Genomic DNA, 225,645 nt, shown 5'->3' on the forward strand with positions numbered 1-225,645 from the left:
ACAGGCGCCACGATTCCCCCACCATCAGGCCAAGCGAATGGCAGGCCGTGACTCGCGCCGATGCCTCCAGCACTTCGGCCAGGCGCGCTTCCGGGATGCGCAGGTCCGGGGTGTACAGGCAGGCCTGGTCCAGGCCTGCCTGGGCCACCATGCGCACCGGATCCAGGCCCGCGCCCCGGGCAATCTCCAGGTATTTGGTCAGGGAAGCGCTGCGAACAAGGACGGTCATAAGGCTGCCGCGAGAGTGGGTGGGGGCGTCGGTCGTGTCCGTCATCAAATGTCAAATCCTGGCGCGATCGGTCAAGGGTGCCGCGCCATGGCTGTCTGACAATCGTTACCGTCGCGCCAATGATAGCGGCGCGGGCAGGACACGACAATCAGGAGACAGCCTTGGCAAAAGCCATTCGCATGTACGAGACCGGAGGGCCCGAAGTCCTCCGCTATGAGGACGCCGAGGTCGGCGACCCGGGCCCGGGCGAGGTGCGGATCCGCCACGCCGCCGTCGGGCTGAACTATGCCGACACTTACTTCCGCAACGGCACCTACCCGGTGCCGCTGCCCAGCGGCATGGGCGTGGAGGCAGCCGGCGTGGTGCAGGCGGTCGGGCCGGGCGTGACCCATGTCGCGGAGGGCGATCGCGTCACATATACCGGCTTTATCAACACCCTGGGTGCGTACAGCACCGAGCGCCTGGTGCCTGCCGCACCGCTGATCCGCCTGCCGGAAGCGATCAGCTTCGAAACCGCGGCGGCAATGACCATGCGCGGCCTGACCTCCGCCTACCTGATGCGCCGCATCTACCCGTTCAGCGGTGGCGAAACCATCCTGCTGCACGCGGCTGCCGGCGGCGTGGGGCTGATCGTCTCGCAATGGGCCAGGCTGCTCGGCCTGACCGTGATCGGCACCGTCTCGACCGAGGCCAAGGCAGAGGTGGCGCGTGCCCATGGCTGCAACCACATCATCAACTACAGCCATGAGGACGTCGCAAAGCGGGTTCGGGAGCTGACCGATGGCGCGGGCGTGTCCGTGGTCTTCGACAGCGTGGGCAAGAGCACCTTCATGGCGTCGCTGGATTCGCTGAAGCGGCGCGGGTTGATGGTCTGCGTCGGCACGGCCTCCGGCACCATCCCGCCGTTTGATCCGCAGCTGCTGGCGAGAAAGGGTTCGGTCTACCTGACCCGACCGGCGCTGGCCGACTACATTGCGGACCCCGCCGAAAAGGCCGAACTGGCCGCCGAGGTGTTCGGCCACGTTGCCGCTGGCCGTATCCGCATCGAAATCAACCAGCGCTATGCGCTGCAGGATGCCGTGCAGGCCCACCGCGACCTGGAATCACGCAAGACCACCGGGTCTTCGATCTTTGTGCTGTAAAGGAGCGTCCCCATGCGAGCCCAACCCCTTACCTGCAATATCGGCGCCGAAGTCAGCGGCGTCAGCCTGGCCGATGCCGCGCGCGACGACGCGCTGTTTGCCGAGATCAAGTCCCTGCTGCTCACGCACAAGGTGCTGTTCCTGCGCGACCAGGAAATCTCCCGCGCGGATCACGTGGCATTCGCGCGCCGCTTCGGCGAACTGGAAGACCATCCCGTCGCCGGCAGCGATCCCGACCATCCGGGACTGGTCCAGATCTATCGCAGCGACAAGCGCGAGAACTACGAGAACAGCTACCACACCGACGGCAGCTGGCGCGAAACCCCGCCCATGGGCTGCGTGCTGCGCTGCATCGAATGCCCGCCGGTCGGCGGCGACACCATCTGGGTGAACATGGCGGCGGCCTACGAGCACCTGCCCGAGGACATCAAGCAGCGTATCGCCGGGCTGCGCGCCAAGCACAGCATCGAGCATTCGTTCGGCGCGGCGATGAGCCCGGAAAAGCGCGCCAGCCTTGCCGCGCAGTACCCCATGGTCGAGCACCCGGTGGTGCGCACGCATCCGGAAACCGGCGAGAAGGCGCTCTACGTCTGCGGCTTCTCCACGCATTTCGCCAACTTCCATACGCCCGAGAACGTGCGCTACGGACAGGACAAGACCCCGGGCGCCAGCCATCTGCTGAACTACCTGATCAGCCAGGCGGCGATTCCCGAATACCAGGTGCGTTTCCGCTGGCAGCCCAACAGCGTGGCCATCTGGGACAACCGCTGCACCCAGCACTACGCGGTGCAGGACTACTGGCCGGCTCCGCGCAAGATGGAGCGCGCCGCCATCATCGGCGACAAGCCGTTCTAAGGCGCGCCAGCCGCCGCCAGGCCACGTGCCTTTATCAATGGAGACATGCCGTGAATTACCTCGATGGATCCCTGTTCCCTGAAAACCAGCAGCCGTTGATCATCACGGCGGCACCCTACGCACCGGGCTGGCTGCCGTCCGATTTCCCGGAAGACATCCCCGTGACGATGGAAGACCAGATCCAGAAGGCCGTGGACTGCTACAACGCCGGTGCGACTGTGCTGCACCTGCATGTGCGCGAGCTTGACGGCAAAGGCTCGAAGCGTCTGTCCAAGTTCAACGAGCTGATCGCCGGGGTGCGCAAGGCGGTGCCGGAGATGATCATCCAGGTGGGCGGATCGATCAGCTTTGCGCCGGAAAACGAGGGGGATGCCGCCAAGTGGCTGTCCGACGACACGCGCCACATGCTTGCCGAACTCGACCCCGTTCCGGACCAGGTGACCGTCACGGTAAACACGTCGCAGATGAACGTGACGGAGCATGCGGAACTCGCGGATTTCAAGGGCACCTCGCGAGAGAACCCCGCGATCTTCAATGCGTACAAGGAAATGACGGTTCCCGCCCAGCCGGGCTGGGTCGAAGAGCACATCCGGCGTCTTTCCGCTGCCGGCATCCAGAGCGCATTCCAGTGCTACAACATCAACAGCTTCGAATCCGTTGAGCGGCTGATCCGGCGCGGCGTGTACAAGGGCCCGCTGGTCATGAACTGGGTGGCGATCAGCGGCGGCATGGATGCGCCCAGCGTCTTCAACCTCGCCAACATCGTTCGCGCCGTCCCGGATGGCGCGGTGCTGACCGTCGAAAGCTCCGTGCGCAACGTGCTGCCTGTGAACATGATGGGGATTGCCCTGGGCCTGCATGTGCGATGCGGAACCGAGGACTGCCTCTGGAACCAGTCGCGCACGGCCAAGATGAGCACGGTGAAGCAGATCGAGCAGCTGGTGCGCATCGCGGGCGAATTTGGCCGCAAGGTGGCAACGGCCCAGGAAGCGCGCGAAATCCAGAAGATCGGCGTGTTCTACGACACCGTCGAAGAGACGCTGGAGGCCAACGGCTTCGCGCCGAACCGCAATGGCGGCAATCAGGGCTTCCTGCGCAAGGCCGCCTGACCCGGGCCGGTTGGCATTGGCGATCCGCCAGCAGAAGGGCAAGGGTGGCAAAGCACCGGCTCACGATGAAGCCGGCTGCTGCCCTGAACAACCCTCGCACATTGGAGACAACCATGAATCAAGCACAACCGTCGGCGCGCCGCAGGGCGTCGCTGTCATGCATGTTCGGCCTGGCGCTGTCGGTGGCGCTGCCGGCTGCGCTTCCATCGACCGCCCAGGCCCAGGCGTGGCCAACCAAGGTGGTCAAGATCGTGGTCGGCGGCCCCGCCGGCGGCACCGCCGATTTCCTCGGGCGCCTGCTGGCCGAGGGGCTGACGCAGTCGCTGGGCAAGCCGGTGATTGTCGAGCAGAAGCCTGGCGGCGCCGGGGCGATCGCCGTCAACACACTGCTTTCCGCACCGCATGACGGGCATACACTGCTGCTGATCCAGGGCGGCATCGTCTCCGAGACGCCGCTGGCGCTGAAGGTCTCGTTCGATCCTTTCAAGGACCTGAAACCCGTTGCCCAGGTGGCCCGTACCGGGCTGGTGCTGGTGGCCAACCCCAAGCTGCCGGCGAAGAACTTCAGCGAATTGCTTGCCTACATCAAGAGCAAGCCCGGGCAGATCGACTATGCCTCTTATGCCGCCGGCATGCGCGGGCAGACCATCGGCGTCCAGTTCAACCGCCTGGCAGGCGTGAACATGAACCATGTCGGCTACAAGGGATCGCCGCCCGCGCTGCAGGACGTGATGGGCGGCCATGTGCCGCTGATGTTCGACGGCCTGGCCACGTCGCTGCCGCTGATCAAGTCCGGCAAGCTCAAGGCCTATGCCGTGGCGTATCCCAAGCGCATCCCCGCGTTGCCGGATGTGCCGACCTTCGCCGAAGTCGGCTTCGCGGCGATGACGGAGCCCAGCTGGATGGGGGTGTGGCTGCCACCGGACGTGACGGCGGCGGTGCAGGAAAGGATCCGCAACGCCACGCTGGCCATCGTGCAGCAGCCCGGCTACCGCGAGCGCGTGGAGGCCATGGGCATGGACGCCGGGCAGCCGCTCAGCAGCGAGGCGCTGTCCAGGGAGGCGCGCGCCGCCCATGATCGGCAGGCGGAGTTGCTGCGGTCGATACATTTCGTGCCGGAGTAGGGGGCCGGCAAGGAGGGCAGGCGCCCTGCGGGCGCCTCGGCGCAGCGTTCAGCAAAGTTGTATGCTTTCTGAATGGCCTGCCGGGCGCCTCCAGCGCGTTCCCGTCACGGCGCAAACAGTATGGCGGTGACGACATGAAGCCTGCTCACGCATTGATTGTGACTTGCGTCATGCTGGCCGCCTGCGTATCGACGGGCGTCGAGGTGAAACAGGAGCAAATGTCGAACTTCCTGCTCGGTTTCTCCACCCTCGACGACGTTACCAGCCAGCTGGGGAAGCCCTCGTCGCAGACTACCCTGGTCAACGGGTCAACCATCCTGATCTATTCGTTTGCGGCCTCCAGGCCGCACCCTGAGAGCTTTATCCCGTTCATTGGCCCGCTGTTCGCCGGCGGCGCGATCCGGTCGTCGACGGTTTTCTTCGAGTTCGACGAGAACGGCGTCCTCAGGAGCCAACGCCTGACGACGTCCGGCAGCGTTTCGGGATGGAGCGTGCTGCCGCCCGATATGTTGCCATAGGCCGGGGCGGTATACTTCTGCTCCTTTACGGCCCTGGCCAGACACCCGAGAGTCCCCATGAGCGCTTTGCCTCCCTGCCCAAAATGTCATTCCGAGTTCACCTATGAAGACGGAGGCCTCTACATCTGCCCGGAATGCGCGCATGAATGGTCGGCGCAGGCCGCGGCGCCGACCGAATCGGAAGCCAGGGTGTATCGCGATGCGGCAGGCAATGTCCTGCAGGATGGGGACACCGTCACCGTCATCAAGGACCTGAAGCTGAAGGGGTCGGCCGGTGTGGTCAAGATGGGTACCAAGGTGAAGAACATTCGCCTGGTCGACGGTGACCACGATATCGACTGCAAGATCGACGGCTTTGGTGCCATGAGCCTGAAATCGGAGTTCGTCAGGAAGGTCTGACCGGGCGTTGCACCTTCGCCGCTCAGTCACCTGCGCGGCGGCTTCCTGGACGGGGTCGTCCCCGACTGCGCGAACGGGCTGTCGCGAACATCTGCATGTCGCGCAGGATGCAGTCCAGCAGCGTATTCGCGGCCACGCCCATCGGGCGGCCTGTCTTCACCAGCAGACGTGCCTTGGCGGCCTCGAACAGCGGATGGGCGATAGGCAGCGTAACCAGTTCGCCGGACTGCAATTCACGATAGGCCGCGAACCCGCCGATCAGCGTGATGCCATCATGCCGCTTCACGAAATGGCGCAGCACGGCCAGGGAGTTCGTGGTCAGCGTCGGGCGGATCTGGACATTCTCCGTGTAGGCCAGCATCTGCACGACCTGCCCGAGTCCGAATGCCGGCGGCATCATCGCCAGCGGGTAGTCGCCCAGTTCGCGCACGTCGACCTCGCCGCCCCGGCGTGCCAGGGGATGCCCGGCATGCACCAGCAGCACCACCGGTTGCGATGACGTGGCAACCCAGGTGATATCGGCATGCGCAGGCGGATTGTAGGCCAGCCCGATATGCGCGCGGCTTTCCGCTACCTCTTGCAGGACGTTGTTGACCGGGAGGATGTCGACGGTCACGTCGAGCCTGGGATAGCGCGCACAGAAATCCGTCAGCACTTCGTCCATCAGTCCGTCGACATAGCCCTCGCTGGTGGCGATGCGCACCTGGCCGTGCTGCAGGCCGCGCAAGGCCTGCAGGCGGTCCTCGAAGAGCTCCTGCTGTGCGCGGCAGCCGCGCCAGTACTCAAGCAGGTGTACTGCGGCTTCGGTCGGCTGCACCCCGCGTGCATGGCGGTCGAACAGCGGCGCGCCGACCTCCTCTTCCAGCAGCCGGATCTGGCGCGTGATCACCGATGGCGAGGTGTTGATGCTGTCGGCCGCACCACGGATCGAGCCATGTGTCAGTACCTCGTGGAAATAGCGCAGCCTGCGCTGGTTCAGTTCCCGCATGTCGGATCCCGCTGTTGCCAATAGGGCAACGATAGCGGACTTAAGTTGCTCTTGCTCTGTTTTTTCATATGCCAGAGGATCGACCCTGAACGACATCGCATCCACAAGAGATAGAGCCGACCACGGGAGAGACCGACATGTCCGCAACCCTGCCCCCACGTACCACGCCGAAGTACGCCAGCGCCGCGCAGCAGGCGCTGTACCGCAAGCTGAACTGGCGCCTGTTGCCGTTCCTGCTGCTCTGCTACACCTTTGCCTACCTGGATCGCGTCAATATCGGCTTTGCCAAACTGCAGATGCAAAGCGATCTCGGCTTTTCCGATGCGGTGTACGGGCTGGGCGCCGGCATCTTCTTCTTCGGTTACGTCCTGTTCGAAATCCCGAGCAACCTGCTGCTGCCCCGGATTGGTGCCCGCAAGACCATCAGCCGCATCCTGGTGCTGTGGGGTATCACTTCCGCGGGCATGATGTTCGTGCGTGACGAGACCACGTTCTATGTGCTGCGCTTTCTGCTCGGCGTGTTCGAGGCCGGCTTTGCACCGGGCATGATCTTCTATCTCACCTACTGGTACGGGCAGCGGCGCATGGCGCGCGTGATGGCCGTGGTGATGCTGGCCGGGCCCATCGGCGGGATCTTCGGCTCGCCGCTGTCCACGTGGCTGATGACAGGCCTGTCCGGCGCGCATGGCCTGGCGGGCTGGCAATGGATGTTCCTGGTCGAAGGGCTGCCTTGCGTGCTGCTCGGTGCCCTGGCGCTGCGCGTGCTGGCCGACAGGCCCGCCGAGGCGAAGTGGCTCAGCGACGAAGAGAAGCGCATGCTGGCGGCTGAACTGCAGGTGCCGGCAGGCGGCCACCAGTCATTCGGCCAGGTGGCACGCGATCGGCGTGTCTACCTGCTGGCCTTTGCCTACTTCACGATGATCTGCGGCATCTATGCCGTGAGCTTCTGGCTGCCGTCGATCCTCAAGGCCGACGGCGTCACGGACACCATGCAGATCGGGCTGTATTCGATGATTCCGTACATGGCGGCGGCGATTGCCATGGTCGTGATCGGCCGCAGCTCGGATCGTCGCGGCGAGCGCCGCTGGCACAGCGCGGTCCCCGCATTTGTCGGCGCCGTGGCGCTGGCCCTGGCCACGGTGTCGAGTGGAAACCTGCCGCTGTCATTGCTTTGCATGACCGTCGCCACGGCGATGATGTGGGCCGCCTACACGGTGTTCTGGGCGATTCCGTCGCAATACCTGAAGGGCGATGCCGCCGCGGGTGGTATCGCGCTGATCAATACCATCGGCCTGATTGGCGGCTTCCTGAGCCCGACCATCATTGGGGCGGTGCGCACCGCCACCGGCAGCATGCAGGCCGGCCTGCTGGTGATGGTGGCGCTGCTGATGGCCGGAGCGGCCGTACTGGTAGCCAACCGGATGCCATCGCCCCAGGGCGCGGTCTCGCCCGCCTGAGGCTGGCCATTCAACTTACGGAGACAACATTGGCAACACGGATTCTGATCGCCGGATTTCAGCACGAGACCAATACCTTTGCACCGTCAAAGGCCACCTATGCCAGCTTCGAGCGCGGCGAGGGCTTTCCGGCGATGGTGCGTGGCTATGACGTGCTGTCGCTGCGCGACGTCAACATTCCGGCCGGCGGCTTCATTGCCGCGGCAGAGCGGCGCGGCTGGACGCTGCTGCCGGTGATCTGGGCCGGCGCCAGCCCATCCGCGCACGTGACTGAGGATGCGTTCGAGCGCATTGCCGGCGAAATCGTCGAGGCCGCGCGCGCCGGCGGATTCGATGCGGTCTATCTGGACCTGCATGGCGCGATGGTTGCCGAACATACGGACGATGGCGAAGGCACCTTGCTCTCGCGCATCCGTGCCGTGGCGGGGCCGGGCGTGCCCGTGGTTGCGTCGCTCGATCTGCATGCCAACGTCACGCGGGCGATGCTAGAGGCCGCCGACGCACTGGTGGCCTATCGTACGTATCCGCACGTGGACATGGCCGAGACCGGCGAGCGGGCCGCGGCATTGCTGCAGCGCTTGCTGGAGGGCAGGGGGCCGCTGCATCGCGCAGTGCGCCGGCTGCCCTTCCTGATCCCGATCAACGGCATGTGCACAATGCTGGAGCCTGCCCGCGCCATGTATTCGCTGCTGCAGCAAGGGGAAAGCGGCGCCGTGGTGTCGCTGTCGTTCGCGCCGGGCTTTCCCGCAGCCGATTTCCCGGAATGCGGGCCGGTGATCTGGGGATACGGCGAGGATGCCGCAGCGGTCGACGCGGCGGTGCAGGCCTTGTACGACCGGATGCTGGCGGATGAGCCTGCCTGGGAGGTCCCGTTCCTCTCGCCGGACGAAGCAGTGCTCGAGGCCATGCGGCTGGCCGAGGGGGCGACGCGCCCGGTGGTCATTGCCGACACGCAGGACAATCCCGGGGCCGGCGGCGATTCGAACACCACGGGCATTCTGCGCGCCTTGCTGCGCCACGGCGCGCGGCACGCGGCCATCGGGCTGATCTGGGATCCGGCCGTGGCGGCCGAGGCGCACCGCGCCGGCGTGGGAGCCACCATCGACGTCGCTCTCGGCGGTGTTTCCGGGGTGCCCGGTGACGAGCCGCTGCGGGGGCGCTTCGAGGTGCTGAAGCTCTCCGATGGCGTATGCCGCTACGGCGGGCCGATGATGAACGGCATGCTGGCCGATGTCGGGCCCGTCGCGCTGTTGAGTATCGACGATGTGCTGGTGGTCGTCAGTGCCGGCAAGGCCCAGATGCTGGACCGCAACCTGTTCCGCGTAGGCGGGGTAGAGCCCGAGGCCATGAAGATTCTCGTCAACAAGAGCTCGGTGCATTTCCGGGCCGATTTCCAGGGCATCGCGCACGCCGTGCTGGTGGCCAAGGCGCCCGGCCCGATGACGGCGGATCCCGCAGACCTGCCCTGGACCAGGCTTGCCCCCGGCATCCGTCTCAAGCCGATGGGCAAGCCCTTCCAGGGCTAGTACCGCGCCAGCGACGCGACCGAGCGACCCGGCGGGGCGTCAGTTGAAGACATCCTGCCGGTACCTGCCCGTGCTGACCAACTCCGCCAGCCAGTCCGACGCAGCCTCTGGTGTCATCCCCCCTTGCTCTGCGCCGATCTGAATCAGCACCTGCCTGACCGCGGGCGCCATGTGGCGGCCGTCGCCGCACACGTAGACGATCGCACCCTGGTTCAGCCGGGCCCAGACATCGGCACGGCGCTGCCACAACAGGTCCTGCACGTAGCGCGGCTCGCCATCCACGACGGAACAGGCCAGGTGGACCTGCACCACGTCCTGTGCCTGCCAGCGCGCCACGTCGTCGCGGTACAGCCAGTCGTGCGCGGGGTGGCGGCACCCGTAGTACAGCTGCACCGGGGCCACCGGCTGGCCGGCCGCCTGTTGCGCGGCCCGCTCCTCAAGAAAGCCTCGGAACGGGGCAATGCCCGTGCCGGGGCCGATCAGGATCATGGGCGTGGCCGGGTCCGCCGCAGGAGCGAAGGCGGGATTGGGCGTGCGGATGGCGCCCGCCACCATGGCGCCGGGCGCCAGGCCCTGCAGCCAGGTAGAAGCCACGCCGCGGAAGAGTCCGCGGCCCGACAGCGCCGCAGACCAGACCGTGCCGACGGTGATGGTTGCCACGTCGGGTGAGACCAGCGGCGATGAGGCAATCGAATAGAACCTCGGCCGCATCGGCACGGTGCAAGCCAGCAGGCCGGCCAGGTCCAACTCGATGGCGGGAAAGCGGTCCAGCACGTCGGCCAGCCCGAGCCGGCGCGGTGCCACCTGGGCGGCGTACCCGCTCTTGGCGTCGTCCGAGGCCAACTGCTGCAGGGCCTGGCGCGTGACCGGGCAGCGCGAAGACTGCGACAGCAGGCGCAAGGTCTGGCGCGACACCACGTCCTGCAGTTCCACAAAATGGGTCAGCAGCTGCCGCACGGACAGGGCCTCGCCCAGCGGCAGGCCGCGCGCGGCCCCGCCGGAGGCGGACAAGGTGACGATGGCGTCCGGGTCGATGCCGATCCGCTCGCACAGGGCCGCGACCATCCCGGGCTGGTTCTGCGGATAGACGGCGAGGTGGTCGCCCGTGGCGTAGCGCACGCCTGCGGGCAGCCTGAGGCGGATATCGCGCGTGGAAGTTCGCGGCGCCTCGCGCGAGAAGTCCCACAGGCCGGATGGATCGTTCACCAGCTCGGTGTTGGCCAGGACCGTGAAGCCCTGGGTGTTTGCCGGCAGCGTGGACGCGCGGATCTCGGCGACGTCTCTCATCTGCACCCGGACCGGCGGCGTTCCGTGGGCCGGCCCGCCGACGCTGTCACCGGCCTGCAAGGCTTGCCACAGCGAGGCCAGCCAGCGTTCCGCGGCCTGGTCGAAGTCGCCGTTGCCGTCGGCTTCGCCACGCGGCAGCAGCGGACTGGCGCCGGCGTTGGTGAAGAATTCATAGACCCGGCGCGGGAAGGCCTGGTACGTCGGCCATTGCGAGTTGCCGCAGCCCAACACGGCCACGCTTAGCCCTTCTGCGCGGTAGCCGCTGGCGGCGCCGCTATCGAGCAGCGCTTCGAGGCGCCTTGCCGAGTCCGGCGCGCGGCCATTATAGGTGGCGGCGATGATGACGGCCAGGCCGGTGGTCGGGAGCGCGTCGGCCACATCGTCCAGGTCGCGCAGCGTCGCATCAAAGCCCGCCGCCAGCGCGCCGGTATGCACCTGCTCAGCCAGTTCGCGCGCGGTGCCAAGGCTGGATCCGCACAGCACGGCAAGCGGCCTGCCGCCGCCCTGCACATCAGGGCCCGCCTGCGGCGCTTGCGCGGTCCCGGCGACCGGCGCCGCGGCGATGCGCTCATGCGGCCGGCGCCGGCGCGCACGCACCGTGAATCCGTCGGGTTTGATCGTCAGCGTTTCCTTGATGCGGAACTGGTAATCGTGCGCATCGGTGAACTGGAAATTGCGCAGCATCAGCGCCAGTGCCAGCTTGGCCTCGGTCAGCGCAAACTGGCGGCCGATGCAGGCACGCTCCCCGTTGCCGAAAGGCATGTAGGCGTGGCGCGGCAGCTTTGCCTCCTGCTCAGGCAGGAAACGGTCGATGTCAAAGCGTTCCGGGTCGGCCCACACCTTGGGGTCGCGGTGCAGCGCGGTCAGCACCACCGACAGGCGCCTGTCCTTGCGGATCAGGTAGCGGCCGCCCAGCAGCGTATCTTCAAACGGCGCTACGGCGAAGGCGGGCGCGGTGGGCCACAGGCGCAACGTTTCCTTCAGCACGCGGTCCAGTACCGGCAGCCGCGCCAGGTCGGCGTAGACCGGCGCAGCGTCGCCGGGCAACACGGCGTCCACCTCCGCGTAAGCCTGTGCCATCACGCCCGGGTTGCGCAGCAGTTCGTACAGCGCGAAGGTGAGCAGCCCGCTGGTGGTCTCGTGACCCGCGATCAGGAACGTGATCACCTGGTTGCGGATGTTCTCGTCGTCCAGCCGCTGGTCGGTGTCCGGATCCCGCGCTTCCAGCATCAGGCCGAGCAGGTCGTTGGCCGTGCCGCCCCGGCGTTGCGCCGCGTTGCCCGCGCGCCGCCGCCGGATCACGTCGTCAACCAGGTCGCGCATGAAGCGGGTGTCCTGGTCGAACTTCTGGTGTGCCGCATGCATGAAGCGGTCTTGCAGGGCAAAGCGCGTCAGCTTGGACATCGCCTCTTCCAGCGCGCCGACCATGGCCTCGATGAAGGGGTGCAGGTTTGCGCTGGCGAACGATTCAAAGTCGTAGCCGAAGCCGGACAGCGCGATGGTATCGAGCGTCAGCCGCGTCATGTCGTCCGCGACGGCGATATCGGCATCCGGGCCTTGCCGGTCCCATTTGTCCACCAGCCGGTTGGCCACGCGCAGCATGACGTCGAAGTAGCCCTTCATCGCGCGCTGGCTGAACGCCGGCATCAGGATGCGGTGCGCCTTGCCCCAGTTGGCCTCGTCGGAGCGTGCGGTGAACAGGCCATCGCCGGCCATGCCGCGCAGGTAGGACAGCGGCGGGCCGATGTACTTGCGGAAACGCGCGGCATCGCACAACTCGCCGGCCAGTGCCACCGACGTCACAAACGGCACGCGCCGGCCGGCGAAATTCAGCTCGAAGATGCCGTCATGATGGCGGCTGCGCGCCAGCAGGTGCTGGCCCAGCGCACCGGGTGTGATCTGCAGCAGGTTGCCCACCAGCGGCCAACCCGGGTCGCGCGGGATGGGCTCAGGGTTGGGGGCATGCATGGGGCGGGCAGGGGATGGATGCTGCGCGTCGGAGGCCTGGTCGGGGCTGGATAGCTCAATGGGCGGCGGCATGGCAGGGCGGTGTCTCCTGAACGGGCGCTGACACGCGATTTGCCACGTGCGGCCGTTTCATTTAACGTAGACATCTGTCTACCGGCGCAAGCGTAGACAACTGTAGACATGCTGTCAACGAAGCATGTCGGGCAAAAACCGAGTCCTGCTACTAAACCGCATTCATGGAAGCCATTGCCGACGGCAAACGCCGCCTGATCGACGCCGCGTTGCGGCTGGCCGCAGCCAAGCGCAGCTTTGCGGCACTCAAGCTGCGCGAGATCGCGCGCGAGGCCGGCCTGAATCCCAACACGTTCTACCGGCATTTCAGCGACATGGAAGACCTGGCCATCACCGCCATGGCCGAGGTAAGCGCCGAACTGCGGCCGATGCTGCGTGCGGTCCGATGGGCCGCTGCCCGCGACAACCCGGGTGAAGTGGCCACGCGTGCGTGCGAAGCCCTGTTCTTGTACGCGCAGCATCACCCGGATGCATTCATCGTTGGTGTGTGCGGGATCACGGGCCCGCAGCCCGCGCTTCGCGTTGCCATTCGCACGGTGCTGGATGACATCGCCGCCGAGATGGCGGAAGACATCGAACGGCTGGGGTTGTGTCCCAAGCTCTCACGCCCGGCCATTGACGACGTCTGCGCGTACGTCGTTTCCTACCTATTCCATCAATGCGTCGACTACATCGAAGCCGATGCTGCCGGACGGCGCAGGCTGATGGCGCGCTCGGTGCAGTTGAGCTGCTGGCTGCTGCAGGGCGCGGCAGGGCCGAATGCCCAGCCGGGAACGAAATCAGGCAGGGAGCGCAAGGCCGTGGCTGCGTAGCAGGTTGCGGCGAAACACGCAGAAGGAAGAACCTCAGCCGAGGCAGCGGTCGAAGCGAGGGGGTGTGTCCGGGCAGCGCTCACCCTGAAATTTTGATGCCACACTCTTGCGCCACCGCCAATAGCTTCTCCATGTCTGGCGCGCCTGGCGGAATTTCCTCATCGAGCCGCGTGAACAAGCGCGATGCGCTTCCGCCGTGGCTGGTGACTGAAATCATTTCGCCGCCGCCGATGCCGAACCGGAAGTAATGCACGGTGCCCGCCGGCACATGAACAAAGGTGCCAGCGACAGCAGTGATCGCTTGATCGCCATAGCCGATCTCGATCGTCCCCCTGGTAACGTAGAACGATTCGTCCCAGTCATGGCTATGGGGCGGTGGGCCACTGCCTTCTTCGCCCTGCTGCAGAAATACCTCATAACCTTGCGTGGCGGCATTGGACGCCAGCACCGTGATCCTTTCCCCTACCACGTTGAGCGCGCGTGCATACGCATCCGGAGTCACTGCAAATGGTTCTGGTTTCATGTTTCTCTGCTCCGTCAGTGAGAACGTCGCCGTGGAGAGGGTAGCCAGGTCTGAGGCATGCGGTCGCTCCAAAGCGAGCCGGCCACGGTGCCAGGCGGTGCCCCTTTTTGATGTCTGGCAATCTTAGGCGCCCCACGATGGGAAGTCATCGCCAGGAAGCGAGGATTGCCGCGGCCAATGTGCGTCAGCAAACATTGCTTCCATGCGCAATGTCACTTGCCCCTGGCTCGTTTTCCCATTTCAATGGAGTTGAGAGAAAGAAGGGATGACATCATCCGGCGTCACATACGATCCGCGAGGTGGCGGCCACGCCGATGGATGGCCCGGAACCTGCGCTTCGTATTTGCCAATGAGCCGGTCGAGCGCCTGGCTGGCATTCGCGAGCGGATTCGCCTGGCGTGGGACATCTGATACGTGCAACGCTGAGCGACGAAAATGCTGGCCGCTTCTGGTCATGATGGTTCCGAGGGCAGCGACCGAACCCTGCTGTATTTCGGTTGCCTGACCCTGTTCATCGCTCTGGCAACACCAGCCGGTTCCCTGGTGGATATACAGACGTCGTACCTGCTCAAGAACCAGTTGCATGCGACCGCAACGCAGATCTCGATATTCCGGCTGGTGACGGGAATACCGGTGTATCTTGCGTTCGTTTTTGGTCTCGCGCGCGACCAATGGAGCCCGCTGGGATTGCGGGATCGCGGTTTCTTCCTGATTTTCGCTCCGGTGACCGCAGTGGCATTCATCTGGATGGCGTTTTCAGGTTTCTCATACGCGGGACTGGTCATCGGGTTGCTGCTGGCAATGCTGTCGTCCCGGTTTATCGCCGCAGCGTATCAGGGGCTGATCGCTCTGGTGGGCCAGGAGAAGCTCATGTCCGGGCGCCTGAGTGCACTGTTGAACGTGGTCGGCTCGGTCCCGGTTGTTGCGGCAGCGTTCGCCTCCGGGTACATCTCCGATCATCTGGCTGCAAAAGAAGCCTTCCTCCTGGTGGCGATGTTCGCCTTGTCGATTGCCCTGTTGGGGCTCTGGAAGCCCGTTTCCGTCTTCGGCCATCTTTACGAGAAGCCGCAAGCCAGGGGCTCGGATCTCGTTGGCAATGTCAGGCGGCTGGTGAAACATAAGGCTGTTTATCCAGCGGTCCTCATCTGCTTTCTGTGGAACTTTGCGCCAGGAGCGGCCACGCCGCTGCAGTTCTATCTGAGCAATGAGCTGCATGCATCGGATTCCGTTTACTCGTACTACAACGGGATCTTTGCCGCCGCCTTCATCCCGACATTCTTGCTGTATGGCTTCTTGTGCAAGAAGGTATCGCTGAACAAGCTGCTGTGGTGGGGAACGATCGTCGCAGTGCCGCAGATGATTCCGCTGGCATTCATTCACTCGGCCAATCTTGCCCTTGTCTTGGCGGCACCGATAGGGCTGATGGGCGGTGTCGCCACGGCAGCATACTTCGATCTCGCGATGCGGTCCTGTCCGCCAGGCCTGCAAGGAACCTTGATGATGCTGGTGGATGGCGTTCTCGCGCTCTCGGCGCGTGCCGGCGATCTCCTGGGCTCATGGATCTATAACAGCAGCCCAACGCACGGTTTCACATATTGTGTGATCGCGACTACCGTGGTGTACGCAATGATCCTGCTTTTGATCCCGCTGACGCCGAAAGCACTGATTGCTACCAGGGATGGCGAACCAGGCCCGGAGGTCCAGGCGCTGGCGGAGGAGGCGAACAGGCCCTAGTAATGTATGGTGGCCGGGCTCTGGATGCCGGCGTTCTCGTCAACGACATACGCTTCGATTCCCGCGCTGCCGCCGTTCCACCAGTTTGTCATATCAAAGACAGTCTCGTCGTCCAGCCGCTGGACATGGACGCCGTAGATGGTTAGCGGCTTGCCGGGCGCGCAGACCGCGGGCGAAGTCAGTGGCCTCAGGAAGTGAACAGCGCTGGGCGATGTCGTGGACAGGTTGGTGACGCGCTGTGCAATGAAACGGCCTGAGATCTTCTGAATCTGCAATGCTGTCTCGACGTCAAGGCCAATCCCGCGGGCGGCCGACGGGTTCTTCAGGACTCCGCCCTCGCAGCCTGAACCGGACCATGGCGCAATGCTTCTTGACAGGAACGTGACCAGCCTGCCCATGCGATCGCGCGAGTCGAAGTGCGGATCGACGAACGTATCGTCCAGTGCCGTAGCGTTCAGGAAACTGGGCCCGGAGAACCCTTTCGGGTCAAATGTCATGTACTTGTTGTACGGATCGCTCAGCGCCTGCGTCGATGTGACCGTCCCTTCGATGGCGGAGAAAACGAACTGCCCCAGCACGTTGGCCCCGGCGCTGGTGCCGCCAACAGGTACGTTCTGCTGCATGAGCGCGGCGATGGTCGCGTTGAGCTTCGTACCTTTCCAGAACTTGATGTAGTTGCTCTGGTCGCCGCCCGCAATCCACAACGCGTTCGCGCTGCCGACAACGGCATTGACAAACGGGTCATTCGCCGCGGCAGTGTCGGTAATAACCAGCGTTTCCGCCGCAGTCAGGCCGAGGTACGCGCCACCGACATACCCGTCCACCGCGGGCATATCGGTCGCGTTCTTCTTGTTGCTGTAATAGAAGTAAGGGTCGTAAGCGTCGGTGCCGGTCGCGCGAATCACGACCAGGCGGCCGCCCGTTGCTTTCGTAATGCCCGCTTGCTGAATCATCCAGCGATACGCGCCGTCTACATCGGGCCCGCCACCCATGATGACCACCGGCTGCACCGCCTGTGGCTGCGGTGTGGGGAGGGTCTGCACCGGCACCGGATTGCCAGTCTCGAAGTACTTTGTGCCGGTTACGAAGTAGCTGTAGGAGGCGGTAGTCTTGTCACCTGCAAGCGCAGGGGGAATCAGCACCCCGAGGGCCACGCTGATGCAGGCGACCGCGTAGTACCCCAACATCCTGCAACGCTGGGTGAACTTCGAAATGGATTCCATGACGTGACACCCCCTGCCGCTATCTTCTTTGTACAACTCGGTGACGACAGAAAAGCAACGCGCCAGATCCCTGGAAGGGCTGGCGGATGTCACGTCACCAGGCAAAAGCTCCCGCCGTTACTCCGAGCACGGGTGCGGGACGTGCAGGCGTTCCGTTATAGACGCTGGCGCACAAAAACTCCAGCCGACGCTGACCGCGGCAGCAGATGCGGTGAGGCAGAAACGACCACCAGCAACAAAGCCCCTATCGCGGCCAGCTTTCAAAGGTCACTACTGGCAGCGCTTTCGCATGCCGGATCGCCTTGAGAGCAAGGGTGCCACGGCAATCGGAAAGGTCTGTTCGCTGGCATACGCAGGCGTTGCACTGCTTGCCAGTCCCCCGGCTTGGAAGCTTGCGCAACCGGCCTCGCCAATGCGACGCAGCGCTCAGTCTGCGCACCGCTGAATGAACTGCGTCATGGCAGGCAGGATGGACTCCCGGAAACGCTGGCCGGCGAAGGTGCCGTAGTGACCCACGCCGTCGACGACCAGGTGTTCTTTCCGGTCGGCGGCAAGGCCTGCGCAGAGCGCGTGAGCCGCTTCGGTCTGGCCGCGACCGGTGATGTCATCGTCGCTGCCTTCGATGGTCAGCAATGAAACGTTCCTAATGGCCTCGGGGTAGACACGGCGCTGGCCGACTTCCATGCAGCCGCGGCACAGGTGATGCTCCAGGAAAACCTTCTGGATGGTTTCCAGGTAGTACTCGGCCGGCACGTCGAGTACGGCGTTGTACTCGTCATAGAACTTGCGATGCCTGGCTGCCTCGCTCTGCCTGCCATCGACCAGGTGGCGGTAAAAGTCGAGATGAGCACCGGCGTGCTGTGCGACGTTCATCGATACGAAGCCTGCAAGCTGGAGGAAGCCCGGATACACCCGGCGCCCGTTTCCCGGGTAGCCGGCGGGCACCCGTTCGATGACGTTGGCCTCGAACCACGCCAGCGAATGTTGCCGCGCGAACTGGTCGACCGCCGTCGGGCTGACGCGGGTGTCGATCGGCGCGGCGATCAGGGTCATGGAGCGGGGCTGCACCTGCTCGTTGTCTTCGGCCATCTGGGCGACCGCGCAAAGCACCGGGACCCCGGGCTGGCAAACCGCCACGATATGCGTGCCGGCGCCGAGGTATCGCAAGAACTTTTTCAGGTAATCGACATAGCCGCCAAGATCGAAGTGCCCGGCGTCAAGCGGGACCACGCGCGCATCGGCCCAGTCGGTGATATAGACATCATGACCGGGCAGCAATGCCTCGACCGTCGGGCGCAGCAGGGTGGCGTAGTGGCCGGAGAGCGGCGCCACCAGCAACACCCGGGGGCCAGGACTGGACATGTCCTTCCTGAAATGCAGCAGCCGGCAGAAGGGCTCTTCGATGAGCGCGGTCTCGGTGACGGCCACCCGTTGCCCACGTACCAAGACCTCGTCGATCTCAAAGCGAGGTTTCCCGTAGGACTTGGTCAGCCGGGTGAACAACTCAAGCGCGGCGTCGGCCTCGCGCAGTCCCGGAAGCCAGGCGACCGACTCGCCCCAGAAATTGACTGCGCGATAACCTGCTTCGATCATCGCCCCGAGCGGGCCAAGGGACTGCAGCGTGAGTTCCCGCAGAGCATAGAGCGCCATGGCGATTCCCGCCTTTTTGAATTGGTTGGTGTGTTGTTCTGGCGCAGGGGCCGGCAAACCGGGTGCTGCGCAATGCGGGCTTCAGCGCAGTTGGCGTGCCCGACAGCCGCACGGCCGGCTTCGTGCAAGGTGGGCGGGCGGGCGACAGGCTTCTGCCGCGGGTGCGTAGGTGGGAAGGTGGCGCTGGTGCACCCAGAAGTGCTGCGCGCGGCTCAGGTGCCGTCGATGTCGAATGGACTGGCTGCGGGAAGCACCGGTGTTGCCGTGGCGGCCGTTGCGGCCGGACTGATGCGCGCGGCCCAGGTCGCACGCGAATCGGCTGGAATGCTGCATGATGCCCCCCACTACTCAAGCCACCAGCATTGGCGTCGCAATGCCAGCGGTACAGCTTGTAATCAAGTTACGCCATTTACATTCAGTAACATATTCGATCTAACCCTATTGCAACGCTTTGCATACGTCCCTGGCAACGAAGGAAGGCTGGCGGGATCATTCGATGCGAATGTGGCCTTATGTGCCGGCGATATGTGATCCTCTATTGCCAGAAGGGCGGACCCAGCCGGACCGTCTGCCAGGCTATTTGTAAATTTTTGCAAGTTGCGTTCGGGTAAAACGTCAGGCAGGCGGATGTGGTTGACCCGCCCGGTCCCGCTTCCTCGCTGTCACGCTGCCCGGCCAATGACCGGAATCACGCCGAACGCAACAGTGGCCAGCATCATGACCACGGCCGCCGACAGCGCCCAGAGCAGCGTATAGCGCTGGTGATCGCCAAATTCGACCTCAGCCAGGCCGACCAGCAGGTAGGTCGACGCGACCAGGGGGCTCAGCAGGTGAACCTGCTGCCCGATCAGCGAGGCGCGTCCGATCTCCGCCGCGCCGATGCCATAGACGGCGGCAGCCTTGGCCAGGATCGGCAGGATGCCGAAGTAGAACGCGTCGTTCGAGACAAAGAACGTGAACGGAATGCTCAACACCCCGGTCACCAGGGCCATGTACGGGCCCATCCAGTCCGGCACGGCGCTGATGACGCTGTTGGCGATGGCGTCGACCATCTTGGTGCCCGACAGGATGCCGACGAAGATGCCGGCGGCGAAGATCAGCGACACCACCGGCACGACGTTGGCGGCATGCGCGCCCATGCGCTCCTTCTGTTCGTGCAGGCTCGGGTAGTTGACCATCAGCGCGATGGCGGATGCGATGATGAACAGCGCAGGCAGCGGCAAGGTGCCGAGAATCAGCAGCACCATCAGGGCGATGGTCAGCAGGAGGTTGAACCACAGCAGCTTCGGCCTGGCGATCTGCGGATCGCCGGCGGCAGCCTCCGGCATGGCATGGCCGTCATCACCGGCCCCGGTGCGCATCAGTGCGATGGTGCCAAGCCGGTTGCGTTCGCGGCGGCCGAGCAGGAATGCCACGAACAGGCCCCACATGCCGGTGACAATCATCGGCAGGATCATCGGCACGAACAGCGAGCCCACGTCCACGCCCAGCGCGCTGGCGGCACGCGCGGTCGGGCCGCCCCAGGGCAGGATGTTCATCAGCCCGCCCGCCATCATGATCACGCAGGCCAGCACCAGCCGGCTGATGCCCAGGCGCTTGTAGAGCGGGAGCATCGCGGCGCAGGTGATCATGTAAGTGGTCGAGCCGTCGCCGTCGAGCGACACCAGCGCGGCCAGCACGAAGGTGCCCATGATGATCTTGACCGGATCGCCGCCCACTAATTTCAGGATCACCCGCACCACCGGATCGAACAGCCCGGCATCGATCATCAGGCCGAAATACAGGATGGCGAACATCAGCATCACGCCGGTCGGCGCCAGCTTCTTGACGCCGTCCAGCATCATCGGGCCGAGTTCCGGGCCGAAACCGCCGATCGCGGCGAACGCAATCGGAACGAGGATCAGCGCCACCATGGCGGAGAGCCGCTTGGTCATGATCAGTGCCATGAACACGATCACCATCGAATAGGCGAGCAGGGTCAACATCTTTCTCTGTATCTCTTTGCCGCCCTGCAGCGTGGGCGCTTGGGGGCGGGTGTGTGTGCGTCCGTCTGGCGCACGAGGTCAAGGGCGAGGCCGATCCCGCCGGCACGGCAGGGCGTGCCGGGTATGGAATGACCGCGGAGGGAGGCAGTCTTGTGCGCTGGCCCAGGCGGGCCGCGCGGGTGTGGCTCAGTTGGCGGATTCGATGCGTTTCACTACCGCGTCCGCAAACTGCAGCGTGGAGGCCGTGCCGTGCAGGTCGCCGGTCTTCACCTGGTCCTGGCTGAGCGTCAGCTCGATGGCTGAGCGCAGGCGCGTGGCCAGGTCCTGTCGGCCCACGTGGTCGAGCATCAGGCCGGCCGCCAGCATCAGCGAGATGGGGTTGGCAATGCCCTTGCCGGCGATGTCGGGCGCGGAGCCGTGCACCGCCTCGAAGATCGCAGCGTCGTCGCCGATGTTGGCGCCCGGCGCCATGCCAAGCCCGCCAACCAGGCCGGCGATCTGGTCCGACAGGATGTCGCCGAACAGGTTGGTACAGAGCAGCATGTCGAAGCGCCACGGGTTGAGCACCAGCTGCATGGCGCAGGCGTCGACAATAATGTCGTCCATGTCCACGCGGCCGGCATAGTCCTGGGCGACTTCACGCGCCGCTTCCAGGAAGATGCCGGTGAGCGCCTTCAGGATATTGGCCTTGTGCACCACGGTAATCTTCTTGCGGCCGTTCCTGACGGCGTACTCGAAGGCGAAGCGGGCAATGCGCCGGCAGGCGTCGCGCGTGTTGGTGCCGGTGGACACCGCTACCGCATGCGGGTCGTCGCCGACCGGGATGTAGTAGTCATGGGCCACATAGAAGCCGCCGACGTTCTCGCGCACCAGCACCAGGTCGATATTCTCGAAGCGGCCCGGCACCAGGGTGCGGGCCGGGCGCACATTGGCATAGAGGTTGAACGCCTCGCGCAGGCGCACATTGACCGAGCGGAAGCCGCCGCCCACCGGCGTGGTCAGCGGCCCCTTCAGGGCCAGGCCGGTGCGGCGGATGCTGTCCAGCGTGTCTTCGGGCAAGGGATCGCCGCTGTATTCGACGCCTGCCATCCCCGCCCGTCGGATATCCCAGGCAAATGGGGCGCCAAGCGCATCCAGCACCCGGACGGTGGCGTCGACGACTTCGGGACCGATCCCGTCGCCGGGGATCAGCGTGGCCGGGATCTGTTCGCGTGCACCGTTTTCCATTTGCGTTCCTGTCGTGAATTGAGCGTTTCGCTGGCCGGCCAGCCGGGGCCAGGGAGGCTGTGTTTCTCGTCCCTGGCGGGGAATCCGGCGTTCGCGGCCGATCCGGCTAACCAGGGGCCCGATTCTAGGCGGGGAAGGCTGTCAGGAAACTGTCAATGTGCCGGCTATGTCATTGGGGTTTACGCTGAGGGCGACAAACTCTGCTGGCGGGGACCGGCTGACGAATCGGGGCCGGCGACGGTGAAATCGTCTTCGCTGCAGTGCGCAGGGACTGGCCGCGACGATGAACGTGCGCCGATGTCCGGAAGCCGCGCTAAGCGGGCAGGCGCGCCGCCTTGAATTGTTTCCAGAAGCGGCGCAGCGGCTGCCTGTCAACGCTGACACCCTTTGCGATATAGCCGCGCGCATAGCCACAGCCAATCGCAAGTTGCTGCCGCTCTGTCCCCAGGCGCAGCAACAGTCCCTTTGCGACCGCCATATCATTGCGCCATCCCAGGTCATCCTGCAGGCGCGACAGTTGCCGGCGATAGCGGCGCAACTTATTCGCGGCAAACAAGGATTCAAAGAACTCGGTCGCGTAGCGCAGCTTCTTTGCGGCGATACGCGCACGATGGCGCCGCTGCTCATCGAGCCTGGCCATGCCTCGGCCCCGCTCGAGCAGCCTGCGTTGCCGCTTGCGCAACGTGGTCAGCGCGAAGTCCCTGGCGGATCCGGCAAGTGCCGCGCGCTGCGCTTCGTCCAGCCCATGGTCCCAGTCCGCGCTGCCCAGCCAATGGCTCAGCGTCAGGACCAGCCGGGTGTAACGATCGGAATTCACGGCCTGGGCCGCGCGTTGCCGGGCATCGGCTGCGACTGCCTTCGCCGCGGCAAGCACCGCGCCCGCGCCCACGTCCTCCGGCGCCCCATCGAACGCCTCACGCAAGGTGGTGTTGGCGAGCACGTCCCAGTCGCGTGCGGGGCCCAGTTCATCCGCAATCCATTTGAGTTCCGCTTGCAATGCCGGCGGGCAGGCAATCAGCGGCTCAAAGATATCAAGCGCCGAGCGCAGGCGACGCAGGCCGACACGCATCTGGTGCACGCTTTCCGGATTGGAGCTGTTGACCACGCCGCGTTCGTTCCCCGAGATTTGCGCCAGGCAGTTCCGGGCAATGCACTGAAACACCGCTTCCGCCGACCCGGCGTCGGCCAGCCTGAGGGGCTGCGCCCGTACCGCTTCATTGGCCTCGTCAGCGACCAGTGCATAGCCACGGTCGCCTTTGCTGGCGCGGCTCAGGCGCATTGGCACTGCGTCGAGCAGCCGCAGGGCAAACGCTGACAGATGGGCCGGCTCCCCGGCCTGGATCTCCATCTCAAGCTCGCGGATTGGTTCCGTGGCATCGTTCGCACGGACCACGCCGCGATCGACAGCCAGTTCGACCTCGTCCCCCTGTGGCAAGCGCAACAGCAGGACCGTGCGCCGGACATCCGTGATGAAGATCGGCTTCAGGCGTTCTGCCAGGTCGCCTTCACGGAGCAGCGTCCCCAACGCAGTGCCCTCGGGCAGCTTGTCTCGTAGTGCACCAAGATCTGGCGTATTTCCGGAAACCACCGACTCAAACTCTTCCCGCTCGTAAAGCGCCCCATGCTGCGTGCCACAGGTCTTCAAGGTCTGCACGTAATGATCACCCGCTTGTCGTACGCGCAGCGATGCGTGCATACGCCGAAAGGCAAGATCCGACGTATCGAAATACGTGCTCACGAGCCTGTCCTCGTGCGGCGGCTCCACGCAGCAGGACGACACCAGGGGCAAGCCGATCAGGCCTTCGGCCTGGTCCTGCAGCAACTCGAGCTTGAGTTCGCGTTCCATTTATCCGAGCTTTGCCGTGTCCTCGAATTTTGCGTATACGCTGGCCTGGACTGCGTTCATCACTGCAAGGATCTCGTCACTGGCTGGGCCGCTGGTTGTTACGCCCGTGGCGTTCTTCGGCTTCGAACCGGGCGGGTCGAAGACAAAGAGCGTATCGAACTTTCCGGCCGACGCTTTCTTCAGGCGCCGGTTAAGTGCTTTCAGGTATCGCTTCTTGTCAGTCTTTGACATAGGTTCCACGGTTATCCGCGGTGGTAATCACAACCAAAATCATTGAACTACCTGCTTAGTGAATTCACTGCGTCACCAGGCGGCATTGCTAGTGCGGCTGGCCTCCATTCGACTCCGCGCCGGTGAAAGGGATTTCGTGCTCCCGCAACTTCTGCAGTGATCGGGTCAGCCTGGCGCCGTACTTGCGGTCCGCGGCCAGCAGCAGGGCCTCTATGCCGTCGTCCAGCCCGGCAAGCTCGCGGTCACCCGGCAGCCTGGTCGCTTTCATCTCCTGCAATTCGTTGGCAATGCGCTTCGCCAGCTTGCGCACAAACTCCGGGTCAAGGTGCCCTTGCGCTGCAGCATCTCCAATATGCTCGATCAAGCGCTTCAGGCCGTCCGGGGTGGTCTCGGTCGCAGAGAGTATTTCGTGTGTCATCGGCAGCTCCAGTGGGCGCGTAAGATCATTCTACGCATCGGATGCTCATAAGATGGTACGTATTTCGCGGGAGCAGTGCGATCCAATTCGCCCCGATATGCGTGATACGCCAGCTAGAATCTGGAAGGATTCCCCCGCACAGGCACTCACACCATGAAACCCGAATCCGATCCCATGCAAAATGCGTCGCCGACGGACGCGGGGGAGGAGCGCCTCGGCACCCCGGTCGATCCGGATGGCCTGCTGAATGGCAATGAGCTCTATATCAACCGTGAACTCAGCCAGCTGGAGTTCTTCGGGCGCGTGCTGCAGCAGGCCGCCGATCCCGCGGTGCCGCTGCTGGAGCGCCTGCGTTCCCTGTGTACCTTCAGCAGCAATCTGGATGAGTTCTACGAGATCCGCGTGGCCGGCCTGAAGGAGCAGTGCCTGCTTCAGTCTCCGGTGGCCGGCCCGGACGGGCTGACGCCGCAGGCGGTCTATGCGAGGGTCAACCAACGGGTCCGGGAGCTGGTTGATCAGCAGTACCGCCTGTTCAATGACATGCTGATTCCGGCCATGGCCGAGCAGCAGATCCGCTTTTTGCGGCGGCCCTCGTGGAACCCTACGCAGGCGGAATGGATCCGGGAGTTCTTCTTCGCCGAACTGATGCCGGTCCTGACACCGATCGGGCTGGACCCGGCGCATCCGTTTCCACGGGTGCTTAACAAGAGCCTGAATTTCGCCGTCGAACTCGAGGGCAAGGATGCGTTCGGGCGCAACTCCGGCTATGCGATCGTGCAGGCGCCGCGAGCGCTGCCGCGGGTTATCGCTTTGCCACCGGATATCGCCGGATGCGAGCATGGCTTTGTTTTCCTTTCTTCCATCCTGCATGCCCACGTCGGCGAGCTGTTCAGTGGCATGACGGTGCGCGGCTGCTACCAGTTCCGCGTGACCCGCAACAGCGAGCTGTTCGTGGACGAGGAAGAGGTCAAGAACCTGCGCGAGGCGCTGCAAGGCGAACTGCCGCACCGTCATTATGGTGATGCGGTCCGGCTGGAGGTGGCTGATAACTGCACGCCGGCAATGACTGCGTTCCTGCAGCAGCAGTTCGGCCTGGCGGCAAGCGAGGTGTTCTCCGTCAACGGACCGGTCAACCTGGTTCGCCTGATGCAGGTGCCAGATCAGATGGACCGGCCGGAACTGAAGTACCTGCCTTTCCGGGCCGGCCTGCCGAAGGTGCTGCACGAGCATTCCGATATCTTCCGCGCCATTCGCGAGGGCGACATCCTGCTGCATCACCCGTTCCAGTCGTTCACACCGGTGGTGGACTTTGTCGTGCAGGCGGCACAGGACCCCGATGTGGTGGCAATCAGCCAGACGGTGTATCGGGCCGGGCACGACTCGGTCCTGCTCTCGGCACTCATCGAAGCCGCGCGCAACGGCAAGGAAGTCACGGTCGTGGTGGAACTGCTGGCCCGCTTCGATGAAGAGGCCAATATCGGTTGGGCAACGCAACTGGAGGAAGTCGGCGCGCATGTCATCTATGGGGTCGTCGGTTTCAAGGCGCACGCCAAGATGGTCATGGTATTGCGACGCGAGGGTGGGAAACTCCGGCGCTATGTGCATCTAGGCACCGGGAACTATCACCACCAGACCACGCGCACCTATACGGATTTTGGATTGCTCACATGCAATGAGTCGCTGACGCAGGATGTGGCGCAAGTGTTCAGCCAGCTGACCGGCCGTGGCCAGACCCATTGCATGACCCATATCTGGCAATCGCCCTTCACGATGAAGCAGGCATTGCTTGAGGCGATCCGGCGCGAAGCCGGGCACGCCAGGGCCGGGCGCAAGGGATGGATCATTGCCAAGATGAATGCATTGCTGGAGCCTGACCTGATCCAGGCGCTGTACGACGCCTCACGCGACGGTGTCCGTATCGACCTGATCATCCGGGGCGCCTGTGCGCTGCGCCCCGGCGTTGCCGGCTTGTCGGAGAACATTGCGGTGAAATCGGTCATGGGCCGGTTTCTCGAACACTCGCGCATCTTATATTTCCACGACGGCGGCGCGGAAAAGGTGATGCTGTCCAGCGGTGAATGGATGGAACGAAGCCTGTCCCGGCGGATCGAGATCTGCTTTCCCATCCTCGATGCCAGGTTGAAGGAACGCGTCATCGCGGAAGGGCTGAAGCCGTACCTGGCAGACCGGTGTGACGCCTGGCAGATGACGCCGGACGGTAGATACGAGCGTCAGGCCTCGCGTGACGGCGAGGCTGCGCAGAATATCCTGCTGTCGGCTTTGACGTGAGCCCTGCATAAGGGCGCCGCATCATCCGCTCGCGAATGGCCGGTTGAATCCGCGGATCGAAGCAGGCCACCGCATAGTTGATGTGGCCCATGACGTTTCATTTTCTATACATACTTTTTCCGATCGCTCTGGCGGCCTGTCTACTACTTCCTCGCTAAGCCGTTCAGCTCGCGCCAGCATTCCCCTCCAGTGGGGATTGACCGCATTTTTCGGCGCCCTGGATACCAGTTCCGCGGTGCCTGCCGGAACCTCCGGAAACGACTTTCCATGACCGGCAATGCCTTGTCCTGCAAGGCTTCACGGGAATTCCACAGCCTCGCGGCGACTGTTCCCCATGACCAGTGCCGTGCGCTCCGACATTATCCTGCGCGCCGGTGGCGCGGCGTATTTTCATCCGCGCCGCGGGATGCCATTCCGTATAACCGCGGCCTCGTCCATAGAGCCGATTTTCCATTCCAATTCCGCCAGCTAGATTGACCTCATCGTTGGCGCCGCCAAAGCCATCGAATTTTACGTGCTCAAAAGGCCAAGGAAAAGGGGTCCATCCATGAAACGCATCCACATGAAGCTGGCGGCTTTGCCGCTCGCCTGTCTCGTCATCACGGTCGCAGGTTGCGGGGGAGGCGGGGGCGACTCGACCTCTACCACTGCCGCCACTACAGCACCAGGCACCGGCACGTCAACGTCAACGCCGACGTCACCCACGTCGCCAACAACGCAGACCGCGGCCAGCAGCAGCGCCATGCTGTCGGGTACCACCGATCCCGGGCCCGAGATCGGTAAAGACGGGGACTTCTACCTGAATACCGTGACCTGGATGCTGTTCGGGCCCAAGGCAAACGGCGTGTGGCCGGCAGGGGTTTCGGTGGCGGGTACCGGCAATACCGGCACGGCCGGGAACACCATCCTGTCCGGCTCGGTCGATCCGACCGACAGCGTCGGCAACAATGGCGACTACTACATCAATACCTCCACCTCGACCCTGTTCGGGCCCAAGGCAAACGGCACGTGGCCACCGGGCGTCCCGATGGGTGGCGGCACCGGGTCGGGCACCGGCGGCGGCGTCGTCCTGACGGGCGCGGGGGCGCCAGCCAACAGTGTCGGCAACAATGGCGACTACTACCTCGACACCAACACCTGGACGCTGTACGGGCCCAAGGCCAATGACGTGTGGCCGGCAGGGGTCACGCTGGTCACCCAGCCGGGCGGCAGCGGCGGCACCGGCGGCACCGGTGGCGGCACTGCAGGCAATGGCGGTCACATCCTGTACGGCAGCGGTGCGCCGACCGACGACATCGGCGTCGACGGCGACTTCTATTTCGACACCACGACCTCGACGCTGTACGGTCCCAAGGCGGGCGGAAAGTGGCCGACCTCGGGCGCGACCGCAGGGACAGGCACCGTCTACAACGGCAACTTCAACGTGCCAGACACGCTCAGCCGCGGCCGCTATGCCATGACCGGCGCCGGCGGGGCGGTGCCGTTGCCGACGGACTTCGGCGTCGTGATCCCCTACGATTGCACCAAGGTCACGCTCACTGCCAGCACACTCGGCAAGGTGCAGGGCACGCTGGACATCTCGGTGTACAAGGTGACGGGGTCCGGCGCGTCAGTGACCCTCACGCCCGTCAAGGATCTGAGCTGCAAAGTCACCAACGGCCTGCAGAACTGCAGTGAAGAGGTGCCGGCCGGTACCGTCAGCCACAACGACAAGCTGCAGGTACAGGTCGACAACAACCAGGCCACCGATTGGGGAGGCCTCGCCGTCAACCTCGCCTGCGTCAAGTAAGCCGGTTGGATGGGGCGCGCGTCTGTCTCGGGGGAGGCAGACGCGCGCCTGAGCGGAGGCAGGGCAAATTGTCCTGCCTCCTTTCATTTTTTCCGTGGTGCCTGGCATGTTGAACGACTGCGTGCAGCCCGTTCAGCTTGACCTGTTGCATACCGGGACAGTGCGGATCGGGGAGGGCCCCGGCCGGCCTGATCGATGACGTGGGCCACCGCTACGACGTGCGGTTTCCGCTCAACATGACCTATCGGTGGGGATCTGGCGGAGCAGTTCGGACAACACGTCGGCATCGCCGACATGCTGATGTTTCATCAGCGCCGCGCTAGCCACCAGCGCGGGCCACGTCGTCAGCCGGCAGCCTGCCCCGCAGGCATAGTACCCTGAGCGTCGCGGCAAGTAGCCGCTCCCAACGGCGCCGCCATGATGGCCGCATCGCGTCGACGGGCAACGGGCACGGCTGTGCCGGCTCCGTAGCCGCTGCCACGTCCGCTTGCAGCGCGGGCTGCGCGAAGACGGCGTGCCCGCTGTACTGGGCCAGCAGTTCCTCGCGGCTGACTTCCTGCACCCCACCGCCCCAACCTGGCAGGGCGACGAGAAACCGGCCGTGCTCGCAGCGCTGCAGCAGTACGCACGGCCTGTTCTTGTCCAGCAACAGGATGGCCGGTATCGAGGTATCCGGGATATCGTCGAGCTCGCGTTCCGCCAGCCGGGTTGACAAGCCGGCGCGCGCCGCCGCGGCGCAGAGCAGCGGCAACGTCAGGGCCTGCCCGTCCAGCGGCAGCCCTTCCAGCAGGACCGCTGAAGGCACCGTCCGTTGCAAGGCCCGGTTCAGCAACAGCAGGCAGCCCAACATCGGATCGTCCGCACCCGTGAGCCGGCTCATTGCGGCAGGAGGCTCCCGGCGGCCAGTCACGAAAGACAGGTCGGAAGTGCCGGGATGCACCGCGGGCGTGGTCCTGGGTTGCTGGGTGCGCCGTGGTGGCGCTGATTCAGCTTCGATGTCTTCTGCTGGCGCCTCGCATAGTGCAAGGTCAGCCTGCGCATGTCGCCCGCGCGAATTCCGTTCACCCATGATTCCCCCCGGCTTCAGTGGTGTGAGCTCTACTGCGAGGGTAGTGCACCAGGGAGCGCGAGCCCATCATGCAAACAGGCTAGTGCAGCCGCGGCAAGACTGATTCAGGATTGAAACACCCGGGGCATGCCTGTTCCCTGGCGCGAACCGGCCGGCCCCCTCAACGCCGCTGCGCCAGCCAGATCCCCGCCGCGATCGCGGCCAGCCCCACTGCGTGGTACCAGCGGGGCCAGTCGCCCAGCAGCAGTGTCGACAGCAGGGCGGCGAACACCGGTGTCAGGGTGATAAAGAACACCGGCAACTGAGCGCCCGCGCGGGCGATGGCGCGGTCCCAGGCAAAGTAGGCGAGCAGCGAAGGAATGGTTGCTACATAGAGCAGGATGGCCGCGACCTTGCCGTTCCATTGCAGGGGCTGGTCCAGCGTCATCAGCTCCCATGCTGTCACGGGCGCGCTTGCCAGTACGCCGGTGACGATCTGCGCGAACAGCAGCACGGGCAGGGGCACGGCGGGGCGCTGCTTGCGCAGCAGCCAGGTATAGCCGCTCCAGGCAATGGTGGCGGCCAGCATGAACAGGTCGCCGGCGACCAGGTCCAGCTGGGCGAGCCGGCCCAGCTCGCCGCGTACCAGGACGAAGGTCACGCCGACCATGCACAGCAGCGCTCCGGCGACATGCCATGGCTTCACCCGTTCGCCAAAACAGATCGCGCCGATCACGATCAGAAACAGCGGCGTGGATGCGCCGATCAGCGTCACGTTGATCGGTGTCGATGTAGTCAGCGCCAGGTACTGCAGGGCGTTATAGCTGGCGATCGAAAGCACGCCCAGGGTGGTGATTACGCCGGCGTGCCGGCGCAGTGCCGCGCGGTGCTCGATCACGCCGCGCCAGGCAAAGGGTGCCAGCAGCAGCCCGGCCAGCACCCAGCGCACAGAGTTCAGCGTGATGGGTGGCACCGTGCCGGCGGCCAGGCGGCCGACGATGGCATTGCCGGCCCAGCTCAGGGGCGGGAAGGTAAGCAGGAACAGCGTTGTCCAGTCGATGCGTCCAGTGGTGTTGCTGCTTGCGTGCATGGGGATGGGGCGCTTGTAAAAAAGCGCATTATCCGCCATGCACGGCGCCTGGGCGCCTGGCGCCAAGATCCAGGGGGGAATGTGTCATGGCCTTGCGCAGGCCATGACCGCAGTCATTGGTCAGGTGTCCCGAGCGCGCGGCTGATGCGCAACGCTCCCAGGGTGCCGATCACGCCAGACAGCAGGTAGAGGCTGACCGCCGCCAGGCCGAACAGCGATGACAAGCCCAGCGCCACCAGCGGCGCAAAGGCGGCGCCGAACAGCCAGCCGAAGTCCGTGGTCAGGGCGGCCCCGGTGTAGCGGAAACGGCGTTCGAAGTTTGACGTCACCACGCCCGCAGCCTGCCCGTACGACAGGCCCAGCAGGCCGAATCCGACCAGGATGAAGGTGTCCTGGCCGGTGGCGCCGCCACCGAGCAGCCACGGCGTTGCCAGGCTGAAGATGCCGATCAGCACGGCCATGGCCGCCAGCGTGGTGCGCCGGCCGATGCGGTCCGCGATCCAGCCGGATAGCAGCGTGCCGATGAACGCGATGAAGCCGCCCACGATCTGCACGGCCAGCACGTCAGAGATGTCCTGTGTGCGGTGCAGGATCACCCAGGAGAGCGGGAACACCGTGACAAGGTGGAACAGCGCATAGCTGGCCAGCGCAGCAAAGGCCCCCAGGAAGATGTTGAAGCCTTGCGCGTTCACCATCTGCAAGGTGCTGATCGGCTCCAGCTCGTCTTCTTCGAGCAGCTGCGTGTATTCATGGGTCACCACCAGGCGCAGCCGTGCAAACAGCGCCACGACGTTGATGGCGAAGGCCACATAGAACGGATAGCGCCAGCCCCATTCGATGAATTCAGGCGGGGTCAGGCTGGCATGCAGGAACAGGTACAGCGAACTGGCGATGATAAAGCCGGTGGGCGCGCCGAGTTGGCCCACCATTGCATACCAGCCGCGCTTGTTCTCCGGCGTGTTGAGCGCCAGCAGCGACGGCAGCCCGTCCCACGACCCGCCGAACGCAATCCCCTGCAGGAAGCGGAACAGCGCCAGCAGGTAGATCGACGCGGCACCGATCGACGCGTACGACGGCAGGAACGCAATCCCCACCGTGGCCGTACCGAGCAGGAACAGTGACGCCGTCAGCTTGATGCCCCGGCCCCAACGCCGCTGGATGCGCATGAACAGCGCAGTGCCGAACGGGCGCCCGATGAACGCAAACGAGAAGATCGTGAAACTGTAGAGCAGCCCGGCCAGCTCGCCCGCGAACGGAAAGTAGACCGCCGGGAAGACGAGCACGGAGGCGATGCCGTACACGAAGAAGTCGAAGTACTCCGAGGCGCGTCCGATCACCACCCCGGTGGCGATCTCGGCGGGTGCCACCTGGTGGTGGCCGGGCGCCGGAGGTGCAGTCGGCGATGCGCGATGCTGGTGGGTGAGGCTGGCCATCGTCAAGTCTCCTTCTGGCAGGAGTGCTTCGATACTGCACGTGGAGCCGACCCCATTCGGATGAAATTGGCTCTTAAGTCTCGCACTGACAAGAATAGCGCCTAAACTGCCATAGAAAAACGAAAGGTGATTCACCGGCAGTTTGCCGATATTCCTCAGACGCCACATCCGAGACTATGGGCCGCTTCGACGCTGTAGTGCCGCTAAGACGTGTGCAGGGAAGATTACTGCTTCGGTGTGCCGCCGCAGTCATGCTGGCGTGCCTGGCCGGCTGTAATGCAGTGCTGCTTGCGCCATCAGGAGACATGGCCGTGCGCCAGCGCGACCTGATCATCATCGCCACCTGCCTGATGTTGCTGATCATCGTTCCGGTGATCATCCTCACGCTGCTGTTTGCGTGGCGCTATCGGGAAAGCGCAACCGACGCGCCCTACAACCCCGACTGGGACCACTCCACGGTGCTTGAACTGGCGATCTGGGCCGCGCCGCTGCTGATCATCATCGCGCTGGGCGCCGTGACCTGGGTTAGCACCCACCAGCTCGATCCCTACCGCCCGCTGACGCGGGTCGAACCAGGCAGGCCGGTGCCGGCGGACGTGAAGCCGCTGACGGTGGAGGTGGTGGCGATGGACTGGAAGTGGCTGTTCCTGTATCCCGAGCAGGGCATCGCCACCGTCAACGAGCTGGCTGCACCGGTCGACCGGCCCATCGCTTTCCGCATCACCGCCACCTCGGTGATGAACGCATTCTTCGTCCCGTCGCTGGCCGGCATGGTCTACGCCATGCCCGGCATGGAAACCAAGCTGCATGCCGTGATCAACAAGTCCGGCGTGTATGAAGGCTTCTCCGCCAACTACAGCGGCGCGGGCTTCTCGCACATGCGTTTCAAGTTCCACGGGCTGTCGAGCGAGGACTTCGAGCGCTGGATCCAGCAGGTCAAGTCATCGGGCCAGGGGCTGTCCACGGACACCTACCTCAAGCTCGCGCAGCCCAGCGAGCGTGAAGCGGTGCAACGCTATGCCAGCGTGGCGCCAGGCCTCTACGACCTGATCCTGAACCGTTGCGTGGGCGGCGGGCCGTGCGTGGCAGACACCATGGCGCTTGACCGCAGCCGCGGAAAATTCGACCCGTCCGGCGCGGTCTGCACGGCGCGCAACACCCCGGCCACAGCACCGGTGTTCGCGCGCAATGACGGCCGGGTGCTGCTGCAGTAAGGCGCGGATCCGGATCTTCCCTTGCGGTACTGGCCAGCCCCATCGGCCATGGTTGGTTAATTCAGGCCCCAGGTGACAAACATGCCCGAGCGCTCGGAACTCGCCAATTTGATCTTCGGCCGTCTTTCATGGGAGGCCGTCCCGCTGCATGAACCCATCCTGCTCGGCACCTTCCTCGTGGTGGTGCTCGGCGGGGGCGCATTGGTCGCAGCGCTTACCTACTACCGCCTCTGGGGCTACCTGTGGCGGGAATGGTTCACCAGCATCGACCACAAGAAGATCGGCATCATGTATGTGATCCTGGGCATCGTGATGCTGCTACGGGGCTTTGCCGATGCGGTCATGATGCGCATCCAGCAGGCCGTCGCGTTCGGCGACAACCTTGGCTACCTGCCGCCGCACCACTACGACCAGATCTTTACCGCGCACGGCGTGATCATGATCTTCTTCGTGGCCATGCCGCTGGTCACGGGGTTGATGAACTTCGTCATGCCGCTGCAGATCGGCGCCCGCGACGTGGCCTTCCCGTTCCTGAACAACTTCAGCTTCTGGATGACCACGGGCGGTGCCATCCTGGTCATGATGTCGCTGTTCGTGGGCGAGTTCGCGCGCACCGGCTGGCTGGCCTATCCGCCGTTGTCCGGCATCATCCACAGCCCTGACGTCGGCGTCGACTACTACATCTGGGCGCTGCAGGTGGCCGGGGTAGGGACCTTGCTATCCGGGATCAACCTGCTGGTGACCATCGTCAAGATGCGAGCGCCCGGCATGACGCTGATGCGCATGCCGATCTTCACCTGGACCGCGCTGTGCACCAACGTGCTGATCATCGCCGCGTTCCCGGTGCTGACCGCGGCGCTGGCGCTGCTTGCCCTGGACCGCTACGCCGGCACCAACTTCTTCACCACCGAGCAGGGCGGCAGCGCCATGATGTACGTGAACCTGATCTGGATATGGGGCCATCCGGAGGTGTACATCCTTGTGCTTCCCGTGTTCGGGGTGTTCTCGGAAGTGGTTGCCACGTTCTGCCGCAAGCGCCTGTTCGGGTATGCGTCGATGGTCTACGCCACGGTGGTGATCACCGTGCTGTCGTACCTGGTCTGGCTGCACCATTTCTTCACGATGGGATCGGGTGCCAGCGTCAATTCGTTCTTTGGCATCACCACCATGATCATCTCGATCCCGACAGGTGCCAAGATCTTCAACTGGCTGTTCACGATGTACCACGGCAAGATCCGCTTCGAGCCCCCGATGCTCTGGACCATCGGCTTCATGGTCACGTTCGTGATCGGCGGCATGACCGGCGTGCTGCTGGCGGTGCCGCCCGCTGACTTCTCCTTGCACAACAGCCTGTTCCTGATCGCGCATTTCCACAACGTGATCATCGGCGGCGTGCTGTTCGGCCTGATGGCAGGCATTACCTACTGGTTCCCGAAGGCATTTGGCTATCGCCTGGTCTCGTCCTGGGGCAAGGCATCGTTCTGGTTCTGGCTGGTCGGCTTCTACTTTGCGTTCATGCCGCTGTACTGGCTCGGGCTGCATGGGGTGACCCGGCGCATGAGCCATTTCGAGGATGCAACGTACCAGGTCTGGTTCCAACTGGCTGCGTTCGGCGCCTTGCTGATCGCCATCGGCATCACCTGCTTCCTGGTCCAGCTGGTAGTCAGCTTCATCCACCGTGAGGAGCTTCGCGACCTGACCGGTGATCCGTGGAACGGCCGCACGCTCGAATGGTCGACCTCATCCCCGCCGCCGCAGTACAACTTTGCCTTTACGCCGGTAGTGCACGACACCGACGCCTGGTGGCACATGAAGCAGAATGGCTATGCGCGGCCGCAGCAGGGCTTTATTCCGATCCACATGCCGAAGAACACCGCGGCCGGCATCGTGCTCGCGGGGTTCTCCACGCTCTGCGGCTTCGCGTTGATCTGGCACATCTGGTGGCTCGCGGCGGCAGCGTTCGCGGCGACGATCATCGGCGCGATCATCCATACGTTCAACTACAAGCGCGACTATTACCTCCCGGCCGATCTGGTGATCCAGACCGAGGCGGCGCGCACACAACGGATGGCAGGCCATGGCTGACACGACCTTTCCCAACCATGTGAGTGGCACCGCCGCCGCGGACACGGCGCCGCCGGGCGGCTACCAGTTCTACCTGCCCGAAGACCATCACCCGCAGAACGGGACGCTGCTCGGGTTCTGGCTTTACCTGATGAGCGACTGCCTGATATTCGCGTGCCTGTTCGCCGCGTATGGCGTGCTGGGCCGGGAGTATGCGGGGGGACCGAGCGGGGTAGAGCTGTTCGAGCTGCCGCTGGTGGCGCTGAACACCTCGTTCCTGCTGCTGTCGTCGATCACCTACGGCTTTGCCATGCTGCAGATGCAGCAGAACCGCATCGCCGGCACCCAGATCTGGCTGGCCATCACGGGGGTCTTCGGCGCGGGGTTCCTGGCGGTCGAGCTTTATGAGTTCGCGCACCTGGTCCATGAGGGTGCAGGGCCGCAGCGCAGTGCGTTCCTGACCTCGTTCTTCGCGCTCGTCGGCACCCACGGGCTGCACGTGACGTGCGGCATCATCTGGCTGATCGTGCTGATGACCCAGGTGGCGCAGCACGGGCTGATTACGGCCAACAAGCGCAGGCTGATGTGCCTGTCGATGTTCTGGCACTTTCTCGACGTCGTCTGGATCGGCGTCTTTACCTTCGTCTACCTGATGGGAGCGTTGCCATGAGCGCGCACGACGAAACGCTGGACAGCCACGGACACAGCCATGGACATGACGAGGAAGTGGGGCCGCACGCCACGCTGGGCGGCTATCTGACGGGCTTCGTGCTGTCCGTCTTCCTGACCGCCATCCCGTTCTGGCTGGTGATGGGAAAGGTGTTCGACAAGTCGTCCACCACCGCCATCGTCATCCTGCTGATCGGCGCCGTGCAGATCGTGGTGCACATGATCTACTTCCTGCACATGAACGCCAGGTCGGAGGGCGGCTGGAACATGCTCTCGCTGATGTTCACGCTGGTGCTGGTGGTGATCACGCTGACGGGTTCGCTATGGGTGATGTTCCACCTGAACAGCAACATGATGCCGACCATGCAGCATGAGCGCACGACAGACGCCGGCACGGCGATCGTGCCGCCCAGGACCAAGTAGGCACGGGCCCGCAGCGGCGGGAATGGATTCCCGCCTCGTTCCCGTTCACGGGGCCTGGCATGCGCGCAACGCGCCTGGTCGCGACCCTGTGCCTGGCGCTGCTTTCCGTGCCGGCTTGCGCGCAGCGGCTGGCCGTGGAGGTCGAGAACTTCAGCACGCCAGGCCCTTGTGCGGAAGAAGACAATGTCTCGTTCGCTCTGTCCGCCGCCGCGGTTGCCAGGTTCCGGATCCAGGCATTGCATCCCCCCTACGTCAACGCCATCCGCATTGACAGCTCCGCGCCGGATTTCTCCGGGTGCAACTTCGGCAAGACGCCTCACCCGACTGATCCGCGCCATGTCTTCGTGCCGCGCACGGTCATCCTTCATGACGACAGGAACATTGCCATTGTCGGCATCACGTTCGCCAGCTTCTGGCGGCCACATCGGGTCCCGGTCACGGTAGCGGGCAGGGCCGATGCCGGCTTTCACCTGATCCAGGTGTTCCGGAAATCCGGCCGGACGCGTACCGAGGTCCTGGTGCTCTATCCCGCCGATGGCTACTGGCGGGCGAAACCGTTGCCGGCCCGCAATCTGGGTGTCAATGCATATGGCTCTTCGTTCTTGCTGGGGCCGGTAGAGCAGGAAGGGCGCCCGGTGGTCAACATCGTGCGGATAGAAATCGAGCCGCAACCCTTGGCCTTCAGGCTGCATTTCACGGAAGGAGGCCAGGCAACGGTCACGATCACTGAAATCAGCGACATCCGTACGGCGCTCGATGTCCGGTTCCTTCCGGCCCATGACGCCAAACGTCCGTTTGCGATGCTGCGTTCCATGTATGTTGCCGACGACAATGCAGACGCGAGCGAAGTCTCCTGGACCACCGGGCCGGCTGGTGAGGCCATCAGGAAGCCAGTGATGGCCGTCACTTCAATGCAGGCGACCGCGGTGAGATTCGGCCGTACGGTCCGGTCGCGTCACAACACCAGTGCCCCCGATTTGATGTTCGACGCCTTCGAAGCGCCTCCGACGGAGGGCACGACGCCAATGGGAAAGAGCCCGGACTGAGTCGATTCCGGCACCTTACGACAAGCCAATATATTCATGTCGACAATAAAAATTACGACTGCTATGATTGGGCGCTCGATAGCCTGAGCCGTTAGAAATCGCTTGCCGCACGGTGGTGCGGGCTGGCATCAGTTTTCAGGCTGGGAAATTGTCGAAAGAACATGGGGACGACGATGTCATCACTGAAAGAGCTGCTCGCCATCACATTGTGCGCCGGGGCAATCATTGCCCTGGGCGCACCGGGGCCCGTGCAGGCACAGGAAGCCTGGCCCGCGCGCCCGATTCAAATGATCGTTCCGTCGTCTCCCGGGTCGGGAACCGACGCGCTGGCGCGGGCCATGGCGCAACGCCTTTCCGAATCACTGAAGCAGGCTGTGGTCGTGGAGAACCGGCCGGGCGGCAGCGGGGTGATCGGGACCAATGCCGTCCTCAAGGCGGCGCCGGACGGCTACACGATTCTCTACACAACGGCATCCAACATGGTGGTTGCGCCGGCCGTCATGAAGTCCGTTTCCCAGGAGGCAAGGAAGAGCCTCGTGCCGATCGCGCAGACAGCCGCGGGTGGGGTGTTGCTGCTGGTTAGCCCGGATCTGCCGGTGCACGACTTGCCAGGACTCATCGAGCTGGTGAAGGCGAATCCGGACAAGTACAGCTATGGCAGCTGGGCCACCGGCTCGTCCGCGCACTTGACGATGGAATGGCTGAAGAAGCAGACCGGCATGAAGACCGAGCACGTCGCATATCGGACATCCAGTCAACTGCTCACTGAGCTTTCCTCGGGGGTGCTGAAGATCGGCTGGACCGATTCCAGCGTGGCGGTTCCGTTCCTGCGTTCGGGGAAGGTGCGTGGCATTGCCATTGTCGGCAACGTGCGCTCGCCACAGCTTGCCAACGTCAAGACGATGAGTGAACAGGGCTATAAGTTCAATACGGTGGGATGGTTCGGCATGTTCGCGCCGGCCGGAACCAGTCCGGCGATCGTGAAGCGGCTGGCAGATGAGGCCAACAAGGTGCAGGCATTGCCGGAGATCGCGGCGCTGATGAAGAGACTGAACTTCGAGCCACCTCCGGTAAAGACCTCCGCGCAGTTGGGCGAGATCGTCCGGAACGATCTGCAAGTCTGGACGAAGATCGCCAACGACGCAGGGATCAAGGTCGACGAATAGGAGCTGGCGCACCTGCGCCAGCGGATCCTTGTCACAAGAAGGAAAGTTCAAGGCGTGCAAGGTAAAGCGGAACGTTGCGCCTTGCCAGATGATTCAATCGTCGCGAAAGACACTCAGACATCAACCGATCCACTGCGTCACCAAATCGGTCTGTCCTTTGGCGAATTCAAGCGGCGATCCGCAGGTGAACGGTCATATTCGATAGAGCACAGGAGACGACATGGCAAAACTCGTTAAGTTTTATGAAACAGGCGGACCCGACGTCCTTCGTTTTGAAGACGGCAGCGTTGGTGAGCCCGGACCGGGGGAGGTCCGCGTCCGCCACGTGGCGGCAGGCCTGAACTTTGCCGATACCTATTTCCGCAGCGGCACTTACAAGGTTCCGCTGCCCAGCGGCATCGGCAACGAGGCTGCTGGCGTGATCGAGGCCGTCGGTGCCGGCGTTAGCCATCTGGCGGTCGGGGACCGTGTGACCTATACGGGATTTACCAACACGCTGGGCGCCTACAGCACGGACCGGCTGATCTCTGCCGATCCGCTGATCAAGCTGCCGGAGGCAATCAGTTGCGAAGTCGCGGCGGCCATGACGATGCGGGGCTTGTCAGCGGCCTACCTGATGCGCCGGATCTACCCCTTCAAGGCGGGCGACTCCATCCTGCTGCATGCCGCGGCAGGTGGTGTTGGCCTGATTGTTTCGCAGTGGGCCAAATTGCTGGGGCTGACGGTGATCGGCACGGTTTCCACCGATGCCAAGGCCGAAGTGGCGCGCGCCCACGGCTGTGACCACACCATCAACTACAGCCATGAGGACGTGGCCAAGCGCGTGCGGGAACTGACGGACGGCGTGGGCGTGAACGTGGTCTTCGACAGCGTGGGCAAGGACACCTTCATGTCCTCGCTGGACTCCCTCAAGCGCCGCGGCTTGCTGGTGTGCGTGGGTTTCGCCTCCGGCCCGGTCACCGGGTTCGATCCGGCAATTCTGGCCCGCAAAGGCTCGGCATTCCTGACGCGCCCGGGCCTGGCCGACTATATCGCCGATCCTGCCGAGAAGGCGGAACTGGTAGGTGAGCTGTTCGGCCACGTGGCGGCTGGCCGCATCCGCATCGGGATAAATCAGCGCTATGCCCTGGAGGATGCAGTGCAGGCACACCGGGACCTGGAGTCTCGAAAGACCACCGGCTCGTCGATTTTCGTGATTTGACAGCACGACGCAGCTCTCTCATCCAATTCGACATTCTCAAGATTCACATCTCAACCCGGAGATCCATCAACATGAACTTCCTTGACGGCCACCTGTATCCCGAGAACCAGCAGCCTCTGATCATCACCGCCGCTCCCTATGCGCCGGGCTGGATCCCGTCAGACTTCCCGGAAGATATCCCTGTCACCATGGCGGATCAGATCCAGAAGGCGGTGGATTGCTACGAAGCCGGTGCGAGAGTGCTGCATCTGCACGTGCGCGAAGAGGACGGCAAGGGCAGCAAGCGCCTGTCCAAGTTCAATGAGCTGATCGCCGGCGTGCGCAAGGCCTGTCCCGAGATGGTCATCCAGGTGGGAGGCTCTATCAGCTTCGCGCCTGAAGAGGGCCAAGGCGCCAAATGGCTTAGCGATGACACGCGGCATATGCTGGCCGAACTCGATCCGAAGCCCGACCAGGTGACGGTGACCGTCAACACCTCGCAGATGAATGTGACGGAGCATGCTGGTGTGGATGATTTCAAGGGACTGTCGCGAGGGTTCGCGCACCTCTACGATACCTACAAGGACATGGTCGTGCCCTCGAATCCCAGCTGGTTCGAGGAGCACGTTCGACGTCTGACCGCCGCCGGAATTCAGAGTGAGTTTCAGTGCTACAACATCAACAGCTTTGAAACGATTGAGCGGATGATTCGCCGCGGCGTCTACAAGGGCCCGCTGGTGATGAACTGGGTGGCTATCAGCGGCGGCATGGATCAGGCGAACATCTACAACCTGGCAAATATTCTGCGAGCTGTGCCGGACGGAGCCGTGGTAACGGTGGAGAGTTCGGTGCTGAATGTGCTTCCCATCAACATGATCGGCATGGCCTTGGGCCTGCATGTGCGGTGCGGCATCGAGGACGTACTCTGGAACCAGACCCGCACGGGAAAGATGAGCACCGTCGAACAGATCAAGCAGCTGGTGCGTATCGCCGGCGAATTTGGTCGCCCCATCGCGACGGCGCAGCAGACCCGGGAGATCTTGCAGCTTGGGGTCTTCTACGACACGGTGGAAGAGACGCTTCAGAAGAATGGCTTCGCACCCAATCGTAACGGTGGCCACCAGGGCTTCCTGCGCAAGGCCGAATGCATGTAAAGAGCCCTGGGGGGGACTGATGGCCGGGCATCCTCGACCCACCATGTGATTGCCGAAGGCGGGACCCGCGACGGTATGGGTCCCGTTCTTTCGCCTTGCTGCCGTGGACCCTCAAGACCTCGATCGCCGTGTGGCCGATGCTGCGAGCAGGGTTTTCCCTCTGTTTGCGCGAAACGACAACAACTTGTCGTGATCGGTCAAGCCGGTTGACGCGGGGCGATCCGAGAATGGAGAAATGACGGCAATCAAGAGGTACAGACATGAGGAAGCGGACCAATAACTTATGGTGGCGCGGATACGCCTTGGCGATCGGAGTTGGTGTCGTCGGCGGGATGCCCGTGGCTCAGGCCCAGGAGGATTGGCCAAGCAAGCCGATCCGCCTGGTGGTTGGAGGGCCTGCCGGCGGCAGCGCCGACGCCTTGGCGCGGCTGCTGGCGGAAGGCCTGCAGAAGGCATGGAGCAAGCCGGTTATCGTAGAAAACAAGCCTGGTGCCGCCGGCGCGCTGGCGATCAGCGATTTGCAGGCCACCGGCAAGGATGGTCATACCCTTCTGGTCATCCAGGGCGGCGTCGTGAGCGAAGCGCCGTTGGCCTACAAGGTCCATTACAAGCCCTTTGCCGACCTGAAGCCCCTGGCCCAGGTCAGCCGGACGGGGTTGGTGCTGGTTGCCAACAAGGATGTGCCTGTATCCAACCTGAAGCAGTTGGTGGACTACGGCAAATCGCAAAAGGACGGCCTGGTTTTCGCGTCTTACGCTGCGGGATTGAGGGGCCACACCTCGGGCATACTGCTCGGGCAACTCACCCACGTGCCAATGCGGCATGTTGGCTACAAGGGCTCGCCTCCGGCGTTGAACGACCTGATGGGCGGCCACGTGCCGCTGATGTTCGATGGGGTGACTACCTCATTGCCGCTGATCAAGGCGGGAAAGATCAAAGCGATTGCGGTGGCCTATCCAAGCCGAATTTCCGCATTGGCGGATGTGCCTACGTTCAAGGAGCTCGGCTACCCGCAGCTGGCGCAGGCAGGCTGGTTCGCCGTGTGGTCGCGCCCGGATGTCGCTCCGGCAGTCCAGCAAAAAATCCGCGAGGCGACGCTGGCGTACTTCAAGCAACCCGGGGTGCAGAACCGCGTCAAGGATATGGGCATGGAGCAGGGGAATGCCGTCACCTCGGAAGAGATGATGGCGGACCTGAAGCAGGCATACCAGCAACAGGCCGCGCTGCTGAAGTCCATAAACTACCAGCCAGAGTAATACGGCAGTCACCTGGCCGCGCAACTGGCTGGGTGACTACCGGTGCGGCAGGCCCCTAGTGAAGCCCGATCACGAGCGTTTGCGCATGAACGCTTCGGCCTGCGGCCACTCGCCATAGCCAAAAGCGGGGTTCAGATGCCCGACCGATCACGTCGATCTTTCAGTAAGTCGCGTCACCGATGATGGCGGTGCGCTCCATCTTCCGGTGGCACGGGGGGTAATCCATCACTGCGTAGTGCTGGGTTGAACGGTTGTCCCAGAACGCAACGCTGTTTTTCTTCCAGCGGAAACGCACCTGGTATTCGGGGATGGTAGCCTGGCTGACCAGGTAGTTCAGCACATTGGCGGCACCCGGCGCCTTGTCGATGCCGAAGCGCACGTTGTCGGGCACGTTGTAATTGGTGAAGTGCGTCGTAAAGCTTCCGTTGACGAACAGGATCTTCTCTCCGGTTTCAGGATGGGTGCGCACAACCGGGTGCTCGGCATCCGGGAACTGAGCCTTCAGTGCAAGACGCTTTTCGATCGGCATGGCGGCACCGAAGCTGGCCTCGATGCCGTGGCGCGCGCGTAATGCGGCGATCTTCGTCTTGATCTCCTCGGGCAACTGGTTATAGGCCTCGACCATGTTGACCCACATCGTGTCGCCGCCCACGGGCGGGCACTCGATACAGCGCAGCACGCAGCCTAGCGGTGGCTTTTCGCGCCAGGTGGCATCGGTATGCCAGGAATTCTCGTTACGATCGGGAGGACTGTCCGGGGTTTTGTAGATCTGAACCAGTCCCGGGTAATCGGGATGGCTGCCCACCACCGGATGGTCCTCCAGCTCGCCAAAGCGGCGTGCAAAGGCCACGTGCTGCGCGCGCGTGATGTCCTGGTCGCGGAAGAACAGCACGCGATGCTTCAGGAGCAGGGCACGGATTTCCGCCATCTGTTGGTCGTCTTCGGCAGCCGCACCGAGGTTGACGTTGCTGAGCTCCGCACCGATCGTGCAAGTGACTTGCTCGACCTGGATCGAATTGCCCAGAGAGGTTGCGCGGACCACCGCGGGTGCCGCTTTGAGGCGCTGAATCATGAACACTGTCTCCTATTGTCGATTAGGCCAATCGATCCTTGCGAGTCTGGATGTGACGGGTTTCTCCCGCTTGACAGTACATGACTGGGATTTATCATTCCATGTCAATGTTCTACTCTGACCGCCAATGTCTTCACTAGTCCGCGCTGCGGCCCTCACCAACTACAGCGAGGTCGCTCGAACCGCCGGACTGGACCCGGTGCGGATGCTCCTTGACGCGGGGTTAAGTCCGAGCGTGCTGCGCGAGCCGGACCTCATGATTCCGGTGGAGCGTGTCGGACGATTGCTGCAGGCGTCAGCAACCCTGTCTGGCAACGAGAGTTTCGGACTGTGCATGGCCGAGTCGCGGCTGTTGTCGAATCTTGGGGCCGTAGGATTGCTGATCCGCGACCAGGCGACGCTGCGCGACTCGCTTCGCATGCTGATGCGCTATCAGGCGTTGCTCAACGGTGCGCTGTCGCTGGCGGTAGAGGAGTGCGGTGAACTGGTCATTATTCGCGAGGCGGTCATCGCTGGCAGTGCACATCAGCCCACGCGCCAAAGGGTTGAACTGGCACTGGGGGTAATGGTGCGGCTGATACGCCAGCTTCTCAAGCCCGACTGGGAGCCGCGGCGTGTATGCTTTGAGCACCCGGCGCCGCGGGACCTTAGTACGCACCACCGGTTTTTTGGCCCTTGCGTCGAGTTCGACTATGAATTCAACTGCATCATCTGCGCGAAGGCCGATCTCGACGCACGCAACCCGTCTGCCGATCCGGCCATGGCGCGCTACGCGCAGCAGCTGATAGACGCGTCTGTCATCTCGCAGCAGGCGACCATGCTTGAGGACGTGCGGCGCATTGTCCTGCTGCTGTTGCCCAGCGGACGTTGCAGCATCGAGCAGGTGGCGGACCACCTGGGCGTGGTGTGCCGCACGGTCCAGCGCCGGCTGGCGGAGGAGGGGCAGAGCTTCTCGTCGATCGTCAACGACATCCGCACGGAACTCGCCGCGCGTCATGTCGTCGAAAGCGATCGCCCGTTGACCGAGGTGGCGACGCTACTCGGTTTTTCCGCGCCGAGCGGATTCTCGCGCTGGTATCACGCGCAATTTGGTTGCAGCCCCAAGGAGAGCCGGGCCACACGCGGCACAGTGCGCCGAAAGACGACTGCTTAGCCTGCACCGACCGAAATGCCACGCCCGGCCATCCGCCCGATACGCCACGTAAGGTAAGATCTTGGACGCTGCGAGCGGTGCAGCGCCGATCGAGGGCAACACCCGACCGGTTCCCCAATAATCGGAAGGATTTACCCCTCATGGGCAGACTCAAGACTACCAACACGCCAGAACTGCAGTTGCTGCTTGCGCCGCAAACACCGCAGAATCCGGTCACGCTGGCGGTCGAGCAGGCGCTTATGCATGGACGCGATTGGTCGGCATCCGTTGCTGACCAGATTGCGGTGCGGCTGGCGGGACTGATTACGATCGACGTGATCCACGCAGGCCAACGCCTGCTTGAGAAAGACATCAGCGAGGTCCTGGAGGTCAGCCGTGCTCCAGTGCGCGAGGCCTTGCGCATCCTGGAGCGGGAGCGGCTGATCGAGTTCCGCGCTCGGCGCGGCGCCATTGTCACCGAGCCCAATGCCCAGGATCTGCGGGATATCTACGTCGTGCGGGACGCACTGTTTGCCATTCTGCTCAGGCAGCTGATGGAAGAGCGCGCGGACGCGCTTGATGCGTTATTCGAGCAATTCATGCCGCGGCTCGGCAAGGCCGTCGAGGAATCCGTGGACGCCTATATCAGCGTGACCTTCCTGGCGAACATGGCCATGGCAGACCTGTCGAGCAACCGGCTGGTCGGGGAGCTGCTGAACTCCATCTCGCTGCGGGTCCTGCGCTATGTGCGGTTGGGGCTCGCCTCCCGTCCCGGGTCGCTGGAGAATTCCTTCAAGACCTGGCGTGCCCTGCAGCGCGCCGTAACCAGGCGGGATATCGATGCGGTCCTGGAGACCGCTCACAAGCGCATCGGAAACTCCCGCGAAGCCGCCATCCGTGCACTGGCATCCGGCGTCCAGAAAGGCAAGGCCGGCCCTGCCGGCCATGGCGCTGTGCCAGCAAGCGCTTTCTGAGTCCGCGCGGGCAGGACTGCCCGCTATGGCTCTCCGGTCAAGGGACCCGCGCCCGGCTGGCGAACGCATTCCATTCCCGGAAGACCGTATCCAGGCAGGACGCCGAATCGCAACGGTCCCGCTTCTTGCGGAACGCTGCAATGTCCGCCTCAGTGATTGCCCGCGCCTTGAGCAGGCGCTGCTGGTCGGCGTAGATGCGCTGGTAGCCCATGGAAAACAGCGCGGATTCGCAGATCAGTCGTTGCGCCTGCGTGGCGCTGGCAGGCGTGGCCGACGGATCGCAGTCGATGTCGGTGGCATGCGCGGTGCTCAGGAACATGAGGCCTGCGGATGCCAGGGTGTGGAGGGCGATGCGGACAATGCAGGTCATGACGGGGTGGGGGAGAGGGCTGACGCTCGACGCAAAGGCGCCGTGTCAGGCGAATAGTAGCGCGCCCCGGGTGCGGGCCGACAGGTTCTCATTGCGTGCCGGCCCGCGTCGCATTGCTCAGCGGAACCTGCCTGGCTTGCTACATCCGGAACACCACCCCCAGCCAGAAGCTCCGCGGCGCGCCCGGTGCCACGAACAGCGCGCTGGCGGCATCCCCCGGTGCCACGTGCGGGCGCACCAGGCTGCCGCCGGGGAACACATCATTCGCGATCTGGCCATAGGTCTCGTAGCGCCGGTCAAAGACATTGGCCACGCGCGCATAGATCTCAAACCGCTTGTTCACCTTGTACGCCGCGCGCAGGTTGAGGGTGGCGTAGCCGGGCACATGCCAGTCAGCGGTCTTCGGCGGCACGCCCGGTTGCGGGTCGCTGCGCAGGCCGTCTTCGTTGCCGCTGGAGACGGTGCTTGACACCGCCACCAGGTCGGCGCCGAGCGTCAGGCCGGCCAGTGCCTGCCAGTCGAGGCCCAGCTTGAGCGTATGGCGGGGCAGGCCAGCCATGCGCATGCCGGGCCGGATGTCGATGGTGCGCTCGCCGGCGGCAAGCTGGCCGGCGGCCTGGTAGGTGGCCTGGAGATAGCTGTAGGCAAGCCGCAGCGTGACATCGCCCACGCGCTGGCGGGCGGTGAGGTCCAGGCCCTGGTTGCGGGTGCGGTCGAAGTTGGCGAAATAGCCGAGCTGGGTGTTCGGCGCGCGCAGGAAGAGGATGTCGTCGTGATTGTCGACGCGGTAGAGCGACGCGGTGACTTCGGTGTCCTTGCCGCGGTGCCAGCGCACGCCTGCTTCATAGGAGTGGGAGACCACCTGCTTCAGGTAGGGGTCGGCCTGCAGGCCGGCCGGCAGGCGGCAGGGCCGCGTCGGGTCGGCGCAGCCGAGTTCGAGGACGGTGGGGACGCGGTTGTTCTGGGCGTAGCCGCCGAACACGGTGACGCCGCCGCCCAGCTTCTGCGAGAGCCCCAGCGCCGGGTTGAGGCGGCGGTAGGTAAAGCTCTCGCGCGGCTGTTCGCTGCCGTCGCTGTTGCGCAGGGTGTTGCTTACCGCGACGTGGTTCCACCTGGCCGAAGCGGTCAGGAAGGTGCTGGGGGTCAGCGACCAGGTGTCGGACAGGTACAGGCCGAGCATGCGCGAGCTGCCGCCGACGCCGGAGAACAGGGCGTTGGGGGCGTCCGGGTCGGCCACCGCGCCGCGGTCGTCGGTGAAGGTGCCGGGCTGGGCGTACTGCGAGTAGGTCAGGCGGCTGCGGTCCAGGGTCAGGCCGGCGTTGAGCAGGTGGTGGTCGGTCTCCCTGGCCATGCTCAGCGCCATGCCGACGGTCTGCTGCCACATATGGGTGGTGTTGATCACGGCGGGATGCAGCGCGGCGCCTTCGGCCCGGGTCATGCCGCAGGCGTCGCCGCGCGGGCTGCCGTCGGGCGCAAAGCCGTCCTCGCAGTCTTCGGCATAGGCCTCGTAGGCGGGGTTGACATCGCCGTTGGTGGTGTCGCGGCGGCTGGTGCGCACATAGGCCAGCGCCGCGGCGCTGGTCTTGTCGTCGAACCAGTGGCGGCCGTTGACGGCGAGCTGGGTCAACTGGTTGCGGGTCTGGTCGGGGTAGGTGTACACGGCGCGGCGGTTGGCCTGGTAGATGTCTGGCAGCGTGCCGTTGCCGCTGGCGCGGAAGCTGGGCACCAGCCCGTTGCCGGTCAGCGTGCTGCGGCCGTGCAGCACGGACACGTCCCAGCTGTCAGTGTCGCCCGCATAGCCAGCCTTGGCGAAGACGTTGCCAAGCCGGCCGCCCGACTGGTCGCGCCAGCCATATTCCTGGAACAGGGTGCCGGCTGCGAATGCGTGCCAGCCGCCGTCGCTGCGCACGCCGCCGGACAGGTCGGCGCGCTTGCGGGCGCCGCTGCCGTAGGACAGGTCGGCCGTGAAGCCGGGCGAGTCCAGCCCGGAACGGGTGGTCATGGCCAGCGCGCCGCCCAGGGTATTGAGGCCGTAGGCCGGGTTGGCACTGGATACCAGCGACACGCTCGCCAGCGCGGCTTCCGGGATCATGTCCCAACTGACCACGTCGCCGAAGGGCTCGTTGACGCGGATGCCGTCCAGGTAGACCGACAGGCCCTGCGGCACGCCCGGAATGGACGAGGCACGGAAGCCGCGGTAGGTGATGTCGGTCTGGAACGGGCTGCCCTGGATGTCGTTGACGTTGACGCCGGCCAGGTTGCGGGACAGATACTCGGCCAGGTTGCCGGCGCGCGACCGGTCCAGGTCATCGCCGCGCACGGTCTGCACGGTGTAGGGCACCAGGTCGCTGTCCACGCCGATGCCCGGCAGCGGCGCGGCGGCCACCACCAGGACTTCCGGCAGCATGGCGCTGTCCTGGTTTGGGACAGGGGTGTCCTGCTGCGCAACAGCGGGCCGCTGGGCCATCAGGGCGACCGCCACGGCAATCGCGGTGGCGGCGCCGCGGCTGGCCCTGCCGCGGCAAGCCACGGTGTCGCGCGGCGCCTGCCCTGGCGGTGCGGGGCGGGGGTTGGCTGGCATGTTCCGTCTCCTCCGGATAAGCGGTGCGATACCTGCATTGGGTAGCGCTTGCCCGGAGCTGAGCAGGTTTCATACCGTGCATCGGGAGTTCGGGACTTGCGCGGCGAGAGGCCCGAGGGACGCGCTGGCCGAATCCGCCTTGCGCCGGTGCCTGTCACAAAACAGGACAGCCGCGGGCACAAGCAGCGGGCCGGTGCTCCACCATGGGACAGTCGTGCGCGGCGCACCGCACAAGGCACGGCCTGGCCGCAGCGTCCGGGAGTGCGTCCGGCGCGGCCAGGCAACGCCTGGCATGGAGCGCGGCCCCATGCTGCGCTGCACATGGTATCGGCCTTGCTCTGTTCACCCGCATCAACACTCTGCCTGGTGCCCAGCCATGTTCCGCCGCCTCGGTCGCTGCCTTGCCTGCCTGATGTTGCCGTGCCTCGGCCTGGTCCATGCGGGCGCCGCGCTGGCCGAGGGCGCGCACGGGTATCCGTCGCGGCCGATCACGCTGGTGGTGCCATGGCCAGCGGGCGGCGCCACCGATATCTCCATGCGCATCCTGGCGGAGCTGGCCGGGCGTGAGCTGGGGCAGCCGATCGTGGTGGAGAACCGGCCGGGCGCCGGCGGCACGCTGGTGGGTGGCTTGCTTGCCGCGGCGCGGCCGGACGGCTACACCATCGGCCAGCTGCCGCTGACGGTGTATCGCTTCCCGCATCAGCAGAAGACCGCCTGGCAGCCGCTGCGCGACATCCAGCCGGTGCTGATGATCTCGGGCTACACCTTCGGCATCGTGGTGCCCACAGACAGCCCGTTGCGCTCGCTGCGCGACCTGATTGCCTGGGGCCGCGCGCATCCGGGCGAGCTGACCGTGGGTTCCACCGGCATCGGCACCACCGCCCATCTGGCGATGGAGGACGTGCTCGGGCGCAGCGGCGTGCGCTATATCCACGTGCCGTATCACGGCACCGCTGACCAGATGCTGGCGGTGGCCAACGGTTCGCTGATGGCGGGGGTCAATTCCACCGGCTTCGCGCCCTACGTTGAGATCGGCAAGCTGCGCCTGCTGGCCGTGTTCAGCGCGCAGCGCTCACCGCGCTGGCCTGAGGTGCCGACGGTAAGCGAGCTGGGCTTTGCCGATGCGGTCCATAACTCGCCCTACGGCATCGGCGTGCCGCGCGGCACCGATCCGGCAATCGTCGGCCGCCTGCATGACGCGTTCCGCGCCGCGATGCAGCAGCCGCGCCACCTTGCGGAACTGGCCAGGTACGACCAGGAACTGACTTACCTGAATACCGCGCAATACGATGCCTTCCTGCGCCATGCGTGGGAGACCGAGCGGACCTTTGCCGGGCGCGTGGGCACCGCGCGGCCCGGGGGGCAGCTGTGATGGCCATGCAGGCACCACCGGCGCTGTGCTGCGACGCCGTGCGCAAGGCGTTCGGCAGCCGCGCGGCCCTGGACGGGGTCTCGCTCAGCGTGCGGCGCGGCGAGTTCGTGGCACTGCTCGGGCCCAACGGGGCGGGCAAGACCACGCTGTTCCAGATCCTCAGCGGCCTGTTCGTGGCCGATGCGGGGCAGGTCACGGTCATGGGCAGCGACATGCGGCGCGATCCGGTGCGTGCGCTGGCACGGCTGGGCATCGTGTTCCAGCAGCCGGCCATCGACCTGGACCTGCCGGTGCTGGCCAACCTGCGCTTTCACGCGGACCTGCACGGGCTGCCGCGCCGAGTGGCGGCGCAGCGCATCGCCCGGCTGCTCGATGACTTCGGGCTGGCGGCGCGTGCGCGCGCACCGGTGCGCGAGCTTTCTGGCGGCAACCGGCGCAAGGTGGAACTGGCGCGCGCGCTGCTGCATGAACCGGCCATGCTGCTGCTGGACGAGCCGACGGTGGGGCTGGACCCGGCCTCGCGCGCGCAGCTGGTGGCCGATGCCCGGCGGCTGACGGCGCGGGCGCAGGCCGGCGTGCTGTGGGCCACCCACCTGGTGCAGGAGGTGGAGCACGCCGACCGCGTGATCGTGCTGGACCGCGGCACCGTGCGTTTCGACGGCACCCCGGCCGCACTGCGCGGCGCTGCGGCGTGCGACACCCTGGAGGGCGCCTTCCTGGCCATGACGCCGCTGGCCCCTGTCACTGACCCGGCTGCGAGGCGCGTACCCGCATGAACAAGATGCCATCCCCCGTCTGGTTTGCCTTTACCTTGCTGCTGGTTACGACGCTGCTGGTTGCCGCCGGCCTGGCCGAAGGCGCGCAGGGCGGCGCCGCGCCCCCCGTCGGCCAGGCTACCAACCAGGTCTTCGTCTCGAGCGAGAAGGACGATGCCCTCGCCGTCTTCGATGCCCGCAGCCGGCAACTGGTCGCGGTATGGCGGCAGTGCAAGCGCCCGCGCCACCTGCAGCTGTCGCCCGACCGCACGCGCCTGTACGTGGCCTGCAGCGACGACAACCGGGTGGATGTGGTCGATGTGGCCAGCCGCAAGACCGTGGCATCGCTGCCGGTGGGGGACGATCCGGAGTTGTTCGATCTCAGCCAGGACGGCCGCACGCTCTATGTCTCGAATGAAGAGGACGGGCTGCTGTCGGCCTACGACACGGCTTCGGGCAAGCGCGTGTTCGCGCTTAGGGTGGGTGAGGAGCCGGAGGGCGTCAGGGTCAGCGCCGACGGCAGGCATGTGTACGTGACCTCGGAGGTGGCCAACCTGGTCCATGTCATCGACGTGGCCTCGCGCAAGGTGATCCGCAATATCCAGGTCGGCAACCGGCCGCGGCGGCTGCTGCTGGTGCGCGGCGGCAAGGAGCTGTGGGTGTCCAACGAGCTCTCGGCCAGCGTCAGCGTGATCCGCACCGATACCTTCGAGGTGGCCCAGACCATCGCCTTCGCGCCCCGGGGCTTTCGCGCCGAGGACGTGACCCCGGTGGGCATGGCGGCCAGCGGCGACGGCACGCGCGCCTATATCGGGCTGGGCCGCGCCAACCATGTCGCGGTGGTCGAGGTGGCGTCGCGCCGGGTGCAGGACTATGTGCTGGTCGGCCGCCGCGCATGGGGGCTGGCGCTGAGCCGCGACAACGCGCGGCTTTATGTCGCCAACGGCCTGTCCGACGATGTCAGCGTGGTGGACACCGCCAGCCGCAAGGCGGTGGCCACGCTCAAGGCGGGCCGGGTGCCGCATTCGGTGGCGATCGATGACTGAGCGCTCGCGTGCGTGGTGGCAGTGGTGGCGTGCCGGGTTGGGCGCCATGGCGTTGGCGTGGCTGCCTGCCGCGGTGCACGCTGCCGAGGTGCGCGTGGCGGTCGTGTCGCAGGCCGACGACGCGCGCTATGCGCCCCGGCGCCTGGCGCAGCGCTATCCCGGCCAGCCGCAGGGCCGTGCGCTCGACAGCGCCCAGGTGGCGGCCGCGGAAGCGCGCGTGGCGCTCGAGGCCGCGGGCCAGTCGCTCAGGCTGGAAGTCCAGGAAGCCCGCACCGGCGCCGAGGTGGCCCCGCTGGTCGCTGCGCTGGCGCGGCAGGGCACGCGCTATATCCTGCTGGACCTGCCGTCGGCGTCGGTCAGGGCGGCCGCGGGCGCGGTCAGGCCGGGCGAGGCCTTGTTGTTCAACGTGTCCGCCGATGACGACGCGTTGCGCGGCGCCGGCTGCGCGCCGGTGCTGCTGCACACGCTGCCCAGCCTGCGCATGCGCGCGGATGCGCTGATGCAGTACCTGGTGTTGCGCAGATGGCGCCGCGCCCTGCTGCTGAGCGGCCCGTCCGCGGCCGATGCGGCGCAGCGCGATGCGCTGGTGATGTCGGCGCGGCGCTTTGGCATTGCCTGGTCGGGGCAGCGCACCTTCAGGCTGTCCAACGACCCGCGTGAGCGCGACCAGGCCAACCTCGGCCTGCTGACCGGCGGCGTGGACTATGACGTGGTGGTGGTGGCCGATGCCGACGGCGAGTTCGCCCGCGGCGTGCCCTACGCCACGCTGCTGCCGCGCCCGGTAGTGGGCGCCAGCGGGCTGGGCGCGCAGGCGTGGCACTGGGCCTGGGAGCGCAATGGCGGGCCGCAGCTCAACCGGCGCTTCATGCGGGCGGCGGGCCGTCCGATGACCGGCTACGACTGGGCTGCATGGGTGGCGGTCAAGGCCATCGCCGAGAGCGTGGCGCGCCTGCCCAGGGCCGGGTTTGCCGGACAGGCGCAGGCGCTTGCCGCCGGGCAGGTGGTGGTGGACGGCTTCAAGGGGCCGCCACTGTCGTTCCGCCGCTGGGACCGCCAGCTGCGCCAGCCGGTGTTGCTGGCTCACCCTGACGGCGTGGTCGGCATGGCCCCGGTGGAAGGCGTGCTGCATCCGAAGAACAACCTCGACACCCTGGGCGCCGATGAAGCCGACACGGCGTGCCGGACCCCATCCGCGTAGCGCACCCATGGCCTCCATCCTGATCCATCGCTGGCGCGCGCTGCGCGCGGTTTGCGGGCGCGAGCTGCGCAAGTACCTGCGCCAGCCCGGGCGCCTGCTGTCGTCGCTGGTGCGCCCGCTGCTGTGGCTGCTCGTGTTTGCCGCGGGCTTCCAGAACGCGCTGGGCGTCGCCATTGCGCCGCCCTATGACACCTACATCGAATACAAGATCTACGTGGCGCCCGGACTGCTGGGCATGATCGCGCTGTTCAACGGCATGCAGTCGTCGCTGGCCATGGTGTACGACCGCGAGATGGGCGTGATGCGGCTGCTGCTGACCGCGCCGCTGCCGCGGGGCTGGCTGCTGGGTTGCAAGCTGGCGGCGGGCACGGTGCTGTCGCTGCTGCAGATGGCCGCGTTCCTGCTGGTGGCGATGGCCTTCGGCATCCGCTTCGAGTCCCTGCACCTGCTGGCGGCGACGGGCGCCATGGCGCTGGCCGCGCTGATGCTGGGCGCGCTGGGCCTGCTGCTGTCGGTCCATGTGCGCCAGCTCGAGAACTTTGCCGGCACCATGAACTTCGTGATCTTCCCGATGTTCTTCATCAGCTCGGCGCTGTATCCGCTGTGGAAGCTGCAGGAGTCGGGCGCGGAGCTGGTGTACCAGCTGGCCCGCTTCAATCCCTTCACCCACGCGGTCGAGGCGATCCGCTTTGCGCTGTACGGGCAGGTGGCACCGCTGAGCCTGGCGGTGGTGGCGGGCAGCGCGGTGGTGTTCTTCGCGCTGGCGCTGCAGGGCTACGACCCGCAGCGCGGCATGGCGCGCCGGGGGCAGCAGGCATGAGGCGCCGGACGCGGGGCATGGTCCTGCTGATGGCGGCCGCACTGGGCATGGCCAGTCCGGCGGTACCGGCTGCCGGGGCAGCGGACGCCGTCATCGCGCACAGCGATCCGCTGCAGTCGCCGCAATGGGCCTGGATCCAGAAGGAGCTGCTGCAGACTGGCCCGGTGGTGTTCGACAGCCGCGTCAGGGTGACCGGGCCGGCGTTTGCGGAAGACCCCATGCGCGTGCCGATCGCCTTCGATGCCTCGGCGCTGGGCGAAGTGGATCGCATCGTGGTGGCGGTGGACCGCAACCCGATCCGCGAGGTGCTGGCGTTCGAACCGCTGCGGGTGCGCCCGTCGCTGTCGTTCCGCTTCAAGCTGGAACAGGCATCGCCGGTGCGGGTGGCGGCGCGCACGCGCGATGGCACCTGGCATGTCGGCAGCGTGCTGGTCGATGCCGGCGGCGGGGGCTGCACGGTGCCCGGCGCCACGCGCCGCGACGGCAGCTGGAGCCGCACGCTCAACCGCGTGGACGCGCGCGTGTTCCCGGGCTTCGGCGGGGCCGCGGCACGCGTGCGGCTGCGCGTGATGCATCCGATGGATACCGGCCTGGCGGCAGGTATCCCGGCGTTCCATATCGAGACCCTGGTCCTGGCTGACGCGGCCCGGCAGCCGCTGCTGCGACTGACGCTGCATGAGCCGGTTGCCGAGAATCCGATCTTCTCCTTCGACCTGCGCGATGCCGTGCCGCCGGGCATGACGGTGGCCGGCCACGACAACAACGGCAACCGCATCGCGGCGCGGGTGTCCCCATGAAGCGACGATTGCTACTGTGGTTGCTGCTATGCCTGGCGGGCCAGCCCGTGCCGCCGGCACTCGCCCAGCAGGCCGCGCTGCAGCCTCCTGACTACCGCCTGGCCCCGCGCGAGATCGCCGCGGGCGTGTGGCTGCTGGAAGGCGCCAATGCCGACTTCGCGCCCGGCAACGGCTGCAACATCATCAATACGGCGTTTATCGACACCGGCGACGGCGTGGTGGTCATCAACACCGGCCCGTCGCGGCTGTATGGCGAGCAGCAGCGCAAGGCGATTGCATCGGTCACGGCCGCCCCGGTGCGGCTGGTGCTGAACCTGAACCTGCATCCAGACTATTTCTTCGGCAACCAGGCCTATGCCGATGTGCGCGGCAGCGCCCTGGCCGGCACCATCGACGGGGCGCGGCGCGAGGGCGCCGCTTATGCCGACAACCTCTACCGCCTGTGCGGCGACTGGATGCGCGGCACCGAGTCCGTGCCGGCTGCCCACGCGCTGGCGCCGGGCCGCCGCACGATCGGGCGCCATACGCTGGAGCTCGTGCGCCTGGACGGCCATACCGGCGACGACCTGGTGGTGCTGGACCACAGCGCGGGCGTGGTCTTTGCCGGCGGACTGGTGTTCCGGCAACGCATTCCGACCACGCCGCACGCGGATATCGGCCGCTGGCAGGCCAGCCTGGACCGGCTGCAGGCGCTGCTGGCCGACAGCGGGGCGCGCGTGCTGGTCCCCAGCCACGGGCCAGTGCCTGCGGCCGGCGGCGGCGCAGAGGCCATCGCGCAGACGCGCGGTTACCTGCAATGGCTGGATACGCGCCTGCGCGAGGCCGCGGCGCAGGGGCGGGACCTGGCCGAGGTCATGGCGATGCCGGTGCCGCAGCCCTACGCGCACTGGGCCGCGATGCCCGCGGAGTACCTGCGCAACGTCGGCCATCTCTACCCGGCGCGCGAGGAAGCCGCGCTTGGGCACTGACGCCGGCCAGCCGTGGCGGGCTGTTCAATTCTGGAGCAGCTGCAACGCAGTGTTGCGCGCTGGCACGGCCGCCATCACGCAGCGGGGCCGCAACCGGCGTGCTGGTGGGGGGATGCGACTGGCATGGGAATTGCCAAAGGCATGTCTGGTGTGTGGCGCAGTGGCGCACCAGGGAAACCCAAAACAAGAGAGGAGATGGCAATGAGGACGTTACGAGTAGTGATGGCGGTTGCGGCTGCCGCGGCCAGTCTGGCCGCGCAGGCGGCAGTGACCGATGCCATGATCGAGAACGACGCAAAGAGCCCCGGCGATGTGTTGTCGTGGGGCATGGGCCCGCAAGGCCAGCGCTATTCCACGCTGTCGCGCATCAATACGAAGAACGTCGGGCAGCTGGTGCCGGCGTGGTCGTTCTCGTTTGGCGGCGAGAAGCAGCGCGGGCAGGAATCGCAGCCGCTGATCCATGACGGCAAGATGTTCGTGACGGCCTCGTATTCGCGCATCTATGCGCTGGACCTGAAGACCGGGCGTAAGCTCTGGAAGTATGAGCACCGGCTGCCCGAAGGCATCATGCCGTGCTGCGACGTGGTGAACCGCGGTGCGGCACTCTACGACAACCTGGTGATCTTTGGCACGCTCGATGCGCAGCTGGTGGCGCTGGACCAGAAGACCGGCAAGGTGGTGTGGAAGGAGAAGCTGGAAGACTACGCTGCCGGCTATTCGTACACGGCGGCGCCCATGATCGTCAAGGGCATGGTGCTGACCGGCATCTCGGGCGGCGAGTTCGGCGTGGTGGGCCGGGTCGAGGCGCGCGATGCCAAAACCGGGCAGCTGGTGTGGTCGCGGCCGGTGGTGGAAGGCCATATGGGCTACAAGTACGACAAGGACGGCAACAAGACCGAGAACGGCGTGACCGGCACCGCCAACGCAAGCTGGCCGGGCGAGACCTGGAAGACCGGCGGCGCCGCCACCTGGCTGGGCGGCACCTATGATCCGGCCACCGGGCTGGTGTACTTCGGCACCGGCAATCCGGGCCCGTGGAACAGCCATATCCGCAAGGGCGACAACCTCTACTCGGCCTCGACGGTGGCGCTGGATCCCGCCACCGGCAAGATCGTCTGGCACTACCAGAACACCCCGAACGACGGCTGGGATTTCGATGGCGTCAATGAGTTCGTGACCTTCGACCTGGACGGCAAGCGCATGGGCGGCAAGGCCGACCGCAATGGCTTCTTCTACGTCAACGACGCGGCCAGCGGCAAGCTGGTCAACGCCTTCCCCTTCGTCAAGAAGATCACCTGGGCCACCGGCATCGACCTGAAGAGCGGTCGCCCCAACTACATCGCCGAAGGCCGTCCCGGCGACCCCGCCGCCGGCAGCGACGAGAAGAAGGGCAAGTCCGTGTTTGCCGCGCCGGGCTTCCTTGGCGGCAAGAACCAGCAGCCGATGGCTTACAGCCCGCAGACCGGCCTGTTCTACGTGCCCGCCAACGAGTGGGGCATGGATATCTGGAACGAGCCCATCAGCTACAAGAAGGGTGCTGCCTTCCTGGGCGCGGGCTTCACCATCCGTCCGCTGAACGAGGACTATATCGGCACGTTGCGGGCCATCAACCCCAAGAGCGGCAAGATCATGTGGGAGGTCAAGAACAGCGCGCCGCTGTGGGGCGGGGTGATGACCACCGCCGGCGGGCTGGTGTTCTGGGGCACGCCGGAAGGCTACCTGAAGGCGGCCGACGCCAGGACCGGCAAGGAGCTGTGGCAGTTCCAGACCGGCAGCGGCGTCGTGGCGCCCCCGGTCACTTGGGAAGAGAACGGCGAGCAGTACGTGGCGGTGGTGTCCGGCTGGGGCGGTGCGGTGCCGCTGTGGGGCGGCGAGGTGGCCAAGCGCGTGAACTTCCTGGAGCAGGGCGGCTCGGTGTGGGTGTTCAAGCTGCACAAGAGCTGAGCCGGCGGGAGGTGACACGGTCCGGCGCACGCGCGCATCGCATCATGGGTGCGCGGCGTGCGCCGGGCGCGGTTGCAACAGGACGAAACGGGTCGAAATGGGACGAAGAGGGACACAGGTATGAAGAAGGAATGGATGGCGCTGGCGGTGGTTTCGGCGCTGCTGCCGGGCGCGGCACTGGCCGGCACGGCCGCCGACATGCAGGCCCTGGCCGACAAGAGCGGCTGCTTTTCCTGCCATGGCATGCAGTCAAAGCTGGTGGGGCCGGGGTTTGCCGAGGTGGCCGCCAAGTACAAGGGCGACAGCCAGGCGGCGGAGCGGCTGGCAAAGAAGATCCGCGAAGGCGGCAAGGGCGTGTGGGGGCGGATTCCGATGCCGCCGCATGGCAGCCTTGGCGAGGATGACGCGAAGAAGCTGGCGGAGTGGGTGTTGAGTGCCAGCTGAGGCCGGCGACTGTCTTGACGATGCCGGCTTGCCGGCAAGGAGGTGTCAGGAATTCTGTGTGCTGAGGTCGGTTAAATAAATCTCAGCGTAGGGCGTTGGTGAAGCGGTCACCGAAGAGAATGGCGAACTGGTTGGCCGCTTGTTTCCAGGTGATGGGCGGCATCTTCCAGTCTTTCTCGATGTTGCGCAAGGCCAGGTAAAGCAGCTTGCTGGCCGCCTCGTCGCTGGGGAAGTGACCTCGGTTCTTGACGATCTTGCGCAACTGCATGTGCATGCTTTCGATGGCGTTGGTCGTGTAGATGATCCTGCGCACTTCGGGCGGGTAGACGAAGAACGGGATGACCTGCTCCCATTGGCGGCGCCACATGTCGGTCACCGTGGGGAATTTGCGGCCCCAATCGCTGGCGGCGAACGCCTGCAGCGCGCCGGCGGCGGCGTCGGCCGTGGCAGCCTGGTAAATCGGCTTGAGCGCGGCCGCCAGGCCCTTGCGGTCCTTCCAGCTCGCCAGGTTCAGCGAGTTGCGGATCAGGTGGACGATACAGGTCTGGATTTGCGCGCCGGGGTAGACGGCCTCGATCGCTTCGGGGAAGCCACGCAGGCCGTCGACGACGGCGACCAGGATGTCGTCCAGGCCGCGGTTCTTCAACTCGTTGAAGACCTTGAGCCAGAACTTGGCGCCCTCGGTTTGCTCGATCCACAGGCCGAGCACCTCCTTGCGCCCGTCGGCGCGGATACCCAAGGCCAGGTAGACGGCCTTGTTCCTGACGGTGCCTTCGTCGCGGATCTTCAGGCGCAGCGCGTCGAAGTAGACGATGGGGTACATCGCCTCCAGCGGACGCTGCTGCCATTGTTCGACCTCGGCCAGCACTTCGTCGGTGATGGTGGAAATCAGGTCAGGCGAGACCTGCAGCCCATACAGTTCCTGCAAATGGCCCTGAATCTCACGCACGCTCATCCCGCGCGCATACATGCTGATTACGTGGTCGTCGAAGCCGGACAGCCGGCGTTGGTACTTGGCGACCAGTTGCGGCTCGAAGGTGGCTTGCCGGTCGCGCGGAATGTCCAGTTCCAGCTCGCCGTTGGGCGTGATGACGGTCTTTGCACTGCTGCCGTTGCGGTGATTGCCGCTCTTGCCTTGCTTGGCCTCGCTGGCCAGATGGTGCGTCAGTTCGGCGGCAAGCATACGCTCGGCCAACTGCTTCTTGAGCAGGCCGGCCAAGCCTGATTCACCGAGAATCGACTCGGCGTCCTTGTTCTGTACCTGAGCCAGTAGTTGATCGATCAACTCATCCGGAAACAGCTTCGGCGCGCTCGATTTCTTGCTCTTCTTGGTCATGCTTGTTGTTTCGGTCATAAGGGCGTTTCTTTCGATATCGTCTCATGACCTCAACACACAAGAAATCTGACAGGCTCGCCGGCAAGGTACCCCGGCTGGCGCCTGCCATGCCGGGGTCTTTTCTTTCTTACCGCTGGCCGCTGCTCAGCCGCAGCGAGTTGCCATCGCTGCGAAATACCATCGCTTGTTCGCGCGCCTGCGCCACGGCCAGCCGGCCCTGCAGCACGATCTCGCTGACCTTGTCGTGCGCGCCGGAGCGCTCGCACACCGGGTCTGTCGCGGCGGCGTCGCCGGTGACAAGGAACGCCTGGCAGCGGCAGCCGCCGTAGTCCTGCTCGCGCTGGTCGCACGAACGGCAGGGTTCCTGCATCCACTGCGTGCCGCGGAAACGGCGGAAAGCATCGCTTTCGGTCCAGATCTCGCGCAGCCCCTGCGTGGTGACATTGGGCAGCGCCAGGCCGGGCAGCATGCGCGCCGCGTGGCAGGGCAGCGCGGTGCCGTCGGGCGCCACGCCAAGGAAGGTGGTACCCCAGCCGTTCATGCACTTCTTGGGCCGAGCCTCGAAGTAGTCAGGCACGACGAACAGGATCTGGCATTGCCTGCCGATGCGCGCGCGGTACTGCCGGACCACGGCCTCGGCCTCGCGCAGCTGCTCATAGGTGGGCAGCAGCGCCAGCCGGTTCTCCCAGGCCCAGCCGTAGTACTGCGTGTTGGCCAGTTCCAGGTATTCGGCGCCCATCTGCAGGGCCATCTCGATGATGGTGCCGACATGCGGCAGGTTATGCCGGTGCAGCACGCAGTTCATCACCATCGGGTAGCCGTGCGCCTTGATCATGCGCGCCACGCGCTGCTTCAGGTCAAACGTGCGGGTGCTGGACAGGAAGTCGTTGAGCTCGCGGGTGGAGTCCTGGAACGACAGCTGGATATGGTCCAGGCCGGCTTCGCGCAGGGCGGCAAGGCGGGCGTCGGTCAGGCCCACGCCGGAGGTGATGAGGTTGGTGTAGAAGCCCAGGCCATGCGCATGCCTGACCAGTATCTCCAGGTCCTTGCGCAGCAGCGGCTCGCCGCCGGACAGCCCGAGCTGCACCGCGCCCAGCGCCCGCGCCTGGCTGAACACATCGCACCATTGCGCGGTGCTCAGCTCGGCCGTATGCCGGGCATAGTCCACCGGGTTGGAGCAGAAGGCGCAATGCAGCGGGCAGCGGTAGGTCAGCTCGGCCAGCAGCCACAGCGGCGGGCCGGGCGGGACCTCAGACCAGCCAGCCGCGTTCGATGGCATGTTTGACAAAGGCATGTACCTCCGGGGCGATGCCCTGCACGCCAAACGCGGCCTGCAGGTCGTCGATCAGCATGTCCAGCGTGTGGCTGCCGTCGCAGCGCTGCAGGATCGCGGCGGCGCTGTCGTTGAGGGTGACCATGCCTTCCGGGTACAGCAGCACCCAGCTTTGCTGGGACGCTTCCCATTGCAGGCGAAAGGTCCGGTGCAGGGTCGGTCTGGCGAGGTCTTGCGTGCTGGCTGTCATGGGTTGGCTTGCTGGATGGCGTCGAGCATCGACCAGAGCACGTCGAGCTTGAACTGCAGGATGTCGAGGGCGCGCTGCTGTTGCGCCGCGCTGCGGAAGTGGCCCAGCGTCACGCGCAGGCCATGGTCCACGTCGCGCTGCGCGAGCGGAATGCGAGAGCGGAAGTAGTCCAGCCCGGCGGCCTCGATCCACGGGTAATGCGTGGGCCAGCCGGCCAGGCGTTCCTTGTGGATTGCGGGCGCGAACATCTCCGTCAGCGACGAGCACACGGCTTCCTGCCACGGCGCGCGGCGCGCAAAGTTGACGTAGGCATCGACGGCAAAGCGCACCCCGGGCAGCACGTGCCGGTGGCTCAGCAGCGCTTCGCGCTCCAGGCCCACCGCCTGGCCCAGGCGCAGCCAGGCCTCGATGCCGCCGGGTTGGGTGTCGGTGCCGTCGTGGTCAAGGATGCGCACCACCCACTCGCGGCGGGTGTCGCGCTCGGGGCAGTTGGACAGGATGGCGGCGTCCTTCAGCGGGATGTTGTCCTGGTAGTAGAAGCGGTTGGCCACCCATGCGCGGATCTGCGCTGGCGAACACTGGCCCGCCGCCATGCGCTGGTTGAAGGGATGGTGGATGTGGTAGCCGCTTTCCATGGCGCGCAGGCGGGCCTCGAACTCGGCCTCGGTCCAGGCGATGAGGGAGTTGGAGGGAATGGCAGATGTCATAGTGCGATTTCCATGCCGTCGTACGCCACCTCAATGCCGTGCCGCGCCAGCTCTGCGCGCTCGGGCGAGTCTTCCACCAGCACCGGGTTGGTATTGTTGATATGGATAAGGATCTTGCGGCTGGCGGGCAGCCGCCCCAGGACCTCGATCATGCCGCCGGGTCCGGACAGGGCCAGGTGGCCCATGTCGGCGGCGCTCTTGCCGGAGAAGCCCGGCGCCTGCATCTCGTCGTCGCGCCAGAAGGTGCCGTCGATCAGCACGATGTCGGCGCTGTGCAGCTCCGCAAAGACGTGGTCGTCGATGCGGCCCAGGCCGGGCGCGTAGAAGGCGCGACGGCCGCTGCGGCGGTCTTCGATGCGCAGGCCGATGTTGTCGCCCGCGCGCGGCGCGTGGCGGTTGGGCGAGTAGGGCGGGGCCTTGCTCTCCAGCGGTATCGCCGTCAGTGTCATGCCGTCCAGCGGCGGGACTGAAAACGCGGTGCCGTCGCAGGGCAGGGCGTGCGTCTGCAGGCCGCAGTAGTGCGACAGGATGCGCGTCAGCGGGAAGGCCGCGCCCAGGTCGTCGAGGACGGCGGCCGTGGCATAGACCGGCAGCGCCTGGCGGTGTTCGCGCAGCATCAGCAGGCCGGTGATGTGGTCGATCTGCGCATCCATCAGCACGACCGCGGCGATGGCGGTGTCGCGCGGCGCGCGCGCGGGCTGCAGCGCGGGCGCCTGGCGCAGCTGCTGCAGGATATCGGGCGAGGCATTGACCAGGATGGCATCAGGCCCGTCGCCCGTCAGCGCGATCGAGGATTGCGTGCGCGGCGTGGCGCGCAACGTGCCGCGGCGCACGCCGTCGCAGTTGTGGCAGTTGCAGTTCCACTGCGGAAAGCCGCCGCCGGCGGCCGACCCCAGTACCCGGATGCTTGTCATGGCGTGAGCGCTTGGTGTTGGGTCATGGCTTCACGGAGCAGGCGCCAGCCCTGGCGCCTGCCTGCGTTGGTTGTGCTTGCGGTCCGCGGCTTGCCTGTCGGCGCACCGCCGGTCGCAGGCGCCGCGGCACGTTCAGCGGTTGGCGATGTACATCGTGATTTCAAAGCCAAGCCGCAGCTCGGTGTAGGCGGGGGTGGTCCAGCGCATGTCTCTCTCCTTGGGTGGCATGGTTAGTGAATATCGTCTTGCCGCGGCGCCTGGCTGCCGCCCGACTGCCGCATTCCCTCAAGGCAACATCCATGCCCGACGCATCCACGATATCCGCCGGCTTTTCCAGCACGGCCACCACCTTCTACCTGCGTACGCCCGACGCCCAGCGCGTGCATGTGCGGCTGGCCGGCACCGCGGACGGCGAGCCGTGGCTGGTGCTGCATGGCGGGCCGGGCAGCGGCTGCTCTGCCGCCATGGCGCAATGGTTCGACCCGCGGCGGCACCGCGTGGTGATGCCGGATCAGCGCGGCGCCGGCCGCTCCAGGCCGGCTGGCTGCCTGCGCCGCAATACCGTGGGCGCGCTGCTGGCCGACCTGGAGCAGCTGCGCCGCGCGCTGGGCATCGAGCGCTGGGGCGTGGTGGGCGGATCATGGGGGGCGGCACTTGCCCTGGCGTACGCGGCGCAATGCCCGCACGCCGTGGCGGCGGTGGTCCTGCGCGGCACCTTCCTGACTGGCCGCGACGATGTGCTCGCGCTGTTTTCGCCGCGCCATGGGGGCAGCCGCATGCTGCATTGCGTCAAGGCACGGGGCGAGCGCTTGCCCGATGCGCGCGCGCGGCTGCTCACTGTGTCACGGCTGTTGCAAAGTGGTACGCCTGTTCAAAAACGGGACACTGCCGCGGCGTGGCAGGCGAGCGAACAGGCGTTGCTGGGTCTTTCCCCTGCGTCGCCTACGCGCCGGCAGCCGCGGCGTGAGCGCATGGCCGCGGTGAACAAATACCGCATCCAGGCGCACTACCTGCGCAACCGGGCCGGACTGGGCAAGCCGGCCTTGCTCAGGGCGGCGCGGGTCATCGGCGCGCATGGCCTGCCGGTGACGCTGCTGCATGGCCGCGCCGACAAGGTCTGCCGTCCTGCCAACGCGCTGCGCCTGCAGGCCGCCATGCCGGGCGCAAGGCTGGCCTGGGTGGACGGCGGACACCTGGCGGCCGGGCTCATGCGCGACGCGCTGGTGGCCGCGATCCGCGCCGCTGGCTGGCAGCGGTGATGCCCACGACGCGGCGCGGCTTTCTTGGCGCCACGCTTGCGCTGGCCATGAACGGCTGGCGCCCGGCGGCCGCTGCCGGCACGCGGGTCACGCTGGAGCGGCTGCAGCCAGGCGTGTACGTGGCCCGCGCCGGCAATGCCGAAGTGACGCGCGCCAACGCCGCCGAAGTGGTGCCGACCCTGGTCCATCTGAGCGGTGCGGGCGTGCTGGTGGTGGACCCCGGGCCGCAGGCGACGTGGGGCGGTGCGCTGCTCGGCGCCATCCGGGCGCTGACGTCGCAGCCCGTGCGTTGGGTGGTCAATACGCACGCCCACCCGGAGAACGTGCTGGCCAATGCCGCGTTCGCACGGCTGCGGCCCCGGCCCGTGTTCCTGGCCTCCGCCGCCACGGCTGCGCTGATGCGGCAACGCTGCGCGGCCTGCCTGGCCCGCATGGCCACGCTGCTCGGGAACGGTGCCATGCGCGGCGCCGCGATCGTGCTGCCGGAGCCCGCGCTGCAGCCCGATGGCTGGCTGCACACCGGCGCTACCGCCTGGCAGGTGCAGGTTTACGCGAACGCGCACAGTGCCTCGGATACGGTGCTCTACGCGCCGCGGCTGCAGCTGCTGTGTGCGGGCGGCCTGGCTTACCGCGAGCGCGTGCCGGAGATGCAGGAGGCCTCCCTGCAGGGGTGGCGCCGTGCGCTGCGGCGGCTGCAGGAGCTGCCGGCGCGCACGGTGGTGGGCACCGCGCCGGGCACGCCCGCCCAGACGCTGGCGCCGACGCTGGCCTACCTGGATGCGCTGGCGGACGGAATCGGCGCCGCGCTGGCCGCGGGCAGCGATGCCTCACGCGCCAGCGACGCCGTGGCGGCGCAACCGTTCCGGCATTGGCGCCATTTCCAGTCGCGCCACCCGCTGAACGTGCAGCGCGCCTGGCGCGAGCTGGAAGACCAGTGGATGCAGGGCGAACCGCTGGCCTGAGCGCGCGGCTGCCCTGGTGCGTGGCCGGGATCAGCCGGCCTGGTGGGGCAGCCCGCGGGCCTCTTCCATTTTCCGGTAGACCGTATTGCGCGAGATCCCCAGCGCCTTGGCCGCCGCAGAGATATTCCCGTTGTGCGCCTTGACCGTGGCGACAATGGCCATGGCCTCGACATCGGCCAGCCGCGTGGGCTGCGCGCCCGGCAGCATATGGGCCGCGGGCACCGCCGCATGCCCCTGGCGCTCGCGCAGGTCATCGAGGAAGTCGTCGGGCAGGTGGTCTTCGGTGATCTCGGCTTCGCCTTCAGCCATCAGCCGCGCGGTGCGCAGCAGGTTGCACAGCTGGCGGATATTGCCCGGCCAGTGGTAGCGGCGGAACATCTCCATCACCGACTCGCGGATGCGGGGCGGCTCGCCGGGTTGCACACCCGCCTGCTCCTGGCGCAGCAGCCTGGCGGCCACCGCGTCGAGGTCGCCGCGCTCGCGCAGGGCCGGCAGCCGCACCACCAGCCCGTTGAGGCGGTAGTAGAGGTCTTCGCGGAACTGGCCGTTGGCGACCAGATCACGCAGGTTGCGGTTGGTGGCGCACACCACCGAGACGTCGACATGGATGACCTTGCTGCTGCCCAGCGGCGACACCGCGCGTTCCTGCAGCGCGCGCAGCAGCCGTCCTTGCAGATGCAGCGGCATGTCGCCGATCTCGTCCAGGAACAGCGTGCCGCCGTTGGCCAGCAGCATCTTGCCGATGCCGCCCTTCTTGCGGGCGCCGGTGAAGGCGCCTTCTTCATAGCCGAACAGCTCGGACTCGATCAGGTTTTCCGGGATGGAGGCGCAGTTCACGGCAATGAACGGCCCGGCATGGCGCGGGCTGTCGGCGTGGATGGCGCGCGCCATCAGTTCCTTGCCGGTGCCGGTCTCGCCCAGCACCATCACCGGAATATCCTTGCCGATGACCTTGCGCAGCTTGCCGATGACCGCGCGGATCTGCGCGTCGCCCGTGTCCAGGTCGTCCAGCCCGGGCGAGCGGGCCGGGCCTGCGGCCAGGCTGCGCGGTGCGGCGGCCGTGCCGGGCGGGGCTGCGTGGCCGGCATCGGTGTTGCCTGGCAGCGATGCGGCGGGTGACTTCCATTCGACCCGGGCGCTGACCTTGACGCCGCTGGGCAGGTGCAGCTGGACGATGCCCGCATGGGCCGCGCGCACCGCGTCGAACAGCTGCGACATCGACAGCCCGAACAGCGAGGAAAAGGTGTGCGCATGCAGGGCGCCATTGGACAGGCCAAGCTGGAACTGCCCGCTGCGGTTGGCTGACAGGAAACGCCCGCCGGGCGTGAAGGAGACAATGCCCTCCACCAGCGTGCCCAGGAACTCCGCGCGCGAATGGAAGCGGATGCACACCATGTCGCGGAAGGCGTTGCCGAACAGCTGGTTCTCGATCATCTGCGCCGACATCCGCACCAGCGCCATGGTGTGCTTGTGGAAACCGCGCTGGTCGCCGGTCACATCCAGCGCCCCCACGGTCTTGCCATAAGGGTCGAGGATGGTCATGCACGAGCAGGTCAGGAACTGGTTGGCCTCCAGGAAGTGGTCGGCGCCGTGTACCAGCGTGGCCCGGTTCTCGGCCAGGGCCGTGCCGATGGCGTTGGTGCCGCGGCGCGCTTCCGACCACTCCGCGCCCGGGCGCAGCGCGACCTGGTTGGCCCGGGCCAGAAAGTCGTCATCGCCCATCGAGTGCAGGATCAGGCCATCGGCGTCGGCCAGGATGACCATGCTCTGCGTATTCACGATCTGGTCGTAGAGCGTTTCCATCACCGGCAGCGCATAGGCGAACAGTGACTGGCTACGCTCGATCCGCGTTTTCAGCTCGCTCTGCAGCACCGGGCAGAAGTCGGGCGATTCATAGGGACGCAGGCCATAGGACTCGGAACGCTGGTGGGCCTGGGCAATCAGTTCGTCGCGCTCGGGCTGCCTCGTGTCACCCGGGGCGCCCGCCGCGGGGCGGGCCGGTTCCGGCTGGAAGGTCATTTCTCTGTCTCCTGTGGAAAGTCCGCCCGCGATCTTTGCGCGGGTCGCTGTCGGCGCCTTCGCCAGGCGCATGGTCGACAGTGTTGCGTCATGAAGCAAAACACTTGCCAGGGTGTGGCAATCCGGGACACCCGTGCCGCGATGCTGCGTTGCACAGAGCGATGGCGGCGCGGCGAAGCCTGCCTGCAGGCGCCTCCGGGCCGGGTCCGGCTGGCTGGTATGGCTCTTGCGGAAATGGGGCAAACCACCAAGACCCATCCACTGTAGGAGACATCCATGAAAACGCAGCGCCGCCTGCTTGCCTTGCTCGCGCTTTGCGCGTCCCTGACCGCTGTCCCGGCCGGCTCTGTGCTGGCCCATGGCGACGTAACGCCCCAGGCCGTCGATACCAAAGCGTTACCACAACTGGGCGACGAATGGCGCCCGGACAATCCCTACCGCAGCGGCGATGCGCACAAGGAGGCGCTGCGCATCGGCACCTCGGCCTATAACCAGAACTGCGCGCGCTGCCATGGCCTGGAAGCGGTGTCAGGGGGCATCGCGCCGGACCTGCGCAAGCTTGACGGCGACTGCGTCTCACTGGCGGATGCAAAGAAGAAAGAGGCGTGCATGAGCGAGATCTCGCAGTTCTACACCACCACCGTGCGCAAGGGCCGCACGCGCGACGGCCGCGTGTACATGCCGCCGTTCGACGGCGTGCTGAGCCAGGAGGCGGTGTGGGCCATCAAGACCTACCTGGAGTCGCGCCGCGAGTGAGGGGCGGCTGCGCCGGCAGCCCTTCCCGTTGTCCAGCCCCGGCCCGCAGTGCCGGGTCAACGCATCTTCCAGGAGCCATCCCATGCCTGCCAGCCCTGTCCGCGGCCCTAGGCTTTCCGTGTCCCCCATGCCGGCGGCGCCGGCCGGCGCCGTGCGCTGGCTGTGCGGCGCCTTGCTGGCTGCCGCCGCGCTCGTCTGCGCGCAACCGGCCCAGGCCGACCTGGCCAGGATCCGCCAGGCCGGCACCCTCAAGGTGGCGGTCTACAAAGGCTTGCCGCCGTTCTCCGCGATCGCGGGCAGCCAGGTCGCGGGCATCGATGTGGCCCTGGCCAGGGCACTGGGCAAGGAGCTGGGCCTGTCGGTGGCGCTGATGCCGTTCGATGCGGATGAAAACATGGCTGACGACTTGCGTGCCATGGTCTGGCGCGGCCATTACCTTGGCTACGGGCCAGCCGACGTGATGCTGCACGTGCCGGTCGACCGCGCCTTCATGCGCGAGAACGACAAGGCGCTGATCTTCGCGCCGTATTACCGCGAGACCTTCGTGCTGGTGCAGGACCGCGAGCGCGTGCCGGCGGTGCGCGGCCTGGAAGACCTGGCCGGGCAGCCGACTGGCGCCGCAGCCGGTTCGGCCGGGGCCAATGCGCTGCTGTCCGGCGCGGGCGGCGCCTTGCGCGACAAGGTCAGGATCTACCCCGAAGCCGACGCGGCATTGCGCGCGCTGTTTTCCGGCGAGATCGTGGCGGCGATGGTGACGCGCGCCCAATACGAGAGCGCGCTCAAGGCCGCGGGGCAATCCGGGGCGCGCTTTGCCGCGACGGAACCCAGCGCGCCGCTGCTGCCGCAGCGCGGGTGGGCCGTCGGCTTGGCGGTCAAGGCAGACGAGCGGGAACTGGCCGAAGCGCTGGAAAAGGCGTTGAGCGCGCTGCGCAGCAATGGCGAGCTGGCGCGCATCTTTGCCGGCTATGGGGTGTCGATGCAGGCGCCGTGAGGGTGGCTGGCGGGCGCCTCACCTGGCCGGCCTGCCGGCCCGCGCAAGCGGCAGCGTCTGCAGTCGCTCGGCAACGACATTGCGGATGGCCTGCGGCGCGCCCAGGTCGTCCAGCATGCGCGGCCAGTTGGCATGCGCCAGCGCGACGGCTTCCCTGACGGCGGCGGTCGCAATGCGCCGCGGGACGCCGGCCTTTTCCGCGATGGTCTCATACGTTGCCAGGGTTTCTTCACGCTGCCGCTTGTCGATGGCAACGTTCTGGCCATAGGTCGCAAAGCCGGGAAGGGCGGCCACGCAGACGATGTCATACGCCGGTGACAGTTCTGGCAAGACCCCGTTGTGATAGGTTACCGAGAAGTTCTTCAGGTGCGCATCGCTGTTGCCGATCAGCGTGTTGACCGCCTGGCGGAGGAAGAACTGCCGGGCATGCTCGACCCCGCTCGGACTCAGGCGATACAGGGTGGCAACGAGCTGAATGTAGCTCTCGATGCCGGCGTACTTCTTCGCTGGCATCCTGCCCAGCATCTGGCAGCCATCTTCGGCGTGCACACGTCCGGCCGGAGTGCGGTCAAACCTGTCCACCGCAAGGTAGTGCAGGTTTTCGCCCAACGATTCAACCAGTCCCTCGACCTCGATGGTCGAGACTGGCAGCACTCTCGTCGGCGCAACATGGACGCCGGCGGCGGCCGCGAGCTGCATCGAGATCGATTCGTTGAATACCTGCGAATCATCGTTCCGGGCAGGAAGCTTGGCGATGATGTCGGACAGCCTGCCTTTGGCTGGCAGCGTGTAGCGCTTGTTCTGCAGCACTGTCGACAGGGCCAGCTTGTTCTGCACGCCGGACACCGAGGCCGCGCCCTGCGTGGCGCCCTCCACCACGGCAATTTCCAGGTTGTCCGCGCCGCCGGTCACGCCATACGTCCGCGCATACTCCGGCAAGGCGCCGATGTCCGCCGGCACGATGACGACGGCCCCGGGGAGATCATTTCCGGCCGATGCCAGGATGCCGAAATCGTCCTTGTCATCGGGATTGCTCCGCGTTGCCTCGAGCCGCTTGCGCAGTTCGCCCTCGGGCAGCAGGCCGGCAAAGTAGGGCGGCAGTTCATGGCCCGTGCTGTAGACGGCAGGATGAAAGGGGTTGTCCAGCACCTCGGCGGTGGCCTTGCGGCCGGCCTCCGTCGGGACGCTGATCGACAGGCTCAGCGTGGGGCGGCGCGTGTCGCCCCGGAAGGCTTCGGATGGCACGAACCGGACATTGCCGCTGGCCTCGCACAGGTAGCCGCATAGCTGGTCGTACAGCCGGACCTCAAGAAAGCGCGGATGCAGTTCGTAGCTCATTCCTGGTCCAGGAAGATGTCGACCGCGCTGCGGGCACTGCGGTCGGGCCCGCTGCCTTTGCCTTCGAGGACTTGCCTGACTTCCTGTGCCCGCTCGTTGGGCACCAGGACCCATTCCGCATCCAGCGCGGCCGCCAGGGCTTCGAGGGTCGATGCGCGGCTGTCCTTCTTCCCCAGCAGGATCGCCGACAGGTTCTGGCTTGCCATGCCCAGCACCCGCCCGAGATCGGTCAGGGTCTTGCCTCTCGCTTTACGCATGTCGCGGCACTGGGAAACTAATGACATAGCATTATTTCGCTGATGTATGCATGTCTTAGTATGATACATCGGCGCGCCGATAGCCAGGCACATATCATTCGATAGTAGATATATTTTAGAAAATTAATGCTATAGAATTATTTTTTCTATTGCGGACCGCCGCCCGGGATGAAACCGGCTGGGGAGCACATGAAGACGGGCCGCCGCCCGCCCGTCTCACTTCCCCGGTGTCCCCCAGGCCACCCCTCGCCGCTACCCCTTGCGCTGGCACCAGATACTGTATAAATATACAGTTATCGTAAACATACTAGTTCCTCGCCGCCCCGGCGAGCGACGCCAACTCCACATGACTGCGCAATCGCACGCAGCCCCGCCCATGGCGGCGGAGGGCCTTCTTTTCCCTGCGCCGGCGCTCCCGGAGCCTGCCCCGTCTGCCCCGGCCTCGCGCCAGCAGGCGCTGTCGGTGCTCGAGCAGCGTTATCCCGGGCTGTGGCGGGCCGGCCAGCTGGGCCGTGCCGGCGGTGCAGCGGTATGCCCGACCGGATATGACGCGCTGTCGGCGGAGCTGCCCGGCGGCGGCTGGCCGGCGGGCGGGCTGACGGAACTGCTGACGGCGCAGGGTGGCGCGGGCGAGCTGCGCCTGCTGCTGCCGGCGCTGCGCGCGCTGGCCGGGGCGGGGCGCCGCATCGCGCTGGTGGCGCCGCCTTACCTGCCCAATGCGATGGGGCTGGCCGCGGCCGGGCTGCCGGCGCGCCAGCTTTACTGGATGCGCCCCCCGGCCGGCGCCGGCAAGGTCGCGCAACAGGCCGACATGCTGTGGGCGGCCGAGCAGGTGCTGCGCAGCCAGGCCTTTGGCGGCGTGCTGGTCTGGCTGCCCGCGGCCCGCCCCGAGGCGCTGCGCCGCCTGCAGGTGCTGGCGCAGACCGGCGACGCGGTGGCATGGGCGCTGCGCCCGGCCACGGCGCTGCGCGAGTCGTCGCCGGCGGTGCTGCGGCTGCTGCTGGCGCCGCTGCCCGGCAATGTGCTGTCGATCACCTTCCACAAGCGGCGCGGGCCGGTGCGGGACACGCCGCTGCTGCTGCGCCTGGACGGGATGGCAGCGGCCACGCGCGCAGCCGCCTGGCCTGTCCCGGCAGGAGCACCTGCCTTGTCTGAATCGTCTTCTCCATCTTCTTCCGATGTCGTACTGGATCGCGGTGCACCTGCCGCGCCTGCCCCTGGACGCCCTGCAGCCCAACTGGCCTGAGCTGGCGCCCGCCGTGAGCCCGCCTGCCGCCACCGCCACGCTGCACCATGCGCTGCCGGTGGCGGTGATGGCGCGCGAGCAGGTGGTGCTGGCCAACGGCCCGGCGATGCAGCTCGGCGTGCGCTACGGCATGCGCCGCGGCGGCGTGCAGGCGCTGTCGGCCGACATCGTGCAGCTGGAGCGCGACCTGGCCGCGGAAGCTTCGTTGATGGAGGCGGTGGCGCTGGCGCTGCTGCATTTCACGCCGGGCGTGACCGTCGACGAGGAACCGGAGTCGGCCACGGTGATGCTGGATGTCACCGCCAGCCTGCGCCTGTTTGGCGGCCACCGCGCGCTGTGCCGCGCGGTGCGCGCCTGCGTGCGCCAGCTTGGCACCTTTGCCCAGGTGGGCTCCGGTCCGACCGCGCACGGTGCCGCGTGGCTGGCGCGCCAGCCGCTGCGGCGCACGCGGCGCGGCGTGGTGCGGCCCGGGCGCCGCGCGGTGGGCATGGCGCGCCTGCACCGGCTGCTGGACCGCCTGCCGGTGGAGGCGCTGCACACGCTGGCCGATCCGGCCTGGCTGGACGGCATCGGCTGCCGCACGCTGGGCGAGGTGCGGCGCCTGCCGCGCGCGGGCCTGACGCGCCGGCTGGGCCCGGCGCTGCTGGCGCGGCTGGACCAGGCCTATGGCGACACGCCGGCGCGCTTTGTCTGGTTTGTGGCACCGCCCGCGTTTGCGCAGCGCATGGACCTGCCGGGACGCATCGAATCCGCTGAGGGTGTGCTGACCGGCGCGCAGCGCCTGCTGCTGGCGCTGGCGGGCTGGCTGGCAGTGCAGCAGGCCGGCGTCACGCGCTGCGTGCTGGTGCTGGAGCATGAGCGCTACCGGCGCGGCGTGGACACCGACGGCACCGAGGTGCCGGTGGGCCTGGCCCAGCCCAGCCGCGACCCCGCGCACCTGTCGCGGCTGCTGCGCGAGAAGCTCGACAAGCTCAATTTCCACGCCCCGGTGACTGGCCTGGCGCTGCGCGTGGAGGCGATGGCCGCATGCGTGCCGCAAAGCGATGCGCTGTTCCCCGAGCCCGGCGGCACGCCGGAAGACCTGGGCCGCCTGCTCGATACGCTGATGGCGCGGCTGGGCCGCGACAACGTGCTGCAGCCGCGGCCGCTGGCCGACCACCGGCCCGAGCGCGCCAACCGCTGGTGCCCGGTCGACGAGCCCGGCGGCAACAAGGCCGCCAGCCTGCCGGGCCCGCAGCCGGAGCGCCCGCTGTGGCTGCTGCCGCAACCGTTGCCGCTGCCGGTGCAGCGCCACCGGCCCTGCCACGGCGGCCCGCTGGCGCTGCTGAGCCGCCCTGAGCGCATCGAGGCCGGCTGGTGGGACGGCGCGCTGGCCACGCGCGACTACTTTATCGCCGAGCGCGCCGACGGCCTGCGCTGCTGGATCTTCCGCGAGCGCCCGGGCCATGCGGCGCAGGACGATGGCGGCGAGTACCGCTGGTTCCTGCATGGGTTGTTCGCATGAGCGCGCTGTCCTTGCCTGCCTCGTTGCCGGGTTTGCTGCCGGCGTTGCCGGATTACGTGGAGCTGCACTGCATCTCCAACTTCACCTTCCTGACCGGCGCCTCGCACCCGGGCGAGCTGATCGAGCGCGCCTTCCGCCTGGGCTACAGCGGGCTGGCGCTGACCGATGAATGCTCGGTGGCCGGCACCGCGCGCGCGCACGATGCCATCGAGACCTTGCGCAAGCGCCTGCACGATGCGGTGGCGCGCAGCGCGGCACGCGGGGAGGAGGGCGTGGATGAGCCGCTGCTGGACAATGACGAAGAGCCTGACGCCGGCGATGACGATCCCCATGCCCACGCCAGCCGCCACCAACGGCTGCAGGCGCTGGCCCGCGCTGCCGATGCCTTCGCGTTGCTGATCGGCAGCCGCTTCAGCCTGACCCCGGCCGATGGTTCGGCGCGCCCACCGCTGCGGCTGGTGCTGATTGCCCAGCACCGCGAGGGCTTTGGCAACCTGAGCGAGCTGATCACGCTGGGCCGGCGGCGCGCGCAGAAGGGCACCTACCGGCTGCATCCCGAGGACCTGGCCGCGCCTGCCGCTGACGAAGCGCACCTGCGCGGCATGCCCGGCTGCGTGGCGCTGCTGCTGCCCGACTATTGCGCCGATCCTGAACTGCTGCGCGAGCAGTCCGAGTGGTGCCGCGCGGTCTTCGGCGAACGCGCCTGGATCGCGCTGGAGCAGTTGCAGGGCCATGCCGATGCACTGCATCGCGCGCGTCTGGAAGCAGTATCGGCACAGACCGGCGTGCCGCTGGCGGCGGCCGGCGCGGTCACTATGCATGTGCGTTCGCGCAAGCCGCTGTCCGATGTGCTGGCCGCGATCCGGCTGGGCCAGCCGCTGGCCGAATGCGGCATGGCGCTGGCGCCCAATGCCGAGCAGCACCTGCGCATGCGCCAGGTGCTGTCGCGCCTGTACCCGCGCGAGACGCTGGCGCAGACGCTGAAGATTGCCGAGTCCTGCGATTTCTCGCTGGGGATGCTGCGCTATGAATACCCCGAGGAACTGGTGCCGGCCGGCGAGACGCCGATCTCCTACCTGCGCAAGGAGGTCGCGCGCGGCAAACTGGAGCGCTTTCCCAACGGCCTGAAGCCGGAGTGGGAGACACAGCTGGAAGAAGAACTGCAGCTGATCGAGGAAAAGCATTACGAACCCTTCTTCCTCACCGTGCACGACATCGTGCGCTTTGCGCGCGGGGAGGGCATCCTGTGCCAGGGGCGCGGCTCGGCCGCCAATTCGCTGGTGTGCTTCTGCCTGTATGTAACCGAGGTCAGCCCCGAGCAGGCCAACCTGCTGTTCGGCCGCTTCCTGTCGCGCGAGCGCGATGAGCCGCCCGACATCGACGTGGACTTCGAGCACCAGCGGCGCGAAGAGGTGATCCAGTACATCTACAAGAAATACGGCCGCCACCGCGCCGCGCTGGCCGCGTCGCTGATCACCTACCGCTCGCGCAGCGCACTGCGCGACGTGGGCCGCGCGCTGGGCATCGATGCCAGCGTGGTGGAGCAGGTGGTCAAGGGCCAGGCCTGGTGGGACGGCGGCCGCGGCTTTGTCGAGAAGATCGCCCGCTATGGGCTCGATCCCGAATCGCCGGCGGTGCAGCAGTGGGCCAGCCTGACCGCGCAACTGCGTGGCTTTCCGCGCCACCTGTCGCAGCATGTGGGCGGTTTCGTGATCGCGCGGCACAAGCTGTCGCGGCTGGTGCCGATCGAGAACGCGGCCATGGCCGACCGCAGCGTGATCCAGTGGGACAAGGACGACCTGGAGTCGCTGGGCCTGCTCAAGGTCGATGTGCTGGCGCTGGGCATGCTGTCGGCGATCCGGCGCGCGCTGCAGATGATCCCCAACCCGGACCCGGCGCGAGCGGGGCTGCCGGCGCGCATGGAAGACATCCCCAAGGAAGACCCGGACACCTACGACATGATCTGCAAGGCCGAGACCATCGGCGTGTTCCAGATCGAGTCGCGCGCGCAGCAATCGATGCTGCCGCGGCTGCAGCCGCGCAAGTACTACGACCTGGTGGTGGAAGTCGCCATCGTGCGGCCCGGCCCGATCCAGGGCGGCATGGTGCATCCCTACCTGAAGCGGCGCGAGGCCTTCCGCCGCACCGGCAAGCCGCCCACTTACTTCAACCCGGTCATCGAAAAGGTATTGGGCCGCACGCTGGGCGTGCCGATCTTCCAGGAGCAGGTGATGCAGCTGGCCATCGACGCGGCCGGTTTTTCACCAGGGCAGGCCGACCAGCTGCGCCGATCGATGGCGGCCTGGCGGCGGCGCGGCGACCTGCGCCAGCACCAGGACGCGCTGGTGCGCGCGCTGACCGGCAACGGCTACCCGGAATCCTTCGCGCTGGCGATCTGCAAGCAGATCGAGGGGTTTGGCGAGTATGGCTTCCCCGAGAGCCACGCGGCCAGCTTCGCCAAGCTGGTCTATGTCAGCGCCTGGCTCAAGTGCCATCATCCGGCCGCCTTCCTGTGCGCGCTGCTGAACAGCCAGCCGATGGGGTTCTATTCGCCGTCGCAACTGGTGCAGGACGCCAGCCGCAATGGCGTGCAGGTGCTGCCGGTGGATGTCACCCTCAGCCACTGGGACAGCACGCTGGAGCCGGTGGAGGCCGATGTCGCCGACGCGCAGGCCCGCACCAGGCCGCAGCATCCGCGCGTGCGCCTGGGCCTGGGCCGCGTCAAGGGCATGCGTGAAGCGGCCGCGCTGCGCATCGAGGCCGCGCGCGCCCAGCGTCCGTTCGACAGCGTCGAAGACCTGGCGCTGCGCGCCGGCCTGGACCGGCACGACATCGACGTGCTGGCCGCCGCCGACGCTCTGGCACCGCTGGCCGGCAACCGCCGCCAAGCCCGCTGGCAGGCCCGCGCCGCCGCCGCGCATGCCGCGCACCGCGACCTGCTGTACGAAGCGCCGCCCGCCGAAGCCGCGCTGGCGCTACCCGCGCCCCGGCTCGGCGAAGACGTGACGGCGGACTATGCCAGCCTGGGCCTGTCGCTCAAGTCGCACCCGCTGGCGTTGCTGCGGCACAAGCTGGCGGCCATGCGCTTTGCCACTGCCAGCCAGCTCGCGCGCTGCGCCAACGGCCGCCGCGTGCGCGCCTGCGGCATCGTCACCGTGCGCCAGCGCCCATCCACGGCCAGCGGCACCATCTTCGCCACCATCGAGGACGAGACCGGCTCCGTCAACCTGATCCTGTGGCCCGACCTGGTCGAGCGCCAGCGCAAGGAGGTGCTGGGCGCCACGCTGCTGGGCGTGGTCGGCACCTGGCAGCGCCAGGGCGACGTGCGCCACCTGGTGGCCAAGGAACTGGTGGATCTAAGCCCGATGCTGGGGCGGTTGATGGTGGGGAGCCGGGATTTTCATTGAGACGGACAGCGGACCGGATGCAACACTCTGCATGGAAGCCGGGCGCTCGCGACCAGTTCTGTGGCAGGGGCAACGGAAAACGGTACCGTCAACGCAAACAGTTATCATCGTGCCGTGCCTTGCCGGTTTCATCCGGAACACTGAATTCACCATACACTTTTGCAGGTCGATTGATGCCGATTCCGTTTTGCCACCCTGGCTTCGCGCCCTACCGTCAGTCCGTGGGCGGGCGGGGCCCATGGTAAAGGGCCGCCGCGGCGCGGGCGTAGCGCAGAGCCGGCAATCATCGTCGCAGGCGTCATCGGCCAGAACGGAGGCCGCGCAGACCGCCGAGCCAGCACCGCCGTCGGCCACCACGTCGGCGATGCTCGCGCGCATTCACAGCATGCGGGACTCGCTGGGGCCGGCCGGGCAGCGCATTGCCGATTTCGTGACCCGGTATCCGCAGACCGTGATCCATATGTCGGTCAGCGAAGTGGCCGAGCGCACCAGTGCGAGCGAGGGCAGCGTGGTCGGTTTCTGCAAGAGCCTGGGCGCGACGGGCTTCCAGCAACTGAAGATCCTGCTGGCGCAGGAACTGGTGCAGGGGGTCCAGATCATCCACGAAGACCTCGAGCCCGGCGACACCTGCCCGGCGGTCATGCGCAAGATCTTCCAGAGCAACGTCCAGACGCTGCATGACACCAGCGCCGTGCTCGACGTGGCCGCGATCGAGCGCGCGGTCGCATTGCTCAGGGCGGCCGAACGCATCGAGATTTATGGCATTGGCAGCGCGGCGCCGATCGCCGAGGATGCGCAGTACCGCATGCTGCGGATCGGGCTCAACGTGAAGGCGGTCGTGGATTCGCATATCCAGGCCATCAGCGCATCGCTCGCGGGCCCCAGGGTTGCCACGCTGACCATCTCGCATTCGGGCAGCACGCACGAAACCGTGACGGCCACGCGGCTGGCCCGGGAGAGCGGTGCCAGCACCATCTGCATCACCAATTTCGGCAAGTCGCCGATCCAGGCCTTCGCCGACGTCGTGCTGTTCACGATGGCGCGCGAGACCCGCTTCCGGACCGAGGCGATGACCAGCCGCCTGGCGCAACTGGCGATCATCGATGTGCTGATCGCCTGCCTCGCGCTTACCGACTACGACACCTCCGTCGAAACGCTGCGGCGTACGTTCGACGTCCTGTCGCTCAAGCGATATTGAGCCCCAGCCGGCCCGCGCCGGCATCCTGACATTCTCCTGCCGCAGTTGTCGTCCAGCCTTGCTCCCGTCAGTGGCGGGAGCGGGTGCTGTTCCACGTCCAAGGAATGAGGATAATTCAAATGTGCAAACAAATGAATTGAGCAATATTCATTTGTATGTCACATGGGGAACCTAGTCTTCGAGTCGCGTCAGCCCCGTCCCCCTGACCCTCGAACACTAGGAGTCCTCATGAAAAAGCCATTGTGGTATGGCCGTGCCGCGCTGCTCGCGGCGCTCTTGTCCCTTGCCCTCACCGCGTGCGGTGGCGGCGAGAATAGCAGCAGCATCACTCCCCAGGCCGTCAAGACAACCATGCAGGCGGCAGCAGCCGACGACGCGGCAGCGTCGAAGAAGGGCATGCACTGCGCACCCTGACACGCCCGCGATCCTCCCCCCATCGTCCGCACCTACCATTCCCCGATCATGACCAAAATCGATCGACGCACCTTCCTTACCGGCGCCGTCAAAAGCGCGGCCGCTGCTTCGGTTCTGTCGATGCTGCCGCCCAGTATCGCGCGCGCACTCGCCGTTCCCGCTGCGGTCAATACCGGCACGATCCAGGACGTGCAGCACGTGGTGATCCTGATGCAGGAAAACCGCGCCCTGGACCATTACTTCGGCGCCATGCGCGGCGTGCGCGGCTTCGGCGACCGCTTCCCGGTGCCGGTGCCGTCAGGCAAGCCGGTGTGGTACGAGTCGAACGGCACGCGCGAGATCACGCCGTTCCACCTCGACAGCGCGACCGTCAACGCGCTGCGCGTCTCCGGCACGCCGCACAGCTTCATGGATGCGCAGAATGCGTGGAACCAGGGCCGTTTCGGCTTCTGGGCCAAGTACAAGAACGACCATTCGATGGGCTACTACCGTCGTGAAGACATTCCGTTCCAGTACGCGCTGGCCGAGGCCTTCACGCTTTGCGACGCCTACCACTGCAGCCACGCCGGTGGCACCGACCCGAACCGCATCACCTTCATGTCGGGCTCCAACTACAACCCCGCGATGCGCGAGGCGGGGCGCAACTGCACGCTTGACGATGCGGAGGTCAACAACCTGCGCTGCAGCGTGGGCGGCAAGCTGCCCACGCCGGGCTACACATACAAGGGTTCCGCCTTCCAGTGGTCCACGCTGCCGGAAATGCTGCAGGCAAAGGGCGTCAGCTGGCGCATTTACCAGAACCCCAACGCCAACTGGGGCGGCCTGCTGCATGGCGGGCTCGCCTTCAAGAGCTTTCGTGAATCGCAGCCGGGCAATCCGCTCTACGACAACGGCATGAGCAGCTGGACCATCGAGCAGCTGGCCGCGCATGTGCGGGACGACACGCTGCCGGCCGTGAGCTGGATCCTGCCGACGCCGGCGCAGTCCGAACATCCGGGCGGCCCGTCGAGCGCAACCGAAGGCGCGGCCTTCATCAACACGGTGCTGACGGCGCTAACCGCCAATCCGGAGGTCTGGAGCAAGACCGTGTTCTTCATCACCTTCGATGAGAATGACGGCTTCTTCGACCATATGCCGCCGGCCGCGGTGCCGTCCTACGACGCCAATGGTGTCCTGCACGGCAAGTCGACTGTCGACGTCACCGGCGAATACTTCGACACCGCCGGCAATACGGCGCTCGACGGCACCACCACCAGCGGCGAGACCATCCGCCTGCGCCCGTACGGGTTCGGCCCGCGCGTGCCGATGTATGTGATCTCGCCGTGGACGCGCGGCGGCTGGATCAACTCGCAGGTGTTCGACCACACCTCGATGGGGCGCTTCCTGGAACAGCGCTTCGGCATCACGGTGCCCGCGATCAGCCCGTGGCACCGCGCAGTGGCCGGCGACCTGACTTCCGTCTTCGATTTCAGGACGCCGAATGACCAGGTGTTTCCGACGCTGCCGGATACCAGCAACTACCAGCAGGTGATCGCCGAGCAGCTGGCGAAACCCAAGGCGGCGGCACCGGCCGTGCCGGCGTCGCTGTTCCAGGAGACTGGCACCAAGTATTCGCGCGCGCTGCCCTATGTCCTCCATGCGAGTGCGCAGGCCGAGCCCACCATAGGCAAGCTGAAGCTGATCTTCAGCAATACGGGGGAGCAGGGCACGGTCTTCCATGTCTACGACCGGCTCCATCTGGACCAGATTCCGCGCCGCTACACGGTCGAGCCCGGCAAGACGCTGGACGATGAATGGGATGCGCGCACCTCGGACAACGGGCGCTATGACCTGGCGGTCTACGGGCCTAACGGCTTCGTGCGCATGTTCAAGGGCCAGCTGCCTGCGGACGCCATGGCCGATGCCCCTGAGGTACGCGTCTGCTACGACCTGGACAAGGGCAGTGTCTACCTGTCGGCGCGCAACGACGGCAAGGGCGCAGTCAACGGTGGCGGCAAGCCGCTGACGCTGGTGGTGACGCCCAACGCTTATCGTAATGACGGTCCGTGGCAACTCCATATCACGGCCGGCGCCGAGGTGGAGCACCACTGGCCGCTGCAGGAGAGCGGCAACTGGTACGACTTCACGGTCACGGAAGCCGAAAGCGGATTCGAACGGCGCTTCGCAGGTCGCCTGGAGACCGGCCAGCATGGCGTGACGGACCCGGCGATGGCAACCGGGCTCGGCTGAGCGTCCGGTCGCTGCGGTCGGGCCGGAATGCGTGCCGGATCGCAGTTTTGCGCGGTGATGGCAAATCGCCTCGAAGCTCCGGATCTCGTGCGGATCTGCAGCTTGCATCGCTGGTGGGCCGCCCAGCCTCTTTGAGGCTGCCGTCGACCATCCGGAAGAGGCAATCGGCGCGAGACCAGCTGGCTCACGCCGTTTGCCGTCCAGCGCTGCTCATCCGTTGCGCGGGTCAGCAGCTGTTCGAGTAGTGATCGGCGGAGGTCGCTTGTCGGCCAGTTGCAGCCGTTCGCTATCCGCCGAAGACGATCTGAGGATCGCGACGTCGAGACTACCATCTGGAAACGGCGCAGCCCTACGCCTTGAGATCTGTTGCCGCGAGATCCTGAACTTCTCTTGGCCGAAGGATTTTTTCAACGAGCCGAGCCGACATCTGGCGGCTCAGTAGTCTCTGCAAGTTCGCCAGCAGTCGATTTCGCCCCCCCACAACCCAATAGCTCAGATTGCGATCGAGCGCCCACAAGGCATCCTGCACCACGTTCGCGACCGGCATCGGCACGCCGACAGCAGCCTCCTTCGCGCCAACAACGTCGAAAAAGGCCGTTTGCGTCGCGCCAGGACATAGCGCGACGACCCGGATGCCCCGATGCCGGTTCTCAGCCCAAACAGCTTCCGAAAATGACAGGAGAAAGGCCTTCGTCGCGCCGTAGACGGCCATATACGGATCGGGCTGGAATGCCGCGGTTGACGCGACGTTGATGACTGCGCCGTCGGATCGCGCTTGCATCCCCGGCAGCAGAAGATGAGTCAGCTCGATCGCGGCGATGCAGTTCACCAGAACTTCATCGCGCTGGCACGTCAACGGAATCGTTTCAAAGCGCCCGTAAGCTGCGAAGCCCGCATTGTTGATTAGCACATCGACGACCGTGCCGGTCTGCTTCAGATGAAGATCGATCGTGTCGACGGCGTTGGCCGCGCTCAGGTCGACCGTCAGAAAATCGGCGTCGCACGCATAGTCGCGTCGCAGTTCTGCGGCCAGATTGCGCAGCTTGTCGTGAGAGCGTGCGACCAGCAGGAGTCTCGCACCGCGTTCGGCCAACGCATAGGCAAACGCGCGCCCGATACCCGACGATGCACCGGTGACGAGTGCTGTTTTTCCGCCAAAATTGAAAGATTTGCTCATAGCTTGCTGATGGAGTGGAACGGGAGTTGCACTCTAAACCGTTGACTATAGGCAACGGTCAAGCGTAAATGTCGTTCCACGACATTGATTGGAGGCAGCATGCGCATCGGCGAGCTATGCAAGAGGGCGGGTGTATCGCGCGACACCGTCCGTTACTACGAACGTATGGGTCTGCTGGACAAACCAACACAACCTAACGCGACGAACACTTACAAGCGCTATTCCGAACTTTCGTTACAGCGGATACGGCTGATCGTCCACGCGAAGGAGTTGGGCTTCACGCTGGCGGAAATTGGCGACGTTGTCCATGTATGGGAAAGTCCGACGTTCGGCGTTGACCAAAAGGTCGCGTGCCTGCAAGCAAAACTCGCCGAACTCGACGCAAAGAGTCTTGCGTTGATCACGCTGCGAACAGGGTTGCTGAATGCGTTGGCCAAAGTTGGCGGCGATTGTGTCGAAGAAGAAATAGCGTGATGAGTCGCGGCCGTGCAAGTGTCATGCTGCCTCGAACAGGAACGTCAATGGCCGCTTTGGGTCGACAAGAGACCTTCGTTCACCTTAGATAGCGGGACTCCTCCACAGATTTTCGTGGCAAGGCAAGCAGTCCCACAGCCGCACCGCGGTCGCGAGATCGGAAAGGGGGGGTAGGCCACGGCCCGCACTTCGTGTAAAATCCCCCGCCCTCATCGTGCCCAGCCATGCCCCAGATCGTCGTCAGTCATCTACGAAAGACCTACCGCATCCACGAGCGCGACCCGGGCGTGCTCGGTGCGTTGCGCGCGCTGGTGCGGCCGCGCTATCGCACGGTCGATGCGCTGGCCGGGGTGTCGTTCGAACTGCAGCGCGGGGAACTGCTGGGCTTCATTGGCCCGAACGGTGCGGGCAAATCGACCACCATCAAGATTCTTGCGGGCATCTTGCGGCCAGACGGCGGCCGCGTTGAAATCGACGGACGCGTCCCGTTCGATGACCGCGAGCGGCATGTGGCGCGCATCGGCGTGGTGTTCGGGCAGCGCACGCAGCTCTGGTGGGATCTTCCGGTCGGTGAGGGATTCGCGCTGCTGCGCGACATCTATCGGGTCGACCCGGTGCGCTTTGCCCGTACGCGCGACGAACTGGTCGCGCTGTTGCATCTCGAACGCCTGCTCGACCAGCCTGTGCGCCAGCTGTCGCTGGGGCAGCGCATGCGCGCCGAGATCGCGGCGGCGTTGCTGCATGAGCCCGACATCCTGTTCCTGGACGAGCCCACCATCGGGCTGGATGCGCCTTCCAAGCTCGCGGTCCGTGACTTCGTGCGGCGCGCCAACCAGGAACGCGGCACTACCGTGCTGCTGACCACGCACGACATGCATGACATCGAGGCGCTGGCCAGGCGGGTGATCGTCATTGGCCACGGCCGCGTGCTGGCCGACTGCGCGGTCGAGGCGTTGCGGTCGCAGGTGGTGGCTGCACGCCGCCTGGACGAGGGCCTCCCCGAGGACGCGGAGGACGAGGGCATGACCATCGAGGCCGTCATCGCGCGCTTCTACGCGATGCACGGCGCGGCCGAGGCCTAGTCCATGATGGCGCCGCGCGAACTCGTGCGTCCCCATCTCGCGGCGTTCAGGTGCCGGTTCCTGCAGATGCTGCAGTACCGGGTGGCGGCCTACGCGGGTTTCCTTACGCAGTGCTGGTGGGGTGGTATCAAGGTCATGATTCTGGTGGCGTTCTACGGCAGCGCGGCGGCGAGTGCGCCGCTGTCGCTCGCACAGGCCATCACCTATACATGGCTGGCTCAAGGCCTGCTCGCGCTGCTGCCGTGGTTGGGCGATCCGGAAGTCGCGCAGGCGGTGCGCACCGGCGCGGTGGCCTACGACAGGCTGCGGCCGGTGGATGCCTATGCGCTGTGGTTTGCGCGCTCGGCCGGGTGGATCGCGGCGCGCGTGCTGCCGCGCATGGCGTTGATGGCCGCGTTTGCGGGTATCGCGCTGCCATTGGCCGGGTTTGGCGACTGGGCCTTGCAGCCGCCCGCGGGGCCGGCAGCGGGCATGGGCTTCATCGTCTCGATGCTGTTTGCGCTGCTGTTGTCCACCTCGCTTGTGATGCTGCTCAACATCGCGGCGGCTGCGGCGCTCAATGAACGAGGCATCAATGCGCTGGCGGGGCCGGTCGTGGTCGTGTTCTCAGGCAACCTGCTGCCTCTGGCGCTGCTCCCCGACGCCTGGCAAACCGTGCTGCTGATGCAACCGTTGGCTGGCGTGATGGATATTCCGGCGCGCATCTACTTCGGGCAACTCGGCGGCGCGGAAGCGGTCGCCGGATTGGGCCTTCAATGCCTGTGGATCGTGCTGCTGGTCGCTGCCGGCCATGCGGCCATGAGCCGAACGATGCGCCGGCTCTACGTGCAAGGCGGATGAGGCGCATGGGCTCGCTGGCATTGTTCGTCCGCCTTGCGATGGCCTCGCTGAGCAGCCAGGCGCGCTATCCCGCGTCGGCGCTGATGCTCACGCTGGGTCAGTTTCTTGCCACCGGGATCGAGGTGATCGCGGTCTGGGCCCTGTTCGACCGCTTCGGCGACGTGCAGGGGTGGCGAATCGGCGAAGTGGCGCTGTTCTACGGGTTGGTGAACTGCATGTTCGCCATCGCCGATGCCATCGGGCGCGGATTCGACGTGCTGGGCACGACCTTTTTGCGTACCGGCGAATTCGACCGCTTGCTATTGCGGCCCCGCCCTTTGGCTCTGCAATTAATGGGGCATGACGTCCGCATCAGCCGCCTGGGGCGATTGCTGCAAGCGCTGATGGTGTTGGCCTTTGCAACGGTGCAGGTGGGCATCGCGTGGACACCGGCATCAATCGCCATTGCCCTGTTTGCGGTCGCAGGCGGCGTGGCGCTGTTTCTTGGCATTCTCGTGTTGCAGGGTACGCTGTCCTTCTGGACCATCGAGAGCCTCGAGATCGCCAATGTGCTCACATACGGTGGCGTACAGGCGACGCAATATCCGGTGGCCTTGTATGCGCGGTGGTTCCGGTACGTGCTGACCTTTGCTGTGCCGCTGGCCTGCGTCGCCTACTACCCTGCGTTGGCGATATTGGGCAAGCCTGATCCGATCGGTGCGCCGACCTGGACAGGGCTGGTGTCACCGTTGACGGGTTTCGTTTTTCTCCTGGCGGCCATCGGCGCATGGCGTATCGGGCTGCGCCACTACACGTCGACTGGCAGCTAGCTGGTCACGGTCTGGGCCGTTATTGAGCTTCATCGCCCACGGTGGCGCAGATTGACGACCGCGAGAGGGACTCCGCTGACATCTGACGGCCGGCGAACACCATGTCTGTGTGGCCGCCTTCGACCATGCAAGTATTTGTCTGGAAGCGAACAGAGCATGCCCGACGAGGGCTAGTACCGTAGGGATCGGCGGGTGGGTTGCATGGCAAGTCCTGTCGCCGATGACGCGACGAGGCAAGGCTCAGGGTATTGCCTGCGTCATAAAGCGGGGGCGGCGTCTGCCGTGCGCGCTACCGCTTCTACGCAGCCATGGCGCGCTGGGGATGCCGTGTCAAATATCTATGATCTATCGGGGAAGGCAGCGCTGGTGACCGGCGGTGCAAAGGGGCTCGGTCGGGCGATCGTTGCGCAACTGATCGACAGTGGTGCGCGTGTGCATGCTTGGGATATCGTGCCGTTCCAGATGGAAGGTGCCAGCACTGAGGTCGTCGATGTCTCCGATGCCGGGCAGGTGGGGCTGGCGCTGGCGCGACTGGTCGATGCGGGATATCGCTTCGACATCCTGGTCAACGCTGCCGGCTACCTTGGCCCAATGCAGCCATTCGAGAATCACGAAGCCTCACAATGGCATCGCATCATCGCCGTGAATCTCCTAGGGACCATGTACGTCGTGCAGGCGATGTTGCCGCACATGTTGCGCTGGGGAGGTGGCCGCATCATCAATATGGGCTCGCTGGCTGGCAAGGAGGGGCTGGCGGGGCTGGCTGCATACTCCGCGGCCAGCGGCGGCGTGGTCGTTCTAACCAAAGCAATCGGCCGCGAACTGGTGAAGCGCAACATCTATGTTAATTGCGTGGCACCCGGGCCCATGGATACCGACATGATTCACGCGCTCGGCAGCCACGAGGTGGCGGCCATGGTTGCTGATAGCCCGGCCGGGCGCCTGGGTGATCCGGCCGAGGCTGCGCACCTGGTAGCGTGGCTATGTTCGGACGCCAGCCGCTTTAATGCAGGCGCTGTCTTTGACATGTCCGGTGGGCGAGCGCGATTTTAAGGAAGTGCGGATCTTCGGTTGGCATGTCGTGAGATCGATTCGATAATCCACTCCGACCCGGGCGTCAACGGCTTGATCTTCCCCAAATCGCAGCACGCGACACAGACGGCTTTCGAGCCAAGCTTCGTGGCGCGCACGGCTGCCGTCTTGCCCCGGCGATGGGCATTCGGCGGGCGGCCTGACATCGTAGTTCCCCCGCAAAAGCCGGGACCGCTGATTGGCTGGTTTGCCAATCGCCATGGTTGGCTTTGCGCAGCGCCGGGCTGATAATCACGACAGTGGCCTCGGGAGGATGCATGACGATAAGGGCTGAGGGGGTGAGAATAGCCAGGTCCTGGCTGGATGCGGCGTTTGCTGACGCGCACCAGCGCGCCTGGGCCGTCCCTCAGGAGCCGTCGCCGTCGCTACCTGCCGCATCGCAACGACATATTCCGGATTCCGCTGCTGCGCCTGACTGGCACCCGCCGGCGGTCTTCCTGTCCCAGTTCTCCAGGAGCTAGCCATGAATGATCCACAGAAATCTCCGTTGACCATTGCCGAGGGTTGGCAGGCGCCGCCGGACCGCACCAGCGTGACTGACGACGCCCGCGTCGAAGACATCATTCCGCTGCCCCCGCCTGAACACCTGATCCGTTTCTTCCCCATCCGGGGCACGCCGGTCGAATCCCTGGTCACCCAGACGCGCCAGCGCATCTCGCGCATTCTGCATGGCAAGGATGGCCGGCTGCTTGTGATCATGGGACCTTGCTCGATCCACGACCCGCAGGCGGCACTCGAGTACGCACGGCGGCTGATGGAGCAGCGCCAGCGCTACGCCGGGACCCTGGAGATCGTGATGCGTGTGTACTTCGAGAAGCCGCGTACCACGGTGGGCTGGAAAGGACTGATCAACGACCCGTATCTGGACGAAAGCTATCGCATCGACGAGGGCCTGCGCATCGCGCGCAGCCTGCTGGTTGATATCAATCGCCTCGGGTTGCCGGCGGCCGGCGAGTTCCTGGACGTGATCTCGCCCCAGTACATAGGCGACCTGATCTGCTGGGGCGCGATTGGTGCCCGCACCACCGAGAGCCAGGTGCACCGCGAGCTGGCTTCGGGCATTTCAGCACCGATTGGCTTCAAGAATGGCACTGACGGCAACATCAGGATTGCCATCGACGCTATCCAGGCCGCATCGCGTCCACATCACTTCCTGGGCGTGCACAAGAACGGGCAGGTGGCGACGGTGCATACCAAGGGCAACCCGGACTGCCACGTCATTCTCCGTGGCGGCAAGGCCCCGAACTACGATGCGGATTCCGTGGCGGCCGCCTGCAGGGAACTGGAAGCGGCCGGGCTCGGCAACTCGCTGATGGTGGATTGCAGCCACGCCAACAGCAGCAAACAACACCTGCGGCAGGTCGATGTCGCGCGGGACGTGGCGCAACAGATAAGCGGCGGCAGTGACTCCATTTTCGGGGTAATGGTCGAAAGCCATCTGTTCCCCGGCGCACAGAAGTTCACCCCGGGCGTGCACAGTCCTTCCGCGTTGTCATACGGGCAGAGCATCACCGACGCCTGCATCGGGTGGGACGACTCGGTGGCGGTGCTGGACATGCTTAGCGAGGCGGTCAGTCTGCGCCGCGGGCCGGATTCGCAGCCGTAGGAAAGACGTCAGGGCATTGCATGCCTCCAGTATCCGGAAGGGCAGCTGACAGCTCGGTTGGAGTTACTTCCGCCGGCGACACGCCGCGTCCACTATAACTAACGGACACAGGCGGGGACGGGCGTGCCCGTCCAGTTCGGAATGTCCTGCAGAATGTCTGCCAATCGGCCTGTCTGGCGTGCTGCGTGGGCATGGCAAGCCTGTCACCAGGCTACCGAAGGAGAGCGACATGTCCGAGACAAGCAAGGTAGTCCTGGTGACGGGTGCTACCGGAGGCATCGGGAGCGCCGTCTGCTTACGGCTGGCGAACTCAGGCTATTCGCTGATTCTTGCCGCGCGCGACATTAGCAAGCTGCAAGCCGCTTGCGCGGCGCTGGACAGGCCGGGCCTCCCGTCACATCGCTGGATCTCCGTCGACATGTCCAGTGATGCCTCTATCGCATCTTTTTCCCATGAGCTTGCGACGGACGGAACCGTTCTCGACGGCGTCGTATTGATGCCCCCGCAAATGCGGCCCACCGGCGATTGCCAGCCTCCGGCGGACATGTGGCGACAATTGTTCCAGAGCAACTTTATCGGCCCCCTCGAACTCCTTAAGAGCGCGATCTCCACAATGCGGCCAGATCCTTCCCAAGGACGCGGGGCAAAAATTGTCATCATTTCTGCCATCACCTCAGTGCAAGCCCTTGGAAACTACGCCACCAGCAATGTCCTGCGTTGTGCCTGGCTGGCTCAGGCCAAGACGCTCGCTTTCGCGATGGGCGAACGAGGAATTCACGTCAATACCCTCTCCCTCGGTGGCACCCTGACCCCAGACTATGTGGCATCGATCGACCTGCGCGCCACCAAGGCTGGCGTGACCTTCTCTGAACGGTTAGCCGAGGAAACATTGAACATCCCCTTGCGAAAGTATGGAAGGCCTGAGGAGGTCGCCCTGGCGGTCGAAGTCTTGTTATCCCCCTTCTCCGATCACATGACTGGCGTGAACCTGCTGCACGATGGCGGGTTCACGAGAGCCTATTGAGTATTAACCAGCGAAGCAGCGTTCCTTTTCAGTCGACAAGAGACCTTCATTTACCTCGGAAGTCGCCATCCAAAAAAAACATGGCGAGCCTGGTAGCTCGCCACGTTTATACCCGGGCATGTATTGCGGTCTGCAACCTCAATCCAGCGTAATCTTCCCCGCCTTAACAATCTCCGCATAGCGCGTAGTATCGCGCTCGATCAGCTTGCGGAACTCCTCAGGCGTACCGCCTACCGGCACAAATCCCAGGTCGGTCAGCTTCTTCGTGACCTCCGGGCTGCGCGTGGCCGCGGCGATTTCCTTGGCCATGCGGGCCACGATCGGTTGCGGCGTGCCAGCCGGCGCCATCAGCCCGGTCCACGAACTCATCACGAAGCCGGGGAAACCTGCTTCTTCCATGGTCGGGATGTTGGGCTCGCCGGGCCAGCGCTTGGCGGAGGCCACGGCCAGCACATTGATCTTGCCCGACTTCACATGCGGCATCGGCACCAGCAGCGGGTCGAAGGCCACGGAGACTTCGCCGGACACTAGCGCGGGCAGGATCGGCGCGCTGCCGTTGTACGGCACGTGGGTCAGCTTGAGCTTCGATTCCATCGCCAGGCGCTCGCCCGTCAGGTGCGCGGAGCTGCCGACGCCGCTGGAACCGAAGGTCAGCGTGTCGGGGTGCTTCTTGCCGTAGTCGACCAGTTCGGCGACGGTCTTGACCGGCAGCTTCTTGCTGGAGAACAGGAACAGCGGCAGCTCGGCCATTTCCGCCACCGGCACCAGGTCCGTGGGCTTGTAGCTGAGCTTGGAATACAGCGACATGTTCGCGCTGTAGGCGGCCAGCACCGACACGAAGGTGTAGCCGTCCGGCGCCGAGCGCGCGGCCACGCCGACGCCCAGGGTGCTGTTGGCGCCGGGTTTGTTCTCGATGATGATCGGCTGGCCCAGCCGCTGCGAGACTCTTTCGAACACGACGCGCGAGACGGTGTCGGTGGAGCCGCCAGGCGTGTAAGGCACGATTACCTTGATCGGCTTGGCCGGCCACGCTTCGGCGGCGAGGGCAGTGGGGGCGGTGTGGGCGGCGGCCAGGCCGGCAATGGCCATGGCGGCTAAACGCGCGCTGCGCGATACGCGATGCTTGATGCTGGACTTCAACTACATCTCCTTCCTTGGCTTCTTCGACTATCCCCTGGCGGGGATGCTGCGGCCGGATATTCCGGTCGGCCAATTATGCGGGACGCAGTATTGAGGTTCCGGGGCAATACCGTCCAAATCGCGGACGCCAGCCATCCACTGTGCGATAGCCGCACGGCGCGGCTGACGATCCGGCTCAGAATTCGTAGTTGATCGACAGGTCGAAGACCCCGTTGGTCGACTTGCGCGTGATCGGGCTGTCCGCCGCATCGCCGGCCAGCTGCGAGATCGCGATGTCGCTGGTGGCAAACCAGTGCTTGTTGAAATACCACACCGCGCTGACGCCGAAGCCGTAGGACTTGATGCCGCCGCGCGCATGGTAGGCGGGCCGCCCGGCGCGGGCCTGCGAGTCGCTGACGCCGTACCAGGCGTTCATATAGCGCGAGTCGGCCAGCGTCACGGTGGGGCCGGCAAACCAGAAGAATTTTTCGGAGCTGCCCGGCAGCGGCATATAGGCGCCGATATCGCCGACCCAGCCGTCGCTGCCGCCCAGGCTGCGGCGCGCGTCGATGCGCAGCACCAGCGGGAATTCCTTCGAGACCGCGTATTCCGCGAACAGCTTGCCTTCCGGCGCCGGGTTGATATTGCCCATGCCGTCCAGGTGCGGCGAATCCTCCTTTGCGCGCCGTCCAAGGTTGTAGGTCAGCGCGATCCCCGCGCGCCAGTTCTTGCCCCGCAGCAGGTTCACGCCCAGTCCTTCGCCGATCGAAGCAAAGGCCAGGTCGCGGTAGCGGATATCGATGCTGGGCCCGCCGATGACGATGTATTCCGACGAGCCGTCGTAGCGCGGCCGCACCATGGCCGCGGCGCCGAGCCGGACTTGCCAGTCGGGGACGGTGTCTTCAAACAGCTTCTGGAGCGGAATGCCGGCGGAGAACTGCCATTCCGCCAGCGGTGCCGGGGTCTGGGCGCTGGCCAGGCCCGGGGCCAGGACGGCGCCGGCGGCCAGCAGCAGGGCAATGCACGAGGACGGACGCTTGGGGTAGAGCTCGGTCACGGCAGCCTCCAAGCCCGCCAGGCGGGCAGTCAGGTTGCGGGCGCGGGGCCCGTGGGCCACATCTTTCCATTGGATGGCGGCCAGCGCAACCACCCGGGGCCTGGGCGGGTCTCAGTCCAGCAGCTTGTCCAGCGTAATCGGCAGGTCCCGTACGCGCCGGCCGGTGGCATGGTACACGGCATTGGCGATGGCCGCGGCCACGCCGACGATGCCGATCTCGCCGATGCCCTTGGTGCCCAGCGCGTTGATATGTGGATCGTCCTCGTCCACCACTGTCACGTCGATGGTGCCGACGTCGGCATTGACCGGCACGTGGTACTCGGCCAGGTTGGCATTGGCCACGCGCCCGGTGACGGGATCCAGCTCGGTCTTCTCATGCAGCGCCATGCCGATGCCCCAGATAATGCCGCCCTTGAGCTGGCTGTGCGCGGTCTTGCGGTTCAGCAGCCGGCCCACGCCGTAGCTGGCGACGATGCGGCGGACGCGGATCTCGCCCAGGTCTGGATCGACATGGACCTCTGCAAAGACCGCGCCAAAGGCGTGCATTGCGTATTGCTTCCGCTCCTTGCCGGGCTTGGCGCTGGCCCGCGCTTCGATCGCGTGGCCACCTGCGCGGGTGATCGGCGCGGACACGGGTTCGCGCTGCGTCGGATCGGAGCGGCGTTGCAGCCAGCCGTCGGCAATCTCCACGTCTTTCGCCGGCACGCCCGACAGCGGCGAGGCCGGGTCCGCCACGGCTTGCCGGATCAGTTGCCCGCGCGCGGCCGCGGCTGCTTGCTGCACGGCAGGCGCGACGCTGGCGACCGACTGCGAGCCCCCCGACACCGGGGCCTCGGGGAAGGCCGTGTCGCCCAGTTCAAAGCGCACGCGCTCGGGCGGCAGCCCCAGTGCGTCGGCTGCGACCTGCGTCATGACCGTATAGGTGCCCGTGCCGAGGTCTTGCGAGCCGGAGCGTACCAGTGCGGTGCCGTCCGGCAGCAGGCGCACCATCGCGCTGGCGCCCGAACGATAGGTGGGATAGGTCGCGGTGGCCATGCCCAGGCCCACCAGCTTGCCGTTGGCGTGCATCGAACGCGGTTCGGGGTTGCGGCGCGCCCAGTCGAAGCGCTCGGCGGCCTCCCGATAACATTCACGCAGCGATTTGCTGGAAAACGGCAACTGCTTCTCAGGGTCGGTATCGGCGTGGTTGCGCAGGCGCAGCGCGACCGGGTCGATGCCGAGCTGTTCCGCCAGCTCGTCCAGCGCGCATTCCAGCGCAAAGCTGCCAGTGGCTTCGCCCGGCGCCCGCATGAAAGTGGGGGTGCCGATGTTCAGCTTGACCAGCCGCTGGCTGGTCTGCAGGTTGGGGCAGGCATAGAGCCGGCGCGTGATCAGCGCCGCGGATTCAAGCCAGTCTTCGATCATCGAGGTGCCGGCGGTCACATCGTGGCGGATTGCGCTCAGCGCGCCGTCCTGTGCCGCGGCAGCGACCAGATGCTGCTCAGTCAGGGGCCGCGCGCCTACGGTGCCGAACATCTGCGTCCGGTCCACCACCAGCTTCACCGGGCAGCCCGCCTGCCGCGCCGCCATCGCGGCCAGCATCACGTGGGACCATACCGAGCCCTTGCAGCCGAAACCGCCGCCTACGTATGGGCAGATCACGCGAACCTTCTCCATGGGAATGCCGAACGTGGCCGATGCGACCTTGCGGACGCCGGTGACGTATTGCGTCGCGTCGTACAGCGTCAACTCGCCGCCGTCCCAGACGGCGATGGTGGCGTGCGGCTCCATCGGGTTATGGTTTTCCATCGGCGTGGTGTAGACCGTGTCGACCACGGCGGCGGCGCTGCGCAGGCCGGCGTCAGGATCGCCGCGATGGCTGTCGGCCGATCCGTCCTCGTCCTCGTCGGGTTTGCGTGCCTGTGTGCGGGCCTGCGCAAAGTCCAGCACGGCGTCGGCGCGCCGGTATTGCACCGGCAGGCAGCGGGCGGCGTCGCGCGCTTGCTCCAGGGTGTCGGCCACGACCACGGCGATGGGCTGGTTGTTGTAGTGGATGGCGGTGTCCTGCAGCAGGCTCATGACGTGCCCGGCCGTGGCAATGTCCGCGGCGGCCTTTCCGCCCTTGGGCAGGTGCGGTGCATTGAAGGGTGTCATCACCAGCCGCACGCCTGGCATGCGCTCACAGGCGGCGGTGTCCATCGACGTGATCTCGCCGCAGGGGATGGTGCTGGTCACCATCACCGCATGGGCCAGGCCCTGCAGCGGATGGTCGGCGGTATAGCGGGCGCGGCCGGTGACCTTTGGGATGCCGTCGACACGGTCGAGGGGGGCCCCGGTTACGCTCATGCTGAGGCTCCTTGCGGCCGGCTGGCGACCTGCAGCGCGCGCAGCACGGCACGTTGCGCCAGTCCCACCTTGAAAGCGTTGTGGGCATAGGGATGCGCGCCATCAAGCAGCAGCCGCGCGGCTTCGGCGGCGCTGTGCGCGCTCAGCGGACGGCCCGCCAGGGCCCGCTCCGCCGCCGGCACGCGCCACGGCTTGTGCGCCACGCCGCCCAGCGCCAGGCGGGCGCTGCGCACGGTGTTGCTGTCGATTTCCAGCGCCGCGGCCACCGAGACCAGCGCAAAGGCAAAGCTGGCGCGGTCGCGCACCTTCAGGTAGTGGGCATGGGCGGCATAGGGCGAAGGCGGCAGGTCGATGGCGACGATCAGCTCGCCCGGCGCCAGCATGGTGTCGCATTGCGGCGTGTCGCCAGGCAGCCGGTGGAAGTCGCCCATGGGGATGCGGCGCTCGCCGGTGGTGGCGCGTACCACGACCACGGCTTCCAGCGCGGCCAGTGCCACGCACATATCGGACGGATGCACGGCGATGCATTGCTCGCTTGCGCCCAGGATGGCGTGGATGCGGTTGATGCCATCGCGCGCGCCGCAGCCGGAGCCGGGCTTGCGCTTGTTGCAGGCGGGGAAGCCGGGATCGTAGAAGTAGTGGCAGCGCGTGCGCTGCAGCAGGTTGCCGCCCACCGTGGCCATATTGCGCAGTTGCCCGCAGGCGCCCGCCAGCAGCGCTTGCGCCAGCAGCGGATAGCGTTCGCGCACCAGTGGGTGGTTGGCCGCATCAGTGTTGCTGACCATCGCGCCGATGCGCAGGCCGCGGTCGGGCAGCGCTGCCACCTGGGCCAGCGGCAGCCGGCTGACATCTACCAGCAGCCGTGGCGCTTCCACGCCGGCCTTGACCAGGTCGAGCAGGTTGGTGCCACCGGCGACATAGCGCGCCCCCGGCTGGCCGCCCAGGCGCATGGCGTCGTCGACAGACTCGGGCCGTTCATAGGAAAAAGGATTCATGCCCGGTCCTCAGCGGCTGCCGTGCCGGTTGCAGACCTCGCGGACCGCGGCAACGATATTGGGGTAGGCGCCGCAGCGGCACAGGTTGCCGCTCATGCGCTCGCGGATTTCATCGTCGCTGAGCGGCAGGGCCGCCGGGCGCAGCGACTGGACCGCGCTCGCCTCACCGGCCTGCGCCTCGGCCAGCATGCCCACCGCAGAGCAGATCTGGCCGGGCGTGCAGAAGCCGCACTGCAGCGCGTCGTGCGCGATGAAGGCGGCCTGCATCGGATGCAGCGTGTCGCCGCTGGCCAGGCCTTCGATGGTGGTGATCTGGCGGCCTTCCTGCATCACCGCCAGCGTCAGGCAGGCGTTGATGCGCCGCCCGTCAACCAGCACCGTGCAGGCGCCGCACTGGCCGCGGTCGCAGCCCTTCTTGGCGCCGGTCAGGTGGATCACTTCGCGCAGCGCGTCAAGCAGCGTGCAGCGGGGCTCCAGCTGCAGCGTGCAGGGCTTGCCGTTGATATGCAGCGTGACCGGGCGGGCAGCGGCGCCGGGGGGCAGGGCGGTGCTGCACTGGGCGGGGGCCTTGTCTTCGGACATTTGCGGGCCTTCTGTGGGGACTCCGGCACGGTGGGGGACGGCGCCTGGGATGCAGGAAGGCTGCAAGTTCAGTGCCGGGGATGGCCGTGGCGATGGCCTGAGGAAAGCCAGGGGAAGCCGTGGCTGGAAAGTCAAAAACTCCACGGCGTTTGTTGTAGAAATTACGCTGGCGCGTCCCATGCGCCGCAAAAAAAACGGCGCCCGAAGGCGCCGCCTGGTAATGCCGTCTGCCGTCAGGTTTAGCCCTGCAGCACACTCCCGATGGCCTTGGCCACGATGCCGACATTGCGCTCGTTCAGCCCGGCCACGCACATGCGGCCCGAGCGCAGCAGGTACACGCCGTGCTGCTCGCGCAGGCGCTCGGCCTGGTCGGCGGTGAGGCCGGTGTAGGTGAACATGCCGCGCTGGGTCAGGTAGCGCGACAGGGCCTCGCCGCTGACATGGTCGCGCAGGTTGTGGTGGATCGCCTCGCGCATGCGCGCGATGCGGTTGCACATCTGGGCCAGTTCTTCTTCCCACAGCTGGCGCAGCTCGGGCGTGGTCAGCACCTTGGCCACCACGCGCGCGCCGTGCGTGGGCGGGTTGCTGTAGTTGGCGCGCACCGCGCCGGTCAGCTGGCCCAGCACGTTGGCGGCTTCGCCGGCGGTGTTGCAGAACACGCTCAGGCCGCCGCAGCGCTCGCCGTACAGCGAGAAGTTCTTCGAGAACGAGTTGGCCACCAGACAGGGCACATCCTGCGCCACCAGCTCGCGGATGGCGAAGGCGTCGTCTTCCAGGCCTGCGCCAAAGCCCTGGTAGGCCATGTCGACAAACGGCAGCAGCTGGTTGGCCTTGAGCAGCGCGATCAGCTGGCGCCACTGGTCCTGGTTCAGGTCCACGCCGGTCGGGTTGTGGCAGCAGGCGTGCAGCAGCACGATGCTGCCCGCGGGGATGGCGCGCAGCGCGTCCATCATCGCGTCGAACTTCAGGCCGCCGGTGGCGTCGTCATAGTACGGGTAGGTATTGACGGTGAAGCCGGCGCGCTCGAACACCACGCGGTGGTTTTCCCAGCTGGGATCGCTGATCCACACCTGCGCCTGCGGGTAGTAGCGCTTGAGGAAATCAGCGCCCACGCGCAGCGCGCCCGAGCCGCCCAGCGTCTGCAGCGTGGCGATGCGGCCGGCGGCGCGCGCCGGCGAGTCTTCGCCGAACACCAGCGCCTGCACCGCGTTGCGGTAGGCCACCAGGCCCGACATCGGCAGGTAGGGGCGCGGGCCCATGTCGGCCAGCAGCGCGGCTTCGGCCTTGGCCACGGCCTGCATCACCGGCAGGCGGCCCTCGTCGTCAAAGTAGATGCCGATGCTCAGGTTGACCTTGTCGGTACGCGGGTCGCGCTGGAAGTCCTCGTTGAGCGAGAGGATCGGATCGCCGGGAAATGCCTCGATGTGTGCAAACATGGGGTGCGATGGAATTGGGTCGGGGGGCAGCTGCCGCGGCGCAGGGGGCGTCGCGCAGCCTGAATTCTAACCGGCGGCGCCCGCAGCCTGCAGGCGCCGCCTTGCCGCTCAGCGCAGTTGCTGGGCGGCCACGCCGCTTTGCAGCGCGGCGGCCGCGTTTTTCTGGCGCACCAGGTAGCTCACGCCGAGCACCACCAGCCACACCGGGATCAGGTAGACCGAGAGGCGCAGGCCAGGCGTCAGGTACATCACCACCAGGATGCCGGCCAGGAACACCAGGCACAGGTAGTTGGTGAGCGGATAGCCCCAGCTCTGGAACTTCGTGGCCTGGCCCGCGCGGCGCTTGTCGGCGCGGAACTTCAGGTGGATCAGGCTGATCATCGCCCAGTTGATGATGAGCGCCGACACCACCAGGCCCATCAGCATCTCAAACGCCTTGCCGGGCATGAAGTAGTTGATCACCACGCAGGCCGCGGTGGCCACGGCCGAGAACGCCAGTGCCGTCAGCGGAATGCCGCGCTGGTTGACCTTGAGCAGCGCCTTGGGGGCGTTGCCTTGCTGGGCCAGGCCGTACAGCATGCGGCTGTTGCAGTACACGCCGCTGTTGTAGACCGACAGCGCCGCAGTCAGCACCACCACGTTCAGCACATTGGCCACCCAGTTGCTGTTCAGCGCGTGGAAGATCAGCACGAACGGGCTGCCGCCGGTGACCACGTTCTCCCACGGGTACAGCGACAGCAGCACTGCCAGCGCGCCCACGTAGAAGATCAGGATGCGGTAGATCACCTGGTTGGTGGCCTTGGGGATGGTCTTCTCGGGCGAATCCGCCTCGGCCGCGGTGATGCCCACCAGCTCCAGCCCGCCGAACGAGAACATGATCACCGCCATGGCCATCACCAGGCCGCCCATGCCGTTGGGGAAGAAGCCGCCGTGCTGCCACAGGTTGGCCACGCTCGCTTGCGGGCCGGCATTGCCGGACACCAGCAGGTAGCCGCCGAAGCCGATCATGCCGATGATGGCCGCGACCTTGATGATCGAGAACCAGAACTCCATCTCGCCGAAGGATTTCACGCTCGACAGGTTGATCGCGTTGATGATCACGAAGAAGGCCAGCGCCGAGACCCAGGTCGGGATCTCGGGCCACCAGTACTGCACGTAGATGCCAACGGCCGAAAGCTCGGCCATGCTCACCAGGATGTACAGCACCCAGTAGTTCCAGCCCGACAGGAAGCCGGCGAAGTGGCCGCAGTATTTGTCGGCGAAGTAGCTGAACGAGCCGGCAACGGGCTCGTCCACCACCATCTCGCCCAGCTGGCGCATGATGAAGAACGCCACGATGCCGGCGATCGCATAGCCCAGCAGGACCGAGGGGCCCGCCATCTTAATGGTCTGGGCGATGCCCAGGAAAAGGCCGGTGCCGATGGCGCCACCCAGCGCGATCAGCTGGATATGCCGGTTCTTCAGGCCGCGCTTGAGCGTGCCGTCATTGCTGCTTGCATGCATTCAGTTGTTTCCTCTACCCATTCTCATGGAATGCGGGCCCGCGTTTCTGGCTTGTATTGAGTCGAACGCTTGGGCCTGGGGGACGTCACCACCCGCGCGGCAGGGTGACTGCCGCGAAGGTGGTGTGCGCGTTTCCGGACCCGGCTGTGCCCGTCAAGGGCTGCCGGTCAGGGAAGGCCGATGCCGGTCAGGCCTCGACCTTGAGCGTGCCGCGTTCGATCTGGTCGCGTTCCAGCGACTCGAACAGGGCCTTGAAGTTGCCTTCGCCGAAGCCTTCGTCGCCGCGGCGCTGGATGAACTCGAAGAACACCGGGCCGAGCGCGGTCTTGGAGAAGATCTGCAGCAGCAGGCGAGGCTTGCCGCCTTCGGTGGTGCCGTCCAGCAGGATGCCGCGCGACTTCAGTTGCTCCACAGGCTGGCCGTGGCCGGGCAGGCGCTTGTCCAGTGCTTCGTAGTAGTAGTCGTTCGGCGCGGTCATCAGCGGCACGCCTGCCAGTTGCAGGCGGTCGATGACCTCGATCAGGTTGTCGGTCAGGAAGGCGATATGCTGGATACCCTCGCCGTTGAAGGCCATCAGGAACTCTTCGATCTGCCCGGCGCCCTTGGACGATTCCTCGTTCAGCGGGATGCGGATTTTACCATCCGGCGCGGTCATCGCCTTGGAGGTCAGGCCGGTGTATTCGCCCTGGATGTCGAAGTAGCGGATTTCGCGGAAGTTGAACAGCTTTTCGTAGAAATTGGCCCAATAAGCCATGCGGCCACGGTAGACGTTGTGGGTCAGGTGGTCGATCAGCTTGAGGCCGTGGCCGACCGGGTGGCGGTCGACGCCTTCGATGAATTCGAAGTCGATGTCATAGATCGACTTGCCTTCCTCGAAACGGTCGATCAGGTACAGCGGCGCGCCGCCGATGCCCTTGATCGCGGGCAGGCGCAGTTCCATCGGGCCGGTCGGGATCTCCACCGGCTGTGCACCCAGTTCCAGCGCGCGGGCGTAGGCCTTGTGCGAATCCTTGACGCGGAAAGCCATGCCGCAGGCGCTCGGGCCGTGTTCGGCGGCAAAGTAGGCGGCGTGGCTGTGCGGCTCGCGGTTGACGATGAAGTTCACTTCGCCCTGGCGGTACAGCACCACGTCCTTGGAGCGGTGCTTTGCCACCAGCGTAAAGCCCATCTGCTCGAACAGCGGCTCAAGCACGTTGGGGGTGGGCGAGGCGAATTCCACGAATTCGAAGCCCATCAGCTGCATCGGGTTGTCAAACAGGTCGGCCATGGCTTTCTCACTAAAGGGGCGGGAAATAATATTGTGGCGGCGGCACTTGGCGGCGGGGTCGTGCCGGTGTCAGTCGGCTCGGCGGAACCTCTTACAGGACATGCCTGTAGTGCGCTTGCTTGGGATGCAGTGTATATTCCGGACGGCAAAATTGGATTTCGTAAAACAGGCAGGGAAACCCTAGATTATGAAATCTGATTGCGTGAATCGCTGATATGAGGAAATCAAAGTGCAATCGATCGAGCTGGACCGTACCGATCGCCGCTTGCTGGGGGTGTTACAGGAGCAGGGGCGGGCTTCCAACCTGGAACTGGCCGAGGCCATCGCGCTGTCGCCGGCGCAGACTTTGCGGCGCCACCGCCGCCTGGAAGAGGCCGGGCTGGTCAAGCGCTACGAGGCGCGGCTGGACGCGGCGGCGCTGGGCTTTGGCGTGGTGGCCTTTATCCATGTGACGATGGAGCGCGGGCATATCCGCGACCTGTCCAACTTCAAGCGCCTGGTGGCGGAGCTGGCACAGATCCAGGAATGCTTCTCGGTGACCGGGGATATCGACTACGTGCTGAAGGTGGTCGCCAAGGACCTGAAGTCGCTGTCTGACTTCCTGCTCGATACGCTGATGCGTATCCCGGGTGTCAGCGGCGTGAAGTCCAGCGTGTGCCTGGACGAGATCAAGTGCACCAGCGCGGTGCCGCTGGAGGCCTGAGCGGGCTTAGTCTTCCGGCTGGTCGAGGCGGTCGCACTGCACGTTCATCGCCCGGCACACATGCGCACCATGACGGACCGCGAGCCGGGCTTGACGCCGCAGTGGGCGGCCTCGTCACGCGTGCCGGCCTGGCGATCGGGCGTGCTGGCCTGCACTGGCACGGCCACCCTGCGCGCCCGGCAGCCACTGGCGCAGGCTTTTGCCACCGCCGCATCCAGCACCTGCAGGCCAACCGGCTTGACGATCACGGCATTCATGCCCGCCGCCAGTGCCGCGGCGTGGTCCGCCGCGACGGCGCTCGCCGTGCAGCCGATCGCCGGCACGCCGCCGCAGGCATCCTTGCGCGCGCGCACCGCCCGTGCGAATGCCAGGCGTCCATGACCGGCATGGCGCAGTCGCACCCGATCACGTCGAAGCTGGCCTGGTCCTGCCTGGCCAGCGCTTCGCGGCCATCACAGGCGGTGCTTACGCGGTGGCCCAGGTGTTCCAGCTGGCGCTGCAGCAGCAACCGGTTGGGCGCATGGTCCTCGACCACCAGGACGTTGACCCGGCGCCGTGCGCAGCCCGCCGTGGGCGGCGGCACGGCTCGGGCAGTTCCGTGGCGACGGCAAGCGTCAGCGGCAGCGTCACCATGACGCGCGTGCCCTGGCCCGGCTGGCTGGACAGCGAGATCTGGCCTCCCATCGCGCTGGCCAGGCGCTGGCAGATTGCCAGCCCCAGCCCGGTGCCGCCGGCATGGGGGCGGGTGCGGTCATGCACCTGTTCGAAGGGTTCAAACATCCGCGCCTGCGCGTCGGCGGGAATCCCGATGCCGGTGTCGGAGACGGTCAGCATGACCTGCTGCACGCCGTCGCGAGGCGCCAGCGCGTCAAGCCTGACATGGATCGTGCCGCTGTCGGTGAAGCGCACCGCGTTGGACACCAGGTTGGCCATGATCTGACGGAAACGCAGCGCATCGACCTGGTGCAGTGGCGCGACGGCGGCGCCGATGCCGCTGGTCAGTGGCAGGCCCTTCTGCGCCGCCACCGGACCGAAGATCAGCAGCGTATCCTTGACCAGCCCGGGCAGCGAAACGGGTGCCGGGTGGATGCTGAACTTGCCGGCCTCCATCTTGGACAGGTCCAGGATGTCGTCGATCAGCGCCTGCAGGCCCAGCGCCGACTTGTGCGCGGTGACCAGCTGCAGGCGTTCCTGCTCGGCCAGCTGGCAGCGCGCCAGGGTCAGCTCCAGCATGCCGGTGACGGCGTTCATCGGGGTGCGGATCTCATGGCTGACCGAGGCCAGGAAGGTGGACTTGGCGCGGTTGGCGGCCTCGGCTTCGGTCTTGGCGTGCGCCAGCTCGGCCAGCATGTCGTGGCGTTCGGTCAGGTCGACGTGCAGGTGATGAGCCGCAGCGAGGCATCGCGCAGGTAGACGGGCTGGGGAATGCCGTCGAGCAGCGCCGACTGGATCGCGATGTTGTCCTTCAGCGCAATCTCCGCGGCCCGGCGCCGGCGCACCTCGCGATACAGCACGAAGATCCATGCCAGCAGGCATGTCGTCAGCAGGCAGAGCAGTCCGGTCGTCCACCCCAGCACCTGCCAATGCGCCTGTGGCCTTGCGTGCGGTGGTGGGGCGCTGCGGGGCGCTGGCGTGCGGATCGCCGGTGGCGGGGCTGGTTGCAGGGCAGGTGCCTCGGGCGAGGCAACAGGCCTATCAGCCAGGGATGGCACCATGGCGGGCGCTGGCGCGGGCCGCCCTCCGGACGGTGCGCTCGACACGGTGCGCAGCGTCGCCCACCGGCTCAAGGCATCTGCCCACTACGTCGGCTGCCACGGCTTGCGTGCTTTCGCCCAGCGCCTGGAGCACGCCGCCGGCGACGGCGATTCCGCCAACGCTGCTGCGCTGGCCGCGATCGTGGCGCCTACGGTAGCGCGGCTGCTCATCCTGCTCGCGGCGCTGCCATCAGAAAAATAAGACCGCGGCGGTCGCCGGCAGGTCCGGTGCGGGAATACACCGGATTGGCCCGGTGAGGTCGGTTGATTATGCTCGGATATATCAGGGCGGCGATTTTCAATATTCTGGAATTAATGGCGCCGATTAATGCGGTGCGGATTTATATGACGGCACGGGCGCCAGATTTTAATTTCGGCGGGACGGTAGTTTGACGATATTTTCCGGGAGCGGGCATGGGTCAGATCATGGCGTCAATGCCGGATTCGGCGTTCTATTTCCACCTGGCGGCGGTGACGATGCTGCTGCTGGGGTTGGCGGTGTATCGCGTGGTGTCGCACGTGTTGGCCACCCCGGACGGGCGCAAGGCCCGCGCGCAGCGGCTGGCACGGGTCACCGCGGGGCGGCTGCTGGCGCTCGGTGGTATCTGGACCGCCATTGCCTATGGCCACGGCGCCTGGGAGCGGGCCGGCGCGCATAACTGCCGGCACCTGCCGTCGTTGGATGCTGCTGCGCGGTACGCAGCGGAATACTGCTATCTGGGCCGGGAGCGGGTGTTGCTGCGCATCTACGGCGTGGAGCGCAACCGCGTGCTGGCCCAGCGCACCTTCAACAGCAGCGGGCCGGTGCGGCTCAGTTGGGACGGCCAGGCCGTGGTCTTCGATGCCGCGGCGCCTGGCAAGGCAGGGCGCCTGGCGCTGCCGCCTACGCTGGGCGACCGGTTGCTGGCGCGGCTGCCCTGATCCGGCGCTTCACAACCAGTCCGCGTGCATGCGCACCAGCAAGGCGTCCAGCCCGGCCGGGGCCGGCAGGCGCGCCATCAGCCAGCGCACCGCTGCGGACAAGTCCTGGCCGTCATAGTCCGGTGCAAAGCTGTGCAGCGTGGCGCCGTGCAGGAAACAGCGCAGCGCCAGCCATTCCGGCTCTGGCGGCGCGTCCGGCGGCTGGCCGAACAGCATCTGCGGCACGGCCTCCAGCGGCGCACGCACGGCCGTGGCCAGGCGCGCGTCGCCACGCGTTGCCATCCACACCTCCAGTATGGCCAGCGAGGTATGCCGCTGTGGGCGGGTCGCCAGGACATGCAGCATCAGGTGCAGGCGCAGCGAAGGGCTGAGCGGGCCCAGCGCGGCCAGGCGCGCCGCCTCGCGCTCCAGCAGCCAGGTGAGCATGGCTGGCAGCAGGTCATAGCGGCCTTCGGGGAAATGGTGCCGCAGGGAGCCGCGGCTGCTGCCGGCCAGCTCGCACACGCGCGCTTCTGAAAAGGCCGCATAGCCTTGCTCGATGAGCAAGGCCGCGGCGGCGTCGATTAGGGACTGGCGGGTGCTGGCGCTGCGTTCGGCTTGGGTGGACATCTGTCGGATTGTAGCAATGGCCAGAGGGCAGCCTGGCGCGCGGGCAGCGTGGGCAGGCCTTGGTCCGCGTCGACAAGGGCCGGTACAAGGGCAACCAGTATGCGTCGCGGCACAATCCGTTCGTGTACTTCCAACCCGTGCTCAGCCGCTTCAGTGGGGCGCCGACGCCGGGATGTCGGCGCTGCAGCTAGGCGCCGCTTCGTCGTGCGAATGCGGCGCCAGCGCGCTAGGTATGCGCTGGCTGTCCAGCCCCTTGCCTTGCAGCCACTGCGCGGTGGTGGCCGCGGCGCGGTCGATCAGTTCGCCGCATTTGGAGTAGTCGTAGGGCGAGATGTCGAGCGGGCACAGCGGTGGCACCACGCTGATCTGCGCGCGGTCGGCGAAGTGCTGCAGGTCGTGCACGAGCTGGCGCGCCACCAGCAGCGAGAGCGCGTTGAACGCATGCTCCAGCGCGCCGCGCGGCGGGCGGCGCTCAGCACAGGTGAAGCCCGCGGGAAGCACGATCACGCGCGTGGCACCCAGTGCGACCGCGGTGGATACCGGGGTGTTGTTGGCCACGCCGCCGTCGATCAGCGTGCGGCCCTCGAACTGTACCGGCGGGAACACGCCGGGGATGGCCGCGCTGGCCAGCACCGCGTCGACGATGCTGCCGCTGGACAGCAAGACCTCGTCGCCGCTTTGCATGTCGGTCGCCACCACATGCAGCTGCAGTTCCGCTGCCTCCAGCCGCCGCGGCCCGAAGTGCTGCGCCAGCAGCGCGCGCAGCCCGGCCGCCTCGACCAGGTGGCCGCGGTTGCCGCCGAACATGCTCCAGACGCTGCGCCAGCTCCACGGCAGGATGTCCGAACGCCGGATGCCGCGCCACAGCGCGTCAAGCCGGCCGGCGCCGGCCACGCCCGGATTGCAGGCAAAGTAGGCGCCGTTGATGGCGCCGGCCGAGGCGCCGATCACGATATCGGGCATCACGCCCCACGCCACCAGTTCGCGCAGCATGCCGACCTGGATCGCACCCAGGCTGCCGCCGCCGGCAAATACGAAGGCTGTCTTGTCCATGTCTGCGCCGGTCTCCCTGTCCAGTCTGCGGTCCTGAGCAAAGCATAGGCGACATCCGGGCCATCGGGCAGGTCGAACGGCAAGTCGTCTGCCGCGCTACGGTCTGAGTCTGTGGCTCCGCCTTCGCAAGCTAATAACGCAATTAACCGCCTACAATATCCACCAACCACCAATGCTGTCTGGCAGCGGGGTGTTCGGTACCGTCAGGTATGGCGCAGGCGGGGTGTCAGTCGAGAAACTCGTCGACGGGGATGCCAAGTTGCCCGGCCATGTGTTCGACCAGGCTTTGCAGCTTCGCCACCTTCTCGGTCAGGGCCTGCTGCTCGGCGCGCAGCTGTTCGAGCTCGCCCGGCGAGGCGGTGGCGCCGCCGGTGGTGCGTTCGGCATCGTCGGCATCCGCTGCGGCGCTCACTTCGCCGCTCAGCAGGTGCATCCAGCGATTTTCGCGTGCGCCCGGCGCGCGCGGCAGCCGGACGACAAAGGGCGGCGCATGGCTGGCCAGTTCGTCAAGGAAGGCCTCGACCGACGAGATATCGGCAAAGCCGTGCAGGCGCGCGGTATTCAGGCGCAGCTCCGCTGCGGTCTGCGGGCCGCGCAGCAGCAGCAGCGCCAGCAGCGCGACGGACTGGCTGGGCACGGCTAGCACGCGCTGCATATTGTGTTCGAAGCGCGGCACGCGGCTGCTGCTGCCTTCAAAGACCAGGCTCAGGCCCTTGAGGCCGTCGATGGCTTCAAGGATCTCGGCCTCGCTGACGTTCATCACCGGGGCGCGGGCGGTCTTCTGGTTGCAGCCCGAGACCAGCGCATTGAGCGACAGCGGGTAGGTATCGGGCACGGTGTGCTGTTTTTCGACCAGCACGCCGAGCACGCGGCCTTCGACAGGCGTCAGGGGGCGCAATGCCGGACGGGCGGGACGGTCGCCAGTCTGGCTGGCGTCGGAATCATGGTTGGATTGCATCAAGACTGGTTTTTTGCTGAAGGTGACGGCGAATGCCGACACGCCGAGGCGCTCATTCAATCCCAAGCCGGCGCAATCCGCAACTGCGCCGTGCGATCCTCGCATTCTGCGCGCCGCGGTCTACTATCGATAGGCCGCGCGGCGGCAACCGGGAAGATGCGCCAGGGCAGGCGCGGGTCCAGACGGGGAGGGAGCATGGCGATTTCGCAGTCGGAGGCAATGGCACCGGATGAGGACACCGGCCCGGAAGCTGGTGGCGGCCTGGAAGCGCCGTATTCCACGCTTGAGTCACGCTGGCACCAGATGTTCCCGCAACTCAGCGCCGACGACATGGCGCGCGTGCGGCGCTTTGGCACGCCACAGAGCTGGCGCGCGGGCGAGAAGCTCTTTGCCATCGGCGAGACGGGCCGGGGCATGTACCTGATCGGCAGCGGCCGCGTGCGCCTGATGCGGCGCGACGGCCTGGGCCGCGAACACCAGATCACCGAGCAGGGACCCGGCCACTTCCTGGCCGAGGTCGGCACGCTCAGCGGCCGCCCGGCGCTGGTCGACGGCGTGGCAGTGACCGATACCCAGGGCTATTCAATCACACCCGAGCGGCTGCGTGCCCTGCTGGTGGCCGAGGCCGAACTGGGCGAGCGCATCATGCGCGCGCTGATCCTGCGCCGCGTGGGGCTGATCGAATTCGGCAGCGGGCCGGTGCTGGTCGGCCACGGTACCGAGCCGCAACTGGTGGCACTGCAGGCCTTCCTGCGGCGCAACGGCTACCCGCATACGGTCATCGATATCGACGCGGAACGTGACTGCTCATTGCTGCTCGATTATGCCAACGCGCCCGCCAGCGACTTCCCGCTGGTGATCTGCGCCGACGGCCGCGTGCTGCGCGCGCCGGACGAAGGGCAGCTGGCTTCGTGCCTGGGGCTGTTGCCGGAGTTCGATCCGGCCCATGTCTATGACGTGGTGGTGGTCGGCGCCGGGCCGGCCGGGCTGGCCACGGCCGTGTATGCCGCGTCCGAAGGCTTGTCGGTGGCGGTGATCGATTGCCGCTCGCCGGGCGGGCAGGCGGGCGCGAGTGCCCGGATCGAGAACTATCTTGGCTTTCCCACCGGCATCTCCGGGCAGGCGCTGGCCGGGCGCGCGTTCGTGCAGGCGCTGAAGTTTGGCGCGCATATCGCCATCCCGCTGGAGGTCAAGGCATTGCATTGCGGCGCGGACCCGATCCGGCTGGAGCTGGCCGATGGCCGCATGATTCCGACCCACACCGTGGTGATTGCCACCGGCGCGCAGTACCGGCGCCCGGACATCGCCGCGCTGGAGCACTTTGAAGGTCGCGGCGTGTACTACTGGGCTTCGCCGGTGGAGGCCAAGCTGTGCAAGAACGAGCCGGCGATGCTGGTGGGCGGCGGCAATTCGGCCGGGCAGGCAGCGGTCTACCTGGCCTCGCACGCGGCACACGTGCATATGCTGGTGCGCGGGCCGGGGCTGGCCGCCACCATGTCGCGCTACCTGATCGACCGCATCGGTTCGCTGCCCAATATCACGCTGCACACGCACGCGCAGATCAGCGCGCTGGCGGGGGAAGGGTGGCTCAGTTCGGTGCGCTACGAATGCCGGGCGGAAAGCCCGGCCCCGGTCACGATGGACGTGCGGCACCTGTTCCTGTTCATCGGCGCCGATCCCAATGCCTCGTGGCTGCGCACCTGCAACGTCGAGGTCGATGACAAGGGCTTCGTGCGCACCGGCGGCGGCGAGCTTGGCTGCGCGTCGGCGGTGCCGTATCCGCTGCAGACCAGCGTGCCGGGCGTGTTTGCCATCGGCGATGTGCGGGCGGGGTCGACCAAGCGGGTCGCCGCGGCGGTGGGTGAGGGCGCGGCGGTGGTGGCGCAGATCCACGACTACCTGGCTCGGGTGCAGGCAGCCGTGGCGCGCTGAGCGCGCGCCACTCAGGCTTGCGCCTCGCGCTCCAGCAGTTCGCGCTTGCGCGCCACGCCCCAGCGGTAGCCCGACAGGTTGCCGTCGCTGCGCACCACGCGATGGCAGGGAATGGCCACCGCCAGGTGGTTGGCGGCGCAGGCCTGCGCCACCGCGCGCACCGCACGCGGCGCGCCGATGCGGGCCGCGATCTCGGCATAGCTGGCGGTGCTGCCCGCAGGGATCTCCTGCAGGGCCTGCCATACACGCTGCTGGAACGCGGTGCCGCGCACATCCAGCGGCAGCGCCAGGCCGATAGACGGTGCCTCGATAAAGCCCACCACTTGCGCCACCAGTTGCTCGAACTGCGCATCGCCGCCGATCAGGTTGGCGCGCGGGAACTGGTCCTGCAGGTCCTGCACCAGCGTTTGCGGATCGTCGCCCAGCAGGATCGCGCAGACACCGCGCTCGCTCTGGGCCACCAGGATCGCGCCCAGCGAGCACTGGCCGATGGCAAAGCGGATATCGGTGTCAGCCCCACCCGCGTGGTAGCGCGTCGGGGTCATGCCCAGCACCGCGTCCGAGGTCTCGTAGAAGCGGCTGTTGGAGCCGAAGCCGGCGTCGTAGATCGCCTCGGTCACGGAGTCGCTGGTGCCCAGTTGCTCACGCAGCTTCCTGGCGCGATGCGCGGCGGCATAGGCGCGCGGCGTCAGGCCGGTGGCGGCCTTGAAGAGGCGGTGGAAGTGATAGGGGCTGACGCCCGCCGCACTGGCCAGTTCGGTCAGCGTGGGCAGGGTGTCGGCGGCCTTGATGCGGCGGCAGGCGTCGGCCACGATGGCTGCATGCTGGGCCGCCAGCGCAGGCGCGGCGGCACGGCGGCTGGGCCGGTAACCGGCGGCTTCGGCGGCGGCGGCGTTGTCGAAGAACTCGACATTGGCCGGATGCGGCAGGCGCGACGGGCTGCTCGGCAGGCAGTACACGCCGGTGGTCTTGACCGCATAGACAAAGGCACCGTCGGCGCCCGGATCGCGCGCCAGCACGCGGGCCCAGCGCGGGTCGCGTTCGATGGTGCTGGCTTCCGGTTGCTGTGTGGAACGGGTCATGGAATACCTCACGTGGCGTCGTGGAAGATGATGCCCAGCGTGTAGCGCTGGCCCGCGTGCAGCCGGCTGACGCCGTGCCGCAGGTTCACGCGGTAGCTGCCGCGGCTGCCCTGCACCGGGCGCTGGCTGACGGCGAATACCACCGCGTCGCCCTGGTGCAGCGTCACCACCTCGGCCCGCGACTGCATGCGCGGCCGCTGCTCGGTCATCACGAACTCTCCGCCGGTAAAGTCGCGGCCCGGCTCGGACAGCAGGATGGCGACCTGCAGCGGGAATACGTGCTCGCCATACAGGTCCTGGTGCAGGCAGTTGTAGTCGCCCGGGCCGTAGCGCAGCAGCAATGGCGTCGGGCGCAACTGGCCGGCGTCGTGGCAGCGGGCAAGATAGTCGGCGTGCGCGGCGGGATAACGCACATCGATGCCCATGGCGGCGTTCCAGCGGTTGGCCACCGGCACCAGGCGCGGATACAGCGCCGTGCGCAATGCGGCCACGGTGTCGGGCAGGGGGTAGCGGAAGTACTTGTACTCGCCCTGGCCAAAACCGTGCCGGCGCATCTCGATGCGAGAGCGGTACAGCGCGTCCTGCGCATAGCCGTCGGCAAGCGCGTCGCATTCGGCTGCCGACAGCAGGCCGCGGATCGCGGCGCAGCCGTAGTCGTCGAGTTCGCGTGCAATGGCCGCCCAGTCGGTGCCATCGACGCGGGTGGCGATATCGGCTCCGTGCCCACGCCCCCGCGCCGTGCCGCGCGCCGGCGGTATTGGCCTGCGCGGCCCTGCCACGGCCATTTCGGGGCGTTGTATCTGGCTGATGCTCACCGCGGGTCTCCTGTCTCTCGCTTGCATGGTGCCAACTTTAGGCCGCCCGCGTGCGCCTCGCACTCCGGGTCTTGCTTTTGAATTCTGCCCGACAGCCTGCCTTGACAAGACAGATCTGTCTATCAATAATGATACAGGTCTGTATCATAACGAGCAGGCTGTTCTTCCCACCTGATCCACCCTGTTTCAGCAAAGGAGTCTCCGCATGTCCGCACAAGCCGAAATCCGTCCGCCGTTGCCCCCATTCACCCGTGAATCCGCCATTGCCAAGGTCCGTGCAGCCGAGGACGGCTGGAACAGCCGTGACCCCGAGCGCGTGGCGCTGGCCTATACGGTCGACAGCGCCTGGCGCAACCGTGCGGAATTCGTCAACGGCCGCGCCGACATCGTCGCCTTCCTGCAGCGCAAGTGGCAGAAGGAGCTGGATTACCGGCTGATCAAGGAGCTGTGGGCGCACGACGGCAACCGCATCGCCGTGCGCTTTGCCTACGAATGGCACGACGATTCCGGCAACTGGTACCGGTCATACGGCAATGAGAACTGGGAGTTCGATGAGGCGGGGCTGATGCGCAGGCGCTATGCCTGCATCAACGATGCGCCGATGAAGGCGGCGGACCGCAAGTTCCACTGGCCACTGGGCCGGCGGCCGGATGAACATGCGGGGTTGAGTGAACTGGGGTTGTAAGGCTGTTGGGTATCAGTACGGCGATATTCGCTGAACACCGCAAGCCAGCTCCCTCTCCCGCGCGTGGGAGAGGGGGGCGAACAATCGGACTTGGTAGAACAGCCTTACTGCATCTTGTCCAGGTTCCCGATCCGCACCAGCATCTCAGTGAACATCTGCATATCCAGGTTCAGGTCGGCAACTTCCTTGTACTCGCGCGCATTGTGCGCGGTGTACTTCTTGCCCGGCATGGCCGGCCCGAAGTTGATGGCATTGGGCATCAGCTTGGCGGTGGTGCTGCCGGCGGTGGAAACCGGCTTGGCTTCCAGCCCGGTGGTATCGCCAAAGATGTTCAGCAGGGTGGACAGCCACGCGCCCTTGGGATCACGCGCCATCCAGTTGCCCTGGTCGTACTTGATCTCGACCGGGCCATGGGTGGCGGCCCAGCCGAAAATACGCTTGGTGATCTTGCCGCCCAGCTCATCCGGGGTGCGGCCGCGCGGCATGCGCACGTTGGTGACCACGTCGACGTATTCGCCGCGCTCGCGCACCAGCGTGGGCGACATGGTCAGCGGGCCCATGAACGGGTCGCGGTAGGCCACCTCCATCCTGGTGCCGAGGTAGTCCAGCCCGTACAGGTCGTTCAGGTAGCGGACCGCGTTCAGGTAATGGTTCTCGGCAAATTGCACGCCGCTGGCCTGCAGGAACAGCGCCAGCCGCGGCAGCGGGTTGACCCCTTCCTCCGGGCGCGATCCGTGCGCCGAGACGCCGGTGACCTTGACTTCCACGTCGTTGCCGGCGCGCTTCACTTCGATGGAGAACTTGCCGCGCGGGGTGTGGCGGTGCAGGAATTCAGCGCGCGCCTGTTCCAGCGTGGCAGCCACGGCGGCAGCATCGCCGCCGGCAATGCGCGCGGTGGCGGTCTCGGGGATGGCGTTGGCCGAGGCCGCGCCGCGCATGGCAACGATGGCCGGTCCCTTGTAGTCGGGCTTGCCCTGCGCGCTCTTGCCGTCCGCTGCCTTGATGCCGAAGGACACGGTCAGTGTGCCCGCGCCTTTCTCCGCCACCACCGCGGGGTATTTGCTGTCGAGCACGACGTTGTACTCGGGCAGGGTGGTGTGCTGGCGGTAGTACTTCATGCCGTCGCCGCCGGTTTCCTCGGTGGTCTCGATCATCAGGCGGATGGTGCGCTCCAGCGGCACGCCGCTTTCCTTGACGGTCTTCATGGCATACATGACCGCGGCGATCGAGCCCTTGTCGTCGATGGTGCCGCGCCCGTACAGCGTGTCGCCCACGCGCGTCATGCGGAACGGATCCAGTTTGGTGCCGTCCTCCAGCACCCATTCCTCGGCCACCGCAGGCACCACGTCGGCGTGGGTCAGGATGCCGAAGGTATCCTTGGCGCCGCCGGGCAGCGTGACCTCGAAGACCCGGTTGTCGACATTGCGGTAGGCCAGCCCGAAGTCACGCGCCATGGCCTCGATCATCTTGCCGAACTCGATGATGGCGGGGTTCTCGTGCTGCGGGACCTTCTCGTCGCGCACGGTACGCAGCGCCACCATCCTGCCGATGGTGTCGATCACCCCGGCCTCGTTGTGGACGCGGTTGTAGACGCCCAGCAGGCGGCCGATATTGGCCAGGTTGTCGCCGGCCAGCGGCGACCGGGCTTGCCACGCCGCCACGGCCGGCGCCACCGAAGGCTCGGCTTTGGCCGCGGCGGCCATGAATGCCTGCAGGTCGGCGTGGGCTGCCGTTCGGGTGCCGGAGACCAGCGCATCCAGGGCCGGTTTCTTCAGGGTTTGCGCCTGCGCGGGGTGCGCCAGCATCAGTGACAGCGCGAGCATCGGGGCCCATCGGCAGAGAGACGGCAGGCGGCAAGGTCGGGTCATTGCGGACAAAAAGGGGAGTCTGAGTGGATGCCGCATGATAGGGCACTCGCCGGTATTTGCCGAAAAAATATGCTCTTGCGTGCGCGCGGATGAGGTGCCATTGCCGGCGCAATAGGGAGTGGCTATGCCGGATCAATAGCGTAAGGCAATCGTCGTAGTTAAAACGATGAATTGTACAAATCACATCCCGGTCGACAGAATGGGGCCTTCGCTGCAACCCGCAGCCGAAACCAACCCGATCCAGACCAAGGAGTGAACTGATGCTGCAATCCCGTGAAGGCCAACGCGTTCCCAATGTCGCTTTCCGCATGCGTGAAGACAACGAGTGGAAGACCGTCACCACCGGCGAGCTGTTCAACGGCAAGACCGTGGTCGTGTTCTCGCTGCCGGGCGCCTTCACGCCGACTTGCTCGTCGACCCACCTGCCGCGCTATAACGAGCTGGCGCCGGTGTTCGCGAAGCACGGCGTGGACGACATCCTGTGCGTGTCCGTCAACGACACCTTCGTGATGAACGAGTGGGCCAAGGACCAGGAGTCCGAGAACATCACCATGATCCCCGACGGCAACGGTGAATTCACCGAAGGCATGGGCATGCTGGTGGACAAGGCCGACCTGGGCTTCGGCAAGCGCAGCTGGCGCTATGCGATGCTGGTCAAGGACGGCGTGGTGCAGAAGATGTTCATCGAGCCGGAAGAGCCGGGCGACCCGTTCAAGGTCTCCGACGCCGACACCATGCTGGCCCACATCGCGCCGAATGCGCGCAAGCCGGACCAGGTGGTGGTGTTCTCCAAGGTCGGCTGCTCGTTCTGCGCCAAGGCCAAGCAACTGCTGGACGACAACGGCTTCGACTACATCGACGTGCCGCTGGACAACAAGGTGCGCGGCAAGGTGCTGGGCGCCGTGTCGGGCGAGATGACCGCACCGCAGGTCTTTATCAACGGCAAGCTCATCGGCGGCGCCGAGGCGCTGCAGCAGTACCTGGGCAAGTAAGCCGATTCCCCTTCCATCCCCCATCCGGGGACCGGCAGTCGCCGGACCCGATGGGGTCGCCTTGCCCGGCGGCATGGCGGCCCCATCCAGCCCGCTGATTGACACCAGTTTGACGCCATCAAGACAAAGGAAACGACCGCCATGACCACCATCCAGACCGACGTCGCCGTGATCGGCGCAGGCACCGCCGGCCTTGCCGCCTACCGTGCCGCGATTGCCGCGGGCAAGCGCGCCGTGATCATCGAGGGCGGCCCGTACGGCACCACCTGCGCGCGGGTGGGCTGCATGCCCTCCAAGCTGTTGATCGCTGCCGCCGAGGCCGCGCACGAACTGCGCCACACCGCGCCGTTCGGCGTGCACGTGGATGGGCAGGTCCGCATCGACGGCCGCGAGGTGATGGCCCGCGTGCGCAGCGAGCGCGACCGCTTTGTCGGCTTTGTGGTGCGCGGCGTGGAGAGCATCCCCGAAGCCGACCGCATCCGCGGCTATGCCCGCTTTATCGACAACACCACGCTGGAAGTGGATGGGCACACCATTGTGCGTGCCAGCCGCGTGGTCATCGCCACCGGCTCCACGCCGATGCTGCCGGCGCCGTTCCAGGCGTTCGGCGACCGCCTGATCGTCAATGACGATGTGTTCGCCTGGGAAGACCTGCCCGCCAGCGTGGTGGTGTTCGGCCCCGGCGTGATCGGGCTGGAACTGGGCCAGGCCTTGTCGCGCCTCGGCGTGCGGGTGCGCGTGTTCGGCGTCAGCGGCTCGCTCGGCCCGCTGACGGATCCCGTGATCCGCGCCTACGCGGCGAAGACCTTCAACGGCGAGTTCTATCTCGATCCGGACGCCAAGGTGACCGACATGGCCCGCGACGGCGACCAGGTGGTGGTGACCTACCTGGACCGCGAAGGCCGCAGCGTGACTGAGCGCTTCGACTATGCGCTGGTCGCCACCGGCCGCGTGCCCAATGTTCGCGGCCTGGGCCTGGAGCATGCCGGCCTGGCGCTGGATGCGCGCGGCGTGCCGCTGTTCGATGCGCGCACGCTCCAGTGCGGCAATGCGCCGGTGTTCATCGCCGGCGACGCCAACAACATCCTGCCGCTGCTGCACGAGGCCGCCGACGAGGGCAAGGCCGCGGGCGAGAACGCCGCCAGCTACCCGCAGGTGAAGCCGCTGGCCCGCCGCGCGCCGATCGCGGTGGTGTTCACGGACCCGCAGATCGCGATGGTCGGCCAGCGTTACGCCGACCTGGCCGAAGGCACGTTCGTGACCGGCGAGGTCAGCTTCGAGGACCAGGGCCGCAGCCGCGTGATGCTGAAGAACCGCGGCCTGATGCACGTCTATGCCGACAAGGCCTCGGGCCGCTTCCTGGGCGCGGAATGGACCGGCCCGCGTGCCGAGAACATCGCCCACCTGCTGGCGTGGTCCTACCAGCAGGGCCTGACGATCGGGCAGATGCTGGGCATGCCGTTCTACCACCCGGTGGTGGAAGAGGGCCTGCGTACGGCGCTGCGTGATGCGGAGGCAAAGCTGCAGGTCTGAGCGGGCCAGGTTTGCTAGACAGGTCTGTCTGTCATAGTATCGACCTATAGAGGCCGGGCGGCGCAGGGTGCTGTCCGGCCGCTCCCATTACCGACTCCGCAGCCAACATGGCCACGCCTTCCGCCCGCGACCGCATCCTCGACACCGCTGCCCGCCTGTTCTACCAGGAGGGCTACCGCGCCACCGGCATCGACAAGATCATTGCCGAATCCGGCGTCGCCAAGATGTCGCTCTACCGCCATTTCGCCTCCAAGAACGAGCTGATCTCGGCGTTCCTGGCGCGCCGCCATGATGAGTGGATGACCTGGTTCCGGCAGGACGTGGAAGTCCGGCTTGCCGCGCGCCCGCACCTGGACGTGATTGCTGACGCGCTGGCGGACTGGTTCAGCCGCGACTTCCGTGGCTGCGCCTTTATCAACGTGGTGGCCGAGGCGGGCGGCGACGCGCGCGCGGCGGAGCAGGCGGCGGCCCACAAGGCCGAGCTGGAGGCGTTCGTCGCCGACATCGCCACGCGCCTGGGCCTGGACCAGTCGCAAGCGGTGGCCGAGGAAGCCATGCTGTGCATCGAAGGCATGATCGTGCGCTACCAGATGCAGCCGGATGCGGCGGTGGTCGAGGCGGGGCGGCGGTTGCTGGGCCGGCTGCAGGCCGGCTGATTGGCTTGGGGGCTGCTCACTGAGGCTGAGGACTGCCCGACGCTTCCTTCGTCTGGCTTAGCGCCGCGGCAGTATCCGGTGCGATTTGGCGTAATCGCGCAGTGCGTCGTTCATCAGCGTTTGCCATCCGCTGCCGGTGGCCTTGTAGGCGTCCAGTACATCGGGATCGATCCGCAAGGTCTGGTTGACCTTGCGCTCGCCAGCCGGCTTGGCCGGCCTGCCACGGCGTTTCACCAGCGCATCGGCTTTTTCTTTTCCCACTACCTGCTCGGGTACCTTGCGCGCCGAGCGCATCCGCTTGATTTGCTCGGTCGGCAACGACACCGCATCGGGGTCTCCGGCAATGCCGCGCGCAATGGCGGCATCCTCCGCGGGCGTCGGCATGGTGAGGTCAGGTTTCCTGTTCATAGTCTCGCACCTCTCGGGAGTTGGCTTTACGCAGGCTGATTACCCGTAGCGTGTTGCCGCGTATGGTGAATACCGGGCAATACAGGCGCCGGCCAATCGGCCCATATGCGATGTAGCGGGTTTCGCCATATGGCTTGCGGTCATCGATCTCCAGCAGGGCGCTACCAAGTCCATCAACCCCGCGGCGGCCAGTGACAACCCGTGTTGACGTTGGTTGATAGCGTCCTTTGCCAAGTCAAACTCGATTTCCATTCGGATTTACTGTAGCAGCAAGAAATAGGGTGGTGCGACATTTTTATGCTACAGCGTTAATCCTGGCATCGTAGTAAAGCGGAAAACTGATCACTCTGCAGCAGGCAGTCCAGGGGGCCATAGAAAATGTCTCTCTTCTGACACATTCAGGCTACAATCTGTTGTAATTGAGAATTAGTCGTATTCGTAATCAGGATTTTCCACTTGCCACGCCGCGCCTGCGGGGTAGCTACCTTCCGATCCCTGAGTGATGTATCTCCACCCCACCAAGCGGGCAAAGCCGCGCTTTGCCTGCCCCGTGCTTGTCACCCCGCGCGGCCTTTCGCTGACCACCCTTGTGCTGAGCCTGCAGGCGGGCGGCGTGTTTGCCCAAGCCGGCGAAGTGCCTGCGCCGGCAACGGCCAGCGCGGCGGCTGAACTGCCGGCCGTCACGGTCCGCGCCAGCAGTGACGACGAAACCGCCACCGGCCCGGTCCATGGCTTCGTGGCAAAACGCAGCGCCACCGCCACCAAGACCGACACGCCGGTGATGGAGACGCCCCAGTCGATCACCGTCATCACGCGCGACCGGATGGAGGCACAGGGCGCGCAGAGCGTGCAGCAGGCCATCGGCTACAGCGCCGGGGTCTATGCCGGCCCGTACGGCAACGATGCGCGTGGCGACTGGGGCAAGTTCCGCGGCACGGATTTCACGCAGTATCGCGACGGCCTGCTGAACCAGGTCGGCTTCTACAACAACGTGCGGCCCGATGTGTACGCGCTGGAGCGCATCGACGTGCTGCGCGGGCCGTCGTCGATGCTGTTCGGGCAGGGCGCGGTCGGCGGCATCCTGAACCTGGTCAGCAAGCGCCCGCAGCCTGAAGCGGCGCGCGAGATCGGCGTGCAGTTCGGCAACTACAACCGCAAGCAGGTGCAGGCCGACCTGACCGGCCCGCTCGATGCGGACGGCAAGTGGCTGTACCGGCTGGTGGCGCTGGCGCGCGACAGCGACACGCAGGTTGACTACGTCAAGGACAACCGCTACCTGATCGCGCCTTCGCTGACGTGGCGCCCGAGCCAGGACACCTCGCTCACGCTGCTGGCCAACTTCCAGCGCGATGAAAGCGGGACCTCGGTCGGCTTCTTCCCCTGGCGCGGCACGCTGCAGGCCAACCCGGCCGGCCAGATCCCCGATCACCTGTTTATCAGCGAGCTCGGCTTCGACCGCTACAACGCCGAGCAGGCGTCGGTGGGCTATGAGTTCCAACACAAGTTCAACGACACCGTGACGGTGCGGCAGAACCTGCGCTATTCGCACAGCACGGTGGACTACCGCAGCATCTACGCGACCGGCTTCAATGGCGCCGGCCACGGCTGGGTGGCGGGCAGCGATACGCTGATGCGCCGCACGGTTTACCTGAACCAGCCCACGCTGAACTCGTTCGCGGTCGATACCCAGGCGCAGACCAACTTCCGCACCGGCCCGGTCCAGCACACACTGCTGACCGGCGTCGACTACCAGCACGCCGAGATCACGGGGCGCGCCGGGGTGGGGGGCACGGCCGCGCCGCTTAATGTGTTCAACCCGGTCTACGGCAATTTCACCCTGCCGGGCACGCGCGACCTGAACCCCGCCACGCATGCGCAGACCGGCTTGTACGTGCAGGACCAGCTGTCGTGGAACAAGTGGCTGCTGATGCTGGGGCTGCGCTATGACTGGTCGCGCGCCGCGCAGGACAACACGCCTTCGGCCAGCCGCGACGACAGCGAGCTGACCAAGCGTGGCGGCCTGATGTACCGCTCGGACATCGGCCTCAACCCGTACGTCAGCTATTCCGAGTCGTTCCAGGGGCTGGCCGGCTTCAACAAGGCCAACCAGGCCTTCAAGCCGCTGCGCGGTTCGCAGTGGGAGGCGGGGATCAAGTACCAGCCGCCGGGCAAGAACGCCACGTTGACCATCGCCGCATTCGATATGCGCGAGAAAAACCGCAAGACCGCCGGCGTGGTCAACGGCATTCCCGATTCGGTCCAGGTGGGCGAGGCGCGTACACGCGGCATCGAGGTGGAGGCACTGGCCTCGCTGTCCAGCCGACTGGACCTGATCGCAACCTATACCTACCTGGATGCGCGCGTGATCGACGGCACGCCGGCCGAGGTGGGCAAGAAGCTGCCGAGCACGCCGTCGAACATGGCGTCGCTGTGGGCCAACTATCGCTTCAGGCTGTTTGGCGTGCCGGGCTTTGTCGCCGGCGGCGGGGTGCGCTATGTCGGTCCCAGCTATGACGGTGCCGACCAGAACCGGGTGGGCGGCGTCACGCTCTACGACGCGATGATCGCCTATGACCACGGCCCGCTGCGCGTCTCGTTGAATGCCAACAACCTGTTCGACAAGCAATTCCTGACCACCTGCCTGGCGCGCGGTGACTGCTACTTCGGCGCGCGCCGCACGGTGGTGGGCAGCGTTACCTACCGCTTCTGAGCCGCCTTGCGTGGGAGCGAGCCCGCGGCCATGGCGGCGAAAGCGGCGCGCTTACGCCGAGTCGGGGATTGGCGCTCCCTGCACTTTGGGCGCCGGTTCGGCCCGCATGGCGTCCGCGGGCAAGAGGGTCAGGAAGGTGCGCGCGACCTCGGGATCGCGGCAGGCGAGCCAGTCGTCCCACTGTTCACGCGGCACGATGACCACTGACCGTTTTTCATCGCCCGGCTTGTGGAAGCGCTGCATCACCGGGTGCTGGGCCGAGTTGATGGTCAGCATGGTGAAGGACAGCGACTGGTCCGGCCAGCTGCGCCACAGGCCCGCGATGCCGAAGGCCTGCTCGCCGGGTAGCCAGACGCGCCAGCGCACCGGCTTGCCGGACGTGCCGCCGGGCACTGCATCTTCGGGATACGCAAACTCATAGAACGCCGTGGCCGGCACCAGACACAACTGGCCCTGGCGCCAGTAGCGCGCAAAGGCGGGGCGCTCGCCCACGGTCTCGCTGCGGGCATTGGTGGTGTCAAAGCGCCGTGCGCCGGGCGGGATGCGCGGGCGCGGCACCATGCCGAACGAGGCCAGTGCGCCACTGCGCGCGCCATCGTCGGCGGCGCGCACGATCGGCGCCGCGTAGTCCGGATAGGTTTCAGCCTTGTACATCCCCGGCGGCGGTTCCACGCCGAAGATTTCGCGCAGGATCCGACGCTGGACCGGGGCGTAGTTGGTGCACATGCGCTGTCTCCTGGCGGTGATGCCCGTATCGTCGGCGCCGGGCGGTGCCGCGTCAAGGGTGGCTCGGGGTGCCTCAGGGCTCACGGCAGGAATGGCAAAAACCGTCAGCGGCGCTGGCGGAATCGGCTATTGCCTGCTCCCCTGGCGCTCGCGCACACTCTTGCGGCAGCCGCTGCGCGCCGCCATGCCGCGCGCACTGGCCACCTACCAAAAGGCACAAGCCGGAATACAGGAGACACCATGCGCGACTACGCCCAAGCCTTCGACGGATTTTCCTATGACGACGCCGTGGCACGGCAGCTGCACGGCAGCCTCGAGGCAATGAACGCCTGCGTCGAATGCTGCGACCGGCACGCGCTGCCCGGCCGTATCGCGCTGTTCTGGGAAGGGCGCGACGGCAATTCGCGCAGCTGGACCTTTACCGAGCTGCAGGCACTGTCCGCGCAGTTTGCCGGTTTCCTGAAGGCGCAGGGCGTGCAGCCGGGCGACCGCGTGGCGGGCCTGCTGCCGCGCAATGCGGAACTGCTGGTGACGATTCTCGGCACCTGGCGCGCCGGCGCGGTGTACCAGCCGCTGTTCACGGCCTTCGGCCCCAAGGCCATCGAGCACCGGCTCAATGCGTCCGGCGCGAAGATAGTGGTCACCGATGGCGCCAACCGCCCCAAGCTGGATGACGTGGATGGCTGTCCCGCCATCGTCACCGTGGCCGGCGACAAGGGCCGCGGCCTGGTGCGCGGCGACTTCAGCTTCTGGGCCGAGCTGGAACGCCAGCCGGCGTCGTTCGAGCCGGTGCCGCGCCGGGGCGACGACCCCTTCCTGATGATGTTCACCTCCGGCACCACCGGCCCGGCCAAGCCGCTGCTGGTGCCGCTCAAGGCCATCGCCGCGTTTGCCGGCTATATGCGCGACGCGGTCGACCTGCGCGCGGAAGATGCTTTCTGGAACCTGGCCGATCCGGGCTGGGCCTACGGCCTGTATTACGCGGTCACGGGCCCGCTGGCGCTGGGCCATCCCACCACCTTTTATGATGGCCCGTTCACCGTGGAGAGCACATGCCGTGTGATCCGCAAGTACGGCATCACCAACCTGGCCGGCTCGCCCACGGCATACCGGCTGCTGATCGCCGCGGGCGAGGCCGTGTCAGGCCCGCTGCGCGGGCGGCTGCGCGCCGTCAGCAGCGCGGGCGAGCCGCTCAACCCGGAAGTGATCCGCTGGTTCGCCAGCGAACTGGGCGTGACCATCCACGACCACTACGGCCAGACCGAGCTGGGCATGGTGCTGTGCAACCACCATGCGCTGGCGCATCCGGTGCGCATGGGCGCGGCCGGCTTTGCCAGCCCTGGGCACCGCGTGGTGGTGGTGGACGATGAACAGCGTGAACTGCCGCCGGGCCAGCCGGGCACGCTGGCGCTGGACCTGAAGCGCTCGCCGATGTGCTGGTTCGGCGGCTATCACGGCACGTCCACCAGCGGGTTTGCCGGCGGCTACTACCTGACCGGCGATTCCGCCGAGCTGAACGACGACGGCAGCATCAGCTTCATCGGCCGGGCCGACGACGTCATCACCACCTCGGGCTACCGCGTGGGCCCGTTCGACGTGGAAAGCGCGCTGATCGAACACCCGGCCGTGGTCGAGGCCGCGGTGATCGGCAAGCCCGATCCGGAGCGCACCGAGCTGATCAAGGCCTTTGTCGTGCTGGACCCGCAATATCGCGCCGCGCCGGAATTGGCCGAGGCGCTGCGCCAGCACGTGCGCAAGCGCCTGGCCGCCCATGCCTACCCGCGCGAGATCGAGTTCGTCGCCGAACTGCCCAAGACCCCCAGCGGCAAGGTCCAGCGCTTTATCCTGCGCAACCAGGAAGTGGCCCGTGCGCGCGAGGCAGCCGCTGCCTGAGAGCCGAGCCGTTCCCGGACCGCTTCCTATAATGAGGAAGCGGTTGCCAGGGCCCCGGGGGTGAAGGAGCCTGCGGCGCCGCGCCAGGCGCGCCTGCAGGCAGGGGCGCGCGTCTTCCATCTCCAGACCAATCGGGCGAGGCGAACAAAATGCAGAGTAGCGAAGCGGTGCTGACGCAGGCGCGCGCAGCCTTGGCGCATGTGCCTTATCAGGGTCATGTCCTCCATCCTACCATCCAGTTGCGGCTTTCCGACGGCGCGCTGATCCTGGAAGGCGAGGTGGCCGATATCGTCGACAAGACCCGGGCCGCGGCGACGGTGCGGCGCGTGGACGGCGTAACCAGCGTGATTGATCACCTGCGCGTGGCCGACGGCGGCATGCAGGTCGGCGACGGCGAACTGCGCGACGCGGTGTGCGAGCGCCTGCTCAATGCCATCGATTTCCGCAATTGCAAGATCTGCGCGCGCGTCAAGGGCAAGCCCGAGGCCATGCGCGAAGCCGTGGGCGAACGCAGCGGCTGGATTGAAGTGGAAGTGCACGACGGCGTGGTAACGCTGTGGGGGCAGGTGATCAGCCTGTCGCACATGCGCCTGGCAGGGGTGCTGGCCTGGTGGTCGCGCGGCTGCCGCTGCGTGGTCAATGAACTGGTGGTGGCGCCCGCCGAAGCCGACCGCGACGATGAAATCACCGAGGCACTGATGCTGGTGCTGGAGACCGATCCCTTCGTCGATGCCGGCCAGGTCAGCGTGCATACCGAGAACCGCGTGGTGACGCTGGAAGGCTGCGTCACCAGCGAGGACACGCGGCGCCAGGCCGAGCGCGACGCATGGTACGTGCAGGGCGTGGAGAACGTGGTCAACCACATCGCCTTGCGCACCTGAGCGCAGCCCTGGGCGCGGTCACTCCCCGGTGCCGCGCCGTACCGCCGCATCTTCCATGCGCCAGTAGCGCCGCCGCGCCCGCAGCGCAAAGCGGGCGCGATAGTCTGACATTGACATGCCCGTGGTGCGCTGGAACAGCCGCCGGAACGCAGCGGCGTCGCTGTAGCCACAGGCTTCGGCAATGCCCTGCGTGCCGTGCAGCGTGACTTCCAGCAGCATGCGCGCGCGTTCCACGCGCAGGGTGTGCAGGTAGTCCAGAGGGCTCAGCCCGGTGACCTGACGGAAATGCCGCAGCAGCGTGCGTTCGCTGACCGCGGCCGCCTGGGCCACCGCGGCCAGCTTGTAGGGCTCGGACACATGTTTCTGCAGCCATTGGATGGCGCGATACACCGGGCTGTCGGCGGTGCGGCTGAGCCAGCGTTGCGACACCAGCGCCGGCACGCTGCGCTGGCGCTCGGGCTGGAACAGCATCAGCCGCGACGCCGCCTGTGCCAGGTCCGGGTCGTGCAGGTGGCCCAGCACGCGCAGCATGAATTCCACCTGCAGCGCCGGCGCCACGCACGAGAACACACGCTGGTGCACGCTCATGGCTTGGTCGCTGCCCAGGTCGCAATGCGGATACTGGCGCATCATCCAGCTCTGGTACATCCACGGCGCGCCGGTCCTGGCGCCGTCGAGCAGCCCCAGCTGCAGCGGAAAGACCATCCCCGACGAACACGCCGCGATCCAGCCGCCGGCCTGCGCATGGCGTTCCACCAGGCGCAGCGCCGCGGCATCGCGCTGCACGATCTCGCCCAGCTGCAGCGCATTGCTGGCCAGCAGGGCCGGGATCACCAGCAGCGTGCGGCGGTCCGCGGCCCGTGCGCGCCGGGTGGAGGACACCAGCCCCGGCAGGTCCGCCGCCAGCGTGCGCCCGTTGCTGCCGCACAGCTGCCAGCTCAGCGTGGGCGCGGCGTCGGGCCGCTGCAGGCTGGCGACGCCGGCCACGGTGCGGAGCACGTCGAGCGTGGTGAACAGGCTGCCCGGCATGGCTTGCGGCAGCCATAGCAGGCGGACATGCAGCGGGATGTTCTGTGACGGCTGCTCGATGGCGGCTGGCATGCCTGGGGGCGTGGTCGGGTGCATGGCGCGAGGAGTTGGCAGGATGCCGTGGCGGGATCGGCATCCGGATTGGCGATATTGATCCTCCCCTAAGGTTCTGGCAAGGGCTAGCATCGTGCAGTTGTGCCGTGGCGCTGCCCGTGCGCCGGGGCATGGCACCAACAAGACCAATCCGAGGAGATTCCATGCCGTTTTCCGTTCGCCACGTTGCCGTTGCCGCCGCCCTGACGCTTGCCGGGGCCGGCACCCTGGCCAGTGCCGCCCAGCCCGACGCCGCGCTGCTGTCCGCCGCGCAGTCGGCCCAGCCCGCGCTGGTGCAGTCGCTCAAGGAGATGGTGACGATCGAATCCGGCAGCGCCAACGCGAAGGGGCTGGCGCAGATGGCCGGCTATACCGAGAAGCGCCTGAAGGCGCTGGGCGCGAAGGTTGAACGCATGCCGGTCACCAAGGGCCCGGGCACCATGGTCAAGGCCACCTTCACCGGTACCGGCAAGCGCCGCATCATGCTGATCGCCCACATGGACACGGTGTACCCGGAAAACACGCTGGCCACGCAGCCCATCCGCGAGGAAGGCAACCGGCTCTACGGGCCGGGCATTGCCGACGACAAGGGCGGCATCGCCGTGATCCTGCATTCGCTGGAGATCCTGAAGAACCAGGGCTGGCGCGACTACGCGCAGATCACGGTGCTGTTCAACCCTGACGAAGAGGTCGGCTCGGTCGGCTCCGGCGAAGCCATTGACGCGCTGGCCGCGCAGCACGACGTAGTGCTGTCGTGCGAGCCCACCGCGGCCAAGGATGTGGTCAAGGCCGAGTCGCTGCTGCTGGGTGCCTCTGGCACCGCCACTGCCACCATGCAGGTCAAGGGCCGCGCATCCCACGCCGGCGCCGCGCCGGAGCGCGGCCGCAATGCGCTGATCGAACTCGCCCACCAGCTGCAGCAGACGCGCGACACCGCCAGCCAGGTGCCGGGCTCGCAGCTGAATTGGACCCAGGCGCAGGCCGGCACGGTGCGCAACCAGATCCCGGAAAGCGCTGTCGCCTACGGCGATGTGCGCACCACCGCGGCCGGCGCTGCCGAGAAGCTGAAGGTGGCGCTGCAGGAAAAGGCCAAGTCCAGCCAGCTGGTGCCGGAGACGCAGACCACGGTGACGATGGAAGAGGGCCGCCCGCCGTTCGTGGCCGACGCGCGCGGCCGCGCGCTGGCCAAGCGCGCGCAAGAGATCTACGCCGAGCTGGACGGCCGCACGCTGGCCCTGGCCGAAGGCACCGGCGGCGCCACTGACGCCAGCTATGCCGCGCGCTCGGGCAAGCCCGCGGTGGTGGAAAGCTTTGGGCTGGCCGGCTTCGGCTATCACGCCCGCGACGAGTACATCGAACTGGACTCGATCGTGCCGCGCCTGTACCTGATGACCCGCATCCTGCAGGATATCGGGCGCAACTGAGGCGGTGCCGCCAGGCCTGCGCTGCCAGCGCCTGGTTGCCTCTCCCGGCAAGCCTGCTACAGTGTCATGGCTGCCCGCATGCGGCGGCCATGACAAAAGAGAGATTGCAGGGGGAGACGGAGATGAACCGCAAAGGCTTGCTGGACGCGGCCACGGCACTGGAAGACCTGGCCGCCGGCCGCACGCCCGAACCCGCGCAGGTGGCCGCCGGCGCCGCCGCGCTGGAAAAAATCCATGCCGATTATCCAGCCTGGCGTGACGTTGGCGATGCCTTGTTTGGCCTTAAGGCGCTTGCCGGCGGCAGCGGCATGGCGCTGGACACCAAGGGGCGCCAGCGCGCCGGCCGGCTGGCCGATGTGGTGCGCAGCCTGCTCGACCAGATCTGACGGGCCGCGCTCCCGGGTACCCGTTCTACAGCATCGACTCGATCGGCAGAATCGACATGAACCAGATGCTTAGCCGGCGCCACCAGCTGGTGTTCGGCTCGGTGTCGTGGCGGATGACTTCATCGTCGCGCCGTTCCAGCCAGTACAGCTTGCCGGTTTCATCTAGCCTGACCTGGTAGGCCGCGCTCGGCACCACGCTGGCAAAGGTGGATTCGATCCGGCCAGCCAGCTCCGGGCTGTCGATGACGAAGCCCAGTTCGGTGTTGATGGTGGCCGAGCGCGGGTCGAAATTGAACGAGCCCACGAAGACCCGGGTGCCGTCGACGGCAAAGGTCTTGGCGTGCAGGCTGGAGCCCGAGCTGCCGAAGGGGCCGGCGCGCTCTTCCTTCTTGCCGGGCGCGGCCGAGCGCCGCAGCTCATACAGGTCCACGCCGGCTTCCAGCAGCGCCTTGCGCCGCTTGGCATAGCCCGAATGCACGGCGGCCACGTCGGTGGCTTCCAGCGCATTGGTCAGCACGCGCACCGCCACGCCGCGCTTTGCCATATCGGCGAAATAGGACGTGCCGCCCGTCGATGGCACGAAGTAGGGCGAGACCAGGTCAAGCTCGCGCTGCGGGTCGCCCAGGATTTCACGCAGCTGGTGCGCCACCATGGTGTCGCGCGACGCCTCGCCGAGCGCCTTGGCGGGGTTGTCGCTGACCATGCGCGTTGTTGCCCACTGGAACTGCAGCGTGCCGTTCAGCATCCGCTGCACGTCGGGCAGGTCGCGCACTGCGGCGAGGTAGGCGGTGGCAGCCGGATTCTGCTCGACGGCGCGGGCATTGCTGGCCAGCGCCTGCAGCCGTTCCACGCTGACGGGCGGCACCAGCCGGTCCACCGGGTAGGCCGACGCACTGGACCAGTAGCGGTCGAAATCGTGCGCCACGTCGCCGGCGGCGGGGCCCACGGCGATCACGTCGAGGTCGGCAAACAGCACGCCATTGGTGGCGCCGAAGTATTCGTCGCCGACATTGCGCCCGCCGATGATGGTGGCGACGCCATCGGCGGTGAAGGACTTGTTGTGCATGCGCCGGTTCAGGCGCCGGAAATCCGTCAGGAAATTGAGCGTCTTGGGGTGGCGGATCACGAACGGGTTGAAGATCCGCACCTCGACCTGCGGATGCGCGTCCATGGCCGCCAGCAATTCGTCCAGGCCGGCGATGCCGTTGTCGTCCAGCAGCAGGCGCACGCGCACGCCGCGGTCGGCGGCTTCATGCAACGTTTCCAGCAACAGGGTGCCGGTCAGGTCGTCGCGCCAGATGTAGTACTGCACGTCGAGCGTGCGCTGCGCGGTGCGTGCCAGATGCACGCGCGCCGCAAAGGCGGCGTAGGCATTCTCGAGCGGATGGATGCCGCTCAGGCCCGGATGGCGCGTCACTTCGCCGGCCACCGCCTGGCCCAGCGGCGTGGCCTGGGATTCGGCAGGCGTAAGCGCAGAGGATTCAGTGCGGTGATCCAGCGGCGGCAAGGCGCAGCCGCCGAGCAGGGCAGCGCAGCACAGCAGCAGCGAATTGGCGCGCAGGCGGCGGTGGGGGGCGAACGCGGCGTCTGTCGGCGATGGCATGACGGGTCCTTGCGGACCCCTCGCGGGGTCCTGATCGTTACGGCAATTCCGTCATGTTGCCATGCCGCGCGGGCGGCGGGCTTAATTACGCACCGGGAGCGTGAAGTGGCGGGGCGCCACCGGGCTCCGGCGCATCGCTCAGGCCAGGGACGGGATAGACACGGGCGTGCTCTCCTTACGCCTTGAGGCGGCGGTCCGACGGCGCGGGCAGGAACTGGTCAGTCCAGATGTCCGCCACCGTCAGCGGCGCCTTGATGCCGAAGGCGCCGACGGTTTCATCCAGCGTTGCCTGCAGCCGTGCCGGCGTGGCCGCGCCCCAGCCGTCGCGCCGGGTGTCGGGCGTCTTCATGGTGCCGTCGACGATCAGGCGCAGGCGCTCCGTCTCCAGCGCCTGGTCGGCCAGCGGCTCACGCGCCTTGACCGCGGCACCGCCCGCGGCGGGATCGGCAATGGCGTCGAGCCAGCCGCGGGTCGAGGCCTTGACGAAGGCCTTCATCACCTCCGGATCGGATGTCATGCTCTTGCGGTTGGCCACCAGCCCGTTGCCGTAGGACTTCATGCCATAGTCCGAGAAGCGGAACACCGTGATCTTCTCTGGCCCCATGCCGCGCGCCTTCAGGTTCAGCAGGCCGGTGAAGAAAAAATAGGCGGCGGCATCGAAGTCGCCCTTGACGAAGCGCGTGTCGCCGATATCGGGCGTGACGCTCTCCCACTTCACGCCGCCGGGGTCGAAGCCCTGCGCCCTGGCGAAGACAGGGAACAGCTTGCGCGAGGCATTGAACGGCTGGCCCAGGATGGACTTGCCGGCCAGGTCCGCGGGCCTGACGATGCCGCTGCCCTTGCGCACCAGGATCGCGTTCGGATTCAGGTCGTACTGGATGGCCACCGCCTTGAGCGCGGCGGACGGGTTGGTGGTGTTGAATTCGATCATCGCCGCCAGGTCGGCCGAGGCGCAGTCATAGGCGCCGCCCGCGACCAGGCTGATGGCCGAAGCCGAGCCGTTGCCAGTATCGATGGTGACGTCGAGCCCGGCGTCCTTGTAGTAGCCGCGCTGGTGCGCCAGCAGGAACCCCGCGCCCGAGGCTTCCACCTTCCAGCCGAGATTGAACTTGAACTTCTGCAGCGAGCCCGCCGCGCGGACATGGGGCACCGCGAACGGGGCGGCGGCAAGCAGGGCGGTGGCGCCAGTGGCGCGCAGGAAGGAACGGCGACGCATGTCTTTCTCCGGAACGAATGTCACTGGACGATGCGTGCGCGGGCGGCTGGCGCGGGTGCAGAAGGAGAGCGTGGCCTCCCGAGACGCCGGCACCACGCCGCGCCGGCATGCGGCCAGGGCATGCGCGGGGACCGTGCACATCATCGGGAGCAATTTCCGGGCGGCGTGCCGCTGAACGCTTCTACTCCGTTGCGGTTTCAGCAGGATCCGTGCCGGGCGCTGCGCGGCGCCATGCACCAAGCCGTTGCCCGGCATGCGCCATCACAGCGCAATCCCCGGCGCAATGCTGCGATCCCGGTGCAAAACCCCTGGCCCGGAACCTGCATAACCTCAGGCAAGAGTAGAAGCGTTCACCATCCCCGCGGCGCGTCGCAGACGCACGCCGGATGGCCGGGAATTGCTCTTGAAGTCCGTGCCCCTCGCCATCGCGCAGGCTGGCACAGGCGACCTCAGGAGCGCGTTGTCCCGGCGTGCGTTGCCATGGGTGGTCTGCCTGTGCCGGCGAGGGGCCAATCCCTGACCCGCATTGCACAAGGAACACCATGAGCCAACCAGACACCGCCTACGCCCTGGCCGAACTCCACCGCGAATCGCGCATGGGCGCGTTCGGTTCGGAAACCCGCCAGCGCGAGATCCGCCGCATCGACCTGTCCGACTACGCGCGGCGCAAGGCGCAAATCGCCGATGAACTGTGGAAGGCATCGGTCGACGTCGGCTTCTTCCAGATCGCCAACCACGGCATCGACCTGGCCAGGGTGCGCGAAGCCTTCGCCATGACCGAGCACTTCTTCGCGCTGCCCGACGCCGTCAAGGCGCAATACCCGCTGCAGAAGGCCAACAACGCCGGCTGGGAAAGCCGCGCGCAGGTGCGCCCCTCGACCGGCACCCCGGACCAGAAGGAGTCCTACCAGATCACGCGCCCGCATATGGCCGGGCTGTGGCCCGGCGATGACGAACTGGAAGGCTTCCGCGCCACCATGCTTGCCTTCGAGGCGCAATGCTGGGAGGTGGGCATGAAGGTGCTGTCGTGCTTTGCCGGCAAGCTCGGCTTTGCCAGCGACTTCTTCACGCAGGCGCACGATCCGCGGGCGCCGGACTACCAGAGCACGCTACGGCTGCTGCACTACTACGCGATCCCGCCCGAACTGCGCGACAAGCTGGACCTCTGGCGCGCCGGCGCGCATACGGATTTCGATTGCCTGACGCTGCTGTTCCAGCGCCCCGGCCAGGGCGGCCTGCAGGTCTGCCCCGGCAAGGAGATGGAGGCGCAGGCATGGACCCCGATCGAGCCGGACGAGGAAGTCATCACCTGCAATATCGGCGACATGCTGATGCGCTGGAGCGACGACCGGCTGCCGTCGAACTTCCACCGCGTGCGCAATCCCGCGCCGGATGAATACATGGGTCCGCGCTACAGCATGGCGTTCTTCTGCCAGGCCAACCGCAGTGCGATGATCGAAGGGCCCGGCGGCAAGTATCCGCCGATCAGCGCGGGGGATTACCTGCGGCAGCGGGTGAATGCGAATTTCAAGGGGTATTGAGGCAGCGAGTGATTGTCGCTGCCGAGGGAGAACACCGGCGGGCTTGTCAAAGCCCGCCGGCCGTTTGTGACGCGATCACGAAGCCGCCACCACGCCGCAAGCAATCCGCCCGCCCGCATTCCCGGTCGGCTGCGTCTTGTAGTCGTCCGGGTCCTTGTGTACCACCACCGCGCGGCCGATCACGCCGTTGGCGCCCGTGCCAACGGTCAGGTCCGGCAGCAGCATGCTGACGCGCACGTTGCCGTTGGCGTCCGCGGTGACGTTGTTCATGTCGCCGGCGTGGTGGTCGGGCATGGTCATCTGGCCGTGGGGCTTGCCGGTCGGGTTGAAGTGGCCGCCCGCGCTCATCGCGTCAGGCGCCGAGCAGTCGCCCTTCTCATGGACGTGGAAGCCGTGCACCGAGCTGGGCGGCAGGCCGGTGATCGCCGCGGTCATCATCACGCCGCCCGGCTGCTGCTGGAAGTTCACGGTGCCGGCGGTATTGGTGCCGCTCTTGGGCTGGAGCGTGGCCGTCGCCCTAGCGCTGGCGCTGGCGCTGGCGCTGGTGCTGGTGCTGGTGCTGGTGCTGGCGCCGGACGCGCTGGCTGCAGACGAGGAGGTCTTGCCGGAGCCGGCGCAGCCGGCCAGTGCAATGGTCGCTGCAATGCAGGCCGCCAGGGGGGTAAGCACTTGTTTCATCGGACTCCTCTTCTTGTCGTGATTTCGGAAAAAACAGTATAGGCTGGCCGGCGCCAGGCCGATTTCCGGTTTTGTCCTACATACCGCACTAGACTGCGGCCACTAGCCTATCACGCCATCAGGCCGCGACCGCCAGCCGCTGCTGTGCCGCACCAAAGTGCGGGTGGCGCGAGAACAGGTCCGCTGCCCAGTTGACGAACACCCGCACCTTGGCCGACAGGTGCCGGTTCTGCGGATACATCGCCGAGATCGGCAGTTCTTCGGTCTGCCAGTCGGTCATGATCTCCACCAGCCGGCCGCTGGCCACATAGGGCTCGGCCATGGCGCGCGAGACCCGTGCCACGCCGTGGCCTTCCAGCGCGCAGCCCATGTAGACATCGGCATCGTTGGTGGAAATGGCCGATGGCAGCAACACCTCGCTGCGCTCCATGCCGCGCGCCATGGGCCACGGCATCTCACGGCCGGTGCGGTTGGACAGGAAATTGACCGCCTTGTGCTGGGCCAGCTCGGCCAGGTCGTGTGGGGTGCCGAAGCGGTTCAGGTAGATCGGCGAGGCGTAGAACGCCAGTTGCACATGGCCGATGCGGCGGGCCACCATGGATTCCTCGACCGGCGTGCCCACGCGCAGCACCACGTCCACGCCTTCCTGCAGCAGGTCGATCGGCTTGCCGTTGATGGTCAGGTTCAGCTTCAGGTCCGGGTAGGCCTGGAAGAATTCATGCAGGTGGGGCACCAGCACCAGCTGCGCCAGCCCCGCGGTGGTGTCCACCGACAGCGTGCCGCGCGGCGAGTTATTCTGCCGCGTCAGCGACTGCTCGGCCTCCTCGACATCGGCCAGGATGCGCACGCACCGTTCGTAATAGGCCGCGCCGTCGTTGGTCACGCTGATGCGGCGCGTGGTCCGGTGCAGCAGCTTGACGCCCAGGTGGGTTTCCAGGTTCTGGATCAGGCGGGTCAGCGTGGCCTTGGGCAAGTCCATCGATTCCGCGGCGCGCGCAAAGCTGCCGACGTCCACGACCCGGGTGAATGCCTGCATTGATACGAGACGGTCCATGATGAGGTTCCGACGATAGATCCGAACGGCGTGCCGCGCGCGCTCGTGACGCACGTGGCCATGCTGGTTGTTGTTGTGGGGAGTCTGCGGGCTGGCTGGTACTGGGACTGCGCGCTGGCTGGGCGCGGGTTCCGGCATGGATTCTGATCGGGCGCGCACCGGCCTGGCAGACCGCCACGCGTGCCGAGAGCCGCAGTGAATCACAAAATCCAAGACCTTGTCATGCGTGGGGATATGCCGTTTCAGTGGCATGACGAGGCGGTTTGAGATTATTCCAATCCCGGAACAGTGCATTGGCGATCTCTCGCTTTATCCCATCCTCGTCAATCACCATAATCCGTTGCATCGCAACACTCAAGCGCATTGTTTCTTTCGTGCGCCAATGCCATGTCCCAGAAGCCAGGCCAACGCCCTGATGCAGCCAGCGCCGCCACTGCCCCCACGGCAGCCGGGCAGGGGCAGGCGCGCGTGGCCGAGCATATGGTGACCAGCGACGGGCGCGAGATCCTGGTGCGGGTGTGCTACCCGGCGGGCTATCCGGCGCCGGGTGCCGAGGGCGCGCCCCTGCTGCCCTGGCTGGTGTACCTGCATGCCGGCGGCTTTGTCGAAGGCGGCCTGGAACACGCATGCAAGCTGGTGCAGGACCTGGCCACCACGGTGCCGGCGGTGGTGGTAACGCCGGCGTATTCGCTGGCGCCGGACCATCCGTTCCCGGCGGCGCCGGAGGACGCGCACAGCACGGTGCAGTGGGTGCTGCGCAATGCCCGGCGCCTGAAGCTGGACAAGACCCGCTTTGCGCTGGTGGGCGAGGAGGCCGGGGGCAACCTGGCGATCGCGCTGGCGCAGATGCTGCGCGACCGCGGCACCGCGCAACCGCGCGGGCAATGGCTGATCCGCCCGGTGACGGACCCGTGCCTGCAGCATGCCTCTTGCGCGGGGTTCGACGGCGGGCAGGTGCCGATGGACACCCTGCGGCGCTTGGCCGACAACTATCGCGACTACCTGCCGACGCCGGCGGATACGGTGCATCCGTATGCCGCCCCGGCGCTGGCCTCGCGCCTGGCCGGGCTGCCGCCCACGCTGGTCCAGGTGGCTGAATACGACGCGCTGCGTGCCGAGGGCGAAGCCTTCGCCGGGCGCCTGGCCAAGGCCGGTGTGCCGGCCCAGGCCATGATCATGCCCGGCGCCTGCGGCGACGGCGTGGAAGAGGCCCATGACAGCTGTCAGGCATGGGTCGACGAAGGTGCGCGGTTCCTGCGGCGATGTCTGGCCGCGGCCGACGATACCTCATCCCTGACTGAACGCCGCGCTGACGCCAACGCCAGCCGGCCTGGAGCCAAGCCCGCCGGCTGAGCCGCTCCAGACAACCGCCAGCCGGCTCTGTTTCGGCCAGAGCCAGGACCGCCGCAATACGCAAGCGGTCCTAAGTCCGACCATCAGTTTGGCCATGGTTCCGGTCAGCCCACGCGGACCGGCAGGCGGCGTTCGGCCATTTGCTTTTCCGGTTGAAGAAAACCCGATCCAGGAGTTTGAGAAATGCAGCAGCAGAAACGACGTACCCTGATTGCCCTCGCCATCGTCTTGGTGCTGGGCGCCGGCGTGGCCGGCTCGATCCTGCGCCCGTGGCATAGCGGTGAAGCTCATGCCAACACCCCGCCGCCCGCGCCGGCGATTGAAGTGGCCGCTGTGGTCGGCCAGACCATCACCGAGTGGGACGAGTTCTCCGGACGGATCGAGGCCGTGGAGCGCGTAGAGATCCGTCCGCGCGTCGGCGGCACCATTGACGCCGTGCACTTCCGCGAAGGCGCGCTGGTGAAGAAGGGTGATCCGCTCTTCACCATTGACCCGCGTCCTTATGCCGCGGAAGTCGCCCGTGCCGACGCCGCGCTGGCCGCGGCGCAGGTGCGCGCCGCCCACGCGCAGAGCGAACAGACGCGCGCCCAGCGGCTGCTGGATGACAACGCCATCTCGAAGCGCGAGTTCGACGAGCGCATCAACGCGGCCCGCGAAACCGGTGCCAACGTGCGCGCCGCGCAGGCGCAGCTGGAAACCGCACGCCTGAACCTGGCCTACACTCGCATCACCGCGCCGGTGGCCGGGCGCGTGTCGCGCGCCGAGATCACCGTCGGCAACCTGGTGGCACCGGGCGCGGCCTCGCCGGCGCTGACCACGGTGGTATCGGTGTCGCCGGTCTATGCCAGCTTCGAGATCGACGAGCAGAGCTACCTGCGCTACACCGCGCCGGGTGCCGGCGGTGGCCAGCCCAACCTGCCGGTCTACCTGGGCCTGGCCAACGAGGACGGCAATCCGCATGAGGGCAAGATCCAGTCGGTCGACAACCGCCTGGACCCGCGCAGCGGCACCATCCGCGTACGCGCGGTGTTCCAGAACGAAGACGGACGCCTGCTGCCGGGCCTGTACGCCAAGGTCAAGCTGGGCGGCGGCGCGCCGCATGCGGCGGTGCTGGTCAATGACCGCGCCGTCGGCACCGACCAGGGCAAGAAGTTCGTGCTGGTGGTCGACAAGACCAACAAGCTGGTCTACCGCGAAGTGGAACTGGGGCCCAACCATGACGGCCTGCGCGTGGTGCGCAAGGGCCTGAAGCCGGGCGAGACCATCGTCGTCAATGGCCTGCAGCGCGTGCGCCCGGGCGACACGGTCCAGCCCAAGCCGGTGGCCATGGCCTTCCGCAGCGAACTGGAACCGCGCGGCACCACGCCCGACCGCAAGCAGGCCGCCAGCGGCAAGGCCAGTGCCGAAGGCGACGACGGCAAGCCCGTGATCTGATCCCCGGACCCGAGCAACCAGCACAGCCAGACAACTCCAGCGCTCCCCGTGATGTGGATGGCGCCCGCTTCGGCGGGCCGCCAGGGGAGCCGCTACGCCAACGCAGGCAGAGACCAAGATGAATCTCTCTAAATTCTTTATCGACCGCCCCATCTTCGCGGGGGTGCTGTCGGTGCTGATCTTCCTGATTGGCGCCATATCGATGTTCAAGTTACCGATCTCGGAGTACCCGGAAGTGGTGCCGCCGTCGGTGGTGGTGCGTGCGCAGTTTCCGGGCGCCAACCCCAAGGTGATTGCCGAGACGGTGGCTTCGCCGCTGGAAGAGCAGATCAACGGCGTCGAGGACATGCTGTACATGTCTTCGCAGTCCAACAGCGACGGCCTGCTCACGCTGACCGTGACCTTCAAGCTGGGCACCGACCCGGACAAGGCCCAGCAGCTGGTGCAGAACCGCGTCTCGCAGGCCGAGCCGCGCCTGCCGGAAGACGTGCGCCGGCTGGGCATCACCACGGTCAAGAGCTCGCCGGACCTGACCATGGTGGTCCACCTGGTCTCGCCCAACGACCGCTATGACATGACCTACCTGCGCAATTACGCGGTGATCAACGTCAAGGACCGGCTGGCGCGCCTGCAGGGCGTGGGCCAGGTGCAGCTGTTCGGCTCAGGCGACTACGCCATGCGCGTGTGGCTGAACCCCGAGAAGATGGCCGAGCGCCAGCTTGCCACCAGCGACGTGGTCAAGGCCATCCGCGAGCAGAACGTGCAGGTGGCGGCCGGCGTGATCGGCCAGTCGCCGGCGCTGCCGGGCGCGGACCTGCAGCTGTCGGTCAATGCGCAGGGCCGCCTGAGCACGGTGGAGGAGTTCGGCGACATCGTCGTGCGCACTTCCGCCGACGGTGCCGTCACCTACCTGAAGGACGTTGCCCGCATCGAGCTGGGCGCGTCGGAATACGCGCTGCGCTCGCTGCTGGACAACAAGCCGGCGGTGGCCATCCCCATCTTCCAGGCGCCGGGCTCCAACGCCATCCAGATCTCCGATGACGTGCGCAAGACCATGGAGGAGCTGAAGCAGAACTTCCCGGACGGCATCGACTACAGCATCGTCTACGACCCCACGCAGTTCGTGCGCCACTCGATCGAGGCAGTGACGCATACGCTGTTCGAGGCCATCGCGCTGGTGGTGCTGGTGGTGATCCTGTTCCTGCAGACCTGGCGCGCGTCGATCATCCCGCTGCTGGCGGTGCCGGTGTCGATCGTAGGTACCTTCGGGCTGATGCATGCGTTCGGCTTTTCGATCAACGCGCTGTCGCTGTTCGGGCTGGTGCTGGCGATTGGTATCGTCGTCGATGACGCGATCGTGGTGGTGGAAAACGTCGAGCGCAATATCGAAGAGGGGCTGACGCCGAAGGAGGCCACCTACAAGGCCATGCGCGAAGTCAGCGGCCCCATCATCGCCATCGCGCTGACGCTGATCGCCGTGTTCGTGCCGTTGGCCTTCATGACGGGCCTGACCGGCCAGTTCTACAAGCAGTTCGCGCTGACCATCTCGATCTCGACCATCATCTCGGCGTTCAACTCGCTGACGCTGTCGCCGGCGCTGTCGGCACTGCTGCTCAAGGGCCATGACGCGCCCAAGGACTGGCTGTCGCGCTGGATGGACCGCGTGTTCGGCGGCTTCTTCAAGCGCTTCAACCGCTTCTTCGGCCGCAGCGCTGAAAGCTATGGCCGTGGCGTGAAGGGCGTGATCCGCCGCAAGGGCTCGGTATTCGGGGTCTACGCGGTGATGCTGGTGCTGACCTGGGGCGTGTTCCAGCTGGTGCCCAAGGGCTTTGTGCCGGCGCAGGACAAGCAGTACCTGGTGGGCTTTGCCAAGCTGCCGGACGGCGCCACGCTGGACCGCACCGAGGACGTGATCCGCAAGATGAGCGACATCGCGCTCAAGCATCCGGGCGTGGAATCGGCGGTGGCCTTCCCGGGCCTGTCGATCAACGGCTTCACCAACAGCCCGAGTGCCGGCATCGTGTTCGCCACGCTCAAGCCGTTCGAGGAGCGCAAGACCAAGGAACTGTCCGGCGCGGCGATTGCGGCCGACCTGAACCAGAAGTACGCGGCCGTCCAGGATGCCTTTATCGCGGTGTTCCCGCCGCCGCCCGTGCAGGGCCTGGGCACCATCGGCGGCTTCAAGCTGATGATCGAGGACCGTGCCGCGCTGGGCTATGACGCGCTGTTCGAGGCCACCAACGCGTTTGCCAACAAGGCGCGCGCCACGCCCGAGCTGAGCGGCATCTTCAGCAACTACCAGGTCAACGTGCCGCAGCTCGACGTCAAGCTGGACCGCGTCAAGGCCAAGCAGCTGGGCGTGCCGGTGACCGAGGTGTTCGACACGCTGCAGACCTACCTGGGCTCGGCCTATGTCAACGACTTCAACAAGTTCGGCCGGACCTACCAGGTCAAGGTGCAGGCAGACGCGCCGTTCCGCGCCCATGCCGAGGACATCCTGCAGCTGAAGACGCGCAACGCCGCCGGCGACATGGTGCCGCTGTCGTCGCTGGTGCAGGTCAAGCAAGGCTTTGGTCCGGACAGCGTGGTGCGCTACAACGGCTTTACCGCCGCCGACATGAACGGCGGGCCCGCGCCCGGGTTCTCGTCGGGCCAGGCCCAGGCCGCGGCCGAGCGCATTGCCGCCGAGACGCTGCCCAAGGGCATGAAGTTCGAATGGACCGAGCTGACCTACCAGGACATCCTGGCCGGCAATGCGGGGGTGTGGATCTTCCCGCTGTGCGTGCTGCTGGTGTTCCTGGTGCTGGCTGCCCAGTATGAAAGCCTGACGCTGCCGCTGGCGGTGATCCTGATCGTGCCGATGAGCCTGCTGGCGGCGATGACCGGGGTGTGGCTCACGCGTGGGGACAACAACATCTTCACGCAGATCGGCTTCATCGTGCTGGTCGGCTTGTCAGCGAAGAACGCGATTCTGATCGTGGAGTTTGCGCGCGAGCTGGAGCATCACGGCCGCACCGTGGTGCAGGCCGCGATCGAAGCCAGCCGCCTGCGCCTGCGCCCGATCCTGATGACCTCGTTCGCTTTCATCATGGGGGTGGTGCCGCTGGTGATCTCCACCGGCGCCGGCTCCGAGATGCGCCATGCCATGGGCGTGGCAGTGTTCGCGGGCATGCTCGGCGTGACCTTCTTCGGGCTGTTCCTGACGCCGGTGTTCTATGTGGCGCTGCGCCTGCTGGCCACGCGCGGCCAGCGCCGCGCGGCTACGCAAGAGCAAAGCGCGCAACTGACTGCATCGGCTGAATAATGGTGATCAACATGAATGCCCCTGCATTTTCGACAACAAATTGGCTGCCTAAGCTGGCGACACTGGCGGCAGCGCTAGTCCTTGCGGGTTGCTCGCTGGCCCCGACTTACAAAGTGCCCGAAACGGCCACCGTGCCGGCCTTCAAGGAGGCCGAGGCCGCCCAGGCCGAAGGCGCGCAATGGAAGACCGCGACGCCGGCCGAAGGCCAGCATCGCGGCGAATGGTGGAAGATCTTCGGCGATGCCGAACTGGACCGCCTGATCGACGCGGCTGGCAGCTCCAACCAGGATCTGGCGATTGCCGCTGCCCGCCTGAAGCAGGCACGCGCCTTCACGGGTGCCACTGAGGCGGACCTCTACCCGCAACTGAGCGTCGGGCTGGACCCGACGCGCAGCCAGCCGTCGGCGGCCTCGCAGGGTCTGCCCGACGGCACGCGGGTCTCGCCGCAGACGGTGCTGAAGGCACGCGCCTTCGCCAGCTATGAGCTTGACCTGTTCGGCCGTGTCGCGTCCAGCGTCAATGCCGCCCGCGCCGAAGGCGAGGCCGCGGAGGACCTGTATCGGTCGGTGCAGCTGGCGCTGCAGGCCGACGTGGCGCAGGCGTACTTTGCGCTGCGCACGCTGGACAGCGAGCGCGACCTGCTCAACGCCACCATCAGGCTGCGCGAGGATGCGCTGTCGCTGCTGAAGAAGCGCTATGACGCCGGTGAAACCACCGACCTCGATCCCGCCCGTGCCGAAGCTGAACTCGGCACCGCGCGCGCGGACCTGGCCGGCATCGAGCGCCGCCGCGCCAACCAGGAGCATGCGCTGGCGGTGCTGACCGGCGTGCCGCCGGCGGCATTCTCGCTGCCGGCGCGCCCGTTCGACGCCGCGCCGATCGCGGTTCCCGCCGGGCTGCCGTCCGAACTGCTGGAGCGGCGCCCCGACATCGCCGCGGCGGAACGCCAGATGGCCGCGGCCAACGCGCGCATCGGCGTTGCCAAGGCGGCGTTCTTCCCGCGCATCACGCTGACCGGGCTGTTCGGCTTTGAATCGGCGGACCTGTCGAACCTGTTCAAGTGGTCGTCGCGCACCTGGATGCTGGGGCCGCTGATCGGCTCCACCATCGCACAGACCGTGTTCGATGGCGGCCGCAACAGCGCCAACCTCGCCGGTGCCCGTGCCGCGCATGAGGAAACCGTGGCCGGCTACCGGCAGACCGTGCTGGTGGCGTTCCGCGAGGTGGAAGACAGCCTGGCGGACGTGCGCTGGCTCAGCCAGCAGGCCGGCGCGCTGGACGGCGCACTTGGCGGCGCCCGGCGCGCAGCGCGGATCTCGCGCAGCCGCTATGACGCCGGCGCGGTCGATTACCTGACGGTGATCGATGCCGACCGCACCGTGCTGCAGTCGCAGCGCGAGGCCAACCAGGTGGCCGGCCTGCGCGCTGCCGCAACGGTGTCGCTGATCCGCCGGCTGGGCGGCGGCTGGGGCCCGCTGCCGGAGACGGTGGCGGCCGTGCCGGCGCCGGCGGCCGAGGGCGCGCCGGCCTCACAGGCCCGCTAAGCCGCGCGGGACTGGCGCGATGCTTCCCAGTCACTACACTGGAAGCATCGCGCCATGCGTACGGGATGCACGGGTGCGCCCCGGATGCGTCCTGTCCCGCCGCCATGCTTGTTCGACACAGGAAACCGTTCTGGGGACTGATCTTCGCCGCGATCACCGTGGGCATGCTGCTGGCGCCGCTGCCCTGGTCCGACCGCACCGCCATCCATGACGAGGTGGTGATTGCCCGCCCGGCGGCCCAGGTGTTCGACTACGTGTCGACGCCGCGGCACTGGCCGGAATGGCATCCGGCCTCGCTTGGGGTGGCGGGAGCGACCGACCATCCGCTGGGGCAGGGCGAGCGCGTGACCGAGACCTTTATGGTCGCGCAGCGCGGTGGCGCGGTGGTCTGGACCGTTATCGAAAGCCAGCGGCCGCGCACGTGGTCGATCGAGGGCGTGGCCGACGGGCGCAGGGTCGGCACCATCACCTACCGGCTTACGCCCGCCATGACGCCGTCGCTGACCCCATCGGCCGAACGCACGCGCATCGAGCGGGAATTCCGCTACCGGTCGCCTACGCTGCTCTTTGCGCTGATCAACCGCCTGATGTTGCGCGAGCGCGTCCAGGCCGAGTCCACCGTAGCCGTGCGCCGGCTCAAGGCGCTGCTGGAGGCGCCCGCTGCTGCCATCGCCTTGCGCGAGGCACCGATCCGGCCTAAGTTGGAGCCATCCCTCAATGCGTCCAGCGAGGCCCGTATGCCGTTCCAGCTGCAATCGACCGCATTCGCCCCGGGTGGCGAGATCCCCGCAGAGCACACCTGCGAAGGCGCCGATATTTCCCCGCCGCTTGCCTGGACCGGCCTGCCGCCCGGCACGGCCAGCCTGGCGCTGATCGTCGACGATCCCGATGCCCCCGATCCCGCCGCGCCGAAAATGACATGGGTCCACTGGCTGCTCTACAACCTGCCGGCCCATGCCGAGGCGCTGCCGGGGGACATCGGCAAGGCCGGGCTGCCCGCCGGCACGCGCGACGGGCTGAACGACTGGCACCGCGCCGGCTATGGCGGCCCATGCCCGCCGATCGGCCGGCACCGCTACTTCTTCAAGCTCTATGCGCTGAACGCGGCGTTGCCGGACCTGGGGATGCCTGACAAGGCGGCGCTGGAGCGGGCGATGCGGGGCCATATCCTGGCCACCGCAGAGTTGATCGGCACTTACCAGAAGCTGCAGCGCTAGGACGCGGTGCGGCCGGAGGCTACATCATGTCGCACCGAATGCTTCGCCTCGATGCCCGTGGGCCGTGGTGGCGGCTGGCGGCTGTCGTGGCGCTGGCACTGCTGGCCGTGGCCGGCCCGCTTCGCGCCCAGCCACATGAATCCGGCCCGATCACCATCGGCGGTTCGGCGCAGGTGCAGGGGCCGCTGACCGTGCACGGCAAGCTGGTTGTCGCCGGACACGTCTATGCCAGCGGTCCGCTCACCGCGGCGTACTTCACCGGACCCGCCAGCGCGCGCGGGCTGCCGTACGGCGGCGGCTATCTCAAGGTCTTCAACGGCCCGGTGACGGTGCATGGCGACATGGTGGTCAGGGGCGATCTGAGCGTGGCCGGCCCGCTGACCGTGGACGGCCCCATTGCCGCCAGCGGCGGCATCGATGCCGACGGGCCGATGCGCGAGCGCGAATACGGACGCTGAAAGCGCGCACCGGCGCCATGCAGGCTGCGGCATTGCCTGCCAGTGTTGCACAATACCGGCTTTGCAATTCTTGCATCGACCGGGGACACCGCATGGCAAAGCAGGGCGCACTGGGCCTGAGGGGCATCGCATTGTTTGAAGCCGCCAAGGGCTTGCTGGTGATCGTGGCCGGCCTGGGCCTGGCTGCACTGCTGCACCGCGACGCCCAGGCGCTGGCGGAAGCCATCATCCAGCGCATTCACGTCAACCCGGCCAGCCGCTATCCCACCATCTTCCTGTCCTTGCTTGCGCATCCCGACAACGCGCGCCTGTGGGCCATCGGCGGCTCTGCCGCGGTCTATGCGCTGATGCGCTTTGCCGAAGCGTACGGGCTCTGGCGCGGGCTTGCATGGGGCAACTGGATCGGGGTGTGGTCTGGCGGCATCTACATTCCGCTGGAACTGTACGAGGCCCTGGTCCACCCCAGCTGGCTGCATGGCACGCTGGCGGCAGCCAACCTGCTGGTGGTGCTTTACCTGGCGCGGGGGCTGCTGGCGAAGTCGACCACCAAGGGGTCGTGATCTGACGAACGGTAGGGGTCGGGCGCGTAGTGGCCCGGCACCGCAGGCGCACCCGGCGCCGGGGCGTAGGAGAAGGCCGGGGGCTCGTCGGCATTGATATGCCAGGCATGCACGGCGATGACATGCCGGGCCGCGACGGCATCGGCAAGCACATGATCGAGATAGCCGGCCTGGCCATTGTAGACGTAGCTGTAGGCCGGCTTGCCGGCGAATTCCGCAACCATGTCGGCGTAGCCGTGGCGCGCCAGCACGCGCACGGGGTCTTCCATCGCATAGCTGTTCAGGTCGCCGATCACCAGCACGCCCGCGCCGGGCACGCCCGTCGGCGTCGCGCCCAGCCATTCGGCCAGCGCGTGGGCGGCCTGCACGCGCGCGGGATTCCAGCAACCCTGGCCATCGCCCTGGTCGGCCTGCGTGCCGGTGGCTTCGGTGCACGTCTTGGATTTGAAATGATTGACCACGACCGTGACCGGCGCGCCGCCAGCTGTCGCGCGGAAGGTGCCGGCCAGCGGCTGGCGGCTGCGCTCGCCCAGCCAGGTGGTGGCCGCACGCCCGGCGGGCACGGCGGTGCGGGCGTTGTACAGCAGGCCGACCGCAATGGCATCGCTGCCAAGCGCCGGCGTGCCGGCGTCGAGCACGCGCCAGTCCGGCCCGAGCCGCGTGGCCAGTTGGCGGATTGCGCTGTACTGGCCGTAGCCGTCGTTTTCTGCCTCCATCACGCCGATCACGTCCGCATCCAGCCCCCTCAGCGCGGCGAGCAGCTTGGCTTGCTGGCGCGCCAGCGCCTCGGCGCCCTGCGCGCCGCGGTTGCCGGGGGCATCGAAGCCGCCGCCCTGGCCGTCACCGTTGAAGTAGTTCTGCAGATTGAAGGCGGCCACGCGCAGCGTGGTGGCCGGATGTCTTGACGGCGCGCCGCGGCGCGGGTTGGTGGCCTGGAACACCGGCGCGCTCGCACCGGGCACCGGCTGCACGCGCCACTGCCCGTGGCGTTTTTCCAGCACCCCCTGGACGCCGCTGACCGTGTCCCCGGCACGCACCGGATGGTCCGCGGCCAGGCGCGGTGGCGGGTAGGGCACCGCGGCGGGATACTGGCGCGTCGAGCCATCGTCAAGCAACAGCCGGTTGCGGGCGTTGGCGGCGGCGGCTTGCCTGGCGGCCGTGCCCGGCAGTGCCTGTTGCGTCGGTGCGATGGGCCGGCCGTCGCTCAGCGCCAAGGTGCCATAGCGACCAAGTTCATGGGTGTCGGCAACCGTCAGCGTCTGCGGCAGGCGCACCAGCATGCCTTCACGCGCGGCAAGACCGGATTCGCCGGCGACCGGCAAGGTCACCGTCTGCGGCGTCACCGCCATGCCGCGCGCGCACACCGCCTGCGGGCCGGACAGCACCAGCTGCGTCTGCCCGAATTTCTCTTCGACCCTTCCGGACACGCGCACCATGTCGCCGGCGCGTGCCGTGGTGCGTGGCGCATAGACGAACAGGCCTTCCGACACGCCGGGCCGGTGCAGGCGTTGCGCGTCCGCGGTCTGCAGGAAGAAACCGCGCAGGCCGCCATCGCCGCTGAAGTCCGCGGTGACGACGGCCTCTACCTCCACCACGCTGCCCGCGAGCGGTGACGTCGCGGCAGCACTCTGGATCTCGGCAATCGGCGTCGCAGGCGTGCCGCATGGCTGCGATGCAGCATGCGCGCCCGCCATGCAGGTCAAGGCGAGGGCGGGCAATACGGCCCGGGCGAGGTGGCGCTTGCGCAGGGACAATCGCATGGCGTTATCGGCAGGTAGTGGCAGGGTGGACGATGCTAACCGCCGCGTGTAACGGAATGCTTGCAGCAGGCACGCGGGCCCGCGATCGTGCTAAGGTAGCAGACACCCGCCGGTGCGCCGGCTTCTACTCCATTGGTAAAACCACCATGATCAAGGAAATCGCACAACTCACCATCAAGCCCGGCATGGACAAGCAGCTGGAGCAGGGCGTGAGCCAGGCCACGCCGCTGTTCCTGCGCTCGCGCGGCTGCCACGGCGTGCAGCTGTTCCGCTCGATCGAGCAGCCGGAACACTACACGCTGGTGGTGGAATGGGAGACGGTGGAAGACCACATGGTCCATTTCCGCGAGTCGCCCGAGTTCCAGCAATGGCGAGCCCTGGTGGGCGAAACCTTTGCCGCGCCGCCGAACGTGCATCACGTGGCCAAGGTCCTGTAAGCGCGCACCATGAGCACCCGGCCGGAACGTCCCCGCCATTTCTCGATGCTGCGCGAGCTGCAGCTGGCCGATGTCTTTACGCTGGGCAACGCGGCCTGCGGCATGGGGTCGGTGTTCTTCGCCATGTTCTACGTGGCCGACCAGCAGCTGTCGCATTTCTTCACGGCGGCGGCGCTGGCGCCGCTGGCCTTTATCTTCGATGTGCTGGACGGCCGCATCGCGCGCTGGCGCCATGCGCATTCTGCGCTGGGGCGCGAGCTGGATTCGCTGGCCGACGTGATCTCGTTCGGCGTCGGGCCGGCCACGCTGGCCTTTGCCGCCGGCATGCGCGGCGGCTGGGACCTGGCCGTGCTGATCTACTTTGTCTGCTGCGGCGTGAGCCGGCTGGCGCGCTTCAACGTCACCGCCGAATCGCTGGCCGAGGGCAGCGACAGCGGCAAGGTGGCCTACTTCGAAGGCACGCCGATCCCGACCAGCGTGCTGCTGACCGCGGTGCTGGCATGGTGCGCCTGGCAAGGCCAGCTGGGCGGCGAGCTGCCGGGCGGCGCGTGGGTGCTGGGACCCACGGTGCTGCATCCGCTGGTGCTGCTGTTCGCGCTGTCGGGCACGCTGATGGTCAGCAAGACGCTGCGCATTCCCAAGTTCTGATCCGCCGGGGGCCTCAGGCAGGCACCGCGTTTCCCGCCTCAGGGCCTGCTGGCCGCGTGATGACCTGCCCGTTGCGCGACCCGCTGTGCGCGCCGTGCTGCCAGGTAATGGCGCCGTTGACGATCACGGTGTCGATGCCTTCGGCTGGCCGGGTGGGGGTCTCGTAACTGGCGGCATCGCGCACGTTGGCCGCATCGAAAACGACGATGTCGGCATGGTGGCCCACGGAGAGCGTACCGCGCCGGTGCAGGCCGAAGTTGCGCGCCGTCAGCCCGGTCATTTTCCAGACCGCCGTCTCCAGCGGGAACAGGCCGACCTCGCGGCAGTAGTGCCCCAGTACGCGCGGGAAGGTGCCCCACAGGCGCGGATGCGGGCTGGTGCCGACGGGGATGCCGTCTGAGCCGATCATGGTTTCGTCGAAGGCAAGGATGCGCTGGACGTCGTCCTCGTCCATCTGGAAGTAGATCGCGGTGCCCGGCTGCAGGCGGCGCGCGGCTTCTTCCTTGGGCACGCCCCATTCCCTGGCGATGTCGTCGAGGTCGCGGCCCGCGCATTCGGGGTGCGGCTGGCTGGCGGCGATCAGCACCCGGCCGTCGAGCATGCCGCGGTCGGTGCGGATCATGGTGGAGCCGGCCGTGTACGGGTAGCAGTCGAGCGACACGCACTGGTGCTTCATGGCCTCGCGGATAAAGGGCAGGGTTACCTGGCTCATGCCAAAGTTGGCCTGCCTCTGCACCTTGTGGTGCGACACCACCACCGGCACGTCGAGCTCGCGGCCGATGCGGAAGGTCTCGTCGAGCGAGGCCATGACGTGGTCGGACTCGTCGCGCATATGCGTGACGTAGAGTGCCTTGCGGGCACTGAGCGGCCGGCAGACTTCAATGATCTCCTCGGTCGTCGCCATGGCGGCGGGCGGGTAGAAGGTGCCGGTCGACAGGCCGATCGCGCCGGCTTGCATGGCCTCCTCGACCAGCGCCTGCATGGCGGCGATCTCTTTGGCATCGGCTGGCCGGTCCAGCGCCGCCATGGTGACCGCGCGCAAGGTGGAATGCCCGACCATGGCGGCTACATTGACCGAGCTCGGCATGGTACGCAGCGCGTCGAGGTAGGCGGCGAAGGTGGTGAAGCGGCCTTGCTCCGGTGTGTCGATCAGGCTCAGCGGCATCGGCAAATCCATGTCGGCACGCAGCGGCGCGGCGCTGATGCCGCAGTTGCCGGCGATCACGGTGGTGACGCCCTGCGAGACCTTGAACGGCATGTTGGGTTGCGACAGCACCGCCTGGTCATCATGCGTGTGCGCGTCGATAAAGCCTGGGGCGACGATCAGGCCCGTTGCATCCAGCACCCGGTCGGCCGTGTGCCCGCCGAGGTCGCCGATCGCCGCGATGCAGCCGTCGCGCACGCCGATATCGGCGCTGAAGCGAGGTGCCTTGCTGCCGTCGATCACGGTGCCGCCGGCGATCAGCAGGTCATAGTGCGTGGCGTGTGCAGAGGTGGGGTCGGACATGGGATTCCTTTCCTGGACTGGAGCGTATCGGTCAGCGGAAATGGCAGGCCACCAGGTGGATGCCGGTGGCGGAGGGACGTTCGGTCAGCAAGGGGGCCTGCTCCTTGCAGCGGGCTTGCGCATGCGGGCAGCGCGTGTGGAAGCGGCAGCCCGCCGGCGGATTGGCCGGGCTGGGCGGATCGCCCTGCAGCAGCAGGCGCCGGGCGGGCTTGCGCGGGTCGGGCACCGGCACGGCGGACAGCAGGATCTCCGTATAGGGGTGGCGCGGCGCCGAGAACAAGGTGTCGCGGTCGGCCAGTTCGACGATCTGGCCGAGGTACATCACGGCGACCCGGTGGCTGATATGGCGTACCACGGCCAGGTCGTGCGCGACGAACAGGTAGGCGATGCCGAACTCGGCCTGCAGGTCCATCAGCAGGTTGACCACCTGCGCCTGGACGGAGACATCGAGCGCAGATACCGGCTCGTCGCAGACGATGAGCTTTGGGTTCAGTGCCAACGCGCGCGCGATGCCCAGCCGCTGGCGCTGGCCGCCGGAGAACTCGTGCGGGAACTTGCGCACGGCTTCGGGCCGCAGGCCGACCTTGCTGAACAGCCATTGCACGCGCTCGTTACGCTCGGCACGCGACTGCAGGCCGAAGTTGCGCAGCGGCTCGCCCACGATCTCGCCCGCCGTCAGCCGCGGGCTGAGCGAGGCATAGGGGTCCTGGAAGATGATCTGCAGGTCGCGCCGGCGCTGCCGCATGGCGCTTGCCGGCAGGCCCAGCAGTTCCTCGCCGTCGAGCTGCACCGAGCCTGAAGTCGGCTCGATCAGGCGCAGCACCGACTTGGCAGTGGTGGTCTTGCCGCAGCCGGATTCGCCGACCAGCGAGAGCGTCTCGCCGCGCTCCACGGTGAAGGACACGCCGTCCACAGCCTGGATCGGAGGCCTGCCCGGTGCCAGCCAGCGCCGCGGTGCGAGGTAGTGTTTCTTCAGGCAGTCGACCTTGAGCAGGGGCGTTGGCGTGGCGGAGGTCGTGATCATGCGATGGCTTCCTGGGCTTGTGGGTTGCATTCGATGCGGCCTTCCTCGACGGCGAAGCAGGCCACCGCATGGTCGCCGCCGTGGCGTGTGAGCTGCGGCAGCTCGCGCGCGCAGCGCGCGTTGGCATGCGTGCAGCGTGCCGCGAAGGCACAGCCGCGGCGCGCTTCCTGTGGCGATGGCACCAGGCCGGGGATCTCGGCCAGGCGCCGGCTGCGGGTGTTCATCGATGGCATTGATGCCATCAATGCGCGGGTGTAGGGGTGCAGCGGGCGGTCGAACAGCTCAGTGACGCTGGCTTCCTCGACCTTGAGCCCGGCGTACATCACGATCACGCGGTCGCAGCATTCGGCCACCACGCCCAGGTCGTGCGTGATCATCACCACGCCCATGCCCAGTTCCTGCTGCAGGCGGCGGATCAGGTCCAGGATCTGCGCCTGGATGGTCACATCGAGCGCCGTGGTGGGTTCGTCGGCAATCAGCACCTCGGGATTGCAGGCCAGCGCCAGCGCGATCATCACACGCTGGCGCATGCCGCCCGAAAGCTGGTGCGGGTACTCGTTGACGCGGCGTTCGGGCTCGGGGATCTGCACCAGCCGCAGCATTTCCACTGCGCGCCGGAGCGCGACGGCGCGGCTCGCGCCCTGGTGCAGTTGCACGGTTTCGGCAATCTGGCGGCCAATCGTCAGCACCGGGTTCAGCGAGGTCATCGGCTCCTGGAAGATCATCGAGACGCGATTGCCGCGGATGCGGCGCATCTCGCGTTCGCTGAGCTGCAACAGGTCCGTGCCGCGCAGCCGCACAGCGCCGCGGATGCGTGCCGGCGGCGTGGGCAGCAGCCGCATGATGGACAGCGCTGTCACGCTCTTGCCGCAGCCTGACTCGCCCACCACGCCCAGCGTCTGGCCGGCGCGCACGGTGTACGAGACGCCGTTGACCGAGCGGGCCGGCCCGGTGAGCGTGTCGAAATGCGTATGGAGATCCTCCACTTCGAGCAGCGGCTCGCCCGTGGCCGGCGTAACGTGGGACAGCGCGCGCGACATCGTGATGGTCATGGTTGCGCTCCCGGATTCAGAGTTGCCGCGCCAGGCGCGGATCCAGCGCGTCGCGCAGGCCGTCGCCGAGCAGGTTGATGGCCAACACCGTCGCGGCCAGCAGGATGCCCGGGTACAGGATGATGTGGAAGGCCACGGCCACGAAATTGCGCCCCTCGGCCATCATGTTGCCCCAGCTCGGCATCTGGGCGGGCACGCCGACGCCGAGGAAAGACAGCGCGGCTTCCGTGAGCACGGCAGTGGCGGCCACGAAAGTAGCCTGAACGATCAGCGGCGCCACCATATTAGGCACCACGTGGCGCACCAGGATCACCGGCAGGCGGGTGCCGACCGCATGCGCCGCCTCGACGTAGAGCTGCTCGCGCAGGGTCAGCGCCAGCGAGCGCACCAGCCGCACCACGCGCGGCACCTCGGGTATGGCGATGGCGATGATCACCGCGCTCAGGCTGGCCTGCGTAACGGCCATCAGCGCAATCGCCAGCAGGATGCCCGGGATTGCCATCAGGCCGTCCATCACGCGCATCACCAGGGAGTCCGCCCGGCGCACGAAGCCTGCGACCAGGCCCAGCAGCACGCCGGACACGGTTGCGAGCAGCCCGACCGACAGACCCACGATCATGGATACGCGGCCGCCCCAGACCGCGCGGCTGAACACGTCGCGGCCCAGCGCGTCGGTACCGAACCAGTGCTCGGCCGATGGCGGCTGCATGCGCGCCAGCGGGTCGATGTCCTGCGGGTCGATGGTGGCAATCCAGGGCGCGCCGAGGGAGAGCACGGCGATCACCGCCAGCAGCAGCGCGCCCAGGATCAACGTGGGGTGCTTGCGCGCCCAGTGCCAGCGCGGCAGCACGAAAGGCGCATCGTCGGGTGCCGGTACGGCAGGTTCGGTCGCGGGCAGGGAAGTGGTCATGTCAGCAGGTCTCGCGGCGAAAGCCATCAGTACTTGATGCGCGGATCGAACAGCCGGTAGCTGAGGTCGATCATCAGGTTGATCAGCACGTAGACCCCGGCGGAGACCAGCAGCACGCTCTGGATCACCGGGTAGTCGTGGCGCTGCACCGAGTCGACCACCAGGCGGCCGACACCCGGGATCGCAAACACGGTCTCGGTCACGACCACGCCGCCGATCAGCAGCGCGATGCCCATGCCGACGGTGGTGGCGATCGGGATCGCCGCGTTGCGCAGCGCGTGGCCCAGCACCGGCAGCACGCCCAGGCCCTTGGCGCGCGCCGTGCGGATGTAGTCCTCGTGCAGGACTTCCAGCACGGTAGCGCGCGTCATGCGCGTCACCAGCGCGATATAGACCAGCGCCAGGTTGACGCAGGGCAGCACCAGGCTGCGCAGCCATGCGCCAGCGCCGTCGGCGAGGCGCGCATAGCCCTGTACCGGGAACCAAGGCAACTGGATGGCAAAGGCGTAGACCAGCAGGTAGCCCACCAGGAACACCGGCAGCGAGAATGCCAGCACCGCGAACAGCATCACCAGCCGGTCGACCCAGCTGCCGGCGCGGTATGCGGCCAGCGTTCCCAGTGGCACCGCGACCAGCAAGGTCAGCAGCATGGTCAGCGCGGCGACGGAGACGGTCGGCTCCAGCCTCTGTGCCAGCAACCGGGCCACCGGCACCTGGGTGAAGATGGAGGTGCCGAGGTCGCCGGTGGCGAGCCGGCCAAGCCACAGCAAAAACTGCCGCCACAACGGCTGGTCCAGCCCCAGTACGCCGCGCAGCCTGGCGATGTCGTCAACGGTCGCGAGGTCGCCTGCGATCAGCGCCGCCGGATCGCCCGGCGACAAGTGGATCAGCAGGAAGACCACCACGGCCACCACTGCCATCACAGGCAGCGTCGCGGCCAGGCGTCGGAGCAGGTAGCCCATTGTCGTGTTTCCCCCGGTGGTTCGTGCTTCGTGGTTATTTGTCGAGCATCCAGACCGTGGGCATGCCGGCCCACATCCTGTCGATGCCCTTGAGGCTGGCACGCGCCGCGAAGGCCGCCGAGTACTGGCCGGCGTTCACATAGGGCACCGCCTCATAGGCGCGCTTCTGGAAGGCATCGAGCAGTTCCTTGCGTTTGGCGGGCACGGTCTCGCGGATCCAGGCCGTACGCAGTGCGTCGAGCGGCTTGTCGCAGGGCCAGCCGGGCAGGCTGGTGCCGCATGCGGCGCCGAGGTAGGCATTGGTGATCGGGGAATCGGCATCGAACTCGCCCGCGACGGTCACGTACATATTCCAGCCCCCGGCCTCGGGCGCATCCCGCTTGGCGCGGCGCGCGCCGATGGAGGCCCAGTCCATGTTCTGCATGTCGACGTTCATGCCCATGCTGCGCATGGTCTGTGCCGCCATCAGGGCTTCAGCGTTGAGCTGGGGAATGTCGGTCGGCACAAGCAGCACCACCTTTTCGCCCTTGTAGCCCGCCGCGCCCAGCAACTGCTTGGCACGGGCCGGATCGGCCTTGCGGTACGGTTCGGCGCCGGCAGCGGTATCGTTGGGGCCGCCGCAGATGAAGAAGGTGGCGCAGTAGTTGATGCGCATGTCGAGCGGGTAGCCCATGGCCGCGGTGAAGCGTTCCTGGCTGACCGCCTGCAGGAAGGCCTGGCGCACTTTCGGGTTGTTGAATGGCGGATGCAGCTGGTTCATCACCAGCACGCCCTGGTAGGCGCCGCCCGAGCCGAGCTTGATGCCGGCGTCGCCGCGCAGCGGGGTGATGTAGTCCGGCGGTACCTGCTCGATCAGGTCGACCTCGCCGCGCTTGAGCGCCGCGATGGCGCTGTTGGCGTCCGGCAGGTAGAGCCATTCGACGCGGTCCACGCGAGGCTGCTTGCTGCCGGCGAGGCCGCTCGCGGGCTCGCTGCGTGCCACGTAGTGCGGGTTGCGCACGAAGACCGCCTTGTTGCCTGGCACCCACTCGTCGCGCTTGAAGATGAAGGGGCCGGAGCCCAGCACCTCGGGCAGCGGCGCGGTGGCGGGCATCCTGGCTAGGCGCTCCGGCAGGATCACCGGGGGAAAGCCAGAGGGCTTGGCCAGCGCATCGAGCACCATGCCAAAGGGCTCCTTGAGCGTCAGCGTGAACGTGCGCGCGTCGACCGCCTTCCACTCGGCGCCGGCTTCGCCCATGGCACGGCCCAGGCTGTCGCGCGCGCCCCAGCGCTGCAGCGAGGCGATCGCGTCCGCCGAGGTAACCGCGCTGCCGTCCGAGAACTTCAGGCCGGGGCGCAGGGTGAAGCTCCACTGCCGCGCATCCTTCGAGCTGCTGTACTTCTCGACCATCTGCGGTTGGGGCTTGCTCCTGGCGTCCTGCGCGAACAGGGTGTCGTAGACCATGTAGCCGAAGTTGCGCGTGATGTAGGCCGTGGTGAAGGTCGGATCGAGGATCTTCAGGTCGGCATGCGCCACGACCTTGAGCGTCTTGGTCTGCGCCAGCACGGGCAGGCTGCCCCCTGCCAGGACCAGGGCGCCCGCCGCGAGCGCGGCGGACAGGGGTCGGTTTGGTGTCATCTGCAGTCTCCGTTTTCGTCGTTGTCGTTGTTGTCGTGATCGCAGCCAGGCGGCCGGCGCTCAGGCCGCGGTGCTGTCCAGCGGCCACTTGGGCCGTTGGATCTTGCGATAGGGCAGGGTCGTGAGGTCAAGCGTGACGGCACCCGGGGCGCCCGCGTAGATCACGTGCCCTGCCACTTTCGAGTAGCAGGCGTAGAAGTGCTGCGAGGACTTGACCACGATGATCTGCTTGCGCGCCAGGTCACAGCCCAGCTGGGTGAACATGTCCGTGCCCATGGCCTGGTTGCGCAGCGTGATCAGCACGATGTCGATGCCGTTGGCTTCCACCAGCGCGCAGTCGCCCATCGGCACCGGCGCGTCGGACAGGCCGGTCATCACCATGTCGGGCAGCAGGGCCTTGACCGTGCAGTCCAGGTCCAGCGGGTCGCCGGATAGCGGACTGATCTTGCCACCGATGCGCATCGACAGGCGTGCGCCCACGCCGGCATCGAAGGCGATGCGCACCGCGATCGGGTCCCACATCGGGCCGACCGCCGCATTGCCGATGCCGCGCTCGATCATGCGGCGCAGGATAAAGGTGGAGTCGCTCGCTGCGCCGCCGCCGGGATTGTCGGCGCCGTCGGCCAGCACCACCGGCCCGGCGTCGAAGGCCAGCGCCTCGTCGAGCGAGGTGTCGATGTCCGGGTAGCGCACCGTGAGCCCGTCGCGCATGGCGATCAGTTCGTCGGCCAGTTGCCGCGCCAGCGCATCGGCCCTGGCCTGGTTGCCATCGGCGTAGACCAGCACCTTGGTGCCCATCCCTGGCACATCGCCCCATGAAAATCCATGCGCCACCGAGATCGACAGCACGCCGTCGCGCCCTTCCAGCGACTGGATGCGGTCGATGAAGCCGCGCGCCGGCTCGCGCGAGGTGTGGACCGTGACGATCATCCTGCAATCGACCACCGCCGCCACCGGGCGAACCTTGCCTTCCACCGTGGCCGCGCACAGGTCGACCAGTTCCAGCGCGCGTTCCAGCACGTCGGTATGCGGGTATTCCTTGAAGGCGACCAGCACGTCGGCGTATGCCACCATCTCGGGCGTCAGGTGGCAGTGCGGGTCCAACTCAGCGCCGATCACCACCTCGGGTCCGACGATGGCGCGCACACGCTGCAGCAGGTCGCCCTCGCAGTCGTCATAGCCATCGGCCACCATCGCGCCGTGCAGGCCGAGCACCACCATGTCCACCGGCAGCGCCGCGCGCAGGTCGGTCAACAGTTCCTCGCGCAGGGTTTCGTAGGCATGGCGGGTGGTGGTGCCGCTGGGCTGCGCGCCGGCCACCATGCCTTCGCACAGCTGCCAGCCGCGCTCCTTGCCGCGAATCCGTGCTGCCCACAGCGGGCCTGAGAAAAACGTCATCTGGTCAGGATGCTGGCCGGCCGCGAAGTAGCCGCGGTCCCTGAAGGACGACAGGCCGGTGGGCATCGGCGCAAAGGTGTTGGTTTCGGTAGCGAGGGAGGCACTGAAGACACGCACGATGGTTGGCTCCTGGTCAGTCGGGGACTAGCGGTTGGGGGAAGACGCGATTCAGGCCGAAGCGGCCAGGCGGGCCAGGCGCGCCGGCCCGAGCATCTCGGCGCTCAGGCCGAACGAAGCGGGATGCGCCGGCACCGGCAGGCCGCGCGCCAGCGCGGCACAGGTCTCGCCCATGGCCGCCGAGGTCTGGATGCCGTAGCCGCCCTGGCCCGCCACCCAGAAGAAGCCCGGCACGGCGTCGTCGAACCCGCCCACCAGGTCGCCGTCGGCGACGAAAGAGCGCAGCCCGGCCCAGGTGCGCGCAGGGCGGCGGATCCTGAGCGAGGTCGCGGTCTCGATGCGGTCGATGGCGAGCGCGATATCCATTTCCTCGGGCTGGACGTCCTGTGGCTCGACCGGATCGGCATTGGCCGGGGAGCCCAGCAACATGCCGGCATCGGGCTTGATGTACCAGTCCTCGTCGGCACCGAAGACCATGGGCCAGCCGCTGGTGTCCATCTCCACGGGCGGCGCGAAGACGAAGGCAGAGCGGCGGCGGGGTTCAATCCCCAGCGGTTGCACGCCGGCCAGCCGTGCGATGACGTCGGCCCAGGCGCCGGCGGCGTTGAGTACCACCGGTGCCGCATATACCGCCCCGCCAGCATCCACGCGCCAGCGGTCCTGCACGCGTGCCATGGCCGTGACTTCGGCATCGCACACCAGCTTGCCGCCGGCCTGGCGCATGCCGCGCAGGTAGCCCTGGTGGATCGCGTCTACATCCATGTCTGCGGCGCCGGGCTCATAAACGCCGCCGGCCAGTTGCTCGGCGCGCAGCGCCGGTACGCGCTCGCACGCTTGCGCGGCACTCAGCAGGCGGGCGTCGGGATCGACGGCGCGCACCACGTCCCAGTGCGCGTCAAGCAAATGCTGTTGCCCGGGGCCGGCGACCATCAGCGCGCCGCGCGGCGTGAGCAGCGGGTGCGAGGCAAAACCCGGCGGCGGATCCTGCAGGAAGGCGCGGCTTGCCATCGTCAGCGCGCGGACCTGCGTGGTGCCGTAGCTTTCCATGAACAACGCCGCCGAGCGGCCGGTCGAGTGGTAGCCAGGCTGGGCTTCGCGTTCGAGCAGGATGACGCGGCCATGGGGCGCGAGCCAGTACGCGACGGAAGCACCGGCAATGCCGCCTCCAATGATGAGAAAGTCGGCTGGAATCGGTGAGGCAGCGTGAGTCGGGCGCATGGATCAGGTGGCATGAGAGCGCCTGCGAGGCGCTCGTGCATTCGGAATGGGAGTGAGTGTAGGTAAGAATTTGCGTATATGCAAATTGCGGATACGCAAATCTTGCGTTAAGGTGGGCGCCAGGGGATGAGCCTTGGCGCGGTCTGCTCTGTTAGCATTCCGTCCAATGGAAAAAAGGATGCAGGCTTGAAACCACACACCGCCCAGGGGCGCGGCAGCGGCATCGGGACCGATGACGACGAGTCGCGCACGCTCGACCGCGAAACCTTTGGCAAGCGCCTGCGCTCGGCGCGCAAGGCCTTCGGCTGGACGCTGGCGCACCTCGCCGAACTGTCGGGCGTCTCGATCACCACCATCTCGCGTGCGGAGCGCGGGCAACTGGCGCTGGGCTACGAGAATTTTGCTGCGCTGGGCCAGGCGCTGCAGATGGACATGGGCTCGATGTTCGCGGGTGCCGGCACGAAGACGTCACCGTTCCAGGGGCCTGTCGTGACCCGGGCCGGCGCGGGCGTGACCTACCGGGGATCGTCGCTGACCTATGAATTTCTTGGCGCAGAGGCCGTCGGCAAGCAGATGAGCCCGGTGGTCGGCACCGTGCATGCGCGCCGCATCGAGGGCCCCGGTGACTTCTCGCGCCATCCCGGCGAGGAGTTTGTCTATGTGCTCAGCGGCGAGATCGAAATACAGTTCGACAACGGCGAGAAGCTGCGCCTGGCGCGCGGCGATGCGTTGTATTTCGATGCCCGCATGGGCCACGCCTACATCAGCGTAAGCCGGCAGCTCGCCCGGATCGTGGGCGTGACCACCAGCGAAAGCAACTTCATGAAGTCGGCCCAGGCGGCGAAGCCGGAGGCGGTGCCAAAACGGACCGTCGGGCGCTCGCAGGGGAAAGCCGCCGCGACCAGGAGCAAGGGCAAAGGCTGAAGGGGCCGGAACCCGCGCTTTTCCGCTTGGACCAGCAGCTTCACCGTGGAGGCCAATGCCAACGGGCAGTGGCAGGTGGTCGCCAGCGGCAGCGACATCGGGCAAAACCGCTTCCTGTTGCTGCCCGGCCCGGTAGCGGCCTCGGCGCTGTGCATCAATGTCGTGTCGCGCGACCAGCGGCCGCCGAGCCTGTATTCGTTCGTAGCTTACGCGAAGGGCTGCTGAGGCTGGCACCGGGGCAGCGCAGGCTACGCCCGCGCTGCCTCGATTGCCGCCGCCGCGCGTGTCCGGCTGACCATCAGCGCCAGCAACGCCGCCACCATGCAAGCCGCACCGGCCGCATACAGCGCCGGCGTATAGGTCAGCAGCAGCGTACGGCTCAGCCCCGCGCCGAATGCCGCCACGGCCGCGCCGATCTGGTGGGCCGCGAAGATCCAGCCGAACACCATCGGCGCGCGTTCGCGCCCGAAAGCAGTGGCCGCCAGCTTGATCGTGGGCGGCACGGTGGCGATCCAGTCCAGGCCGTAGAACATCGCAAAGATCGACAGGCCGTACAGCGTGAAAGTCGAATGCGGCAGCCAGAACAGCGACAGGCCGCGCAGCGCGTAGTACCAGAACAGCAGCTTGCGACTGTCGTAGCGGTCCGACAGCCAACCCGACAGGATGGTGCCGACGAAATCGAACGCACCCATCATCGCCAGCGCCGAGGCGGCCGGCACCGGGCCCATGCCGAAGTCGCCGCACAGTGCAATGAAGTGGGTTTGGATCAGCCCGTTGGTGCTCAGCCCGCAGATGAAGAAGGTGCCGGCCAGTACCCAGAAGGTCTGGGTGCGGGCGGCATCGCGCAGCACCCGGAAAGGCCCGCGCAGCGTGAAGGGCGTGACGGGTTGCGCGGCGGGCGGCGTGGCTGGATGGGCCGGGACTTCGCCGAACGCAGCCAGGCCGACGTCGGCGGGCCGGTTGCGCATCAGGCCGAATACCAGCAGCGCCAGCGCCGCGCAGGCAGCCAGCACCGGCAGCACGGCCACGCGCCAGCCCATATGCTCGATCAGCCAGGCTGCCACCGGCAGGAAGGCCAGTTGCCCCGTCGCCGCGCCGGCCGTCAGGATGCCGATCACCAGCCCGCGCCGCGCGCTGAACCAGCGGTTGGCGATCACGGCCGCCAGCACCAGTGCGGTCAGCCCGGAGCCAACGCCCAGCATCAGACCCCAGGCGACAAAGAGCTGCCACAACTCGGTCGACACGGTGGCCAGCGCCATGCCGCCGGCAATCAGCGCCAGCGCGGCGCAGACCACGTTGCGCACGCCGAAGCGATCCATCAGCAGGGCCGAGAACGGCGCCATCAGCCCGAACAGCGCAAAGCGGAAGGCCAGGATCGATGAGATCTGGTCGGTGTTCCAGCCCATCTCCCTGGTCAGCGGCTTCAGGAAGGCACCGGGCAGGCCAAGCGCGGCCGAGGTGGTGAGTATTACCAGGAAGGTCAGGGCGGCGACCAGCCACGCGTAGTGGATGCCGCGCCGGTCGAGCCGGCTGGAAAGGGCTTGCGCGAACATGGGGGTCTCGTTGTCAGGGTCTGGGAGGCGTTGGCAAAGGGCAAAGCGAAGCCATCCCCGCCGTGTCTGACGGCGGCGGGGGTGTTTCAGGCTTCGGGAGAACGGGGTTTAAGCGGTGCTGCCCAGCAGGCGGCTCCGCACGGCGCTTAGCATCTCGTCGGAGAGCGGATCGCCGTCGGTGGCACGCGCCAGCGTGAGGGCGCCGACCAGCAGCGCCATGCGCACCAGCGCTTCATCGTGGCGCACCTGCGGGTCATCGGATTCAACGGTCTGCGCCATGTCGTCCACCATCAGGCGCAAGCCTTCCACGTAGGCCTGGCGCACGGGCTTGTCGGCGGGTTCGCGGGCCACGTCCACGGCCAGCGCCGCGGCGGCACAGCCCACGCCCGGGTTGGCGCAATGCGCGGCGGTCAGGTAAGGCTCTACCAGGTTGGCCAGCATGGCCTTGCGGTCGCCATCGGCGCGGGCCAGGCGGCGTTCCCAGCGGGCGGTCGATTCTTCAAACGCGCGCTTGCAGGCCTGCGCGGCCAGCGCGTCCTTGGAGGCGAAGTGGCCATAGAAGCCGCCATGGGTCAGGCCGGCGTCCGCCATCAACTCGGCCACGCTGACGCCATTCAGGCCGCGTTCGCGGAACAGGCGCGACGACGCCTGTTCGATCGCCTCGCGGTTCTTGTCGGTTTGTTCGCGTGATGCGCGTGCCATCTGAAGACCTCTTCGGAATTTCTACCTTGACCGGAGTTTAGATGATGATCATACTTTATTCAATAGATGACAGGCGTCATCTATTTGCAGTATCCCTTTCGCCGCTTTTGTGCCGATGCGCTGTCCAGGCGCCGGCTCCCAATCCTCACAGGAGTGATCAGTCATGCAGAACCTATTCGACCTTGGCGGCCGCGTTGCCGTCATCACCGGCTCCACCCGCGGCATGGGCCTGGAAATGGCGCGCGCGCTTGGCGCGGCCGGCGCCGCCGTGGTGGTGTCCGGGCGCGATGCGGGCGCGGCGCGCGACGCCGCCAGCCAGCTGGAGGCCGAGGGCATCCGCGCCACCGGCATCGCCTGCGATATCGCCGACGTTGACAGCGTGCGCGCCTTCGCGGAGCAGGCGCTGGCCGCGTATGGGCGTGTCGATGCACTGGTGCTCAATGCAGCCGCGAGCGGCCAGCCCGGGTCGATGCTGAGCCAGGGACCCGAGGTGTTCGATGCTGCCATGGCGGGCAATGTGCGCGGCAACCTGGTGCTGGTGAACGCCCTGGCGCCGCAGATGATCGATCGCCGCGACGGCTCCATCATCTTCATGTCGAGCATTGCCGCCAAGCGTGGCTCTGCCTTCCTGGGGATGTACAGCGTGACCAAGGCCGCCATCGACCAGGCGGCACGCAGCCTGGCGCTGGAGCTGGGGCCGTCCGGCATCAACGTCAACGCGATCAATCCCGGCCCGGTGCGCACCGAGTTCTCCCGCGACGCGCTGTGGGGCGATCCGGAGCGCGAGGCGCGGCTGGCTGCCGGCGTGCCGATGCGGCGCATCGGCGAGGCCAGCGATGTCGCGGGTCTTGCCGTTCTGCTGGCGGCACCGGCCGGGCGCTTTATCCACGGGCAGAGCATCGGCGTGGATGGCGGGCTGTCGGTGCAGTAACTCCGGGAGCGTGGCACCGGCCAGTGCTCAGTGTCATTGGCCGGGCAGGGGGCGATAATGTACACACATATGAACGCGTCTTCAGCACGTTGAAGGGTTTTCCCGTATCGTCTTGACCTGACGATCACCATGCCTTGTGTGCAGCCCTTGCACCACCAGTCCCGGCATGGCGGCAACCGGTAAAGACATTGACCAGCACAGCCCCCCTCCAATCCGCCTCGACCGCGGACGCCGCCATGACTTCGCGCGAGCGCCGCGGCATGGCCGCCATCCTCATCGCCGTCGCCCTTGCCACCCTGGATACCGCGATCGCCAACACGGCGCTGCCGTCGATCGCGGCAGACCTGCGCGCCACGCCGGCGGCGTCGGTGTGGGTGATCAATGCCTACCAGCTGGCGATGGTGTCGACGCTGCTGCCGTTCGCCGCGCTGGGCGGCGTGCTGGGCCACCGGCGCATCTACCTTGGCGGCGTGGTGCTGTTCACCGCCGCCTCCGTGGTGTGCGCGCTGGCGTGGTCGCTGCCGACACTGGCGGCGGCGCGGGTGCTGCAGGGCATTGGCGCGGCGGCCATCATGAGCGTCAACACGGCGCTGATCAGCGCGCTCTTCCCCACGCACCGGCTCGGGCGTGGGCTGGGGTTCAATGCACTGGTGGTAGGCGTGTCGTTCGCGGTGGGCCCCACGGTGGCCTCGGTGATCCTCTCGTTCGGCACGTGGCCGTGGCTGTTTGCCGTTAACCTGCCGATCGGCCTGCTGGCGCTGGCGATCGGGCGCGGTTCGCTGCCGCAGACGCCGCGCAGCACGCACGGCTTCGACCGCGTCGCGGCGGGGCTCAGCGTTGTTGCCTTTGCCGCGCTGGTCCTTGCGCTGGGCGAAGGCGCGCAGCGCGCGCCGCTGCATCTGTCGCTGGCCGCGGCGGGCATCTTCGCGGTGACGTTCGGCCTGCTGCTGTGGCGCGAGCGCGGCCATCCGGCACCGATGCTGCCGGTGGACCTGTTCCGGCGGCCCATGTTCGCGCTGTCGACGCTGACCGCGGTGTGCTCCTTCGCCGCGCAGGGTCTGGCCTTCGTCTCGCTGCCGTTCTACTTCCAGCACGTGCTCGGGCGCGGGCAGGTCGAGACCGGTTTCCTGCTGACCCCATGGTCCGTCGTGGTGGCGCTGATCGGGCCGCTTGCCGGACGGCTGTCTGACCGCTATCCGCCGGCCGTGCTCGGCGGCGTGGGGCTGGCGGTGCTCAGCGCCGGCATGTTGTCGCTGGCCATGCTGCCGGCCGACCCCAGCGCGCTCGATATCGGCATCCGCATGTGCATCTGCGGCGCGGGTTTCGGCTTCTTCCAGTCGCCCAACCTCAAGGCGTTGATGACGAGCGCCCCGCGCGAGCGCAGCGGCGGCGCCAGCGGCGTGGTGGCCACGGCGCGGCTGCTGGGGCAGGCCAGCGGTGCGGCGCTGGTGGCGCTGTGCTTTGGCATCGCAGGCGACCACGGGCCGGGGTTGGCCCTGGCGCTGGGCGCGGGCTTCGCCGGGCTGGCCGCGATCGCGAGCTGGCTGCGGCTGGCAGCGCGCGATCCGTTGGCGGCGGCGTAGCGGCGTGGCCGGGCCGGCAGCAATTCCGGCGCCGGCCTAGAATCGATACTTCCTGTCCGATCCCTGCATGGAGCAGCACGCATGAGCCTTCTGTTCGAACCGCTCGCCATCGGCGATCTCACCCTCGCCAACCGCATCATCATCGCCCCGATGTGCCAGTATTCCGCGCAGGACGGCAATGCGGGCGACTGGCACATGATCCACCTCGGGTCGCTCGCGCTGTCCGGCGCCGGCATGCTGATCGTGGAAGCCACGGCAGTCTCGCCCGAGGGGCGCATCACGCCGCAGGACCTGGGCCTGTATTCCGACGAAAACGAGGCGGCGCTTGGCCGCGTGGTCAAGGCGATGCGCGCGCATTCGCCGATCGCCATTGCGATCCAGCTGGGGCACGCCGGCCGCAAGGCGTCGAGCCAGGCGCCGTGGGATGGCGGGCAGCAGATCGCGCCGGATGCGCCCGGTGGCTGGCATGCGGTGGCGCCTTCAGCGGTACCGCATGGCGCGGAAGAAGTCGCGCCTGTCGCGCTGGATCGTGCAGGCATGGACAAGGTGCGCGATGACTTTGTCGCGGCGGCAAGGCGTGCGGCGCGGCTGGGGCTGGATGGGATTGAGATCCATGCCGCGCACGGCTACCTGCTGCACCAGTTTCTGTCGCCGCTGGCCAACCATCGTGACGATGAATACGGCGGCAGCCTGGAAAACCGCATGCGGTTCCCGATCGAGGTATTCGACGCGGTGCGTGAGGTGTTCCCGGCTGAGCGTCCGGTGTGGATGCGTATTTCCGCAACCGACTGGGTGCCGGGCGGATGGGATATCGAAGGAACGGTGGCGTTGTCGAAGGCTCTCAATGCACGCGGCTGCGCGGCGATCCACGTGACCACCGGCGGCGTGTCGCCACAGCAGGCGATCAAGCTCGGGCCCGGCTACCAGGTGCCCTATGCGCAGCGCGTGAAGGCCGAGGTCGGCCTGCCGACGATTGCGGTGGGCCTGATCACGGAGCCGGAGCAGGCCGAGGCCATTATCGCCAACCATGAAGCCGACGCGGTGTCGCTGGCCCGCGCCATGCTGTATGACCCACGCTGGCCCTGGCATGCGGCCGCGCGGCTCGGCGCAAGCGTGCAGGCGCCGAAGCAATACTGGCGGTCGCAGCCGCGCGAACTGAAGGACCTGTTCGCCGATGCGGCTTTCGGGCAGCGCTAGGCTGCCGGTCGAAACCGGAGGATCCCCGCCATGAAACCCCGGATTACGCTGATCACGCTGGGAGTCGATGACCTGCAGCGTGCGGTGCGCTTTTATCGCGACGGCCTGGGCCTGCCCACCGCAGGCATCGTCGGCGAGCAGTTCGAGCACGGCGCCGTGGCCTTCTTCGACTTGCAGGCCGGATTGAAGCTGGCAGTCTGGCCGCGCACCAGTCTTGCGCATGACACCGGACTGCCGGTGACGCCGCGCGCGCAGACGGATTTCTCGCTGGCGCATAACGTCGGCGACAAGGCGGAAGTGGATGCGGTGATGGCCCAGGCGCTGGCGGCGGGCGCCAGCGTGGTCAAGCCGGCGCAGGATACGTTCTGGGGCGGGTACGCCGGCTATTTCCAGGATCCCGACGGGCATCTGTGGGAAATCGCGTGGAATCCCGAGATGCTGCCCGCGGATTGAGACCAGCGCGGTGCGCGCCTTGCGCACGCCCGAATCCCTTGTATCAAGACATTGCTTTGCGGCGCTGCGTCATGACTGGTGCAGTGCCGCAAAGGGATTTCCATGATTGCCACGCTCCGTCGAAGTGGTGACTATCATTTCAACAGACAGCCATAGCATGCTGGCGACGGAGCGCCCCCCACGCATTCCCGCAAGACCCCGCATCACGCCCCGTCGGCAGCCCACCGAAGTAAAGCAATAAGAACAATGGCAAGGGAGACATCCATGCAAGTCTATGACAGCCTGCTGTATGTGACTGCGATGGTGCTGGTGTGTTTGTATGTGTATCTGGGCGTGCTGTCCCGCAGCACGGCGATCCGGCTGGGTTCCCCGGCGATCGTTGCGGGGCTGGTGCTCGCCTATTCGCTGTCCCCGCTGCACTCTGGCGGCTGACGCCACCGGCCCCCGGCTGAGCGGGGGTGCTGCTTACCTTGCCACGGCCGCCGTCTGACGGTCGGGGTTGCCTTCGCCCTGCGCCGCGGGGTCGCGCAGCAGCGTATCGATCGCTGCCTGCAATTCCTGCGGTACCACCGGTTTGTGCAGCAGCGCGGTGCCGGATGCGTGCGCGGTGCGCAGCCGGTCTGCCGCCGTATCCCCCGTGATGATGATCGCTGGCACGTGTCGGCCCAGCCGCTGGCGGATCGCGTCCAGCGCTTCCTGGCCGGTACGGTGGCCGCGCAGGCGGTAGTCCGCCAGGATCAGCGCCGGGGTGAAGGCTGACAGCAGCGCGAGCGCTTCTTCCTCGGATTCGGCCGTGCGGCACTCGCATTGCCACGCTGCCAGCAGTTCGGACATGGCGGTGCGGATGGCGGCGTCGTCGTCGATCACCAGCACGCGCAGCCCGTCCAGGCCGTGCGGCGCCGGCGGGCGTGGCGCTTCTTCCGGCGTGCCCCATGCCAGCGGCATGTTGAAGCGGAACACCGAGCCGCGCCCGGGCCGTGAGCCCAGCGTCACGCGCGTGCGCATGGTGCGCGCCAGGCCGTCGACAATGGCAAGCCCCAGGCCCAGCCCCTTGCGCTGGTCGCGCTCCGGATTGCCGAGTTGGTGGAATTCCCGAAAGATGTCACGGTGCTGCGCGGCGGGTATGCCGATGCCGGTGTCCCATACCTCGACCACGGCGTGCAGCCGGCGCATGCGGCAGGCCACCAGCACGCCGCCTTGCCGGCTATAGCGGATGGCATTGGCGATCAGGTTGCGCAGCACCAGTTCGACCAGCGTGGGGTCGCCGTAGAGCATGGCGGTGGTATCGCGCGTGCGGTACACCAGCCCGCGTGCGTCGGCCTGTGGCGCGAACTCGTTTTCCAGCTTGTGCAGCAGCGGCTGCAGGCGGAAGGCGCGCGCCCGGGGCGTGATCACGCCGGCCTCCAGCTTGGAGAAATCCAGCAGCGAGTTCAGCATCTCGCGCGCCGCGCCGGAAGAGGCTTCAATATGCGCCACCAGCTGGCGCTGGCGTTCATCCAGCCCGGTGCGCCCGAGCGATACCAGGAACAGTCCCATTGCATGTAGCGGCTGGCGCAGGTCATGGCTGGCGGAGGCCAGGAACACTGACTTGGCCCGGCTGGCGTCTTCGGCCGCATGCTGTGCGGCCTCGGCGCGCGCAGTCTGCTCGCGCAACTGCGAGATCAGCTCCACGTTCTCGAAGCGCAGCGCAATTGCGTGCCGCGCCACGCGCGCGTAGTTGCGGGCAAAGACCAGCAGCACGCACAGGTACAGCGGCGTGCCGAGAAACATCGGCAGGTACTCGATATCGCCGGTGGCAAGGAATGCGATCCAGACCGGCACGATCGCAGGCAGGAAGAAACCGATTGCCACCGGCAGGCATGCCGAGAACACGGCCAGTGCCGCCGCGCTCATGCCGGCGATCAGCGACAACACGCAGATCACCACCGCTGGCTGGCGCACGTCCAGGTATAGCCATGCCACCAGGCCCCACAGCGCGCCGATCAGCGTCAGCATCGCGGTCATGCCGCGCGCATAGCGCCCCGCGCCGGCTTCGGACAGCCGTCCCGGCAGCCGCAGCCGGCCGAAGTACGCAATCGCGCAGGCCAGGGCCATCGCGCACGCCCAGGGCAGGGCGCCGGGCCGGTTGCCGGTCAGGGTCAGGCCCGTCGCCAGGATAAAGGCCGCCAGCGAGCAGCCCAGCATGGCACTGCTGAAGCTCTGGTCGATCAGGGTCATCTGCGCGGCCAGCAACCGCGGCTCGTCGTAGCGGGGCAGCCACGGCAGCCGCATGCGTGACGATGCCGCCTGGTCCGCCATCACCGCGCCGCCTGCACCAGGCCGCGGCGTTGGGCTTCAAGGATGGCTTCCAGGCGGCTGACCACGCCAAGATGACTGAGGATGGCCGCGACATGGACGCGCACGGTGTTTTCGGACAGGCCCATATGGTAGGCAATGACCTTGTTCGAGCGGCCGAGCGTGAGCTGGTGCAGCACCTCCAGCTGGCGCGGCGTCAGCGCGCTGACGGCATAGGGCGCCGGTGGCGGTTGGATGCCGGCATCGGCATCGCCGGAAAAATGCGTGCCGCCTGCCAGGCAACAGGCGATCGCTTCCTCGATCTCGCGGGCATCGGCGGACTTGGGCAGGAAGCCCGCGATGTCGCGCCGCACCTCGGCCGGGATAATCTCCAGGCCCGATGTGCCTGACACGATCAGGATGCGTGCGCTGGAGAAATGCCGGCGTAGCACCTTGACGCCTTCGATGCCGTTCAGCCCCGGCATCTGGATGTCGAGCAGCAGGATGTCCACGGCCGCCCCGCCATGGTCCTGCACCGCCTGCATCACCGAGCCGGCCTCGATGATATGCGCCACGCTGGGGCTGTCGGCCAGCACCAGGCGCAGGCCGGTGCGGAACAAGGTATGGTCGTCGATCAGCAGCAGTCGGGCCTGGGACATGGGCGAGGGGCGGGCAGCGGGCGAAAGCCATTGGACAAGAATCCCGGGCGCTTGTCCATGCACAAAGTGCGTGCGTGCGACTAGTCCGGAAAGATTATTTGCCGCGCGGAGTGGCGGTGCGAAGATTCGAGGCGTGGGCAGTTCCGCGACGTGCCCACACCGCTTTTCCTTACCCACTACCACCCGGCGGTGGGTATTTTTTTGCCTGCGGTCGGAGCGGGAATGAAAAAAGCCGGCGCCGCAGGGCGGCACCGGCTTGAATCGCTGTCCGGACTTGGCTGTCCGGATTGACGACTGGCAGCGGAGTTACGGACGGTTGACCGAGATGCTGAAGAAGCGGCGAGCCGTATTCACGCCGATCGCCACATTCAGGCCCGTGCTGCCGATCGACATGCTGGTGGTTTGGCTGCCGCCGCTGTTGTAGGGGGGCGGGGCGCGGTAGCGCAGGCCGTCGAGCGGGGTGTTCACCTTCCAGGTGTCCGCCCGTCCGTCGTCGAGTTCATAGCCAAGACCATTCCCACTGCAGGGTGGCTCAAATTCCCCGCCGCGTGACGCGGAAGCCGCTGCGTCAGGCAGCTGTCGGCACAAGGCCGGGCCAGGTGGGGGCAGGCACTGTGATGCGGCTGCCAGGCCGGCAATCTTCCACCAGGCGCACCGCATCGATGCCGAACCAGTTCTGCCAGCTGCGCGTCAGCGCGCTGCCGGAACGCAGGCCGGCATGCGCCGCCAGCACGTCCAGCGAGCACACCGGGCCGGCGGCGGCCAGCGCGTGCAGGGCATGGGCGGCGCGTTGCTCGCGCAGCAGCGGGTGCAGGGCCTCGCCTTCGGCGAAGAGCCGGGCGCGCACCTGGCGTGCCGGCACCTGCCATTGCGCGGCCAGTCGCTCGACATTCCAGTCGGTATCGGGGCGGGAAAAGACCAGGCCGGCGAAGCGGCGCGACCAGGGCCTGTCGCCGGGCTTGCCGGCCAGGCGGGGGCATTCACTGTCCGGGACGGCGGTCAGGACGATGGCGCAGGGGTGCTGCCACGTGCCGGGCAAGTCGCAGTCGAAGTGGGCAAAGGCGTGGACCACGAACGGGTCGCCGGGCCGCACCTCGCGCCGCGCATTGGCGTCGCGCAGGCTCGCCGTGCCGTGCAGGGCTTGTACATGCACGGCAAAGGGAAAGCGCAGGCGGGCAAAGCGGACGTGGTGACGGCTGACAAGCGGCATGCGGAAGACATCCCGGAAGCTGAGCGGGGGTGCGGCCGGTAACTGTCGCAGGATTCCACGGGCCGCGCAAGGCCGCGGACATCGTCCGTTCGATCGTTCAAGCGCCCGGTGACGGCGGCGTTACAGCTCGGACAGCCCGAAGTGGCGCAGCCGGGGCAGGTCGGTCACGCGGATGCTCTGGTAGGACAGGTGGACCATACCGGCATCGGCCAGCCGGCGCAGCGCCTGGTTGACCCGTTGGCGCGACAGCCCGGTCAGCAGGCCGATCTCTTCCTGCGACAGCTCCAGCACGGGGCTGGTGCGCGGATACAGGTCCGGGTGGAACAGCTGCGCGATGGCCTGCGCCACGCGCGCATCGGCGCCCAGCAGGCGGTCGTTCTGCACGGTGGCGATGAACTGGCCCATGCGCTCGTTGAGCTGGCGCACGACAAAGCTGGCGAACGGCAGGCTCTGCGCCAGCAGCATGTTGAACACCGGCTCTGGCACCAGCAGCACCTGCGAGTCGCGGATCGCGATCACGTCATAGCGGCGGTCTTCGCGCTTGATCACGCTGCCTTCGCCGCACCAGCCGCCCGCGGGCACGCCTGAGAAGGTGCAGCCTCGCCCGTCTGGGGTGTACACCGCCAGCTTGATCAGGCCGCTGTCCACCCCGATCCAGTGGCGCGACGGCTCGCCGCGCCGGGCGATGAAGGCGCCCGCGGCAAAGGACTGCAGCAGCGTTTCGCGCGCGGCCAGCGCCTGGTGTTCCGGCGCCAGTGCGCCGAACCAGGCATGGCCGGCAAGGACTGCGGCAGGGGCGGAAATCGGGTCTGCAGGTTCGCTCATGGCATGGACGCGCGGCTCGGGCCGGGTCCCTGTAAGAATCGTGTAAGCCTTGCCTGGCGCGGGTTTGCGGCAGGTTTGTCGTCTGGGCGACAGTGCGCCAGCGTGTGCGATGATAGCCTTGTGCCAGAAAAAGTGACAGCGCCGGATGGCGCGGACAATGGTCACCTTGCCCCGGACATCGCTGCAGCCATGCAGCGCATTGACAGCATCACGCGGCCTGTTGCGCGGCCCCGCCGCCAACGCCGCAGATACGCGGAGACACAAGCAATGCCCACCGATTTCGACAGCGGCCTGGCCCGCAACGCGGCCAACTTCGTGCCGCTTACGCCCATCGACTTCCTGGTCCGCGCCGCCGAGGTGTACGGCGAGCGCCTGGCCATCGTGCACGGCCCGCTGCGCCAGAACTGGCGCGACACCTATGTGCGCGCACGGCGCCTGGCCAGCGCGCTGGCGCGGGCCGGCATCGGCAAGGGCGATACCGTGGCCGCGCTGCTGCCCAATACGCCGGCCATGGTGGAGGCGCATTTTGGCGTGCCGATGGCGGGTGCCGTGCTCAATGCGCTGAATATCCGCCTCGACGCCGCCAACCTGGTCTTCATGCTGCGCCATGGCGAGGCCCGCGTGCTGCTGGCCGATACCGAGTTTGCCGACCTCGCGCGCCAGATGGCGCTGGAGATCCCCGGCCTGAAGGTCATCGCCGTGCATGACGTGCTGGGCCCGCAAGAGGCGCCGTTCGGCGACACCGATTACGAAGCCTTCCTCGCCTCGGGCGACCCGGACTACGCGTGGCACATGCCGGCCGACGAGTGGGAGGCCATCGCGCTGAACTACACCTCTGGCACCACCGGCGACCCCAAGGGCGTGGTCTACCACCACCGCGGCGCGGCCATCAATGCCGTGTCCAATATCCTTGAGTGGGATTTGCCCAAGCACCCGGTCTACCTGTGGACCCTGCCGATGTTCCACTGCAATGGCTGGTGCTTCCCGTGGACCGTTGCGGCGCGCGCGGGCGTCAACGTGTGCCTGCGCAAGTTCGAGCCCAGGCTGGTGTTCGACCTGATGCGAGCAGAGGGCGTGACGCACTACTGCGCCGCGCCGATCGTGCATACCGCGCTGGTCAATGCGCCCGCCGCGTGGCGCGAGGGCGTGCGCGGCCCGGTGCGCGGCATGGTGGCCGGCGCACCGCCGCCGGCCGCGGTGCTGGCGCAGATGGAGGCGATGGGGTTCGAGCTGACCCATGTCTATGGCCTGACCGAGGTCTACGGCCCGGCCGCGGTCTGCGCCGAGCAGGATGACTGGAGCACGCTGTCCGAGCAGGACCGCGCGGTCAAGAAGGCGCGCCAGGGCGTGCGCTATCACCTGCAGTCGCAGGTGGCGGTGCTCGATCCCGATTCCATGCAGCCGGTGCCGGCCGATGGCGAGACCATCGGCGAGATCATGTTCCGCGGCAATATCTGCATGAAGGGCTACCTCAAGAACGAGAAGGCCACGCGCGAGGCCTTTGCCGGCGGCTGGTTCCATACCGGCGACCTGGGCGTGTGCATGCCCGACGGCTATATCAAGATCAAGGACCGCAGCAAGGACATCATTATTTCCGGCGGCGAGAACATCTCCAGCGTGGAGGTGGAAGACGCGCTCTACCGGCATCCCGCGGTGCTGGCCGCCGCGGTGGTGGCGCAGCCCGATGCCAAATGGGGCGAGACCCCATGCGCGTTTGTCGAACTGAAAGACGGCGCCAGCGTCAGCGCGGAAGAACTGATCGCGCATTGCCGCACGCTGCTGGCGGGCTTCAAGGTGCCCAAGGCGGTCTACTTCGGGCCGCTGCCCAAGACCTCGACCGGCAAGATCCAGAAGTTCGAACTGCGCCGCAAGGTGAAGTCGGATTCGGCGATCGACGTTTGACGAACAGCAGCGGCACTAGTGCAGCGCCGCGTCTTCGGCATCGTGCTGGCCGGCGATGTGCGTGTCGATGGCCTCGCGCCCCCAGGCAACGCCCGCGCGCGTGGCGTCGGTGGCGCAGCCAAAGCGCGTCTGCGCGGCCGGGCAGGGCAGAGCCAGCTTGTTGCCGTGATGCCAGATCTCCGCGCGCAGCGTCCACCACCCGTCATGCTGGCCGCCATAGCGCAGCGCCGCGACATGGATGCGGTGGCCGCGGTACGTCACGTTCTGGTCATGCCATCCGCTGGGCATAGGCGTCGGGCGCGCGGGGCAACTCAGCGCGCCCGCATCTCGGCGGGGGTGCCGGGCTTGGGCGGGCGGTGCCAGTCCTGATCGATGTCGGGGAACACCTCACATTCACCCCGCACGATGTTTTCAATGGTGGCGCATACGCATTCGGTGCCGCGCGGCCCCACGCAGACCAGGCTGCGCGGATGGTCGGTGTGCTGCGGGATGGCATAGACGCGCATTCCCTCGCGGAACAGGGGATGCTTGGCGAGGCGCTCGTTCATCAGTTCAACGAAGCGCTGGGGCGTGACGACCGGCTTATCCATTGCATGCTCCTGCGGCCTTGTCCACCGTGCCCGTTTCTAGGGGCGGCATGGCGACCAGGTCAGTTAAGGCCAGGAATATGACAGGCAGGTGGCAGGAAGCGCCCCGGGCAGCATACGTTGCCCGGGCGTGGCCGGAACGGAAAACCGCGGGTAAATGCATACCCCGCGTTGCCACTGCCACGCTTCCAGACTAGGACACGGGGCACGTAGTGCAAGTATTGCGCGACGCCGCGGACGCTTCAGGTGGCGCGCAGTTCGCCTGCGGCGCGCGGACCGTTCAGTATGCCGTTGCCGGCGGCCCAGCAGGCGGCCTCGGCCTCTGCACGGGAGCCGTAGGTGGATGGCGCTGCGACAGTGCAATCCTCGTCGGCGGCGCCACAGCGTTCTTCCATGACGATGCGCCAGGTGAACTGGCCGGGTGCATCTTCCAGGACGTGAAGCACCAATGTGCGGTGATCGTCAGTCAGCGTGAGGGGCAAAGTCGACATGGGTTTCTCCCATTCGCGGGGGGGCGCCATTGATGCTAGCAACTGGACGCCGCAAATGCCATGACTGTCTTTCGGCCGCGGCATGGCAAGATACGGCCTTTGCGGCCTCCGCCGCGCCCGTACTTCGTCGCCAGATCATGCCCATCTCGCCTGAGCTCATCCAACGGGTCGCCGCCCTGACGGCACATTACGATGCCACCGTGCTGCCGCTGTGGACCGCCAGTGGCTGGAATGCCGACCTGCTGTTGCCCTACGAGGCACTCGACGGCGCTAGTGCCGCGCCGCTGCCGCCGGCCCGCTATCGCGCCATGGCGTGCGCCCGCCAGCTCTATGTGTTCTCGCTGGCCGGCAACCATGCGCATGCGGATACGCTCTTCGGCTCGCTGCAGGCCTACTTCGGCAATGGCGGGGGCGCGTGGATCTACAGCGTCGACCCGGGCGGCACGCCGCTCGATGCCACGCGCGACCTCTACACCCATGCCTTCGTGATCTTTGCCTGCGCCACTTACCACGCGCGACGCGGCAACCCTGACGCGCTCGATGTGCTCGATGAAACCGTCGACATCGTCGAGGACCGCTTCGCGGACGGCGGGGGCCTGTACCAGGCCGCGCTCACCGAGCATTTCCGGCCCAAGGGCGCCGGCGTGCTGCAGAACCCCATCATGCACCTGACCGAGGCCTACCTGGCCGCGCTGGATGCGACCGGGGACGAGTGGTATGCCGAACGCCTGCGCGAGATCGCGATGGCCGTGCATGAGCGCTTTGTCGATCCGGCCAGCGGCTGCATTGCCGAGCTGCCGCAAGGCAGCGCCGGCAACCGCATCGAGCCGGGCCACCAGTTCGAGTGGTTCTCGCTGGTGGGCGGCAGGCCGGCATTGTTCGGCGACCTGCCGCTGGCCGAGACGCTGCGCCAGGCCTTTGCCTTTGCGCAGCGGCACGGCGTGGTGCCGTCGACGCAGGGCGTCAGCGCGGCACTGAACGCCGATGGCTCCATGCTGGACGATACCCAGCGCATCTGGGCGCAGACCGAGTACGCGCGCGCGCTCGCCGTGCATGGCGCGCCGGAGTCGATGGCGGCGCTGGAAGCCTGGACGCAGCAGTTCCGCAGCCGCTTCCTGCAGGAAAAAGGCTGGCATGAATGCGTGGCGCGCTCGGGAGAGGTGGTGCGCGCGGAGATGCCGTCGACTTCGCCCTATCACCTGGCCACGTCATACAGCGCGCTGGCCGCGCTGACCGGCGCGGTGTGGCCGGCCACGCCAGCGGTCTAGGCAGCCCTGCGCGGGTCTCCTGCGCTCACTTTCCCCATGCGCTGCCTGCTGCGCGGGCAGCGCTCGCCAACACGTCTTCCAACCGGGCCACGCCATGCCTGCAATGGAAGGCGACAAGCAGCCTCCCTCTGCCTGCATCTATCGGAAGACATGAACGTTCTCATGCGCAGGTTTTCCGATTCTCGGTCCTGATTTCGCGAATGTGGCGGGGCTGCGGTGATAATCAACAGGGACTTAGTGGAATTGTTTTGGTTTTCGGACTTATTTGAAACGGTCGCTTGTCGGCAGGAAGAAATGCCAACCGTGAGTGCGCTAAAACGGTGTATTAATTCTTTGGGCAGGACATGTTGATTACCGTTTAATACATTCAAATAGAGATCCGGGCACGCGCCCAGGGCGCGCGCGTGATCGCTTATCGGGTCGGCAACGACTATGTGATGGAGATCGAGCGGCTCGTCGCCGGCAAGCACGGCACCGGCATCTTCAACGGCATGCGCATCGATGAAATCTGGACCAATCCACAGCATGCGCGCACTTGCCGCAGTTTTTTCGAGACCGTCTACCGATGCCAGGTCCGCATCGTGCCGCATATCTGGGATTCATTCTTTATCGACAAGCTGATCGGAGAACTGCCGTCCGGGCTGCGCTTCGGCTATGCGCCGGGCGCGCAGGACAAGCGCATTGCGATCTTCGAGCCCAATATCAATGTCGTGAAGACCGCGCACTATCCGATGCTGGTATGCGAGGCGGCCTATCGGCAGGATCCGTCCGGCATTGGCGACATCTTTGTCACCAATGCCATCGACCTGAAGCGGCATGAAGCCTTTGAGCGGTTTGCGCTCGGGCTGGATATCGTGCAGGCGGGCAAGGCCTCGTTCGAGGCGCGCTACAGCACGCCGTATTTTCTTGCGCGCTTCACCGACATCGTCGTCACGCACCAGTGGGAAAACGGGCTTAACTATCTCTACTACGATGCCGCCTATGGCCGCTATCCGCTGGTCCACAACTCGGACCTCCTGTCAGGCTTTGGCTACCAGTACGCGTCCTTCGATGCCCAGGATGGGGCCAGGGCCCTGCGCGAGGCGGTGCGGCAGCACGATGCGCGGCTGGAGGAATACGAGCAGGCGTGCCAGGCGTTGCTGGATGGGGTGAGCATCCGCAATACCGCCAATGTGACGGCCTATGACGCGCTGCTGCGCGGCGTTTGTGGCGGTGCAGGCCTTGCGCCGGCAGTTGCGTAGCTGCTACGGCGCTCTTATCAATTCTTTGCAGTCGTCGGTGGGCACCGCGCCTACACTCAAGCCCGCGCTCCGGCCCGTGCTGTTGTTCTTCTTAACCACTGGTCGTCGTTCTGAAGTTACGGGCCGGGGCGCACCCGATGCGGCTCAGCGCCGCGCGCCCAGGGCCTGCGACAGCCGCTCCGGCTGTTGCGCAGCGTGGGTCTGGATCAGGCCTGCGCCCGCGGGCTTCACCCGGACGGCCATTTGCTCGACCCTTTTGGCGGCCTGGGTCTCGGCGTGGTCATTCAGGATCAGGCACAGCAGTGTCAGCAAGGCTGCTGCGATCATGCTCAGCGCGATCCAGGCCAGGCAGTGCTTGCGTTCCATGGTAGGCGGGAGGGGGGCGTCATCAGTGCGCGAAGTTTACGCGCCCGCGCGCAATGCAACTGTCAATCTTTGCAAACGCCGCCCGCCGTCCCGCCCGCTATTCCGTCACGCCGTTTTCATGCAGCAGCCGCTCGCATTCTTCCAGCATGTCGTAGGCAAATGCAGACTGGTAGTTGGGATCGAGGGCTTCCATCATCTCGTGCGCGGCATACAGGCCGGCCTCGCGTGACAGGGTCTCAGCCAGCTGGCGTGCGAACTGGTCGCTCAGTTCCGACAACAGGCGCCGCTCGGACAGCGGCAACTGCAGTTTCGAGCGCGACAGCCATTCGCCGGCCAGCGTCGCACCCTGGGCGTCGGTCATCCATTGGCGGTGTTCGTAGTAGGCCGACAGCCGTTCGGCGGCCAGCGCGAACAGCAGTGCCTTGCGGGTATTGAAATCGATCCTGGACAGTGGGGCGAGAGTCATGCTTGCGGCGTGGTGTGATGCGCGGCGCAGCGGCCGGCAATCATCTTGTCAGGGAGCGGATCAGGACTGCGCGGTGGCTGCCTGCGCAAAGCGCGCTGCCAGCCATGTGCCGATGGCGGCGATCTCTTCCAGGCAGACCGAATGGCCCATCGGATAGGTGTGCCACGTCACCGGGTGCTGCCGCGCCTGCACGAAATCGCGGGCGGCGACGCCCAGCTGCAGCGGCACCACGTCATCCTGCGTGCCATGGGCGGCAAACACGGGCGTGGTGGCGTTGGCGGCGTTGGCCTCGGCCGCCAGCGCTGCCGGCGCAGGGATGTAGGTGGACAGCGCGACGACGCCGGCCAGGGTCTCGGCATGGCTCAGTCCGGCCGTGTAGGCAATCGCGCCACCTTGCGAGAAGCCTGCCAGCACGATGCGGTGCGTGGGGATGCCACGGGCGTTTTCGCGCGCAATCAGTGCGCGAATGGCTTCGCATGAGGCACGGATGCCGGCTTCATCGGCGCGTCGGCCGGCTTCATCGAGGGAATAAATGTCATACCAGGCCGGCATGACATAACCGCCGTTGCAGGTCACGGGGATAGCCGGCGCGTGCGGGAAGATAAAGCGCACGCCGGGCGATGCGGGCAGGCGCAGCTCAGGCACGACCGGGGCGAAATCGCTGCCGTCGGCGCCCAGCCCATGCATCCAGATGACGGCGCTGGCGGGATTGGGCGCGGTTTCGAATTCGATCGCGGGCAGCAGTTCGCTCATGGGGCTGGTTCCTGTGGATAGTGCGCCTGCGCGCCGCACGGGCGCCAGGCAGCGCGAGTATCGCACAGGTCGGGGCCAGCCCCGGCTGCGTCAGGCCGCGGACGGAACGATCGGGACCGTGGTGAGGCCGGGCGTGCGTGCCGGCAGCTCCGGCACGGCAGGCGGCGTGGCGCGACGCTTGTCGACCACGTCTTCCACGCCCTTGGCCGCAACGTCTTCCAGGAAAGCCACCATGTCGCGGTAGTAGGCCACCTGCATCTGCGCTTCGAGCAAGCGTCTTTCGGCCTGGAACAGCGTCAGCCTCATGTCTTGCAGTTCCCTCTCGGCGATTTTCTCCGGGGTCGGCGGACTGAACAGGTTTGCAAGCCTACGCATGGCAGTACCTCCAGTGCTGTCAATGGCGAAATTGCGATGCTCGTGCCATGGGGTCCAATATAGACAAGAATCCGGCAGAAAGTCTCTCAGGCACCTCGCCGTGGCGCCTCGCCCACAAGGATGATTGCCGGTGGCGGACGTCTGCGGTAGATTGTCCGGCCAGGGTCCGGCCGTCCCGCGACCCTACTGCCCGGGCTTGCCGCTTGCTGTCGCCAACGTGCCTGTGCGACTGCCCGGTGTGCCTGCCTGATCCGTGTTTCCAGGTGGATCGCCTTCATATTTCGCGTCGTTTCCTGCCAACAGTGCCTGCACGGCATCGCCGTCCTGCGCGCGCACAAAGCGCAGGATCGGCGGCCAGAATGCATCGATATGTTCCGGCAGGATGGCTGCGTCATGCGGCATGGCTTCCAGCATCACCAGCGCATGCAGATGCCTGGCCGCACGGGCCACGCGTTCCGCGTGGGGTGGGACGATCACCGCGTCGTCTCGGCTGTGCACCACCAGCAGCGGCCGCTCCAGCCGGCTGGCACGCGCGGCGTTGTTCCACGGATCCGGCAGCAGCCACGCGGCCCATGCGGGGATGCGCCCGGTCTGCACCGCGGCCAGGCGCGCCGAACTGAAGCCCGCCGCAATGACATAGCCATCGGGCTGCGGATCGAAGCGCTGCGCCACCTCCAGCAGGATGCCCGATCCCAGCGAATGCCCCAGCACCACGCGCCGTCTTGCCTGCGGCGTGGTTGCCAGGAATTGCCGGTAGGCGGCCAGCGCATCCTCGCGCAGGCGGCGCACGCTTGGCCGCCCGCTGCTGCGGCCGTAGCCGCTGTAGTCGAAGACGTAGGAGGCGATGCCCGCGCCGGCCAGCATGGCCTGGACCGGGGCCCAGTCGGGCAGGCTCTCATTGTCGCCGTGGCACACCATCAGCGCCGGCGCTTCGGGGTCCGCGGCCGGCATGAAGGCGGCGTGCAGGATGCGACTGCCGCTGGCGAACGTGGCATGGCGCACCGTCAGGGCTGAAATGTCGGGTGCTGCCGCATCCTTTGTTTCATCCGTCGGCGTGACAAAGGCTTTGCGTTCCACCGCACGAAACAGTAGATGCCGCGCAACACCCGCGGCCACGGCGAGTGCCGCGGCGGTGGCGAGCCAGCGGTGGCGGGATGCCGGCTGAGCGGGGCGGGGGCCTTCAGGCATGGCGATGTTTCGGGGAGGGCGTTCCCTTCAGGCTAGCAGGCCATCGGTGTCCGGGTGAAGAAAAGTTCATTCGCATGCGTGCCTCAAGTGGATTTGCGTCCCTATCGTGTAGCGTCGGCAGGCGGCTATCGACCCGATAGAAAACTTTTGCCTTGACTATCTACCTAGTAGTAGATAGCATTCAGTCCATGGCACCGCTGCACCGCCGGAAGCAAGCAAGAACGGGCGGAAAAGTGGCGATCCATCGCAAGACCGGCACGGTCATTTTTTTAGCACCTGGCATCTATCTACTGGTAGATGCGGCTCGAAAGAGTGACCCTGCCACAGCCACTGATACCGAATTGACGCGATCCGGAAACATCGCACCCAGGAGCCCATCATGAATGCAAAGTTCGCCAAGACCCTGATCGCCGCCGCCACCCTTGCCGCCGCACTGGCAGGTGGCGTGGCGCAAGCCGCCAGCGTGCAAGACAACACCTCGGCTGGCGACAAGTACGGCTATAGCTACCGCGCCGGCAAGTTCGACACCTTCACGGAAGGTGCCCGCACCGGCAAGTTCGACCCGTTCACGGAAGGCGCCCGCGTCGGCAAGTTTGATCCGTACACCGACGGCGCCCGCGTCGGCAAGACCGATCCCTACACGGACGGCTACCGCACCGTGGCTGGCCTGGACCGTAGTGGCGTGTCGGCCGGGCCGGCCCGCAGCTTCGACCCGTACACGGACGGCGCGCGCGTCGGCAAGGCTGACCCCTACACCGACGGCGCCCTGGCCTGATTGCTGCCGGCCTTAAGGTCGGCGGCCAACAACTTTACGGCGGCGGTCACGCTGACTGCCGTCCGATGGAGTTCATCATGAGTTTGCGTGACAGTATCCTGCTGCTTGGCGGATGGCTGGTGCTTTGCGTGACGAGTGGCTCGATGATCACCTTCGCCGCGCAGGTCCTGCCTGGCTAAAGCACATGCCGCGGATGCCCCTGGGCTAGGGAATTACCCCAGCCCCGGGGCATTTCAACTTGAGCGCCTATCTTCGCGTAGATACACTGCTTTCATGAAAACGCAATCAGTACGCGAGCAACTGCTCGAGCACACCCTCGTCCTGATCCGCCGCCGCGGCTTCAACGGCTTCAGCTACCGCGACCTGGCGGAACTGGTGGGGGTCAAGACCTCCAGCATCCATTATTACTTCCCGGCCAAAGAGGACCTGGTCCTGGAGGCGGTGAAGGAATACAGCGCCCGCCTGTCCGAGCGCATCCGCTCCATCGACACCAGCCTGCCGGTTACCGAGCAGGCGGCCATCTACCTGGCGCCGTTTCGCGCCAGCTGCGGCTCGGACCAGATCTGCCTGTGCGGCATGTTGTCGACCGAGACACTGTGCCTGCCGGAGTCCGTGCACAAGCTGTTGCAGGGCTTCTTCCTGATGAACGAACAATGGCTGGCCGGCCTGCTGGAGCGCGCGCAGCCGCAGCGCAGCACGCCGTTCCCGGTGCCGCCGGCGCGGCTTGCGCAGGTGGTGTTTGGCTCGCTGCAGAGCGGGCTGATTGCGGCGCGCCTGTTCGGGACGTCTGACCGGGTTGAGGCCGCGGCGGACACGCTGATGGCCGCCGTCGCCGGCTAAAGTTTTCGCGCATATCAGTGGCGCGTCTGAAGCCGTCATGTGGCGCAAGCTGCATGGCGGCTTTTTTATTGACAGCCTGCCGACGCTGTGGGATCGGTGATAAGCGCTTTTAAAACAATGAGATAGAGCCAAGAAAGGCATAGGCTATCGGGCCGATAGAAATGTTTTTCCTTGACTCTCTACCTAGTAGTAGATAGTATTTGACTCATGGAAGCGCTGCACCGCCGGCAACAAGCAAGACAAGGCGAAAACGTGGCGGTCCCATTGCATGACCGGAGGCGGTCATTTTTTCGAGACTGAGTATCTATCTACTAGTAGATGCGGGATCGAAAGAGCGATCTGCCACAGCCACTGATACCGAATTGACGCGATCCCGAAACATCGCACCCTGGAGCCCATCATGACCAAGATCACCAAGACCCTGATTACCGCCGCCACCCTTGCCGCCGCGCTCGCGAGCGGTGTTGCGCAAGCGGCCAGCGTGCAGGACAGCACCTTCACCGGCGACAAGTACGGCTACACCTTCCGCACCGGCAAGTTCGACACCTTCACGGAAGGCGCCCGCACCGGCAAGTTTGATCCGTTCACCGAAGGCGCACGCGCTGGCAAGGCCGATCCCTACACCGATGGTGCCCGCGTTGGCAAGGCTGATCCCTACACCGACGGTGCCCGCACGGTAGCCGGCCTGGATCGCAGCGGTGTCTCGGCCCAACCGTCGCGCAGCGTCGACCCGTACACCGACGGTGCCCGCACGGTAGCGGGCCTGGACCGCAGCGGCGTGTCGGCCCAACCGTCGCGCAGCTTCGACCCGTACACCGATGGTGCCCGCGTGGGCAAGGCTGATCCCTACACCGACGGTGCCCGCACGGTAGCGGGCCTGGACCGCAGCGGCGTGTCGGCCCAACCGTCGCGCAGCTTCGACCCGTACACCGACGGTGCGCGCGTGGGCAAGGCTGACCCCTATACCGACGGCGCCATCGCCTGAGAGCCGGCCGGTGTGATGCCGGCCATTGAAACCCGCCGGGCCGCCAGCGTGCGGCCCGTCTTCAGGAGTTGATCATGCGTTGGCGTGACACTGCGCTGATCCTTGGCGGATGGGTAGGGCTTTGCTTCGCAAGCGGGTCCCTCATCACGCTGATCGCACAAACGCTGCCGGCCTGAACGGCGCGGCAGCAAGACGATGGAGTTGATGCCATGAACACCCGATCCGTACGCGAGCAACTGGTCGAACATGCGCTGGTGCTGATCCGCCGCAGGGGGTTCAACGGCTTCAGCTACCGCGACCTGGCCGACCTGGTCGGGGTCAAGACCTCGAGCATCCATTATTACTTCCCGTCCAAGGACGACCTGGTGCTGGAAGCGGTGCGCGAATACGGCACCCGCAGGCGGGCGCGCCTGGATGCGATCGACGCCGGCCTGCCTCCTGCCGAGCAGGCGCGGCAATACCTTGCACCTTTGCTCGCGGGTGCCGGCACCGACCAGGCTTGCCTGGTGGGCATGCTGTCGGCCGACGTGCTGATGCTGCCAGACGCGGTGCGCGCCGCGATGCAGGACTTTATCCGCCTCAATGAGCAATGGCTGGCCCGTTTGTTCGAGCGCGCCGCCGCGCAGCGCAAGGCGCCCTATCCGGCGCCGCCGCAGCAGCTGGCGCAGGTGGTGTTCGGGGCGTTGCAGAACGGCTTGACCAGTGCACGGCTGTTTGGCACGCCGGACCGGCTGGATGCCGCGGCGGCGCTGCTGACAAGTGCCATGCCGGCGGAGCAGGCCTTAGCCGCGGCTTAGCACCACCGAGCCGGCGACGGCATTGCACAGCCACTGCGGGTCATCGTGGGGCAGGTCATGCCCGGCCCAGTGGTGTGTCAGCAACTGGGCGTCCCAGGCTTGCGCGATGCGCGCCGAGCACACCGGGTTGACCAGGCGGTCGGCCGCCGAGGCAAGCAGCAGCGCCGGACAGCGCGGCGCACTGGCCGGGGCACGATAGCGGGCTGCGGCCAGCAACTGTGCCAGCGCGGATTGGCGGCTCACCGGTGCGTCGGCGGCAATGGCCTGCCAGGTCTCGATGTCGCGCGCCAGCGTATCGGTGCGCGCACAGGTGATGGCATGGATAGTCCGCTCGCAGTATGCGCGGTCTTGCCAGCGCTGCGCCACGCGCAGCAGCTTGCCCCAGTTGCGCGGCCGCAGGCGCTGCGCCGGCGTGCAGAACGGCCGCATGCTGGTATTGACCAGCACCAGGCCGCCGACTTCGTCCGGATAGGCGCTGGCCCACTCGGTCGCGGCCATCGCGCCGAGCGACATCGCCAGCACGCGGTATGGTCCGGGCGCGCCGGCGGCAGACAACTGGCGCCGCACCGCGGTGACCATCTCAGGCACGCTCCACGGCGCCGGCTGCGCGGACAGCGCGCCGTTGCCGGGCAGGTCGGGCAGCAGTGGCCGCCCCAGCCCGGCCGCTTCCCAGCGCGCCGGCAAGCTTCCCCAGTGGCGCGATTCCCGCGTCAGTCCCCGCAAGAATACCCATCGGCTCATGGCGGCGCCTCCGTCTGCCAGTGTGCGCGTGCCTGCAGCAGCAGGTCGTCGCGCTGCGCGCCGCGCGGCAGCCAGCGATCTGGTGCAAAGGCCACGCGGCCCAGGAAGTCGAACAGGCTCACATGTCGGCGCAGCACGCGTGCGGTGCGGTGCGCCTTGATCGGGTTGAAGATGCCCTCGCGCGAGAACAGCTGGCGCGGGTTTTTCTTGATCCACAGCCACGAGCCCAGTTCCAGCGTCATCGGCAGGAACAGGTTGCCGTGCGGCGTCAGGTCATAGGCATGGTCCCACAGGTCGCCGTGCAGCAGGTACTGGTGGCTTTGCGGCTCGAAGGTGTAGCCGTGGTGCGGGTGGGCCTGCTCGAACAGCGTCTTGAGCAGGTACATCTCGGGCAGGTGCGCCATCGGCCGGCGCGTGCCCGCGTACGGAAACCAGATGCTGTCGCGCCAGCCGTAGCCTGAATGGCAGTCCACCGCAAAGCTGAGCGGGCGCGGCAGCAGTTCTTCCTGCACCACGCGCAGCAGCGCGCGGCTTTCCGCTTCCATCGGCGCGCCCGCCGGGCCGCGGTACCAGGGCAGCCAGGCGCCGATGCGCTGGCCGCCGGCCAGGAAGGGCACGCGCGCATCGGCGTCCTGCGGGCCGTTGCGCATCAGGTCGACGCCGTTTGGGTTGGCGCGGGTGCCGGCCCACATGCCACCGGGGTTGACGATCGGCATGAATACCAGCCGCACCGACTGCAGCTCGCGGTGCAGCAACTCGTCCCACGCCAGCCGGCTCAGCACCGAGCGCAGGTAGTCCAGCACCAGTTGCGTGCCGATGCGCTCCAGCCCGTGGATGCCGCCGAAGATGCCGATCGCGGGCGCGCCCGGATCGCGGCTGCCGAGCGTGGCGGCATGGACGCCGAAGCGACGGCCCTGCACCATGGTTTCGCAGACCACCCGCGTATCCAGCACGTGGCTGCCCGTATCCAGCAAGGCCAGCAGCTGGTCGTACTCGGGGAAGCCGGCGTGCGGGTGCATGGGCTCAGGCGGTGGGCACGCCGGCCGTGCCGAACAGGTGCAAGACCGGCCACCCGCGTGCCTCGGCCGTGTCTCGCAGCGTTGAATCCGGATTGACGGCGACCGGGTGGCCAACGCTTTCGAGCAGCGGCAGGTCGTTGCGGGAGTCGCTGTAGAAGGTGGCCTGCGCGAGCGCCGTGTGCGTAATGCCCAGCGTGTCGAGCCACGCCAGCACCCGCAGCACCTTGCCGGGGCCGAAGGCCGGTACGCCCGCCAGCGCGCCGGTGAATTCGCCATGCGCGTCGTGTTCGGCTTCTACCGCCAGCAGGTGCGGCACGCCTAGCTGGCGCGCGATCGGCTCGGTGACAAAGCGGCAGGTGGCGGTGACGATGCAGCACAGGTCGCCGGCGGTGAGGTGGCGTGCCAGCAGGTCGAGCGCATCGGGCCGGATCGCGGGCATGATCACCTCACGCATGAAGTCCGCGCGCCATTGCGTGAGGCGTTGGCGCGGGTGGCGTGCCAGCAGGCCCAGGGCAAAGCGGGCATGGGCGGCAAAGTCCAGGCGCCCGGCCTGGTAGGCGGCCAGCCAGCGCGCATTGTGCGCATCGATCTCGGCGGCCTCGGCGCCGCCCACGGCGACGAGGTAGCGAGCCCATTCATACTCGCTGTCCAGCGGCAGCAGGGTGTGGTCGAGGTCAAACAGGGCGAGGCGGGGGGCAGCGGGCATGCGCGATAGCTCAGTTGGCGAAACCGGCAAGCTTGGCGCGGCGTGGTGACCGCGCGGTGATGAAGGACCCAAGTTTTCCGATACCGGCATTGGCGCTTTATCTGCCGCGGCAAGCATGCGGGTGTCAAGCGGCGTGGGTGGCGGCGGTCGGCTCGTCCAGCGCCACGCAGTCCAGGAAGGCGCCGACCAGCCGAGTCTCGCGCCGGCTCTGCAGGCAGTATAGGTATTCATGCAGCACCGGCGCGCCTTGCGCGAACGGCACCACGCGCAGCAGCGGGTCGCGCGGAACCTCGCCCAGCGGCACCACGCTGGCGCCCAGGCCCTGGCGGATGGCCTCGTAGATGGCCTCGCGGCTGCCGATCACGGTGTGCGGCGGCAGCTCCAGCCCGCACGCGGCCAGCGCCGTCTCGGTGGCCTTGCGCGTCATCGAGCCGTGCTCGCGCACCAGCAGGTGGCAGCCGCGCAGTTGCGGCAGCTCGACCTGCGGCAGCCGCGCCAGCGCATGGTCCGGATGGACCACCAGCACCATCGGGTCCGACGCCAGCCGGATGCAGGCAAGCCGGTCGTCGTCCACCGGGTGCGACGACACCGCGGCGTCGATGCGGTACTCGAACAGCGCCTCCAGCATCTGCTGCGAATTGCCGATGTCCAGGCTCACGTCGATCGCCGGGTAGCGCTGGCGGAACGCCGCCACCGCGCGCAGGATGTAGTAGGGGCCGGTGGCGCCGATGCGCAGGTTGCCGAAGCGCAGGTTGCCGGCGTTGCGCAGCAGGTAGTCGGCATTGCCTTCCTGCTGCATCAATTGCTCGACCACCGGCATCAGCGCCACGCCCACGTCGCTCAGGTCGACGCGGCTGGCGCGGCGGTGGAACAGTTCCACGCCGTAGGTCTCTTCAAGCTGGCGGATGCGGCCGGTGACGGTGGGCTGGCTGATGTGCAACTGCCTCGCCGCCATGGTGATGCTGCCCTGGCGCGCCACTTCGAAAAAGGTCATCAGCAGGTCGCCAAGCATGGTTATCCGCAGGAAAGTTGGGGGACAGCCCGGACAGGCCCGGACGACCGCGCAGTCTAGCGGGCCAATATGACAAAACGGCGACGCCCGCCCGCGGCCGGAGCGGCCGGGGGCGGGCGTAGCGCTGCCCGTCAGGCGACGTGCGCGTCAGCCGTTGAGGCCCATCGCCGGATCGGACACGCTGTCCTTGCCGGTCTCGATGCGCCCGGCGAAGCGGCGCGTGAAGCCGCCTTGCGCGGTGGTGACGGTGAAGTCGTACCAGTTGCCCTGGCGGGCCACGGGCCAGTGCTGCTGCAGCTGCATGCCGGCCGGCACCTCGTAGGTCCAGGGACCGTCGGTGCGGTAGGCGTTGGGCTGCACGGTGAAGGTGCAGGGGGCGCTGCCGGTGTTGATCATGTCCACGTACACCGCGGCATTGGCGATGTCATAGCAGACGCGGATCTCCGGGGCGCTGGCACCCGCCGCGGTCACGGCCCCCGCATTGCCGCGGAAGGCGCGGTGGAAGCCGTTGGGGCCAAGCACCCACAGGTCGTACTTGCCGTCGTCGCTGGCAAAGACGTCCCAGCTGCCATGCAGTTCCTTGCCCGGTTCGACCATGTAGCGGCGCGGCACGCGGTCCAGGTGCAGGCGGTCGTAGACGTGGAACACCGCCGCCGCCGTGCCGGTGTTGCTGAACAGCAGCCACACCGCGCGCTGGTCGCGGGCGTCTTCTCGGGCGCTCACGTGCAGCTCATAGGGCAGGGCGCGCGACGGGCGCGTGCCGGTCTCCTGCTGCGGCATCTGCTGGCTGCTGGCCGATGGCAGCGGTACTTGCGGCAGCACGCCTTGCGCGGTGCGGATGGCATCGGCGCTGGCCTTGTCGCGGCTGGGCAGCGTGGGCAGCGGGTTGGTGTTTGGGCTGACGAAGTTGAAGGCCGAGGTCAGGTCGCCCGCCACCGCGCGGCGGAAGCTGCTGATATTGGTCTCGGCCACGCCAAAGCGGGCTTCCAGGAAGCGCAGCACCGAGGTGTGGTCGGACACCTGCGAGTTGACCCAGCCGCCGCGGCTCCATGGCGAGACCACGTACATCGGCACGCGCGGGCCGGGGCCGTAGGGGTGCTTGTCGACGTGGTATTCCGGCCTGACCTGTTGTGGGTCGAGCGTGGTGGCGCCGGCCAGCGTGTCGCCGTCGTAGGCGGGCGCGCACGGCGGCGGCACGTGGTCGAAGTAGCCGTCGTTCTCGTCGAAGTTGATCAGCAGCACGGTCTTGCTCCACACCGCCGGGTTGGCGGTCAGGGCATTCAGCACCTCTTGCGTATACCAGGCGCCCTGCACCGGGCTGGAAGGCCCGGGGTGCTCCGAGTACGTCGCCGGCGCCACGATCCACGACACCTGCGGCAGCTTGCCCGCGGCAACGTCGTCGCGCAGCGATTGCAGGAAGCCGCCGTCAGGCATGGTGTTGGCCACGCCCTTGAGCAGCGGGCTGATGGCTTCGTCGGCGCTGGTGTATGCCGGGTAGGGGCTGCCGTTGGCCTGGTTGCCGCGCGCGGCGTTGGCGTCGCGGTATTGCTTGAAGCCCGCCAGCGGGTTGTCGGTGAAGTTGTCCGGCATGTTCTGGTAGACCTTCCAGCTCACGCCGGCGGCTTCCAGGCGCTCCGGGTAGGTCTTCCAGGTGTAGGGCGGGGCCGACCCCGTGAACGAGTCGCCGCTGTTGTCGATCACCGGCCCGCCGTTGGCGCCGCTGGGGTCATTGGTGCCGGTCCAGTGGAACAGGCGGTTGGAGTTGGTGCCGCCATGGAAGCTGCAGTGATAGGCGTCGCAGAGGGTGAAGGCATTGGCCAGGGCCACCTGGAAGTCCAGTTCGGCTTCGGTGTAGTAGCCCATCGACTGGGTCTGCTTGTAGGTCGGCCACTTGTTCATGCGGCCCAGGTCCCAGGCGTTCTGCGCATCCGGGTACGAGTGCGGCGTGCCGCTGACGCGCTGCGCATTGCCGGAACTGCTGTCGAGGTGGTAAGGCAGCACGGTGCGGGTGGTGCTGCCGTTAGTATAGGTCTGCTGCCACACATTCAGGCCGCCCGCCAGCGGGATCGGGAAGCGGTCGCCAAAGCCGCGCACGCCACGCAGCGTGCCGAAGTAATTGTCGAACGAGCGGTTTTCCTGCATCAGGATGACCACGTGCTCGACGTCGCGGATGGTGCCGGTGGCGTTGTTGGCCGGGATCGCCAGCGCGCGGCGGATGGACGGCGGGAAGGCCGCCAGCGCGGCGGTGGCGGCGGCGCTGCCGCCGGCGAGCTTGAGGAAGTTGCGTCTGCTTTGCGGGTTCATGGATTCTGTGCCGGGTGGTTTCTGGAGGGGGAGACGGGCCAGGCCCGGCTTCAGGGCGCGCAGCGCAGTTGCGGCTTCACGGCGGGCGTCTCGCCCGGCCGGTCGCTGCCATTCCCCTGGCCGGGGTTGCCGCCGGTGCCCGGGGCACCCGGCGTGGTTGGTGCCGCGTTGGGCGAGCCGGTGGGGCTTTCGCCGGAGTCGCCGCCGCAGGCGGCGAGTGCTGCGCACATCAGCAGGGCGGCGAGCCAGTGCGGCCGCGCCAGGGTGGAAGGTCGGAAAGTCATGGTGTCAATCTCCTGCAGGGGATCGGGCGGGGGTAAGGGTCGGTGAGGAACCCGTTCCATGACGAAACGGGTTCCGGCCGGATTTATGGATTCAGCGTGGACAGCGGCTGGCGTGCGCCGGTGACGGCCTTCAACTCGTCCAGCGACAGCACTCGCGTCCACATCGCCAGGTCGTTGAAGCCCATCACGCCCTTGAGCGCGCCGGGGTTGTTGCCCACGTAGTTGTGCGTGGCATCGTCGTTCACGCCCCAGCCGGTGCCGAGCCCGGCCAGCTTGGTCACGTCGGTGTTGGCGATTGCCTTGTTCTCGGTCTTCTGCACGCCCAGCACCGGATCGATGACATAAGCGCTGAAGCGTTTGGCTGCCGCATCGACCGACAGCGCCAGGTAGGCCCACTGGTTGGCCGACACCTTCATGCCGTTGATGTCGTCGCGCTTGCCGCTGCCGCTGCCAAGGTTGAAGCGGATCTCGCAGCTGCCGAACAGCGCGACGGCAATGCCGGGGTTGGCGCCCGAGATGTAGTTCTTGTTGGACAGGATGGGCTCGCCGGTGCCGTTGCCCTGGGTGCAGTCGGTGCGGAACCAGAAGCCGATGGTGAACTGCGGGCTTTGCGCGATATCGGCAGCGTTGTAAGCCAGCTTGTAGCTGTCGACACGCGAGTCCAGCTGCAGCGACTGGCCGCTGAAGTTGTCGGCAGCCAGCGTGCCGCCATCAAGGCTTGCCACCCACGGGCCGAGCGTGGCGGCGTTCTTCGCGTCGGCGAACGGCTTGCTGTCGAGGCTGAAGTACGTGGCCAGGCCATTGAGCAGCGTCGGCGCCAGCGTGACCGGCTTGACGTAGTGGATCTGCGCCAGGTGCGACACCGGCACGTCATTGCGCACCAGCGTGTAGTTGAACTGGTACAGGCCCGTGGCCATGTTGAAGGCCTTGTCGGTGAACTGCCGCACCTCCGGTCCCAGCGAGGCGATCTGCACGCCGTCGCGCAGCACGCGGGTGACGCCGAAGGCTTCGGTCGGGTTCTGCCAGCTCAGCGTGATGGCGTCGTTGTACTGGCTGATGCTGGCGCCGATGGCGCGCACGCCTGCGGTGGCGGTGGTCAACGCCGAACCGTCCAGCCGCGTGGTGGCCGGGTCAAGCGCCACGCCGGCATGGGCCAGCAGGGTGGGGACGATGTCGGCTTCGGTCGGCAGCGCGGACAGGTCCGCCGGGGTGTCCGGCGCTGCTGCGCCAGGTCTGGCCAGCGCGCCGTTGAGCGTCTTGTTGGTGGCGAGGAAGGCGGTGCGGTTCTCCACCGTCGGCACCGTGGTGGTGGCGCCGGTGGCATCCAGGCCGTGGCTGGTGGTGACCATCACCAGCCAGTCTTCGGCCGGCTGCCCCTGGTGGCGCGCGGCGACGGCGCCGAGCAGTTCGCCCAGCGCCTTGTCGATGCCCGCGAGGGCCGTGGCATAGGCGCCGTTGCCGAAGCCGCCGGCTTCCGCCGCCTGTGCCGGCGCGCTGTATTGCGCAAACACCACGCCATAGCCGGACTGCACTTGCCGTACGGCGTTCTGCGTGACGCAGCTGTCGACCCCGGCGCAGTCAACCAGCGTATCGAGCATGCCAGCTTCCTGCTCGGCCTTGAGCAGGCCAGGCAGCGCCCCCGAACTGGTGGATGCGCCCTGCTGCAGGCCGGGTTTGCCGGCCGCGCGCAGGTAGCGGAATACGGTGGGGGCCTGCAGTGCGGTGCTGCCGGTATCGTCTTCGATGCCGTGGCGGTTGGCCCAGGCGCCGGTCAGCACCGTGGCCCAGCTGGGCGCGTCCAGCGGCGGCTGCGCGGTGATGGTGCCGGGCATGCCCCCGGTAGCGGTGGGCACCAGGTTCAGCTGGGCCAGGTTGGGCAGCTCACGCCGCAGGAGTGCGCCCTGCACCTGGGCATAGGTGGCACCGTCCACGCCCACCAGCAGCACGCGCGGGCCGCCGGCACCGGCTGGCGGCGGGGTCTTGATGGTGGTGTCGTTCGGTGCGGCTGCCGGCGCGGCGTCATCGCCGCCGCCGCAGCCCGCCAGTGTTGCTGCCAGTGCGGCGATCACGGTGCCGGCCAGCACACGGCCGCGCGCCATCCCCGCCAGGCTGCCCGGTGCAAGGTTCCCTGCCATCTTTGATTCCCCTGTTCGTCTGCGTTGTTGTGTGCCGGCGGCAGGTGCCGCGTGGCCGATTGCGTTTGCCGCAATGCGCTCGCAGAGTAAGAACCGGGGTTGTCACCATGGTGACAGCGGGGCAAAGAATGCTGATGGGGCTATTCGGATTCTTGAGGTGAGGGTGGCGCCAGCGTCCTATGCTTGCGGCATGCCGCCGGCATCGCTTGCCTGGATCAGCAGCACCGCGTCGCGCTTGTCCAGCAGGTGCTGGCGCAGGATGGCGGCAAGGCGCTTGCCATCGCGCGCTTCAAGTGCCTGCAGCATCTCTTCGTGGTCGCGGATGGCGCTGTCCCACTTCGGCTTCTGATAGTTGGAGCGGAAGCGCAGCGCCTGCAGCCGCCGGTTCACCGACAGATAGGTCTGGCGCAGCGCCGAATTGCGGGCCGCCAGGTTGATGCGGTCATGGATCTGGTGATTGATGCGGTAATAGCCGGGGAGGTCGTCATTTGCCCGGCAGGCCAGCATCGCATAGTGCAGGGCCTTGATCTCGGCCAGTTCGACGGCCGTGATGCGTTCGCAGGCCAGTTCGCCGGAAAAGGCTTCCAGCCCGCTCATCAGCTCAAACGTGTCCTGGATCTCCGCGCCGGACAGGCGCGATACGGTCGCCCCGCGGTTGGGCGAGATATCGATCAGCCCCTCTGCCGCCAGCACCTTCAGGGCCTCGCGCAGTGGCGTGCGGGAGATGCCCAGGGTCTCGCACAGTTCGCGCTCATTGAGCTTCCTGCCCGGTTCCAGGGTGCCCTCGACAATGAACGTGCGCAGGTGGGCCACCACGGTGTCGTGCAAGCGTTGCCGTTCGAGCCTGGGTAGTACCGGGGCCGGCGAATCCGAGCCGGAAGTGGCGGAAATTTGCATTCAAAATTCCTATCACGTGATTGAATTCAATTTTAGCAGACTCTCAACTGGAACTCAAAAACGCAGGTAAACCCTTGTTATGCGGGGTAAACGCTAGATGATTTCCGCGCAATCTCCCCTGTTTTTCCGTCACTCCTCTGATAAAGTATTTTGCATTCAAAACTCAACAGGAGGAGTCAAATGCTGAATCTCAACTTCCATCCCGCCGGCCGCCACTTCCTGCAGATCCCCGGACCGAGCCCGGTTCCCGATCGCATCCTGCGCGCCATCAGCTATCCGACCATCGACCATCGCGGCCCGGAATTCGGCGCGCTGGGCCTCAAGGTGCTGGACGGCATCAAGAAGATCTTCAAGACCGAGCAGCCGGTGGTGATCTATCCGGCTTCGGGCACTGGCGCCTGGGAAGCGGCGCTGTCGAACACGCTGAGCCCCGGCGACACGGTGCTGATGTTCGAAACCGGCCACTTCTCCACGCTGTGGAAGAAGATGGCCGAGAACCTGGGAATCAAGCCCGAATTCCTCGGCCTCCCGGGCCTAGAGGGCTGGCGCCACGGGGTGCAGGCCGACATGATCGAGGCCCGCCTGCGTGCCGACAGCGCGCATGCGATCAAGGCGGTGTGCGTGGTGCACAACGAGACCTCGACCGGCGTGACCTCGGATATCGCCGCCGTGCGCCGCGCCATCGATGCGGCCGGGCACCCGGCGCTGCTGCTGGTCGACACCATTTCCGGGCTGGCGTCCGCCGATTACCGGCATGACGAGTGGGGCGTGGACGTAACAGTGTCCGGCTCGCAGAAGGGCCTGATGCTGCCGCCTGGCATCAGCTTCAATGCGGTGTCGCCCAAGGCCATCGCAGCCTCCCGCACGGCCCGGCTGCCGCGCAGCTTCTGGGGCTGGGATGAAATCATCGAGATGAACCGGACCGGCTACTGGCCCTACACCCCCAGCACGAACCTGCTCTATGGCCTGTCCGAAGCCCTCGACATGATCCTTGAGGAAGGGCTGGACAACGTCTTCGCCCGCCACCAGCGCCTGGCCGAAGCCTGCCGCCGCGCGGTCAAGGCCTGGGGCCTGGAGATCCAGTGCGCGGACCCCGCCGTCTACAGCCCGGTGCTGACCGGCGTGATGATGCCCGAGGGGATCGACGCGGACGTGGTGCGCAGGAACATCTATGACCGCTTCAACATGTCGCTCGGCGCCGGCCTGGGCAAGGTCAAGGGCCGCATGTTCCGCATCGGCCATCTGGGCGACTGCAACGACCTCACGTTGATGGCCACGCTGGCCGGCTGCGAGATGGGCCTGAAGATCTCGGGCGTGCCGCTCGCGGGCAGCGGCACCGTTGCCGCGATGGACTATCTCGCCGCGCACGCCACGCCGCTGTCGCTCAAGGCTGCCGCCTGACGAGAGCCTCTGCCATCCGAGACGGGGGCGGGCGCCGCGCGTGCACAACGCCCCCGCCGGACTGATCGCAACGGATCAGCGCAGCACTGCCGTACCTGACAAAAAACAGAGGAGACGCTGTGGATACAACCCTGCAGGCGGGAACAAAGATCAGGACGTTCGAGGATGCGACCTATCGCAAGGTGAGCTGGAGGCTGGTGCCATTCCTGATGGTCTGCTTCCTGATCGCTTATCTCGATCGTGTCAACGTAGGTTTTGCCAAGCTCCAGATGTCGCAGCAACTGGGCTTCAGCGAGACCGTCTACGGGCTGGGCGCCGGGATTTTCTTTATCGGCTACTTCCTGTTCGAGGTGCCGAGCAACCTGGCATTGCACAAGTTTGGCGCCAAGGTGTGGATCGGCCGGATCATGATCACGTGGGGGCTACTCTCCGCGTGCTTTGCGTTCGTGCAGACGCCAACCCAGTTCTACACGCTGCGCTTCCTGCTGGGGCTGGCCGAAGCCGGCTTCACGCCAGGCATCGTGTACTACCTGTCGTGCTGGTACCCGTCGCACCGGCGTGCCAAGATCATGGCCATCTACTGCATGGGTTCGCCGCTGTCCGGCATCATCGGCAATCCGCTGTCCGGCTACCTGATGGGCAGCATGGCCGGCGTGGCTGGCCTGGGCGGCTGGCAATGGATGTTCTTCATCGAGGCGGTGCCGGCGGTGCTGCTGGGGTGCTTCTGCTTCTACTACCTGGACAACTCCATTGCCAAGGCCAAATGGCTGACCAGCGCGGAGAAGCAGATCCTTGAACTGGCCAAGTCGGAAGACGTCAAGGCGGTGGACCCGCAGGCACGCGTCGGCAAGGTGTTTACCGATCCGCGCGTCTGGCTGATCAGCCTGATCTGCTTCTGCTATGTCACGGGCCAGTACGGCATCACGCTCTGGCTGCCCACGTTCATCAGGTCGACCGGTGTCAGCGACCCGCTCCATATCGGCCTGCTGAGCGCGATCCCGTATATGGCGGCCATTGTCGCGATGTACTTCTTCGGGCGCAGCGCCGACAAGCACCGCGAGCGGCGCTGGCACCTGATCATCCCGTGCATGATGGGCGCGATCGGCTTCCTGGCGTTGCCCTGGGTCATGCACAACACCGCGCTGTCCCTGGTGTTCCTGTCGATCGCCGCAGCCGGCATCCTGACCTGCACGCCGCTGTTCTGGTCCCTGCCGACGGCTTTCCTCAGCGGCGCGGCGTTGGCCACGGCCATCGCCATGAGCAACTCGATCGGCAACCTTGCCGGCTTTACCAGCGGCTACATGATCGGCTACCTGCGCGACGTGACCCAGAGCGGCAACAGTGCTTACTACATGATTGCCGGGATGCTGATGCTGGGTGCGTTCTGCATCTGGACAATACCTGCCCGCCTGGTCAACCGATAGCGAGACAAAGCGGGGTGCGGCACCGTGCCGCTGCCCCGCCTGCCCATCACGTCGCAAACACTTCGCGCCCTTGCCGGCGCATGGAAGGCTCTCATGACAAACTCGTACCAACCGGTGCCGGACGACCCCGGCCATCACGCGCCGTTCAGCGTGGTGGAAGCCACCGTCGCCAGCGCGCATGCCGCGATGCGCGACGGCAGGCTGACGGCGCGCCAACTGGCCAGCGCATGCCTGGCGCGCATCTCGGCCTATGACCAGGACGGTCCCGCCCTGCGCAGCATCCTGCAGCGCAACCCGCAGGCGCTGGAAGAGGCCGGACACATCGACGCCATGGCCGGGCGCAACCCGTCGCAGGTGCTGGCGCCGCTGCATGGCATCCCGGTGCTGGTCAAGGACAACATCGAATGCGGCGGCATGGAAACCACCGCCGGCGCCGCCTGCCTGCGCGGCAACCTGTCCACCGGCGATGCCTTCGTGATCCGCCGGCTGCGCGAGGCGGGAGCCATTGTGCTGGCCAAGACCAACCTGCACGAGCTTGCCTCCGGCGGCGAGACGGTCAGCACCTTGTCTGGCCAGACCCTTAATCCCTATGACCTGACGCGCACGCCCGGCGGTTCAAGCGGCGGGACCGGCGCCGGCATCGCAGCCAGCTTCGGCCTGCTTGGCATCGGCACCGACGGGGTCAATTCCATCCGCTCGCCGGCCTCGGCAAACAACCTGGTCGGCCTGCGCCCGACCATGGGCCTGATCAGCCGGGCCGGGCTGGTCCCATGCGGGCTGACGCAGGACACCATCGGCCCGATCACCCGCACCGTTGCCGATACGGCGCTGCTGCTCGATGTCATCGCCGGCTATGACCCGGCAGACCCGGTCACCAGCCAGGGTGCACCTCACATCCCGGCGAGCTATGCCGCCAGCCTTGACCGCGACGGACTCAGGGGCGCGCGCATCGGCGTGCTGCGCCATTTCTTCGGCGACCAGGATGTGCACCGTCCCGTCAACGCCGTGATGCAGGCAGCGCTGGCCACCATCGCTGCACAAGGCGCCGAATTGGTCGCCCTTGACGACGCCATCAGCCCGGATGAGCTGCTGGCGTCCACGCTTGTGCACCACTACGAGATGGAGCGCGATCTCGATGCCTACCTGGCGGGGCTGCCCCCCGGCGTCGCGGTGCGATCGATGCAGGACATCATCGCTGCCGGTTCTGTCCATCCAAGCGTGGCGGGAACCCTCGCCACCGCAGCGGCGCTGAGCGAGCGGGAAGGAGAGTACCGCGAACGCCTGCAGCGCCAGCAGGCATTGCGCCAGCGGCTGCAGGACCTGATGGCGCGGCATCGGCTTGACGCGCTGGCATTTCCGCACCAGCGGCGCCTGGTGGTGCCGGTCGGCGAGACCCAGGCAGAGCGCAACGGCGTGCTCGCGTCGGCCACCGGATTTCCGGCCATCGTGATTCCGGCCGGATTTTCGGCGCCGGACGGCAATGCCCCCCAGGGCGTGCCGGTCGGGCTGGAGTTCTTTGGCTTGCCCTTCACCGAACCCGTGTTGATACGGCTGGCCTATGCGGCCGAGCAGGCCTTGCGCGCGCGCCGGCCGCCGCACTCGACGCCCGCGCTGGAATAGGCGCGCGCCGGAACGAAGTTTTATCGCTGCTCTACAAACGCCAGCCGGACACGGCGGCGACAAGGTCGCGGACACACCGCGACAACCTCGAAACGAGGAGGAGACAAAGATGGGCGCAGAAACTGTAGTTCAATCGCCGAATTCCCCACAGCAGCATGAGCTCGACCGGGCCATGGATGGCATCGGGGTGACGGCGTCGCACAAGAAGATCATCTTCATGATCATGCTCGGGGTGATGTTCGATGTCTTCGAGCAGAACGCCGTCGGCCTGATCGGCCCCATGCTGCGCGAGCAGTGGGGCATCTCGGTGGCGGAGATCGGCTTTCTCAATACGCTGACCTTCAGTGCCGCCGCGCTGGGACGCATCGGCTCCGGCTATATCGCGGACCGCTACGGCAGGCGCACGATGCTGAGCGCCAACCTGCTGCTGTTCACGCTGGGCGCCATCATCTGCGCGCTGGCGCCGAACTATGGCGTGCTGGCGGCGGGCCGCTTTATCGTCGGCATCGGCCTGGGCGGGGAGATCTCGATCGCCGTGACCATGCTGGCCGAGCTGTGCTCGACGCGCTTCCGCGGTACCGCGGTGGGCCTAGTCAGCGTGGGCAGCGGCGGCCTGGGCAATATGCTGGCGCCGGCCTTCGGCCTGGCTGTATTCGCCATGTTCCCGGGTCCGGACAGCTGGCGCTGGCTGTTTGCCTGCCTGGTGCTGCCGGCATTCTTCGTCGTGTTCTACCGGCGCTTTATTCCGGAGACGCCGCGCTTCCTGCTGTCCAAGGGGCGCGTGGACGAGGCCAACCTGGTGCTGTCGGTGCTCGCATCCGGCCGCCTGGGCAAGCTCGACGGCGAGCCGACGCCCTATATCAAGGCCGCGATCCAGGACGAGGCGCCGCGCACCAGGGTGCGCCTGAGCGACATCTTCAAGGGCCGCCTGGGACGGCGCACGATCGCGCTGGGGATTGCGGTGTCCATGACGTACGGCGCGCAGATCTCGGTGCTGACGCTGATGCCGACCATCCTGATGTCGCAGGGATACACCATCTCCAAGAGCTTTCTCTTCACCATGGTGATGCAGAGCGGCAGCCTGTTCGGCGCGCTCGCGGCGTCGTACTGCGGCTATCACTTCCCGCGCAAGCGGGTGCTGACGATAGGCGCCGGGCTGGCCTGCGCGGCCGGGTTGTGCTTCGGCTTCCTGACGTATAACGTGGGCCTGGTGCTGCTGTTTGGCGCCGCCTTCACGTTCTGCGTGGTGTTGCTGAACACGTCGATCTGGATCTTCGCGCCGGAGCAGTATCCCACCCACGTGCGCGCATTCGGCACCTCGCTGATCCTGGCGCTCGGCACCCTGGCCGGGGCGCTGACGCCGCTGATCAGCGGGCGCGTGTTCCAAACCTACGGCGTTGGCGGCATGTTCAGCATGCTCGCGGCGATGTACGCAGTGTTTGCGCTGGCCGTGCAGTTCGCGCCGGAAACCTTCGGTCGCGCCATGGGCGAGACCGCCGCCGACGACGAAAACGGGCCTGCCGTCAGTGGGACCGCGCCCAGCGCCAGCGGTTCCTGAGACCGGCCCGCTCCCGGCAGCGTGCTGCGCGCGCTTGCCGGGAGCGGGATACCGGGCAATATTCATCCCTCATTCAAGGACATACCCAAGGCATGACATCTTCCAATATCGATCGGGTCGCGCAGGCCCTGCTCAGCGCGCGTAGCGAACAGGGTTGCGCCGATGCAGGGCAATTTGCCACCGCGCTTGAGAATGCGGAACAGGCCTACGCCGTACAGTCGGCCGTGGCCCGCGCGCTAGGCTGGCAAGCGACAGGCGCCGGCTACTGGAAATCCGGCGGTGCCTCGCGCGAGGCGGTGCTGACGCATGCCCAACTGCCGCCGGCCGGGGTCTGGACCAGCCCCGCGCATGCCGGCGACTGGCCTTTCACATGGCGCGGCATCGAGGCGGAGATTGCGTTGCGGCTGGGGCAGGGCGTTGACGCCGCGCAGGCTGCCGCCCTCGACTACGCCGGCGCTGCCGGGCTGATCGATGCGATGGCGGTGTCGATTGAAGTCGTCGATTCGCGCTGGCGGCAGTATCTCGCCGCGCCCGCGCTGCTGAAGCTGGCCGACCTGCAGTCCCACGGCGCACTGGTGCTTGGCGAATGGCGTGACTATGCGGCGCGGGACTGGGCGGCACAGCATTGCCGGGTGCGGATCGGCACGCAAACGACCGAGCGCCGCGGCACCCACGCGCTGGGCGATCCGGCCTATGGGCTGGTCGCCTGGCTGCGCCACGCCACGCGCGACGGGCGACGCGTAGAGGCCGGCACGGTCGTCACCACCGGCACCTGGGTCGGCATCCTGGATGCATCGGCTGGCGACCTGGTGACTGCGGAGTTCGATGGCATCGGCGAGGCCTCGGTCCAGCTCTGAGGCCAACTGACCGGGGCACGGGGCGTCAGCTGCGCAAGCCGACGCCCTGCATGATGATCCGCAGCACCCACGCGGCCACGCCCAGTGCCGCCACGCTGGCGGCCCAGATCAGCACCAGCCAGCCGATGCGGCGCAGCCAGGTGCCGCTGCCCGTCCCTGTCCTCGGGCGCTGTGTATCCATATCCATCAGTGGTAGCCCTCGCCGTGGCGCACCTTGCCGCGGAACACGTAGTAGGCCCACACCGTGTACATCAGGATGAAGGGAATGATGAACAGCGCCCCCACCAGCGCAAAGCCCTGGCTTTGCGGCGGTGCGGCGGCATCCCAGATCGAGATGCCCGGCGGGATGATATTGGGCCAGACACTGATCGCCAGCCCGCTGTAGCCCAGGAACACCAGCCCCAGCGCATACATGAACGGCGAGATATCCGGCTCGTGCCGCAGCGCGCGCATGAGCATGAACATGCACAGCGCCACCAGGATCGGCACCGGCGAGAACCAGAACAGGTTGGGCAGGCTGAACCAGCGCTCGGCAATCTCGGGATGCGTCAGCGGCGTCCACAGGCTGATCACGGCGATCACCGCCAGCAGCAGCCACGCCAGCGTGCCGGTCAGCTTGATCATGCGCTGCTGCAGCTCGCCCTCTGTCTTCATGATCAGCCAGGTGCTGCCGAGCACCGTGTAGGCCACCATAAGCCCCACGCCGCAGAACAGCGGGAAGGGCGTGAGCCAGTCCAGCGGGCCGCCGGCAAAGCGGTGGCCCTCCAGCTTGATGCCGTCGATATAGGCGCCCAGCGCCACGCCCTGGAAGAAACTGGCCGTGGCCGAGCCCAGGATAAAGGCGGCATCCCACACCGGGCGCTCGCGGTCGTTGGCCTTGAAGCGGAACTCGAACGCCACGCCGCGGAAAATCAGGCCCAGCAACATCAGCATCAGCGGCAGGTAGAGCGCGCTCAGCACCACCGAATACGCCAGCGGGAACGCCGCCAGCAGCCCGGCGCCGCCGAGCACCAGCCAGGTCTCGTTGCCGTCCCAGACCGGCGCCACCGTGTTCATCATGACATCGCGGTCATGCCGGTCCGGCACGAACGGGTAAAGCATGCCGATGCCCAGGTCGAAGCCGTCCATCACCACGTACATCATCACGCCGAAGAAGATGATGACGATCCAGAGAAGCGAGAGGTCGATGCCCATGGTGTCAGCTCCGGGTGCGTGCAGTGGTGGCGGGGGCGAGCGCTTCGTCGTCATCCACCGCTGACAATGGCCGTGCCGGCGTATGCCCGCGTCCGGGGCCGCCTTCCGGCTTGGCTTCTTCCAGCGCCGGACCCTTGCGCACCAGCCGCATCATGTAGGCGATGCCCACGCCGAACACGAAGAAGTACGCCACCACGAAGATCGCCAGCGTCGCCGCCAGCTCGGGCACGCCGTGCGGCGACACCGCGTCGGCGGTGCGCTGCAGCCCGTAGACCACCCACGGCTGACGCCCGACTTCGGTGGTGAACCAGCCGGCCAGGATGGCGATCAGGCCGGTGGGCCCCATCCACAGCGCCATATGCAGGAAGCCGCGCGAGCGGTATATGCGCTCGCCCCGGCGCAGCAGCAGGCTCCACACGCCCAGCAGGATCATCAGCAGCCCCAGCCCCACCATCACGCGGAACGACCAGAACAGGATGGTGGAATTGGGCCGGTCCTGCGGCGCGAACTCCTTCAGGCCCTTGATCTGCCCGTCCCAGGTATGGGTCAGGATCAGGCTGCCCAGGCGCGGCACCTCGACCGCGAAGCGTGTCTCTTCGCGCGCCATGTCGGGCCAGCCGAACAGCAGCAGCGGCAGGCCTTCATTGCCCTTGTTCTCCCAGTGGCCTTCCAGCGCGGCGATCTTGGCGGGCTGGTGCTTGAGCGTGTTCAGGCCGTGCATGTCGCCGATCACGGCCTGGATCGGCGCGACGATCAGCAGCATCCACATCGCCATCGACAGCATCTTGCGGATGGCGGGGTTGTCGCGCCCGCGCAGCAGGTGCCAGGCGGCGGACGCGCCGACGAACAGCGCCGTGGCCAGGAACGCCGCCACGCTCATATGCACCAGTCGGTAGGGGAACGACGGGTTGAAGATGACTTCGAACCAGTTGGTCGGCACCACGCGGCCGTTGATGATCTCGAAGCCCGCCGGCGTCTGCATCCAGCTGTTGGATGCCAGGATCCAGGTGGCGGAGATCAGCGTGCCGAGCGCCACCATCACCGTGGCAAAGAAATGCAGCCCCGGCCCGACGCGGTTCCAGCCGAACAGCATCACGCCCAGGAAGCCTGCTTCCAGGAAGAAGGCGGTCAGCACCTCATAGGTCAGCAATGGCCCGGTGATGCTACCCGCGAACTCCGAGAAGAAGCTCCAGTTGGTGCCGAACTGGTAGGCCATCACCAGCCCGGACACCACCCCCATGCCGAAATTGACGGCAAAGATCTTGGACCAGAAGTGGTAGAGGTCGCGGTAATGCGTGCGCTGCGTGCGCAGCCAGCAGCCTTCCAGCACCGCCAGGTAGGCGGCCAGGCCGATGGTGATCGCCGGGAAAATGATGTGGAAGGAAATCGTGAACGCAAACTGCGTGCGGGCGAGGTCTAGCGCGGTCAAACCAAACATGTTGTTCTCCGTGGCGCTGGCCTGGCGCACGCCTGTGACGGGCGCGGCACTGCCGTCTGGCAGGCCGGGGCCGGTCGGCAGGGCGCGCCGGGGCGCGGGCCGTAGGCGCGTGCGGTAAAGCGTAGTGTACGCCGCGCGCGCAGCAAAGGGCACCGTTGCTGCCGGTGTCGTACGGGTGACATATCGCCGCACCCGGTGCCGCCGGCGCCGCTACACGCGGCCCGGTGCCCTTATTGATGGCGACCATGCTAACGGAGCCGGGATGAACAGAACAGCATCACCTCATTGAAAAAATTCCGTATCAGTTTTGCGCGGCGCAGCAGAGGCAGCGGCTGACAAGCAGGGCAAAGAAGTGCATAGTCATGCGCTTCCTAGAAGCCTTTGAACCTCGCGTCCGCCACTGCCTGACGCGGCCCCGCCTGCCATGGATTCCACCTTGCTGATCGTGATCGCCGGCGCCGCCGTGGCCGGCTTTGTCCAGGGGCTGTCGGGCTTTGCCTTCGGCATGGTGGCGATGTCGTTCTGGGCCTGGGCGATCGAGCCGCGTCTGGCCTCGGCCATGACCGTGTTCGGCGCGCTTACCGGCCAGCTGCTGGCGGCGGCGTCGGTGCGTCGCGGGCTGTCGTGGCGGCGGCTGTGGCCGTTCGTGGCCGGTGGCGTGGCCGGCATCCCCCTGGGCGTGGCGATCCTGCCGATGCTGGACGCGCAGTGGTTCAAGGTCGTGCTGGGCGGCTTCCTGACCCTGTGGTGCCCGGTGATGCTAATGGTGCGCAAGCTGCCACATATCGGAGTGGGCGGGCGCGTGGCCGATGGCGTTGCCGGTGCGGCCGGCGGCATGATGGGCGGCATCGGTGGTTTCACTGGCGTGATCCCGACACTGTGGTGCACGCTGCGCGGCTTCGACAAGGACGAGCAGCGCGCGGTGATCCAGAACTTCAACCTCGCCACGCTGGCCATGACCATGGCCGCCTATGTGGGCAAGGGCATCGTCACGCGCGAGATGCTGCCGATGTTCCTGGTGGTGGCGCCCGCGATGCTGGTCCCCACGCTGCTGGGCACGCGGCTTTACCTGGGCATCAGCGAGGCCACCTTCCGCAAGGTCGTGCTGACGCTGCTGACTGTATCCGGCGTAGCGCTGCTGGCCACCTCGGTGCCCGTGTTGATGGCGCGTGCGGGCTAGACGGTCCTGATCTGCGCCGCAGCCTCGCGCAGGCATTCGACCAGCTGGTCGGTGCCGAGCGACGGCGCCCGTTCGCGCAGCGTGATGATGCCGACCGGGGGCAGGTCGACCGGCACGGCCATCTTCAGCACGTGCAACTGCCCTTCCTCCTGCAACGACAGCGCCACCGACTCAGCCATGAAGCCGGCTGCGCCGCGCTGGCCGACAAAGGTCGCCTGCGCCAGGTAGGACGAGGTCTCGATGACATCCTGCGGCGGGTGCAGGCCGTGGCGATAGAAGGCCTGCTCGATCTTCACGCGCAGCGAGGCCCACGGCGGTGGCAGCACGCAGGGCATCGCCGCCAGGTCGGCCCAACTGGGGCGGGCCTTGCGCGCCAGCTTGTGGCCGCGCCGGACAACCACCACCATCGGTTCTTCATAGAGAGCTTCGGTCAACAGGTCCGGCGCCGCATAACCCGGCTCCAGCCGGCCCACGATCAGGTCCAGCTCGCGCAGGCGCAGCTTGGGCAAGAGGTGGGTCAGGTCGCCTTCCTCCACCAGCACGGTAGCGCGCGCGTGGCGGTCCTTGAGCATGCCCACGGACTGCGCCAGCAGCACCGGCAGCGCCGCCCCCATCGAGCCCACGCGGATGCGGCCGGAAGCGCCGCTCTGCACCGCGGCGATCTCGTCGCGGGTCTGCTCGTACTGGGCCAGCACCGAGCGCGCAAAGCGCACCAGCGATTCCCCGGCGGGGGTGGGCTCGGTGCCGCGGGTGGAGCGCGTGAACAGCGACAGACCCAGCATCCTTTCGACTTCGGTCAGCACCTTGGACACCGCCGGCTGGCTTACGGACAGGAACTCCGCGGTGCGGCCGAGGTGGCGGAACTCATCCAGCGCCACCAGCAATTGCAGGTGGCGCAGCTTGATATTGGAGCGCAGCGCGCGATCGATCTGGACCATGCCCGCCAGTCTATCTAACCTTAAGGTTATGAAGCAATGCCATTTTTTGATTTGATTGTTATGTTGAGGCGCGACAGAATGCGGGCATGACGAGACTGGCTGCGCCGGTCCCGCCGATAATGAAAACATGGGAGACACCCGCAAATGACTCAAGGCTTCACCATCGATTCCAAGCGCCGCCGCCTGCTCATCGGAGCCGCAGCGGGTGCTGCCGCGGGCGCCGCCGGCGTGCTGCTGCCTGCTGCACGGGCGCTGGCCGCCGAGTATCCCGAGCGTCCCATCACCTTTATCTGTCCCTGGCCGGTGGGCGGCACCGCTGACCAGTCGATGCGCGCGCTGTGCCAGGTGGCCGGCGGCATTCTCAAGCAGTCGATCGTGGTCGAGAACCGCGCCGGCGCCTCCGGCATGATCGGCACCAAGGCCCTGGCGCGCGCCAATCCGGATGGCTACACCATCGGCCAGATCCCGATCTCGGTGACGCGTTTCGCGCAGCTCGGCATGCTGCAGCTGGATCCGCGCAGCGAGCTGACCTACCTGGCGCGCACCTCGGGCCAGACCTTCGGCATCGCCGTGCCGGCCAATTCGCGCTACAAGACGCTGCAGGACGTGGTGGCCGCCGCCAAGGCCAGCCCCGGCAAGATCACCTATGCGCACGCCGGCATCGGCGGCGCCACCCACGTCGGCATGGAGCAGTTCGCGCTGGCCGCGGGCATCCAGTTCAATGCGATCGCCTACAAGGGCGGTGCCGCCGCGCTGCAGGACGTGCTGGCCGGGCAGGTGGACCTGCTGGCCGATTCCAGCTCGTGGGCGCCGCACGTGGAAGCCGGCAAGCTGCGCCTGCTGGCCACCTGGGGCGAACAGCGCGCGACCCGCTTCAAGGACACGCCGACGCTCAAGGAGCTGGGCTACAACGTGGTGGTGGAAGCGCCCAACGGCATCGGCGCCCCGAAGGGCCTGCCGCCCGCCGTGGAAAAGAAGCTGCGCGACGTCTTCCGCGCCGCGGTGGCCAGCAACGAGTTCAAGCAGGTGGCGGCGCGCCTGGATGCGCCCGTGATGTACCTGGACGGTCCTGACTACAAGAAGTACGTGGCCAGCGTCTATGACCAGGAAACCCAGCTGATCCAGCGCCTCAAGCTCAAAGAACTGCTGCAGCAAGGCTGATTGCCGTCAAAGGCCAAGTCCAAGTGAATCCCAATCCCGTCATCCGCCTGCACGCCAACGACAACGTGCTGGTCGCCCGCAGCGACCTCAGCCTTGGCCAGCAGCTGGCCGACCCCGCCGTGCGCGTGCGCGCACAGGTGCCGGCCGGCCACAAGATCGCTGCCTGCGCCATCGCGGCCGGCACGCCGGTGCGCAAGTTCGATACCGTCATCGGCGTGGCCGCGCGCGATATCGCCCAGGGCGACCACGTGCATTCGCACAACCTGACCCTGGTCGATTTCTACCGCGACCCGGCGTTCTGCCAGGACGTGCGGCCGGTGGACTATGTGCCCGAGGCCCGGCGCGCCACCTTCAACGGCTTTGTGCGACCGGACGGGCGCGTGGGCACGCGCAATTTCATCGGCATCCTGTCGTCGGTCAATTGCTCGTCCACCGTGATCCGCCAGATTGCCGCGCATTTCACAGCGGAGCGGCTGGCAGCGTATCCGAATGTCGATGGCGTGGTCGCCTTCGCGCAGACCAGCGGCTGTGGCATGTCGTCGCCGAGCGAGCACTTCGACGTGTTGCGCCGCACGCTGGCCGGCTACGCGCGCCATCCCAACCTGGCCGGCGTGCTGATCGTCGGCCTGGGCTGCGAGCGCAACCAGGTGGCCTCACTGGTGGAATCGCAGGGGCTGGAGCCTGGCCCCGCGGTGCACACGCTGGTGATGCAGGATGCCGGCGGCACGCGTGCCACCATTGCCGCAGGCATTCGCGCGATCGAATCGATGCTGCCCGCGGCCAATGCCGCGGTCCGCCAGCCGGTATCGGCCAGCCATCTGAAGATCGGGCTGGAATGCGGAGGCTCGGACGGCTTTTCCGGTATCAGCGCCAACCCGGCGCTGGGCGCGGCGATGGATATCCTGGTGCGCCATGGCGGCACCGCCATCCTGTCCGAGACCCCGGAAATCCATGGCGTTGAGTTCATGCTGACGCGCCGCGCGGTAACCCCCGAGGTCGGCCAGAAGCTGCTGGACCGCCTGGCCTGGTGGGAGCGCTACACCGCCGGCCACAACGCCCAGTTCAACGGCGTGGTCGGCCACGGCAACCAGCAGGGCGGCCTGGCCAATATCTTCGAGAAATCGCTGGGCTCGGCCATGAAGGGCGGCACCACGCCGCTGCAGGCGGTGTACGAATACGCCGAGCCGATCGACCAGGCCGGCTTTGTGTTCATGGACTCGCCCGGCTATGACCCGGTGGCCGTCACCGGCCAGATCGCCAGCGGCGCCAACCTGATCTGCTTTACCACGGGCCGCGGTTCGATGTTCGGCTCCAAGCCCGCGCCGACGATCAAGCTCGCATCCAACTCGGCGATGTATAACCGCCTGGAGGAAGACATGGACATCAACTGCGGGCTGGTGCTCGACGGCGAGCTGACCGTGCCGCAGATGGGCCAGCGGATTTTCGAACATATCCTGCGCGCGGCCTCTGGCGAGCCGACTAAGAGCGAGGCACTGGGCCTGGGCGACAACGAGTTCGTGCCCTGGCACCTCGGCATCGTCAGCTGAGCGGCCTCCTGCAAATCTCTCTCCCACACACTTATGCTGACGCTTTCCGAGCAAGCGCTGCTGCGCAGCCAGAACCTGATTGACGACCGGTGGTGCGATGCCGGCCTTGGCGCCCGCCTGCCGGTCGCCGACCCGGCCACCGGTGAGACCTTTGCCAACGTGCCAGACAGCGATGCCGGCGATGCCCGCCTTGCCGTCGATGCCGCTGCCGCCGCCTTCCCGGCGTGGAGCCGCCGGCCCGCGCGCGAACGCGCCCAGTTGCTCAAGCGCTGGCATGCGCTGATCCTCGCGCACCAGGAAGACCTGGCGCGCATCATCTCGACGGAGCAGGGCAAGCCCCTGAAAGAGGCACGCGGCGAGGTGCAGTACGGCGCGTCGTATGTCGAGTGGTTTGCCGAAGAGGCCACCCGCATCTGCGGCGATATCGTCGCCGAAGCCGTGCCGGGCCGCAAACTGCTGGTGCTGAAGGAACCGGTGGGCGTGGTCGCGGCGATCACGCCGTGGAACTTCCCGCTGGCGATGATTGCCCGCAAGATCGCCCCGGCGCTGGCCGCCGGCTGCACGGTGGTGGCCAAGCCCGCCGAGGACACGCCGCTGACCGCGCTGGCGCTGGTATGGCTGGCGCAGCAGGCCGGCATGCCCGCGGGCGTGCTCAACATCGTCACCGCATCGCGCGAGCACACGCCGGGCGTGGTCGACGCCTGGCTGGCCGACAGCCGCGTGCGCAAGATCACCTTTACCGGCTCCACGCCCGTGGGCAAGCACCTCGCGCGCGAATCGGCGGCCACGCTGAAGAAGCTGTCGCTGGAGCTGGGCGGCAATGCGCCCTTCATCGTCTTTGAGGACGCCGATCTCGATGCCGCGATCGATGGCCTGATGGCGTCCAAGTTCCGCAACGGTGGCCAGACCTGCGTGTGCCCGAACCGCGTCTATGTGCACGACGCCGTGCACGACGCCTTTGTCGAGCGCCTGGCACAGCGCGTTGGCGCGCTGCATGTCGGTCCGGCCACGGAAGAGGCCGCGCAGATCGGTCCCATGATCAATGCCCGCGCCGTCGACAAGATCGCACGCCATGTGGAAGACGCCGTCGCCCGGGGCGCGCGCGTGGTCACCGGCGGCAAGCGCGTGCGCACCGCCGATGGCCCGCACTACTACGCACCAACGGTGCTGGCCGATGCGACCCCCGCGATGGAGCTGTCGTGCGAAGAGACCTTCGGCCCGGTCGCGCCAATCTTCCGCTTCCGCGATGAAGCCGAGGTGATCCTCGACGCCAACGACACCCCGTTCGGCCTCGCCGCGTACTTCTACTCCAACGACATCCGCCGCATCTGGCGCGTGGCGCAGGCGCTGGAAACCGGCATGGTCGGCATCAACGAGGGCGCGATCGCGGCCGAGGCGGCGCCGTTTGGCGGCGTCAAGGAATCCGGCTACGGGCGCGAGGGCTCGCGCCACGGGCTGGACGACTATATGCATACCAAGTACCTTTGCCAGGGCCAGCTCGGCTGAAGCGCCGGGCCCAGCGATCATCGAACCGGAACACACCATGCCCGCAAACAATCCCTTCAAGACCGCGCTGGCCGCCCGCCAGGCGCAGATCGGCCTGTGGCTGTCGATGGCAACGCCGTACCTGGCCGAAGTGTCGGCCACCGCAGGCTTTGACTGGCTGCTGATCGACGGCGAACACGCCCCCAACGACCTGCGCTCGACACTGCACGCGCTGCAGGCCGTGGCACCATACCCGGTCCAGCCCGTGGTGCGTGCCGTCGCCGGCGAAGTGCCGCTGATCAAGCAGTTGCTCGACATCGGCGCGCGCAGCCTGCTGGTGCCGATGGTGGATACGGCAGAACAGGCCCGCATGGTGGTCAGCGCCACGCGCTACCCGCCACAAGGCATCCGCGGCGTGGGCAGCGCGATTGCGCGCGCCTCGCAGTGGAGCGCCCGCACCGACTACCTCGATGTGGCCGACGATGAAGTCTGCCTGCTGGTGCAGGCCGAAACCGTCACCGCATTGCAGAACCTGGAAGCAATCTGTGCGGTGGATGGCATCGACGGCGTCTTTATCGGCCCGGCCGACCTGGCTGCGTCGATGGGCCACCGCGGCCGCCCCGGACACCCGGAGGTGCAGGCCGCCATCGAAGGCGCGATGCGTACCATCATCGCCAGCGGCAAGGCCGCCGGCACGCTAACGTCGGACCCGGCACTGGCACGCCGCTACTTCGACCTGGGCTGCACCTTCGTGGCCACGGGCGTGGACGTGATGTTGTACGCCAACGCCGCGCGCAAGCTTGCCGCATCGTTCCGTGCGCAGCCCGCGGACGCTCCCGCTGCAGACAAGCCCTCCGCCGCGTACTGACCTGTATTTCCTAGGCCTTACACACATGCCAGCTGACCTCCCGACCCCAGACACCACCTTGCGCGCGATGCATGCCATCGTCGGCGCCAACGCCTGCCGCAGCGGCGACGCCGACACGCAGGCCTATGTGACCGACTACCGCGGCATCTACCGCGGCCAGGCCCAGGTAGTGGTGCTGCCGTCATCGACGGAAGAGGTCAGCCAGGTGCTGCAGTGGTGCCACGCCCAGCGCGTGCCGGTGGTGCCGCAGGGCGGCAATACCTCGCTGATGGGCGGCGCCGTACCGGACGACAGCGGCACCGCCGTGGTGGTCAACCTCAGCCGCATGAACCGGGTGCTGGACATCGACACCATCAACGACACCATGACCGTGCAGGCCGGCGTCACACTGAGCGCGGCACGCGGCGCCGCCGAGGCCCGGCAGCGCCTGTTCCCGCTGCGCATCGGCTCCGAAGGCTCGTGCCAAATCGGCGGCAACCTGTCGACCAATGCCGGCGGCACCGCGGTGCTGCGCTACGGCAATATGCGCGACCTGGTGCTCGGCATCGAAGTAGTGCTGCCCGATGGCCGCATCTACTCGTCGCTGCGTGGCCTGCGCAAGGACAACACCGGCTACGACCTCAAGCACCTGTTCGTCGGCGCGGAAGGCACGCTGGGCATCATCACCGGCGCCGTGCTCAAGCTGATGCCGCAGCCGCGCAGCAGCGCCGTGGCCTTTGTCGCCGTGCAGGACCCCGCCGCGGCCGTGGCCTTGCTGGGCGAAGCCAAGCGCCTGTCCGGCCAGGCCGTGACCGCGTTCGAGCTGATCTCGCGGCCCGCGCTGGAACTGGTGCTTGAGTATCTTGGTAACGTGGCTTCCCCGCTGCAGGACAAGCACGACTGGATGGTGCTGATCGAGCTCACCTCCGGCACCGATGCGGAAAGCCTGAACGCTACGCTGATGGAAATCCTCGAATCCGGCTTCAGCCAGGGCCTGGTGCAGGACGCCGCCGTGGCCGCCAGCCTGTCCGATGCCCAGACCTTCTGGCGCATCCGCGAAGAGATCTCCGACGCCCAGACCCGCACCGGCGGCAGCATCAAGTGCGATGTCTCGGTGCCGCTGTCGCGCATCGCCGCGTTTGTCGAGGAAGCCTCGGTCAAGGTGCTGGAACTGGTGCCGGACGCGCGCATGGTGATCTACGGCCATATGGGCGACGGCAATGTGCACTTCAACCCGCTGCGGCCCAGGGATCAGCCAGGCAAAGCGTTCCTGGCTCAGTGGTATGAGCGGGTCTCGGCGCTGGTCGACGGCATGGCCCACGCGGAAAACGGCTCGATCTCGGCCGAGCATGGCATCGGCGTGGCCAAGCGCGATGACCTGACGCGCTACAAGTCCCAGGTGGAGCTGGAGCTGATGTGGCAGGTGAAGCAGGCGCTTGATCCGTTGAACCTGCTTAATCCGGGCAAGGTGCTGCCGGCGCCGGCCCGATAGCTCACGGCTATTCCACACCACGGAACGCGGGCAGGGCGCGCGTAGCATGAATCGCCCATCTGGGCTAAGGTATCTGCTATCCAGAACGCGCGGAGCCGGGGCATTGCCGCACCGGCCACTGCGCACAGCACGGCCGGCCCACCGGCCCAGATACCGATGAGCGCCCATTCTCCCGACATCGCCCTCGCAGCTGCCCCCATCTCCCTCGAAAAGCCCGAACTCGACTACCCCTGCGGTGACGCCCCCGAACCCGGCCGCGCCTGCGAGGTAGCGCCCGGTGTACTGTGGCTGCGCATGCCGATGCCGCTGGGCCTGAACCACATCAACCTGTGGGCCATCCGCGACGGCAATGGCTGGGCCGCCGTCGACGCCGGGCTGCAGACGCCGGAAACCGCCCAGGCCTGGCGCGCGCTGTTCGCCGAAAGCGGGCCGCTCGCCGGCGGCCTGACGCGCCTGTTCGTGACCCATATGCACCCCGACCACATCGGCATGGCCGGGTGGCTGACCGGCAAGTTCGATTGCCAGCTGTGGATGACGCGGCTGGAATACCTGATGTGCCGCGTGCTGGCAGCGGATACGGGACGAGCGGCGCCGGATGACGCGACCGATTTCTATCGCAAGGCCGGCTGGGACGACGAAGCGATCGAGGTGTACCGCACCCGCTTCGGCGGCTTCGGCAAATATGTCCACGCCTTGCCCGAGAGCTTCCACCGGCTGTCCGATGGCGACACCGTGCGCATCGGCGCGCACGACTGGCAGGTCATCGTCGGCACCGGCCACTCGCCCGAACATGCCTGCCTGTACTGCCCGGCGTTGAAGCTGCTGGTGTCCGGCGACCAGGTGCTGCCGCGCATTTCTTCCAATGTCTCGGTGTTCCCGACCGAGCCCGATGCCGATCCGATGCAGGACTGGCTGGCCTCGCTCGACAAGGTACGCGCCGCCGTGCCGGACGATGTGCTGGTGCTGCCGGCGCATAACGAGCCGTTCCGTGGGCTGCATGCGCGCATCGATTATTTGCGGGCGAGCCAGATGCAGGCGCTGGACCGGTTGCGTGGGGCGTTGGGGACGCCGAAGCGGGCGGTGGATGTGTTTGGTGAGTTGTTCTCGCGCCCCATCACCGGAAGCGGCGGGCTGCTGGGGATGGCTACCGGCGAAAGCATTGCGCACCTGAACTACCTGCTGGAGCGGGGCGAGGCGGTGCGCGAGACCGGTTCCGATGGCTGCCACTGGTACCGCATGAGGTAATCCCGGGGCGGCGGGAACTGCCGCGTCGCCTTGACTTCCGATCGTACGATATATATCGTAAGATATGTTTTACGACATATCGGAGGTAATCATGCGCCATCATTCCCACCCTTTGGGCTTCTCAGGCCGCGGCCGTCACCTGTTGATGCGCCTTGTGCCGCACTTTGAGCGCCACTTCGCCCACCACGCCATGGGCCGCCACGGCGGCGGCTTCTGGGGCGGCGGCCATGACGACGGCTTCGGCCCGGGCGGCGCCGATGGTCCCGGCAGCTTCGACGGCGAAGGCTGGCGCCGGGGCCGCAAGTTCAGCGCCGATGACCTGCAGTTGCTGCTGCTCGCCATGCTCGAAGAGAAGCCGAGCCACGGCTACGAACTGATCAAGGCGATCGAGACCCGTACCAACGGTTTCTACAAGCCGAGTCCCGGCGTGGTCTACCCGGCCCTGACTTACCTAGAGGAAGTCGGCTACGCCACCGTCGATACGGAAGGCAACAAGAAGCGCTACCAGCTGTCCGAGCCCGGCAAGGCCCACCTGGCGGCCAACCGCGAGCGGGTCGAGGTGATGATTGCCAAGCTGCGCCACGTGGCGCGCAAGGTGGAGTGGATGCGGCGCGCCATGAGCGGCGAGCCGCAGGCTGAGCCGGAGCAGGGCGGCTGGCTGCCCGAGCTGATGCAGGCCCGTGCCGCGATCAAGCGAGCCATTGCGCTGCGCAGCGATGCGGGCGCCGACGAGCAGCGCCGCATCGCAGAAATCCTGCTGCGCGCGGCGGCTGAGATCGAAGCGGTCCGCAAGGCCTGACGCGTGGCACTGACGCTGGCTGCGGCCATCGGCAACCTGACCCGGCAGGCGCCGGGTTTAATCCCAAGGATTTCCAATATGAGTGAGAACAACCAAGCCTCCGCACGCGACTTGACTGTGCAGCGCGTGCGCCATCCGCTCAAGATGCGCCTGCTGCAGGTGGTGCGCACCACGCAGGTGTCACCGCAGCTGCTGCGCGTCACGCTGGGCGGCGCTGATCTGCAGGACTTTGTCTCGGCGTCGTTCGACGACCACGTCAAGGTCTTCTTCCCGGTTGATGGCGCAGACAAGCCGGTGTTGCCGCAGGTCACCCCGGACGGCATCACCTTCCCCGAAGGCCAGCCGCGGCCGGCCGCGCGCGACTACACGCCGCGCCGCTACGACGCGGCGAAGCAGGAACTGGATATCGAGTTCGTGCTGCATGGCGATGGTCCCGCCTCGACCTGGGCTGCCCAGGCGCAGCCGGGCCAGTACCTGGGCATGGGCGGGCCGCGCGGCTCGTTCGTGGTGCCCACGGCGTTCGACTGGCACCTGCTGATCGGCGACGATACCGCGCTGCCGGCAATCGCCCGGCGCCTGGAAGAGCTCGGGGCCGATACGCGCGCCATCGTGGTGGTGGAAGTAGGCGATGCCGCGGCGCAGATTCCGCTGCCGACGTCCGCGCAATGCGATGTGCATTGGCTGAATCGTGGCGATGGGCTGGAAGGCAGCCTGCTGGAAGGGGCGCTGCGCAAGCTCACGCTGCCGCGCGGCGAGGGCTATGCGTGGGCCGCTGGTGAAGCGGCGGCGATGAAGGCCGTGCGCCAGTATCTGGTCAGCGAGCGCGGCATCGACAAGAAGCGCATCCGCGCATCGGCCTACTGGAAGCGCGGCGACGCGGCGGTGCACGAGACGCTGGACGACTGAGCCACGGCGGCGATATGGTGTACGAGGGCGCGGCGTTGCCATAAGATGGCAGGCAACGTCACCGCCGGGAGGACTGCCGTGTTGCCTGCATCCAAGCCGTTGCGCATCATCGCCGCCGCCGCGGCATCCGTTGCCATCCTGGCCGCCTGTGCGCCGGACGCCGTGCGCAATCGCCAGGCGACCGACTTCAATGCCTATCTCGATTCGCTGCGGACCGCGTGCCCGAACATGATCGTCGGGACGAACAATATCAGCGACTGGCTGCGCACCAGCGGCAGCCGCAGCGACGACGACTACGTCTACTGGCTGGACCAGACGTCGCGCCTGTACTACCAGCGCATTTCTGCGCAGCAGTACCGCGATTCGGTCAGCGCGGCGCTGGGCGGGCGCTCCGATTCTCCCGCGCTGGACTGCATCGTGCGCCATCTGCCCGCGAACCGGCCGACCGGTCTGCCGGGGGGCAGGCTCTAGGCATCTGCGCACGCCGGTTGTGCAATGGCCGCATCCCCGCTAACATGAGTCCCGGCAGCCGAGACAACGGCTGCCGACGTCGCTCGGACGGTTCCGGGCGCTTACGTAAAGGACTCCCTCCATGACTGCCGCTTCTGGCAAGCGCCGCTTTGCGCGCATCGATCGCCTTCCCCCGTACGTTTTCAATATCACCGCCGAGCTGAAGATGGCCGCCCGCCGCCGTGGCGAGGACATCATCGACATGAGCATGGGCAACCCCGATGGCGCCACGCCGGCGCATATCGTGGCCAAGCTGACTGAAGCGGCGCAGCGGCCCGATACGCACGGCTACTCGGCCTCCAAGGGCATCCCGCGGCTGCGCCGCGCGATCGCGCACTGGTACCGCGAACGCTATGACGTGGAGATCGACCCGGATACCGAGGCCATCGTCACCATCGGTTCCAAGGAAGGCCTGGCGCACCTGATGCTGGCCACGCTGGACCGCGGCGACACGGTGCTGGTGCCCGATCCCAGCTACCCCATCCATATCTACGGCGCGGTCATTGCCGGCGCGGATATTCGCTCGGTGCCGCTGGTGCCGGGCATCGATTTCTTTGCCGAGCTGGAGCGCACCATCCGCGGCAGCTATCCCAAGCCGAAGATGATCGTGCTGGGCTTTCCGTCCAACCCCACCGCGCAATGCGTGGAGCTTGACTTCTTCGAGCGCGTCATTGCGCTGGCACGCAAGCACGATATCTTCGTGGTGCACGACCTGGCCTATGCCGACATCGTCTTCGATGGCTGGAAGGCGCCGTCGATCATGCAGGTGCCGGGCGCCAAGGACATCGCGGTGGAGTTCTTCACGCTGTCCAAGAGCTACAACATGGCGGGCTGGCGCGTGGGCTTCATGGTGGGCAACCCGGACCTGGTGGCGGCGCTGACGCGCATCAAGAGCTATCACGACTACGGCACCTTCACGCCGCTGCAGATCGCGGCCATTGCCGCGCTGGAGGGCGACCAGCAATGCGTCAGCGAGATCGCCGCGCAGTACCAGTCGCGCCGCGACGTGCTGGCGCGCGGGCTGATCGAAGCGGGCTGGCCGGTGGAGATCCCGAAGGCGTCGATGTATATCTGGGCGCGGATTCCCGAGCCGTACCGCGCGCTGGGCTCGCTGGAATTCTCCAAGCAGCTGCTGGCCAAGGCCAAGGTATCGGTCTCGCCGGGCATCGGCTTTGGCGACTATGGCGACGAGTATGTGCGCTTTGCCCTGATCGAAAACGAATCGCGCATCCGGCAGGCGGTGCGGGGCATCAAGGCGATGTTCCGGGCCGACGGGCTCGTGAAGGGCTGAGGGGCTGCGAGCGGGGCCTAATTCCGGCCTTTCATTTCCCCCGAACGGGTCATGTGGTGTGCCGCGATGCGATGCTTTAATGTTTGCGCATCGCGGCGGCCCGACAAGAAGGTCGCCGGAAAACTATAACTTCCGGGTCCTTCTGTCATGATCTCCCTTGCCAGCCGTGCGCACGCGTCCACGTATCCTGCTTGGCGGCACTTCCTCCAGTCTTGCCTCGTTGTCCTGGCCTTGCTGTGGGCAGCCATGCTGTCCGGATGCGTTGCCGAGGAAGATGCAGCAATCGAGCCGCCAGCAGGCCTCAACTACAGCATGCCATCCGCCAGCTACGTGCAAGGCGAGGCGATCGTGCCGAATCGTCCCAGCGCCAGCGGCGGTGCGATCGCCCGGTATATGGTGGCGCCGCCGTTGCCGGCGGGGCTGAGCCTCGATGAGGGCACGGGTGTCATCGCCGGGACGCCGACAACCACCACGGCTGCCACGATCCACGTTGTGACCGGCACGAACAGCGCAGGTTCGGCGACTGCCCGCGTGCAGATCGAGGTGCGCGACGGCACGGTGGCGCCGACTGGCCTGGCGTATCAGGCGTTGGCCGTCATCTTTACCGTTGGCGATCCTGTTGCCGCCAGCGGCCCCACCAGCAGCGGTGGCGTGATCACGCACTACAGCATTGCGCCCGCGCTGCCTGCCGGACTTGCCTTCGATGCGCAAACGGGTGTCATCAGCGGGACGCCCGCCGCTGCGGCCGCGCAGGCGCTCTACATCATCACGGGCACAAATTCGGCGGGCAGTACCACGACGGAACTCCGCATGGAGGTGCAGGCCGCGGTCGCGCCGCCCGCCAGCCTCCAGTACGGCAATACAGCAGCCCTGTACGTGGTGGGGGAGGTCATCGTTCCCAACCCGCCGCAAGTCACCGGCGGCGCTGTCGCCAGCTTCTCCGTTGCGCCCGCGTTACCGGGCGGGCTGAGCCTGAACACACAGACCGGCGTGATCGCCGGTACGCCACAGTCCGTGCAGATGCAGGCCAGCTACACCATCACCGCAAGCAATCGCGCGGGCAGTGTGCAAGCGCAGGTGCGGATATCTGTGACGGCGCGTGGCAGTTGGGTGGCTGCCGCACCCATGCCGCAAGCGAAGCACTACCACACGGCAACCCTGCTCGCCGACGGCAAGGTGTTGACCGCTGGCGGCATTGGTGCGGGGGGCGTGACAACAGGCGCTGCGCTCTATGACTCCAGCGTAAATGCCTGGTCTGCGACCGGAAGCCTTGGCATGCCCCGGTATGAGCACACCGCCACGCGCCTGCTGAATGGCAAGGTCCTGGTTGCTGGCGGTGCATCGGGTATCTCGACGCCACTGGCTTCGGCAGAGCTGTTCGATCCGGCTACCGGAACCTGGACCCCGACCGGCAGCCTGGCAGCGGCTCGCGTCAGGCACACGGCCACGCTGTTGCCGGATGGAAGAGTCCTGGTCATCGGTGGCAATCAGTCAGGGGTGGCGCCCCTGAGTACCGCTGAACTGTACGATCCCGCCCTCGGCGCCTGGACCGTGGCAAGTATGACTCTGACAACGCCGCGCACCCAGCATGCCGCGACACTGCTGCCGGATGGCGCCACCGTGCTCGTGGTCGGTGGTCTCAACAGCACGGGAGCGGTCCTGTCAGCCGAGTTGTTCCCCGCGAGCGGCAGTGGCGCCAGCGTGACAGTGCCGTTCCCCGGCGGGTCGCACAACGTCGTGCAGTCCGTCCTGCTGGGCAGTGGGAAGGTACTGGTCGTGGGGGACTTTGCCGGTGCCCCGCAGGCCTGGGTGTACGGTCCCGCAACGTCAGGCTGGACCGGCAGCACCATGAACGCCCGGCGTCTGTTGCCTGCCCTGATTCTGCTGGCCGATGGCAGGGTGCTGGCAGTGGGGGGAAGCCTCCCGGCAAGTGCGGAGATCTATCACCCGGATGCCAATGCCTGGACCGCAGCAGCCTCCGTGTCCGTTCCGCTCAGCGGGGTCGCCGCCGCCCTGTTGCCGGACGGGCGGGTGCTGGTGACAGGTGGCGCCGATGGCGGTGTTGAGTCCGATGCCACGGAGCTATATCTGCCCTAGCAACGTTCGCCCGTTGGCGGCGCGTAGCGATGCCGGACAGCCCCGGCGCTCAATACCGCCGCAATCCTTCCAGCTCCAGCACGTGCACGACGCCATAGTCGACGCGCACCAGCCCATGCTGCTCCAGCACCTTGAGCGCGGCATTGGCCCGCTGGCGCGAGATGCCCGCCAGCAGGCCGACTTCCTCCTGTGTCAGATGCAACGCCGGACCCAGCCCAGGACATAACACGGGATGGAATAACGTGGCCAGCGCCCGGGCCACGCGGCCTTCGATGCCGTGCAGCCGCTCATGCTCGACGGTGGCGATGAACAAGCCCAGCCGTTCGTTGAGCTGGTCTAGCAGATAGCGGTTGAAGGGCAGGCTGGTCTCCTGCAGCCAGCGGAACGTCGCCGCAGGCATGCAGGCGATGCTTGAATCGCGCAGCGCGACCACGTCATAGCGCAGCGCCTCGCGCTTGAGCAGGGAGCCTTCGCCAAGCCAGCCGCCGGCCGGCACGCCGGTCAGGGTGGCGCGCTTGCCCGATGGCGATGCGCAATGCACCTTGACCAGGCCCTGTGCGATGCCAAGCCAGTTGTCGGCCAGGTCGCCCTTGCGGCTGACATAGGCGCCTTGCGGCACGGCACGTTCACGCAGTTCGGCGCGCACGCGCTGGCGTTGTTCCGGGGTCAGTGCTGCCGCCCAGGGGCTGCACGCCAGCAGCGCGTCGAGGCTCACAATGGCGCATCCGCTCAGGCGGGCAGGGCGAGGGGCAGCGGCTGTTCGCCCGGCGCCCACCACGGCCGGAACAGCGCCTGCACGGCGGCGTCATCGACGGCGTCATAGCTGGTGATGCGCCAGTGCGGCGTGTTGTCCTTGTCGACGATCAGCGCACGCACGCCTTCGATGAAATCCCCCTGCGAAAACGTGCTGACCACCACCGCCAGCTCCATGCGGAAGCAGTCGGCCAGGTCCATGCGGCGGCCGCGCAGCAGCAGCTCGCGCGTGGCGCAGGCGGACAGCGGCGAGCGGGTGCGCAGCACGTCGATAGTGCGGGTGGCCCAGGCGGAGTAGGCCGGGTCGTCCTGGCAGGCCAGTCCGGCCAGGATCTCGGGCAGCGTTGCATGCGCGGGGAAATGCCGCAGCAAGGCCGGCAGCACTTGCAGCAGCGGCGCGTCGGCGGCGCTGGCGACGTGCTCGTGCACCAGCGCATGGCGCAGGTCTGACAGCGTGTCATCGCCCCAGGCGATGCCGGCGAGGGTCTGCTCCAGGCCAGCCAGCGTGGCGCTGTCGACCGCGGCGTCGGCCAGCCCGCACAGCAGGGCATCGGCCGCGCCGATGGTGACCCCGGTCAGCCCCAGGTACAGGGCCAGCTGCACCGGCAGCTTCGACAGGAAATGGCTGGCGCCCACGTCCGGCACCAGGCCGATACCGGTTTCGGGCATGGCCACGCGCGAGCGTTCGGTGACGAGGCGCAGGTGCGCGGCTTGCGCCAGGCCCATGCCGCCGCCCATGACGATCCCGTCCATCAGCGCCACCAGCGGTTTGGGGTAGCGGTGCAGGCTGTAGTCGAGCGTGTATTCGTCGATAAAGAAGCGCTGGTGCAGTGGGGTGCCGTCGCGGTAGCTGTCGGTCAGCGCGCGGATGTCGCCGCCGGCGCAGAAGGCCTTGGGGCCGGCGCCGCGCAGCACCACTGCGCGGACGGCATCATCCTGCGCCCAGGCTTCCATTTGCGCACCGAGCGCGACGATCATCGGGTACGACAGGGCATTGAGCTGGCGCGGCCGGTTCAGCGTGGCAACGCCGACACCGTTGACGACCTGGAACAGCACCTCCGGCTCGGCGGCATCCAGGTTGGCGGCCTTGGTCTCTTCAGTCAGGCGCATGGCGGACTCCTAGGCGTTGCGCCATTGCGGCGTTCGTTTCTCGAGGAAGGCGTTGACCCCTTCGCGCTGGTCGGCATCGTCGAACAGGTCGACAAAGCGCTCGCGCTCGAGTGCCAGCGCGGACTGGCGCGGCACGCCCTGGCGCGCCAGGTGTACCAGCCGCTTGCTGTGCGCGGCGGCCCGGGGACTGACGTTGCAGGCGCGCTCAGCCATCGCCAGCGCGGTGGGGAAGGCCTGGCCGCGCGGCACGACTTCTTCCACCAGCCCGATGCGCAACGCCGTGGCGGCATCCACGCGCTCGTTGGTCAGGATCATGCGCTTGGCCCAGCCTTCGCCCACCAGCCACGGCAGCGTCTGCGTGCCGCAGCCGCAGGGCAGCAGGCCGACGGCGGCTTCAGGCAGGGCCATCTGCGCGTGTTCCTCGACGATGCGGATATCGCAGGCCAGGGCGCATTCCAGGCCGCCGCCCATGGCATAGCCGTTGATCGCGGCGATCACCACGGGCCGCGCGTTCTGCAGGGCTTCAAAGGCGCTGCCGAACTGCTGCGCCATCACGCGGGCATGGGCACGGTCGCCCTCGGCAAAGCCGTTCAGGTCGGCGCCGGCGCTGAAGAACTTCTCGCCGGCACCGGTGACCACCACGGCGCGCACTTCGGGGTTGGCGTCGATCCTTGCCACCAGCTCGCGCAGCTGCTGCAGGCCTTCTGCAGTGAAGGCGTTGGCGGGCGGGCGGCTCAGCGTCAGCGTGGCGACGTGGCCTTGCAGGGCGAACTCGATCATTGCGTGCCCTCCTTGTCGGCGGCGGACAGGTACTGGCGGATCACGCCGGAGAAGTCGAGCTGGCCGTCGCCGGCATGGCTCACGGCCTGGTAGACCTGCTGCGCCAGCGCGCCCAGGAACAGCGGCTGCTTCACGGTGCGCGCGGCGTCGTTGGCCAGGCCCAGGTCCTTGAGCATCAGGTCGGCGCCAAAGCCGCCGGTGTAGCCGCGCCCGGCCGGCGCGGTCTCGATCACGCCGGGCCAGGGGTTGCAGGTATCCGAGGCCCAGCAGCGGCCGGTGGAGGTATTGACGATGCCGGCCAGCACGTTGGCGTCGATGCCGAGCTTGACGCCCAGCGCCATCGCCTCGGATACGCCAATCATGGAGATGCCGAGGATAAGGTTGTTGCAGATCTTGGCGACCTGGCCGGTGCCGGTGCCGCCGCAGTGGACCAGGTTGCGCCCCATGCCGGCCAGCACCGGGCGCACCTGGGCGAACAGCGCTTCGGAGGCGCCGACCATGAAGGTCAGCGTGCCGGCCTGCGCGCCAACGGTGCCGCCGGAGACCGGTGCATCGGCCAGCGCATTGCCGTGCGCCTCGGCGGCAGCGGCCAGTTCGCGCACGGTGGCGGGGTCGATGGTGCTTGAGTCCACCAGCGGCACGCCCGGGCGCACGCCCGCCAGCACGCCTTCCGGGCCCAGGTAGGCGCTGCGCACATGGGCGGCGGCGGGCAGCATGGTGATGACAAAGTCCGCTTCGGCCACCGCCTTGCGGGCGGAATCCGCGGTGGCGGCGCCCTCGGCGCACAGCGACGCCACCGCCGCAGCGTTGAGGTCGAATACGGTCAGCGTATGGCCGGCCTTGAGCAGGTTGCGCGCCATGGGCGCGCCCATGTTGCCCAGGCCGATGAAGGCGATATGCATGGGGTCTCCTTCCGTGTCGTTCTTGAATGTCGGCCGATTACTTCAGGCTGATGGTGGTGTTCACCCCGTCGTTGACCGTCGCGTCATCAAACCACCGCGCCGTCACCGTCTTGGTCTGCGTATAGAACTGCACCACCTGCTTGCCATACGGACCCAGGTCGCCCAGCTTGGAGCCACGCGATCCGGTGAAGCTGAAGTAGGGCACCGGCACCGGGATGGGGATGTTGATGCCGACCTGGCCCACGTCGATCTCGCTCTGGAACTTGCGCGCCGCGGCGCCGCTCTGCGTGAACACGCCGGTGCCGTTGCCAAACGGGTTGCGGTTGACCAGGGCGATGGCCTCGTCAAGCGTATCGACGCCGACCACCACCAGCACCGGCCCGAAGATCTCTTCGGTGTAGATCGACATGTCGGTCCGGACATCGGTAAAGATGGTCGGGCCGATGAAGTTGCCCTGCGGATAGCCCGGCACCTCCACGCCGCGGCCATCCAGCACCAGCGTCGCGCCTTCGCGCTCGCCGGCGGCGATGAGGCCGAGGACCCGTTCTTTTGCCGCCACCGATACCACGGGGCCGACATCGGTGCCAGCCTCGGCGCCGGCGCCGACTTTCAGGGTCTTGGCGCGTTCGACCAGGTCGGGCACCCAGTCGCGTGCCGCCCCCACCAGCACGATCACCGAGGTGGCCATGCAACGCTGGCCGGCCGCGCCGAAGCCTGCACCGGCCAGCGCGTTCAGCGTCTGCTCTTTGTGCGCATCAGGCAGCACGACAGCATGGTTCTTGGCGCCCATCATCGACTGCACGCGCTTGCCGTGCGCGCCGGCCAGGTTGTAGACGTGGGTGCCAACGGCGGTCGAGCCCACGAACGACACGGCCTTGATGTCCGGGTGCGTGCACAGCGCATCGACCACGTCCTTGGCGCCGTGCACCACGTTCAGCACGCCCGGCGGCACGCCGGCTTCCAGCGCCAGCTTGACCAGCTCCACGGTGGACAGCGGGTCCTGCTCCGAAGGCTTGAGCACGAAGGTATTGCCGCAGACGATCGCCATCGGGAACATCCACAGCGGAATCATCGCCGGGAAGTTGAACGGCGTGATACCCGCGCAGACGCCGATCGGCTGCTGCAGCGTGTAGGTGTCGACGGTGGCGGCCACGTTCTCGGCAAAACCGCCTTGCTGCAGGGTGCCGATCGAACAGGCGTGTTCCACCACCTCCAGCCCGCGGAAGATGTCGCCCTCGGCATCGGCCAGGGTCTTGCCCTGCTCGGCGGTCAGGATGGCGGCGATACGCTTGCTGTGCTCGCGGATCAGTGCCTGCAAGCGCAGCATGACGCGCAGCCGCGCGCCGATGGGCGTATGGCGCCACGTGGCAAAGGCGCGGTGCGCGGCGCCCACGGCAGCGGCGACCTCGCTTGCTGTGGCCAGCGGCACGCGTGCCAGCACCTCCTGCGTGGCGGGATTGACCACGTTGCGGAACTCGGTGGCGGACGAATCCACCCATTCGCCATTGATCAGCAGCGGCACGGTCGGCACGGCATTGTCGGTCTTGGGCACGGCAGTCATGGTTGTCTCCGGAAGGTCTGGTTCTGTTGGCAAGGGATGGTGGGACTACAGGCTGCGCGCGATCAGCATGCGCTGGATCTCGCTGGTGCCTTCGTAGATCTGGGTGATGCGGGCGTCGCGGTAGTGACGCTCGACTGGGTAGTCTTCGAGATAGCCGTAGCCGCCGTGGATCTGCAGCGCCTTGGAGCACACGCGCTCGGCCAGTTCCGACGCATACAGTTTGGCCTGCGAGGCTTCGGACAGGCACGGCACGCCTTCGCTGCGCATACGCGCGGCGCGGTGCACCAGCAGGCGCGCGGCGTTCAGCTCGGTGGCCATGTCGGCCAGCATGTTGGCGATGGGCGGGTGTTCGCGCAGGGCGCGGCCGAACTGGATGCGTTCCGATGCATAGCGGCACGCCGCCTCGAAGGCCGAACGCGCAATGCCGATTGCCTGCGCGGCGATGCCGATGCGCCCGCCTTCCAGGTTTGACAGCGCGATGCGCAGGCCCTCGCCGGGCTCGCCCAGCAGTGCGTCGTGCGGTACGGTGCAGTCTTCCAGCGTGATCGCGCAGGTGTCCGAGGCTCGGATGCCCAGCTTCTTCTCGGGGGCGTGGACGATGAAGCCGGGGGTGTTTGTGGGGACCAGGAAGGCCGAGATGCCTTTCTTGCCGCGCTCGGGCTCGGTTGAGGCGAACACTACGGCGACACCGGCGCGCTGGCCGTTGGTGACGAACTGCTTGCTGCCGTTGAGCACCCAGCCGTTATCGGTGAAGCGGGCGCGCGTGCGCAGGTTGTGCGCCTCGGAGCCGGCCTGCGGCTCGGTCAGGCAGAACGCGCCGATCAGCTCGCCGCTGGCCAGGCGCGCCAGGTAGCGTTCTTTCTGCGCATCGGTGCCATAGTGCAGGACCGGCCCGCAGCCGACCGAGTTGTGCACGCTCATCATGGTGGCGCAGGCGGCGCAGCCGGCGGCGATTTCTTCGATGGCCAGCGCATAGGCGACGTAGTCGGTATAGGTGCCGCCCCATTCCTCGGGCACGATCATGCCCAATAGCCCCAGCGCGCCCATTTCGGCGACGACTTCATCGGGCAGGTGGCCGTCGCGGTCCCATTGTGCGGCGCCCACGGCCAGCCGTTCGGTGGCAAAGGCGCGCGCGCTGTCGCGGATCATGGTTTGCTCTTCGGTATAGTCGCTGTGCATGGCAGTTAGGGGTGGGCGTTTTGAGCCGCGCGGCAAGTCAGGCAGAATGCGCGCTTGGCGTTTGACCTGCGGGCAGTGTAGGAACGCCGGGGGCGGGCTCCTATGCCAAAATCCGCCAATCTTCTTGAACTCGTTTGCCACCCGCCAGCGCCATGGAAAAAGGCAGTGTCGCCATCTGTTTCGTCCACCACGCCATCGCGGGGCTGCGCGCGCGTGGCATCGACCCCGATCCGGTGCTGCGTAGCGCCGGCATTGCGCCGGCGCTACTGGCGGTGCCGCAGGCGCGCGTCTCGTCCGCCAGCTACAGTGAGCTGTGGATGGCCGTGGCGGCGGCGCTGGACGATGAATTCTTCGGGCAGGATTCGCGCAGCATGAAATGCGGCAGCTTTGCCATGCTGTGCCACGCGGTGGCCGGCAGCCGCACGCTTGCGCAGGGGCTGGAGCGCATCACGCGGTACTTCCGGCTGCTGCTGGACGATATCGGCGTGCGGCTGGAGCGCCACGGCGATGAGGCCGCGCTGGTGCTGACCGCGCCCTGCGCGCACCTGGGGCGGCAGCCCGGCGTGTTTGCCAAGGAAACCATGCTGATCATGCTGCATGGCCTGATGAGCTGGCTGCTGCGGCGGCGCGTGCCGGTGCGGCTGGCGGCCTTCGACTACGACGAGCCGCCGTACAGCGCCGAATACCGCGTGATGTACTCGCGCCAGCTGGCCTTCGACCAGCCCGCCACGGCGCTGGTGTTCGACGCTGCGCTGCTGGACCAGCCGGTGCGCCAGGACGAGCGCAGCCTGAAAGCCTTCCTGCGCGATGCGCCGCACAACGTGGTGGTCAAGTACTCCGACCGCGCCAGCGTGGGCGCACGGGTGCGCCGGCTGCTGCGCAACCAGCGGCCCGAGCTGTGGCCCACCTTCGACGCGCTGGCGGTCAGCCTGAACCTGTCGGCCTCATCGCTGCGGCGCCGCTTGATGGACGAGGGCGTGAGCTACCAGGACCTGAAGGACGGGCTGCGGCGCGACCTTGCCATCGAGGCGTTGAGCCACTCCGGGCGCCCCGTGGCGGATATTGCGGCGGAACTCGGATTTGCCGAGCCGGGCGCGTTCCACCGGGCATTCCGGCGCTGGACCGGATCGCGCCCCGGCGCTTACCGTAAGTTTGCGGACGAAGCCTGACCGCGGCCGATCGGTCAAAGTGGACGGGGCTAAACTGGCTTTGGCCTCGAGGGATTGAAGGTCCTGCTGCGGGCCGGGGCTGGGGTGGTCTCGGCCGATGAGGCTCTGGTGATCGAGCGCAGTCCGCCACACGTCCAAGCGCGGTGCGGCCCAAGCTCATTACTTCGCTGCAACTCGCTGATCGCGTGCCAAACCGCATCGTGTCCGTACCGCCTTGCGCCGGCGCGGCGCCGCTTTCTTATCCGGCAAGAAAACAACAGGCCTAAAGCATGAAGCCCTCAGCCTTGGACGAAGGCACCACCTGTGGGCTGTAGCAATCCTTGGCTGTCGTCAAAGCTGTTTGCTCCAGCAGTTGCACTCGACCCGTATCGTGGCTGGGGTCGACATCCGTGGGCACACATCCGCTGGCCTTCTGGCCTCGCATGTCCATGACAGCACCGCGAGGCGCGCGCCGTTGCAGAAGGTGACATGCGCTGGCGTATCCCGTGGGATGCGGGAGCTTGGCTCCGCCGTCGAATACAGCCGGCGTGGCGCGGGTTCGTGGGCGTCAGCGTGACCTGTCATGATGACCTGCAAGATGCACGCCGCCTGCGCGACGTGCCGCGCTGCCTCTCCGAGATCTTCAGCGTGGGTTTCTCTGGGCATGAAGCCTTCTTGCAAATGTGCAGTTCATCGGATGCACAACAGCATGAATGCCTTGGATGAGACCGGCAGCAAGAAAGCTGGACGGCATGGATACCGACTTATGATCGATGGGAAACGGTTGCCGCAGTGGTAGCGTCAATGGCGGCAGCCTGCGGGGCGAGAAACTTGCCTCACGAGGGCGGGTGGAACCCGGTGGGACCGCAGTAAGACTACCCCCAAGGGGATGCCCAGGATACGCCACAGGTGAATCGCCTCGGCCCGTGCCATGTTGCTAGTGCATTCCTTGGCGTGGCGGGCGATGCTGTGGGTCAGGCTTATCTGCATGTTGAGCGCGATGCGCCACAGCTACATCACATACAGGTCGTCGTCGATCAGCGAGTCCGGTATTACGAGGCGGCCGAGCAGCGACTCCCACAAGGCCACGCCCATGGATGAGCAGTCAATATAGCGCCAGCGCAGGAGAGTCGTCCCTGCGCCAATGGTTTTCGTGGCCAGTTGCACATCGAGCAGGTCAAATGGGTAGGCGCTTGCCTGGGGCAGCACGCGCCGCTGTGCCAGGACGATCAAGCTGGCGCGCAGCGCCAAGTCATTGGCTGGTCAAGGCCTCCAGACTCTCCCTTACCTTTAAAAGGTTGTAAAAGGCCTTTTAGGTAGGCTACGTGTTCCAGCCGTTGGAAGGCCGGCTGTGCCAGCTATCCCCTGGGGATAGCTGGCAGTGTTCGGCTAGTTCATGGGCTGTGCACGCTGTACCTCTCGTGCTCAATACCAGGCGACCTGTTTGTCAGTGCGCGTCTGCCTTCTTCCTCAAGCCCCATGCCTGGGGCGAGTCGGATGGTTGGGCTTGGAGCGGCGCTTGCAAGCGCGAATCTTGACCCTTCAGCCCTTCTACAGACGGATATCAACGGAAGTTGGCGTGGCGAATAGCTTGGGTTCCTTGCCGAGCGGAAACCCGATCACGTACAGGACGTTAGCTGGCATTGGCCTGTCCGGGTCCGAGCTTCCCTTCAGCAGCACTTGGCGCTCGGCATAGCAGAGCGAAACGCCAAGGGTCTTGAGCACATCGATGTTGGCTTGCATCGTGTCCGACGCCTCGCGCTTCTCTGCTTCGGTATAGGCGTCCAGGGCATCGCGGTAGTTACGGAAATATTCCATCAGTGCGGCGAAGCGTTTGTCCGCTTCGCCGCCCATTTCGAAGGCCAGCTCCGACATGTCCATCGTGCTGGTCTGCGCCAGCTCCGCCAACTGCTTACCCGTGGTCAGCCGAATCGCCGCGAAGGTGACGTGCTCCCGGTCGAACTGTTCCTGCGCTGCCTTGAGTTCGTCTTCTGGTGGAATCGCGAATGGCTTGTTAAGCGCGTCGATGTCCAGGAAATCGAACGCGCTGGCCAGCGCCCGGCAGATGTCGGGGCCAGCGGGCCAGCCTTGTTCGACGCGCTGAACGGTCCGCACGTTGAGTCCTGCGATCACGGCTAGCTGCTCTTGCGTCCATTGCCGGGCGTTGCGGAATACCTTGATGCAGACAGCCAGCTCGGCGGGAGTCAGTAGGCGTACTGGTGGCGTGTTTTCCGTCGCATTCATTTCGTTGCTCCTTCGTTATCGCCCGACTTGGCCAGCCGTGCTGGCCACGCCATTGCGCATGGCATGGCCGCATTTGGCGAGGGGCCAGAGCGCTAGCGAGAAGCCGACAGCTGCCAGTACTGCCACATAGTGAGCCGGCGCCATTGCGTCGTGCTGTAGCCACAGCGTGAGGATCATCGGCGTGAGGCCGCCAAAGACTGCGTAAGACATGTTGTAGGCAAACGAGAGACCGGTGAACCGCACCGGTGCCGGAAAGGCACGCACGCCGGCAATCGGCACAGTGGCGATGGTGCCGACGAACAGACCCAGCAGTCCGTAGTGCCAGAACAGCGTGCCAGGCGTGCCGGGCAGGCTGTCGTAGAAGAGGTAAGCGGTCACGAACAGGCCACCCCAGCCGATCAGCATGACGGCGCGCGTGCCAATGCGGTCGCTCGCCCAACCGACGATCACGCAGCCGATGGTCAGCGCGAGCGTAGCGAAGGCATTGGTCTCGAGCGCAAGCGCGGCGGGAATGTGGTGCACCTTCTGTAGGTAGGCGGGCGTGTACAGCACCACCACGACGATAGAGGTAGAAAGTACCCAGGTCAGCAATGCGACGAACAGGCTGGCCGAGCGGTGCTCGCGCAGCACGGTGCGGATTGGCAGTTCGCGCGCCAGGTTGCTGCGGCTAGCCAACTCGCGGAACACGGGTGTCTCATGAAGAAACCGGCGCAGGTACACCGACACAAGTCCGAAGACGCCGCCCAGGATGAAGGGGATGCGCCAGGCGAAAGCGCTCACCTGCTCAGGCGAGTAATGGCGATTGATGGCGACGGCAACGAGCGAACCCAGCAAAATGCCGCCGGTGATGCCCGAGGTCAGCGTGCCGATGCCGAAACCGTATTGCCGGCTCGGCACGTGTTCGCCGACAAACACCCAGGCACCTGGCATCTCGCCACCGATGGCCGCGCCCTGCAGCACCCGCATCGCCAGCAGCAGCAGCGGCGCCGCGACGCCGATGCTGGCGTAGGTGGGCAGCAGGCCGATCATCAGCGTGGGCGCTGCCATCAGCAAGATCGACAGCGTGAACATGCGCTTGCGGCCAAGCCGGTCACCAAAGTGGGCGATCACGATGCCGCCCAGCGGGCGTGCCAGGTAGCCCGCGGCGAAAATGCCGAACGTCTGCAGTTGTCGCAGCCAATCTGGCATGTTGGGCGGGAAGAATAGCGCGCCCAGCACCGTGACGAAGAAGACGTAGATGACGAAGTCATAGAATTCAAGCGTGCCGCCGAGGGCGGCAAGACCCAAGGTCTTGTAGTCGCGAGCAGCCAGCGTGCGCGCCGGTGCGGGTAAGACGCCGCCCGGTACGCTCAGGAGATTCACATGCGGTTCTTGTTGTGGATTCACGTTCGGTCCTCGTCAGGTAGTGATCAATGGACTTCGGTCAGGGCCGGTCCTTTTGAGACCAAGACCCCATCGTTTGCGCGTGAGGGATGCCGATCAGGCATCGTCCGGTGCGCCACGCCTGCATGGAAATGCACAGTTGGTGCGCGGACATCAAGTCGTGCGCACCGTCTTTCCATGCTGGTCTTTGTGCGGAACCGACTGCTGCAACCAATGAGGTGCAGCAGAGGGCGGCCGGTCCGGCTAGCGGAACGGCCGGCGGGTTCGGTCAGTCGGGGATCGAACCGTCTACCTGCGCCAGCTGCGCATACGCCGAAAGCGATCGGTTTGGCCGGAAGTACAGGTCGCGAAGATTCGGCTTTTTGAGCGGTCCAACAATGGATGCCAGGTCGGACAGCTTCACATGGCCCAGTTCGGGCATGCCAATACCCACGTCGCACAAACCGTATGCGGTGTCACCATCGGCGGGGTCGAGCGCGGCCAGTAGCCAGGTTGCATGCGCGTCAGGGGTAAACAGGCGCACTACGGGCAGCGGGTCGCCTGCGTGTCCTGCTGCGTATGCTCGTCCGTTGGCAAGCAGTTGCGCGCGTTGTTCTGCGGTGATAAGGGGTTGATTCATGGTTGCATCCTCATGAGAGATTCGCTCCACGGCGAAGCGAGGCGATACCGGGCGCACGCCATAGCGATGGCCGTCACGCCCGAGACTTCGCCGGTGCCGTTCAGATCGAGCACCGGCACGTCTTCCGCTAGCGAGACGGAATTGTCAGAAAGCGCCCCCAGATCCGGTCGCACGATATTGGCTGTCGCCAAGGTTTGACGGCTTGGCGCTAATAGCAGTTAGCGCTGCGCCAAGACTCTGAGCCCGCTATTCACAGGTAATAAGACTTTCGCTCTCGGGACAGGCTCGGTGATCGTTCCCAACAAACATCCAGTCCAGTTCATCGCCGGATACCCGGCCCTTTCGTGCCACGGTGACGCTTGCCCGCTTGAGATGTTCAGCCCGAAGAGTGGCCCGGACGGGCAGCTGCTTCCTTCTTAGCGACCGTGACCAGTTGGGCAACTAGGTATTCGCAAATGGACCCAGCGCTCGTAGCTCTGTTTGCCCCGCCCGGTAGGAATCCCGTCCTGATAGACGCACATCTTCGGGTGCTGCTGAGGCGTGCTCGTGCAATCCATGGCTCGAAAAATCGCAGCTAGGTGATTTGTCAAGGGAAACAGTCCGCTGTTGCTCCGTTCCCATTCTACGAAATTCGTAGAGATGAGACAAGCGATTCCTACGATATTCGCAGGATGAGAACGAAGGAACCGGTCACCCTATTTGGTCGTCGCCTGCGACAAGCACGGCGACGGGCTGACGTTCCGCAAGATCGCCTTGGGGTGCAGATCGGAATCGATGAACTCGCGGCGAGCGCGCGCATCAGTCGGTATGAGACTGGAGTCCACGAGCCGGCGTTCGACATTGCCGTCCGATTAGCGGAAGCGCTTCAATTGCCGGCTGCATACTTCTATTGCGAAGACGATGATCTAGCGGAACTGGTGCTGACCTGGAAATGGCTTTCGAAAGCGGACCGCAAGGACGTCAAGGCGCTGGCCGAAAGCAGACTGGCAGCGAAGCACCGAACTCGCTGAAGTCGTTTCGGCACGCTGCCACGATAAGTTGGGGTGCAGTAGGCAGCAAAATCATGTCCCCTTTCTTCGATCTTTTGAGCTCAACCGGCAGAAATCTGCCGCTTGCACTTGGCGCAACATACCGCTGCATGATCTAGCTGATCATCGCCGCCTTCGGTCCATGAAAGACAAGGGGCAGCACAAACGGAATCCAATCGCCACGTTCCTCGGTCAGCGGTTGAAGGTTTGTCGGATCAAGGCGGGAAAATCTCAAGGAACCACTGGCGTTCGAAGCGCTTGTCGACCGCACGTACATTTCTGCGATGGAGCGCGGGTCGTATTCGCCCGAAGGTTGCTTGCAACGACGGGTTCATCTTCGATGGACGTCGGCGTATGAGGTGCAATGGTTGGCCGGTCTTGTGTGGTTGGTCCTGGCCGCTGCCCTAGAGCCTGGTGGCCAAGCTGGAGGACGCATGTGCTGGAGCGAACGCCCAGTCAGACATCCTACCAAAAGGGACTTGACATACTAAAGCTGCCGCAAGTTGGCAGCCGAACTTGGCAATGTATCGTTCTCCGCGATGCAACGCAGCCAGTGCAAGCATGGCGTTCGTCCTCTTCGAGTTAATGCCCGCAGGCTCTCCATCGATCAGAGCGCGTGCGCGGCCTCTGGTGCCGCGTGAGTAGCCGAGGCAGACTCGCTATGCGCCGTTACGCGATTGCGCCCGCCCACCTTGGCGCGATACAGCGCCGCATCGGCACGCGCGCTCAGTTGCGCCAGCGTCAGGCCCGGATGCCAGTCGGCGGTGCCGCCGCTGACGGTATAGCGCACGGTGTGGCTGGCGCCGTCCGACGCGACCGTCGTGACCGCTTGGCGCTGCACGCTGGCACGGATGCGCTCCGCCAACGCGCTGGCACCCGCCTCGCCGGTCGCGGGCAGCAGCACCATGAACTCTTCGCCGCCGAGGCGGCCCAGCAGGTCGCCGGGCCGCAGTTGCGCCGCCGCCAGTCTTGCGAACGCCTGCAGCACGGCATCGCCGGCCGCGTGGCCGTAGGTGTCGTTGACCGACTTGAAATGGTCGATGTCGACGATCAGCAGCGCGGGGGCCGGATTGCCGCCGGCGGCGCGCGCCAGCTCGCGCTGGGCGCCTTCCTCGAACGCCTTGCGCGACAGCACGCCCGTCAGCGTATCGGTATTGGCGACCGCTTCAAGCCGGCGCACGATGGCGTCATGGATCATCAGCACCGCGCCCATGGTCATCGCCGGCATCACCAGTGCGCCCAGGGTCAGGAAAACTGTGTTGACCAGCATCGATTCCTGCAGGTAGGGATTGCCCAGCCACTGCAGCGCGGACAGTGTGCCGCGCACTGCATGGCCGGTGGCGAAGAACAGCGCGAAGCAGGCGGTCGTGATAAAGAACCGTGCCGATTGTCCGCGCGGGCGGCGGCGCAGCAAGGTTAGCCCGACCAGCGCGCACAGCACCGCATGGAAGACCGAGACAATGACGACGCGCGTGGTGAAGACGTCGACGGCATGGCGCCAGACAATCACGCCCGCAGTTGTCACCGCCGTTGCCGCCAGCAGCCGCCGCCACGGCGGCACGCCGCCGCAGAAGCGAACGTTGCCGGCGTAGAACAGCGCCAGCGACCACGCCAGCGCGGCGTTGGCAACGCCGACCGACAACAAATCCGGAATCATGCTGCGCAGCGAGAACAGCACCAACGCTCCGGTTGCGGTCAGGTTGGCATTGCACCATTCGCCCACGCCGGGCAGCTCGCAGCGGCGCAGCGACCACACGATGGCCAGCATCATGGCGCTGAGCGCAGTCGTGATGGTGAGCAGGGCGATCGGCACGGACATCGGACAGGGGCTGGCGGCGGCGTGGCTGGAATGCGCCGGACCGGCGCGACCCGTAATGATAAGGGGCGAGCGGGCCCTGCGGGCGCCGCCGGGGGGCGCCGTCGCGCTGTCCGTGGCATGTGAGGCGGCCGCCTCCTGTGCCGGGGCTGCCGCGGCGCCTGGGCTAGTCGCTTCGTCGTGGCGCTTCGCGCGGCTAGTCGGCGCACAGCGCCGGGTCATTGCGCAACAACCACCGCGCGGCGATCAGCAGCGCTGCCAGGCAGCCGAGGATATAGCCGCCGAGGGAGACGACGTGGTTCATGATGTGACCCCATCTTGTTCCGGCTCTGGGGCCGGTCGAGCAGCAATTATGGGGTCGGGCCCGGCACCGGGCATCCCCTGATGGGGGGGCGGTGCGGGGCAGTGGGTGCGTTTGAGCGCTCAGGCGCTAGAGCTGTCCGGCGTGATGCCGGATGTGGTCGGCGATAAAGGTCGTAATGAAGTAGTAGCCGTGGTCGTAGCCGCTATGCCGGCGCAGCGTCAGCGGCTGGCCGACGGCCTGGCAGGCCGCCGCGAATGCTTCCGGATGCAGCTGGCTTTGCAGGAACTGGTCGTCCAGTCCCTGGTCGACCAGGATGCCGGCCGGGAAGGGCGCGCCCTGCTGGCGTGCCATCAGCTCGCTGGCGTCATATTCGGCCCACGCGGCGCGGTCGCTGCCCAGGTAGCCGGTAAAAGCCTTCTCCCCCCACGGGCAGCGTGACGGCGCGGCGATCGGCGCAAACGCCGACACCGAGCGGAAGCGCTGCGGATGGCGCTGTGCCAGCACCAGCGCGCCGTGCCCGCCCATGGAATGCCCGAAGATGCCGACACGGCCGGCATCGCCCGGCAACGCGGTGGTGACCAGCCCGAACAGCTCGT

General features: G+C 66.8%; 207 protein-coding genes and 3 pseudogenes (2 of these 210 only partly in view). 107 read left to right on the top strand and 103 right to left on the bottom strand.

From position 1 onward, the window contains the following. Positions 1-229, bottom strand: partial view of an AraC family transcriptional regulator gene (locus tag KB879_RS09770; RefSeq protein ID WP_153955866.1) — the start only. It extends 770 nt beyond the left edge of the window; only the first 229 of its 999 coding nucleotides appear in the window; it begins with the start codon at positions 227-229; its stop codon lies beyond the left edge, outside the window. 161 nt (positions 230-390) lie between these two features. On the opposite strand from KB879_RS09770, the gene KB879_RS09775 reads away from it, so the two are divergent. The 6 genes from KB879_RS09775 (at position 391) to KB879_RS09800 (ending at position 5,376) form a co-directional block, all read left to right on the top strand. Then, a complete protein-coding gene (locus tag KB879_RS09775) occupies positions 391-1,371 on the top strand; it encodes a quinone oxidoreductase (RefSeq protein WP_211981131.1) in 981 nt (326 codons plus the stop codon). Positions 1,372-1,383: 12 nt separating this feature from the next. Continuing rightward, on the top strand, positions 1,384-2,226 hold the full coding sequence (locus KB879_RS09780; protein WP_153955864.1) for a TauD/TfdA family dioxygenase: 843 nt from the start codon (positions 1,384-1,386) through the stop codon (positions 2,224-2,226). A 50-nt stretch (positions 2,227-2,276) separates the two neighbouring features. Then, on the top strand, positions 2,277-3,335 hold the full coding sequence (locus KB879_RS09785) for a 3-keto-5-aminohexanoate cleavage protein (RefSeq protein WP_211981133.1): 1,059 nt from the start codon (positions 2,277-2,279) through the stop codon (positions 3,333-3,335). A 113-nt stretch (positions 3,336-3,448) separates the two neighbouring features. Continuing rightward, positions 3,449-4,459, top strand: coding sequence for a tripartite tricarboxylate transporter substrate binding protein (locus KB879_RS09790; protein ID WP_211981135.1), 1,011 nt, complete (start codon positions 3,449-3,451; stop codon positions 4,457-4,459). Between the two features lie 134 nt (positions 4,460-4,593). Then, complete coding sequence (locus KB879_RS09795; RefSeq protein ID WP_013952640.1) at positions 4,594-4,977, top strand: hypothetical protein; 384 nt, start codon at positions 4,594-4,596, stop codon at positions 4,975-4,977. A 57-nt stretch (positions 4,978-5,034) separates the two neighbouring features. Beyond that, complete coding sequence (locus KB879_RS09800) at positions 5,035-5,376, top strand: zinc ribbon domain-containing protein YjdM (RefSeq protein WP_211981137.1); 342 nt, start codon at positions 5,035-5,037, stop codon at positions 5,374-5,376. Positions 5,377-5,398: 22 nt separating this feature from the next. Here KB879_RS09800 and KB879_RS09805 read toward each other — a convergent pair whose 3' ends face one another. Then, positions 5,399-6,364 carry a LysR family transcriptional regulator gene (locus tag KB879_RS09805; protein ID WP_211981139.1) on the bottom strand — a complete coding sequence of 322 codons (966 nt, stop codon included), beginning with the start codon at positions 6,362-6,364 and terminating at the stop codon, positions 5,399-5,401. Positions 6,365-6,501: 137 nt separating this feature from the next. Between KB879_RS09805 and KB879_RS09810 the strand changes: the two genes are divergently transcribed. Both KB879_RS09810 and KB879_RS09815 read left to right on the top strand, forming a co-directional pair. Next, positions 6,502-7,821: an MFS transporter gene (locus KB879_RS09810; protein ID WP_211981140.1), complete on the top strand. Its 1,320-nt coding sequence runs from the start codon at positions 6,502-6,504 to the stop codon at positions 7,819-7,821. Positions 7,822-7,850: 29 nt separating this feature from the next. Next, entirely contained in the window at positions 7,851-9,347 is a 1,497-nt protein-coding gene (locus KB879_RS09815) for a M81 family metallopeptidase (RefSeq protein WP_211981142.1), read from the top strand. A 39-nt stretch (positions 9,348-9,386) separates the two neighbouring features. Here KB879_RS09815 and KB879_RS09820 read toward each other — a convergent pair whose 3' ends face one another. Next, complete coding sequence (locus KB879_RS09820; RefSeq protein WP_211981146.1) at positions 9,387-12,674, bottom strand: bifunctional cytochrome P450/NADPH--P450 reductase; 3,288 nt, start codon at positions 12,672-12,674, stop codon at positions 9,387-9,389. A 164-nt stretch (positions 12,675-12,838) separates the two neighbouring features. Here KB879_RS09820 and KB879_RS09825 point away from each other — a divergent pair, with 164 nt between their 5' ends. After that, positions 12,839-13,486, top strand: a complete 648-nt coding sequence (locus tag KB879_RS09825; protein ID WP_013952646.1) for a TetR family transcriptional regulator — start codon at positions 12,839-12,841, stop codon at positions 13,484-13,486. Positions 13,487-13,565: 79 nt separating this feature from the next. On the opposite strand, the gene KB879_RS09830 is transcribed toward KB879_RS09825, so the two are convergent. Then, entirely contained in the window at positions 13,566-14,009 is a 444-nt protein-coding gene (locus KB879_RS09830) for a cupin domain-containing protein (protein ID WP_013952647.1), read from the bottom strand. Positions 14,010-14,444: 435 nt separating this feature from the next. On the opposite strand from KB879_RS09830, the gene KB879_RS09835 reads away from it, so the two are divergent. Beyond that, positions 14,445-15,743: an MFS transporter gene (locus KB879_RS09835; RefSeq protein WP_211981148.1), complete on the top strand. Its 1,299-nt coding sequence runs from the start codon at positions 14,445-14,447 to the stop codon at positions 15,741-15,743. On the opposite strand, the gene KB879_RS09840 is transcribed toward KB879_RS09835, so the two are convergent. Then, positions 15,740-16,966, bottom strand: a complete 1,227-nt coding sequence (locus tag KB879_RS09840) for a cyanophycinase (protein WP_013952650.1) — start codon at positions 16,964-16,966, stop codon at positions 15,740-15,742. The genes KB879_RS09835 and KB879_RS09840 overlap by 4 nt on opposite strands. A gap of 426 nt (positions 16,967-17,392) precedes the next feature. Continuing rightward, positions 17,393-18,616 (bottom strand): polyhydroxyalkanoate depolymerase, encoded by a 1,224-nt coding sequence (locus tag KB879_RS09845; protein ID WP_211982157.1) that lies wholly within the window; start codon positions 18,614-18,616, stop codon positions 17,393-17,395. Between the two features lie 177 nt (positions 18,617-18,793). Between KB879_RS09845 and KB879_RS09850 the strand changes: the two genes are divergently transcribed. Further along, on the top strand, positions 18,794-19,147 hold the full coding sequence (locus tag KB879_RS09850; protein ID WP_153955857.1) for a hypothetical protein: 354 nt from the start codon (positions 18,794-18,796) through the stop codon (positions 19,145-19,147). Positions 19,148-19,278: 131 nt separating this feature from the next. Here KB879_RS09850 and KB879_RS09855 read toward each other — a convergent pair whose 3' ends face one another. From KB879_RS09855 to KB879_RS09875, 5 genes are all read right to left on the bottom strand, one after another. Continuing rightward, on the bottom strand, positions 19,279-20,601 hold the full coding sequence (locus KB879_RS09855; protein WP_211981149.1) for a CitMHS family transporter: 1,323 nt from the start codon (positions 20,599-20,601) through the stop codon (positions 19,279-19,281). Between the two features lie 186 nt (positions 20,602-20,787). Next, positions 20,788-21,828 (bottom strand): isocitrate/isopropylmalate dehydrogenase family protein, encoded by a 1,041-nt coding sequence (locus KB879_RS09860; protein ID WP_153955855.1) that lies wholly within the window; start codon positions 21,826-21,828, stop codon positions 20,788-20,790. 313 nt (positions 21,829-22,141) lie between these two features. Then, complete coding sequence (locus tag KB879_RS09865; RefSeq protein ID WP_211981151.1) at positions 22,142-23,674, bottom strand: CYTH and CHAD domain-containing protein; 1,533 nt, start codon at positions 23,672-23,674, stop codon at positions 22,142-22,144. Beyond that, a complete protein-coding gene (locus KB879_RS09870; protein WP_013952655.1) occupies positions 23,675-23,905 on the bottom strand; it encodes a hypothetical protein in 231 nt (76 codons plus the stop codon). It abuts the gene before it with no gap. Positions 23,906-23,993: 88 nt separating this feature from the next. Further along, the gene (locus KB879_RS09875; protein ID WP_013952656.1) at positions 23,994-24,323 is read right to left on the bottom strand and encodes a hypothetical protein; all 330 of its coding nucleotides are present in this window, start codon (positions 24,321-24,323) and stop codon (positions 23,994-23,996) included. 153 nt (positions 24,324-24,476) lie between these two features. On the opposite strand from KB879_RS09875, the gene ppk1 reads away from it, so the two are divergent. After that, complete coding sequence (gene ppk1 / locus KB879_RS09880; protein WP_153955853.1) at positions 24,477-26,612, top strand: polyphosphate kinase 1; 2,136 nt, start codon at positions 24,477-24,479, stop codon at positions 26,610-26,612. A gap of 510 nt (positions 26,613-27,122) precedes the next feature. On the opposite strand, the gene KB879_RS39290 is transcribed toward ppk1, so the two are convergent. After that, positions 27,123-27,356, bottom strand: coding sequence for a hypothetical protein (locus tag KB879_RS39290; protein WP_249221269.1), 234 nt, complete (start codon positions 27,354-27,356; stop codon positions 27,123-27,125). On the opposite strand from KB879_RS39290, the gene KB879_RS09885 reads away from it, so the two are divergent. Next, a complete protein-coding gene (locus KB879_RS09885) occupies positions 27,355-28,401 on the top strand; it encodes a hypothetical protein (protein ID WP_249221270.1) in 1,047 nt (348 codons plus the stop codon). The two genes, KB879_RS39290 and KB879_RS09885, sit on opposite strands and share 2 nt — an antisense overlap. Positions 28,402-28,720: 319 nt before the next feature. On the opposite strand, the gene KB879_RS09890 is transcribed toward KB879_RS09885, so the two are convergent. From KB879_RS09890 to KB879_RS09900, 3 genes are all read right to left on the bottom strand, one after another. Further along, a complete protein-coding gene (locus KB879_RS09890) occupies positions 28,721-29,281 on the bottom strand; it encodes a cysteine peptidase family C39 domain-containing protein (RefSeq protein WP_211981155.1) in 561 nt (186 codons plus the stop codon). A 349-nt stretch (positions 29,282-29,630) separates the two neighbouring features. Next, positions 29,631-30,539, bottom strand: coding sequence for a DMT family transporter (locus KB879_RS09895; protein ID WP_211981156.1), 909 nt, complete (start codon positions 30,537-30,539; stop codon positions 29,631-29,633). 113 nt (positions 30,540-30,652) lie between these two features. Beyond that, positions 30,653-31,972, bottom strand: a complete 1,320-nt coding sequence (locus tag KB879_RS09900) for an MFS transporter (RefSeq protein ID WP_013952663.1) — start codon at positions 31,970-31,972, stop codon at positions 30,653-30,655. Between the two features lie 176 nt (positions 31,973-32,148). On the opposite strand from KB879_RS09900, the gene cyoA reads away from it, so the two are divergent. The 9 genes from cyoA to KB879_RS09945 all read left to right on the top strand — a co-directional run bounded on the left by cyoA (position 32,149) and on the right by KB879_RS09945 (position 42,144). Then, complete coding sequence (gene cyoA, locus KB879_RS09905; RefSeq protein ID WP_153953966.1) at positions 32,149-33,186, top strand: ubiquinol oxidase subunit II; 1,038 nt, start codon at positions 32,149-32,151, stop codon at positions 33,184-33,186. Positions 33,187-33,267: 81 nt separating this feature from the next. Beyond that, positions 33,268-35,271 carry a cytochrome o ubiquinol oxidase subunit I gene (gene cyoB / locus KB879_RS09910; protein ID WP_211981157.1) on the top strand — a complete coding sequence of 668 codons (2,004 nt, stop codon included), beginning with the start codon at positions 33,268-33,270 and terminating at the stop codon, positions 35,269-35,271. Then, positions 35,264-35,920, top strand: coding sequence for a cytochrome o ubiquinol oxidase subunit III (cyoC, locus tag KB879_RS09915; RefSeq protein WP_013952666.1), 657 nt, complete (start codon positions 35,264-35,266; stop codon positions 35,918-35,920). The genes cyoB and cyoC overlap by 8 nt, the downstream gene beginning before the upstream one ends. Beyond that, the gene (gene cyoD / locus KB879_RS09920; protein WP_013952667.1) at positions 35,917-36,342 is read left to right on the top strand and encodes a cytochrome o ubiquinol oxidase subunit IV; all 426 of its coding nucleotides are present in this window, start codon (positions 35,917-35,919) and stop codon (positions 36,340-36,342) included. The genes cyoC and cyoD overlap by 4 nt, the downstream gene beginning before the upstream one ends. 59 nt (positions 36,343-36,401) lie before the next feature. Beyond that, positions 36,402-37,388, top strand: a complete 987-nt coding sequence (locus KB879_RS09925) for a hypothetical protein (protein ID WP_211981158.1) — start codon at positions 36,402-36,404, stop codon at positions 37,386-37,388. A 173-nt stretch (positions 37,389-37,561) separates the two neighbouring features. Next, the gene (locus KB879_RS09930) at positions 37,562-38,554 is read left to right on the top strand and encodes a tripartite tricarboxylate transporter substrate binding protein (RefSeq protein WP_211981159.1); all 993 of its coding nucleotides are present in this window, start codon (positions 37,562-37,564) and stop codon (positions 38,552-38,554) included. Positions 38,555-38,774: 220 nt separating this feature from the next. Continuing rightward, on the top strand, positions 38,775-39,755 hold the full coding sequence (locus KB879_RS09935) for a quinone oxidoreductase (protein WP_153953964.1): 981 nt from the start codon (positions 38,775-38,777) through the stop codon (positions 39,753-39,755). A 71-nt stretch (positions 39,756-39,826) separates the two neighbouring features. Beyond that, positions 39,827-40,888, top strand: a complete 1,062-nt coding sequence (locus KB879_RS09940; protein ID WP_010809758.1) for a 3-keto-5-aminohexanoate cleavage protein — start codon at positions 39,827-39,829, stop codon at positions 40,886-40,888. 260 nt (positions 40,889-41,148) lie between these two features. Continuing rightward, positions 41,149-42,144, top strand: a complete 996-nt coding sequence (locus tag KB879_RS09945) for a tripartite tricarboxylate transporter substrate binding protein (RefSeq protein ID WP_153953962.1) — start codon at positions 41,149-41,151, stop codon at positions 42,142-42,144. 160 nt (positions 42,145-42,304) lie between these two features. Here the strand turns inward: KB879_RS09945 and KB879_RS09950 are convergent, their stop codons facing one another. Then, positions 42,305-43,216: a TauD/TfdA family dioxygenase gene (locus tag KB879_RS09950; RefSeq protein ID WP_211981160.1), complete on the bottom strand. Its 912-nt coding sequence runs from the start codon at positions 43,214-43,216 to the stop codon at positions 42,305-42,307. 127 nt (positions 43,217-43,343) lie between these two features. On the opposite strand from KB879_RS09950, the gene KB879_RS09955 reads away from it, so the two are divergent. Next, on the top strand, positions 43,344-44,369 hold the full coding sequence (locus tag KB879_RS09955) for an AraC family transcriptional regulator (RefSeq protein WP_153953961.1): 1,026 nt from the start codon (positions 43,344-43,346) through the stop codon (positions 44,367-44,369). A gap of 140 nt (positions 44,370-44,509) precedes the next feature. Further along, positions 44,510-45,322 (top strand): GntR family transcriptional regulator, encoded by an 813-nt coding sequence (locus KB879_RS09960; protein ID WP_153953960.1) that lies wholly within the window; start codon positions 44,510-44,512, stop codon positions 45,320-45,322. Positions 45,323-45,359: 37 nt separating this feature from the next. On the opposite strand, the gene KB879_RS09965 is transcribed toward KB879_RS09960, so the two are convergent. Further along, positions 45,360-45,641 (bottom strand): hypothetical protein, encoded by a 282-nt coding sequence (locus tag KB879_RS09965; RefSeq protein WP_249221271.1) that lies wholly within the window; start codon positions 45,639-45,641, stop codon positions 45,360-45,362. Between the two features lie 190 nt (positions 45,642-45,831). Next, complete coding sequence (locus KB879_RS09970) at positions 45,832-48,273, bottom strand: TonB-dependent receptor (protein WP_211981163.1); 2,442 nt, start codon at positions 48,271-48,273, stop codon at positions 45,832-45,834. A 376-nt stretch (positions 48,274-48,649) separates the two neighbouring features. Between KB879_RS09970 and KB879_RS09975 the strand changes: the two genes are divergently transcribed. The 9 genes from KB879_RS09975 (at position 48,650) to KB879_RS10015 (ending at position 57,617) form a co-directional block, all read left to right on the top strand. Then, positions 48,650-49,645, top strand: a complete 996-nt coding sequence (locus KB879_RS09975) for a tripartite tricarboxylate transporter substrate binding protein (protein WP_211981165.1) — start codon at positions 48,650-48,652, stop codon at positions 49,643-49,645. Then, complete coding sequence (locus KB879_RS09980; RefSeq protein WP_211981167.1) at positions 49,645-50,421, top strand: ABC transporter ATP-binding protein; 777 nt, start codon at positions 49,645-49,647, stop codon at positions 50,419-50,421. Before KB879_RS09975 ends, KB879_RS09980 begins: the two co-directional genes overlap by 1 nt. Then, positions 50,418-51,446, top strand: a complete 1,029-nt coding sequence (locus tag KB879_RS09985; protein WP_013952679.1) for a PQQ-dependent catabolism-associated beta-propeller protein — start codon at positions 50,418-50,420, stop codon at positions 51,444-51,446. Before KB879_RS09980 ends, KB879_RS09985 begins: the two co-directional genes overlap by 4 nt. Beyond that, positions 51,439-52,644 carry a branched-chain amino acid ABC transporter substrate-binding protein gene (locus KB879_RS09990; protein ID WP_249221272.1) on the top strand — a complete coding sequence of 402 codons (1,206 nt, stop codon included), beginning with the start codon at positions 51,439-51,441 and terminating at the stop codon, positions 52,642-52,644. Before KB879_RS09985 ends, KB879_RS09990 begins: the two co-directional genes overlap by 8 nt. Positions 52,645-52,651: 7 nt before the next feature. Further along, complete coding sequence (locus tag KB879_RS09995) at positions 52,652-53,464, top strand: ABC transporter permease (protein ID WP_013952681.1); 813 nt, start codon at positions 52,652-52,654, stop codon at positions 53,462-53,464. A 17-nt stretch (positions 53,465-53,481) separates the two neighbouring features. Then, positions 53,482-54,261, top strand: coding sequence for a quinoprotein dehydrogenase-associated SoxYZ-like carrier (locus tag KB879_RS10000; RefSeq protein WP_228772386.1), 780 nt, complete (start codon positions 53,482-53,484; stop codon positions 54,259-54,261). After that, on the top strand, positions 54,258-55,229 hold the full coding sequence (locus KB879_RS10005) for a quinoprotein relay system zinc metallohydrolase 1 (protein WP_153953954.1): 972 nt from the start codon (positions 54,258-54,260) through the stop codon (positions 55,227-55,229). Before KB879_RS10000 ends, KB879_RS10005 begins: the two co-directional genes overlap by 4 nt. Before the next feature lie 201 nt (positions 55,230-55,430). After that, entirely contained in the window at positions 55,431-57,173 is a 1,743-nt protein-coding gene (locus KB879_RS10010) for a PQQ-dependent methanol/ethanol family dehydrogenase (RefSeq protein ID WP_153953953.1), read from the top strand. Positions 57,174-57,293: 120 nt separating this feature from the next. Continuing rightward, the gene (locus KB879_RS10015) at positions 57,294-57,617 is read left to right on the top strand and encodes a c-type cytochrome (RefSeq protein ID WP_013952685.1); all 324 of its coding nucleotides are present in this window, start codon (positions 57,294-57,296) and stop codon (positions 57,615-57,617) included. Between the two features lie 82 nt (positions 57,618-57,699). Here the strand turns inward: KB879_RS10015 and KB879_RS10020 are convergent, their stop codons facing one another. The 6 genes from KB879_RS10020 to pqqA all read right to left on the bottom strand — a co-directional run bounded on the left by KB879_RS10020 (position 57,700) and on the right by pqqA (position 62,304). Continuing rightward, positions 57,700-58,953: an IS256 family transposase gene (locus KB879_RS10020; protein ID WP_211982161.1), complete on the bottom strand. Its 1,254-nt coding sequence runs from the start codon at positions 58,951-58,953 to the stop codon at positions 57,700-57,702. Between the two features lie 127 nt (positions 58,954-59,080). Further along, the gene (pqqE, locus tag KB879_RS10025) at positions 59,081-60,232 is read right to left on the bottom strand and encodes a pyrroloquinoline quinone biosynthesis protein PqqE (RefSeq protein ID WP_211982163.1); all 1,152 of its coding nucleotides are present in this window, start codon (positions 60,230-60,232) and stop codon (positions 59,081-59,083) included. Next, positions 60,204-60,476 carry a pyrroloquinoline quinone biosynthesis peptide chaperone PqqD gene (gene pqqD, locus KB879_RS10030; RefSeq protein ID WP_010809775.1) on the bottom strand — a complete coding sequence of 91 codons (273 nt, stop codon included), beginning with the start codon at positions 60,474-60,476 and terminating at the stop codon, positions 60,204-60,206. The genes pqqE and pqqD overlap by 29 nt, the downstream gene beginning before the upstream one ends. Continuing rightward, entirely contained in the window at positions 60,473-61,183 is a 711-nt protein-coding gene (gene pqqC / locus KB879_RS10035; protein ID WP_013952688.1) for a pyrroloquinoline-quinone synthase PqqC, read from the bottom strand. The genes pqqD and pqqC overlap by 4 nt, the downstream gene beginning before the upstream one ends. Beyond that, positions 61,180-62,097, bottom strand: coding sequence for a pyrroloquinoline quinone biosynthesis protein PqqB (pqqB, locus tag KB879_RS10040; protein WP_013952689.1), 918 nt, complete (start codon positions 62,095-62,097; stop codon positions 61,180-61,182). Before pqqB ends, pqqC begins: the two co-directional genes overlap by 4 nt. A gap of 132 nt (positions 62,098-62,229) precedes the next feature. After that, entirely contained in the window at positions 62,230-62,304 is a 75-nt protein-coding gene (gene pqqA / locus KB879_RS10045) for a pyrroloquinoline quinone precursor peptide PqqA (protein ID WP_010809778.1), read from the bottom strand. A gap of 92 nt (positions 62,305-62,396) precedes the next feature. On the opposite strand from pqqA, the gene KB879_RS10050 reads away from it, so the two are divergent. After that, positions 62,397-63,356, top strand: a complete 960-nt coding sequence (locus KB879_RS10050; RefSeq protein ID WP_211981169.1) for an alpha/beta fold hydrolase — start codon at positions 62,397-62,399, stop codon at positions 63,354-63,356. After that, the gene (locus KB879_RS10055; RefSeq protein ID WP_211981171.1) at positions 63,356-64,318 is read left to right on the top strand and encodes an MBL fold metallo-hydrolase; all 963 of its coding nucleotides are present in this window, start codon (positions 63,356-63,358) and stop codon (positions 64,316-64,318) included. Before KB879_RS10050 ends, KB879_RS10055 begins: the two co-directional genes overlap by 1 nt. A gap of 30 nt (positions 64,319-64,348) precedes the next feature. Here the strand turns inward: KB879_RS10055 and KB879_RS10060 are convergent, their stop codons facing one another. Further along, positions 64,349-66,337, bottom strand: a complete 1,989-nt coding sequence (locus KB879_RS10060; RefSeq protein WP_211981174.1) for a sigma-54-dependent Fis family transcriptional regulator — start codon at positions 66,335-66,337, stop codon at positions 64,349-64,351. Positions 66,338-66,613: 276 nt separating this feature from the next. On the opposite strand from KB879_RS10060, the gene pedF reads away from it, so the two are divergent. Beyond that, complete coding sequence (pedF, locus tag KB879_RS10065) at positions 66,614-67,093, top strand: cytochrome c-550 PedF (RefSeq protein ID WP_013952693.1); 480 nt, start codon at positions 66,614-66,616, stop codon at positions 67,091-67,093. A gap of 82 nt (positions 67,094-67,175) precedes the next feature. After that, the gene (locus tag KB879_RS10070) at positions 67,176-68,084 is read left to right on the top strand and encodes an ABC transporter substrate-binding protein (protein WP_013952694.1); all 909 of its coding nucleotides are present in this window, start codon (positions 67,176-67,178) and stop codon (positions 68,082-68,084) included. A gap of 18 nt (positions 68,085-68,102) precedes the next feature. Here KB879_RS10070 and KB879_RS10075 read toward each other — a convergent pair whose 3' ends face one another. Together KB879_RS10075 and KB879_RS10080 are read right to left on the bottom strand one after the other, a co-directional pair. After that, positions 68,103-69,422 carry a type II toxin-antitoxin system HipA family toxin gene (locus KB879_RS10075; protein ID WP_211981176.1) on the bottom strand — a complete coding sequence of 440 codons (1,320 nt, stop codon included), beginning with the start codon at positions 69,420-69,422 and terminating at the stop codon, positions 68,103-68,105. Further along, complete coding sequence (locus KB879_RS10080) at positions 69,419-69,679, bottom strand: helix-turn-helix domain-containing protein (protein WP_013952696.1); 261 nt, start codon at positions 69,677-69,679, stop codon at positions 69,419-69,421. The genes KB879_RS10075 and KB879_RS10080 overlap by 4 nt, the downstream gene beginning before the upstream one ends. A 346-nt stretch (positions 69,680-70,025) precedes the next feature. Between KB879_RS10080 and imuA the strand changes: the two genes are divergently transcribed. The 6 genes from imuA (at position 70,026) to KB879_RS10110 (ending at position 79,677) form a co-directional block, all read left to right on the top strand. Then, complete coding sequence (gene imuA, locus KB879_RS10085) at positions 70,026-70,925, top strand: translesion DNA synthesis-associated protein ImuA (RefSeq protein ID WP_249221274.1); 900 nt, start codon at positions 70,026-70,028, stop codon at positions 70,923-70,925. Beyond that, entirely contained in the window at positions 70,858-72,429 is a 1,572-nt protein-coding gene (locus tag KB879_RS10090; protein ID WP_013952698.1) for a DNA polymerase Y family protein, read from the top strand. Before imuA ends, KB879_RS10090 begins: the two co-directional genes overlap by 68 nt. After that, entirely contained in the window at positions 72,426-75,836 is a 3,411-nt protein-coding gene (locus KB879_RS10095) for an error-prone DNA polymerase (RefSeq protein ID WP_211981178.1), read from the top strand. Before KB879_RS10090 ends, KB879_RS10095 begins: the two co-directional genes overlap by 4 nt. A 238-nt stretch (positions 75,837-76,074) precedes the next feature. Beyond that, a complete protein-coding gene (locus KB879_RS10100) occupies positions 76,075-77,034 on the top strand; it encodes a MurR/RpiR family transcriptional regulator (protein ID WP_249221275.1) in 960 nt (319 codons plus the stop codon). Positions 77,035-77,262: 228 nt separating this feature from the next. Continuing rightward, on the top strand, positions 77,263-77,448 hold the full coding sequence (locus KB879_RS10105; RefSeq protein WP_211981179.1) for a hypothetical protein: 186 nt from the start codon (positions 77,263-77,265) through the stop codon (positions 77,446-77,448). 48 nt (positions 77,449-77,496) lie between these two features. Next, positions 77,497-79,677 (top strand): phosphocholine-specific phospholipase C, encoded by a 2,181-nt coding sequence (locus KB879_RS10110; protein ID WP_211981180.1) that lies wholly within the window; start codon positions 77,497-77,499, stop codon positions 79,675-79,677. 349 nt (positions 79,678-80,026) lie between these two features. On the opposite strand, the gene KB879_RS10115 is transcribed toward KB879_RS10110, so the two are convergent. Continuing rightward, the gene (locus tag KB879_RS10115) at positions 80,027-80,854 is read right to left on the bottom strand and encodes an SDR family oxidoreductase (RefSeq protein ID WP_211981181.1); all 828 of its coding nucleotides are present in this window, start codon (positions 80,852-80,854) and stop codon (positions 80,027-80,029) included. 99 nt (positions 80,855-80,953) lie between these two features. Here KB879_RS10115 and KB879_RS10120 point away from each other — a divergent pair, with 99 nt between their 5' ends. The 7 genes from KB879_RS10120 to KB879_RS10150 all read left to right on the top strand — a co-directional run bounded on the left by KB879_RS10120 (position 80,954) and on the right by KB879_RS10150 (position 87,781). Beyond that, positions 80,954-81,328: a heavy metal-responsive transcriptional regulator gene (locus KB879_RS10120; protein WP_018314485.1), complete on the top strand. Its 375-nt coding sequence runs from the start codon at positions 80,954-80,956 to the stop codon at positions 81,326-81,328. Between the two features lie 224 nt (positions 81,329-81,552). Next, positions 81,553-82,410 carry an ATP-binding cassette domain-containing protein gene (locus tag KB879_RS10125; RefSeq protein ID WP_211981182.1) on the top strand — a complete coding sequence of 286 codons (858 nt, stop codon included), beginning with the start codon at positions 81,553-81,555 and terminating at the stop codon, positions 82,408-82,410. Between the two features lie 6 nt (positions 82,411-82,416). After that, positions 82,417-83,250, top strand: a complete 834-nt coding sequence (locus KB879_RS10130) for an ABC-2 family transporter protein (protein ID WP_211982165.1) — start codon at positions 82,417-82,419, stop codon at positions 83,248-83,250. A gap of 5 nt (positions 83,251-83,255) precedes the next feature. Then, positions 83,256-84,059 (top strand): ABC transporter permease, encoded by an 804-nt coding sequence (locus tag KB879_RS10135; protein WP_211981183.1) that lies wholly within the window; start codon positions 83,256-83,258, stop codon positions 84,057-84,059. A 327-nt stretch (positions 84,060-84,386) separates the two neighbouring features. Beyond that, positions 84,387-85,112, top strand: coding sequence for an SDR family NAD(P)-dependent oxidoreductase (locus KB879_RS10140; protein WP_041228607.1), 726 nt, complete (start codon positions 84,387-84,389; stop codon positions 85,110-85,112). Positions 85,113-85,614: 502 nt separating this feature from the next. Next, a complete protein-coding gene (locus KB879_RS10145) occupies positions 85,615-86,757 on the top strand; it encodes a 3-deoxy-7-phosphoheptulonate synthase (protein ID WP_249221276.1) in 1,143 nt (380 codons plus the stop codon). 229 nt (positions 86,758-86,986) lie between these two features. Continuing rightward, positions 86,987-87,781 carry an SDR family oxidoreductase gene (locus KB879_RS10150; protein WP_211981185.1) on the top strand — a complete coding sequence of 265 codons (795 nt, stop codon included), beginning with the start codon at positions 86,987-86,989 and terminating at the stop codon, positions 87,779-87,781. 138 nt (positions 87,782-87,919) lie between these two features. On the opposite strand, the gene KB879_RS10155 is transcribed toward KB879_RS10150, so the two are convergent. From KB879_RS10155 to hppD, 8 genes are all read right to left on the bottom strand, one after another. After that, on the bottom strand, positions 87,920-88,921 hold the full coding sequence (locus tag KB879_RS10155; protein WP_211981187.1) for a tripartite tricarboxylate transporter substrate binding protein: 1,002 nt from the start codon (positions 88,919-88,921) through the stop codon (positions 87,920-87,922). A 175-nt stretch (positions 88,922-89,096) separates the two neighbouring features. Further along, positions 89,097-89,957, bottom strand: a complete 861-nt coding sequence (locus KB879_RS10160; RefSeq protein ID WP_371827397.1) for a MipA/OmpV family protein — start codon at positions 89,955-89,957, stop codon at positions 89,097-89,099. Positions 89,958-90,068: 111 nt separating this feature from the next. Further along, on the bottom strand, positions 90,069-92,282 hold the full coding sequence (locus KB879_RS10165; protein WP_211981191.1) for a xanthine dehydrogenase family protein molybdopterin-binding subunit: 2,214 nt from the start codon (positions 92,280-92,282) through the stop codon (positions 90,069-90,071). Then, positions 92,279-93,277: a xanthine dehydrogenase family protein subunit M gene (locus KB879_RS10170; protein WP_211981193.1), complete on the bottom strand. Its 999-nt coding sequence runs from the start codon at positions 93,275-93,277 to the stop codon at positions 92,279-92,281. Before KB879_RS10170 ends, KB879_RS10165 begins: the two co-directional genes overlap by 4 nt. Before the next feature lie 9 nt (positions 93,278-93,286). Further along, on the bottom strand, positions 93,287-93,859 hold the full coding sequence (locus tag KB879_RS10175) for a 2Fe-2S iron-sulfur cluster-binding protein (RefSeq protein WP_211981195.1): 573 nt from the start codon (positions 93,857-93,859) through the stop codon (positions 93,287-93,289). Positions 93,860-94,098: 239 nt separating this feature from the next. Further along, the gene (locus KB879_RS10180) at positions 94,099-95,295 is read right to left on the bottom strand and encodes an amino acid aminotransferase (RefSeq protein WP_013952715.1); all 1,197 of its coding nucleotides are present in this window, start codon (positions 95,293-95,295) and stop codon (positions 94,099-94,101) included. A 108-nt stretch (positions 95,296-95,403) separates the two neighbouring features. Next, positions 95,404-96,798, bottom strand: coding sequence for an amino acid permease (locus tag KB879_RS10185; RefSeq protein WP_013952716.1), 1,395 nt, complete (start codon positions 96,796-96,798; stop codon positions 95,404-95,406). Positions 96,799-96,985: 187 nt separating this feature from the next. Then, on the bottom strand, positions 96,986-98,065 hold the full coding sequence (gene hppD, locus KB879_RS10190; protein WP_013952717.1) for a 4-hydroxyphenylpyruvate dioxygenase: 1,080 nt from the start codon (positions 98,063-98,065) through the stop codon (positions 96,986-96,988). A 229-nt stretch (positions 98,066-98,294) separates the two neighbouring features. Here hppD and KB879_RS10195 point away from each other — a divergent pair, with 229 nt between their 5' ends. Next, the gene (locus KB879_RS10195; RefSeq protein ID WP_010812428.1) at positions 98,295-98,768 is read left to right on the top strand and encodes an Lrp/AsnC family transcriptional regulator; all 474 of its coding nucleotides are present in this window, start codon (positions 98,295-98,297) and stop codon (positions 98,766-98,768) included. 44 nt (positions 98,769-98,812) lie between these two features. Here the strand turns inward: KB879_RS10195 and KB879_RS39295 are convergent, their stop codons facing one another. The 4 genes and pseudogenes from KB879_RS39295 to KB879_RS39310 form a co-directional block, all read right to left on the bottom strand. Beyond that, on the bottom strand, positions 98,813-99,169 hold the full coding sequence (locus KB879_RS39295; RefSeq protein WP_249221353.1) for a hypothetical protein: 357 nt from the start codon (positions 99,167-99,169) through the stop codon (positions 98,813-98,815). 32 nt (positions 99,170-99,201) lie between these two features. Further along, positions 99,202-99,258 (bottom strand): annotated as a pseudogene (locus KB879_RS39300) (hypothetical protein); the annotation flags it as partial. Next, complete coding sequence (locus KB879_RS39305) at positions 99,234-100,118, bottom strand: HAMP domain-containing sensor histidine kinase (RefSeq protein WP_249221277.1); 885 nt, start codon at positions 100,116-100,118, stop codon at positions 99,234-99,236. The gene KB879_RS39305 and the pseudogene KB879_RS39300, both read right to left, overlap by 25 nt. A 14-nt stretch (positions 100,119-100,132) precedes the next feature. After that, complete coding sequence (locus KB879_RS39310) at positions 100,133-100,345, bottom strand: hypothetical protein (RefSeq protein WP_249221354.1); 213 nt, start codon at positions 100,343-100,345, stop codon at positions 100,133-100,135. Positions 100,346-100,481: 136 nt separating this feature from the next. Between KB879_RS39310 and KB879_RS10205 the strand changes: the two genes are divergently transcribed. Then, positions 100,482-100,724 (top strand): Hpt domain-containing protein, encoded by a 243-nt coding sequence (locus tag KB879_RS10205; RefSeq protein WP_228772383.1) that lies wholly within the window; start codon positions 100,482-100,484, stop codon positions 100,722-100,724. A 212-nt stretch (positions 100,725-100,936) separates the two neighbouring features. After that, positions 100,937-101,443, top strand: coding sequence for a hypothetical protein (locus tag KB879_RS10210; protein WP_211981197.1), 507 nt, complete (start codon positions 100,937-100,939; stop codon positions 101,441-101,443). Positions 101,444-101,452: 9 nt separating this feature from the next. On the opposite strand, the gene KB879_RS10215 is transcribed toward KB879_RS10210, so the two are convergent. From KB879_RS10215 to KB879_RS10225, 3 genes are all read right to left on the bottom strand, one after another. Next, positions 101,453-102,052 carry a TetR/AcrR family transcriptional regulator gene (locus KB879_RS10215; protein ID WP_211981198.1) on the bottom strand — a complete coding sequence of 200 codons (600 nt, stop codon included), beginning with the start codon at positions 102,050-102,052 and terminating at the stop codon, positions 101,453-101,455. Between the two features lie 150 nt (positions 102,053-102,202). Then, on the bottom strand, positions 102,203-103,105 hold the full coding sequence (locus KB879_RS10220; RefSeq protein WP_211981199.1) for a patatin-like phospholipase family protein: 903 nt from the start codon (positions 103,103-103,105) through the stop codon (positions 102,203-102,205). Between the two features lie 226 nt (positions 103,106-103,331). Continuing rightward, positions 103,332-104,063, bottom strand: coding sequence for a YceH family protein (locus KB879_RS10225; RefSeq protein ID WP_211981200.1), 732 nt, complete (start codon positions 104,061-104,063; stop codon positions 103,332-103,334). A gap of 195 nt (positions 104,064-104,258) precedes the next feature. On the opposite strand from KB879_RS10225, the gene KB879_RS10230 reads away from it, so the two are divergent. Further along, positions 104,259-105,995 carry an FAD-dependent oxidoreductase gene (locus tag KB879_RS10230; RefSeq protein ID WP_013952724.1) on the top strand — a complete coding sequence of 579 codons (1,737 nt, stop codon included), beginning with the start codon at positions 104,259-104,261 and terminating at the stop codon, positions 105,993-105,995. Positions 105,996-106,006: 11 nt separating this feature from the next. On the opposite strand, the gene ada is transcribed toward KB879_RS10230, so the two are convergent. Further along, positions 106,007-107,077 (bottom strand): bifunctional DNA-binding transcriptional regulator/O6-methylguanine-DNA methyltransferase Ada, encoded by a 1,071-nt coding sequence (gene ada / locus KB879_RS10235; RefSeq protein WP_211981201.1) that lies wholly within the window; start codon positions 107,075-107,077, stop codon positions 106,007-106,009. Between the two features lie 8 nt (positions 107,078-107,085). Further along, positions 107,086-107,862: a 2OG-Fe(II) oxygenase gene (locus KB879_RS10240; protein WP_371827410.1), complete on the bottom strand. Its 777-nt coding sequence runs from the start codon at positions 107,860-107,862 to the stop codon at positions 107,086-107,088. Positions 107,863-108,097: 235 nt separating this feature from the next. Between KB879_RS10240 and KB879_RS10245 the strand changes: the two genes are divergently transcribed. Further along, positions 108,098-108,577, top strand: a complete 480-nt coding sequence (locus KB879_RS10245) for a nuclear transport factor 2 family protein (protein WP_013952727.1) — start codon at positions 108,098-108,100, stop codon at positions 108,575-108,577. Between the two features lie 104 nt (positions 108,578-108,681). Here KB879_RS10245 and KB879_RS10250 read toward each other — a convergent pair whose 3' ends face one another. Next, complete coding sequence (locus KB879_RS10250) at positions 108,682-110,400, bottom strand: dipeptidase (RefSeq protein ID WP_238553128.1); 1,719 nt, start codon at positions 110,398-110,400, stop codon at positions 108,682-108,684. Between the two features lie 305 nt (positions 110,401-110,705). Between KB879_RS10250 and KB879_RS10255 the strand changes: the two genes are divergently transcribed. The 3 genes from KB879_RS10255 to KB879_RS10265 all read left to right on the top strand — a co-directional run bounded on the left by KB879_RS10255 (position 110,706) and on the right by KB879_RS10265 (position 113,626). Beyond that, positions 110,706-111,437: a glutathione peroxidase gene (locus KB879_RS10255; RefSeq protein WP_013952729.1), complete on the top strand. Its 732-nt coding sequence runs from the start codon at positions 110,706-110,708 to the stop codon at positions 111,435-111,437. A 141-nt stretch (positions 111,438-111,578) separates the two neighbouring features. Continuing rightward, positions 111,579-112,970, top strand: coding sequence for a dihydrolipoyl dehydrogenase (locus KB879_RS10260; RefSeq protein WP_211981203.1), 1,392 nt, complete (start codon positions 111,579-111,581; stop codon positions 112,968-112,970). A 107-nt stretch (positions 112,971-113,077) separates the two neighbouring features. Then, positions 113,078-113,626, top strand: coding sequence for a TetR/AcrR family transcriptional regulator (locus KB879_RS10265; protein WP_211981205.1), 549 nt, complete (start codon positions 113,078-113,080; stop codon positions 113,624-113,626). Positions 113,627-113,683: 57 nt separating this feature from the next. On the opposite strand, the gene KB879_RS10270 is transcribed toward KB879_RS10265, so the two are convergent. Next, complete coding sequence (locus KB879_RS10270) at positions 113,684-114,034, bottom strand: BrnA antitoxin family protein (protein WP_013952732.1); 351 nt, start codon at positions 114,032-114,034, stop codon at positions 113,684-113,686. Further along, positions 114,018-114,191, bottom strand: coding sequence for a BrnT family toxin (locus tag KB879_RS40365; protein WP_330995914.1), 174 nt, complete (start codon positions 114,189-114,191; stop codon positions 114,018-114,020). The genes KB879_RS10270 and KB879_RS40365 overlap by 17 nt, the downstream gene beginning before the upstream one ends. 345 nt (positions 114,192-114,536) lie before the next feature. Here KB879_RS40365 and KB879_RS10280 point away from each other — a divergent pair, with 345 nt between their 5' ends. After that, entirely contained in the window at positions 114,537-116,744 is a 2,208-nt protein-coding gene (locus KB879_RS10280; RefSeq protein WP_211981206.1) for a TonB-dependent siderophore receptor, read from the top strand. A gap of 51 nt (positions 116,745-116,795) precedes the next feature. On the opposite strand, the gene KB879_RS10285 is transcribed toward KB879_RS10280, so the two are convergent. Continuing rightward, on the bottom strand, positions 116,796-117,470 hold the full coding sequence (locus KB879_RS10285; protein ID WP_211981208.1) for an SOS response-associated peptidase: 675 nt from the start codon (positions 117,468-117,470) through the stop codon (positions 116,796-116,798). Between the two features lie 240 nt (positions 117,471-117,710). Here KB879_RS10285 and KB879_RS10290 point away from each other — a divergent pair, with 240 nt between their 5' ends. Further along, positions 117,711-119,363 carry an AMP-binding protein gene (locus tag KB879_RS10290; protein ID WP_013952735.1) on the top strand — a complete coding sequence of 551 codons (1,653 nt, stop codon included), beginning with the start codon at positions 117,711-117,713 and terminating at the stop codon, positions 119,361-119,363. Positions 119,364-119,512: 149 nt separating this feature from the next. Next, positions 119,513-120,244 (top strand): BON domain-containing protein, encoded by a 732-nt coding sequence (locus KB879_RS10295; protein ID WP_013952736.1) that lies wholly within the window; start codon positions 119,513-119,515, stop codon positions 120,242-120,244. Positions 120,245-120,262: 18 nt separating this feature from the next. On the opposite strand, the gene KB879_RS10300 is transcribed toward KB879_RS10295, so the two are convergent. Then, entirely contained in the window at positions 120,263-121,345 is a 1,083-nt protein-coding gene (locus KB879_RS10300) for a GlxA family transcriptional regulator (protein WP_211981210.1), read from the bottom strand. 185 nt (positions 121,346-121,530) lie between these two features. Between KB879_RS10300 and KB879_RS10305 the strand changes: the two genes are divergently transcribed. Then, entirely contained in the window at positions 121,531-122,790 is a 1,260-nt protein-coding gene (locus KB879_RS10305; protein WP_211981212.1) for a M20/M25/M40 family metallo-hydrolase, read from the top strand. 122 nt (positions 122,791-122,912) lie between these two features. Then, entirely contained in the window at positions 122,913-123,176 is a 264-nt protein-coding gene (locus KB879_RS10310) for a hypothetical protein (protein WP_013952739.1), read from the top strand. Positions 123,177-123,201: 25 nt separating this feature from the next. On the opposite strand, the gene KB879_RS10315 is transcribed toward KB879_RS10310, so the two are convergent. Beyond that, entirely contained in the window at positions 123,202-124,779 is a 1,578-nt protein-coding gene (locus KB879_RS10315) for a phospholipase D family protein (RefSeq protein ID WP_211981213.1), read from the bottom strand. Between the two features lie 175 nt (positions 124,780-124,954). Next, a complete protein-coding gene (locus KB879_RS10320) occupies positions 124,955-125,995 on the bottom strand; it encodes an ABC transporter substrate-binding protein (RefSeq protein WP_013952741.1) in 1,041 nt (346 codons plus the stop codon). Positions 125,996-126,537: 542 nt separating this feature from the next. On the opposite strand from KB879_RS10320, the gene KB879_RS10325 reads away from it, so the two are divergent. Further along, on the top strand, positions 126,538-127,536 hold the full coding sequence (locus KB879_RS10325) for an isopenicillin N synthase family oxygenase (protein WP_153953936.1): 999 nt from the start codon (positions 126,538-126,540) through the stop codon (positions 127,534-127,536). Positions 127,537-127,611: 75 nt separating this feature from the next. On the opposite strand, the gene KB879_RS10330 is transcribed toward KB879_RS10325, so the two are convergent. Together KB879_RS10330 and KB879_RS10335 are read right to left on the bottom strand one after the other, a co-directional pair. Continuing rightward, positions 127,612-128,214, bottom strand: a complete 603-nt coding sequence (locus tag KB879_RS10330) for a superoxide dismutase family protein (protein WP_211981215.1) — start codon at positions 128,212-128,214, stop codon at positions 127,612-127,614. A 118-nt stretch (positions 128,215-128,332) separates the two neighbouring features. Beyond that, a complete protein-coding gene (locus KB879_RS10335) occupies positions 128,333-129,268 on the bottom strand; it encodes a LysR family transcriptional regulator (protein WP_041228611.1) in 936 nt (311 codons plus the stop codon). A 387-nt stretch (positions 129,269-129,655) separates the two neighbouring features. Between KB879_RS10335 and KB879_RS10340 the strand changes: the two genes are divergently transcribed. The 7 genes from KB879_RS10340 to KB879_RS10370 all read left to right on the top strand — a co-directional run bounded on the left by KB879_RS10340 (position 129,656) and on the right by KB879_RS10370 (position 139,138). Then, positions 129,656-130,621, top strand: coding sequence for an alpha/beta hydrolase (locus KB879_RS10340; protein WP_211981216.1), 966 nt, complete (start codon positions 129,656-129,658; stop codon positions 130,619-130,621). Between the two features lie 183 nt (positions 130,622-130,804). Next, positions 130,805-132,055 carry an efflux RND transporter periplasmic adaptor subunit gene (locus KB879_RS10345; protein ID WP_153953933.1) on the top strand — a complete coding sequence of 417 codons (1,251 nt, stop codon included), beginning with the start codon at positions 130,805-130,807 and terminating at the stop codon, positions 132,053-132,055. Between the two features lie 118 nt (positions 132,056-132,173). After that, a complete protein-coding gene (locus KB879_RS10350; RefSeq protein ID WP_211981217.1) occupies positions 132,174-135,359 on the top strand; it encodes an efflux RND transporter permease subunit in 3,186 nt (1,061 codons plus the stop codon). A gap of 11 nt (positions 135,360-135,370) precedes the next feature. Beyond that, positions 135,371-136,903 (top strand): efflux transporter outer membrane subunit, encoded by a 1,533-nt coding sequence (locus tag KB879_RS10355; RefSeq protein WP_228772381.1) that lies wholly within the window; start codon positions 135,371-135,373, stop codon positions 136,901-136,903. Positions 136,904-137,007: 104 nt separating this feature from the next. Beyond that, a complete protein-coding gene (locus tag KB879_RS10360; protein WP_080569585.1) occupies positions 137,008-138,120 on the top strand; it encodes a YbhB/YbcL family Raf kinase inhibitor-like protein in 1,113 nt (370 codons plus the stop codon). A 26-nt stretch (positions 138,121-138,146) separates the two neighbouring features. After that, positions 138,147-138,578: a hypothetical protein gene (locus KB879_RS10365; RefSeq protein WP_013952751.1), complete on the top strand. Its 432-nt coding sequence runs from the start codon at positions 138,147-138,149 to the stop codon at positions 138,576-138,578. 92 nt (positions 138,579-138,670) lie between these two features. Beyond that, complete coding sequence (locus KB879_RS10370) at positions 138,671-139,138, top strand: DUF2127 domain-containing protein (protein WP_153953931.1); 468 nt, start codon at positions 138,671-138,673, stop codon at positions 139,136-139,138. On the opposite strand, the gene KB879_RS10375 is transcribed toward KB879_RS10370, so the two are convergent. Next, complete coding sequence (locus KB879_RS10375) at positions 139,090-140,898, bottom strand: ExeM/NucH family extracellular endonuclease (protein ID WP_211981218.1); 1,809 nt, start codon at positions 140,896-140,898, stop codon at positions 139,090-139,092. The two genes, KB879_RS10370 and KB879_RS10375, sit on opposite strands and share 49 nt — an antisense overlap. A 146-nt stretch (positions 140,899-141,044) precedes the next feature. On the opposite strand from KB879_RS10375, the gene KB879_RS10380 reads away from it, so the two are divergent. Together KB879_RS10380 and KB879_RS10385 are read left to right on the top strand one after the other, a co-directional pair. After that, complete coding sequence (locus KB879_RS10380; RefSeq protein ID WP_041228612.1) at positions 141,045-141,335, top strand: antibiotic biosynthesis monooxygenase; 291 nt, start codon at positions 141,045-141,047, stop codon at positions 141,333-141,335. Positions 141,336-141,344: 9 nt separating this feature from the next. After that, positions 141,345-141,983: a phosphatidylcholine/phosphatidylserine synthase gene (locus tag KB879_RS10385; protein ID WP_013952755.1), complete on the top strand. Its 639-nt coding sequence runs from the start codon at positions 141,345-141,347 to the stop codon at positions 141,981-141,983. A gap of 13 nt (positions 141,984-141,996) precedes the next feature. Here KB879_RS10385 and KB879_RS10390 read toward each other — a convergent pair whose 3' ends face one another. Genes KB879_RS10390 through KB879_RS10425 form a run of 8 tightly spaced genes read right to left on the bottom strand, consistent with a single transcriptional unit; the run spans position 141,997 to position 151,789 of the window. Beyond that, complete coding sequence (locus tag KB879_RS10390) at positions 141,997-143,490, bottom strand: amidohydrolase family protein (RefSeq protein ID WP_013952756.1); 1,494 nt, start codon at positions 143,488-143,490, stop codon at positions 141,997-141,999. A gap of 31 nt (positions 143,491-143,521) precedes the next feature. Beyond that, positions 143,522-144,514 carry an ABC transporter ATP-binding protein gene (locus tag KB879_RS10395; protein WP_013952757.1) on the bottom strand — a complete coding sequence of 331 codons (993 nt, stop codon included), beginning with the start codon at positions 144,512-144,514 and terminating at the stop codon, positions 143,522-143,524. Then, positions 144,511-145,566 carry an ABC transporter ATP-binding protein gene (locus KB879_RS10400; protein WP_153953929.1) on the bottom strand — a complete coding sequence of 352 codons (1,056 nt, stop codon included), beginning with the start codon at positions 145,564-145,566 and terminating at the stop codon, positions 144,511-144,513. Before KB879_RS10400 ends, KB879_RS10395 begins: the two co-directional genes overlap by 4 nt. Before the next feature lie 16 nt (positions 145,567-145,582). Next, on the bottom strand, positions 145,583-146,476 hold the full coding sequence (locus tag KB879_RS10405) for an ABC transporter permease (protein WP_153953928.1): 894 nt from the start codon (positions 146,474-146,476) through the stop codon (positions 145,583-145,585). Positions 146,477-146,502: 26 nt separating this feature from the next. After that, the gene (locus KB879_RS10410; protein WP_013952760.1) at positions 146,503-147,438 is read right to left on the bottom strand and encodes an ABC transporter permease; all 936 of its coding nucleotides are present in this window, start codon (positions 147,436-147,438) and stop codon (positions 146,503-146,505) included. A gap of 34 nt (positions 147,439-147,472) precedes the next feature. Then, positions 147,473-149,056: an ABC transporter substrate-binding protein gene (locus KB879_RS10415; protein ID WP_153953927.1), complete on the bottom strand. Its 1,584-nt coding sequence runs from the start codon at positions 149,054-149,056 to the stop codon at positions 147,473-147,475. A 60-nt stretch (positions 149,057-149,116) separates the two neighbouring features. Further along, positions 149,117-150,571 carry a M81 family metallopeptidase gene (locus tag KB879_RS10420; protein WP_211981219.1) on the bottom strand — a complete coding sequence of 485 codons (1,455 nt, stop codon included), beginning with the start codon at positions 150,569-150,571 and terminating at the stop codon, positions 149,117-149,119. 51 nt (positions 150,572-150,622) lie between these two features. Continuing rightward, positions 150,623-151,789 carry an FAD-binding oxidoreductase gene (locus tag KB879_RS10425; RefSeq protein WP_013952763.1) on the bottom strand — a complete coding sequence of 389 codons (1,167 nt, stop codon included), beginning with the start codon at positions 151,787-151,789 and terminating at the stop codon, positions 150,623-150,625. Between the two features lie 186 nt (positions 151,790-151,975). Here KB879_RS10425 and KB879_RS10430 point away from each other — a divergent pair, with 186 nt between their 5' ends. Together KB879_RS10430 and KB879_RS10435 are read left to right on the top strand one after the other, a co-directional pair. Continuing rightward, positions 151,976-152,713: a helix-turn-helix domain-containing protein gene (locus tag KB879_RS10430; RefSeq protein WP_041228613.1), complete on the top strand. Its 738-nt coding sequence runs from the start codon at positions 151,976-151,978 to the stop codon at positions 152,711-152,713. A 45-nt stretch (positions 152,714-152,758) separates the two neighbouring features. Continuing rightward, positions 152,759-152,938, top strand: a complete 180-nt coding sequence (locus KB879_RS10435) for a hypothetical protein (RefSeq protein WP_013952765.1) — start codon at positions 152,759-152,761, stop codon at positions 152,936-152,938. 23 nt (positions 152,939-152,961) lie between these two features. Here KB879_RS10435 and KB879_RS10440 read toward each other — a convergent pair whose 3' ends face one another. Continuing rightward, positions 152,962-154,266: an MFS transporter gene (locus KB879_RS10440; RefSeq protein WP_013952766.1), complete on the bottom strand. Its 1,305-nt coding sequence runs from the start codon at positions 154,264-154,266 to the stop codon at positions 152,962-152,964. Between the two features lie 108 nt (positions 154,267-154,374). Next, positions 154,375-154,968 (bottom strand): TetR/AcrR family transcriptional regulator, encoded by a 594-nt coding sequence (locus KB879_RS10445; RefSeq protein ID WP_013952767.1) that lies wholly within the window; start codon positions 154,966-154,968, stop codon positions 154,375-154,377. Positions 154,969-155,131: 163 nt separating this feature from the next. Here KB879_RS10445 and KB879_RS10450 point away from each other — a divergent pair, with 163 nt between their 5' ends. The 5 genes from KB879_RS10450 to KB879_RS10470 all read left to right on the top strand — a co-directional run bounded on the left by KB879_RS10450 (position 155,132) and on the right by KB879_RS10470 (position 159,564). Continuing rightward, positions 155,132-155,899 carry an SDR family NAD(P)-dependent oxidoreductase gene (locus KB879_RS10450; protein ID WP_013952768.1) on the top strand — a complete coding sequence of 256 codons (768 nt, stop codon included), beginning with the start codon at positions 155,132-155,134 and terminating at the stop codon, positions 155,897-155,899. A 236-nt stretch (positions 155,900-156,135) separates the two neighbouring features. After that, complete coding sequence (locus KB879_RS10455) at positions 156,136-157,482, top strand: MFS transporter (protein WP_153953925.1); 1,347 nt, start codon at positions 156,136-156,138, stop codon at positions 157,480-157,482. Positions 157,483-157,563: 81 nt separating this feature from the next. Continuing rightward, on the top strand, positions 157,564-158,679 hold the full coding sequence (locus tag KB879_RS10460; RefSeq protein WP_013952770.1) for an NADH:flavin oxidoreductase/NADH oxidase: 1,116 nt from the start codon (positions 157,564-157,566) through the stop codon (positions 158,677-158,679). A 30-nt stretch (positions 158,680-158,709) separates the two neighbouring features. Further along, on the top strand, positions 158,710-159,132 hold the full coding sequence (locus KB879_RS10465; RefSeq protein WP_013952771.1) for a VOC family protein: 423 nt from the start codon (positions 158,710-158,712) through the stop codon (positions 159,130-159,132). Between the two features lie 264 nt (positions 159,133-159,396). Then, on the top strand, positions 159,397-159,564 hold the full coding sequence (locus KB879_RS10470; protein ID WP_010812488.1) for a hypothetical protein: 168 nt from the start codon (positions 159,397-159,399) through the stop codon (positions 159,562-159,564). A gap of 33 nt (positions 159,565-159,597) precedes the next feature. Here the strand turns inward: KB879_RS10470 and KB879_RS10475 are convergent, their stop codons facing one another. The 5 genes from KB879_RS10475 to KB879_RS10495 all read right to left on the bottom strand — a co-directional run bounded on the left by KB879_RS10475 (position 159,598) and on the right by KB879_RS10495 (position 164,100). Then, complete coding sequence (locus tag KB879_RS10475; protein WP_153953924.1) at positions 159,598-161,430, bottom strand: hybrid sensor histidine kinase/response regulator; 1,833 nt, start codon at positions 161,428-161,430, stop codon at positions 159,598-159,600. Next, a complete protein-coding gene (locus tag KB879_RS10480) occupies positions 161,430-162,065 on the bottom strand; it encodes a response regulator transcription factor (RefSeq protein ID WP_013952773.1) in 636 nt (211 codons plus the stop codon). The genes KB879_RS10475 and KB879_RS10480 overlap by 1 nt, the downstream gene beginning before the upstream one ends. A 306-nt stretch (positions 162,066-162,371) precedes the next feature. Further along, complete coding sequence (locus KB879_RS10485) at positions 162,372-162,533, bottom strand: hypothetical protein (RefSeq protein ID WP_211981220.1); 162 nt, start codon at positions 162,531-162,533, stop codon at positions 162,372-162,374. A 100-nt stretch (positions 162,534-162,633) separates the two neighbouring features. Then, positions 162,634-163,275, bottom strand: coding sequence for an AraC family transcriptional regulator (locus KB879_RS10490; RefSeq protein ID WP_211981221.1), 642 nt, complete (start codon positions 163,273-163,275; stop codon positions 162,634-162,636). Positions 163,276-163,395: 120 nt separating this feature from the next. Then, the gene (locus KB879_RS10495; protein WP_013952776.1) at positions 163,396-164,100 is read right to left on the bottom strand and encodes a Crp/Fnr family transcriptional regulator; all 705 of its coding nucleotides are present in this window, start codon (positions 164,098-164,100) and stop codon (positions 163,396-163,398) included. A gap of 267 nt (positions 164,101-164,367) precedes the next feature. On the opposite strand from KB879_RS10495, the gene KB879_RS10500 reads away from it, so the two are divergent. After that, a complete protein-coding gene (locus KB879_RS10500) occupies positions 164,368-166,002 on the top strand; it encodes an acyl-CoA synthetase (protein WP_153953922.1) in 1,635 nt (544 codons plus the stop codon). 15 nt (positions 166,003-166,017) lie between these two features. On the opposite strand, the gene KB879_RS10505 is transcribed toward KB879_RS10500, so the two are convergent. The 3 genes from KB879_RS10505 to KB879_RS10515 all read right to left on the bottom strand — a co-directional run bounded on the left by KB879_RS10505 (position 166,018) and on the right by KB879_RS10515 (position 167,080). Beyond that, positions 166,018-166,290: a DUF6566 family protein gene (locus KB879_RS10505; protein WP_211981222.1), complete on the bottom strand. Its 273-nt coding sequence runs from the start codon at positions 166,288-166,290 to the stop codon at positions 166,018-166,020. Positions 166,291-166,313: 23 nt separating this feature from the next. Beyond that, positions 166,314-166,592 (bottom strand): hypothetical protein, encoded by a 279-nt coding sequence (locus KB879_RS10510; RefSeq protein WP_013952779.1) that lies wholly within the window; start codon positions 166,590-166,592, stop codon positions 166,314-166,316. Positions 166,593-166,831: 239 nt separating this feature from the next. Further along, the gene (locus KB879_RS10515; protein WP_013952780.1) at positions 166,832-167,080 is read right to left on the bottom strand and encodes a hypothetical protein; all 249 of its coding nucleotides are present in this window, start codon (positions 167,078-167,080) and stop codon (positions 166,832-166,834) included. A 137-nt stretch (positions 167,081-167,217) separates the two neighbouring features. On the opposite strand from KB879_RS10515, the gene KB879_RS10520 reads away from it, so the two are divergent. Next, a complete protein-coding gene (locus tag KB879_RS10520) occupies positions 167,218-168,348 on the top strand; it encodes an AGE family epimerase/isomerase (protein ID WP_211981226.1) in 1,131 nt (376 codons plus the stop codon). 377 nt (positions 168,349-168,725) lie between these two features. Further along, positions 168,726-169,589, top strand: coding sequence for a DUF2827 family protein (locus KB879_RS10525; RefSeq protein WP_256449326.1), 864 nt, complete (start codon positions 168,726-168,728; stop codon positions 169,587-169,589). 144 nt (positions 169,590-169,733) lie between these two features. On the opposite strand, the gene KB879_RS10530 is transcribed toward KB879_RS10525, so the two are convergent. The 5 genes from KB879_RS10530 to KB879_RS10550 all read right to left on the bottom strand — a co-directional run bounded on the left by KB879_RS10530 (position 169,734) and on the right by KB879_RS10550 (position 172,737). Beyond that, positions 169,734-169,955: a hypothetical protein gene (locus KB879_RS10530; protein WP_211981231.1), complete on the bottom strand. Its 222-nt coding sequence runs from the start codon at positions 169,953-169,955 to the stop codon at positions 169,734-169,736. A gap of 97 nt (positions 169,956-170,052) precedes the next feature. Continuing rightward, positions 170,053-170,421 (bottom strand): hypothetical protein, encoded by a 369-nt coding sequence (locus tag KB879_RS10535; RefSeq protein WP_211981233.1) that lies wholly within the window; start codon positions 170,419-170,421, stop codon positions 170,053-170,055. Between the two features lie 60 nt (positions 170,422-170,481). Next, entirely contained in the window at positions 170,482-171,174 is a 693-nt protein-coding gene (locus tag KB879_RS10540; protein WP_211981236.1) for an alpha/beta hydrolase, read from the bottom strand. A gap of 90 nt (positions 171,175-171,264) precedes the next feature. Beyond that, the gene (locus tag KB879_RS10545) at positions 171,265-171,549 is read right to left on the bottom strand and encodes a hypothetical protein (RefSeq protein ID WP_026201383.1); all 285 of its coding nucleotides are present in this window, start codon (positions 171,547-171,549) and stop codon (positions 171,265-171,267) included. Positions 171,550-171,732: 183 nt separating this feature from the next. After that, complete coding sequence (locus tag KB879_RS10550; protein WP_211981238.1) at positions 171,733-172,737, bottom strand: alpha/beta hydrolase; 1,005 nt, start codon at positions 172,735-172,737, stop codon at positions 171,733-171,735. Between the two features lie 379 nt (positions 172,738-173,116). On the opposite strand from KB879_RS10550, the gene KB879_RS10555 reads away from it, so the two are divergent. The 4 genes from KB879_RS10555 to KB879_RS10570 all read left to right on the top strand — a co-directional run bounded on the left by KB879_RS10555 (position 173,117) and on the right by KB879_RS10570 (position 176,134). Continuing rightward, a complete protein-coding gene (locus KB879_RS10555; RefSeq protein ID WP_013952787.1) occupies positions 173,117-173,512 on the top strand; it encodes a hypothetical protein in 396 nt (131 codons plus the stop codon). A gap of 273 nt (positions 173,513-173,785) precedes the next feature. Beyond that, positions 173,786-174,352: a TetR/AcrR family transcriptional regulator gene (locus tag KB879_RS10560; RefSeq protein WP_211981239.1), complete on the top strand. Its 567-nt coding sequence runs from the start codon at positions 173,786-173,788 to the stop codon at positions 174,350-174,352. Positions 174,353-174,752: 400 nt separating this feature from the next. Then, complete coding sequence (locus KB879_RS10565; protein WP_211981240.1) at positions 174,753-175,337, top strand: copper resistance protein CopQ; 585 nt, start codon at positions 174,753-174,755, stop codon at positions 175,335-175,337. A 209-nt stretch (positions 175,338-175,546) separates the two neighbouring features. Next, positions 175,547-176,134 (top strand): TetR/AcrR family transcriptional regulator, encoded by a 588-nt coding sequence (locus KB879_RS10570; protein WP_013952791.1) that lies wholly within the window; start codon positions 175,547-175,549, stop codon positions 176,132-176,134. Here the strand turns inward: KB879_RS10570 and KB879_RS10575 are convergent. The 8 genes from KB879_RS10575 to KB879_RS10610 form a co-directional block, all read right to left on the bottom strand. Then, the gene (locus tag KB879_RS10575) at positions 176,120-176,875 is read right to left on the bottom strand and encodes an alpha/beta fold hydrolase (RefSeq protein ID WP_153953917.1); all 756 of its coding nucleotides are present in this window, start codon (positions 176,873-176,875) and stop codon (positions 176,120-176,122) included. The two genes, KB879_RS10570 and KB879_RS10575, sit on opposite strands and share 15 nt — an antisense overlap. Continuing rightward, on the bottom strand, positions 176,872-177,894 hold the full coding sequence (locus KB879_RS10580; protein ID WP_153953916.1) for a M14 family zinc carboxypeptidase: 1,023 nt from the start codon (positions 177,892-177,894) through the stop codon (positions 176,872-176,874). The genes KB879_RS10575 and KB879_RS10580 overlap by 4 nt, the downstream gene beginning before the upstream one ends. Positions 177,895-177,898: 4 nt before the next feature. Continuing rightward, positions 177,899-178,600 (bottom strand): HAD family phosphatase, encoded by a 702-nt coding sequence (locus KB879_RS10585; protein WP_211981241.1) that lies wholly within the window; start codon positions 178,598-178,600, stop codon positions 177,899-177,901. A gap of 124 nt (positions 178,601-178,724) precedes the next feature. Then, the gene (locus tag KB879_RS10590) at positions 178,725-179,612 is read right to left on the bottom strand and encodes a LysR substrate-binding domain-containing protein (protein WP_013952795.1); all 888 of its coding nucleotides are present in this window, start codon (positions 179,610-179,612) and stop codon (positions 178,725-178,727) included. A 147-nt stretch (positions 179,613-179,759) separates the two neighbouring features. Beyond that, positions 179,760-181,916 (bottom strand): phosphocholine-specific phospholipase C, encoded by a 2,157-nt coding sequence (locus KB879_RS10595; protein ID WP_211981242.1) that lies wholly within the window; start codon positions 181,914-181,916, stop codon positions 179,760-179,762. Positions 181,917-181,966: 50 nt separating this feature from the next. After that, positions 181,967-182,200: a hypothetical protein gene (locus KB879_RS10600; RefSeq protein ID WP_211981243.1), complete on the bottom strand. Its 234-nt coding sequence runs from the start codon at positions 182,198-182,200 to the stop codon at positions 181,967-181,969. 83 nt (positions 182,201-182,283) lie between these two features. After that, entirely contained in the window at positions 182,284-184,335 is a 2,052-nt protein-coding gene (locus KB879_RS10605; protein WP_211981245.1) for a LamG-like jellyroll fold domain-containing protein, read from the bottom strand. Between the two features lie 177 nt (positions 184,336-184,512). Next, positions 184,513-185,232: a GntR family transcriptional regulator gene (locus KB879_RS10610; RefSeq protein WP_153953911.1), complete on the bottom strand. Its 720-nt coding sequence runs from the start codon at positions 185,230-185,232 to the stop codon at positions 184,513-184,515. Positions 185,233-185,412: 180 nt separating this feature from the next. On the opposite strand from KB879_RS10610, the gene KB879_RS10615 reads away from it, so the two are divergent. From KB879_RS10615 to KB879_RS10635, 5 genes are all read left to right on the top strand, one after another. Then, positions 185,413-186,633, top strand: coding sequence for an alanine--glyoxylate aminotransferase family protein (locus tag KB879_RS10615; protein ID WP_211981247.1), 1,221 nt, complete (start codon positions 185,413-185,415; stop codon positions 186,631-186,633). A gap of 119 nt (positions 186,634-186,752) precedes the next feature. Then, positions 186,753-188,057, top strand: a complete 1,305-nt coding sequence (locus KB879_RS10620; protein WP_211981249.1) for an MFS transporter — start codon at positions 186,753-186,755, stop codon at positions 188,055-188,057. 93 nt (positions 188,058-188,150) lie between these two features. Continuing rightward, positions 188,151-189,677 carry an amidase family protein gene (locus KB879_RS10625; RefSeq protein ID WP_211981251.1) on the top strand — a complete coding sequence of 509 codons (1,527 nt, stop codon included), beginning with the start codon at positions 188,151-188,153 and terminating at the stop codon, positions 189,675-189,677. A gap of 109 nt (positions 189,678-189,786) precedes the next feature. Continuing rightward, positions 189,787-191,235: an MFS transporter gene (locus KB879_RS10630; RefSeq protein WP_211981254.1), complete on the top strand. Its 1,449-nt coding sequence runs from the start codon at positions 189,787-189,789 to the stop codon at positions 191,233-191,235. A gap of 92 nt (positions 191,236-191,327) precedes the next feature. After that, a complete protein-coding gene (locus KB879_RS10635; protein WP_211981262.1) occupies positions 191,328-192,092 on the top strand; it encodes a fumarylacetoacetate hydrolase family protein in 765 nt (254 codons plus the stop codon). A gap of 25 nt (positions 192,093-192,117) precedes the next feature. Here KB879_RS10635 and KB879_RS10640 read toward each other — a convergent pair whose 3' ends face one another. The 3 genes from KB879_RS10640 to KB879_RS10650 are packed head-to-tail and all read right to left on the bottom strand — an operon-like array spanning position 192,118 to position 194,724. After that, a complete protein-coding gene (locus KB879_RS10640) occupies positions 192,118-192,279 on the bottom strand; it encodes a DUF2474 domain-containing protein (RefSeq protein ID WP_211981264.1) in 162 nt (53 codons plus the stop codon). After that, positions 192,279-193,286 (bottom strand): cytochrome d ubiquinol oxidase subunit II, encoded by a 1,008-nt coding sequence (gene cydB / locus KB879_RS10645; protein ID WP_035816234.1) that lies wholly within the window; start codon positions 193,284-193,286, stop codon positions 192,279-192,281. Before cydB ends, KB879_RS10640 begins: the two co-directional genes overlap by 1 nt. 4 nt (positions 193,287-193,290) lie before the next feature. Further along, positions 193,291-194,724, bottom strand: coding sequence for a cytochrome ubiquinol oxidase subunit I (locus KB879_RS10650; RefSeq protein WP_211981265.1), 1,434 nt, complete (start codon positions 194,722-194,724; stop codon positions 193,291-193,293). A gap of 424 nt (positions 194,725-195,148) precedes the next feature. On the opposite strand from KB879_RS10650, the gene KB879_RS10655 reads away from it, so the two are divergent. Continuing rightward, entirely contained in the window at positions 195,149-195,904 is a 756-nt protein-coding gene (locus tag KB879_RS10655) for a sulfite exporter TauE/SafE family protein (RefSeq protein WP_211981266.1), read from the top strand. Here the strand turns inward: KB879_RS10655 and KB879_RS10660 are convergent. Next, a complete protein-coding gene (locus tag KB879_RS10660) occupies positions 195,901-196,842 on the bottom strand; it encodes a LysR substrate-binding domain-containing protein (RefSeq protein ID WP_211981267.1) in 942 nt (313 codons plus the stop codon). The genes KB879_RS10655 and KB879_RS10660 overlap by 4 nt on opposite strands. A gap of 144 nt (positions 196,843-196,986) precedes the next feature. Between KB879_RS10660 and KB879_RS10665 the strand changes: the two genes are divergently transcribed. The 11 genes from KB879_RS10665 (at position 196,987) to KB879_RS10715 (ending at position 210,222) form a co-directional block, all read left to right on the top strand. After that, positions 196,987-198,003 (top strand): tripartite tricarboxylate transporter substrate binding protein, encoded by a 1,017-nt coding sequence (locus tag KB879_RS10665; protein WP_153953906.1) that lies wholly within the window; start codon positions 196,987-196,989, stop codon positions 198,001-198,003. 23 nt (positions 198,004-198,026) lie between these two features. Further along, positions 198,027-199,550 (top strand): UxaA family hydrolase, encoded by a 1,524-nt coding sequence (locus tag KB879_RS10670; RefSeq protein ID WP_013952811.1) that lies wholly within the window; start codon positions 198,027-198,029, stop codon positions 199,548-199,550. Between the two features lie 33 nt (positions 199,551-199,583). Further along, positions 199,584-201,056 (top strand): NAD-dependent succinate-semialdehyde dehydrogenase, encoded by a 1,473-nt coding sequence (locus KB879_RS10675; RefSeq protein WP_013952812.1) that lies wholly within the window; start codon positions 199,584-199,586, stop codon positions 201,054-201,056. 37 nt (positions 201,057-201,093) lie between these two features. Further along, positions 201,094-201,903, top strand: a complete 810-nt coding sequence (gene hpaI, locus KB879_RS10680; RefSeq protein ID WP_013952813.1) for a 4-hydroxy-2-oxoheptanedioate aldolase — start codon at positions 201,094-201,096, stop codon at positions 201,901-201,903. A 25-nt stretch (positions 201,904-201,928) separates the two neighbouring features. Further along, on the top strand, positions 201,929-203,374 hold the full coding sequence (locus KB879_RS10685; RefSeq protein WP_013952814.1) for an FAD-binding oxidoreductase: 1,446 nt from the start codon (positions 201,929-201,931) through the stop codon (positions 203,372-203,374). 156 nt (positions 203,375-203,530) lie between these two features. Further along, complete coding sequence (locus tag KB879_RS10690) at positions 203,531-204,619, top strand: MBL fold metallo-hydrolase (RefSeq protein ID WP_013952815.1); 1,089 nt, start codon at positions 203,531-203,533, stop codon at positions 204,617-204,619. 91 nt (positions 204,620-204,710) lie between these two features. Next, on the top strand, positions 204,711-205,418 hold the full coding sequence (locus tag KB879_RS10695) for a PadR family transcriptional regulator (protein WP_013952816.1): 708 nt from the start codon (positions 204,711-204,713) through the stop codon (positions 205,416-205,418). A gap of 78 nt (positions 205,419-205,496) precedes the next feature. Continuing rightward, a complete protein-coding gene (locus KB879_RS10700) occupies positions 205,497-206,324 on the top strand; it encodes a siderophore-interacting protein (RefSeq protein WP_013952817.1) in 828 nt (275 codons plus the stop codon). Positions 206,325-206,402: 78 nt separating this feature from the next. Then, complete coding sequence (locus KB879_RS10705) at positions 206,403-206,795, top strand: hypothetical protein (protein ID WP_013952818.1); 393 nt, start codon at positions 206,403-206,405, stop codon at positions 206,793-206,795. 121 nt (positions 206,796-206,916) lie between these two features. Continuing rightward, complete coding sequence (gene alaC, locus KB879_RS10710) at positions 206,917-208,125, top strand: alanine transaminase (RefSeq protein ID WP_211981268.1); 1,209 nt, start codon at positions 206,917-206,919, stop codon at positions 208,123-208,125. Between the two features lie 147 nt (positions 208,126-208,272). Then, complete coding sequence (locus tag KB879_RS10715; RefSeq protein ID WP_249221279.1) at positions 208,273-210,222, top strand: putative Ig domain-containing protein; 1,950 nt, start codon at positions 208,273-208,275, stop codon at positions 210,220-210,222. Positions 210,223-210,271: 49 nt separating this feature from the next. Here KB879_RS10715 and KB879_RS10720 read toward each other — a convergent pair whose 3' ends face one another. From KB879_RS10720 to KB879_RS10745, 6 genes are read right to left on the bottom strand one after another with little or no spacing between them, the layout of a single operon-like run. Further along, positions 210,272-210,937 carry a Crp/Fnr family transcriptional regulator gene (locus tag KB879_RS10720; protein WP_013952822.1) on the bottom strand — a complete coding sequence of 222 codons (666 nt, stop codon included), beginning with the start codon at positions 210,935-210,937 and terminating at the stop codon, positions 210,272-210,274. 14 nt (positions 210,938-210,951) lie between these two features. Then, positions 210,952-212,085 carry an enoyl-CoA hydratase/isomerase family protein gene (locus KB879_RS10725; RefSeq protein WP_153953900.1) on the bottom strand — a complete coding sequence of 378 codons (1,134 nt, stop codon included), beginning with the start codon at positions 212,083-212,085 and terminating at the stop codon, positions 210,952-210,954. A 9-nt stretch (positions 212,086-212,094) separates the two neighbouring features. Next, positions 212,095-212,865 (bottom strand): enoyl-CoA hydratase, encoded by a 771-nt coding sequence (locus tag KB879_RS10730; protein WP_153953899.1) that lies wholly within the window; start codon positions 212,863-212,865, stop codon positions 212,095-212,097. Next, positions 212,862-213,767, bottom strand: a complete 906-nt coding sequence (gene mmsB / locus KB879_RS10735; protein ID WP_153953898.1) for a 3-hydroxyisobutyrate dehydrogenase — start codon at positions 213,765-213,767, stop codon at positions 212,862-212,864. Before mmsB ends, KB879_RS10730 begins: the two co-directional genes overlap by 4 nt. Before the next feature lie 37 nt (positions 213,768-213,804). Continuing rightward, positions 213,805-215,328: a CoA-acylating methylmalonate-semialdehyde dehydrogenase gene (locus KB879_RS10740; RefSeq protein WP_153953897.1), complete on the bottom strand. Its 1,524-nt coding sequence runs from the start codon at positions 215,326-215,328 to the stop codon at positions 213,805-213,807. Between the two features lie 45 nt (positions 215,329-215,373). Then, positions 215,374-216,507: an acyl-CoA dehydrogenase family protein gene (locus tag KB879_RS10745; protein WP_153953896.1), complete on the bottom strand. Its 1,134-nt coding sequence runs from the start codon at positions 216,505-216,507 to the stop codon at positions 215,374-215,376. A gap of 152 nt (positions 216,508-216,659) precedes the next feature. Here KB879_RS10745 and KB879_RS10750 point away from each other — a divergent pair, with 152 nt between their 5' ends. Beyond that, positions 216,660-217,676 (top strand): AraC family transcriptional regulator, encoded by a 1,017-nt coding sequence (locus tag KB879_RS10750; RefSeq protein WP_013952827.1) that lies wholly within the window; start codon positions 216,660-216,662, stop codon positions 217,674-217,676. 780 nt (positions 217,677-218,456) lie between these two features. Here KB879_RS10750 and KB879_RS10755 read toward each other — a convergent pair. The 5 genes and pseudogenes from KB879_RS10755 to KB879_RS10775 form a co-directional block, all read right to left on the bottom strand. Continuing rightward, positions 218,457-219,013: pseudogene (locus KB879_RS10755) on the bottom strand (DUF3158 family protein). 193 nt (positions 219,014-219,206) lie between these two features. Beyond that, positions 219,207-219,899, bottom strand: a complete 693-nt coding sequence (locus KB879_RS10760; protein WP_211981269.1) for a helix-turn-helix domain-containing protein — start codon at positions 219,897-219,899, stop codon at positions 219,207-219,209. A gap of 15 nt (positions 219,900-219,914) precedes the next feature. Further along, the gene (locus KB879_RS10765; protein WP_371827398.1) at positions 219,915-221,285 is read right to left on the bottom strand and encodes an MFS transporter; all 1,371 of its coding nucleotides are present in this window, start codon (positions 221,283-221,285) and stop codon (positions 219,915-219,917) included. 265 nt (positions 221,286-221,550) lie between these two features. Further along, complete coding sequence (locus KB879_RS10770) at positions 221,551-221,901, bottom strand: DUF2958 domain-containing protein (RefSeq protein ID WP_153955707.1); 351 nt, start codon at positions 221,899-221,901, stop codon at positions 221,551-221,553. Continuing rightward, the gene (locus tag KB879_RS10775) at positions 221,898-222,092 is read right to left on the bottom strand and encodes a hypothetical protein (protein ID WP_153955708.1); all 195 of its coding nucleotides are present in this window, start codon (positions 222,090-222,092) and stop codon (positions 221,898-221,900) included. Before KB879_RS10775 ends, KB879_RS10770 begins: the two co-directional genes overlap by 4 nt. A gap of 480 nt (positions 222,093-222,572) precedes the next feature. Between KB879_RS10775 and KB879_RS10780 the strand changes: the two genes are divergently transcribed. Then, complete coding sequence (locus tag KB879_RS10780) at positions 222,573-222,911, top strand: helix-turn-helix domain-containing protein (RefSeq protein WP_153955709.1); 339 nt, start codon at positions 222,573-222,575, stop codon at positions 222,909-222,911. 160 nt (positions 222,912-223,071) lie between these two features. Continuing rightward, positions 223,072-223,237 (top strand): annotated as a pseudogene (locus KB879_RS39320) (helix-turn-helix transcriptional regulator); the annotation flags it as partial. Positions 223,238-223,536: 299 nt separating this feature from the next. On the opposite strand, the gene KB879_RS10785 reads toward KB879_RS39320, so the two are convergent. Beyond that, positions 223,537-224,748 carry a GGDEF domain-containing protein gene (locus KB879_RS10785; RefSeq protein ID WP_211981271.1) on the bottom strand — a complete coding sequence of 404 codons (1,212 nt, stop codon included), beginning with the start codon at positions 224,746-224,748 and terminating at the stop codon, positions 223,537-223,539. Positions 224,749-225,175: 427 nt separating this feature from the next. Then, on the bottom strand, positions 225,176-225,645 hold the 3' portion of the coding sequence (gene fghA / locus KB879_RS10790) for an S-formylglutathione hydrolase (protein ID WP_013952835.1). Its footprint extends 373 nt past the window's final position; the window shows 470 of its 843 coding nt (coding positions 374-843); its start codon lies beyond the right edge, outside the window; it ends in the stop codon at positions 225,176-225,178.

The sequence above is a fragment of the Cupriavidus sp. KK10 genome, assembly GCF_018223725.1.
In the GTDB taxonomy this organism is placed as follows: Bacteria; Pseudomonadota; Gammaproteobacteria; order Burkholderiales; family Burkholderiaceae; genus Cupriavidus; species Cupriavidus necator.

What these genes read in the sequence shown, in the direction of transcription:
- KB879_RS09780 (WP_153955864.1), top strand. Translation starts at nt 1,384, where the DNA reads ATGCGAGCCCAACCCCTTACCTGCAATATCGGCGCCGAAGTCAGCGGC.
- KB879_RS09790 (WP_211981135.1), top strand. Translation starts at nt 3,449, where the DNA reads ATGAATCAAGCACAACCGTCGGCGCGCCGCAGGGCGTCGCTGTCATGC.
- KB879_RS09795 (WP_013952640.1), top strand. Translation starts at nt 4,594, where the DNA reads ATGAAGCCTGCTCACGCATTGATTGTGACTTGCGTCATGCTGGCCGCC.
- KB879_RS09800 (WP_211981137.1), top strand. Translation starts at nt 5,035, where the DNA reads ATGAGCGCTTTGCCTCCCTGCCCAAAATGTCATTCCGAGTTCACCTAT.
- KB879_RS09805 (WP_211981139.1), bottom strand. Translation starts at nt 6,364, where the DNA reads ATGCGGGAACTGAACCAGCGCAGGCTGCGCTATTTCCACGAGGTACTG.
- KB879_RS09810 (WP_211981140.1), top strand. Translation starts at nt 6,502, where the DNA reads ATGTCCGCAACCCTGCCCCCACGTACCACGCCGAAGTACGCCAGCGCC.
- KB879_RS09820 (WP_211981146.1), bottom strand. Translation starts at nt 12,674, where the DNA reads ATGCCGCCGCCCATTGAGCTATCCAGCCCCGACCAGGCCTCCGACGCG.
- KB879_RS09825 (WP_013952646.1), top strand. Translation starts at nt 12,839, where the DNA reads ATGGAAGCCATTGCCGACGGCAAACGCCGCCTGATCGACGCCGCGTTG.
- KB879_RS09830 (WP_013952647.1), bottom strand. Translation starts at nt 14,009, where the DNA reads ATGAAACCAGAACCATTTGCAGTGACTCCGGATGCGTATGCACGCGCG.
- KB879_RS09835 (WP_211981148.1), top strand. Translation starts at nt 14,445, where the DNA reads ATGCTGGCCGCTTCTGGTCATGATGGTTCCGAGGGCAGCGACCGAACC.
- KB879_RS09840 (WP_013952650.1), bottom strand. Translation starts at nt 16,966, where the DNA reads ATGGAATCCATTTCGAAGTTCACCCAGCGTTGCAGGATGTTGGGGTAC.
- KB879_RS09845 (WP_211982157.1), bottom strand. Translation starts at nt 18,616, where the DNA reads ATGGCGCTCTATGCTCTGCGGGAACTCACGCTGCAGTCCCTTGGCCCG.
- KB879_RS09855 (WP_211981149.1), bottom strand. Translation starts at nt 20,601, where the DNA reads ATGTTGACCCTGCTCGCCTATTCGATGGTGATCGTGTTCATGGCACTG.
- KB879_RS09860 (WP_153955855.1), bottom strand. Translation starts at nt 21,828, where the DNA reads ATGGAAAACGGTGCACGCGAACAGATCCCGGCCACGCTGATCCCCGGC.
- KB879_RS09865 (WP_211981151.1), bottom strand. Translation starts at nt 23,674, where the DNA reads ATGGAACGCGAACTCAAGCTCGAGTTGCTGCAGGACCAGGCCGAAGGC.
- KB879_RS09870 (WP_013952655.1), bottom strand. Translation starts at nt 23,905, where the DNA reads ATGTCAAAGACTGACAAGAAGCGATACCTGAAAGCACTTAACCGGCGC.
- KB879_RS09875 (WP_013952656.1), bottom strand. Translation starts at nt 24,323, where the DNA reads ATGACACACGAAATACTCTCTGCGACCGAGACCACCCCGGACGGCCTG.
- ppk1 (WP_153955853.1), top strand. Translation starts at nt 24,477, where the DNA reads ATGAAACCCGAATCCGATCCCATGCAAAATGCGTCGCCGACGGACGCG.
- KB879_RS09885 (WP_249221270.1), top strand. Translation starts at nt 27,355, where the DNA reads ATGCTGTCGGGTACCACCGATCCCGGGCCCGAGATCGGTAAAGACGGG.
- KB879_RS39290 (WP_249221269.1), bottom strand. Translation starts at nt 27,356, where the DNA reads ATGGCGCTGCTGCTGGCCGCGGTCTGCGTTGTTGGCGACGTGGGTGAC.
- KB879_RS09890 (WP_211981155.1), bottom strand. Translation starts at nt 29,281, where the DNA reads ATGAGCCGGCTCACGGGTGCGGACGATCCGATGTTGGGCTGCCTGCTG.
- KB879_RS09895 (WP_211981156.1), bottom strand. Translation starts at nt 30,539, where the DNA reads ATGCACGCAAGCAGCAACACCACTGGACGCATCGACTGGACAACGCTG.
- KB879_RS09900 (WP_013952663.1), bottom strand. Translation starts at nt 31,972, where the DNA reads ATGGCCAGCCTCACCCACCAGCATCGCGCATCGCCGACTGCACCTCCG.
- cyoA (WP_153953966.1), top strand. Translation starts at nt 32,149, where the DNA reads ATGGGCCGCTTCGACGCTGTAGTGCCGCTAAGACGTGTGCAGGGAAGA.
- cyoB (WP_211981157.1), top strand. Translation starts at nt 33,268, where the DNA reads ATGCCCGAGCGCTCGGAACTCGCCAATTTGATCTTCGGCCGTCTTTCA.
- cyoC (WP_013952666.1), top strand. Translation starts at nt 35,264, where the DNA reads ATGGCTGACACGACCTTTCCCAACCATGTGAGTGGCACCGCCGCCGCG.
- cyoD (WP_013952667.1), top strand. Translation starts at nt 35,917, where the DNA reads ATGAGCGCGCACGACGAAACGCTGGACAGCCACGGACACAGCCATGGA.
- KB879_RS09925 (WP_211981158.1), top strand. Translation starts at nt 36,402, where the DNA reads ATGCGCGCAACGCGCCTGGTCGCGACCCTGTGCCTGGCGCTGCTTTCC.
- KB879_RS09930 (WP_211981159.1), top strand. Translation starts at nt 37,562, where the DNA reads ATGTCATCACTGAAAGAGCTGCTCGCCATCACATTGTGCGCCGGGGCA.
- KB879_RS09935 (WP_153953964.1), top strand. Translation starts at nt 38,775, where the DNA reads ATGGCAAAACTCGTTAAGTTTTATGAAACAGGCGGACCCGACGTCCTT.
- KB879_RS09940 (WP_010809758.1), top strand. Translation starts at nt 39,827, where the DNA reads ATGAACTTCCTTGACGGCCACCTGTATCCCGAGAACCAGCAGCCTCTG.
- KB879_RS09945 (WP_153953962.1), top strand. Translation starts at nt 41,149, where the DNA reads ATGAGGAAGCGGACCAATAACTTATGGTGGCGCGGATACGCCTTGGCG.
- KB879_RS09950 (WP_211981160.1), bottom strand. Translation starts at nt 43,216, where the DNA reads ATGATTCAGCGCCTCAAAGCGGCACCCGCGGTGGTCCGCGCAACCTCT.
- KB879_RS09955 (WP_153953961.1), top strand. Translation starts at nt 43,344, where the DNA reads ATGTCTTCACTAGTCCGCGCTGCGGCCCTCACCAACTACAGCGAGGTC.
- KB879_RS09960 (WP_153953960.1), top strand. Translation starts at nt 44,510, where the DNA reads ATGGGCAGACTCAAGACTACCAACACGCCAGAACTGCAGTTGCTGCTT.
- KB879_RS09965 (WP_249221271.1), bottom strand. Translation starts at nt 45,641, where the DNA reads ATGTTCCTGAGCACCGCGCATGCCACCGACATCGACTGCGATCCGTCG.
- KB879_RS09970 (WP_211981163.1), bottom strand. Translation starts at nt 48,273, where the DNA reads ATGCCAGCCAACCCCCGCCCCGCACCGCCAGGGCAGGCGCCGCGCGAC.
- KB879_RS09975 (WP_211981165.1), top strand. Translation starts at nt 48,650, where the DNA reads ATGTTCCGCCGCCTCGGTCGCTGCCTTGCCTGCCTGATGTTGCCGTGC.
- KB879_RS09980 (WP_211981167.1), top strand. Translation starts at nt 49,645, where the DNA reads ATGGCCATGCAGGCACCACCGGCGCTGTGCTGCGACGCCGTGCGCAAG.
- KB879_RS09985 (WP_013952679.1), top strand. Translation starts at nt 50,418, where the DNA reads ATGAACAAGATGCCATCCCCCGTCTGGTTTGCCTTTACCTTGCTGCTG.
- KB879_RS09990 (WP_249221272.1), top strand. Translation starts at nt 51,439, where the DNA reads ATGACTGAGCGCTCGCGTGCGTGGTGGCAGTGGTGGCGTGCCGGGTTG.
- KB879_RS09995 (WP_013952681.1), top strand. Translation starts at nt 52,652, where the DNA reads ATGGCCTCCATCCTGATCCATCGCTGGCGCGCGCTGCGCGCGGTTTGC.
- KB879_RS10000 (WP_228772386.1), top strand. Translation starts at nt 53,482, where the DNA reads ATGGTCCTGCTGATGGCGGCCGCACTGGGCATGGCCAGTCCGGCGGTA.
- KB879_RS10005 (WP_153953954.1), top strand. Translation starts at nt 54,258, where the DNA reads ATGAAGCGACGATTGCTACTGTGGTTGCTGCTATGCCTGGCGGGCCAG.
- KB879_RS10010 (WP_153953953.1), top strand. Translation starts at nt 55,431, where the DNA reads ATGAGGACGTTACGAGTAGTGATGGCGGTTGCGGCTGCCGCGGCCAGT.
- KB879_RS10015 (WP_013952685.1), top strand. Translation starts at nt 57,294, where the DNA reads ATGAAGAAGGAATGGATGGCGCTGGCGGTGGTTTCGGCGCTGCTGCCG.
- KB879_RS10020 (WP_211982161.1), bottom strand. Translation starts at nt 58,953, where the DNA reads ATGACCAAGAAGAGCAAGAAATCGAGCGCGCCGAAGCTGTTTCCGGAT.
- pqqE (WP_211982163.1), bottom strand. Translation starts at nt 60,232, where the DNA reads ATGCCATCGAACGCGGCTGGCTGGTCTGAGGTCCCGCCCGGCCCGCCG.
- pqqD (WP_010809775.1), bottom strand. Translation starts at nt 60,476, where the DNA reads ATGACAGCCAGCACGCAAGACCTCGCCAGACCGACCCTGCACCGGACC.
- pqqC (WP_013952688.1), bottom strand. Translation starts at nt 61,183, where the DNA reads ATGACATCTGCCATTCCCTCCAACTCCCTCATCGCCTGGACCGAGGCC.
- pqqB (WP_013952689.1), bottom strand. Translation starts at nt 62,097, where the DNA reads ATGACAAGCATCCGGGTACTGGGGTCGGCCGCCGGCGGCGGCTTTCCG.
- KB879_RS10050 (WP_211981169.1), top strand. Translation starts at nt 62,397, where the DNA reads ATGCCCGACGCATCCACGATATCCGCCGGCTTTTCCAGCACGGCCACC.
- KB879_RS10055 (WP_211981171.1), top strand. Translation starts at nt 63,356, where the DNA reads ATGCCCACGACGCGGCGCGGCTTTCTTGGCGCCACGCTTGCGCTGGCC.
- KB879_RS10060 (WP_211981174.1), bottom strand. Translation starts at nt 66,337, where the DNA reads ATGACCTTCCAGCCGGAACCGGCCCGCCCCGCGGCGGGCGCCCCGGGT.
- pedF (WP_013952693.1), top strand. Translation starts at nt 66,614, where the DNA reads ATGAAAACGCAGCGCCGCCTGCTTGCCTTGCTCGCGCTTTGCGCGTCC.
- KB879_RS10070 (WP_013952694.1), top strand. Translation starts at nt 67,176, where the DNA reads ATGCCTGCCAGCCCTGTCCGCGGCCCTAGGCTTTCCGTGTCCCCCATG.
- KB879_RS10075 (WP_211981176.1), bottom strand. Translation starts at nt 69,422, where the DNA reads ATGAGCTACGAACTGCATCCGCGCTTTCTTGAGGTCCGGCTGTACGAC.
- KB879_RS10080 (WP_013952696.1), bottom strand. Translation starts at nt 69,679, where the DNA reads ATGCGTAAAGCGAGAGGCAAGACCCTGACCGATCTCGGGCGGGTGCTG.
- imuA (WP_249221274.1), top strand. Translation starts at nt 70,026, where the DNA reads ATGACTGCGCAATCGCACGCAGCCCCGCCCATGGCGGCGGAGGGCCTT.
- KB879_RS10090 (WP_013952698.1), top strand. Translation starts at nt 70,858, where the DNA reads ATGTCGTACTGGATCGCGGTGCACCTGCCGCGCCTGCCCCTGGACGCC.
- KB879_RS10095 (WP_211981178.1), top strand. Translation starts at nt 72,426, where the DNA reads ATGAGCGCGCTGTCCTTGCCTGCCTCGTTGCCGGGTTTGCTGCCGGCG.
- KB879_RS10100 (WP_249221275.1), top strand. Translation starts at nt 76,075, where the DNA reads ATGGTAAAGGGCCGCCGCGGCGCGGGCGTAGCGCAGAGCCGGCAATCA.
- KB879_RS10105 (WP_211981179.1), top strand. Translation starts at nt 77,263, where the DNA reads ATGAAAAAGCCATTGTGGTATGGCCGTGCCGCGCTGCTCGCGGCGCTC.
- KB879_RS10110 (WP_211981180.1), top strand. Translation starts at nt 77,497, where the DNA reads ATGACCAAAATCGATCGACGCACCTTCCTTACCGGCGCCGTCAAAAGC.
- KB879_RS10115 (WP_211981181.1), bottom strand. Translation starts at nt 80,854, where the DNA reads ATGAGCAAATCTTTCAATTTTGGCGGAAAAACAGCACTCGTCACCGGT.
- KB879_RS10120 (WP_018314485.1), top strand. Translation starts at nt 80,954, where the DNA reads ATGCGCATCGGCGAGCTATGCAAGAGGGCGGGTGTATCGCGCGACACC.
- KB879_RS10125 (WP_211981182.1), top strand. Translation starts at nt 81,553, where the DNA reads ATGCCCCAGATCGTCGTCAGTCATCTACGAAAGACCTACCGCATCCAC.
- KB879_RS10130 (WP_211982165.1), top strand. Translation starts at nt 82,417, where the DNA reads ATGGCGCCGCGCGAACTCGTGCGTCCCCATCTCGCGGCGTTCAGGTGC.
- KB879_RS10135 (WP_211981183.1), top strand. Translation starts at nt 83,256, where the DNA reads ATGGGCTCGCTGGCATTGTTCGTCCGCCTTGCGATGGCCTCGCTGAGC.
- KB879_RS10145 (WP_249221276.1), top strand. Translation starts at nt 85,615, where the DNA reads ATGAATGATCCACAGAAATCTCCGTTGACCATTGCCGAGGGTTGGCAG.
- KB879_RS10150 (WP_211981185.1), top strand. Translation starts at nt 86,987, where the DNA reads ATGTCCGAGACAAGCAAGGTAGTCCTGGTGACGGGTGCTACCGGAGGC.
- KB879_RS10165 (WP_211981191.1), bottom strand. Translation starts at nt 92,282, where the DNA reads ATGAGCGTAACCGGGGCCCCCCTCGACCGTGTCGACGGCATCCCAAAG.
- KB879_RS10170 (WP_211981193.1), bottom strand. Translation starts at nt 93,277, where the DNA reads ATGAATCCTTTTTCCTATGAACGGCCCGAGTCTGTCGACGACGCCATG.
- KB879_RS10175 (WP_211981195.1), bottom strand. Translation starts at nt 93,859, where the DNA reads ATGTCCGAAGACAAGGCCCCCGCCCAGTGCAGCACCGCCCTGCCCCCC.
- KB879_RS10180 (WP_013952715.1), bottom strand. Translation starts at nt 95,295, where the DNA reads ATGTTTGCACACATCGAGGCATTTCCCGGCGATCCGATCCTCTCGCTC.
- KB879_RS10185 (WP_013952716.1), bottom strand. Translation starts at nt 96,798, where the DNA reads ATGCATGCAAGCAGCAATGACGGCACGCTCAAGCGCGGCCTGAAGAAC.
- hppD (WP_013952717.1), bottom strand. Translation starts at nt 98,065, where the DNA reads ATGGCCGACCTGTTTGACAACCCGATGCAGCTGATGGGCTTCGAATTC.
- KB879_RS39305 (WP_249221277.1), bottom strand. Translation starts at nt 100,118, where the DNA reads ATGCTGGCCGAGCTGGCGCACGCCAAGACCGAAGCCGAGGCCGCCAAC.
- KB879_RS10205 (WP_228772383.1), top strand. Translation starts at nt 100,482, where the DNA reads ATGGCGGGCGCTGGCGCGGGCCGCCCTCCGGACGGTGCGCTCGACACG.
- KB879_RS10210 (WP_211981197.1), top strand. Translation starts at nt 100,937, where the DNA reads ATGGGTCAGATCATGGCGTCAATGCCGGATTCGGCGTTCTATTTCCAC.
- KB879_RS10215 (WP_211981198.1), bottom strand. Translation starts at nt 102,052, where the DNA reads ATGTCCACCCAAGCCGAACGCAGCGCCAGCACCCGCCAGTCCCTAATC.
- KB879_RS10220 (WP_211981199.1), bottom strand. Translation starts at nt 103,105, where the DNA reads ATGGACAAGACAGCCTTCGTATTTGCCGGCGGCGGCAGCCTGGGTGCG.
- KB879_RS10225 (WP_211981200.1), bottom strand. Translation starts at nt 104,063, where the DNA reads ATGCAATCCAACCATGATTCCGACGCCAGCCAGACTGGCGACCGTCCC.
- KB879_RS10230 (WP_013952724.1), top strand. Translation starts at nt 104,259, where the DNA reads ATGGCGATTTCGCAGTCGGAGGCAATGGCACCGGATGAGGACACCGGC.
- ada (WP_211981201.1), bottom strand. Translation starts at nt 107,077, where the DNA reads ATGACCCGTTCCACACAGCAACCGGAAGCCAGCACCATCGAACGCGAC.
- KB879_RS10240 (WP_371827410.1), bottom strand. Translation starts at nt 107,862, where the DNA reads ATGGCCGTGGCAGGGCCGCGCAGGCCAATACCGCCGGCGCGCGGCACG.
- KB879_RS10245 (WP_013952727.1), top strand. Translation starts at nt 108,098, where the DNA reads ATGTCCGCACAAGCCGAAATCCGTCCGCCGTTGCCCCCATTCACCCGT.
- KB879_RS10250 (WP_238553128.1), bottom strand. Translation starts at nt 110,400, where the DNA reads ATGCTCGCGCTGTCACTGATGCTGGCGCACCCCGCGCAGGCGCAAACC.
- KB879_RS10255 (WP_013952729.1), top strand. Translation starts at nt 110,706, where the DNA reads ATGCTGCAATCCCGTGAAGGCCAACGCGTTCCCAATGTCGCTTTCCGC.
- KB879_RS10260 (WP_211981203.1), top strand. Translation starts at nt 111,579, where the DNA reads ATGACCACCATCCAGACCGACGTCGCCGTGATCGGCGCAGGCACCGCC.
- KB879_RS10265 (WP_211981205.1), top strand. Translation starts at nt 113,078, where the DNA reads ATGGCCACGCCTTCCGCCCGCGACCGCATCCTCGACACCGCTGCCCGC.
- KB879_RS10270 (WP_013952732.1), bottom strand. Translation starts at nt 114,034, where the DNA reads ATGAACAGGAAACCTGACCTCACCATGCCGACGCCCGCGGAGGATGCC.
- KB879_RS10280 (WP_211981206.1), top strand. Translation starts at nt 114,537, where the DNA reads ATGTATCTCCACCCCACCAAGCGGGCAAAGCCGCGCTTTGCCTGCCCC.
- KB879_RS10285 (WP_211981208.1), bottom strand. Translation starts at nt 117,470, where the DNA reads ATGTGCACCAACTACGCCCCGGTCCAGCGTCGGATCCTGCGCGAAATC.
- KB879_RS10290 (WP_013952735.1), top strand. Translation starts at nt 117,711, where the DNA reads ATGCGCGACTACGCCCAAGCCTTCGACGGATTTTCCTATGACGACGCC.
- KB879_RS10295 (WP_013952736.1), top strand. Translation starts at nt 119,513, where the DNA reads ATGCAGAGTAGCGAAGCGGTGCTGACGCAGGCGCGCGCAGCCTTGGCG.
- KB879_RS10300 (WP_211981210.1), bottom strand. Translation starts at nt 121,345, where the DNA reads ATGCCAGCCGCCATCGAGCAGCCGTCACAGAACATCCCGCTGCATGTC.
- KB879_RS10305 (WP_211981212.1), top strand. Translation starts at nt 121,531, where the DNA reads ATGCCGTTTTCCGTTCGCCACGTTGCCGTTGCCGCCGCCCTGACGCTT.
- KB879_RS10310 (WP_013952739.1), top strand. Translation starts at nt 122,913, where the DNA reads ATGAACCGCAAAGGCTTGCTGGACGCGGCCACGGCACTGGAAGACCTG.
- KB879_RS10315 (WP_211981213.1), bottom strand. Translation starts at nt 124,779, where the DNA reads ATGCCATCGCCGACAGACGCCGCGTTCGCCCCCCACCGCCGCCTGCGC.
- KB879_RS10320 (WP_013952741.1), bottom strand. Translation starts at nt 125,995, where the DNA reads ATGCGTCGCCGTTCCTTCCTGCGCGCCACTGGCGCCACCGCCCTGCTT.
- KB879_RS10325 (WP_153953936.1), top strand. Translation starts at nt 126,538, where the DNA reads ATGAGCCAACCAGACACCGCCTACGCCCTGGCCGAACTCCACCGCGAA.
- KB879_RS10330 (WP_211981215.1), bottom strand. Translation starts at nt 128,214, where the DNA reads ATGAAACAAGTGCTTACCCCCCTGGCGGCCTGCATTGCAGCGACCATT.
- KB879_RS10335 (WP_041228611.1), bottom strand. Translation starts at nt 129,268, where the DNA reads ATGGACCGTCTCGTATCAATGCAGGCATTCACCCGGGTCGTGGACGTC.
- KB879_RS10340 (WP_211981216.1), top strand. Translation starts at nt 129,656, where the DNA reads ATGTCCCAGAAGCCAGGCCAACGCCCTGATGCAGCCAGCGCCGCCACT.
- KB879_RS10345 (WP_153953933.1), top strand. Translation starts at nt 130,805, where the DNA reads ATGCAGCAGCAGAAACGACGTACCCTGATTGCCCTCGCCATCGTCTTG.
- KB879_RS10350 (WP_211981217.1), top strand. Translation starts at nt 132,174, where the DNA reads ATGAATCTCTCTAAATTCTTTATCGACCGCCCCATCTTCGCGGGGGTG.
- KB879_RS10355 (WP_228772381.1), top strand. Translation starts at nt 135,371, where the DNA reads ATGAATGCCCCTGCATTTTCGACAACAAATTGGCTGCCTAAGCTGGCG.
- KB879_RS10360 (WP_080569585.1), top strand. Translation starts at nt 137,008, where the DNA reads ATGCTTGTTCGACACAGGAAACCGTTCTGGGGACTGATCTTCGCCGCG.
- KB879_RS10365 (WP_013952751.1), top strand. Translation starts at nt 138,147, where the DNA reads ATGTCGCACCGAATGCTTCGCCTCGATGCCCGTGGGCCGTGGTGGCGG.
- KB879_RS10370 (WP_153953931.1), top strand. Translation starts at nt 138,671, where the DNA reads ATGGCAAAGCAGGGCGCACTGGGCCTGAGGGGCATCGCATTGTTTGAA.
- KB879_RS10375 (WP_211981218.1), bottom strand. Translation starts at nt 140,898, where the DNA reads ATGCGATTGTCCCTGCGCAAGCGCCACCTCGCCCGGGCCGTATTGCCC.
- KB879_RS10380 (WP_041228612.1), top strand. Translation starts at nt 141,045, where the DNA reads ATGATCAAGGAAATCGCACAACTCACCATCAAGCCCGGCATGGACAAG.
- KB879_RS10385 (WP_013952755.1), top strand. Translation starts at nt 141,345, where the DNA reads ATGAGCACCCGGCCGGAACGTCCCCGCCATTTCTCGATGCTGCGCGAG.
- KB879_RS10390 (WP_013952756.1), bottom strand. Translation starts at nt 143,490, where the DNA reads ATGTCCGACCCCACCTCTGCACACGCCACGCACTATGACCTGCTGATC.
- KB879_RS10395 (WP_013952757.1), bottom strand. Translation starts at nt 144,514, where the DNA reads ATGATCACGACCTCCGCCACGCCAACGCCCCTGCTCAAGGTCGACTGC.
- KB879_RS10400 (WP_153953929.1), bottom strand. Translation starts at nt 145,566, where the DNA reads ATGACCATCACGATGTCGCGCGCGCTGTCCCACGTTACGCCGGCCACG.
- KB879_RS10405 (WP_153953928.1), bottom strand. Translation starts at nt 146,476, where the DNA reads ATGACCACTTCCCTGCCCGCGACCGAACCTGCCGTACCGGCACCCGAC.
- KB879_RS10410 (WP_013952760.1), bottom strand. Translation starts at nt 147,438, where the DNA reads ATGGGCTACCTGCTCCGACGCCTGGCCGCGACGCTGCCTGTGATGGCA.
- KB879_RS10415 (WP_153953927.1), bottom strand. Translation starts at nt 149,056, where the DNA reads ATGACACCAAACCGACCCCTGTCCGCCGCGCTCGCGGCGGGCGCCCTG.
- KB879_RS10425 (WP_013952763.1), bottom strand. Translation starts at nt 151,789, where the DNA reads ATGCGCCCGACTCACGCTGCCTCACCGATTCCAGCCGACTTTCTCATC.
- KB879_RS10440 (WP_013952766.1), bottom strand. Translation starts at nt 154,266, where the DNA reads ATGTTCGCGCAAGCCCTTTCCAGCCGGCTCGACCGGCGCGGCATCCAC.
- KB879_RS10445 (WP_013952767.1), bottom strand. Translation starts at nt 154,968, where the DNA reads ATGGCACGCGCATCACGCGAACAAACCGACAAGAACCGCGAGGCGATC.
- KB879_RS10450 (WP_013952768.1), top strand. Translation starts at nt 155,132, where the DNA reads ATGCAGAACCTATTCGACCTTGGCGGCCGCGTTGCCGTCATCACCGGC.
- KB879_RS10455 (WP_153953925.1), top strand. Translation starts at nt 156,136, where the DNA reads ATGACTTCGCGCGAGCGCCGCGGCATGGCCGCCATCCTCATCGCCGTC.
- KB879_RS10460 (WP_013952770.1), top strand. Translation starts at nt 157,564, where the DNA reads ATGAGCCTTCTGTTCGAACCGCTCGCCATCGGCGATCTCACCCTCGCC.
- KB879_RS10465 (WP_013952771.1), top strand. Translation starts at nt 158,710, where the DNA reads ATGAAACCCCGGATTACGCTGATCACGCTGGGAGTCGATGACCTGCAG.
- KB879_RS10470 (WP_010812488.1), top strand. Translation starts at nt 159,397, where the DNA reads ATGCAAGTCTATGACAGCCTGCTGTATGTGACTGCGATGGTGCTGGTG.
- KB879_RS10475 (WP_153953924.1), bottom strand. Translation starts at nt 161,430, where the DNA reads ATGGCGGACCAGGCGGCATCGTCACGCATGCGGCTGCCGTGGCTGCCC.
- KB879_RS10480 (WP_013952773.1), bottom strand. Translation starts at nt 162,065, where the DNA reads ATGTCCCAGGCCCGACTGCTGCTGATCGACGACCATACCTTGTTCCGC.
- KB879_RS10490 (WP_211981221.1), bottom strand. Translation starts at nt 163,275, where the DNA reads ATGCCGCTTGTCAGCCGTCACCACGTCCGCTTTGCCCGCCTGCGCTTT.
- KB879_RS10495 (WP_013952776.1), bottom strand. Translation starts at nt 164,100, where the DNA reads ATGAGCGAACCTGCAGACCCGATTTCCGCCCCTGCCGCAGTCCTTGCC.
- KB879_RS10500 (WP_153953922.1), top strand. Translation starts at nt 164,368, where the DNA reads ATGCCCACCGATTTCGACAGCGGCCTGGCCCGCAACGCGGCCAACTTC.
- KB879_RS10505 (WP_211981222.1), bottom strand. Translation starts at nt 166,290, where the DNA reads ATGCCCAGCGGATGGCATGACCAGAACGTGACGTACCGCGGCCACCGC.
- KB879_RS10510 (WP_013952779.1), bottom strand. Translation starts at nt 166,592, where the DNA reads ATGGATAAGCCGGTCGTCACGCCCCAGCGCTTCGTTGAACTGATGAAC.
- KB879_RS10515 (WP_013952780.1), bottom strand. Translation starts at nt 167,080, where the DNA reads ATGTCGACTTTGCCCCTCACGCTGACTGACGATCACCGCACATTGGTG.
- KB879_RS10520 (WP_211981226.1), top strand. Translation starts at nt 167,218, where the DNA reads ATGCCCATCTCGCCTGAGCTCATCCAACGGGTCGCCGCCCTGACGGCA.
- KB879_RS10530 (WP_211981231.1), bottom strand. Translation starts at nt 169,955, where the DNA reads ATGGAACGCAAGCACTGCCTGGCCTGGATCGCGCTGAGCATGATCGCA.
- KB879_RS10535 (WP_211981233.1), bottom strand. Translation starts at nt 170,421, where the DNA reads ATGACTCTCGCCCCACTGTCCAGGATCGATTTCAATACCCGCAAGGCA.
- KB879_RS10540 (WP_211981236.1), bottom strand. Translation starts at nt 171,174, where the DNA reads ATGAGCGAACTGCTGCCCGCGATCGAATTCGAAACCGCGCCCAATCCC.
- KB879_RS10545 (WP_026201383.1), bottom strand. Translation starts at nt 171,549, where the DNA reads ATGCGTAGGCTTGCAAACCTGTTCAGTCCGCCGACCCCGGAGAAAATC.
- KB879_RS10550 (WP_211981238.1), bottom strand. Translation starts at nt 172,737, where the DNA reads ATGCCTGAAGGCCCCCGCCCCGCTCAGCCGGCATCCCGCCACCGCTGG.
- KB879_RS10555 (WP_013952787.1), top strand. Translation starts at nt 173,117, where the DNA reads ATGAATGCAAAGTTCGCCAAGACCCTGATCGCCGCCGCCACCCTTGCC.
- KB879_RS10560 (WP_211981239.1), top strand. Translation starts at nt 173,786, where the DNA reads ATGAAAACGCAATCAGTACGCGAGCAACTGCTCGAGCACACCCTCGTC.
- KB879_RS10565 (WP_211981240.1), top strand. Translation starts at nt 174,753, where the DNA reads ATGACCAAGATCACCAAGACCCTGATTACCGCCGCCACCCTTGCCGCC.
- KB879_RS10570 (WP_013952791.1), top strand. Translation starts at nt 175,547, where the DNA reads ATGAACACCCGATCCGTACGCGAGCAACTGGTCGAACATGCGCTGGTG.
- KB879_RS10575 (WP_153953917.1), bottom strand. Translation starts at nt 176,875, where the DNA reads ATGAGCCGATGGGTATTCTTGCGGGGACTGACGCGGGAATCGCGCCAC.
- KB879_RS10580 (WP_153953916.1), bottom strand. Translation starts at nt 177,894, where the DNA reads ATGCACCCGCACGCCGGCTTCCCCGAGTACGACCAGCTGCTGGCCTTG.
- KB879_RS10585 (WP_211981241.1), bottom strand. Translation starts at nt 178,600, where the DNA reads ATGCCCGCTGCCCCCCGCCTCGCCCTGTTTGACCTCGACCACACCCTG.
- KB879_RS10590 (WP_013952795.1), bottom strand. Translation starts at nt 179,612, where the DNA reads ATGCTTGGCGACCTGCTGATGACCTTTTTCGAAGTGGCGCGCCAGGGC.
- KB879_RS10595 (WP_211981242.1), bottom strand. Translation starts at nt 181,916, where the DNA reads ATGAACCCGCAAAGCAGACGCAACTTCCTCAAGCTCGCCGGCGGCAGC.
- KB879_RS10600 (WP_211981243.1), bottom strand. Translation starts at nt 182,200, where the DNA reads ATGACTTTCCGACCTTCCACCCTGGCGCGGCCGCACTGGCTCGCCGCC.
- KB879_RS10605 (WP_211981245.1), bottom strand. Translation starts at nt 184,335, where the DNA reads ATGGCAGGGAACCTTGCACCGGGCAGCCTGGCGGGGATGGCGCGCGGC.
- KB879_RS10610 (WP_153953911.1), bottom strand. Translation starts at nt 185,232, where the DNA reads ATGCAAATTTCCGCCACTTCCGGCTCGGATTCGCCGGCCCCGGTACTA.
- KB879_RS10615 (WP_211981247.1), top strand. Translation starts at nt 185,413, where the DNA reads ATGCTGAATCTCAACTTCCATCCCGCCGGCCGCCACTTCCTGCAGATC.
- KB879_RS10625 (WP_211981251.1), top strand. Translation starts at nt 188,151, where the DNA reads ATGACAAACTCGTACCAACCGGTGCCGGACGACCCCGGCCATCACGCG.
- KB879_RS10630 (WP_211981254.1), top strand. Translation starts at nt 189,787, where the DNA reads ATGGGCGCAGAAACTGTAGTTCAATCGCCGAATTCCCCACAGCAGCAT.
- KB879_RS10635 (WP_211981262.1), top strand. Translation starts at nt 191,328, where the DNA reads ATGACATCTTCCAATATCGATCGGGTCGCGCAGGCCCTGCTCAGCGCG.
- KB879_RS10640 (WP_211981264.1), bottom strand. Translation starts at nt 192,279, where the DNA reads ATGGATATGGATACACAGCGCCCGAGGACAGGGACGGGCAGCGGCACC.
- cydB (WP_035816234.1), bottom strand. Translation starts at nt 193,286, where the DNA reads ATGGGCATCGACCTCTCGCTTCTCTGGATCGTCATCATCTTCTTCGGC.
- KB879_RS10650 (WP_211981265.1), bottom strand. Translation starts at nt 194,724, where the DNA reads ATGTTTGGTTTGACCGCGCTAGACCTCGCCCGCACGCAGTTTGCGTTC.
- KB879_RS10655 (WP_211981266.1), top strand. Translation starts at nt 195,149, where the DNA reads ATGGATTCCACCTTGCTGATCGTGATCGCCGGCGCCGCCGTGGCCGGC.
- KB879_RS10660 (WP_211981267.1), bottom strand. Translation starts at nt 196,842, where the DNA reads ATGGTCCAGATCGATCGCGCGCTGCGCTCCAATATCAAGCTGCGCCAC.
- KB879_RS10665 (WP_153953906.1), top strand. Translation starts at nt 196,987, where the DNA reads ATGACTCAAGGCTTCACCATCGATTCCAAGCGCCGCCGCCTGCTCATC.
- KB879_RS10675 (WP_013952812.1), top strand. Translation starts at nt 199,584, where the DNA reads ATGCTGACGCTTTCCGAGCAAGCGCTGCTGCGCAGCCAGAACCTGATT.
- hpaI (WP_013952813.1), top strand. Translation starts at nt 201,094, where the DNA reads ATGCCCGCAAACAATCCCTTCAAGACCGCGCTGGCCGCCCGCCAGGCG.
- KB879_RS10685 (WP_013952814.1), top strand. Translation starts at nt 201,929, where the DNA reads ATGCCAGCTGACCTCCCGACCCCAGACACCACCTTGCGCGCGATGCAT.
- KB879_RS10690 (WP_013952815.1), top strand. Translation starts at nt 203,531, where the DNA reads ATGAGCGCCCATTCTCCCGACATCGCCCTCGCAGCTGCCCCCATCTCC.
- KB879_RS10695 (WP_013952816.1), top strand. Translation starts at nt 204,711, where the DNA reads ATGCGCCATCATTCCCACCCTTTGGGCTTCTCAGGCCGCGGCCGTCAC.
- KB879_RS10700 (WP_013952817.1), top strand. Translation starts at nt 205,497, where the DNA reads ATGAGTGAGAACAACCAAGCCTCCGCACGCGACTTGACTGTGCAGCGC.
- alaC (WP_211981268.1), top strand. Translation starts at nt 206,917, where the DNA reads ATGACTGCCGCTTCTGGCAAGCGCCGCTTTGCGCGCATCGATCGCCTT.
- KB879_RS10715 (WP_249221279.1), top strand. Translation starts at nt 208,273, where the DNA reads ATGATCTCCCTTGCCAGCCGTGCGCACGCGTCCACGTATCCTGCTTGG.
- KB879_RS10725 (WP_153953900.1), bottom strand. Translation starts at nt 212,085, where the DNA reads ATGCGCCTGACTGAAGAGACCAAGGCCGCCAACCTGGATGCCGCCGAG.
- KB879_RS10730 (WP_153953899.1), bottom strand. Translation starts at nt 212,865, where the DNA reads ATGATCGAGTTCGCCCTGCAAGGCCACGTCGCCACGCTGACGCTGAGC.
- mmsB (WP_153953898.1), bottom strand. Translation starts at nt 213,767, where the DNA reads ATGCATATCGCCTTCATCGGCCTGGGCAACATGGGCGCGCCCATGGCG.
- KB879_RS10740 (WP_153953897.1), bottom strand. Translation starts at nt 215,328, where the DNA reads ATGACTGCCGTGCCCAAGACCGACAATGCCGTGCCGACCGTGCCGCTG.
- KB879_RS10745 (WP_153953896.1), bottom strand. Translation starts at nt 216,507, where the DNA reads ATGCACAGCGACTATACCGAAGAGCAAACCATGATCCGCGACAGCGCG.
- KB879_RS10750 (WP_013952827.1), top strand. Translation starts at nt 216,660, where the DNA reads ATGGAAAAAGGCAGTGTCGCCATCTGTTTCGTCCACCACGCCATCGCG.
- KB879_RS10760 (WP_211981269.1), bottom strand. Translation starts at nt 219,899, where the DNA reads ATGAATGCGACGGAAAACACGCCACCAGTACGCCTACTGACTCCCGCC.
- KB879_RS10770 (WP_153955707.1), bottom strand. Translation starts at nt 221,901, where the DNA reads ATGAATCAACCCCTTATCACCGCAGAACAACGCGCGCAACTGCTTGCC.
- KB879_RS10780 (WP_153955709.1), top strand. Translation starts at nt 222,573, where the DNA reads ATGAGAACGAAGGAACCGGTCACCCTATTTGGTCGTCGCCTGCGACAA.
- KB879_RS10785 (WP_211981271.1), bottom strand. Translation starts at nt 224,748, where the DNA reads ATGTCCGTGCCGATCGCCCTGCTCACCATCACGACTGCGCTCAGCGCC.